At 41.7% G+C, this 171,782-nt stretch carries 129 protein-coding genes, 1 tRNA gene and 7 pseudogenes (1 of these 137 cut by a window edge); 71 read left to right on the top strand and 66 right to left on the bottom strand.

Annotated elements, in window-relative coordinates:
- The 6 genes from menH to metG form a co-directional block, all read right to left on the bottom strand.
- Nucleotides 1–65, bottom strand: partial view of a 2-succinyl-6-hydroxy-2,4-cyclohexadiene-1-carboxylate synthase gene (gene menH / locus H6G97_RS00505; protein ID WP_190938798.1) — the 5' end (the start) only. It extends 754 nt beyond the left edge of the window; 65 of the gene's 819 nt are visible here — the first part of the coding sequence; its start codon is at nucleotides 63–65; the stop codon falls past the left edge of the window.
- A gap of 27 nt (nucleotides 66–92) precedes the next feature.
- Nucleotides 93–263: an AarF/UbiB family protein gene (locus tag H6G97_RS55820; RefSeq protein WP_422394150.1), complete on the bottom strand. Its 171-nt coding sequence runs from the start codon at nucleotides 261–263 to the stop codon at nucleotides 93–95.
- A gap of 33 nt (nucleotides 264–296) precedes the next feature.
- Complete coding sequence (locus H6G97_RS00510; protein ID WP_190938799.1) at nucleotides 297–698, bottom strand: metal-sensing transcriptional repressor; 402 nt, start codon at nucleotides 696–698, stop codon at nucleotides 297–299.
- 108 nt (nucleotides 699–806) lie between these two features.
- Nucleotides 807–2,015 (bottom strand): LPS export ABC transporter periplasmic protein LptC, encoded by a 1,209-nt coding sequence (gene lptC, locus H6G97_RS00515; protein WP_190938800.1) that lies wholly within the window; start codon nucleotides 2,013–2,015, stop codon nucleotides 807–809.
- Complete coding sequence (locus tag H6G97_RS00520; RefSeq protein WP_094348455.1) at nucleotides 2,015–2,644, bottom strand: LabA-like NYN domain-containing protein; 630 nt, start codon at nucleotides 2,642–2,644, stop codon at nucleotides 2,015–2,017. Before H6G97_RS00520 ends, lptC begins: the two co-directional genes overlap by 1 nt.
- A gap of 165 nt (nucleotides 2,645–2,809) precedes the next feature.
- Nucleotides 2,810–4,414 carry a methionine--tRNA ligase gene (gene metG, locus H6G97_RS00525; RefSeq protein ID WP_190938801.1) on the bottom strand — a complete coding sequence of 535 codons (1,605 nt, stop codon included), beginning with the start codon at nucleotides 4,412–4,414 and terminating at the stop codon, nucleotides 2,810–2,812.
- Between the two features lie 377 nt (nucleotides 4,415–4,791).
- Here metG and H6G97_RS00530 point away from each other — a divergent pair, with 377 nt between their 5' ends.
- The 10 genes from H6G97_RS00530 (at nucleotide 4,792) to fabD (ending at nucleotide 13,959) form a co-directional block, all read left to right on the top strand.
- The gene (locus tag H6G97_RS00530) at nucleotides 4,792–5,517 is read left to right on the top strand and encodes a lysophospholipid acyltransferase family protein (protein ID WP_190938802.1); all 726 of its coding nucleotides are present in this window, start codon (nucleotides 4,792–4,794) and stop codon (nucleotides 5,515–5,517) included.
- A 189-nt stretch (nucleotides 5,518–5,706) separates the two neighbouring features.
- Nucleotides 5,707–6,525, top strand: coding sequence for an alpha/beta fold hydrolase (locus H6G97_RS00535; protein ID WP_190938803.1), 819 nt, complete (start codon nucleotides 5,707–5,709; stop codon nucleotides 6,523–6,525).
- 152 nt (nucleotides 6,526–6,677) lie between these two features.
- Nucleotides 6,678–6,914: a hypothetical protein gene (locus tag H6G97_RS00540; protein WP_190938804.1), complete on the top strand. Its 237-nt coding sequence runs from the start codon at nucleotides 6,678–6,680 to the stop codon at nucleotides 6,912–6,914.
- A complete protein-coding gene (locus tag H6G97_RS00545; RefSeq protein WP_190938805.1) occupies nucleotides 6,911–7,258 on the top strand; it encodes a type II toxin-antitoxin system PemK/MazF family toxin in 348 nt (115 codons plus the stop codon). Before H6G97_RS00540 ends, H6G97_RS00545 begins: the two co-directional genes overlap by 4 nt.
- 153 nt (nucleotides 7,259–7,411) lie before the next feature.
- Complete coding sequence (locus tag H6G97_RS00550; RefSeq protein ID WP_190938806.1) at nucleotides 7,412–8,578, top strand: EcsC family protein; 1,167 nt, start codon at nucleotides 7,412–7,414, stop codon at nucleotides 8,576–8,578.
- 483 nt (nucleotides 8,579–9,061) lie between these two features.
- On the top strand, nucleotides 9,062–10,543 hold the full coding sequence (locus H6G97_RS00555; protein WP_190938807.1) for a leucyl aminopeptidase: 1,482 nt from the start codon (nucleotides 9,062–9,064) through the stop codon (nucleotides 10,541–10,543).
- Entirely contained in the window at nucleotides 10,519–10,704 is a 186-nt protein-coding gene (locus tag H6G97_RS00560; protein WP_190938808.1) for a hypothetical protein, read from the top strand. Before H6G97_RS00555 ends, H6G97_RS00560 begins: the two co-directional genes overlap by 25 nt.
- A gap of 56 nt (nucleotides 10,705–10,760) precedes the next feature.
- A complete protein-coding gene (gene plsX / locus H6G97_RS00565; protein WP_190938809.1) occupies nucleotides 10,761–11,783 on the top strand; it encodes a phosphate acyltransferase PlsX in 1,023 nt (340 codons plus the stop codon).
- Nucleotides 11,784–11,950: 167 nt separating this feature from the next.
- Nucleotides 11,951–12,943 (top strand): beta-ketoacyl-ACP synthase 3, encoded by a 993-nt coding sequence (locus H6G97_RS00570; protein WP_190938810.1) that lies wholly within the window; start codon nucleotides 11,951–11,953, stop codon nucleotides 12,941–12,943.
- 128 nt (nucleotides 12,944–13,071) lie between these two features.
- Nucleotides 13,072–13,959, top strand: coding sequence for an ACP S-malonyltransferase (gene fabD, locus H6G97_RS00575; RefSeq protein ID WP_190938811.1), 888 nt, complete (start codon nucleotides 13,072–13,074; stop codon nucleotides 13,957–13,959).
- 169 nt (nucleotides 13,960–14,128) lie between these two features.
- Here fabD and H6G97_RS00580 read toward each other — a convergent pair whose 3' ends face one another.
- Both H6G97_RS00580 and H6G97_RS00585 read right to left on the bottom strand, forming a co-directional pair.
- Nucleotides 14,129–16,309, bottom strand: a complete 2,181-nt coding sequence (locus H6G97_RS00580; RefSeq protein WP_190938812.1) for an ATP-binding protein — start codon at nucleotides 16,307–16,309, stop codon at nucleotides 14,129–14,131.
- A 178-nt stretch (nucleotides 16,310–16,487) separates the two neighbouring features.
- A complete protein-coding gene (locus H6G97_RS00585; RefSeq protein ID WP_190938813.1) occupies nucleotides 16,488–20,819 on the bottom strand; it encodes a protein kinase domain-containing protein in 4,332 nt (1,443 codons plus the stop codon).
- Between the two features lie 134 nt (nucleotides 20,820–20,953).
- On the opposite strand from H6G97_RS00585, the gene H6G97_RS00590 reads away from it, so the two are divergent.
- From H6G97_RS00590 to H6G97_RS00605, 4 genes are all read left to right on the top strand, one after another.
- Nucleotides 20,954–21,592: a 1-acylglycerol-3-phosphate O-acyltransferase gene (locus H6G97_RS00590; protein ID WP_190938814.1), complete on the top strand. Its 639-nt coding sequence runs from the start codon at nucleotides 20,954–20,956 to the stop codon at nucleotides 21,590–21,592.
- A 158-nt stretch (nucleotides 21,593–21,750) separates the two neighbouring features.
- Nucleotides 21,751–22,788, top strand: a complete 1,038-nt coding sequence (locus H6G97_RS00595) for an AI-2E family transporter (RefSeq protein ID WP_190938815.1) — start codon at nucleotides 21,751–21,753, stop codon at nucleotides 22,786–22,788.
- A 78-nt stretch (nucleotides 22,789–22,866) separates the two neighbouring features.
- Nucleotides 22,867–23,163, top strand: coding sequence for a DUF2288 domain-containing protein (locus H6G97_RS00600; protein WP_190938906.1), 297 nt, complete (start codon nucleotides 22,867–22,869; stop codon nucleotides 23,161–23,163).
- A 172-nt stretch (nucleotides 23,164–23,335) separates the two neighbouring features.
- Nucleotides 23,336–25,771: an endonuclease MutS2 gene (locus H6G97_RS00605; protein WP_190938816.1), complete on the top strand. Its 2,436-nt coding sequence runs from the start codon at nucleotides 23,336–23,338 to the stop codon at nucleotides 25,769–25,771.
- Nucleotides 25,772–26,217: 446 nt separating this feature from the next.
- Here H6G97_RS00605 and H6G97_RS55825 read toward each other — a convergent pair whose 3' ends face one another.
- Nucleotides 26,218–26,409 carry a transposase gene (locus tag H6G97_RS55825; RefSeq protein WP_190938907.1) on the bottom strand — a complete coding sequence of 64 codons (192 nt, stop codon included), beginning with the start codon at nucleotides 26,407–26,409 and terminating at the stop codon, nucleotides 26,218–26,220.
- Between the two features lie 983 nt (nucleotides 26,410–27,392).
- On the opposite strand from H6G97_RS55825, the gene H6G97_RS00615 reads away from it, so the two are divergent.
- From H6G97_RS00615 to H6G97_RS00630, 4 genes are all read left to right on the top strand, one after another.
- The gene (locus H6G97_RS00615; RefSeq protein ID WP_190938817.1) at nucleotides 27,393–29,594 is read left to right on the top strand and encodes a PQQ-dependent sugar dehydrogenase; all 2,202 of its coding nucleotides are present in this window, start codon (nucleotides 27,393–27,395) and stop codon (nucleotides 29,592–29,594) included.
- Between the two features lie 578 nt (nucleotides 29,595–30,172).
- The gene (locus tag H6G97_RS00620) at nucleotides 30,173–30,778 is read left to right on the top strand and encodes a DUF3038 domain-containing protein (protein ID WP_190938818.1); all 606 of its coding nucleotides are present in this window, start codon (nucleotides 30,173–30,175) and stop codon (nucleotides 30,776–30,778) included.
- Nucleotides 30,779–31,022: 244 nt separating this feature from the next.
- Entirely contained in the window at nucleotides 31,023–32,669 is a 1,647-nt protein-coding gene (locus H6G97_RS00625; RefSeq protein ID WP_190938819.1) for a DUF4335 domain-containing protein, read from the top strand.
- 276 nt (nucleotides 32,670–32,945) lie between these two features.
- Nucleotides 32,946–33,230 carry a YiaA/YiaB family inner membrane protein gene (locus H6G97_RS00630; protein ID WP_190938820.1) on the top strand — a complete coding sequence of 95 codons (285 nt, stop codon included), beginning with the start codon at nucleotides 32,946–32,948 and terminating at the stop codon, nucleotides 33,228–33,230.
- A gap of 136 nt (nucleotides 33,231–33,366) precedes the next feature.
- Here H6G97_RS00630 and H6G97_RS00635 read toward each other — a convergent pair whose 3' ends face one another.
- The 4 genes from H6G97_RS00635 to H6G97_RS00650 form a co-directional block, all read right to left on the bottom strand.
- Nucleotides 33,367–33,828 (bottom strand): ferredoxin, encoded by a 462-nt coding sequence (locus H6G97_RS00635; protein WP_190938821.1) that lies wholly within the window; start codon nucleotides 33,826–33,828, stop codon nucleotides 33,367–33,369.
- Nucleotides 33,828–34,214 carry a DUF1257 domain-containing protein gene (locus H6G97_RS00640; protein ID WP_012406942.1) on the bottom strand — a complete coding sequence of 129 codons (387 nt, stop codon included), beginning with the start codon at nucleotides 34,212–34,214 and terminating at the stop codon, nucleotides 33,828–33,830. The genes H6G97_RS00635 and H6G97_RS00640 overlap by 1 nt, the downstream gene beginning before the upstream one ends.
- 39 nt (nucleotides 34,215–34,253) lie before the next feature.
- Nucleotides 34,254–34,463 carry a DUF2997 domain-containing protein gene (locus H6G97_RS00645; protein WP_190938822.1) on the bottom strand — a complete coding sequence of 70 codons (210 nt, stop codon included), beginning with the start codon at nucleotides 34,461–34,463 and terminating at the stop codon, nucleotides 34,254–34,256.
- Nucleotides 34,464–34,952: 489 nt separating this feature from the next.
- Nucleotides 34,953–35,420 carry a hypothetical protein gene (locus H6G97_RS00650; protein ID WP_190938823.1) on the bottom strand — a complete coding sequence of 156 codons (468 nt, stop codon included), beginning with the start codon at nucleotides 35,418–35,420 and terminating at the stop codon, nucleotides 34,953–34,955.
- Nucleotides 35,421–36,166: 746 nt separating this feature from the next.
- Between H6G97_RS00650 and H6G97_RS00655 the strand changes: the two genes are divergently transcribed.
- On the top strand, nucleotides 36,167–36,856 hold the full coding sequence (locus H6G97_RS00655) for an SAM-dependent methyltransferase (RefSeq protein WP_190938824.1): 690 nt from the start codon (nucleotides 36,167–36,169) through the stop codon (nucleotides 36,854–36,856).
- A gap of 260 nt (nucleotides 36,857–37,116) precedes the next feature.
- On the opposite strand, the gene ilvB is transcribed toward H6G97_RS00655, so the two are convergent.
- From ilvB to H6G97_RS00670, 3 genes are all read right to left on the bottom strand, one after another.
- Nucleotides 37,117–39,030 (bottom strand): biosynthetic-type acetolactate synthase large subunit, encoded by a 1,914-nt coding sequence (gene ilvB, locus H6G97_RS00660; RefSeq protein WP_190938825.1) that lies wholly within the window; start codon nucleotides 39,028–39,030, stop codon nucleotides 37,117–37,119.
- 133 nt (nucleotides 39,031–39,163) lie between these two features.
- On the bottom strand, nucleotides 39,164–40,426 hold the full coding sequence (locus tag H6G97_RS00665; protein WP_190938826.1) for an MFS transporter: 1,263 nt from the start codon (nucleotides 40,424–40,426) through the stop codon (nucleotides 39,164–39,166).
- A gap of 156 nt (nucleotides 40,427–40,582) precedes the next feature.
- Nucleotides 40,583–41,152, bottom strand: coding sequence for a hypothetical protein (locus H6G97_RS00670; RefSeq protein ID WP_190938827.1), 570 nt, complete (start codon nucleotides 41,150–41,152; stop codon nucleotides 40,583–40,585).
- A 943-nt stretch (nucleotides 41,153–42,095) separates the two neighbouring features.
- Here H6G97_RS00670 and H6G97_RS00675 point away from each other — a divergent pair.
- Nucleotides 42,096–42,314 (top strand): hypothetical protein, encoded by a 219-nt coding sequence (locus H6G97_RS00675; RefSeq protein ID WP_190938828.1) that lies wholly within the window; start codon nucleotides 42,096–42,098, stop codon nucleotides 42,312–42,314.
- 244 nt (nucleotides 42,315–42,558) lie between these two features.
- On the top strand, nucleotides 42,559–43,674 hold the full coding sequence (locus H6G97_RS00680; protein WP_190938829.1) for a ferrochelatase: 1,116 nt from the start codon (nucleotides 42,559–42,561) through the stop codon (nucleotides 43,672–43,674).
- A 430-nt stretch (nucleotides 43,675–44,104) separates the two neighbouring features.
- On the opposite strand, the gene H6G97_RS00685 is transcribed toward H6G97_RS00680, so the two are convergent.
- Entirely contained in the window at nucleotides 44,105–44,650 is a 546-nt protein-coding gene (locus tag H6G97_RS00685) for an NADPH-dependent FMN reductase (protein WP_190938830.1), read from the bottom strand.
- A gap of 583 nt (nucleotides 44,651–45,233) precedes the next feature.
- Here H6G97_RS00685 and ftsH point away from each other — a divergent pair.
- Both ftsH and H6G97_RS00695 read left to right on the top strand, forming a co-directional pair.
- On the top strand, nucleotides 45,234–47,144 hold the full coding sequence (gene ftsH, locus H6G97_RS00690) for an ATP-dependent zinc metalloprotease FtsH (RefSeq protein ID WP_190938831.1): 1,911 nt from the start codon (nucleotides 45,234–45,236) through the stop codon (nucleotides 47,142–47,144).
- Nucleotides 47,145–47,360: 216 nt separating this feature from the next.
- Nucleotides 47,361–48,275 carry a DUF928 domain-containing protein gene (locus H6G97_RS00695; RefSeq protein WP_242054759.1) on the top strand — a complete coding sequence of 305 codons (915 nt, stop codon included), beginning with the start codon at nucleotides 47,361–47,363 and terminating at the stop codon, nucleotides 48,273–48,275.
- Nucleotides 48,276–48,670: 395 nt separating this feature from the next.
- Here the strand turns inward: H6G97_RS00695 and H6G97_RS00700 are convergent, their stop codons facing one another.
- A complete protein-coding gene (locus tag H6G97_RS00700; protein ID WP_190938833.1) occupies nucleotides 48,671–48,826 on the bottom strand; it encodes a hypothetical protein in 156 nt (51 codons plus the stop codon).
- Nucleotides 48,827–49,172: 346 nt separating this feature from the next.
- Here H6G97_RS00700 and H6G97_RS00705 point away from each other — a divergent pair, with 346 nt between their 5' ends.
- The 4 genes from H6G97_RS00705 (at nucleotide 49,173) to topA (ending at nucleotide 54,611) form a co-directional block, all read left to right on the top strand.
- Nucleotides 49,173–51,398, top strand: coding sequence for a CHAT domain-containing protein (locus tag H6G97_RS00705; protein ID WP_190938834.1), 2,226 nt, complete (start codon nucleotides 49,173–49,175; stop codon nucleotides 51,396–51,398).
- A gap of 50 nt (nucleotides 51,399–51,448) precedes the next feature.
- Nucleotides 51,449–52,000 carry a hypothetical protein gene (locus H6G97_RS00710; protein ID WP_190938910.1) on the top strand — a complete coding sequence of 184 codons (552 nt, stop codon included), beginning with the start codon at nucleotides 51,449–51,451 and terminating at the stop codon, nucleotides 51,998–52,000.
- Entirely contained in the window at nucleotides 52,001–52,303 is a 303-nt protein-coding gene (locus H6G97_RS00715; protein WP_190938835.1) for a hypothetical protein, read from the top strand.
- 142 nt (nucleotides 52,304–52,445) lie between these two features.
- Nucleotides 52,446–54,611, top strand: coding sequence for a type I DNA topoisomerase (gene topA, locus H6G97_RS00720; protein ID WP_190938836.1), 2,166 nt, complete (start codon nucleotides 52,446–52,448; stop codon nucleotides 54,609–54,611).
- A 181-nt stretch (nucleotides 54,612–54,792) separates the two neighbouring features.
- Here topA and H6G97_RS00725 read toward each other — a convergent pair.
- The 3 genes and pseudogenes from H6G97_RS00725 to H6G97_RS00735 form a co-directional block, all read right to left on the bottom strand.
- A pseudogene (locus tag H6G97_RS00725) lies at nucleotides 54,793–55,751 on the bottom strand (IS4 family transposase).
- 175 nt (nucleotides 55,752–55,926) lie between these two features.
- The gene (wecB, locus tag H6G97_RS00730) at nucleotides 55,927–57,039 is read right to left on the bottom strand and encodes a non-hydrolyzing UDP-N-acetylglucosamine 2-epimerase (RefSeq protein ID WP_190938837.1); all 1,113 of its coding nucleotides are present in this window, start codon (nucleotides 57,037–57,039) and stop codon (nucleotides 55,927–55,929) included.
- Nucleotides 57,040–57,303: 264 nt separating this feature from the next.
- Nucleotides 57,304–57,675, bottom strand: coding sequence for a hypothetical protein (locus H6G97_RS00735; protein WP_190938838.1), 372 nt, complete (start codon nucleotides 57,673–57,675; stop codon nucleotides 57,304–57,306).
- Between the two features lie 733 nt (nucleotides 57,676–58,408).
- Here H6G97_RS00735 and H6G97_RS00740 point away from each other — a divergent pair.
- From H6G97_RS00740 to H6G97_RS00750, 3 genes are all read left to right on the top strand, one after another.
- Nucleotides 58,409–59,686: a type IV pilus twitching motility protein PilT gene (locus H6G97_RS00740; protein WP_190938839.1), complete on the top strand. Its 1,278-nt coding sequence runs from the start codon at nucleotides 58,409–58,411 to the stop codon at nucleotides 59,684–59,686.
- 175 nt (nucleotides 59,687–59,861) lie between these two features.
- Nucleotides 59,862–60,632: a circadian clock KaiB family protein gene (locus tag H6G97_RS00745; RefSeq protein WP_190938840.1), complete on the top strand. Its 771-nt coding sequence runs from the start codon at nucleotides 59,862–59,864 to the stop codon at nucleotides 60,630–60,632.
- A 204-nt stretch (nucleotides 60,633–60,836) separates the two neighbouring features.
- On the top strand, nucleotides 60,837–60,995 hold the full coding sequence (locus H6G97_RS00750) for a hypothetical protein (RefSeq protein ID WP_190938841.1): 159 nt from the start codon (nucleotides 60,837–60,839) through the stop codon (nucleotides 60,993–60,995).
- 546 nt (nucleotides 60,996–61,541) lie between these two features.
- On the opposite strand, the gene H6G97_RS00755 is transcribed toward H6G97_RS00750, so the two are convergent.
- The 6 genes from H6G97_RS00755 to H6G97_RS00780 form a co-directional block, all read right to left on the bottom strand.
- Nucleotides 61,542–65,837 (bottom strand): non-ribosomal peptide synthetase, encoded by a 4,296-nt coding sequence (locus H6G97_RS00755; protein ID WP_190938842.1) that lies wholly within the window; start codon nucleotides 65,835–65,837, stop codon nucleotides 61,542–61,544.
- Nucleotides 65,834–69,115 carry a non-ribosomal peptide synthetase gene (locus H6G97_RS00760; protein WP_190938843.1) on the bottom strand — a complete coding sequence of 1,094 codons (3,282 nt, stop codon included), beginning with the start codon at nucleotides 69,113–69,115 and terminating at the stop codon, nucleotides 65,834–65,836. The genes H6G97_RS00755 and H6G97_RS00760 overlap by 4 nt, the downstream gene beginning before the upstream one ends.
- Before the next feature lie 60 nt (nucleotides 69,116–69,175).
- Nucleotides 69,176–70,327, bottom strand: coding sequence for an acyltransferase family protein (locus H6G97_RS00765; protein WP_190938844.1), 1,152 nt, complete (start codon nucleotides 70,325–70,327; stop codon nucleotides 69,176–69,178).
- 168 nt (nucleotides 70,328–70,495) lie between these two features.
- Nucleotides 70,496–71,260 (bottom strand): TIGR04325 family methyltransferase, encoded by a 765-nt coding sequence (locus tag H6G97_RS00770; RefSeq protein ID WP_190938845.1) that lies wholly within the window; start codon nucleotides 71,258–71,260, stop codon nucleotides 70,496–70,498.
- 171 nt (nucleotides 71,261–71,431) lie between these two features.
- Nucleotides 71,432–76,369: a type I polyketide synthase gene (locus H6G97_RS00775; protein ID WP_190938846.1), complete on the bottom strand. Its 4,938-nt coding sequence runs from the start codon at nucleotides 76,367–76,369 to the stop codon at nucleotides 71,432–71,434.
- A gap of 3 nt (nucleotides 76,370–76,372) precedes the next feature.
- Nucleotides 76,373–78,400 carry a non-ribosomal peptide synthetase gene (locus tag H6G97_RS00780; RefSeq protein WP_190938847.1) on the bottom strand — a complete coding sequence of 676 codons (2,028 nt, stop codon included), beginning with the start codon at nucleotides 78,398–78,400 and terminating at the stop codon, nucleotides 76,373–76,375.
- A gap of 982 nt (nucleotides 78,401–79,382) precedes the next feature.
- Here H6G97_RS00780 and H6G97_RS00785 point away from each other — a divergent pair.
- The 4 genes from H6G97_RS00785 (at nucleotide 79,383) to H6G97_RS00800 (ending at nucleotide 94,321) form a co-directional block, all read left to right on the top strand.
- Nucleotides 79,383–80,165, top strand: coding sequence for a COP23 domain-containing protein (locus tag H6G97_RS00785; protein ID WP_190938848.1), 783 nt, complete (start codon nucleotides 79,383–79,385; stop codon nucleotides 80,163–80,165).
- A gap of 542 nt (nucleotides 80,166–80,707) precedes the next feature.
- Nucleotides 80,708–84,625: an SdiA-regulated domain-containing protein gene (locus tag H6G97_RS00790; RefSeq protein WP_190938849.1), complete on the top strand. Its 3,918-nt coding sequence runs from the start codon at nucleotides 80,708–80,710 to the stop codon at nucleotides 84,623–84,625.
- 283 nt (nucleotides 84,626–84,908) lie between these two features.
- Entirely contained in the window at nucleotides 84,909–90,332 is a 5,424-nt protein-coding gene (locus tag H6G97_RS00795) for a phytase (RefSeq protein WP_190938850.1), read from the top strand.
- Between the two features lie 881 nt (nucleotides 90,333–91,213).
- Nucleotides 91,214–94,321: an esterase-like activity of phytase family protein gene (locus tag H6G97_RS00800; RefSeq protein WP_338421552.1), complete on the top strand. Its 3,108-nt coding sequence runs from the start codon at nucleotides 91,214–91,216 to the stop codon at nucleotides 94,319–94,321.
- A gap of 219 nt (nucleotides 94,322–94,540) precedes the next feature.
- Here the strand turns inward: H6G97_RS00800 and psb34 (H6G97_RS00805) are convergent, their stop codons facing one another.
- The gene (psb34, locus tag H6G97_RS00805; RefSeq protein WP_190938852.1) at nucleotides 94,541–94,711 is read right to left on the bottom strand and encodes a photosystem II assembly protein Psb34; all 171 of its coding nucleotides are present in this window, start codon (nucleotides 94,709–94,711) and stop codon (nucleotides 94,541–94,543) included.
- A gap of 228 nt (nucleotides 94,712–94,939) precedes the next feature.
- Nucleotides 94,940–95,110, bottom strand: a complete 171-nt coding sequence (gene psb34, locus H6G97_RS00810; RefSeq protein ID WP_190938853.1) for a photosystem II assembly protein Psb34 — start codon at nucleotides 95,108–95,110, stop codon at nucleotides 94,940–94,942.
- A gap of 69 nt (nucleotides 95,111–95,179) precedes the next feature.
- On the opposite strand from psb34 (H6G97_RS00810), the gene H6G97_RS54640 reads away from it, so the two are divergent.
- Nucleotides 95,180–95,314 carry a hypothetical protein gene (locus tag H6G97_RS54640; protein ID WP_277883235.1) on the top strand — a complete coding sequence of 45 codons (135 nt, stop codon included), beginning with the start codon at nucleotides 95,180–95,182 and terminating at the stop codon, nucleotides 95,312–95,314.
- A gap of 234 nt (nucleotides 95,315–95,548) precedes the next feature.
- On the opposite strand, the pseudogene H6G97_RS00815 reads toward H6G97_RS54640, so the two are convergent.
- The 12 genes and pseudogenes from H6G97_RS00815 to H6G97_RS00865 form a co-directional block, all read right to left on the bottom strand.
- Nucleotides 95,549–95,791: pseudogene (locus H6G97_RS00815) on the bottom strand (Uma2 family endonuclease); the annotation flags it as partial.
- A 39-nt stretch (nucleotides 95,792–95,830) separates the two neighbouring features.
- On the bottom strand, nucleotides 95,831–96,331 hold the full coding sequence (locus tag H6G97_RS00820) for a GNAT family N-acetyltransferase (RefSeq protein WP_190938854.1): 501 nt from the start codon (nucleotides 96,329–96,331) through the stop codon (nucleotides 95,831–95,833).
- Between the two features lie 119 nt (nucleotides 96,332–96,450).
- A complete protein-coding gene (locus H6G97_RS00825) occupies nucleotides 96,451–97,824 on the bottom strand; it encodes an alkaline phosphatase PhoX (RefSeq protein ID WP_190938855.1) in 1,374 nt (457 codons plus the stop codon).
- Nucleotides 97,825–98,299: 475 nt separating this feature from the next.
- Nucleotides 98,300–99,934: a mucoidy inhibitor MuiA family protein gene (locus H6G97_RS00830; protein WP_190938856.1), complete on the bottom strand. Its 1,635-nt coding sequence runs from the start codon at nucleotides 99,932–99,934 to the stop codon at nucleotides 98,300–98,302.
- A gap of 88 nt (nucleotides 99,935–100,022) precedes the next feature.
- Nucleotides 100,023–100,970: a LysR family transcriptional regulator gene (locus tag H6G97_RS00835; protein ID WP_190938857.1), complete on the bottom strand. Its 948-nt coding sequence runs from the start codon at nucleotides 100,968–100,970 to the stop codon at nucleotides 100,023–100,025.
- Between the two features lie 251 nt (nucleotides 100,971–101,221).
- Nucleotides 101,222–102,010 (bottom strand): beta-carboxysome assembly protein CcmO, encoded by a 789-nt coding sequence (locus H6G97_RS00840; RefSeq protein WP_190938858.1) that lies wholly within the window; start codon nucleotides 102,008–102,010, stop codon nucleotides 101,222–101,224.
- A 57-nt stretch (nucleotides 102,011–102,067) separates the two neighbouring features.
- Nucleotides 102,068–102,835, bottom strand: a complete 768-nt coding sequence (locus H6G97_RS00845) for a beta-carboxysome scaffolding protein CcmN (RefSeq protein WP_190938859.1) — start codon at nucleotides 102,833–102,835, stop codon at nucleotides 102,068–102,070.
- Between the two features lie 99 nt (nucleotides 102,836–102,934).
- Complete coding sequence (locus H6G97_RS52110; RefSeq protein ID WP_242054770.1) at nucleotides 102,935–103,192, bottom strand: RuBisCO small subunit-like domain-containing protein; 258 nt, start codon at nucleotides 103,190–103,192, stop codon at nucleotides 102,935–102,937.
- A gap of 93 nt (nucleotides 103,193–103,285) precedes the next feature.
- Nucleotides 103,286–104,938, bottom strand: a pseudogene (locus H6G97_RS00850) (ribulose bisphosphate carboxylase small subunit); the annotation flags it as partial.
- 111 nt (nucleotides 104,939–105,049) lie between these two features.
- Nucleotides 105,050–105,352, bottom strand: a complete 303-nt coding sequence (locus H6G97_RS00855; protein ID WP_094327600.1) for a beta-carboxysome shell vertex protein CcmL — start codon at nucleotides 105,350–105,352, stop codon at nucleotides 105,050–105,052.
- A gap of 6 nt (nucleotides 105,353–105,358) precedes the next feature.
- Nucleotides 105,359–105,703, bottom strand: coding sequence for a carbon dioxide-concentrating mechanism protein CcmK (locus tag H6G97_RS00860; RefSeq protein WP_039748664.1), 345 nt, complete (start codon nucleotides 105,701–105,703; stop codon nucleotides 105,359–105,361).
- A 92-nt stretch (nucleotides 105,704–105,795) separates the two neighbouring features.
- Nucleotides 105,796–106,104: a carbon dioxide-concentrating mechanism protein CcmK gene (locus H6G97_RS00865; RefSeq protein WP_012410633.1), complete on the bottom strand. Its 309-nt coding sequence runs from the start codon at nucleotides 106,102–106,104 to the stop codon at nucleotides 105,796–105,798.
- Between the two features lie 661 nt (nucleotides 106,105–106,765).
- On the opposite strand from H6G97_RS00865, the gene H6G97_RS00870 reads away from it, so the two are divergent.
- From H6G97_RS00870 to H6G97_RS52120, 5 genes are all read left to right on the top strand, one after another.
- A complete protein-coding gene (locus H6G97_RS00870) occupies nucleotides 106,766–108,622 on the top strand; it encodes an NAD(P)H-quinone oxidoreductase subunit F (protein ID WP_190938861.1) in 1,857 nt (618 codons plus the stop codon).
- Between the two features lie 128 nt (nucleotides 108,623–108,750).
- On the top strand, nucleotides 108,751–110,256 hold the full coding sequence (locus tag H6G97_RS00875; protein WP_190938862.1) for an NADH-quinone oxidoreductase subunit M: 1,506 nt from the start codon (nucleotides 108,751–108,753) through the stop codon (nucleotides 110,254–110,256).
- Between the two features lie 184 nt (nucleotides 110,257–110,440).
- Nucleotides 110,441–111,571, top strand: coding sequence for a CO2 hydration protein (locus H6G97_RS00880; RefSeq protein ID WP_190938863.1), 1,131 nt, complete (start codon nucleotides 110,441–110,443; stop codon nucleotides 111,569–111,571).
- A 25-nt stretch (nucleotides 111,572–111,596) separates the two neighbouring features.
- Nucleotides 111,597–112,094, top strand: a complete 498-nt coding sequence (locus tag H6G97_RS52115) for an oxygenase MpaB family protein (protein WP_242054760.1) — start codon at nucleotides 111,597–111,599, stop codon at nucleotides 112,092–112,094.
- A 111-nt stretch (nucleotides 112,095–112,205) separates the two neighbouring features.
- Nucleotides 112,206–112,451 carry a hypothetical protein gene (locus tag H6G97_RS52120; protein ID WP_242054761.1) on the top strand — a complete coding sequence of 82 codons (246 nt, stop codon included), beginning with the start codon at nucleotides 112,206–112,208 and terminating at the stop codon, nucleotides 112,449–112,451.
- On the opposite strand, the pseudogene H6G97_RS00890 reads toward H6G97_RS52120, so the two are convergent.
- The 4 genes and pseudogenes from H6G97_RS00890 to petH form a co-directional block, all read right to left on the bottom strand.
- Nucleotides 112,448–113,005, bottom strand: a pseudogene (locus tag H6G97_RS00890) (Uma2 family endonuclease); the annotation flags it as partial. The gene H6G97_RS52120 and the pseudogene H6G97_RS00890 overlap by 4 nt on opposite strands.
- Nucleotides 112,942–113,253 (bottom strand): hypothetical protein, encoded by a 312-nt coding sequence (locus tag H6G97_RS00895; protein ID WP_242054762.1) that lies wholly within the window; start codon nucleotides 113,251–113,253, stop codon nucleotides 112,942–112,944. The pseudogene H6G97_RS00890 and the gene H6G97_RS00895, both read right to left, overlap by 64 nt.
- A gap of 449 nt (nucleotides 113,254–113,702) precedes the next feature.
- Complete coding sequence (locus tag H6G97_RS00900; RefSeq protein ID WP_190938864.1) at nucleotides 113,703–114,989, bottom strand: homoserine dehydrogenase; 1,287 nt, start codon at nucleotides 114,987–114,989, stop codon at nucleotides 113,703–113,705.
- A gap of 207 nt (nucleotides 114,990–115,196) precedes the next feature.
- Nucleotides 115,197–116,510: a ferredoxin--NADP reductase gene (gene petH / locus H6G97_RS00905; RefSeq protein WP_190938865.1), complete on the bottom strand. Its 1,314-nt coding sequence runs from the start codon at nucleotides 116,508–116,510 to the stop codon at nucleotides 115,197–115,199.
- Nucleotides 116,511–117,718: 1,208 nt separating this feature from the next.
- On the opposite strand from petH, the gene H6G97_RS00910 reads away from it, so the two are divergent.
- From H6G97_RS00910 to H6G97_RS00920, 3 genes are all read left to right on the top strand, one after another.
- A complete protein-coding gene (locus tag H6G97_RS00910) occupies nucleotides 117,719–118,723 on the top strand; it encodes a phosphoribulokinase (RefSeq protein ID WP_190938866.1) in 1,005 nt (334 codons plus the stop codon).
- A gap of 425 nt (nucleotides 118,724–119,148) precedes the next feature.
- On the top strand, nucleotides 119,149–120,423 hold the full coding sequence (metK, locus tag H6G97_RS00915) for a methionine adenosyltransferase (protein ID WP_190938908.1): 1,275 nt from the start codon (nucleotides 119,149–119,151) through the stop codon (nucleotides 120,421–120,423).
- A gap of 379 nt (nucleotides 120,424–120,802) precedes the next feature.
- On the top strand, nucleotides 120,803–121,669 hold the full coding sequence (locus H6G97_RS00920) for a sulfite exporter TauE/SafE family protein (RefSeq protein WP_190938867.1): 867 nt from the start codon (nucleotides 120,803–120,805) through the stop codon (nucleotides 121,667–121,669).
- A gap of 248 nt (nucleotides 121,670–121,917) precedes the next feature.
- Here the strand turns inward: H6G97_RS00920 and H6G97_RS00925 are convergent, their stop codons facing one another.
- Nucleotides 121,918–122,373 carry a pentapeptide repeat-containing protein gene (locus H6G97_RS00925; RefSeq protein ID WP_190938868.1) on the bottom strand — a complete coding sequence of 152 codons (456 nt, stop codon included), beginning with the start codon at nucleotides 122,371–122,373 and terminating at the stop codon, nucleotides 121,918–121,920.
- Between the two features lie 274 nt (nucleotides 122,374–122,647).
- Entirely contained in the window at nucleotides 122,648–123,511 is an 864-nt protein-coding gene (locus H6G97_RS00930; protein WP_190938869.1) for an alpha/beta fold hydrolase, read from the bottom strand.
- 208 nt (nucleotides 123,512–123,719) lie between these two features.
- Between H6G97_RS00930 and H6G97_RS00935 the strand changes: the two genes are divergently transcribed.
- The 16 genes from H6G97_RS00935 (at nucleotide 123,720) to H6G97_RS00990 (ending at nucleotide 135,997) form a co-directional block, all read left to right on the top strand.
- Nucleotides 123,720–124,538, top strand: coding sequence for a DUF1206 domain-containing protein (locus H6G97_RS00935; RefSeq protein WP_190938870.1), 819 nt, complete (start codon nucleotides 123,720–123,722; stop codon nucleotides 124,536–124,538).
- 32 nt (nucleotides 124,539–124,570) lie between these two features.
- On the top strand, nucleotides 124,571–125,716 hold the full coding sequence (locus H6G97_RS00940) for a glycoside hydrolase family 10-like protein (RefSeq protein ID WP_190938871.1): 1,146 nt from the start codon (nucleotides 124,571–124,573) through the stop codon (nucleotides 125,714–125,716).
- A gap of 12 nt (nucleotides 125,717–125,728) precedes the next feature.
- Entirely contained in the window at nucleotides 125,729–126,160 is a 432-nt protein-coding gene (locus H6G97_RS00945; RefSeq protein ID WP_190938872.1) for a DUF2358 domain-containing protein, read from the top strand.
- Complete coding sequence (locus H6G97_RS00950; protein ID WP_242054763.1) at nucleotides 126,157–126,411, top strand: transposase; 255 nt, start codon at nucleotides 126,157–126,159, stop codon at nucleotides 126,409–126,411. Before H6G97_RS00945 ends, H6G97_RS00950 begins: the two co-directional genes overlap by 4 nt.
- A 374-nt stretch (nucleotides 126,412–126,785) precedes the next feature.
- The gene (locus H6G97_RS00955) at nucleotides 126,786–127,166 is read left to right on the top strand and encodes a hypothetical protein (RefSeq protein WP_190938873.1); all 381 of its coding nucleotides are present in this window, start codon (nucleotides 126,786–126,788) and stop codon (nucleotides 127,164–127,166) included.
- Between the two features lie 7 nt (nucleotides 127,167–127,173).
- Nucleotides 127,174–127,296, top strand: coding sequence for a hypothetical protein (locus H6G97_RS54645; protein WP_277883236.1), 123 nt, complete (start codon nucleotides 127,174–127,176; stop codon nucleotides 127,294–127,296).
- Between the two features lie 326 nt (nucleotides 127,297–127,622).
- Entirely contained in the window at nucleotides 127,623–128,294 is a 672-nt protein-coding gene (locus tag H6G97_RS00960) for a hypothetical protein (protein ID WP_190938874.1), read from the top strand.
- A gap of 35 nt (nucleotides 128,295–128,329) precedes the next feature.
- A complete protein-coding gene (locus H6G97_RS52125; protein ID WP_242054764.1) occupies nucleotides 128,330–129,241 on the top strand; it encodes a helix-turn-helix domain-containing protein in 912 nt (303 codons plus the stop codon).
- Nucleotides 129,242–129,285: 44 nt separating this feature from the next.
- Nucleotides 129,286–129,684: a Mu transposase C-terminal domain-containing protein gene (locus tag H6G97_RS55275; protein ID WP_338421545.1), complete on the top strand. Its 399-nt coding sequence runs from the start codon at nucleotides 129,286–129,288 to the stop codon at nucleotides 129,682–129,684.
- A gap of 20 nt (nucleotides 129,685–129,704) precedes the next feature.
- Nucleotides 129,705–130,067 carry a hypothetical protein gene (locus H6G97_RS52135; RefSeq protein WP_242054765.1) on the top strand — a complete coding sequence of 121 codons (363 nt, stop codon included), beginning with the start codon at nucleotides 129,705–129,707 and terminating at the stop codon, nucleotides 130,065–130,067.
- A gap of 9 nt (nucleotides 130,068–130,076) precedes the next feature.
- Nucleotides 130,077–130,916, top strand: a complete 840-nt coding sequence (locus H6G97_RS00970; protein WP_190938875.1) for a TniB family NTP-binding protein — start codon at nucleotides 130,077–130,079, stop codon at nucleotides 130,914–130,916.
- Nucleotide 130,917: 1 nt separating this feature from the next.
- Nucleotides 130,918–131,205, top strand: coding sequence for a hypothetical protein (locus H6G97_RS55280; protein WP_338421546.1), 288 nt, complete (start codon nucleotides 130,918–130,920; stop codon nucleotides 131,203–131,205).
- A complete protein-coding gene (locus tag H6G97_RS55285; protein WP_338421547.1) occupies nucleotides 131,202–131,435 on the top strand; it encodes a hypothetical protein in 234 nt (77 codons plus the stop codon). The genes H6G97_RS55280 and H6G97_RS55285 overlap by 4 nt, the downstream gene beginning before the upstream one ends.
- A 239-nt stretch (nucleotides 131,436–131,674) precedes the next feature.
- Nucleotides 131,675–135,193 carry a helicase-related protein gene (locus tag H6G97_RS00980; protein WP_190938876.1) on the top strand — a complete coding sequence of 1,173 codons (3,519 nt, stop codon included), beginning with the start codon at nucleotides 131,675–131,677 and terminating at the stop codon, nucleotides 135,191–135,193.
- 139 nt (nucleotides 135,194–135,332) lie between these two features.
- Nucleotides 135,333–135,611: a hypothetical protein gene (locus H6G97_RS00985; protein ID WP_190938877.1), complete on the top strand. Its 279-nt coding sequence runs from the start codon at nucleotides 135,333–135,335 to the stop codon at nucleotides 135,609–135,611.
- Nucleotides 135,611–135,997, top strand: a complete 387-nt coding sequence (locus tag H6G97_RS00990) for a PIN domain-containing protein (protein WP_190938878.1) — start codon at nucleotides 135,611–135,613, stop codon at nucleotides 135,995–135,997. The genes H6G97_RS00985 and H6G97_RS00990 overlap by 1 nt, the downstream gene beginning before the upstream one ends.
- A 210-nt stretch (nucleotides 135,998–136,207) precedes the next feature.
- Here H6G97_RS00990 and H6G97_RS00995 read toward each other — a convergent pair whose 3' ends face one another.
- Nucleotides 136,208–136,555, bottom strand: coding sequence for a helix-turn-helix domain-containing protein (locus tag H6G97_RS00995; protein WP_190938879.1), 348 nt, complete (start codon nucleotides 136,553–136,555; stop codon nucleotides 136,208–136,210).
- A 253-nt stretch (nucleotides 136,556–136,808) separates the two neighbouring features.
- Here H6G97_RS00995 and H6G97_RS51175 point away from each other — a divergent pair, with 253 nt between their 5' ends.
- Both H6G97_RS51175 and H6G97_RS01005 read left to right on the top strand, forming a co-directional pair.
- Entirely contained in the window at nucleotides 136,809–137,477 is a 669-nt protein-coding gene (locus tag H6G97_RS51175; protein ID WP_199349193.1) for a DUF1156 domain-containing protein, read from the top strand.
- Between the two features lie 34 nt (nucleotides 137,478–137,511).
- Nucleotides 137,512–140,742, top strand: coding sequence for an ATP-binding protein (locus H6G97_RS01005; protein ID WP_338421548.1), 3,231 nt, complete (start codon nucleotides 137,512–137,514; stop codon nucleotides 140,740–140,742).
- A gap of 264 nt (nucleotides 140,743–141,006) precedes the next feature.
- Here the strand turns inward: H6G97_RS01005 and H6G97_RS01010 are convergent, their stop codons facing one another.
- The gene (locus tag H6G97_RS01010; protein ID WP_152590043.1) at nucleotides 141,007–141,264 is read right to left on the bottom strand and encodes a hypothetical protein; all 258 of its coding nucleotides are present in this window, start codon (nucleotides 141,262–141,264) and stop codon (nucleotides 141,007–141,009) included.
- Between the two features lie 196 nt (nucleotides 141,265–141,460).
- On the opposite strand from H6G97_RS01010, the gene H6G97_RS01015 reads away from it, so the two are divergent.
- Nucleotides 141,461–141,766 (top strand): hypothetical protein, encoded by a 306-nt coding sequence (locus H6G97_RS01015; RefSeq protein WP_190938880.1) that lies wholly within the window; start codon nucleotides 141,461–141,463, stop codon nucleotides 141,764–141,766.
- A gap of 126 nt (nucleotides 141,767–141,892) precedes the next feature.
- On the opposite strand, the gene H6G97_RS01020 is transcribed toward H6G97_RS01015, so the two are convergent.
- Nucleotides 141,893–142,159: a helix-turn-helix domain-containing protein gene (locus tag H6G97_RS01020; RefSeq protein ID WP_190938881.1), complete on the bottom strand. Its 267-nt coding sequence runs from the start codon at nucleotides 142,157–142,159 to the stop codon at nucleotides 141,893–141,895.
- 121 nt (nucleotides 142,160–142,280) lie between these two features.
- On the opposite strand from H6G97_RS01020, the gene H6G97_RS01025 reads away from it, so the two are divergent.
- The 4 genes from H6G97_RS01025 (at nucleotide 142,281) to H6G97_RS55835 (ending at nucleotide 145,780) form a co-directional block, all read left to right on the top strand.
- Nucleotides 142,281–142,640 carry a hypothetical protein gene (locus H6G97_RS01025; RefSeq protein ID WP_190938882.1) on the top strand — a complete coding sequence of 120 codons (360 nt, stop codon included), beginning with the start codon at nucleotides 142,281–142,283 and terminating at the stop codon, nucleotides 142,638–142,640.
- A 77-nt stretch (nucleotides 142,641–142,717) separates the two neighbouring features.
- Nucleotides 142,718–144,403: a type V CRISPR-associated protein Cas12k gene (gene cas12k, locus H6G97_RS01030; RefSeq protein ID WP_277883237.1), complete on the top strand. Its 1,686-nt coding sequence runs from the start codon at nucleotides 142,718–142,720 to the stop codon at nucleotides 144,401–144,403.
- A 458-nt stretch (nucleotides 144,404–144,861) separates the two neighbouring features.
- The gene (locus H6G97_RS55830) at nucleotides 144,862–144,984 is read left to right on the top strand and encodes a hypothetical protein (protein WP_422394146.1); all 123 of its coding nucleotides are present in this window, start codon (nucleotides 144,862–144,864) and stop codon (nucleotides 144,982–144,984) included.
- 592 nt (nucleotides 144,985–145,576) lie between these two features.
- Nucleotides 145,577–145,780 (top strand): hypothetical protein, encoded by a 204-nt coding sequence (locus H6G97_RS55835; protein WP_422394147.1) that lies wholly within the window; start codon nucleotides 145,577–145,579, stop codon nucleotides 145,778–145,780.
- A gap of 464 nt (nucleotides 145,781–146,244) precedes the next feature.
- On the opposite strand, the gene H6G97_RS01035 is transcribed toward H6G97_RS55835, so the two are convergent.
- The 3 genes from H6G97_RS01035 to H6G97_RS01045 form a co-directional block, all read right to left on the bottom strand.
- A tRNA-Met gene (locus H6G97_RS01035) sits at nucleotides 146,245–146,318 on the bottom strand.
- A gap of 167 nt (nucleotides 146,319–146,485) precedes the next feature.
- On the bottom strand, nucleotides 146,486–148,777 hold the full coding sequence (locus H6G97_RS01040; protein ID WP_190938884.1) for a peptidoglycan DD-metalloendopeptidase family protein: 2,292 nt from the start codon (nucleotides 148,775–148,777) through the stop codon (nucleotides 146,486–146,488).
- A 787-nt stretch (nucleotides 148,778–149,564) separates the two neighbouring features.
- The gene (locus H6G97_RS01045) at nucleotides 149,565–150,026 is read right to left on the bottom strand and encodes a tRNA (cytidine(34)-2'-O)-methyltransferase (RefSeq protein WP_190938885.1); all 462 of its coding nucleotides are present in this window, start codon (nucleotides 150,024–150,026) and stop codon (nucleotides 149,565–149,567) included.
- A 210-nt stretch (nucleotides 150,027–150,236) separates the two neighbouring features.
- Here H6G97_RS01045 and H6G97_RS01050 point away from each other — a divergent pair, with 210 nt between their 5' ends.
- On the top strand, nucleotides 150,237–150,380 hold the full coding sequence (locus H6G97_RS01050; protein ID WP_190938886.1) for a hypothetical protein: 144 nt from the start codon (nucleotides 150,237–150,239) through the stop codon (nucleotides 150,378–150,380).
- Here H6G97_RS01050 and gshA read toward each other — a convergent pair.
- The 6 genes and pseudogenes from gshA to H6G97_RS55840 all read right to left on the bottom strand — a co-directional run.
- Nucleotides 150,377–151,516 (bottom strand): glutamate--cysteine ligase, encoded by a 1,140-nt coding sequence (gene gshA, locus H6G97_RS01055; protein ID WP_190938887.1) that lies wholly within the window; start codon nucleotides 151,514–151,516, stop codon nucleotides 150,377–150,379. The two genes, H6G97_RS01050 and gshA, sit on opposite strands and share 4 nt — an antisense overlap.
- Nucleotides 151,517–151,802: 286 nt before the next feature.
- Nucleotides 151,803–153,650 (bottom strand): phospholipase D-like domain-containing protein, encoded by a 1,848-nt coding sequence (locus H6G97_RS01060; RefSeq protein WP_199349205.1) that lies wholly within the window; start codon nucleotides 153,648–153,650, stop codon nucleotides 151,803–151,805.
- On the bottom strand, nucleotides 153,613–153,963 hold the full coding sequence (locus tag H6G97_RS55290) for an AAA domain-containing protein (protein WP_338421550.1): 351 nt from the start codon (nucleotides 153,961–153,963) through the stop codon (nucleotides 153,613–153,615). Before H6G97_RS55290 ends, H6G97_RS01060 begins: the two co-directional genes overlap by 38 nt.
- The gene (locus tag H6G97_RS55295; protein ID WP_338421551.1) at nucleotides 153,960–156,683 is read right to left on the bottom strand and encodes a DEAD/DEAH box helicase; all 2,724 of its coding nucleotides are present in this window, start codon (nucleotides 156,681–156,683) and stop codon (nucleotides 153,960–153,962) included. Before H6G97_RS55295 ends, H6G97_RS55290 begins: the two co-directional genes overlap by 4 nt.
- Nucleotides 156,684–156,917: 234 nt before the next feature.
- Nucleotides 156,918–157,436 (bottom strand): Uma2 family endonuclease, encoded by a 519-nt coding sequence (locus tag H6G97_RS01070; RefSeq protein ID WP_242054766.1) that lies wholly within the window; start codon nucleotides 157,434–157,436, stop codon nucleotides 156,918–156,920.
- A gap of 185 nt (nucleotides 157,437–157,621) precedes the next feature.
- Nucleotides 157,622–157,826: pseudogene (locus H6G97_RS55840) on the bottom strand (hypothetical protein); the annotation flags it as partial.
- Between the two features lie 29 nt (nucleotides 157,827–157,855).
- On the opposite strand from H6G97_RS55840, the gene H6G97_RS01075 reads away from it, so the two are divergent.
- Entirely contained in the window at nucleotides 157,856–159,412 is a 1,557-nt protein-coding gene (locus H6G97_RS01075; protein ID WP_190938888.1) for a cation:proton antiporter domain-containing protein, read from the top strand.
- A gap of 30 nt (nucleotides 159,413–159,442) precedes the next feature.
- Nucleotides 159,443–159,745: a hypothetical protein gene (locus H6G97_RS01080; RefSeq protein ID WP_190938889.1), complete on the top strand. Its 303-nt coding sequence runs from the start codon at nucleotides 159,443–159,445 to the stop codon at nucleotides 159,743–159,745.
- A gap of 208 nt (nucleotides 159,746–159,953) precedes the next feature.
- On the opposite strand, the gene H6G97_RS01085 is transcribed toward H6G97_RS01080, so the two are convergent.
- The 3 genes from H6G97_RS01085 to H6G97_RS01095 all read right to left on the bottom strand — a co-directional run bounded on the left by H6G97_RS01085 (nucleotide 159,954) and on the right by H6G97_RS01095 (nucleotide 162,275).
- Nucleotides 159,954–160,517 (bottom strand): DUF3124 domain-containing protein, encoded by a 564-nt coding sequence (locus H6G97_RS01085; RefSeq protein ID WP_190938890.1) that lies wholly within the window; start codon nucleotides 160,515–160,517, stop codon nucleotides 159,954–159,956.
- A gap of 73 nt (nucleotides 160,518–160,590) precedes the next feature.
- The gene (locus H6G97_RS01090; protein ID WP_190938891.1) at nucleotides 160,591–161,268 is read right to left on the bottom strand and encodes a potassium channel family protein; all 678 of its coding nucleotides are present in this window, start codon (nucleotides 161,266–161,268) and stop codon (nucleotides 160,591–160,593) included.
- A 128-nt stretch (nucleotides 161,269–161,396) separates the two neighbouring features.
- Nucleotides 161,397–162,275 carry a bile acid:sodium symporter family protein gene (locus H6G97_RS01095; protein ID WP_190938892.1) on the bottom strand — a complete coding sequence of 293 codons (879 nt, stop codon included), beginning with the start codon at nucleotides 162,273–162,275 and terminating at the stop codon, nucleotides 161,397–161,399.
- A gap of 393 nt (nucleotides 162,276–162,668) precedes the next feature.
- Here H6G97_RS01095 and H6G97_RS01100 point away from each other — a divergent pair, with 393 nt between their 5' ends.
- On the top strand, nucleotides 162,669–163,433 hold the full coding sequence (locus H6G97_RS01100) for a cupredoxin domain-containing protein (RefSeq protein WP_190938893.1): 765 nt from the start codon (nucleotides 162,669–162,671) through the stop codon (nucleotides 163,431–163,433).
- Nucleotides 163,434–163,588: 155 nt separating this feature from the next.
- Here H6G97_RS01100 and H6G97_RS01105 read toward each other — a convergent pair whose 3' ends face one another.
- The 3 genes from H6G97_RS01105 to H6G97_RS01115 all read right to left on the bottom strand — a co-directional run bounded on the left by H6G97_RS01105 (nucleotide 163,589) and on the right by H6G97_RS01115 (nucleotide 170,039).
- A complete protein-coding gene (locus tag H6G97_RS01105) occupies nucleotides 163,589–163,777 on the bottom strand; it encodes a hypothetical protein (protein WP_190938911.1) in 189 nt (62 codons plus the stop codon).
- A 704-nt stretch (nucleotides 163,778–164,481) separates the two neighbouring features.
- Nucleotides 164,482–168,957, bottom strand: coding sequence for a translation initiation factor IF-2 N-terminal domain-containing protein (locus H6G97_RS01110; protein ID WP_190938894.1), 4,476 nt, complete (start codon nucleotides 168,955–168,957; stop codon nucleotides 164,482–164,484).
- Nucleotides 168,958–169,121: 164 nt separating this feature from the next.
- On the bottom strand, nucleotides 169,122–170,039 hold the full coding sequence (locus tag H6G97_RS01115) for a histone deacetylase family protein (protein ID WP_190938895.1): 918 nt from the start codon (nucleotides 170,037–170,039) through the stop codon (nucleotides 169,122–169,124).
- A 102-nt stretch (nucleotides 170,040–170,141) separates the two neighbouring features.
- Here H6G97_RS01115 and H6G97_RS01120 point away from each other — a divergent pair.
- Nucleotides 170,142–171,164, top strand: a pseudogene (locus H6G97_RS01120) (mechanosensitive ion channel family protein).
- Nucleotides 171,165–171,317: 153 nt separating this feature from the next.
- On the opposite strand, the pseudogene H6G97_RS01125 reads toward H6G97_RS01120, so the two are convergent.
- Nucleotides 171,318–171,782: pseudogene (locus tag H6G97_RS01125) on the bottom strand (IS630 family transposase); the annotation flags it as partial.

Genomic DNA, 171,782 nt, shown 5'->3' on the forward strand with positions numbered 1-171,782 from the left:
AGAATTAGTGGCTTATCTAAAGTGCCGATTAAAGAATAATGAAATTGATAATTTTTTAGTATCATGATTCTGGCAAAAACTATCTTTTTTGCCTAGCATATTATCTTATAGAATAAGCTCCTTTCTAGTTCCCTTTTTCTAGGAGGGAATAAAGAAAAGTCTATTAAAATAAGTTTGTTACCACTTCGCAACCTGATGTTACCGTAGTGAAGATCATGATGCACTATTGAATTTTGATGTATCGCCGTTAGTGCATCATGAATTTAGCGAATGCACTCTACATTATTTTTTAAATATTAAGGTAAAAATCGATCTAAAGCAGCTTTTAACTGTTTAAGTTCAACGTCAATATTACCTTCTTGTGCGGCTCTACCAATACACTCAGTTAAATGTTCATCCAAAACAATTCGTGCTACCCGATCCAATGCGCCCCGAACTGCGGCAATTTGCAGTAAAACATCAGGACAAGGAGTACTTTGCTGCACCATTGTCTTGATACCACGAACATGTCCTTCTATACGCGATAATCGATTGACAATTCGCCGTAAAGACTCTTCGCTATGGATGTGAGGATGAGGCAACTCTCCAGTTCCATAAGTATGATCTGTATGCTCGTGGTCTGTATCGTAATAGCGAGAATGTTCTGCTTGCTGAGATGTTGGCAAGGATTCCTTACCTAATCGGTTTGATCCGTTCATGGGTTATCAAAGGACTTGTAATACTAAGATCGTAGCCTAGTAGTCGACCAAAATTTACCCTCTTTTCCCTCACCCCCTAATCTCTACTCCCCACTGCCTCTAATTTCACTACCGCCGATCGGCTCTTTCTTGGGGAATAATCTCTGTCACTACCCTACCGCTAGAACTGCCGCCTTTGACAACAATATTTTCTGTTTGCAGATTACCAACGGCTGTTTCACCCGCAAAATTTAACGGTGGGTCAATTTGTCGATAAGTCACATTTCCTTGAGCTTCAACTAACTTCTTGTCTAAATACCAAGTTAATGTATTGGATCTCAAAGACTGGCGACGCTGGCCAACGGCGTTGACGTTACCTTTTAAATAAACGGTTTTTTGTGGTATTTTCATTTCACCTTGATTAGCTGTCACTGTGATATTTTCGGCACGTTGAAACATTCGCGTAGGCGAGTTTGTGGTAACAGTTTCTGCGTTCATGTTCCAGATCATAGAGTTACTAGCTATTTGCAGTGGTGGATCTAGTAATTCTAGTTGGGCATTTTTCTGGACAGTGGCAATTTTTGTTTTTAAGTTGACTTCGGCAGAATTTCCTTTGCCGCGATCGCTAATTTTATTATCTTTGTAACGGTCAATTTCTATGGGGCGATTGCCAATCAGTTTTTCTTCTTTAATATTCCAGATTAAATGCTCAGTTCTCACTTGCATCTGGGGATCACTGGAATTTGCTACTACCCCACCAGAAAATTCCATGCGCTGTTCGCGGGTTTTAACTCGCGCTTCCTGTGCCACTGCTTGTAGTTGTTTATGAGTACCATTAATCTGGTTGCGAACAATCAACAAATCTTCTTTGGGTCGCCATTCTAATTCATTACCTTGCAACACAATCCCATTACTAGGATCTGTGGCAAATATCTTACCTTTAAGAAACAACTGCTTCCCATCTTGTTCAATATCTGCTACATCTGCCTTGATTTGGTAAACTACTTTGCCATCTTGGTATAGTTCACCATAAGGACTTTCAGCCTGACCAATCTGTTTTTCTTTGGTATATTTAGCTGTTTTAGCCCTGACTTTCCAAATCGGTCTTCCCACTTCATCTGCTTGTTCTAGAGTGACATCAAAGAAAGTCAAATTGCTATCTGAATTAGATGAAGTCTCAGTATTTTGTTGAGAAGCTGGGGGAGATTTGCCCCCACAAGCGACTAAACCAAATATCAATAAAAAAGTCAAAGGTAAAACAAGAAAGGAGGGAGCGGAGGAGAAATTTTGAATTTTTCTCTTTCCCCATCTCCCTCTTTTATGAAATTGATGCGCCATTATTCTTGGATTTCTAGGTGTCCATCACTAGTTCTGGGATCTTCCAAAAAACCGATCCCAGATAAAGGGCGGTATGGATAGCTTTGGCGAGGGGTTTTTTGAATATCCTCTTTGATGGCTTCTAAATCAATGTAGCGATCGCTTACATTAATTAAGCTGTCACTAGTCATTGAACGCAAGCTCACTACTTCTACCCGCACGCCGCGATAGCTGACTGAATTTACCGCATAAGCCAAATCCCCATCACCGCTGACTAAAACTGCGGTATCATAAGAATCTACTAACGCCATCATGTCTACTGCTATTTCTACATCCAGGTTAGCTTTTTTAGAACCATCTGGTAGCTGGACTAAATCTTTAGCAATGACTCGATAGCCATTGCGACGCATCCACAGCAAAAACCCCTGTTGTTTCTCGTTTGTTCTGTCTACACCAGTGTAGAAAAAAGACCGCAGTAGTCTAGAACCTCCAGTCAATCGACACAATAGCTTCGTGTAATCGATTTCAATCCCTAGTTGCAGTGCAGCGTAAAATAGATTTGAGCCATCAATAAATATGGCGACCCGACCCCGATTCTCCAAAACTTGTTCTGGTGTAAAGATCGAATCGTTTTCCAAATTATTCAACATCATTGTGATACCTCAATTTTTATCCCTGTTATTTTTGATACAAATACCAACTTTTAGATGCTAGTCACAGCGGCTTATGATAATGTTCCGCGGCTAATTTAAATTGAGCCACGATAAATTTTTTGAGAAAATAAGAAATTGAACAAAATCAGAGTTTGATAAGGATTAATCGTTTTTCGGGGGTTCTATTCGCTTAAAAATCGGTTGGGGTGTACCCAGCTGTTGTTTGCTCGATAGTATCCCCCATTTTGCATGGGTGGCAAAAGGAGCAGTAAGTGAACTTTGTATTTGATCGTTAAAGTTTATTCCAAAGCCCAACTGCTGATAAATATCGCTGCTGATGTTCGGAATAATTGGGGATAGCAAATAAGCTGCCAGTCTCACTGATTCTAGAACTGCGTAGAGAACCTTTTCCACCGACTCCTGCTGTCCTTGTTTATATAATGACCAAGGAGCTTGTTCATCAATAAACTTATTACTGGCTTGCGCCAGCGAAAATATGGCTACGCAGGCTTGACTGAAAGCTAACTCTTGGTATGCTTGTTTTACCTGTTCCCCTAGACGTGAACCAATTGCTTTCAAAGGATTTTCGTCAGGAATCCCTTCATTACCGATTGATGGGACATTATTCTCAGTGCAGTACTTTTTCACCATGCTCAAGGTGCGATTGAGCAAATTACCTAAATCATTTGCCAAATCTGCATTCAGAACATTAATGAACCTTACTTCATTAAAATCTCCATCCTTGCCAAATTCGATTTCCTTAAGGAAGTAATAACGAACGGCATCACTACCATAGCGCTGAACTAACGCTATAGGATCAAGGGTGTTACCCAGACTTTTGCCCATCTTCTGACCATCTTTGGTCAAAAAGCCATGCCCAAATACTCGCTCTGGCAAGGGTAAGCCAGCCGACAAAAGCATTGCCGGCCAATAAACTGCATGGAAGCGCAGAATATCCTTACCAATTAGGTGCAAGTTAATCGGCCACCATGTTTTTAAAGCATTCGCTAAAGTTGGTTCTGCATCTGGTTCTAGTAATGCTGTGACATAACCTAGCAGCGCATCAAACCAGACATAAAGGGTGTGCTTGGGATCAACTGGTACAGGAAAACCCCAATCTAGATTTACCCGCGAAATGGAAAAGTCTTGTAGCCCTTGATTGACAAAGCTGAGGACTTCATTACGCCGACTTTCTGGTTGAATAAAATCTGGCTTAAATTGATAAAATTCTGTCAGCTTAGTTTGATATTTGGATAAACGGAAAAAATAATTTTGCTCGTCTCGCCACTCCACTTCTTTGTTAGTATGAATCGGGCAACGGTGTCCTTCTAGCAGATCCCGTTCTTCTTTGAATTCTTCGCAGGATACGCAGTACCAGCCTTTTTGTTGTCCCTGGTAGATGTCACCAGATTCCCAGACTCGCTCAAAGAACTCTTTAACGATCGCTTCATGACGAGGTGCAGTAGTCCGACTAAAGCGATCGTATTGAATGTCTAATAACTGCCATAAATTTACAAAGCTAGGAACAATTTCATCGCAAAACTCTTGCGGTGCTTTGCCTAAACTTTCTGCCGATCGCTGAATTTTTTGCCCGTGTTCATCTGTACCTGTAATTAGTAATACTCGATGCCCTAGCAGTCTTTGAAATCGTGCGACAACATCTGCTGCTATCGTTGTATAAGCACTGCCTATATGGGGGACATCGTTTACATAATATAAGGGTGTTGTTAGCGCAAATGTCAATTCTTTTTTATTCACTAGATTCATGCAAAATAAAAATTAACTTATTAAAACGTTTTACATTTAGTTTTTTTCAGCAAAACCAGGTAATTATACAATATTATTACCATTTTTTCCAAGAACACCTTAATGTTAGCAAATTTATTAGGTCAAAAATTGTTTTGTAATAGGCATCAATTCAACTCATTTTTACCTAAAAGATGGAAATTAACTAATCATAATTTTTTTGAATAGTTTCTATTAGATATATTGTGATCAAGAATACATAACTGAGAAAGTAGAAAATCTAGCTGCTTTTGTGGATGAGATATTTCTATCTTAAGACGGTCATGGCAATAGTAAAGAAATGTAAAAATTAAATTATGATCAACTGCCATATTTATCGGAAAATATATTGATTAGGTATGAGTCGAAATAGCCCCCTAGAGATTTCTTGCGCTTTGGTGGCGGCACTCTCAACGCAAATGTTTCGCTATTACGAGGATCGCATTCCCCAGAATGCCAGCGTGTTGGTAGTCAGCAATCACCGCAGCTTTATGGATGCACTGATTTTAATGACGGCGTTATCGAGTCCGATTCGCTTCGCTTGCCATCACTACATGGGACAAGTGCCAATAATGCGGGAGATTGTCACTGGACAATTGGGGTGTTTTCCCTTGGAAGAGGCTCAAAACCGCCAGCAAAGCTTTTTTTCGCAGTCGCAGACGCTATTGCAGTCTAAGCAGATGGTAGGAGTATTTCCAGAAGGGACTGAACCAATGGTGAAATTTACTCAGCCAAATTATCTGGGTGAGTTTCAGCGAGGATTTGCCCATTTGGCATTACGAGCGAATGTACAGGATTTAGCTATTTTACCGATCGCGATCGCCTCCTTAGAAGAGGTCAACACTTCCGGCTTCCCCTTAAAGCTTTTGAGTGTATTTGACCCTTCAGAACCCTTATTTAACCAAGGTGGTTGGCATCCTTTAGTAATTTATCGTCGGGTTGCGGTGTTAATCGGTCGTCCTTATTGGATTACGCCCCAACATCATAAAAAATATCATGGCAAACAAGCCAGAACTGTTGTGGCTGAACTGACAGAACACTGTCATGGTGAAATTAGCAATTTACTGCGTCAAGGTTGCTATTAAAAGCATTCGATTTTGGACTTCGGCTCCACTCAGTCGAACAATTTTGGATTGTCTCAACGGCTTTCAGTAGCTTGTTCCAAGACCTTTTTTGTTTTTGCTCAAAACTACCGAAGCTCATAACAGCAACAATCAGCAATCCAAAAGTTTTATACCATTGACTAATGACCAATGACCAATGACCAATGACCAATGATTATCCAAGAAGTTGAGCTAAATCCTTGTTTCCTGACTCCTGAACGAGTACAGCCAGAGTATCCCCTGTTGGTATATTTGCCAGGAATGGATGGAACTGGTCAACTATTGCGATCGCAAACCGTAGGATTAGAAACTGGCTTTGATGTGCGCTCTTTGGCGCTTCCCCGGAAAGGCCTTAACACTTGGGATGCCCTAACTAAGAGTGTATTGGACTTGATCGATGCCGAATTAGAAAAAAGCTCTCAGAGACCAGTTTACTTGTGTGGTGAGTCCTTTGGTGGTTGCTTGGCAATGAAAGTCGCAATCCAAGCACCCCATTTATTTAAGCGAATTATCTTAATTAACCCAGCTTCGGCCTTTCAGCTTCGCCCTTGGTTAAGTTGGGCATCCCAGCTAACTTACCTAGTGCCAACAGGATTGTATGATATTGGCGCACTAGGCTTGTTGCCATTTTTAGCATCTTTGTCACGCATTTCTCGGAGCGATCGCCTCGATCTGCTAAAAACGATGCGTTCTGTCCCAGCAGAAACCGTTCTTTGGCGGTTGTCTTTACTGCGAGAGTTTGATATAGATGAGGAAAAGTTAAGGCGTTTAACTCAACCAGTTTTGTTGATTGCTGGTGGTAGCGATCGCCTTTTACCTTCTGTAACTGAAGTGAAGCGGATAGGCAACATCTTACCAAATAAGAAAATAGTGGTGTTGCCCCATTGTGGACACGCTTGCTTGCTAGAACAAGATACTAATCTCTACGAAATTCTTAAGGCTAACGACTTTTTAGAAAGTAAAGCTGATATAGGTAGAGTTAAAAAGTAAAAAGTATGCTACACATAAATTCAGGCAGATGATAACCTTTATTTTTCCTTATTTGTTGAGAAAATAGGGTAAAGGACTTCTAATATCTCGTCACCTTCAAATAATATTTGTGTCCTGAAAAAGCTTAACTACACATTTTTGGAGACTACGAAATGGTTGCTCTCAAAGAGTTACTCAGCCTAGAATTAGACAAATTGAATGAAGAACAACTCAAACAGGTTAGTGATTTTATTGCCTTCCTCAAATTCCGCAGCAGGAATATTAACTGGCAAATAGATAAAAATCAAGTAGCTGATCTTTACAGTGAATTTGCTCAGGAAGATCATCAACTAGCTGAAGCAGGATTAGAAGAATATGCAGAAATTCTTACACAAGAAGATTTTAAATGAAGGTTAAACGAGGTGAAGTATGGCTAGCCAATTTAGACCCCACCAAGGGTTCTGAGCAAGGAGGCACAAGATCAGTTATTATTTTTCAAGATGATATCGTTGCTGAATTCTCCACCACTATCATCACTATTCCTCTAACAACAAATTTACGTCGTGCATCTTTGCCAACCTGTTTATTAATTCAAAATGCTGAAGGTGGATTAGAACGAGATTCAGTTGCCCTTTGCCACCAATTGCGGGTAATTGATAAAACAAGATTACAAATAAAAGTAGGCGTTCTGACTCCAGAAATCCTCACTACTCTAAAAGACAAAGTGTTGTTGACATTAGGTTATCAGTTGTAAGATCAGAACCTCTGTCATCCATCGTATGTCTATAGTTAAGGACTATTCTAATTTCTAATTGGTCTAACGAATTGTACTTATCGAGAGATGTCAAAGCCGCTCAAACTTCGCTACAACTTTAAATAGAGAGGCTTTACAGGATGGTTTCAAGCAATGGCAGACAAACCCAAAGAAACAGAGGTGAATAAATTAGTTAATTCATCCAGAGAAACTTCAGAAGTAGGAATTCAGACTCAATCATCGGTAGAAAATGAACCTTCTATATTCGAGTCTTTTATTAAAACTGTTGCTCATACTGGTCAAGCAGTTTTAGACACAGCAGTAGGAGTGGGAGAAACGACAGCTAAAGAAACACACAAGTTGATTGAGCAAACAACTCAAAGCAGCGGTCAGGTTGTGAATCGCCTCAGCGAAAATTGGCTGATTAGAAAACTATCTGGAGTGTTAAATCTAAATTGGCTAATTAATGATACTAACCTTGTTGATTTGGAAAAAGCAGAAGCGGCGGTAAACAAGCTTAAGCAACAGTATCCAAATGAATCACCCAGCCAGATTGCTCACAGAATTATGGTGGAAAAAGCAACTCAAGCAGGGACGGTGGGACTAGCTACTAGTATTTTGCCAGGTATAGCAGTTGCATTGTTGGCAATTGATTTAACAGCGACAACAAAATTGCAGTCAGAAATGCTTTATCAAATTGCATCTGTCTACGGGCTAGATTTAAAAGATCCTGCCCGTAAAGGTGAAATTTTGGCAATTTTTGGGCTGGCTTTGGGTGGAGGGCGTTTGTTGAAAGCTGCCGGATTAGGCTTGTTGCGAAATGTGCCTTTAGCGGGTGCGGTAATTGGAGCTAGTTCAAATGCAACGATGATTTATTCATTGGGGTATGCTGCTTGTCGATTTTATGAAACCAAGCTGGATGAATCAACTTCTCTAGCATCCCCGCAGACATTGGCAACATTAAAAGCCGAAAGTGAAAAGTATCTAGAAAGTGCGATCGCTCAAGAAGCCGTCATGGATCAAATCTTAGTTCACATGATTTTGGCTAGCCATCCAGATAAGACTTTGGAAGAAATTTTGCCAGAATTACAAGCTGTAAAACTCAGTCCGACCTCGTTGGATGCCATTGCCCAAAATATCAAATCGCCTAAGTCTTTAGATATACTGCTCAATCAGCTAAATCGTGATTTTGCTGTACCCTTGCTCGTTCAGTGTAAAAAAATTGCCCAGCTTGACAATAAGACTACACCACTTGAGCAAGAAATAATAGCAGCGATCGCCAACAAATTTAATATTGACGCAAATAAAATTGGGAGATAGGGCATGGGGCATGGGACAGGAAGTAAAACAGTAAAGTTAATAGTCGTTAACGGATTTCTGAAGTGGATTGACGAGTATTAAAAACTCGTTAACGGAGTTCCGAGGTGGATTGACGAGTATTAAAAACTCGTTAACGGAGTTCCGAGGTGGATTGACGAGTATCAAAGACTCGTTAACGGAGTTCTGAGGTGGATTGACGAGTATCAAAGACTCGTTAACGGAGTTCTGAGGTGGATTAACGAGTATCAAAGACTCGTTAACGGAGTTCTGAGGTGGATTGACGAGTATCAAAGACTCGTTAACGGAGTTCCGAGGTGGATTAATGAGTATCAAAGACTCGTTAATGAGCGCTATTAATACCAATTGGCTAAATTATAGCTACTGATTCCTGCTTCCCTATACCCAATGCCCACTCCCCTCACCATGAAACAATAATTTTGAGCAATACTGGTACAAGAAGGAATATTTACACAAAATCTCAAAATGAAAATTCAACCGAGTGATAAGCCTTTGCTAGAGTGGGCAGGCGATAGTTTGGCAATTGGATTATTTGAAGATGCAGTAGAGTTAACCGGAGAACTGGCAACTTTAGATCAAAAGTTTTCTGGGATCTTAAAAGAACTGATTGCCGAAGAAGAATTTAAAGGTAAAGCCAATAGCACTATTTTTACCCGTGTGAATGCTGGTAGCCCAGTGCGGAAATTGATTTTGGTAGGTTTAGGAAAACCAGAAGCACTAAAACCAGATACTTTGCGCCGCGCTGCTGCTGCTGTAGCTAGGGTAGGAAAAAAGCAAAAAAGCAAAATTCTGGGTTTTAGTTTTCCATTATGGAACAACGATCCAGCAGCCAGTGCCCAAGCGATCGCAGAAGGTGTTGAATTAGCACTTTACCAAGATATTCGCTTTAAATCAGAACCCGAAGATAAAGGTTCACAAATAGAAACCGTAGATTTACTAGGATTTGGCGGACAAGAAGCAGCCATCACCCGCGCCAATCAAATTGTGTCAGGCGTAAATTTGGCACGACAATTAGTAGCAGCGCCAGCTAATGCAGTAACACCAATTACTTTGGCGGAAACTGCTCAAGCGATCGCAAACGAACACGGTTTACAAATAGAAATTCTAGAACGGGAAGAGTGTGAAAAGTTAGGTATGGGTGCATTTTTAGGAGTAGCCCAAGCTTCCGATTTGCCGCCTAAATTCATTCACCTGACTTACAAACCAGAAGGTACACCCAAAAAGAAACTGGCAATTATTGGCAAAGGTTTAACCTTCGACTCCGGCGGACTCAACATTAAAGGTGCTGGTAGCGGCATCGAAACCATGAAAATTGACATGGGTGGTGCAGCAGCCACCTTGGGCGCAGCAAAAGCAATTGCTCAACTCAAGCCAGATTCAGAAGTTCACTTTATCTCGGCAGTGACTGAGAATATGATTAGCGGTCATGCAATGCGCCCAGGAGACATTCTCACAGCATCAAATGGCAAAACAATCGAAGTGAACAATACCGACGCTGAAGGACGTTTGACCTTAGCAGATGCCTTGGTGTATACCGACAAATTGGAATTAGATGCGATCGTTGATTTAGCCACTCTGACTGGTGCCAACGTCATTGCCTTGGGTGAAGATATTGCTGGTTTATACACTCCCGATGATGCTGTAGCTTCCCAGATCGAAAAAGCTGCGGAAACTTCAGGAGAAAAGATTTGGCGGATGCCAATGGAAGAAAAATATTTTGAAGGGCTAAAGTCTGGTATAGCGGACATGAAAAATACAGGCCCGCGCCCAGGCGGTGCAATTACCGCTGCCCTTTTCCTCAAACAATTTGTCAAAGAAACCCCTTGGGCGCACATAGATATTGCTGGCCCAGTGTGGACAGATAAAGAAAATGGCTACAACGGCGCAGGGGCAACGGGTTACGGCGTTCGGACGCTAGTTAATTGGGTAGAAGGGAGTGGGGAGTAGGAAGTAGGGGAGCAGGGGGAGCAGGGGAAGCAGGGGGAGCAGGGGAAGCAGGGGAGGCGGGCTATTGCTCCATGCCCGATGCCCAAATTCGTGCTATCTTGAGCTTGCCAGCAAAAATTGTTGCAATAGTAACAGAAGAAATTTGGCGGTCAGAAAGTTAAGCTTTTTCGGCAAAGCCATCTGGTAAAATTTGTAAGGTTTCTAGAAGCTGTGAGCAATGGGATCGACTCGCGTACGGATCGCAATTGACGCAATGGGAGGGGATCACGCACCTGGTGAAATCGTTGCTGGCGCATTGCGAGCAAGAGAAGAATTGGGTGTAGATGTATTGTTGGTTGGTGATCCTCAACAAATAGAAGCTGCCTTGCCATCAAAAACAAGTTTAGGGCAGGTGGAGATCGTGACTGCTGAGGAAGCGATCGCTATGGATGAGGAGCCTTTAAATGCAGTTAGACGCAAACGTAAGGCTTCTATCAATGTGGCGATGGATTTAGTCAAGCAGCAAAAGGCAGATGCCGTATTTTCTGCGGGTCACTCTGGGGCAGCGATGGCATCAGCTTTGCTCCGCTTAGGACGATTGCCAGGAATTGATCGCCCAGCCATCGGCACAGTTTTTCCGACAATTATTGCTGGTAAGCCAGTGCTGGTACTTGATGTTGGCGCAAATGTAGATTGCCGTCCCAAGTTTTTAGAGCAGTTTGGCGTTATGGGGTCAGCTTACAGTCAGTATGTCTTGGGTACAACTGAACCGAAGGTGGGTTTGCTGAATATCGGTGAAGAAGACTCTAAAGGCAATGATGCAGCCGTCCGCGCCCACCAACTGCTACGCGAAAATTCCCAAATTAACTTTATTGGCAATGCTGAAGGGCGTGATGTGCTTTCCGGTCGCTTTGATGTGATTGTCTGTGACGGCTTTGTAGGCAATGTATTATTAAAATTTGCCGAAGCAGTCGGAGAAGTGATTCTGCAAATTCTGCGGGAAGAATTGCCCCAAGGATTGCACGGTCAAATCGGTTCAGCACTCTTAAAACCAAACCTGAAGCGGATTAAGCAGCGAATGGATCACGCAGAACATGGTGGTGCATTGCTGTTAGGCGTGGCAGGAGTTTGTTTTATCGGTCACGGTAGCTCCCAAGCTCCTTCAATTTTTAATGCAATTCGCATGGCAAAAGAAGCTGTTGACAACCAGGTGATACAACGAATTCAGTCCCAATATATCCTAGAGCGCGAGAGCGGTTAGTCATTGGTCATTAGTCATGGGTCATTTGTAAAGGACAACTGACAAAAGACCCTGCGGGTTCGCCAGTTGCTCATGGGGGAAACCCCCATCGCTTTTAGCGTCTCCCCTTGGGAGAAGACCGCACTGGCTCACAAAGGACAAAAAGCTGATAGCTTGGGAGATTAGGAGTGCAAAACTTAGGCGTAGCAATTACCGGAAGCGGCTCGGCAGTACCAGCAACTTCCTTACATAACCAGACATTGAGTGAACTAGTTGAAACATCAGATGAGTGGATCGCTACAAGAACAGGAATTCGTCAACGGCGATTAGCTCTGCCATCTGAGTCTTTGAGTGTACTCGCTACTGCCGCCAGCAGTCAGGCGATCGCAGCTTCGGGAATTAAACCAGAAGACCTAGACTTGATTCTGCTAGCGACTTCCACCCCTGATGATTTGTTTGGTAGTGCTTGTCAAGTACAGGCTCAATTAGGAGCCACAAACGCAGTAGCTTTTGACTTGACAGCAGCCTGCTCTGGCTTTGTGTTTGGTCTAGTTACAGCAGCCCAATATATTAGAACCGGTGTCTATAAAAACGTGCTATTGATCGGAGCAGATATCCTGTCTCGCTGGGTAGATTGGGAAGATCGGCGTACTTGTGTATTGTTTGGTGATGGTGCAGGGGCTGTAGTATTGCAAGCTGACAAAAGCGATCGCTTATTAGGATTTGCCCTTAAAAGTGATGGTACTCAAAACCATTACCTCAACCTTGCTTATGCAGGCGCTTCCCAAGAACTGCTCCCTAATGTAAATATTACAAAAGGCACTTACCGACCGATTACGATGAACGGCAAAGAAGTCTACCGCTTTGCTGTCCAAAAAGTGCCAGAAATCATTGATAAAGCCTTGTTTCAAGCTAATCTCACCGTTGAGCAAATAGATTGGCTGATATTGCATCAAGCCAATCAACGAATTATCGATGCCGTTGCCCAACGCTTAAATATCCCAGAACATAAAGTTATAAGTAATCTCGCCCAGTACGGCAATACCTCAGCTGCTTCCATCCCATTAGCCTTAGATGAAGCAGTACGTCAAGGGAAAATTAAACCTAACGACATAGTTGCTACATCCGGCTTTGGTGCCGGTCTTACCTGGGGTGCGGCAATTTTTCAATGGGGAAGATAATATATTGTCCTACCCTGCAAGAAGCCGCTGACGCGTCTATGTCATTAGTCGTTTGTCCTTTGTTAATGACAAATGACCAATGACAAATGACCAATGACAAATGACCAATGACCACTGACTCTTGACAAATGACAAAAACTGCATGGGTGTTTCCCGGACAAGGTTCTCAAGCGCTGGGAATGGGAATGGATTTATTAGATATACCATCGGCTAAAGACAAATTTGCCCAGGCTGAGGAAATTTTAGGCTGGTCTGTAATAGAAATCTGTCAAAAAGAAGAAGAAAAACTATCACAGACGCTATACACTCAACCAATTCTTTATGTGGTAGAAAGCATTCTTGCTGATCTTCTCCGAGAAGATGGACACCAGCCAGATTTAGTTGCTGGCCACAGTTTGGGAGAATATTCTGCCCTTTATGTAGCGGGTGTCTTTGAGTGGTCGGCTGGTTTATATCTAGTAAAGCGTCGTGCAGAACTCATGGATAGTGCCGTCGGTGGGATGATGGCGGCTTTGATGAACTTTGACAGCGAACAGTTGGAAACAGTCATCGCCCAAACGCCTGATGTAGTGCTAGCAAATGACAATAGTCCGGCTCAGGTGGTAATTTCAGGCACGACTGAGGCTGTACAAGCGGTGATGACTCAAGTTAAAGCAAAGCGTGCGATTCCCCTAAAAGTTTCTGGAGCATTTCACTCACATTTAATAGCACCAGCAGCTGCGGAATTTCAAGATATTTTAGAATCTGTAGAATTTCAGCCAGCTACTGTGCCAGTTTTGTCTAATGTAGAACCAATTGCGTCTATTGATGCCGAGATTTTAAAGCAGCGCCTAAATAAACAAATGACTGGTTCTGTAAGATGGCGAGAAATTTGTCTGCAATTACCAGCCAACGGGATTGAACGAGTAATGGAAATTGGCCCTGGTAAAGTGCTAACTGGATTGATTAAACGTAGTAGCCCTGACTTAATATTAAAAAATATCCAGAGTGCTGCTGATTTAGGCACTTCAAAATAAAGGACTTCCAGTTAAAAAAACATTCCATGCCTGCGGGACGCTCCGCGTTCGCGTAAGCGTCCCGCAGTGTACGTAGTGGCGCACATCTGTGCGCAACTACAAATTGTCTGTACTCAACGCAATTGCAAACTGCCATATCTCCGATTGATGTTGTAATTGTAAATTCTCATCAAGCTATGAAGTTAGCTTCTATCGGTAAGGTTATGACAAATTCTGTGCCCTTTCCTAATGTGGAATTACAATCAAGTTTACCTTGATGCAGTTCAGTCACAATTTGATAGCTGATAGATAAACCCAATCCAGATCCTTTACCCACATCTTTAGTCGTGAAAAAGGGGTCAAATAGCCTTGTTAGAGTTGTCTCTGGAACTCCAAGACCGTTATCTGCGATGGAAATCATGATTTGTTTTTCAGATAGCAAGCGAGTATGAATCCAAATTGTGTTGGGGTGTGAAGCAATTTCTGTAGGCGTGCGCTGCTGATTTGCATCTTCTAACGCATCAATCGCATTAGACAAAATATTCATAAATACCTGATTGAGTTCGCCGGGATAGCAGATCATCGGAGGCAATTTATCATAGCTTTTTATCACTTCTATTGCTGGACGCTGCGGTTGAGCTTTCAAACGATGTTGCAAAATTAATAACGCACTATCAATGCCCTGATGAATATCAACCGCCTTAAATTCAGCTTCATCTAAACGTGAGAAATTGCGAAGTGATAACACAATTTCACGAATGCGATTGGTGCCAATTTCCATCGAAGACAGCATTTTGGGCAGATCATCTTGAATAAATTCTAGATCCAATTCTTTAGCCTCAGCTTGAATTTCAGCGACTGGATTGGGATAGTGATACTGATAAAGCTGAATAAATTCCAATAAATCTTGAGCATAATTTTGTACATAGGTGAGGTTGCCGTAAATGAAGCTGACAGGATTATTGATCTCATGTGCCACGCCTGCCACCAGCTGCCCCAAGGCTGACATTTTTTCACTCTGGATCATCTGGGCTTGAGTACGGCGTAGTTCTTCAAGTGTCTTTTGTAATGTTGTTGTCCGCTCCTCAACCCTTAGCTCTAACGCATTATTTACCTGTTCAAGTTCGATGAAAGAAGTCTTTAACTGACTTGCCATACTGTTGAAAGAACTAGCAAGTCCTCCCAGTTCATCCTGTCGCGTAGTATCGAGATCGATCGCAAAATCACCGTTAGCAATTTGGTTACTAGCGGCGGTTAATTTCTGGAGGGGTTTAGCGATTTGTTGTTGCAACACCGACAAGAGCAACAACACTTCAACCAGCAACGCTACTGCACCAGACATTAAGATAAATTGAGCCGTATCCCATGCTGCCCCCGATAGCAGTGATTTGGGATAGACTGTGACAAAATACCAGTCTGGCCCTTGTAAGCGAGCCACTGCTAGGTATTCACGGTCTTGACTATTTTCAAGGACGTGGGTTTTGGGTTTAGCGTTTGTCACTAGCTGAAAAATGCGGTTGAGGTGGGGATCGTTAATTACATCGATTTTGAGTTGACCCTGAGCTTGCTGAATTTCCGCAGTCCGGTGGGGGTGGGCAATTAAACGACCGTCTGAGCGAAAAATTAGATTGTAGGTGCCCGGTAATTGATCCTGGATCGTATGCTCCATCAGTTGGGTTAAGGCCACATCATGTCCTACAATGCCCAGGAAGCGATCGCCCTCATAAATCGGTACAACTGCCGAAACCATCCAGACCTTAACACTTGGATCAAGATAAACACCTGTCCATTTCGGCGTTCGAGACGGGTTATGTTGAGGAGCGGCAATATAGAAATATTCCTCTTTTGGATGATAGAGATCGGGCGGTGTCTCCAACGCGAATGCCAACCCTTTCCAGTAGCAAACCGATACATTTTCTGGTGTAACAAAATAGGTATCGACAAACCGATTAGACCAAGCAGACCCGTAGGCACTAATTAGTGTGTTAGCCCTGAACAGGCGTTGCTGTAGTTCTTCAGTGGTTTGCACATTTCGACCAATGAATAATCCCGCATATCGAGTCGAATCAAAGTCTTTGGTCGGTCGATTTTGAGGAAAATTGCGTCGGGTACCATCGTTCCAGGAAAAATACTGCCGCTCAAATTCAGCCTGGAAGTCAATATTAGTGGGTTGTTTGAATTCCAGCAAAAGCCGATCGCGCACCAAAGCGAGGTTATCCTGTGCAAGTTTAAAGATACTACTTTCTTGCTCTCCCCGTGCGCTGATGTACTTTTCTAGCTGTGTTTGGGTCTGGGTTTCCAAACGAGACATAACATGGATATAGCTCACCCCAGCAGACACGAGTACCACCGCCATTACTCGCAGTGCCATATTAATTAATGTTTTGTGGGTAAGTGAGGAGGGGCGATTCTTAATGAAACGGACACATCTAAAAGGCCACTGTTTCTGAAGAGTTTGTCTAAATTGGGTAAGCATGGACTAGCAGAGATAAATATTTGGGCTGAAGATTTCCAGAAAACTCATGTGAATATGCAGATGGATGTATATCCTATATCGGTAAGTGAATCACAAATTCAGTACCTTCGCCTGGTCTAGAATCTACCTCGATCGCTCCTCCATGTTTTTCTGTAACAATTTGATGAGCGATCGCTAACCCGAATCCCGTCCCTTTTCCCACAACTTTTGTAGTAAATAAGTGATCAAAAATCTTTTGTTTCACTTCTTCATTCATCCCATTGCCATTATCAGCAATAGCAATTTTTACGCATCCATTTACCCAGGAGGTTTTAATTGTAATTTGGTTACGATTTTTCTTAATTTCCTGAAAAGTTCGCCCAGTATTTGATTCTTCCAAAGCATCAATAGCATTAGCTAGAATATTCATAAATACCTGGTTTAATTGTCCAGGAAGACATTGAATTTTGGGCAGATTAGCATAATCAGTGGTCACTTCAATTGCTGGACGTTGTTCGTTTTCTTTGAGGCGATGTTTGAGAATTAAAATCGTGCTTTCGATACCTTCATGGATATTAAACGGCACTTTGTAATCTTTATCAGCACGGGAAAAAGTTCTTAAACTAGTGCTGATATTTTTGAGGCGATCGCAAGCTATCACCATTGAATCAAGAATTTTAGGTAAGTCTTCTAAGGTATAATCTAAATCAATTTCTTCGGCATGTTCTTTGATTTGATCATCGGCATTGAAAGAACTTGCTTGATATAGTTTTAAGTGTTCAATAATATCAGCAATGGTGGGTTTAGCTTGTTGGAGACTCGCAGTAATAAAGCCCAAAGGGTTATTCATTTCATGGGCTACTCCAGCAACTAAATTACCCAGTGCTGACATTTTCTCACTCTGAACAATTTGTAATTGTGCTTGTTGTAAATCTGCTAAGGCTGTTCCGAGCGCTTGAGATTTTTCTATTACTCCTTCTTCAGCTTGTTTGCGATCGCTAATATTAATAGTTGTCCCAACTATGCGATAAACTTTGCCCATCTCATCTTTTAATGGACTGAGTGTCGTTAACCACCAAATTTTCTGGTGATTAAATGTTAGACATTCTTCATAGGTGACGGGTATTCCCTTTTGACAACAATCCAGATATTTTTGCTCGACTGCTGCACCTTCATTAGAACCGATGACTTCTTGCGGAGTTTTACCTAGCATTTGGGAAGCAGGTATACCAACCGCTAATTCGCACGATTTACTCCATCCTGTATACTCAAACCTACCACTATCCCGGATATCAGTTACAAATATTAGACAGCCAACACCTTCGTAAATACTACTTAAGAACTTTCCGCGCTCCTGAAGATGATTATATAATTGGGCATTTTCCAAAAAAATTGCAGCTTGAGTGCAGAGGAAATTTATAATAGAAAGGCGATCGCTAGTAAATACCCCTTGCGTCAGGCGATTTTCTAGATAAAGAATCCCCACCAAACGCCCTTGATTAATAATAGGTGTGCATAATACACTCTGGGGTTGTGTTCGGTGCATATATTCCCCAATTAACCCAATAATATTTGTTGTGCAATTGTCTATAACAACTGTTTGCTTGGTATTTTTGACGTAATTGATAATATTTACGGGAATATCTTGACAATTGTCTAGTGATTGTGGTTCAAGAATAGTTTGAATACCAATCTGGGAATTTGAGGTAATTGCCCTAACTTGCCAAGTATCTTCTTGAGGAAGAATTAGTGCAGCTTTTTTCGCGCCAGAGTTTTCCTGGATAATGCGGGTGAGGCTGGCAACAAGTTGATCTAATTCTAGGGAACTGGAGATAGTTTGAGCCGCTTTGAGGACAGAGGTAAAATCTAGTGCATCAGAAATACTGGTGCTGCCAGCGCTAGAAGTGCGAGTGGAAGAGGAAGTCCCATGAAAAGCAATAGTTTCTGAAGGGTTGAGGTTGATTCGTTGCTGTTGCAGGATGGGTTGGAGTAGTTGGGGATAGCGTTTTTCTAGGTCTTCTATTTTAGCTTTTGCGCCCCAACGAGCGTAGCAGTAATATGCTTCTTGCATATATGCTTGGGCGACTTTTTCTTTATCCCAGGCGAGGTAAAATTTGGCTGCTAATTCGTTGCTAAGTGCTTCTTCTTGGATGTAGCCGTTAGCTTTGGCGAGAGAGATGGCGCGATCGTAATGTTCCATCGCTTTGAGCTTGTCTCCCATTACCCGCGCTGTTTCTGCCTCAACTAAGTCATACTTGTGCTGAAAATTAACAGGAGCATAGCTAGCCCAATAGTGCATGAGTTTTTGGTTGCTAGCTACCTGATTTAACCAAGATTCTTGCTGATCTTGTTGGCGATCGCAGCTAGAATACTTTGCAAGTAAGCACAAAGAGTAGTAAAAGTTATGTGCCACAACTAACAGTAGACCAAAGGCTCCATCCATATACTCGGTGGCTTTTTCTGCATTGCTTGCAGCCTGTTCATACTGGTCAAAGGTATAAAGGATAGCTGTTTTGGCAAGATAGATGGCAAATAGTGACTGATGATTGTGGGTGTTGTGAAGATGCGGCAACATTTCTGTCTCATCAAAATCAACCCCAGTCAGGTAATATTGGTGAGAGGAGCGACCGAGTAAGTTTAAGGTGATTTGTCTCCAAACCTGGGCATAATCAACACAATGTTTTTGTTTGAGTTTTAAAAGTAGATTAATATATTTGGTTTGCCTTTCTTCAACAGCATCTAGAGTTTCTCCCATTAAAAATAAATGCGTACATTCAGCCATCATTGAATAGCTAGCGTGTTCAATATCTCCAACTTCTAGCCCACACTGGATACTTTCTCGTAAAGCTGTGAGTGTATTTCGACCATGCTCCTTGTAAGCACAGATAAAAACACCAAAAATCATATAAATTTTTGAACTGATTTCTTTACTTTGGTATTCTTCTAGTAGCTTTAAAGCTATTTGACTTGAGTAATAAGCGGTATCGACATCTCCAATTACAGCACAAAGAAATACACCATAACTTCCATAGGCAAAAGCAGCCAAAGATGAATGTCCCTGTTCAAGACAAACATTTCCTGATAATTCTGGAGGCGATGGTTGTTGACCAATAATTCTTTCTAATTCCGGGATGACTTCAATAATTACTTGTCCATTTTCACCTACAGCTTCTAATATTTTGCTTTTCCATTGCTGGATTTGGTTATCACTTTCTGTTAATAGTTGCTCCATGAAATCCCGAAATGCTTGTACCAATGCACTTAAGGGAATATTCCGTTGAAATTGGTCAAATTTACCTTTGATAAAATAACCGCGTTGTCTAACAATTGGTTTATGAACTTCATTAATTACAACGGTTTTACCAATACCGGAAAAACCAGCTACCAGCATCATTTCTGTTGCACCAAGGCTAACTCTTTCAAATGCTTGGAGTAGGGTTTCTACTTCTGTTTCCCGTCCATAGAGTTTATCAGGAATAATGAAGCGATCGCACACATCTAGTTGTGCAATTGAGAAACTCTTCATTTCACCAGTTTCTTGGAGTTGAGATAAACAATTTTCTAAATCAAATTTCAGTCCCAATGCACTTTGATAGCGGTCTTCAGCGTTTTTCGCCATCAATTTCATCACGATGTCGCAGAGAACTTGAGGAATAGGAAAAGAAACCTCACCCGCCTTTGGCATCCTCTCCTTGGTAAGCAGAGGCTTAGGGTGAGTTTTATTTATATTTGGTGGAAGTTTTGCTAAATGACAATGTACCAACTCCATCGGATCGTTTGATTGAAAGGGTAATTCTCCCGTCAATAACTCGTAAAAAGTTACACCTAATGAATACAAGTCAGTCCGGTAGTCAATCCCTCGGTTCATTCTTCCTGTTTGTTCAGGAGAAATATAACTAAGTGTCCCTTCTAACACATTGGGATTCATTAGTGTTTGAGTTTCCCGTGGTAGTAAGGATGCAATACTAAAGTCAATTAATTTAACTTGTTTGGTCTCGGGATTAATTAGAATATTGGCGGGTTTAATATCTTTATGAATAATGCGATCGCGGTATAGTATATCTAAGGCGTTGCACAGTGCGATCGCTATCTGTAAAAACTCCGTAATATTTCGGCGGTTTTCCCCTGTTCCCCATTCTTTCAAAGAAATTCCCCCAAAGTCTTCCATCACCAACGCATAGCCATTTTGATAAGGTTCCAGGCTATAAGTTTGGATGATTAGAGGTGAGTTAAGATTTTTGGCAATGGTGTATTGATTGCGAAACTGCACCAGTTCGCTAAAACTAGGATAAGGATTTTTAAGCAGTTTAATCACTACTCTTAATGAATCACTCTCTCGATACCCTCGAGAAACCAGCGTTCTGGAACCATTGTAAAGTTCTTCACTGATTAGATATCCGGGAATACTGACTGTAGTGATATTCATACTGCTAAATCCTAATATTTTATGGATTTAGTATTCCCAGATGGGTGAAGCAATTCATCTCCACAGCTTTTTGGCGTTTGCTCTGGGACTTGCGATCGCGTATGCTAAATTCAGTCTGATTTGAATTATCTTTTGTGGACAAAAACCGCGAACCGTTTATCAGTCTGGCACTTTACCACGCCTTTAAATGGTCGGTCGTCAGCCCCATGCTTCACACTTACTTTCGGGGCCAGATTTATGGTACGGAGAATGTCCCCCAATCAGGGCCGTTATTGGTAGTGAGTAATCACGCTAGTTACTTTGACCCGCCAATTGTCTCCAACTGTGTACGTCGTCCAGTGGCGTACATGGCTAAGGAAGAGTTATTTAAAATCCCAGTTCTGGCGCAAGCGATTAAACTGTATGGCGCTTACCCAGTGAGCCGGGGAAATGCCGATCGTAATGCCATCCGTTCCGCCCTAGAATATCTCAATAACGGTTGGGCCGTCGGTGTTTTCTTGCAAGGTACTCGCACCCCAGATGGTCGAATTACAGACCCCAAGAGAGGCGCACTGCTGCTAGCGACGAAAGCAAAAGCCCCAATATTACCCGTGAGTGTCTGGGGTACTGAGGAGATTTTACAAAAAGGCTCGTCCCTACCTCGCGCAGTTCCCATCACTGTGAGAATTGGTAACTTGCTCGATGTTCCCAGTTCCAGTAATAAAGAAGAATTGGAGGCGTTGACACAAAAGTGTGCCACGGTAATTAACGAGATGCATGATTTAGGACGATAAGCTATACAAGCAAGAGATATATGCTTTAGGGAGGTAGCGATCGCGCCTTAGCCTCTGTATTCTTAAGGTCAATGCGCTCTAGCAATAAAGTCTAACTTTGTGCTTAAATGCAACTGCTAGGCAAATTTACCATAAGTTTCTCTCTAACCAACATATATATGAGCGGCTTTGAAGCCAAGAATTTTTGGGATCGATTAAATAATCTGGCGTTAGTCCGCTTTTTGCTTTTGGTTGCTTCCGGCTGGGCAATTGTACAGCTTTTAGCTTACTTTGAAGCGGTCATTGTTATTTTCACATTTGCGGCAATTTTGGCTTTTTTACTCAGTTATCCTGTACAATGGCTGCGGCGTTTTTTGCCCCACGGTGTAGCTGTTGTTGTCGTTTTCTTGTTCAGCATTGTGATTATTGGCAGTCTGATAATTACTGTAGGCTTAACGGTTTTATCTCAAGGACAACAATTAATTGACAGTATAACTGGTTTTGTAAATTCTTTAATACCTTTATTGGAGCGACTAGAAAGGCTTTTGCAAAGTCGTAATTTGCAGATAAATTTAAGTTTCCTTCAAGAACAATTACGAAACCAAGCCGTATCTAGCCTTGTTACTAGCTTGGCTATTTTACAAGGATTTATGACGAACTTTCTTACATTTATATTAATTGCAGTTGTGGCTTTTTTTATGCTACTGGATGGAGACAAGCTGTGGAACTTTACCATAAAAATAGTACCAAAACATCGCCGTGATAGATTTACTAAGATAATCAGACGATCCTTTCTCGGATTTTTTAGAGGTCAGTTGTTATTAAGTGCATTTCTTACAAGTACGACTTTTTTAGTTTTTTTAATATTAAAAGTACCTTTTGCTTTGATATTGTCAGTGATAGTCGGAATTCTTGATATCATTCCTGGCATAGGAGCAACATTAGGAGTAAGCACAGTTAGTTTAGTTGTCTTGTCTCAAGGTGTTTGGTTATCATTGAAAGTCTTAATAGCTTGTATTGTCCTCCAGCAGATACAAGACAACTTGATTGCGCCACGAATTATGCAAGATGCGCTAAATCTTAACCCTGTAGTAGTATTCTTTGCTTTGCTAGTAGGCGCTAAAGTATCAGGATTATTAGGTATTTTTATATCTATTCCTATAGCGGGAGTAATTGTGTCTTTATTTGAAATTGATGAAATGAAATCAGAAGTTTAGTAATTGGTCATTTGTCAGGAAGTACCTTTTAGTTAATAATGTGAAAATAGCCATCTATAAAATAAACATTGGGGAATGATGTCGGATTTAAGAGCGGAATTAACGGAAATTTTGGATGAGGCAGAGTGGGAGTGGCTAATTCCTCATGTACAACGAGATGCAGTAATTTTGGTGGCACTTGAACTAAATTTGGTAGATGTTGGAGTAGCGATCGCCAGTGATAACATCCCATCAGTAGAACAATGGATTGATCAACAATTGATTGCCAAACCCACAATAGTACAGGTAGGAGAATGGAATGGCGATCGCACTAAACGATTTAACACTCTCATCGTTCAGCCTTACGTTGTGGCACAAGAAATAGTTGCTGCTTAATCAGTTTTTGTGACAACAAAAATATTTATGTAGTATAAAATATATCAATGTATAAGAAGGTAGAGGGGGAATATACCTCTCGACTATTGATTAAAGGAAAATTTTCTCCTTTAAGATTTCTCCATCTAGGAGCTAGAATTGTTACGATAATTTCAGATTAGATGTTGAAACCTTGATCCAATCTGAGACCTTAGAATTATTAGAATGGCATCGCCTCTGCCAGCACCTTGCCACCTTTGCGGCAACTAAGCTGGGGGCGACAGCTGCGCGTCATCTGAAAATACCCGATTCTCAGATCCAAAGCGAACAGTTGTTAGAGCAAACCAAAGAAGTCTACCAGCTGGAAACTCGCCTAACCACGGGACTTTCATTTGAGGGAATTCAAGATATTGGCGATTCCTTAGAACGGGCAGAACGTAGTGGAGTTTTGGCAGGGGATGAACTGTTAGCGATCGCTACCACCCTCGCTGGTGCCAGAAATTTGCGCCGTGTAATTGACAATCAGGAAGATTTGCCCATATTGACTGATTTGGTTGCCGATTTGCGGACTTATCCAGAACTAGAGCAAGAAATTCACCGCTGTATTGATGAACGGGCCCAGGTAACTGACCGCGCGAGTCAAAAACTGGGAGAAATTCGCACAGATTTGCGGCGAGTACGCAGCCAAATTACTCAAAAGCTGCAAAATATCTTACAGGCAAAATCTGGCGCAGTTCAAGAACAGCTAATTACACAACGGGGCGATCGCTTTGTCATCCCCGTAAAAGCACCCCAAAAAGATGCCATCCCTGGTATTGTTCACGATACCTCTACTAGCGGTGCCACCCTTTACGTGGAACCGAATTCAGTAGTACCCTTGGGCAACCAACTGCGGCAGATAATTAGAAGAGAGCAAGCGGAAGAAGAAGCGGTTCGCCGTGCTTTGACTGAACTTGTAGCCGCAGTCAAACCAGATTTAGAGAGATTATTAGCGATCGCCACCACTTTGGATCTGGCAACCGCTAGATCGCGATATAGCTACTGGCTAGGAGCGAATCCTCCGCGATTTATTCAGCGTGAAGATAATGAAATCATTACCTTGCGGAATTTGCGACATCCACTGTTAGTGTGGCAGCAACAGCACGAACAAGGGCAACCAGTAGTTCCTGTAGATCTGCTGATCAACCCGTTAATCCGGATAGTGACAATTACCGGGCCAAACACTGGCGGTAAAACTGTAACCCTAAAAACCTTGGGGTTAGCAGCATTGATGGCCAAAGTGGGTTTATTTGTCCCCGCCCGTGAACCAGTAGAAATACCTTGGTTTGATCAGGTGTTGGCAGATATTGGCGATGAACAATCTTTACAGCAAAGTTTATCTACATTCTCTGGGCACATCCGCCGAATTAGTCGGATTTTAGAAGCATTAGGGAATCGGGAATCGGGAACCGGAAATCGGGAAGAAGAGAATCTAGAAATCTCCACTCTCCCTACTCCCAAATCACTTGTTTTACTCGATGAAGTCGGCGCAGGAACCGATCCAGTTGAAGGTAGCGCCTTAGCGATCGCCTTGTTGCAATATCTAGCCAACCATTCCCAGCTAACGATCGCCACCACTCACTTCGGGGAACTAAAAGCCCTGAAATACGAAGATGAGCGCTTTGAAAATGCCTCTGTTGAATTTGACGAAAGTACTCTCTCGCCTACTTACCGTTTGTTGTGGGGCATCCCCGGACGTTCTAACGCCTTAACTATTGCCCTCCGCTTAGGATTGAACCCAGAAGTGGTACAACAGGCAAAAACCCAGGTGGGAGAAGCCACAGATGAAGTTAACCAAGTAATTGCTGGCTTAGAAGCCCAACGCCGTCGTCAAGAAACCAAAGCTGCCGAAGCCCAAAGTTTGTTGCAGCAAGCGGAACGTTTATACAAACAAGTATCCGCAAAAGCTGCAAGTTTGGAGGAGAGGGAAAGCAGTTTGCGGGCTTCACAGGAGATAGCAGTCAAAGAAGCGATCGCTCAAGCAAAAGGCGAAATTGCTCAAGTGATTCGCCGCTTACAAAAAGGTACGCCCACAGCCCAAGAGGCCCAGCAAGCAACCAATGCTTTAAATCAAATCGGCCAGCAATATCAGCCAGCAACGCCAGCAAAACCAAAACCTGGGTTCATGCCCAAAGTAGGCGATCGCGTCCGCATTCCAAAATTAGGACAGATCGCAGATGTAATCACCGCCCCCGATGAAGATGGCGAGTTAAGCGTTCGGTTTGGGCTAATGAAGATGAACGTGAAGTTGCAAGATGTAGAATCTCTAGATGGTCAAAAAGCCGAACCAGTCGTCAAACCCAAGCCAGCCCCAGCAGCAGTAACGCCACCACCGCAAAATGTCCCAGAAATTCGGACTTCCCAAAACACCATCGATTTGCGCGGTAAACGGGTGGCAGATGCTGAATACATTTTAGATAAAGCCATCTCGGAAGCTACAGGCCCAGTCTGGATTATTCACGGGTACGGCACTGGTAAGCTGCGACAAGGAGTTCACGCCTTTTTGCAACACCATCCCAGAGTTAAGCACTACGAACCAGCAGAACAAGCAGACGGCGGTACCGGTGTCACCATTGCTTATATCAATTGATCGCTTCTCATCCTGACAGTAAAAATCAAGTTATTAACTGTAGATTCAATCACTGATACCATTTCCAAAAATCTTTGTAATCAATAAATCGGCTATAGGGGCGTACAGATGTACGCCCTTAACTATATATCTGTATCATGCATTTTGTGAGATGGTATGCAATACTTTTCGGATAAACCCAATAACCTCTCTTTTGGTCTGAGAAAAGGTTAAAGGGGAAAGGGGGAAAGGTAAATTCAAACCCTTTCCCTTTCCCCAAAACCCAAAAAGTATTGAGATGGTATGACCATTAATTGCGCTAGTAGCGATCGCTTGCGTTCCTCTTCAGTTTGAACCCACATACCGCCTTATCCCAAGGGAAGACTCTACGCAAACAGACGTAAAAGAGGGTTAGTAACCTCCTCTTAAAAAAGAGGGTTTGGAGGTATTTTAAAAATACTAAAACGTTAAACGAACCGTATTGCATAGTCTTCAATGACTTCACGAGCTAGTAGTTTGCATTCTAGCTCTTTAGCTTTTTCATAAAGCAACGCTTCTAACCGTATCCCAACATTGTCAATTAATACCTTTTTTCTTCTTGTAGGGATCGATATAAAATCATAATTAATGAGTGTTATAAATGTGTTTTTTGTCTGTATTTATCTAGATTTTTTAAAGATTTTGTAAATTATTGATCCAAAGCTTGTATATACAAACTAGGTTCTACTATATTATATTTGTCACCCAACAGGTTCAAACAATGTTAGTTTTATAAGCCCAGTTGAAAGGTAGAGTCAATAAGCATAACGTATTAGCTTAAGTTATTCTAACAGCTTTATTGATCCGCAAGAAATCTTGAAGATAATTGATGGATAATAAAGATGTTGGTAAGAACCATATACAGAAACTTTGTACAGTTTTAGCAAAATATCTTTAGTTTGCAGGCAAGCTAAAGTGTATAGCAATTGAGGTATCAGCCGATATAGCCTGGTTTGCAATTAAACGTTTATATAATAATTACAAAGCCAAAAAGCGCCCGGTGCTACAAGGGGAAAAACCCCGCCAACTCACTGGGTCTGCTATTCACGCTTTAAGAAACGTCGACATTCTGTTGACTACAAGGTTTCTGGATATAAGCTTTCTGACAACAAGAAATACATAAAATTTACTGATAGTTTCAAATCTGCAAGATTTAAGTTTGTAGGTACTTGTAACCTCAGCTTTTATCCTATTAAACAAGTCAAGCGTGTGAGAGTTTTTAAAAACGCAGATATATACTATTGTAAATTTTGCATTGATATTGAACACAAGCAAGAATATCAACACAATGATAATCAGATCGGCATTAATGCTGATTGAGAGTTTTCTTATACCAATTGTGAAGTAAATACAATTGGTAATTTTAGACTTTTGTGGAAGACAGAGAAATCTTGAAAGCGCAAACAACACAAAACCTCGAGCTTTAAAAGACATTCATATAACTGCTGCAAAGCTGTTAATCAATTAGTTAAAAAGCGCCTCAAGCCAAATATTGTGTTCGTTTCTAACTAGTGAAGTATCACTAGGAAAAATCATTGTAGATATTTAGTCAACCTCAATCGACTACTCACGTATCAACTACGATTACAACAGAAAGGTATATATGACTTACGACAACATTAAACCCAAAATACTAGTACTAGCAATCGTTCAAGCAATTACTTTTCAACCAAATAACGTTCCTGTACCATCTGGATATATTAAAGACATTGGTCAAGCCTACAATGATACTCGGGGCTTTGGTTGGGTGCGTGAAGATAGCTTAGGTAATACTATACCCACTCCCCTTGATATCCAACTTAATACCCGCGATCGCAACCAAAGTGGCATTGAACAACGACTAAATAGGTTGATTCATCTGCAATACCCTGCTAATAATTCGGGAACAGCAGTGAAGATACCTGCCGCTTGGGAATATAAGTTGTCTAATGGTTCATACAATGTGAATGTTAGCGTCGGTGATCCTATTAATACTCTAAATAGTAAGCACCAGATCAATATAGAAGGTAGGGCTGCTATTTCCGGCTTTGTACCAACGGCAACTAAAAAGTTTACCGCAGTTACTCGAATTGTTAATGTTACCGACGGCAAGCTCACAATTGATGCTAAAGGCGGTACTAATACCAAGCTCAACTATATTGCGATCGCACCAGGCAACCTTCCCTCTGTCAGAACGAGCAATCCTACTGATGGTCAAACAAATGTGCCGCCAGATATGTCGATTACAGTAGATGTAAATCTCCCCAACAGTGGGATTGCGGTTAATACTCTTTCAGCCTCAACCATCAAGCTGATCGATAGCAGCACTAACACCCAAGTCAATGCCAATTACAACACTTCGGGAGGCGGAGATGTGATTGTAGTGGCTTCAATAAATCATCTCAAAAGTAATACCAAGTATCTGTTACAAATAACCGACGGGGTTAAAGATAGCAATGGTGTTGCATTCTTACCCTATAACATCAGTTTCACAACAGGTACTAAACCCCCTCCTCTAAACAATATTAGTTTTGAGCGAATCTCACTACCGAATGTACCTACCAAACCCTACACCACAGTATTGATTGGGCCTGACAATAAACTCTATGCTGCTACCTTACTAGGTGAGATTTTGCGCTTCCCAATCAATGCTAATGGCACCTTGGGTACGCCACAAACGATTTCCTCATTGCAGACTGCAAATGGTGGCAACCGAACTATCATTGGTATGCACTTTGATCCCTCATCAACAAATGCTAGTAACTTAATTCTATGGGTAACAAACAACCACTACTGGAATGGAACTGGTAATGCGCCAGAGTGGAGCGGTAAGATTACCCGATTAAGCGGTTCCAACCTAGAGAAAGTACAAGACTATGTAGTTGGTTTACCACGATCAAGTCGGGATCATCTAACCAACAGCATTGAGTTTAAGCCTAATGAGCCAAATGTGCTGTATGTGTTGCAGGGTAGTAATAGTAGTACTGGCGCGCCAAACAGCGCTTGGAATAATCGTTCTGAGAAGTTGTTAACTGCTGCTGTATTACGAGTTGATCTATCCAAGATCACCTCACTTCCTTTAAGCGTTAAGACGGAAGATGGAGGTACTTATAACCCCTTCAACCAAGGCGCACCTGTAACTATCTTTGCCAGTGGTGTACGCAATGCCTATGATCTGCTTTGGCACACCAATGGTCAATTGTATGTACCAACGAATGGTTCAGCAGCTGGTGGCAATACGCCAAATACACCTATTCCACTACCTCATGCTTGCCAAAACCGTATCGATAAAGCTACTAATGGGGTTTATACTAGTCCATCTGTACCTTTCCTTAGCAGTATAGGCGTACAGCGAGACTTTCTGTTTCGCGTTGTTAAAAATGGTTATTATGGTCATCCCAATCCTAAGCGTTGTGAGTGGGTGTTGAATGGAGGGAATCCTACAGCTGGTACAGACCCAGATCAGGTCAATGAATATCCTATTGGTACTCTACCTGACCGGAATTGGAAGGGTATTGCCTTCGATTTTGGAGAGCATTTTTCACCAAATGGGATCATTGAGTACCGTAGTAATGTTTTAGGTGGTCAACTGCAAGGCAAACTGCTGGTAACACGCTACAGTGCTGGTAAAGACATTATTGTGCTAACACCAGGTGGTGCAAAATTGGATATTGTAAATTTCCAAACAGGTATTACTGGCTTCACCGGTTTTGATACAAGTCCATTAGATTTGGTTGAGAATCCTACAAATGGATATATCTACGTGGCGCAACTTAGTCAAGAGACTGGCATGGGCAAAATTACACTTCTGCGTCCACTGAATTAATATCAGTCTACAATCCAACTGACGATTGTCCTTAACCCAAGCGTATTCAGCTATAGCCTCTCGTATGCAATACACAGTAGGGGCGCACAGTTAACTGTGCGCTCCTACAAATAATTTGTATTTCTCATAATTTAACATCACTATTTATTTATTAAGTACCCATTAGTATCAAGAAGCGTCTTTAACAAACAGGCAAAAAAATGTATAGTAATTATATATACAGATAAATTAAGTAATGAATATCAAGAAATTTCAAAATTTAAAGTCGTAAATAAATTAGGAGGTATTCTAAATAACTACTTGGTGATAATTAGCGATTAGCATTCTTAACATTTTTTATTTATACTCTTGTACGGAGCTAGCAGCAAATGTCGCGTAAACATTAACTAAAATTGATAATTTTCTACTTTGTCCAAATTAAATTTTCATCTAGAGTAGGACAAAGATACCTACTGTTTACCTCATAGAAAAAAGCTATCTGAAGCCTCTGGCTCATAGCTATGGGAAACCAAGCTTGATTATTAAGAGTCTGGTTTCAAAATGGGTAACAGCAACATCCCCTATCAGCTTGATCACCTATGCTAAAAGTTATGCACTCGGCCGCCAACTCAGCCACTCCGAATTCCCAGTGGGAGGATTTAATCAAGCTTCCAGCCCCAAACACAGTTCAATGGGACAATATCAAAACCCAATTAGATTTGGTGCTGTTGGCGTTAGAAACCTTAACTGGGATTGGTTCAGAGGCTATGCTTTCGGCGGCAACTGATCTGAATTTAGAGTCAAGAGTGCCAGATCGCGTAGCTTTATGGCGACTGCGCCAATCAAATCCCCTACGCAAAGGTCAAGGAGGGCGAAAAAAGCTAGATGTCGAAGAAGCGCGATCGCTTGTTTTGATCATCTGCTACCTAGCCAAACAGCACCAGGAATTGATTCGCCGCGCTGTCGGTCTGTTGGAACAAATGGCAGAAAATAACCGGGAACCTCACCAGGCTGCTTTACTTGGAGATTATATTGATGCTTTTTGCAACACTTACCAAGAGCGGATGGAAGAGGACGAAAAAATCTCAACAGATTTACTAACCAGCCTGGCCCTAAAACTGCTTGTAGATTTACTTTTTTACAGCGCTCCTGGTGGGCATCGCCGTCTCTGGCTAGCACTTATAGACCGTTCGACAAAATTTTAAATTTTAGATTTGAAATTTCTCAGCCAAAATTTGCTCATGAAAGTTTGCTAGATAAGGATTCCCTTTTGATGGTCGTTAGCTCTTGAGCGATGCACTATCAGCACTGCTTCCTTGCACACCAGTTTGCATAACGGAAGCAACCTGACAAAGTTCTAGGTGGAGAATCCGGTATTTCAACTTTTCTTTGCAAGCAACGGCTCAATTTTTTGCAAAATCCCAAATAGTCTTCTTCGCAGTTCCTGTCATGCCTCTATCAAATTCTGTTATTCGTTGCTACACACCACCGACTTGCACGCTAGAAGTATTCGCGCAAAGCTCACCTCTATCGCGTTGGATGGGGAAAACTGTTCTCAAACATCTGAGCTTTGAGCTACGTTTTGATGATCCCCGACTACCAGAAGAACATAGAGTTCCAATTCGGGGCGATCGCGAGCAACTCGAAGCTTTATGTGATGCTGTCACAAGCTACGTACAGCAATTTCTCCAACAGTCTCCAGAAAGCTTTTGGGTTAGTTTTTCCCCTACCCAGCAGTCAAGCACAGCACTGGATGACCTGGAATTAAAATCCTCAACAAAAACATTAAATGCCTTTAGTAATCAAATCCCAGGGGCAAATATCCGTTTAGAACCAAGCAGCTATTTAACTCATAACTTAGTTCTCGGTTCTCTCGCCAACCACTCATCTGGCCCCGTAATTCAACTCAGTCTGCTGCAACTATTCGATTTGGCAAGTGCTTTAGATGAATACTCGACTGATGTCATGGCACTCCCAACTCTCAACAACACGAGTTCGACTCTGAGGTTCCCGGCTTGGGCACCTATTGCCGCAGTATTAGTATTAGGTATAGGTTTTTTACCAGTTACTTGGCAATATGCTAACAACATTAGGGAAAAGCAACAGCAGACAGCCAAAACGTCAGATTCAGCAGCAGTAAAAACCGCTTTAGAACCTTCAGCCCCACTAAATTTTCCTACGCCTGAACCTGGACTCACAACTTCATTAGATAATGTGCTAGGTTCCACCCCTCCGCTTGTCACATCTACTTTACCCCAAGCACCTTTAACAGTCCCTAGTTCGAGTTTCTCTACACCGTCACCTCTATTGCCAAATAATGTACTGACAATACCTCAAGGGACTACTGCAACTCTTCCTAGCAATCGAGCGATGCCTCCGGCGAGCTTCTCCGCAAACGCTAACGCACCATCCAGCAAAATCCCAGGCCAGGAAGTTGCCATAGTCCCAAATCTGGGACAGAACCTTACAGGGTCAACTCCCCAAGCTGGTACTCTCCCTCAGCTGCGGAATTTGCCACCCAGACTATCTTCTAACACAAACAGCTTGCCAACTAATATCTCACCAGTTGTCCCGCCATCTCTTGACACCATACCCTATAATAATCGTGTCAATAGTCCCACCCAACCATCCTCACTTACTTCACAACAGCTAGACGAAAGAATTAATTCCTTACAGCAAGCTTCTCCTGGAGGGAAACCTGCTTCACAACTTCCCTCCTCTAGAACTGCCGAGAATAATCCCTTTATCGATCAATTAGGGGACGCACGCAAAACCCCGACATCTAGAGAAGTGGCTACTGGCACTGGCACATTATTTGATACACCTCAAGTCGCAGAAGCTAGAGAATACTTAAGAAAGCGTTGGCAACCACCCAGTGGACTAGGGCAAACATTAGAGTATAGTTTGATAGTCAGTGTTGACGGCACAGTTGAACGAATTTTTCCCCTTAATAAAGCAGCAAGAGAATTCGTTGATAACGCTGGGATGCCTGAAGTTGGAAAACCTTTTGTATCCGCCAATACACGGGGACAAAATCTTAGAATTCGAGTTGTTCTTAGTCCTGATGGCAAGGTACAGACTTTTCCAGATGAATAAGTAAACGAATCCTGTTGATGCCACTTGTAAAACTGGTACAAATCTTGTGCCAGTTTCTACTTACTCTAATTGTTTTTTAGCTTGCCTTTTGGAGTCCAGTTACCAAACTGGTCTTACTATTAATACCAGTAAAGTTACCAATTAATACAATTACTGTTAACACCAATTCTCCAAAATTAAACTATAGATACAAGTCTGGAAACCCAGATTAAATCTTATGCCTCTTAATTTAAAATTACGAATTGGTATTAATAACTCATATCAAAGGTAAGAAATATGCAAACAATTGGTACTCAAAAAGACAGTTCAGCTTGGGTAATTCAAACTTGGGCAGCTTTTGTAATTTCTATTTCTATGACTAGCTTCGGCATTGTAAACTTACCTGTAAATGGTTGGGTGAAAGGCTTTATAAGTATGGGTATGGCTTTTTCTGTTGGCTCAACTTTTACTTTGGCGAAAACTACTAGAGACTTGCATGAAACTAGAAGATTAACCGCTAGGTTAGACGAGGCGAAAGTAGAAAAATTGCTTTCACAACATGATCCTCTAAATTTCAAATAAAGGGAGCTATACCAATTTTTAACAATACTACCTTTTGCGATTTGATGTGATCTAGACATCAGAAATTAACTATATGACTAAAAACAAAAGGACTGGTATATCCAGTCCTTTACTATATTGATTTAACGTTTTTATCTTAATAACGGGATTTTTTAGTTTTTAACTTTTGCTTTTTACGCCGACGTTCGCTAGCAACAACTGCCTGTTCTACAGGATAACCCACTAAAGGAATTACCTGATATTTGCGCTCGTCTTCTAATTTTCTCAGTTCAGTGTAATCAACCCAGTGAATACAATCAACCGGACAAGTATCAATTGCTTCTTGGATAATTTCCTCAGCATCTCCATCTTGCCGCACCACGCGCGATCGCCCGTAATCTGGTTCAATATAAAAGGTGTTACGCGCAACATGGGCGCAATGTTTGCAGCCAATACAGGTGATTTCGTCAACATAAACACCATTTTGGCGCAGCAAACCACCCAATTCCGGTTCCAAACCAGAACGTTCTGGGGCATCCCGTAAAAAACCCCCTAATTCTGGTTCTAAACCGGAACGGTTATCTTCTTGTTCTTCCGGCGACGGCAGAAAATCAGCCATTACGCACTCCAGCGCTGTACTACCAGGCGAATTGAACCATCTTCATTTTTTTGTTGTTCAGAAACTTGAAAGCCAACACGAGCGGTTTCTTTCACAACTGTTTGATAAGCGTAGCGCTGTGTTACCTGGCGCAAAAATCCATCTACAGACAAATCTTGCTGCCAATATTGCAAGTCAGCTACCAATTCATATTCCTTGCCATTCCATCTAAAGCCGATGTCATAGCCATTTTCCTGCTCAATACTAACTTCTGCAGGATGGGTTTGACCGCGATAGCCACGAACCTCGCGTGGGCCTGGTTTCCAGTCTACGCCCAATTCAGTCAAAGCATCTTTCAAAGAATCAAGGTTACGGATTTGAGTCTTAATTTGGCTAAAGTGTGACATGGTGGTTGTGAATTAATAACACTAAACTACTGTGAAAACTTACCAATCGCTGTAAGTGGTGTGTGTATTCGCCACATTAGATTGCTGCACCTGAGCGGCGAAATATTCTGAGGTTGGCTCATGATTAAGTACTTGCCCCAGCTGTGCCTCTATTGCTGCTGTAACTTCAGCGCAAGAATTACCCACAATGCCAGTGACTTTCTCTTGTACCCGACCGTCTGGATAAATTATGAACTCTAATGTCTCCATTCTTTTGGCCAACCAGGATAAGTACGCTTAAATTGTACTGCCTTAGCAGAAGGCTACAAATATAGCCCTAGGAACATTTTTAGATACAAACTCGCCATTTGTTAACTAATGTTCCATCTTCCAACATATATATATCAGAATCTTTACGAAACTTATTAGTATTATAAGCACACACATCAGTATTTAGTTAGTTTCTCTTAAGCTCATTGATTAGTCAAGGTAACTACTGGAGCTAGCTAAATAAGCTGCAAAAGTCCTAAAAATAAGCATTAGAGGTAGTATAGCCAGCAAGACAATTCACAAAAATATAAAATTTATTGAAAAACTTTATTATCATGCTATTTAGCTTATTATCTTCCACGTAGGTTGGATGGGGCGTAGCATATCCTCTAATAGCACTACCTGCTCTATCTCTATTTGAGTACGTGGTGGCAAGCAAGTAACCTCTTCGTCACAACTAATTCGTTAACTGAAAACACTCCTTTGGATTTATGAATTTATAGAAGGAGCTAGTTGCCAAAGCCTCGAATACTCCTTAATAACTTGCCGAGCCTGAGGAGAATTAAATATTGTAGCTGTTTGGACAGCAATCTTTGCTGCATCTCGGCGAAATTGAAACTCACCTTCTTGACTGTGATATTTATTTACTAAATATGCCATTTCTTTAGTGATATAGTGCTTGTTAATTAAATGAAAATTACAACCCAATAACATTATTAAAATGGCAAGGTTAGCTGCTATCTCTTTCTCTATATCTTCAAAACTCGTTAAAACTTGATATGAATAAATAGTCGCGTGGGATACGTTACATAATGCTTCCCAAAGAATTTTTAATTCTTTGAGTTCTGGTGTAACAATTTTCTTCAAAATTGCATTTGAAAAATAAATTGTTTCTCCAGCTATCCACTTCGATATGAGATTATCATTTTTTCGTAGAGAAGCGAACTTCGCAATCATTAAAGCTTCGTAGACTGATCGTAGTAATGCTAAACCTGAACCATGTAAACCATCTAAAGTCAGTATTAAGCTTGATTAAAGAGAAATTTAATTTTTAAGCACTGCCGAAAATATTGGTTTTTCTACATCACCATGCTGCGTAAGGTGACGGTGTTCAAGCAAACCGAAAAATAATTCAACATATTCATGTTGTGTATCAATACAGTTTTTGATAACTGATATGCGTTTAGAAAACTTTTCTTGAGCAAGAGTTCGGTTGCGTTAACGTTCCTTTTCTAATTCATCGAATCGCATATTTCAACGAGAAGTTACATCACTTCTTATTAAAACACCTTGTCACACTTTGGTGCATTCGTTTGTAGGTTGGGGTGAAATACTAAAAAAATATATCAGTAAACCATAGACCTTTGAAAACAACGTAATAGCAGGGGTTTCAGCTATCGAAAATCAGCATTGTTCACTATTGAGAATAGGGCGATATCTACGATGGGCTACGCCTACGCTTTAAAATAGGTAAATGTTTAAAGGTAAAAATGTTTTAAAGGTTGTAAAATAACTTACGGTTTTATAGTGCGTAAAACATTTTGAATTTGCTATAGGGTTCATATTTGATTTTTGAAAAAGCTCAGTAGAAGTAGGAAGCCTTCTTTCCCCTTGCTTATTCCCTGTCTACGCAAATCAGTTCAGAAATCAAAGCGGATTCCTATATTATCCTACTTAATTAGTTTATTTACGAGGGAAATTCGATGGCAATGGTTCTAGATAAAGTCGTTCCTTTTGGAAGGTCAATGGATGAATATATAAAAATATTCAATTTAACAAACGCAGATTTGAACAAAAGCATCACTGGCATTGGAGACGGGCCAGCAAGCTTTAATGCAGAAATGACACGTCAGGGTAAAAGTGTAGTTTCTGTTGATCCACTGTACCAATTCTCCAGTGATGAAATATTGCAAAGATTTAATGAAGTAGTAGATGATATTATTAATCAAGTCAAGGCTACATCAAATGATTGGGTATGGAGCTATCATAAATCTCCAGATGATTTGCGACACAATCGAGTAAAAGTTATTCGAGAATTTATATCTGATTATGAAACTGGCAAAAAAAGCAACAGATACACAATCGGTGAATTGCCCAAATTGGCATTTAATAATCAAAAATTTGACATAGCGCTTTGTTCACATTTACTGTTTTTGTATTCAGACCATCTCGATTACGATTTTCACCTAGATTCTGTAGGTGAGATGTTGCGTATTGCTAAAGAAGTCCGAATATTCCCCCTGATAACTTTAATGTGGAAACACTCACAACACTTAGATGAAATTGTCAAATATTACGCTTTAAAAGGTTACAAGATAGATATTGAAAAGGTTGAATACGAACTACAGCCTGGTGGAAATAAAATGTTGAAGATAACTAGAAATTTTATATAATTCGTATTCATAGAGAATTGGTATAACCATTACGGTGGAATCTCATAACCATCCGCTTTATAGATTATGAAGGACTATTGGATTTCTCCAGTCAAAATGATTTAGTGAATTACTTAGGAAATATCTCTTTAGCTCAACCCAATCAAGAAGATTAAGCTATCTCTACGCAAGAGGAAAGGGAGCAGAAGTAGGGGAATTTTTGTATCTTTCTCCCCTTCTCTTTGCTCCCCTACCTCTCTAGTCTGAATTATCAAAAAGCGTTACAGCTTCGTCCCACACTCAGCACAGAAGTTGTGGGTAGGAGCATTTTTGGCATTGCAATGACTACAATACACTGGCTCGGCTGCTGCTTTTGGCGGTTGCTTCTGCAAACCGACCATTTGAGCGTTGCTCTTACCAGGGGCTACCATTGGATAGCAGTTTTCGTCTCTGGTGACGTGGACATTGACAATCACCGGGCCTTTGTGTGCTAGCATTTCGGCGATCGCATCTTTTAATTGACTGCGATCGCTAATTACCATACCCTTAATGCCATAGGCTTTTGCCAATAACTCTACGTCTGGCATCCCTACTTCCATGTTTGAGCATGAGTAACGCTCACCATAGAAGGCTTGCTGCCACTGGCGCACCATCCCTTGCCAGCCGTTATTGATGATTATTGTCTTGACATTTATCCCATACTGTGCAAGCGTACCAAGTTCTTGCAAACACATTTGGAAACTGGCATCACCGCTAATACAGATGACTTCTTCATCAGGAAATGCCACTTTCGCGCCCATTGCAGCAGGTAAGCCAAAACCCATCGTTCCCAAACCAGCGCTAGAAATCCAGCGCCTTGGGCCATTCTTGAGGAATTGTGCTGCCCACATTTGATGTTGTCCGACATCTGTAGTGTAGTAAGCCTGGGGTGCTTGGCGGCTGACTTCTACAATCACTTCTTGGGGTGAAATGCTGTCGGGATGCTGCGGCACTATTAGAGGATACTCATCGCGCCAACGGTTAACTAAATTTAACCACTCTTGGTTTTGATTAGGTGTAGCCTTAACGCCTGTTTCTTTGCAGCGACGCAACAAATCTACCAAGACGTTCCGCACATCGCCGACGATGGGCACTTCAGGAATGCGGTTTTTGCCGACTTCTGCGGGATCGATGTCGATGTGAATTACTTTGGCGCGGGAGGCGAATTCGTCTAACTTGCCTGTCACGCGATCGTCAAATCTAGCGCCAACGCAAATCAGCAAGTCACAATCACTAACGGCGAAGTTAGCGTAAGCTGTGCCGTGCATCCCCAACATTCCCAAAGCTAGGGGATGATGTTCGTCAAATGCACCGATCCCCATTAAGGTTGTAGTGACAGGGATATTAAATAATTCAGCTAGTTCTTTGATTTCTTCATGGGCACTAGCTGCGATCGCACCACCACCGACATACAGTAGCGGACGGCGGCTTTCAGTAATCAACTGGATGGCAGCATTAATTTGCCGGGGATTTCCCTTCACCGTGGGACGATAACCGCGTAACTTCACTGAACCTGGTTTTACAGGCACATAGTCAAATTCTTCTAAAGCTACATCTTTGGGGACATCAATCAAAACTGGCCCCGGACGCCCACTGCTAGCGATGTGGAAGGCTTCGGCAACAATTCGCGCCATATCTTTCGGGTCACGCACTACATAAGAGTGCTTGACGATTGGGAGTGTAATCCCGTAAATATCGGTTTCCTGAAACGCATCTGTACCAATCGATGGCCGTGCTACCTGTCCCGTGACTACAATCATCGGGATTGAATCCATGTAGGCGGTGGCGATGCCTGTCACCAAGTTAGTTGCTCCTGGACCAGAAGTGCCAAAGCATACTCCTACTTTGCCAGTTGCACGGGCGTAACCATCTGCGGCGTGGGCTGCGCCTTGTTCGTGTCTCACGAGAATGTGCTTCATAGCACCAGTTGCTTCCACCTTATACAGGTCGTCGTAAATTGGTAAAATTGCCCCACCAGGATAACCAAAGATATAATCAACGCCGTGGCGATGAAGGCTGTCAAGCAGAGCAAAACCGCCAGATGCACGTTTGGGTACGACTGGGGGGCTAGAAGTACGAGACTGTTTGTGATTCTCGGTTTGTGGGAGACTAATTGGGGAGAGCGATTCTCCTGCGGAGACAGTTCGTGAACGCACGGTCAAACCTCAGACTATAAGCTAAAGTTAATGCTGGATTCTGTATTTAAGATTTCATTTTAATTGAAAACTTCAATCAAAATCTTATTAATTCTTATATTAAATATAAATCTAGGCTATTAGCCTACATTAATTAAATTACGTCTTGCAAGACATTGCGAGTATTTTTCCAAGCCCAAATACCAACAACTACGACAACAATACTCATTGCTACCAGCACAGTTCGCAAGCCAAGAGCATCAGTTAATGGCCCAGTAATGGCTAGAGGTAAGGCCAGAGCGAGGTTGACGGCATGATTTTGAAAGCCAAACACTTTACCGTGCATGGTAGACGGTGTTTGCTGTTGAATTAAAGTTTGCATGGGTACGCCAATTAGGGAAGCACCTATACCCAAAACTGCACAGAGTCCTAGTGCCAGTAATAAGTTGTGCGTAAAAGTAAACACCCCTAAAACTAATGCGATCATCAAAAATCCAATTAAAGGTAAAGGCTTGTGATGCAATTTATCACCCCAGTGACCTAAAATCGCTGCGCCAAATACCATACCTACGCCTGCTGCTGCCAAGAAAAAGCCAAACTGTTTTTCTTTTAAGCCAAACTCCTCGGCTAATTGAATTGTTAGCACCGTTAAGGCTGCAAACACACAATATAAGGTTGTCAGTTGCAGCATGGCATTCAATATCAAACGGTTTTTCTTAAGATAGCGCACACTCGCGGTGAATTCGGCCCAAGGATGATTTGATGTCCTATCTTCCCCTTGAGGGTTGTGTTCTTTAAATTTAATTGGCTGCATGATCCCAGCAGATAATATGTATAATCCACCAACTACAACCTCTTGGCCGTATTCTGCTCCTATCAAGTCTTTTGCCAAACTCAAAATCGGCTCTCCTATAGCAAAGCCAACAATTAAAGCTGCCATCATCGTGCTGCTAAACAGCGCATTGGCTGCTAACAAATTCTCTCGCTTCACCAACAAGGGAATGGCTGCTTGTTCAGCTGGTGCAAAAAACTGCGTCACTGAAGAAATAGCAAAAGTCAAGATTAACAGAATTAGGAACTCCTTTGGTAAAAAGGGAAGGCAGAGGGTTAACAGCCCACGCACGATATCTGAGCCAACCATAATCAGCTTTTTTGGCAAGCGGTCAACAAAAATACCACCGGCAGAGCCAAACAAAATTGCTGGTATTGTAAACGACAGCATCAAGGTTGAGTACATTGAGTTTTGTGCCAACCCAGGAAGCGGTGAGTAGTTTTCCAGCAGAGCAATCATTAAAACGAAGAAGACTTTATCTGCTAACTGGGACACTAATTGCCCAATCCACAGGAGCATAAAACCACGGTTTTTTAGCAGTGCGCTAAACCCGTTATTAACAGCAGCCGGTTCAGTTGGAAACATTTAGATACTTTGGGTAGATGGGGATAGGGGATAGGGTATAGGGCATAGGGTATAGGGTATAGGGATAGTTTTTCTTCACTGTCGCCTGTCACCTGAAACCTGTTCCCTTCATGACTCCTCACTCCTAACTCCTGTTTACTTACTCCATTGTCCGGATTAATTTGCTTCATAGCGCTTTAACAGCATAAGCAAAAAATCAGTTGCTGTCAGACGACCTTTGGGTGGAATAATTTCAATGGATGAATCTACCCAGAAGCCTTGTACAATTTGGGGCGATCGCCAGATGAACAAATGATCGACAGCTGGTTCTGCATAGAAGTTATTTTGCCCACAACCTAGCAAACAAGAACTCCAATGGGTGAAATAATCATGACTCATCCGATGAATAGGGAAATTACCCTGTAGTGGTACTCCCCATCCATCTATAGCAATAAACGCTCTGACACGACCACCCAAAAGTTGCCACAAATGCGCCGCTCCTATTGCCCCAACTACGCCAGCACTAAAGCTAATGAATATAATTGGTGATTCTAGAGAGTTGATTAGGCGATCGCGCAAAAACTGCAAAATCTGCAAAGCTGATAAACTCGAAAAATCCTTACCCGGAAAAACCAGTATATTAACTTTATTTTCAGGAATTGAGCCATTATAAATATCTAACCATCCCGATATAAAGGATTGGGTCAAGGCTAGATCGTGCATTCCAGGGCAAATAATGATCTTCATCTATCTATGGGTAGCAACTTTCAAAATTATTAATAACCTAAACCTACTACAAGGATCTATTCGCTGTTCACTTTTAGCTTAGGGACTTCCAGTTAAAAAAACATCCTATTATAGGAGTGCAAGTCCTTACGCCCCTACAAATTTACAAATAATTTGGGATGAGTCATTTTTTCCAAGTCCCTTAGTTCAGCAATTTGAAGCTTGTGCTTTGCCTCGGGCTGATTAGAAGCAGACTGACCAAGCAAAACCGTAAAAGGCAAATAAAGAGGACTAAAATGTGACAGTAGATGAAGGGAAGATTATAAATAACTTATAGTTATAAATAAAACTTAATTAATCGTAAAATCAGATAATTTAGTCTAAAAATATTCAAATGAAGGGATGATGCCTTGTGTCATTCCTTAGTGCGAATCGCTAATTTCAATTTTAGAGTTTGAATTTGCTTCAGGAACTGCACCTATCGCAATTGAGAGAACATTAGTTAAGTCTGCCACTAGTTTTGTAACTCTCTGCAAGCAATGTTTAAGTTGTTTTGCATATAATATATTTGGAAAGTCTTAGTTAAAAAAATGTTGGAATAAATCATACAAGACTGGATCTCAAATTTACAATTAATATATGTAACAATTACTAGTAAAGTTAAGAAATAAAGCCCATAAAGAAATAAGTAGGCGTAAATATTTGCAGTTGGGATAAGACAGAAGACAGGAGCCAGGAGGCAAGAACAAAGAGAGTTATCGCTTAATTTATCTTTATTAGCTAGCTTTATTTAGCTTTATTGTGCCGTAACTAATTTTTAAAGACTGGCAAGTGCTTTTTTTAGCTTATCTCTTTGTATTAGCAATTAGACTGCTAGGCTGTGTTTTCTAACTACTCTTTTAGCCTGGTAACTTTTTAGTTAATCCTAAATTTCCCTTCAAAAGAGACAGCCTAGGGATTTCCAGTGAAGAAACGCGAACGTATGGCCGCACAGATATTTATTGATGTCAACTTAAGCTCGTCCCGTAGGGAAGGAGTATGCAGACTCGCTCTAAGCATTCGCGTAGTCTCTCTAAGAGTTGCTATGCCGAAGGCGTTGCCTCTCGTAGAGAAGGCTTTACGCTGCGCTACCCGCTTTTTAGTGACGCTCGTAGACTTGCTACCACTGCGCTATCAAAATTAATTCTGTTGGTGGTAGCGAGGCGTTTAGCCCTAATTTCTTGGGAAGCTCCAGACTTTAGACAGATTAATAAGAATGTTTTTATCTATACACTAACAATCAAAGTATGTCTTTTGATGTATTATTTTGATTTCCACACCTTTCCTATCCCCCTAGATGGGATAATGAATTACTAGTATGGGAAAATGTGCAAACTATTCCCTAACTCCAAATCTCTCTGCACTCTGGTTATATCGAGGAACTCATTGTGGTTGCCACGCCGGAAAAAGTACAACATAGTCACGAGCATCTATCAGGTAAAGACCGTGTAGCCGTATTGCTCATGGGCTACGGCGAAGTCGAAAGCTACGAAGATTTCGCCAACTATAACGAACAGGCTTTAAATCTACTGACAGCAAAATTCGCTCCGGTGCCAACCTGGATTTATCCCCCCCTGGCAAAGCTTTTGGCGCTATTTGACCGCCACGAGTGGGGACACACACACCATGATTTTATCTCCCCACACAATGCCATCTTTGAACAGCAGCGTGCTGGCATTGAAAAGCAATTACAAGAAAAATGGGGTGATAAGGTTCAAGTTTTCAAAGCTTTTAACTTCTGCGCCCCTTTTCTACCTAATCAAGTCCTAGCAGAAGTCAAAAACCAAGGCTTCGAGAAGCTACTAATCTACCCACTGCTGGTTGTTGATTCTATTTTTACCAGTGGTATTGCGATCGAGCAAGTTAACAATGCTCTCGTTGAATTGGCTGATGGTGAAGAACACTGGGTTAAAGCACAGCGCTACATTCCTTCTTTCTTCAACGAACCAGCTTACATCGATTTGATGGCTCATCTGGTTGAGGAGAAAATTGCTGAGTTAGGCGCAGCTTATCTACCTTCTCAAATCGGTATTGTGCTAATGAACCACGGCTGTCCTCATAAAGCTAAAGGCTTTACTTCTGGAATTGCCGAAAGTGAAGCAATGTACGATTTAGTTCGGGATAAGTTGATTAACCGCTATCCGTTAATCTCAGTGGGTTGGCTTAATCATGATACGCCCCTAATTGATTGGACACAGCCAAATGCAGAGCAAGCGGCAAATAACCTGATTCAACTGGGTGCAAAAGTGGTAATTTTTATGCCAATTGGCTTTGCCACAGAAAACCACGAAACTTTATTGGATGTACACCATATCATCCATGCTTTAGAGAAACAGCATCCTGGTACGAACTACGTGCAAATGGCTTGCGTCAACGATCATCCAGAATTTTTGGCAATGGTAGCCCAATGGGCTGATGCTCATATTGCAGAGTTGTTGTCAGAGCAAGCTTTGGCAGTTAATCCCCAACTCGCTGGAGATCATCACCACCACCATCATCATTAACGTGCATCGTTGAGAAAGGCACACGGATAATTAAGTTTAGTTTTATAGGGTGGGCAAAATTTTGCTCACCCTACATAGTTTGACTATTCATCAGCAAGAAGTTACAAGCATTGTCTTTAGCTCAGGTGCGATTCGTTCAGTCAAAACCCGATTTTCAGGGAAAAGACTGCCTTTAGTAGAGTAACCCTATAGGGTAGAGTTCGCACTTTAATCCTCTACTACAGCACCTCCGGCAGCTATGAGGTACATCATTAAAACTGAAAAGTATGCTAATAGAGGGGCAAGGAAAAAACTGTACTGCATAATAGCGGGAAGCGCTGTAATGGCATAGTATGTCAAGCTCGTTTTGAGGGTTTGTAGTAAGCACTTTAGTGATTAGAAAATTAAAATAAGGACTAAAGTCCTTACTATGAACTTGCCCACCTTAGAACTAATTTACACCCCGTAGCTTGCGAGTGTTATCAACTAAACTCTGAGCAAATTGGTCAAATCTTTGGGAGAGTTTCTCATCTAGCAGCTTGCCTTCAGGACTGAACGCACCCCAAGCTTGTCCGATCGCAATTTGTTCTGGAATCACCCAACCATGCACCCAACGCACAATTAGCCGTAGGTCGTTTAGGGCATTACTGTTAGGCTGGCCACCTAAGACGCTAATCAATCCTGTTACCTTATCAGACAGTTGCTCAAAGCTCATCAAATCTAGAGCATTTTTTAGGACACCACTAACGCTACCATGATACTCAGGTGTAGCTAAAATTAATCCATCAGCCTGACTAACTGTATTCTGTAACCGCTGAACATCTGGGTACTCTGGGTACTCTTTTGCACCAGTGCAAAACGGTAGCTGCAACTGCCGTAAATCAAGAATTTCTACCTCTGCACCGAGGGCTTCTACCCTTTGCACTGCTAACTCTAAAGCAAGCTGGGTATAAGAATTTGCTCTTAAACTACCACCAATACCAATAATTCTCACCATAATTAACCTACAAACTATTAACTAGCTACTATCATCAGATTTCTTGAAAAACGGAATCGTTATGACTATGTTTATATTAGCGATTTGTGTCAGAGTGTGTCAAATTAATATCTATTGGGGACTCGGAACTGGGGAATAAAGTTCTTAACTCTGGCTATCTCTTACGAATGCTTAGTCTTAAGTATTACGCCGTAAGTTTCCTAGTGATTCGGAGTACCAAATTCGTGGTGGGATATTAAGGCGGGTGATGAGGATTGGATAAGGATAGTTCAGCATCTGCATAAATTTAGATACAGGACTTTGCAACTAAATGAGGTATAGAACCAAGGATTCACAAATCAAATTATTCTTCCTTCTGCCTCCTGCCTCAAAATCAGTGACTTTGTACCTTATGTAAAAGAAAACTGCTGTAATGACCCAGGTTGCTTAACTTCATGGAATAGCCGGAATAAATTTGGGAATGATTTTGTGTGGAAGTTAGACTAGATAAGAAAAGTGTAATTTCCAGTTATTACAATTTTTGATAGAAGAATAGGCATAAAACCGTAGCTCAACTTGTGCCAGCAGACAAAGGGTAATTATTATGACAAATTTGGGAAAAAAACCATTGATAAAAAGGCAGTCCTCAAAACGTGGTGCTTGGGTTGGTGCGTTGGCAAAGCCCGTCGTAGGCATCGCTGCTAGTTTGATTATGTTGCCAGGAATTTTCGCCAGTACTCCTGTCATGGCACAAAAAGCAGAAACCACCTCTCTAAATTACGGCGACTTGATCAAGAAAGCGAAGGCAGGAGAAATCCAAAAAGTAGAGCTTGACGAAACCGAACAGCTAGCAAGGGTTTATCTTAAGGGGCAAAAAGATGATACACCACCGCAACAGGTGAGACTTTTAGCCCAAAACACAGAGTTAATTAACATTCTTAAAGAAAAGAATGTTGATTTTGGTGAGGTTTCCTCTGCTAATAGTCGAGCGGCTGTTGGACTGTTGATCAATCTCATGTGGATTTTGCCACTGGTGGCTTTAATGCTATTGTTCCTCCGGCGCTCTACTAATGCTTCTAGCCAAGCGATGAATTTTGGCAAATCTAAAGCTCGCTTCCAAATGGAGGCAAAAACTGGAGTGAAATTTGAAGATGTCGCCGGGGTTGAAGAAGCTAAAGAAGACCTCGAAGAAGTTGTTACTTTCCTGAAACAGCCAGAAAGATTTACGGCTGTAGGCGCACGGATTCCCAAAGGAGTGCTGTTAATTGGCCCTCCTGGTACTGGTAAAACTTTACTAGCAAAAGCGATCGCAGGTGAAGCAGGTGTACCATTCTTCAGTATTTCCGGTTCCGAATTCGTGGAAATGTTCGTCGGTGTGGGTGCATCTCGCGTGCGTGACCTCTTCAAAAAAGCCAAAGAGAATGCCCCTTGCCTAATATTTATCGATGAAATTGACGCAGTAGGTAGACAACGGGGCGCTGGTATCGGTGGCGGTAACGACGAGCGCGAACAAACCCTCAACCAACTACTCACCGAAATGGATGGTTTTGAAGGTAACACAGGCATCATTATTATTGCTGCCACTAACCGCCCAGATGTTTTAGATGCAGCCTTGCTCAGACCAGGACGCTTTGACAGACAAGTGATGGTGGATGCACCGGATCTTAAAGGACGACTAGAAATTTTGAAAGTCCACGCTCGGAATAAGAAAATTGATCCTAGCGTATCATTAGAGGCGATCGCTCGCCGCACTCCTGGTTTTACTGGCGCAGACTTAGCCAACTTACTCAACGAAGCCGCCATTCTCACTGCAAGAAGGCGCAAAGAAGCTGTCACCATTTTAGAAATTGATGCTGCTGTAGATCGAGTTGTTGCGGGTATGGAAGGTACTGCCTTAGTAGACAGCAAGAGCAAGCGCTTGATTGCCTATCATGAAGTTGGACATGCTTTAGTGGGCACATTGCTCAAAGAGCATGACCCTGTGCAGAAAGTTACATTAATTCCACGGGGACAAGCACTAGGATTAACTTGGTTTACTCCCAACGAAGAACAGGGGTTAATTTCCCGTTCCCAACTCAAAGCTAGGATTACAGCTACTTTGGGTGGTCGCGCCGCCGAGGAAATCGTTTTTGGTAAGCCAGAAGTGACCACAGGTGCAAGCAATGATTTGCAACAGGTGACAGGGATGGCACGGCAGATGGTGACACGCTTCGGAATGTCAGAATTAGGTCCATTGTCTTTGGAAAATCAGAGTGCAGAGGTATTTTTAGGACGCGACTGGATGAATAAATCAGACTATTCTGAGGAAATTGCCGCCAAAATTGATTCACAAGTGCGTGAAATTGTTAGCAATTCTTACATCAAGGCAAAAGAACTGTTGCAAGAAAACCGCGTAGTTTTAGAACGTTTAGTAGATTTGTTAGTAGAACAAGAAACAATTGAAGGTGATTCATTCCGCAACATTGTTGCTGATAATGTTCAGGTAGGCGGTGAACAATTGGCTGTACTTCATTAGAGAATAGGCAAAAGTCAATAGTCTATCAACTTTAAATTAAAAACCCAAAGGATCAGATTCCCGACTTATTAAAAAAGTCGGGAATCTTTTTGAAAAAAATCAGAAGGCTACCTCAGCCTTTCCAGAAAGTAGCACAGATAAAGTCTTGCCACTGCAAAGCTTGCGCTATTGTATTATATATACCCAAGCAATGTACTACAAGTGGATATGGACATTATGAAACATAGATTTTGGGCAAGCTATCTGCTTGCGGCTTTAGCATTTCTCCCCTTCGAGCCTGTAAGCACTACTCAGGTTTTGGCAACAGAGCCAGTTAATCAACTAACACAAGCTAAACCTGCTTACACCCAATATATGCTACTTGGATATAATGAAACCCAACGGAGAAACTATAGAAAAGCTTTAGGATACTTTCAGCAAGCAGAGCGGCTACGTCCTGGAGATAGATACGCTACTTCTGCAATTAGAAATGTTACAAGTTACATCCAACGCGGTAGAAATCGTATTGCCTTTGTCCCAGGTAGACCTGGTAGGGTAAGGTCAGCAGGAACACGGGGAAGTTGCTTTCAAACTGGACAATATCTCATTCCCCTGACACCAACAGATAAAGAAGCTCAACGAACCACAGCAGAGCGTCCCACATTTTTTTTCTACGTTCCTCAAACCTCGACAATAGTGCAGGCACTAGAATTTGTTTTGCGGGATGATGATAGTATTGACCCATTGTATAAGGGGACTTTCAAACCTGTTGGGCAGAATGGTATTGTTAGTGTAGATGTACCTGCCGATCAGCCATCTCTGCAAATTGGTAAAGAGTATAAATGGACTTTTTCGATGATTTGTGATCCGAATAACCGCGATAAAGACTCGTATGTAGAAGGTACAATAGTGCGATCGCAAGATGAAAACCTATCTCTTCAGCTAAATCAACCAAACACAGACTTAGATCGGGCAATTTTATTTGCCACAGCCGGATTTTGGGAAGATTCTCTCAGAACTTTAGCTAATTTACGCCGCCAGCGTCCTAATGATCCTGAAGTTCAGAAGTATTGGGAAGATTTGTTGGATTCGGTAGAGATTAAAGAAGTTGTAAACAAGCCTTTATTGCCCTGTTGTACTGTTCAAAAATAAATTAACAATTACTTAAAAACCCAGTTTTCATAGAGAAGCCGGGTTTTTACCCTTCATAGGACTTAAGCAAAACTACACGCTGTAGGGCGAATACCCTGTGGGCAGCCTCTCCGCGTCTACATGAATTGCGTCTACCTAACTTAAAGGTAGAAAAACTTTCGCCAAAGTATACTAATCGCTTTCTGTTTTCCTTTATCTCCGTAGGCTAGTAGCATTAACATCCCTCTTTTGTCACTCTGGGAAAATAAAAATTGAGGCTAAATGATGAAACCTAGATTTAGTGGGAAGATTAGCGATCGCAAGCTAATAGAAACCTTCAAACAAAGCTCTACAGTTAAAATCCTATCTGGGCAAGGGTTACAAATTATTCTCTGCCGAAAGTGACAAAAGAGGGATTATCTGGAGGGCAGAGGCAACGCATTGCGATCGCAAACGATCTCCATAAGAATCTCTTGGCGTAGACAGTATAAATTTTCGCTAATTACTGCTATAAGCCAACCTGGTAGAGAAATAGGAAGTGCGATCGCCTTAGAAGAAAAATTAGTGATCATGCTACACCAACTCAATAGTTGAGTTCGTTAACTTGCATGACACGCCCTAGATTCTAAATTAATGTCTTAGCTTATTAAAGAACCAAGCTAGATCGCCTTATTGACATTCAAAAATATACATCTTTCTCTGCAAACAGGCTAGCATGGGTTGTAAAAGCCGTGATATCACGCAAATTATCCTAGAAAAAGGTTTGTATTCTGAACGTAATGTATGGAGAGATTAGGGCTAATCTAAGTATGCATATACAACCCGAAAAACACTGGTTAAATTGGGGGATAAGCAGTCTAAAAATTAAGTATCCAGGAATTTGAACCTATCTCGGCTCAATTCCAGTTAAGTGTAAAATTGAATATTTTACACTTAGCCTCTTACTACTACTTAGTCTCTATATTTGGTCAAATTATTCAAACTCAAAGTATGTTATCAAAAGCTAAAGAAATAGGGCGACGAGCAATTCAGTCTGCTTTAAAAGTTCCAGAACAGTTGTTTGACCAAGCTGATCAGCAAGCTCAAGAAGGTGAATACCAAGCTGCAATTGATTCACTGGATCAGGCTCTTGCTCTAAGACCCAGAGATTCCAAGTTTTGGTATCATAAAGGGAACATACTAGCTTACAATCTTAAAAAATCGCTACAAGCTCTCGAAGCTTTTGATAATGCACTGAAGTTTATTACTGACGACAACAATTTTCCTACACAAACTAAGAAAAACAATTTCCGCAAACAAGTTTTGAATGGTAGCGGCAATGTTCTAAAGGATTTAACTAGGTATAATTATGCCATTGATGCTTATCAAGAAGCGCTAAAGATAGACCCCAGCTATTGGCAAGCTCGTAAGCAGTGGGGATCGGTAATATTTAGTTGGTTTCATGAATACTCGACGGCTTTGGCAAAACTTGATGAAGGGTTGCTGCTATCTCAAGCTCAACTAAATCATTCATATCCAGAAGTACGTAATTATCATCAACAAGGTTGTGGGCAACTCCATCGCTCTAAAGGAAAAATTCACTACAAACATGGATTGCGGCAGTCAGATCCCTTCCCGTATTGGAAGAAAGCTGAGAAAAGCTATCAAGAAGCTGTACGCTTTTTAAATCCTCAGACAAAAGAATATTTGAAGGTCATTGAGGATCTAATTCAAGTCTTTTTAGCTTTGGGCAAAATTCAGGAAGCAGAACATTTGCAGAGAGTAGGCTTAGATTTGTTAAACCGTTTGTTAGTTCAGGCTAAAAGCTTTCGACAAAAAAGAATACTAGCTCTTGAGTTTACAGGCTTCAATCAGTTAACGGTAGATATCTTGGTGAGGAATGGGAAAATTTTAAACGCTTGGCAAACAGCAGAAGAAGGAAAAAATATTTGTTTGAAGTGGCTGTTATGGGAGCAAGATTTGTTAGTTCCTACGTATGAACAAACTCAGCAGTTGCTCGATACTTCAACAGCAGCAATTTATTGGCATCTCAGTCCCGCTGCGTTGACCACTTTTGTTTTGAAACCCAATACCCCAGTTCCTATCCTGATTAATCCAAGCCCATCTAGCAACCACAGCAAAATTCCAGAATCTCTGAAACGCTTACTGGAATTTGAAAAGTGGGTCAGCGACTGGGATCAAGTATATTCAAACTACCGAGATAAGGGTAAAGAGGAGACTAGAGATCAGCAGAACAATCCTTGGCGAATCACTATGGACACTATTTTGGAGGAACTCAAACGCATTCTGGATATTCCTGCAATTGAAGCTCAACTCACTGGTGTCAACGATCTGATTTTAATTCCTCACCGGGATTTACACCGTTTTCCCCTCCATGCTCTGTTTAATGAGCGTTTTACTATTGCCTATCTACCTAGTGTTCAAGTTGGACTGAATATGCAAAATCAAGATCCGATGGAGGGATGGCATACAAAACCTTTATTAAATGTAGACGATCCTGCAATTGACGGTATTGATCCAATGCCCTATGCTCAACTGGAATCCGCAATAGTTCGGCAACTGTTTGCCAACTCCACTGCTATTATTGGAGACCAAGCTACCAAAGCTAATGTTATTGAGAAGTTAGATAACAATTATCATGTATTTCATTTCACTGGACACGGAGAATACAATAGCGATCAGCCGGAAAACTCTCGACTTGGCTTGGCAAATGACGATTATCTGAGTGCAAAGGAAATTAGCCAGTTCAATCTTGAGTCCTGTGATTTAGTGACAATTGCTGCTTGTGAAACCGCTTTGACCGGAAACCAAACTATCACCACTGAATATGTCGGGCTGGTTAGTGCTTTCCTGCGGGCTAAAGTTACTAACGTCCTTAGCTCCTTATGGACAGTTGAAGAAACTTCCAGTGCTTGGATTATGATTCGGTTTTATCAATTTCTTCAAGAAGGTATGCCTCCAGCAAGGGCACTGAATCAAGCACAACAATGGCTCCGCACGGTTACGAATGCTGACCTAGCAACTTGGCTCTGTACTCTTAGCGCTATAGAAGACCTAGATCCATTAATTAAACAGGAGTTAGAACAGCAAACTTATAGTATTCGAGAAGAATATAGTACAATTGAACTATTAAATTCTCCATAGACTAATCCCTATTACTGGGCAGCTTTTACCCTCACTGGAAGAGGTTTTGTATGAATCCCTTGGAAGCTAGAACACTTGAGGCTTTTCTGAGAGCTGTTTCTCAGATGGAAAAACCGCTGTCGCAGGATTTACACCAGGAAATTCTTAGAGTAGGCCGTGCTTTAGAAAATCATGAGCTTGAAGTTATAAAAGAGATACCAAGCTTAGTGAAACGGGATGTTGTTCTCAATGAGCAATATCAATCTGCCTACAACAACTTACTAAAGCAGTACCAAGCTCAGGAACGAACAAAGAGTTTAGCAATTGCAGTAAATGGGTCAGCATCGCTTGATCTTGAAAGTCAGATTGCTCAGATTTTGAACGCAGATGATATCCCTGGAGCAGCAAAGAGGTTCATATCTCGCTTGGATTATCGCCTAGCAGATAGTTCTAAGCAAGCTGACTTTTGGAAACGGGGCGATCGCGTTATGGCATTAGCAAGCGGAGGTGCGTTTCTGGGAGTTTTATTAGCTCAAATTCCTGGTGCTATCATTGGTGGACTGCTTGCCGCTATCTATGCATGGTTTACCGACCCACAGACTAGATCGGATAGGAATGGTTAGATGACTCAGAAGTATCTATATGCAGCTTGGTTTATTCTTACTATTCTTGCTGCACTGGTGATTTGGTTTATACGTGGTCGTCGAACCTCTAAGTGGGAACTTAAATTGGATGAAGTATTTAACTTAGCACTTGCTGTTTTCGGAGGAATTTCTGGTGGCTATTTAATATTTCAAACATGGTCACATTACGATGTACTTCAGAAACTTGTCAGTAATGAAGGTTTAGTTGCAATGACGCTCGGTGGAGTAGCTTCCATTTGGTTTTGTATGCGTACAATTGGTGAATTAGCTGGAAAACCTTGACTTATTTTTTGGTTGAGCTAGACAGTTAAGCAATTTCCAAAGCTTTTTGATAGAGTATTCTAAAAAATCTATATCACGACAATAGGCGATCGCGCTAATTGCAATTGCCAGTTTATTGCTCAAAATCTAGAACGCAGTTGCTATGATCAAACGCCTGCTTGTAGTAGAATCTCCGGGAAAAGTCAAAAAACTCAGTCAAATTCTGGGTTCGGATTGGAAAGTTCTAGCCAGTTGTGGCCATATCCGAGAACTCAGCAATGAAGGAGACGATTCCTTGGGCTTCGTTATGGATGGCAGTAATGTTCGCTGCAATTACGTTCCGCGTGACCAACGAGCGAAAGAAACAATTCAGAAGCTCAAGTCTGCGGTGAGGCAGGTTGATGAAGTTGTCTTAGCAACTGACCCAGACCGGGAAGGCGAAACAATCGCTTGGCATCTCAAAGAAACGCTGGGTTTAAAGGAACCGAAACGAGTAATTTATACAGAGATTACAGCATCGGCGGTGCAGAGTGCGATCGCTAATCCTAGAAAGCTAGACCAAAACTTAATCGGTGCTGGGTTGTGCCGAGATTGCCTAGATAAGTTGGTGGGTTACAAAGGTAGCCCTTTAGTTTGGGCATTAAATAACGGTGCTAAGAGTGTTGGTAGAGTCCAAAGCGCGACGTTGCACCTGATTTGTCAGCGAGAAAACGAAATTCTGGCATTCATCCCCCAAGATTATTGGAGTGTCTGGGTAGATTATGCTGAAGGATTCCGGGCTTTTTACAAAGGGACGGTCGATTCTGCAAAAGATGCAGCAGAACAAGAAACTGAAACTCACGATGATGCAAAGGTAGGTAATACTACAGAAACACCAGAGTCTAAACGTGTTCTTTCCGAAGCAGAGGCAACACGTTTAGTTGAAGAAGCACAGCGACATCCTCATAAGGTGATTCATTTTGAAGGAAAAATCGTTAACCGCCAGCCACCGCCACCATTTACAACTTCCAGCCTTCAGCAAGCAGCCGGTTCAAAGCTGAGATTTGCTCCCGATAAAACTATGATTGTGGCTCAAAAGCTTTATGAGGCAGGGCTGATTACATATATGCGAACAGACTCAGTAATGCTGAGTCCAGAATTTTGTGCCAGCGCCCGTAAATGGTTGGAGCAAAACGATCCGCAGAATGTACCGCAGCAAGTTGCCAAGCATCGCAGTAGCAAATCGGCTCAAGAAGCACATGAAGCAATTCGTCCAACCGATGTGTTTCGTCCCTCAGTTCAATTGCGTTTAAAACTCCCTGATGATGAGTTTAATCTGTATGTGATGATCTGGAAACGGTCAATTGCTTCTCAGTGTCGTGCTGCTCAATTGCGTAAAACTCTGGTGATTACTCAGTCTGGTTCTCTACTGTGGTCAGCTAGAGGGCAAGTGATTGAATTTTACGGTTATGCCCGGTACTGGAATAATCTCAGCAAGGATAGTGTTTTACCTTCATTACAACAGGGACAAGCATTAAAACTGGGGAATGCTGGACATGAGCAGAAGCAGACGCAGCCACCACCCCGTTATAGTGAACCAAAATTGGTGCAACTGATGGAACGTAAAGGAATTGGTCGCCCAAGTACTTATGCTCCTACTGTTGCTACCTTAAAAAAACGAAATTATGTAGAGTTGAAAAAAGACCATCTGCAACCGACAGCGTTAGGGTTAGAAGTTGATGCGTTTTTGCTCAAAGCACTGCCAGATTTACTAGAGGCGGAATTCACAGCGAAAATGGAAGATGCTCTTGATGCAATTTCCGAAGGAAAAAACTCTTGGCAGCATTATTTAACTAGTTGGAATCAGAATTATTTTGTACCAGCACTTTCCAAAGCTAAAACTGTAGTTGCGAGTTCCTCAACAGGTAAAGCTCATGTGATAACTGAGCGCAAATATGAAACTTCCAAGACTCGATGCCCTGAATGCAAAAATTTTCTCGCCAAAATTCCGACTACTAAGGTTAAAAAGAAATATTTCCTCAAATGCACAAAAGGCTGTGAAAATGTTGTGCTATTTTGGAGCGACTTTAATAAAACTTGGCAGCCACCACAAGCTAAAACAGTCCAAGCTGAAAATCAACAAAAGCCTCCCGTGAAGATGACGGCATATCCCTGCCCTGTATGTAAGAAACCTTTAGAGGAGTACAGTTACATCAAAGAAGGGCAGAGTAAGACTATGTTGCGATGTTCTAACCCACAATCCCGTAAGGAGACCAAACATAAAGATGTGGCTTATTTCAGTACGCCAAAAGGGTGGTGGAGTCCTAAGTTTGGGGCGTTGAATTGTTAGACTACACTGCTGATATTTTTACTCAATACTAATTTGTTGCATCGACCCGCACCTTTGTTGCATCAACCTGCACCTTTGTTGCATCGACCTGCAAAAATTAACTCACCCTACGTTATACCAATTCAAATAATGTTTGCGACACATCAATTATTTGTAAGGGCATAACATCATTGGTGTCAACTTAAGAAGTTAAAGCCCAAATTTGTTGGGTGTAAGCGTCAATCTCACGATGACGCTTACGCCTGGTTTTGACTAATCCAAAGAGCTTTTGATGTTCAACAAGATAGGTGAGAGTATCACTGGCATCACCACGGAGAACAGCTTGGGAAAAATGGTACAAACTGCGGAAAACCATCTCTGTAGAAATTCGGTCTAAAGGTTGGTTGAGAGCGATGGCAACATCAAGACACAATTGATTGAGAACAGCGTAGAAAATCCAAGTAGCAAAAATTTGAATTTGCACACCATTGCAATCACCCACCCAGATATAAGCCAGACCTAAAAGCCGTTTAGTCAGCAAAAATGCATCTTCAACTCGCCACCATCGGCGATATAATTCACAGACAAGATGAGCAGATAATATTTGTGGATCAATGACATTAGTAAGATAGTAATACCAAGTTGAACCCCATAATACAGAAACCAAGCGTACCTGATGCATACAAGGATTAGAGCGATATTCTCCCATAGCAATAATTTCATCACGATACAATTGGGTAGAGTTCAGACAACGGACGACCTTGTAAGCAGTTTTTTCTCGTAATCTGGTGATAAAAAACTTATCAGATTCGGTGAATGCATCAAACCAGGGAAATTTGAAAAATCCCAAATCAAAAATCAGTAATCCACCAGTTGCTAAGCGCTCCAGTAATTGATCGCACCAAGTCTTATCATTCACCTTGCTGTTTGTTGTATACCAGGTTGTGACTGGTCGATGGCTAAAAGCTTCTACCACCATCATGATTTTGCCAGCCAGCGTTTTTTCTTGTCTTCGGTTTTATGCAACTTTAGAGGTTTAAAGTTGCTCGGCGATAGTAATGAAAATATTTCTTGCTCTATTTGTTCAATTGGTGGCACTGGTACATGCTTTTGCTGCCGCAGATCGGGGTTTCCTGTTCGCGCTGGTCGTTTTCTATTCATGATGTATCACTAAGAACATCAATTCTTATGTTCTTAGATTACATCTTATGCTTCCTTTTTGCTTAAGTTGACACCAATGGGCAAAGACAAGCCCCTACACCTTGCGATGTAATGTTTTACTGCATCTGAGTGGGAACCGCTATAGTAAGGACTAAAGTCCTTACTAGGAACTTGCTTAACCATCCATATAATTTTTTACAATCTCTAAAATGCGCTCTGATGCATGACCATCCCCAAAAGGATTAATTGCATTTGCCATTATTTCATAAGCACTTTGATCACTGAGTAATTCAGCAGCATTTGTAAAAATGTTCTCGCTCGTAGTACCGACAAGTTTGGCTGTACCGGCTGCAACAGCTTCTGGTCTTTCGGTGGTATCTCTCAAAACCAGTACTGGTTTTCCCAAGCTGGGGGCTTCTTCTTGCAAACCACCAGAGTCAGTGAGCAAAAGATGCGATCGCCCAATTGCTCCCACCAATTCCCCATAATCTAGAGGATCTGTCAAGAAAATTCGGGGATGATTCCCTAAAAGTTCCTGCAACGGTACTCGCACTGTGGGATTGCGGTGCAATGGTAAAAGCATTGCTGTATCAGGAAACTTATCTAAAATTTGTAAAAAGCCTTGAGCGATCGCTAAGAGAGGTTCTCCCCAATTCTCCCGGCGATGAACTGTTGCTAGCAAAACACGATATGAATCCCAGTCTAAGCCTGGTACATTGCAAACTGCTTGGGTTGCAGCTACATTTAACAATGCATCAATTACCGTGTTACCCGTCATGTGAATTTCACCCAAAACACCAGAACGATGCAAATTTTCCACAGCCCAAGGAGTCGGCGCAAAGTGCAACTGCGTAATTTGAGAAATCAACCGCCGATTAGCTTCTTCTGGATAAGGATTGAATATATCATCAGTTCTTAATCCTGCTTCTACATGACCAACAGGGATTTTTTGATAAAAAGCTGCCAAAGCTGCGGCAAAAGCTGTAGTAGTATCTCCCTGCACGATTACTAAATCTGGCTTTTCCACCTTAAATAAAGCTTCTAAACCTTGTAAACTACGGCAGGTAATATCATTTAAAGATTGCTGAACCTGCATAATTTCCAAGTTATAATCTGACTTGATATTAAACAGTTGCATAACCTGCTCAACCATTTCTCGATGCTGTCCAGTTAAAATTACTTGCAATTTAAAAGCTGAAGACTTCTGAAAAACCTGAATTACTGGAGCTAGTTTAATCGCTTCCGGGCGAGTACCTAAGATAATACAAACGCGTTTTTGATTAGTCATCTGTCATCTCTCATTTGCCAATGGTTATAGTCAATGGTCTATGGCCAATAGTCAATAGTTGGCAGTCAATCATCACACAAACCATAAATATAAATCGATAAATCACACAAAATATAAAAAACCCGGCTTAACCGGGCAAATATAATGTTTATCGAATTTAACTGTAATAACTACATCTTGATCTCACAAGTTTAAATTATAAAAGCATGAAAAAACCCGGCTTAACCGGGCAGACGCACTGTTTGTCGAATTTACTTGTAACGATTATTTTATCTCACAAGTTAAAGGGCAAGCAGCGTAAACAGTAGTCTGCATTTTGTCTGCCTCTCCATGCAGCCAGCTTAACCATTTAACTTCACTAGGATGAACTCCTTTGATAGTTAGCACACCCGCAGCCAATACAACTGCCATGACATTAAACATTACTAAGCCGCCTGCTACAAGCAAAACTGCACTAACAGGCATCACAGATTGCAAGATAATCGACAACAAACATCCGACCGTAGCCATCAAGACAACTAGTGGAAAACCTACAACCAACAAACATACTGCTAATGTAAAAGTCCATATTAAAAAGCTTTTAATCATCAACAAGGAGTAGGTCTTTCCTAGATTAGAGCTTTGAGCAGAAACCATGACTTTTCCTCCCAAAAATACACAACAAATTTTAATTTCAGACTAATCTCGCTTTTTACGAGTTAACTGATTTCGTTTCTCAGTGAAATTCAGTATATAAAAACTAATTAGGAAAATGAGCATTTGTTTACTAAAGTTTACAGTTAATCTTTTGTAATTATGGATATAAAGTCAAGTTTGTATCTATTAGAAAAGCTTGTTTATTACATCTACCTTCAGGCACATAACCTAAAACTCATAACCCTTTAACCTTGATCCCCAGGACATTGCTCCTATTCAACTTAACATTTCTTATAAAAAAGAGTAGCGGCTCTCATAATTTATGGATGGGCTGAATAAATGAACTGCTAGTATTTGTACTGTTAATTGCTGGCAATTCGTCTGTATGTCTGAGATAAATTTCTCATCTAAGCCCTGAGAATATTCATACTCATATTTAAAGCAACAATAATTACCTAAAAATTCATGTATATTTACTGAGGCATCCTGAGCTATTGAGTGTGTTAAACCAGTCTAGATAAGTTAAATAATTTCTCTAAATCTTCTGAATTATGGAATTTTAGAAAAAAAAGATACCAAATGAGGCGCATGAAATGAAGTGACCCTGGTTATAGAGTTTCAATCGCCTCCCATCACTGCTACGGCTTGCAGGTAAGCATTCTCCAAAAGTTATCGAAACAAGCAACTTGACTTCTCGTTAATTCAACTTTTTAACTGCCAAATGTGAAGATATATGACAGAATCACAGTCCCCATTAAATTCTAACCCTGCTGCTGGACGTAACCTGCCACCAATGCCGCCGCCACCACCGCCAACCTTTAGTACACAGCGGCAGATGACGCAAACATTAGATATGTCAATGGATAGAAGCAGCAACCCGCCCGTTGCAGGTCATCGTCCTGTTAGTCCACCGCCAATACCTAGTTCAGCTCTCCCTAAAAACAGTAGTGCAGGGCCCACTTTAGAGAAGTTAATCAGAGAAGCTTATGATCAGGGATATTCTGACTTGCACTTGGGTGTAGGTGAAGTACCCCGTTTCCGCACTCGAGGAGAAATTCAATCATGGGATTATCCAGAAACAGATAAAGAAGCTTTTATGGGTTGGTTGCGGGAGGTGATGAGTGAGGGAGAAATTCAGCGCTTTGAAGAACATTTAGAATTTGACGGAGCAACTCAATATGACTTTGCTCGCGTGCGGATTAATATTTTTGGCACTCTTAGAGGGCCTGCGATGGTGTTGCGGTTGATTCCTCTGAAAATCTTAACTATGGAACAGTTGAGATTACCCCCAGTTTTTCGGGATATTTGCCATCATCACAAAGGCTTAATTTTGGTGACAGGGCCCACTGGTTCTGGTAAGTCCACCACAATGGCGGCGATGGTTGACTACATCAATAAGGAGATGGCCAAGCATATCATCACTATTGAAGACCCGATAGAATTTATCCATCAAAGTCGCAAGTCTTTAGTCAAACAACGGGAAGTGGGAATGCATACTCGGAAATTTGACAACGCTTTGAAAGCAGCTTTGCGGGAAGATCCAGATTTGATTCTGGTGGGAGAAATGCGGGATAAAGAAACAGTTAACACCGCCCTAAAAGCCGCTCAGACTGGTCACTTAGTGATGGGAACCCTGCACACCAATAGCGCTGTTAAAACCATTGAGCGGATTCTCAATCTCTACTCTGGTGATGAACAGGATGCAATGCGGGTGGCAATCTCTGAGTCTTTGGTGGCAGTAATTGCCCAAGGTTTGTGCCGTACAACTGACGGAAAGCGGGCTGCTTTCCATGATGTGCTGATCAATACTGAGGCGATTAAAGAATGGATCAAAGATGGTAAATATGATGAAATTGGCGAGTTGATGAAACAAGCTGGTTTTGACGGCATGGTTACGATGAATCAGTCGTTGCTCAATCTCTATCAAGACGGTCGTATTACTGAAGAAACTGCTTTAGAAATGTCGCCAACTCCTAACGAAATGGCACAGTTTCTCCGAGGTCGAGTTTAAGATTGGGCATTGGGCATGGGGAATTGGGCATTGGGCATTGGTTATTAATTATTCTCCCCTGCTTCCCCTGCCCTCTCATCTCCCCAATCCCAAATATCTTTGTCATCCTAGTTGCGGTTATAGCTAAGGTAAAAGGTAAAAGAGAGAATGTTTTACTTTTAGCTTCCTAGCCTCTGTGAATAACTTGACGACAAATAAACTATCTACACCCCAGTTGTTTAAAGGCATTGCCCTATTTACACCTGGAGGAGATTTAATTTACTGCATCGACCCTAGTAAACAAGGTCGATGGCATTTGCATTTGTGCTCGGCTTTGCAAGAAATATTAGATTTACCAGAGCCACCGCACTTTTTAGTGCCTTGTTATACTGCAACTATTGACAACTGGTTAGATCCGCGTACTCAACAAGTGAGAACTTTTGCTGAAGCTTATCCGGCTGTAATTAGACATCAAGCTTTGCTTAATACGATTTTTGGCACAAGGGAGTTAGTATGGCAAGCAGCTCCCTGGCAGGAGGGGTTGTGCGATCGCATGGTGTTAACAACTTATCGTTCGTCATTTGGGCAGCTTTGGGAGGATCACGATTTAATCGTCCGTCTAGACCTTTCTGAACCTGTGCCAAAATACCACCAGCCAGTAATAGAACAAAAAAAGGAAGCGATCGCACAAGGCTATGTTCTGCGATTATTTGTTGCCGGACATAGCAGTACTACTGAACGCATTCTACAAAATTTACACGAATTGTTGGAGCGATCGCTCGGACATCCTTATACTCTGAAAGTAATTGATGTTTTAAGTCATCCAGAACAAGCAGAACTCAATCAGGTTTCTGCAACTCCTACCCTTGTCAAGGTTTGGCCTCACCCGATTCGGCGAATCGTTGGAGAGTTAGATCATGTAGAAAAGATTTTACAGATGTTAGCTGCTAAGGAAAATTTTAAGTAATCAGACTAGTTTTGTTGCCAAATGCGCGAATGGGTAGGTGTTGGTGAAGAGATAACTACAAAAAAGACTAGATTGCGATATATGCAAGGATGTCATAACAATCAAAAGATGAGAAAACTCTTATCTCATCTTTTGTTAGATATTATCATGCTAATTTATTATGCAAAGAGTATTGCCTATTCATACTTTCTTGTTGCAGTAAAAATGAATAATATCTGTGGTTTTGTCATCTTAACATCTAGCTTAACTGTTGTTACAACCTGTATTAATACACCAACTTTTGCTCTAGAAAATCAGCAGCAAACTCCTTTAGCAGACATATCACAACTAACATCTTTTTCTCAACTCTCAGATGTCCAATAACGATAGTATTTTTATAGGGACTATCCGCACTACTTTTAAATTTTAATTCATAAAATAGTTTAAGAGACTTCTTGCAAAAGTCACAATGAATATTTTACCGCCGAGGAAAAGCAATAACTAAAGTGCTGGCTAAAAACTTACCCATTTGTTTAATGAGCTACTAGTAGTTCGCTTTCGTGACTTGGCGGGGTAATTAGATCATTCGGATATGATTTAGTCACTGGCTCACAAGGTGTTGATGTCTACAAATTTCAGCATAAGCCTTGTGAGCTTTCTTACAATAGCCCCTACTTTTCAAACATCCTCTTAATCCCAAGGCTGTTTCTTTGCATAAGAGCAAGAAGTTTCTCAATCTCATAAGAGAGAAATGTTTGAACAGTTGTGATAGAAGTATGACCATTCCGGCGGAGTATGTTGAGATAATTTCTCTTACCTCAATACTTGCAATTTTACCCATTTTAGGGAATGAAATAACCCTGCCCCCAGGCGGGGTAGGGTGTTAGAAACTTTTGCAAGACATCTATTTTTTTATAAGTTTAGAAAAATTCAGATTTCTGCAATAATTTGATCTATGCAAGCCTTCATTTTTTCGGACACAGATCGTACATGGGGTTCTTTAAAAATGGAATTATGAATTCCAGAAATATCATAGATATCCACTCCCCCTAATGCCAATTTACCCCAACCCATTTTGGAATCAGCCTCCCGTTGTCCAACCACAAGACCATCTTCTGTTCGGAATACGGTTACTTGACCTGAGTAAACTTGTAAAACATATTTTCTTAGCGCTTGTCTGGTAGCCTCTTCCACCATGAATTTCCGATTGGAGTAAGGTAAAGGGCGTGCAAAAGTCAGGTGAAAGTAAAAGACCAACCGCCAGAGTATCTCTTTGATCTGATACTTAACCCGCTCTGTATTTCCTTGTACCTGTTTAATAACATAGTTAGATGCAATTGCTAAAAGACTCTTCCAATGGTAAAGTTTTGGTTTTTGCAATGGCACAGATTCGATATTCCTTAAACCGTAGGTATCAAACAAAACCAACAAATCTACTTTCTTACCTTGCTTGACCAATTGCCGAGCCATCTCGTAAGCAATTATACCCCCAGAGGAGTAGCCGCCGATCAAATAAGGCTCATGGGGCTGAATAGTTTGGATTTGTTGAATGTAGTGCGCTGCCATGTTTTCAATCCGGGTATATGGAAGTTGTTTTCCATCTAACCCTTGTGGTTGCAATCCGTAAAATGGTTGATCTGATCCTAAATGCAATGCCAATTCACGGAAACGTATAACTTCTCCACCCAAACCATGTACACAGAAAAAAGGAGGTCTAGAACCGTTGGCTTGAATAGCTACCAAAGATGACCAATAAATTGATGTTTCAGACTTGGCATCAGCTGTTGGCATTACTGCAATCCCTGGTTTTGAGCATCTTTCTCGCTCAACAATGTAAGCTAATTGCTCAATAGTTGGGGCTTGCAAGAGGATAGATAGAGCTAGATTTTTGCCTACTATATTTTCAATTTGAGAAAACAGACGTACTGCCAGCAGTGAGTGTCCACCTAAATCAAAAAAGTTGTCTGTTATTCCAATCGGATGAACTCCTAGAACGTTTTCCCAGATTTCTGTTAATTGAAGTTGTAATGGATTTTCTGCTCTAACAAATGTTTTTTCTATTTTAGAATTACTTGGATTAAGGGCAGGTAAGGCTTTGCGATCAACTTGACCATTAGCGTTCAATGGCAGAGAATCCACTATCACAAAGGCAGAAGGTAACAAATACTCAGGCAGCTTTGGTTGGAGAAAACTAAGCAGTTGCTCACTCCCAAAAGTCTCCCCTTGTTTGGGGACAAGATAAGCAACTAAACATTTATCCCCTGGAACATCCTCTTTGGCAATCACCACAGTTTTTTGCACACCTGGATATTGACCCAAAATTGTTTCAATTTCAGCCAACTTAATACGAAAGCCGCGAATTTTAGCCTGATTATCTAGACGGCCCAAAAACTCAATATTGCCGTCACTCAAGTAGCGCCCTAAGTCGCCACTTTTGTAAAGGTATGACCCAGATTCGCTGCTAAAGGGATTGGGGATAAATTTTTCAGATGTTAAGTCTGGGCGGTTAAAGTAACCTTGAGCAACACCGATACCACTGATGTAGATTTCACCAGGAATGCCAATTGGTACTGGTTGCGATCGCTGATCGAGAATATAGATTTTTGTATTGGCGATCGCTCTTCCTATAGGAATTTCTGACCGAGTGTTACTGGCTTCAGTGGCAGTTTCTGGATCGTAAACTGTGGCAGTTAAAGTTGTTTCTAGCGATCCATAAGCGTTCAGCCAGCGTACTTGCTTGCCAAATTTTTCTACCCAAGTTAAATAAGCATTGCGTGAGACTTTTTCACCACCAACCATAACTAAGCGCAAGCTAACTGGCAAGGTTTGTGGATACACAGATAGCTCGTTAACTAACTTATACCAAAAAGAAGTGGGTAGATTAACAATGGTAATCTGTTGTTGAGCAATGAATGGGAAAAAATGTGCCGTCGAGTTTTGTAACTTTTGAGACTGGAGAATTGCGGTAGCACCAGCAATCCAACAGGGAAACAGTGACTCAATGAAAGTGTCGCAACTGATACTAAATATTAGTAGTAAGCGATCGCTCTGAGTCAACTCCCAAGTATCACTGATTGCTAGACTGTGAGTGACGAGATTGCGGTGGGTAATGGCTATACCGTTAGGTTTTCCATTGGAGCCGGACACATACATCACACAGGCGAGAGTCTGCTCTGTAGTGTAACAGCCTAGATTTTCAGTTGTATGTAGAGCGACCACTTCCCAATCACTATCCAAACAGATAACTTGTGTCTGATGCTGAGAAAGTTTCTCAATCAATGAGCTTTGGGTTAACACTAAAGATATTTGGGAATCTTCTAAAATGAAAGCCAAATTATCTTGCCCAGATGTCGGCGCTAGGGATACGTAAGTTCCCCCTGCTTTCATAATACTCAACAGCCCCACAATCATCTCTAGGGAAGGCTCTAAGTTAAGACCGACGAGTACCCCCGATTTTACCCCTAAAGTTTGCAAATGGCGGGCTAGTTGATTTGCACGCTGGTTGAGTTCCTGATAAGTTAGTTGCTGATTTTCAAAAGTTAGTGCAATATTATTTGGAGTTCGTTTAGCTTGAGCCTCAAACCATTGATGGATACAAGCATTTTGGGGATAATCAGCCTGTTTGCCATGCCAATCAACCAACACTTGATGTTGTTCACCTGCTGTCAACAGGGGTAATTCAGATATTGGCTGATCGGGATTAGCCACAATACCTTCGAGTAAGGTTTTGAAGTGCCCTAACATCCGCTCTATGGTACTGGCATCAAACATTTCAGCATTGTAATCAAATACCATGCCCAAACCATTATCTTGTTCCCGCAAGACTAATGTCAGATCGTATTTGGTCTTGCCATGATAAATGTAGCCAAATAGAGAAGTGATAGTCAGATCGGGTAATTGCACAGATGCCATACCGCGACCATTCGACCAAGGAGGATTAAGGGAGAATTTTACCTGAAATAAAGACGAACTATTGCGACTCTGTTGTTCTGGTTTAAGTTCTTCAATTAGCCTTTCAAAAGGTAGGTCTTGATAGGTATAAGCTTCTAAGCAATCCTTACGAACTCGGTCTAGAAATTGTCGGAAAGTTGGGTTTCCAGCTAAGTTACTTCGCAATACCAGGGTATTAGAAAAAAATCCAATCAGCCCTTCGGTCTCTACTTGTCCCCGTCCGGCACTGGCAAAGCTAATGAGTAGGTCTTCTTGTCCAGAATAACGATAGAGTAATAGGTTAAATACTGTCAGTAGAGTCATGAACAGGGTGACACCCCATTTTTGACTCAGGTCTGTCAGGGCATGGTTCAGCGTCTTTGGTAGTAGCAAGGCGGCGCGATCGCCTCGATAGGTTTGCACACCTTGAGGACGGGGATGATCGTAAGGTAAGTCAATGATCGGTAAATTGCCTTCTAGCTTTTGTTTCCAGTAGTTTACCTGTGACTCTAAAACTTCTCCTTGGAGCCATTGATATTGCCAATTGGTAAAATCGGCATACTGCACTGGTAAGGGAGTTAAAGGAGAAGTCTTTCCCGCCGACAATGCTTTATAGATGTTAGTGAAGTCTTGATAGAATAAATCCGAAGAAGCTCCATCACAAACTATGCAATGCATATTCCAGATCAGCAGATGTTCGCGATCGCTCAACCACAGCAGCAGCAAGCGCAAAATCGGGCCATTTGCTAGATCAAAGGGTTGATGAGCTTCTTTAGTTGCCAGTAAGTGAGCTTCTGCTTCCCGTTGTTCATCTGGTACTTGCCGCAAGTCAATTATTGGCAATGTCAAGGAAACATCGGTAGAGATAACTTGAGTGGGCTTGCCATTCACGGCTGGAAAAGTTGTCCGCAGAACTTCATGGCGGCGGACGACTTCTTTCAAACTTTCCTCTAAGACAGCAACATTGAGATTCCCCGTAAAACGCACCACAACTGGCATATTATTTGAGGAACTATCAGGTTCAAACTGATGAAGAAACCATATCCGTTGCTGACCAAAGGAAAGCGGCAAGTTGCCATTCCGTTCACAAGGGACAATTGGAGGAATCTGTGAATTGGCGGCTGTGGTAATTAGCCGGAGAAAGTTAATGATTTCGGCTTTTTGAGTTTTTAGCTCGGTCAGCAATTCCGGTGTAAGACTATCTTTTGTAGCTCGGTAGCGTAAGCGTTCGCCTTCTAACCAAAGTTTGACATCGCGCTGACGTAGCTCAGATAGTAGTTCATCTAATGTTTTCATAGCTCACCTTCCTCATAATCACCAGCTGTCTCACTGTCAGCAGTCTGAACACCTTGGGTTGCCCAAAGCAGAGTTTCAACTCGTTCAGCCAAATCGGCTACCGTTGGTAATTCAAATAAATTGGACATCAGGATTTCCACTTCCAAAGCTTGGCGCAGTCGAGAAACCACTTGAATTCCTAGTAGAGAATATCCACCCAGCTCAAAAAAGTTGTCGTAAATCCCAACTTTCTTGACATTTAAAACCTGTATCCAGATATCTGCAATCTGCTGTTCAATGGGAGTGCGAGGTGCTACATAATTTGCTTCCAATTCTGGACGGAAAGAATCAGGTTTTGGCAGTGCCCGCCGATCAACTTTGCCGTTAGCATTTAGTGGTAAGGCTTCCAGTGCCATAAAAATCTTTGGCACCATATATTCAGGAAGCTGCTGTTTCAAGAATCGCCGTAATTCCGAAATAATTTGCGGGCTATCTTGAGCAGTTTCTGCTACAAAATAACCAACTAGTAATTTATCACCAGGAGTATCTTCTCGAACAATTACTACCGCTTCTTTTATTGCCGGATATTGCAAAAGTGCGATTTCAACTTCACCCAATTCTATGCGGAAACCGCTTACTTTTACCTGGTGGTCAATACGACCGAGATATTCAATCTCTCCATCTGGTAAATAGCGCCCCAAATCTCCAGTTTTATATAAACGTGATTGGGGATTTTGGCCAAAGGGATTGGCAATAAATCTTTCAGCAGTCAGATCGGGGCGATTGAAATATTCTCGTGCTAGACCATCACCACCAATATGTAATTCACCCGTGATTCCAATCGGAACTGGTTGTGAATGGGAGTCTAAGATATAAACTTCGGTATTAGCAATGGGGCGACCAATAGGAATAGAAGCCCCTGGCTTTAACGGTGCTGTGATGTCATAGCAGCAAGCAAAAGTTGTACTTTCTGTTGGCCCATAACCATTAATCAGTTTACAGTTTTCTACCGTGCTGATAAATTTTTGGACGTGGGGAACCGATAAAACATCGCCACCCGCTAACAGTTGACGTAAGGGTTTTAAAGCATCAATTTTTTCATCGACTATCAGATGGAATAAACCTGCCGTTAGCCACAGGGTTGTCACCTGATGCTGTTGAATAATTTGCCCTAATTCGTCTAAAGATGGGGTATGGGGAGGGAATATTACTAGTTTTGCACCGTTAAGCAAACAACCCCAAATTTCAAAGCTTGAAGCGTCGAAGGAAATGGGACTAATTTGCAAAAATACTTCTTTGGCGGTGAGGCTTACATAGTTAGTGTCTTTGACTAATCTAACTACACCTTGATGGATTACACTAACACCCTTGGGCTGACCTGTAGAACCAGATGTGTACATTACATAAGCTAGGTTGTCAGCTTTGACATTAGCAATTGAATTCTCTGGTGTTTTGTGGTTGATGGTATCCCAGTCAGTATCTAGACAAATTATGCTTGCTGTGTGATTTGGGAGCTTGTCAATTAGCTGTTTTTGGGTCAATAATAACTTGATCTGGGTATCTGAAAGCATGAAAGCCAAGCGTTCTTGCGGATAACCCGGATCTAACGGTACGTAAGCTCCACCTGCTTTCAGAATCCCTAAAAGACCTACCACCATTTCTAAGGAGCGTTCCACGCAGATCCCCACAAGAACATCTGCACCAACTCCTAGTGTTTGCAGGTATTGCGCTAATTGATTCGCGCGAATATTTAACTCTCGATAAGTAAGTTGCTGTTCTTGAAATACCAACGCTACTGCATCGGGGGTACGCTCAACCTGCTCCTCAAATAATTGATAAATAGATTTATCTTGAGGATAATTTGTTTGAGTCTGGTTCCATGTTGTTAATAACTGTTGCTCAACTGCTGGTAAAATAGGCAATTTAGCAATCGTTTGATTTGGGTTAGTAACTATACCCAATAACAATGTTTCAAACTCTGCCATCCGGTTGCGAATAGTGTCAGCATCAAATAAATTAGTGTTGTACTGACATTCCAGGGTCATTTGACCACGTAATTCCGTAGCATTGATGAACAGTTCAAAGTTCTCGAATGCGCGGGGGTTAGAGAAAAATTCTACCTCCAGCCCGGTGAAGGGGAGTTTATCACTGTCTAAACCCTGATCGATATTAAATGTAATGGGAACTAAGGGAATGCGGCTAGAATCCCGTGGCAAAACTAATTTTTTGACCAGACTACCAAAGGTAAATTGTTGATGGTCATAAGCATCTAAGACAGCCGATCGCCGCGATCGCAAGTAGTCGCTGAAGGATTTTTCGCCATCAACCTGGCTACGCAATGGTAGTAAATTTACACAATGACCTACGAGATTATATTGCCCCAAAGCAGCTTGCCCGGCGGCTGGAATCCCTACAACCAAATCGTTTTGTCCTGTCAGACGGTGCAGCCAGACCTCGAACCCTGCGAGGATAGTGGTCATAAAGCTACAACCGAGTTTTGTCCCTAGTTGTTTGAGGCTGGCAACTAATTCCGGATTTAAATGCCAATCTTCGCGGGCGGCGTTAAAGGTTCTAAGTGGTGGACGAGGGCGATCGCTAGGGAAATCCAGCACAGGTACAGTTTCAGCGAATTGTTGCAACCAGTATTGTTCTGTAGCGATCGCTTCTGAACTATCCGCCTCTTCTTCCTGCAAAGTCGCATATTCACTTAAGTAGTCTGGTTCTTCTAATTCAGGAACAATACCTTGTACCAAGCCAGAATAGAGTTTATCCAAATCTGGCATTAGTACTGCCCAAGACCAACCATCACAAATAATATGATGGGCTGTCAAAATCGCTAGATGCTCCTGCGACTGCAATTTGATGATTTTTGCTCGGAATAGAGGGCCATGTTCCAAATCAAAAGGTTGCTCTACCTCTTGTCGTAAGATACTAGCTAATTTTTCTTGTTTATCCTGTACTTCTAGATTAGAAAGATCAATAATAGGGATTTCAATTTGTCGAGAAGCAACAATGCAGAGTGTATTGCCATTTGTGCTAAAAGTTGTCCGTAGTGCTTCATGACGTTGTACTAACTTTTCCAGCGCAGATTGGAAAACTTTGACATCAAGTTCGCCTTTTAGTCGCAGAGATTGGGATTCGTTATAAGCACAATTGGCAGCATCCCCCATTTGCACAGAAGCCCAAATTTCTTTTTGTGATTCTGTGGCAGGAGCGGTTAGAAGTAATTCTCCATCTGCAAATGGATCAAAATCAACCGCAGTTAAACTGGATTGGTAATCTACAGGTGATAAGCTCATAAAACTCTATTATTTTCTTAATTTATTCAATGTGGTTAAATTTCAATCTATCTTGGCAAACTACTGGCGCTCAATACATTCTTTACGCAAGATTGTAGACTTTAAATAATTACGCGCAGGAACTTCTACAAATCTATATGTCAATGATGCAGCGAATAATACCATCATAAGAAATACTACTAAAGATGTCAATGCTTCGTATTCTGTGAATCCTTTACCAAAAGCATTGTGAAAGGCATAAATCCAGAACAACTTTAACAATTCTTGAATAAACCAATGAACCATATAAATTGAGTAAGATATAGTACCCAGATATAGCATTAGTCGGGAATTCAAAAACTTTGATATCGCACCATTATGGTTGACAGATATAGCTAAAATCAGTATAGAAAAAGCTGGTAAAATTAGCCAATCATGAAGGCTACGCCAATGATGCCAGTAGTAATGCATAATCAGAATTATCCAAATTATGGCTATAATTGCCAGGAAATTAAGATTGAAATACTTTCTATAATTACCTCTACGATAGACTTTATAAGTGATAATACCAAGTATGCACTCTAGTCCGCATCTAGCTATCGAAGGTATTCCAATGATACTATCTAAATTGCCACGGGTAAAAGTGATTAGTAGTAATATGCTGAAGAGAGTAAAACTATAAATTATCAAATCATTTTTTTCGCTACTCCTTAATAAAACAAATAATAATAATGGAAATATACAGTAAATAACAAACTCTACACTAATTGACCAAGCAGGTTCATTCCAATAGGTATTACACCAAAATAAAGGTGGACAATTCAAATCGAATGCTTGTAGAAGAGAAATGTTTGCAAAAAGAGCAGTTAAATTAAATTTACCAGTGAAAGCAGAATGATTTGGTAAAAAAAGTTTGACAAATTCTAATCCAATAAATAGAGATAAAATAAATATATGTAAAGGATAAATTCTGGCAAAACGCGAAAACAAATACGAGCGGTAGTTATCTAAGCTTACTTTTAAGTAAAAATCTTCTGCATAGACGTGGGTCATGATAAAACCACTTAGAATAAAGAAAAAGTCAACCCATAAATATCCATTTTTAAAGAAATCACTATAGTTTGATAAAGTTGAACCTGTTTTAGGTAAAGCGTAATATGAAAAATGGAGTATAACAACAATTAAAGCTGCTATACCGCGCATAGAAGTAAGAGATTTAATGTGTTTATACATTGATTATTTTAGGATTCAATAATGAGTGAAACACAAGTATCTTATTTGCTTCATAGATATCTATTGCTTTGTTAATTGTATTTTGGTCATATCAAAATGACCAAAACACAAGAGCCAGTCTTTAATTGTGCAGCAATTTCAACCTAAGAATTAGAACATAGTTTCTAACTAATCCCTAAGTCGTAGATAAAAACCGTAATACTTACGTACAAAATTCTCAGGATGAAACGGAATGTAGCAAGTACGATCCCATGTCCAACTATCGATTAATTCATAGCCAAGTAAGGACAAAGATGCTATAAATTCAGAGCGATTCTGAATTTTATACGGGCAAAAAGCATAGCCAATATTTTGTAATGTGATAAACGTTTCCCCATCATAAAATGGTACTCGGTTAATCAAAATGTGACGTGGTTTTTTCTTCAACTGTCCCAATATTTCAGACAGTGATGGTTCTATATATTGTAGAGTACCGCAAGTGAGTAATATTTCTGCACCTTCAGCATCGGCAAATTGCACCGTAAAAGACAAACCTGGGTTATCGGCTTTTCTTGCCAATTCTTCTCCAGCTTTAATCACCTCTGGTATGTCACACACTATCCACCGAAGATCATTGGGATATTGCAGAAACTTTTTGTAAGTATAGTAAGCATGTCCTACATTACCGCCGATATCGAAAATAGTTGAACTATTAGTGAATGCAGATGCAAGCCATACAAGAACCGGATAGTCCTGGGAGTTGAACTGATCTGGCTCCCAAGCAGTAGTTAGCTTTGCTACTGAACGGTGGTTATGAATTTCAGGTTGGTTGTAACCAGCTTTAGCACCTTTAGGGGTTGCTTGCAACGCCTCTGCAAATGTATTATAAATACCCCGACACGCAGTAATATTTTGGTTAAATAACCAATGATATTGGTAATAATCCGATATCATTGGGATTTTTGTCACAATTTTTCTAAAACTTTGCTTTAGCTGTTTTACGCCCTGTTGCTTTAGTTGTGTGAAATTATTTTTACCGAAGGAAGCTATCAAAGCCATATCAAAACCTTAATGTTGGAAGATTGCTTGCTACTTTAGTAAGGAAAATTGCTGTTTCAAAATAGATCAGGAAACACTTGCAACTTGTAAATATTTCCCAGGACGCTCGGTATCGGGAATATACCAGGCGGGGTTCCCTTGGGGATCGCGTCCTAATTTGGCATCAGGTTGCGGAGGACGATTGCGTAGGCTGTTATTGGTAATTTCACGATTTGTTACTTCTATAGATGGTGCAGACAAGAAGCCAGCAGACTGCATTTCGGCAATAGTCTCCTTAAAAACTGCCATTACGAAAGCCAAATCAGCTTCGGAATGAGCTGTGGTTAAGAAGCAAGGACGGTGATCCCAAATATGTACTCCCCGATCGCGTAGCAAGTAAAATAGTAAATCTCCGTAGGCGAACTCTGGTGCAGATTTCACCATGAACAGGGAGCCGAAATTATAAGCTGTGAAGGGTGCTTGAACTTGCTGAAAATAACCCATGAGTTCCGCTACAAACTTATCGGTTCTTGCATTAAGATTTTGCTGCAAGCTAGGGCCACTCTTCTGCAAATGCTGAAGTACTGCTTTCGCCGCTGCTAGTGCTAGAGGATGGCGGACAAAGGTACCGGCAAAATAAGTCACCCCTACCTCTGGAACGGAGTCATCGCCAAACTGCCAAAATCCACCATCCAAAGCATCCATATATTGCGATTTGCCAGCAATGACTCCAATTGGTAGTCCACCGCCCACAATCTTGCCGTAGGTTGCGATGTCCGCCTTTATACCGAAGTGTGCTTGAGCGCCACCTGGGTGAATTCTGAATCCGGTAACGATTTCATCAAAAATTAGGGCGATACCAGCTTCTTTCGTAAAATCACGCAATTGCTGAAGGAATTCCTTGGGCTGGTATTCAGGGCGACGGCTTTGCACAGATTCCACCATCACTGCTGCTAATTCATCAGCCCGGCTTCTGAGGATTTCTAAAGACTCAGGTGAATCGTAGTCCACCACCAAAATGTTCTCTACCATTTCGGGTGGGATACCAGGAGCAGCAGGAATTGACCGAAGTTTTTTTGTACCCCGAACAATTACTTCATCCAAAATCCCGTGATAAGCTCCAGAAAAGATGGCGATTAAGTTACGCCCTGTGATGGTGCGTGCCATCCGCATCGCTCCCAAAACCGCTTCTGAACCTGTGTTACAAAAGGCTGCTCGGTCAAAGTTAGTCAACTCACACATCAGCTTCGCCACTTCTCCAACTAAGGGAGTTTGCGGCCCAATTTCCATACCGAGTTTGAGTTGTGCTTCAATTGCTTCGGTAATGAAAGGTGGCGACCAACCAAACAAATTCAAGCCAAAGCCATTGCTTAAATCGACATATTCATTCTCATCAACATCCCAAAGTTTAGAACCTGAGGAACGAGAGACGACGATGGGGTAAACCATCTCTTTCATCGTCGGGTTAAACCCAGAAACAGTTCTTGGGTCTGCTAAGTAAGGGCGATGAGATTGAGTAAATTCTTTAGATTTTTGAGTCCGTTTTGTATATCTTTGGATAATTTTGTCTAAATGAGCGCGTTGTTGCGTTGTTAGAGTCTTAGTCTGGGTCTTTTCAATTCGAGCAGCCGCACCAAATGCTTTTTTCGCACCATTTGACTCGGTATCAACCGATGCTTGTGATTCTTTGCTGGTTTGGGTTGGGGGGATAGATACAGCGTTTTGTGGTTTGACACCATTATTTTGAGATGTCGCGGCAGGTACAACTGGGACTGTTAAAGATTGGCTGTTATTACCCAATAGCGCCAATTGTTGGCTCATGATTTGTAGCTGCTGATTAATCACACTTTCTAGGACGCTATTAGATGCAACAGGTTGCAGGGAAATCTGAGGTGTAGATCCATTTGATCCATTTCTATGAACTTCATGCACTACCAAAGTGGGTGATGTGGTTGCAGGTGAAGGTTCTGGCAATGGTGCTTCTGGAATGGGGTCTGCAACGGTTTCTGTTAATCCTAGTGCAGATAAAGCTTCGGGAGACAAGGCTTGATTGATCAAGTCAGCCAACGTTATTAAGTTTGGGCAAATTTCTAGTAACTGCCTAAGTGTTACCTTAACTTTAAATTTTTTCTTCAAAGCTAACCCGACCTGCGTTAGAGATAAGGAATCTAATCCCATCTCTAAAAATGTTGTCGAGTCATCAACACTAGCGATTTCCAATCCTGATGTTTCTTCGATAATTTCTTTGAGCAGGGGAATAAGCTTTTGCTGAGGGGATGTTGTCATAGTTTGGATTTTTTCTAATAACTGAGGATTTGCAAGTTTGGGAGTTGCTGCACGATTGGGATGAGGTGGAGGATCAATCCAGAAGCGTTGGCGTTCAAAGGGATAGGTAGGCAGAGGAATTCGTTGTCGCATTTCCCTTTGATAGAAGTCGCTCCAGTCAATAGATACTCCTGCTAGCCACAGTTGTCCTACTGCCTTGAGTAATGCCGTCCATTCGGCTTCGTTCTCGGCGTTATCACCCAGAGAAGGAATCGCTATCTGTTGTTTAATATCTTTTGCTTGTTGGCGGGCTAAGGTTGTAGTTGTGATTCGCGGCCCGACTTCTAACAGTAGGCGTTCTGGCTGCTGCCAGATGGTTTGTATCCCCTCCGCAAATCGCACAGTCTGACGTAGATGTGTAGCCCAATACATCGGATCAGTTGCTTGCTGGGCTGTAATCCAGTCGGCGGTAACTGTGGAAACAAAGGGAATTTGAGGAGGTGATAATTTAACCTTTTCAACTACCTTAGCGAAGGGAGCGATAATGCTATCCATCATGGGAGAGTGGAAAGCGTGGGAAGTGTGTAAATGGCGACAGACAACTTCTTCACTTTCTAATTGTTTTTGCAGAGCCGCGATCGCTTCTGTGGGGCCAGAAACTACACACAGGGAAGGGCCATTAATTGCGGCGATCGCAAGTTCTGTATTCAGTCGCGGCTCTACCTCTTTGGCTGGTAGGCGCACTGAGAGCATAGCCCCTGGTGGTAATTCCCACATGAAGCGACCGCGAGTTGCAACCAACATCAGCACATCTTCTAAGGAAAATACACCCGCTATACAGGCGGCGACAAATTCACCAATACTGTGACCAATCATTGCTTGGGGTTTGACTCCCCAACTCTGCCAAAGTTTCGCTAAAGCGTATTCAATGACGAATAATGCTGGTTGGGTAAAGCAGGTTTGCCGCAGGGAGATAGCCGCAGTTTCGCAATCGCTCGGTGCGGGATACATGATTTCTCGCAAGTCCTTACCCAACCAAGGTTTAAGGATTTCCGCACATTCATCTACTACCTCCTGAAATACAGGTTCGCGGTTGTAGAGATTCAGTCCCATGTTCACATATTGCGACCCTTGTCCGGGGAACATGAAGACAACGGCTGGATTGCGGATTTCTGTATGACGGGTATTTACTTGATTTGGATCTAAAGATTGGAGGGCTGCGATCGCATCTGTGATATCGTGACAAACTATACTGCGCCGGTAGTTGAAGGCTTTGCGCCCTCGCTGTAGAGTATAAGCTACATCAGCTAAATTAATTTCGCCATTATACTGCAAATGCTGCTGCAAATTTGCGGTTGCAGCCTCTAAAGCTGTACTAGTTTTGGCCGAGAGCAACAATAGCTGCTGTGGGCGCGAAGATCCTGAACCTTGGATTTGTGGCGCTTCTTCTAGCACAATATGAGCATTAGTTCCGCCGACACCAAAGGAACTCACGCCGGCTCGTCGCGGAGTTTCACCCTCTGTCCATTCAGCTAGTTTGGTATTTACATAAAAGGGGCTGTTGGCAAAGTCAATCTTGGGATTGGGAGCCTCAAAATTTAAACTAGGGGGAATCTTTTTATAATACAGGGCGAGAGCGGTTTTAATTAACCCTGCTACTCCAGCCGCCGCAACTAAATGTCCGACATTGCTTTTAAGAGAGCCGATGGCGCAGAATTGTTTAGCATCTGTATGTACACGAAATGCTTGGGTCAGCGCTTCAATTTCAATCGGGTCGCCCAAAGGTGTTGCTGTACCGTGAGCTTCAATATAAGAGATGCTTTCTGGGTGGAAGTTAGCATCAGCTTGCGCCATTGCAATGGCCTCTGCTTGTCCATCGACACTAGGAGCCGTAAAGCTTACCTTATCAGCACCGTCATTATTAATACCAGATCCTCTAATTACAGCATAGATGCGATCGCCATCATTGAGTGCATCTTCTAAACGCTTGAGGACAACCACTCCTGCGCCATTGTTGAACATTGTGCCCTGAGCGTTGGCATCAAAGGGACGACAATGCCCATCCCCAGAGAGCATACTGCCTTCTTGAGCCATATAACCGCTATTTTGAGGTGTAGTCATAGATACACCACCGGATAAAGCCAAATCGCACTGATAGCTGGTTAAAGCTTGGCAAGCTTGAATAACTGCTACCAAAGAAGTGGAACAGGCTGTATTGACACTAACGGCTGGGCCTTTGAGGTTGAGTTTGTAAGCGGCACGAGTTGTCAAAAAGTCTTTTTCATTAGCTAACATCGTTTGGAATTCACCGATGCGATCGACAATTTCCATACGACCAGAAATGTGGTTAGCAAAATAAGTATTTTGACCACAACCAGCGTATAAACCAATCAAACCCTCAAAAGACTCTGATTCATAACCAGCATTTTCTAGGGCTTCATAAACCAACTCTAGAAAAACTCTTGCCTGTGGGTCCATAACTACAGCTTCCAGCGGATTAACACCAAAGAAGGCAGCATCAAAGGTTTCTCCCCCAGAAATAATTCCTCTAGCTTTTACGTAGCTAGGATCTTTGCAAAGGTTCGGATCAATACTAGGGTCTAGTTCCTCATCTTGAAAGAAAGTTGTTGATTCTGATCCCTCACACAGATTGCGCCAAAACTCATCAACATTTCCAGCGCCAGGAAATCTTCCTACCATGCCAATAATGGCAACACCATCAATAGGATCTTGGTTATCGGATGCTTGGATATTTACCATTGTTTAAACACCTTGTTGATGATTACGGCGACGTGTCCTAGCTGCTTGTTGGCGTTGGGCGCGATTTTGCAGTTTGTCAGAAGACGGTTGGCTATTCTGGTTTGAATCCAAATACTTTGTTAAAGAACCAATCGTTGAATATTGAAATAGCTTCACAGCAGATAGCTCAATATTAAGTTTCTGTTGTACTCGCACAGCAACTTGCAGAATTGAGATTGAAGTTGCTCCCAAATCAAAGAAATTATCATCAATTCCAACGCGATCAATTTTGAGCAAATCGGATAAAATACCTGCAAGCAGACGCTCTAAATCGGTTTGGGGAGAAATATACGCTTGTTCCAGTTGCGGACGTTCTCTACTTGGTGCTGGTAATTTATGTCTATCTACTTTGCCATTTGCAGTCAAAGGCAGTGATTCTAACATCACAAATGCCGATGGCATCATGTAATCAGGTAGTCGCTGTTGTAAGAAACTCCGTAATTTGCTGTGCGTATATCCACTGTTATACTGAGGAACAATATAAGCTGTCAAATGTTTTTCATGTGTTTCATCCTGACGAGCTAAAACGACAATTTCCCGAACGTCAGGATGTTGTGCAATTTCTCGCTCAATTTCCCCTAGTTCAATTCGAAAACCACGGATTTTTACCTGATTGTCAATACGACCTAAGAACTCGATATTGCCATCTGAAAGATAACGAGCCAAATCTCCAGTTTTGTAAAGACGCGTTGCTAAATTACTATCAAAAGAGTGAAAAATAAATTTCTTAGCAGTCAAATCAGGACGGTTCAAATAGCCTCTAGCTAATCCATCACCACTAATGTACAATTCGCCAGCTTCTCCAATTGATACTGGTTGGAGGTTGTTATCTAATATATAAACTTGAGTATTAGCAATTGGACGACCGATAGGAATAGATACACCTAGTTGCAGTGGTGCTGTTATAGGATGGCAACAGGTAAAAGTTGTATTTTCAGTTGGCCCATAACCATTAATTAGCTGACAGTTCTCTATTGTTTGGAGAAACTTCTGCACATGGGGAACAGATAAGACATCGCCACCTGCTAAAAGTTGACGAAGTGATTTTAAAGCATCAAGTTTTTCATCCACTATGAGGTGGAATAATCCTGCTGTCAGCCAAAGAGTAGTAACTTGGTATTGCTGAATAATTTGCCCTAATTCTTCTAAAGATGGTGTATGAGAAGGGTAGATTATAAGCCGCCCACCGTTAAGCAAGCAACCCCAAATTTCAAAAGTTGAAGCATCGAAAGAAATAGGAGCAAGTTGCAGAATTACTTCTTCAGGTGTGAGGTAGACATAATTAGTTTCTTTGACTAACCTCACTACACCACGATGGATAACGCTAACACCTTTGGGTGTACCTGTAGAACCTGAAGTATACATGACATAAGCCAAGTTATCAGCAGTGATACTAGTGGTTAGGTTGTCTTTTTTATTTTCGGCAATCTCATGCCAATCTGCATCTAGGCAAATTACAAATGCTGTGTGAATAGGTAATTTGGCAACTAGTTCTTTTTGAGTTAATAGTATTGATACTTGAGTATCTGATAGCATGAATGCTAAACGTTCTTGTGGATACCCTGGATCTAGTGGTACATAAGCTCCACCTGCTTTAAGAATAGCTAAAAGTGCTACAACCATTTCTAAGGAACGCTCTATGCAGATTCCTACAAGAGTTTCTGCGCCTATCCCTAGTGATTGCAGATGTTGTGCTAGTTGATTAGCACGACTATTTAAATCTCTATAGCTGAGATGCTGATTATTAAAGATTAGTGCTATGGCATCAGGTGTTTTCTCTACTTGTGCTTCAAACAACTGATGAATACATGCCTGTTGAGGATAATCAGTTTGAGTACGATTACATTTGTTTAGTAGGTGCTTTTGGGATTCTGTCAAGATAGGTAATGTTAAATAATCTCGTTGTAAGTTATTTTCTGGTAATGAGGCTTGACACTCATCTACTAGCAATTCATTTTTATTTTTAGCCAATGAATTAGTTATTTGTTTCATATTTAATTTTCACAACAAATATATTTTTGTAAAACTTGTGGTTTTCAAGAGTTGCTGCATTTTTAACTCAGCACATTTATGGGTTAAAAATGCATTTAATTTGACTATTAAAATATACAAAATCAGGATGATTACTGGCTGCTAATTATTCAACTTTGTTCTAAAATTTATATGGAACATAATTTTGTATAGTAACGATATAGATTTTTGGATAAATTAATGAATTATGTAAATCGAGTACGGTATTGAGTGAGTAATGAGTAATTTAGTGTATTTAGAATAATGTTGTTCTTTTTCCTACTTGTATGTTTAACTATCAGTGTTTTTACTTAGATATTATAGTTGGATTTTTAACTTTGTGATGATATTAAAAGACTAATTTCACAACAAGTTATGCCGTAATCCTACAATGTTTATATGAAAGGGCACTGACTTTAAGATTTAGTTTTCTTATTCTCGCTTATTTCCTCGAGATCGTAGTAATTTTCAATACATCTTCATTGAAAATTAAAATTTTACAGGTGGTTTTTAATGGGAGTATTAACTGTACGTTTGCTCATCTTGAGAGGACGAGAAGAATTAATGCCCTGAAGAGCAAGCAAAACAGGGATTTTACCAGCTAGTAATGGAACCCCCTTGAGGTAACGTTGGATTCTAGCAAAACGACACTACGGTAAGGATTGTAAAGCTTACTTGACAATAACGAACTATTTGCTACAGTCTACGTAATTCAAAATTGCTGTTTCAACTGGATAGTTATTTTCGCTACGCTGCACTAGGCGAACATAATAAGCGACGACGCTAGTCGAGAAAACGAAGTCGTTGGCAGTCCGGCTAGGTGAGGTAATTTGCATTAAAGAGGCAGGATATAGAAATTATTTATATATAATTTTAAAAAATAGCGTTTTTGATGAATCAAAAACTAGAATTATTCGTCACTTAAACTATCAATTCCCTACCGATTTCTACTGGAGGATGATTTATGTCATCAAAACTGCTACGACTTATATATTTGGGTAGTCTTGGCTTATCTTTGTGTCTGGGCAATTCCGTAGCAATGGCGCAATATGACTCTACTGGCGATGGTGTAGTAGTACCAACAGTACCATCAGGTGGGTCATCAGCACCAGTACCAATAGATACATCCACAGGCGTACCACCTTCGCCCTCTGCTGACGGTACAACTCGGTTTACCTGTCAGACTTACAATGGTCAGTATACTGTGATGTATCAGCCACAAAGTCAACCAGGGCAATACTTTGCTTGGGCTGCGCCTGCGGCTTTGGGCGGTGGTTGGGACGCACAAAGACGTTGTACAGCAATTGCCAGTCGCTTAGAACAGTATCGCCCAGATGGCTTACAAGAACTCCAAACGTCTGTAGAAAATAACGAAAATATTGTCTGCGTCACAACTGAAGCTAATTCAACCTGTAGGATTGTGCTGACAGTCCCGCGTGGTAAAGATCCCTATGTTATCCGCAATAGCATTTTTCAGAACTTGACTACTGCTGACAATGGACAACAAACTATAGCCGTTAACACTTATGGCGATCGCAGTAGTGGAGGCAGTGAATTATATAATTTAGGACGCACACTTCTGGGTAATGGCAATAATCGGGTTAGTTCATCTAGAAGTGGGATTAATCTCAAACCTTTCCTCGATCGCAAAGATGGTGGTACCGCTAGAAATCTTCGCAATGGAGTAGCAATTCGTCGTCAGTCTCAACCTAACTCTGTTCGATTAAGGCCTGGTAATTTCCGATAGGCAAGAGTGGTTTTTAATACAAAATTACTTTCAAATAAAAATATCCAACTACTTATTGTGGGGCGGGCATCTTGTCCGCCTTTTTTAATAGGCAAGCGAGATGCCATAGCAAATATTTCTTGTTTTAACCTTTTGCTAGCGGTTTCTTAATGTTACCGAGATAGTTTGAGGTTGCTGAATACGGATTGATAGTACTAAAATATGTAATTTTTTTACTACATAGTCACTTTTTGGGTGAAGTATGTGGTTATGGGATGCGATCGCCCTACCAATGATCGTGGTTGTGGTGGGCATCGCGATCGCTTTTGGACTGTTACAAAGTGCGGACAACTTTGGATAATTGCTAAGGCGATAAGGCGATCCCACAACTATCTGCTAGTACCTCCACTATTAGGGACTGCTAGGAAGGGCGATCAGCACTTAATATATTCCCGTTTTATTATTTGGTTGATTTTTTCAGACTTTCAAACCAAACCTGCAATACCTCTATCAATGATGTTGTCAGGATAAATAACCGTAAAAACAACTTCTAAGGAGAATTTATGGCGCTTTCAGCCGGAAATATCGCATTTGTAGGTTTTAATGCGGATGGAAATGACAATATCGCTTTTGTGGCGCTCGTTGACATTAACCCTAATGAAGTAATTATTTTTGAGGATAACGAGTGGAATGGCACTGCCTGGGTTGACACAAACGAAGGTGCATTTAGTTGGACAGCCACTTCTTTAGTAACCGCAGGTACAATTGTCCGCATCGACAACATCGGAAGTGGAACGATCGCCGCAAGCACAGGAACCGCCGCAACTGGCGTTACTGGGCGGGGTGGAAACAGGGGTATTGGTACTAATGACGAAACTATTTACGCTTATCAAGGAAGTGCAGCCTCTCCCACTTTTATCACAGCGATCGCTAGTGGTGGGTTCAGTAGTGCAAATGGTCTTTTGACTAGCACAGGACTGACAGCAGGCACTAATGCCATTGACTTCTTAACTGTTGATGATGATGTAGATATTGCTGCATACAATGCTTCTCGCAGTGGACAAGCAGACTTCGCTTCATATCTCCCACTGATTAACAATCCTGCTAACTGGCAGACACAGGACAGTACTGGCGATCAAAGTATTGATGGTACTCCTCCTGATGTACCTTTTAGCTCGACAGAATTTGTGATCGCGGCAGCAACCCTCACAGTGTCGATCGCAGCCCAAGATGCCAACGCATCCGAAGCAGGCAGTGACCCTGGTATCTTCCGGATCTCTCGCACAGGCAGTACCACCAATGCCTTGACGGTAAATTACAATGTTGCAACGGGTGCTGGACAAGCCACAAGCGTAGATTACACCCCAACCCTAACAGGCACAGCAACCATCGCTGCCGGACAATCCTTTGTGGATATTACCATTACACCTGTGGATGATACGGCAATTGAAGGAACTGAAACCGTCACTCTGAATCTCAATAGCAGCGCCGATTATACTCTGGGTACTGCTAGTGCAACAGTGGCGATCGCTGACAACGATACGGTTGCAAGTTCCATCGATCTCTCTACCTACGTCCGCATCGGACGTTACGACCTACCCGAACCGACGCGAACCACTGCACCAACCAACAGCTTGCTAGCTCAAGAAGCCTCGGCAGTGACCTACAATAAGGATACCGACACGCTGTTCGTTGTCGGTGATGGCAGCAAAGCGATCGTGCAAGTATCGAAGACGGGACAATTAATTGACTCAATGACGCTAGCTCTTGGCAGCAGTCCCCAAGGAACGGAATTTTACGATACAGAAGGGCTTACCTATGTTGGTGACGGCAAGTTTGTCTTGATCGAGGAGCGAGACAGACAGGCTAATTTATTTACTTATGCCCCAGGAACCACCCTTACCAGAAGCAACGTACAGACCGTAAAGCTCGGTACGACGGTTGGAAATATTGGGATTGAGGGTATCTCCTATGACCCACAGACTGGTGGCTTCATCGCAGTTAAGGAAGTTACACCCGAAGGAATTTTTCAAACAAACATCGATTTTGCGGCGGGAACTGCAAGCAACGGTTCGGCTACCACAGTCAACTCTACCAACCTTTTCGATCCAGCTTTAGCTGGGCTTGCGGACTTTGCGGATGTTTTCGCATTGTCGAATCTATCGTCCTTGAATGGGCAACCCGACTCAAGCCGCCTGCTGATTTTGAGCCAAGAATCGGGCAAGATCGTCAACATTGATCGCACTGGGAATATCTCTAGCTCATTAACCATCGTCTCCGATGCAGGTAATCCTTTATCCGTTGTGGATCAGGGGAATGAAGGAATCACGGTAGACAAGGATGGATTGATTTATGTCGTTAACGAGGAGGGCGGAGGTGATATCGATCACCCTCAACTTTGGGTCTATGCACCGTCCTCATTTACCTATGCCAATCAAGCCCCTGTAGCCGTCAGCCTTGCGAACACCATCAGCAGCTTGGCAGAAAACACCAGTACTGCAACTCCCTTTAAAGTCGGCAATATAATCGTCAGTGATGACGCTCTGGGAACAAATACCCTCAGCTTGACTGGTGCAGATGCCAACTTTTTTGAGATTACGGGCAATGGTTTATTCCTCAAAGCGGGAACCACCTTAGATTTTGAAACTAAAACTAGTTACAACGTCAGCGTCAATGTAAATGACACCACCGTTGGCAATAACCCAGACACAACTACGGCATTTACCTTATCAGTCACCGATGTAAATGAGAATCCCACCACCAGTAGTATCTTCATCACTGAAGTAGCTCCTTGGAGCAGTGGCAATTCGCCCGTCGCCTCAGACTGGTTTGAGCTTACCAACACTGGTATGAACGCTGTGGATATCACAGGTTGGAAAATTGACGACAACTCGAATAGTTTCGCCGCCTCTGTCGCCTTGAACGGTATCACCAGCATCGGCGCAGGTGAATCGGTAATCTTCATCGAAGGAGCTACCGTCAATACTACTTTCCTATCCAACTGGTTCGGTGTGAACCCACCAGCTAGCTTGAAGATCGGCAATTACTCTGGTTCGGCCATAGGCTTGAGTACGAGTGGTGATGCCGTGAATATCTATAGTGCCACTGGTGCTTTACAAGCTAATGTCGTTTTCGGAGCATCTCCAGCCGTAGCCCCATTTGCCACCTTTGACAATGCCGCCTTGTTAAATAATGCCACGATCGCAACACTAAGCGCTGTGGGAGTCAACGGTGGATTCGTCGCTGTAAATTCAAGCACGGAAATTGGCTCTCCAGGGACTATTGTTTCGTCTCTACCCATGATCGCGCTCATAGCCCAAGATGCCAACGCAGCCGAAGTTGGCAATGACCCTGGTATCTTCCGCATCTCTCGCACAGGCAGTACCACCAATGCCTTGACGGTAAATTACAATGTTGCAACGGGTGCTGGACAAGCCACAAGCGTAGATTACACCCCAACCCTAACAGGCACAGCAACCATTGCTGCCGGACAATCCTTTGTGGATATAACCATTACACCTGTGGATGATACGGCAGTTGAAGGAACTGAAACCGTCACTTTGATTCTAAATAGTAGCGCCAACTATACTCTGGGTACTGCTACTGCTACAGTGGCGATCACTGATAATGAAGCACCTACGCTAGTGCAACCCATTGACGATCAAATTATTTCTACTGACAAACCCTTCTCTTTTAATGTCAGTAACAAATTTGCTGATGTCGATCAAGGCGACACCCTTACCTACAGTGCTACAGGTTTACCCACTGGTTCTAGTATTGTTGCTAATACAGGTGTAATATCCGGCACTATCTCCCAAATTGGCATCTTCGGAGTCACAGTTACCGCCACTGATAGCAGTGGTGCTAATGTTAGCGATACCTTTGACCTGATTGTTGCTAATAACAAGGCGACATCTGGCAACGACATTATCTTTATCGACCAACTTAATGGTTTGAACATAGTCGATGCCTTAGCTGGGAGCGATCGCGTCATCGGTACTAATGCCAATGAAACGATCGATGGTGGTGCAGGCAATGATTACCTTGATGGCAAGGGAGGTACTGATCTCCTCCGTGGCGGTGATGGCAATGACACAATCTTAGGCGGACTTGGCAGTGACACGCTTTCTGGAGGCAAGGACAGTGACCGCCTCATTGGTTGGGAGGGTGGCACAAGCGAAATTGACCTACTCAACGGCGATCAGGGTGAAGATACTTACGTCTTGGGTAATGCCAGTTCAGTTTTCTATACCAGTTCCGGTAACGGTGACTATGCCGATATTGCCAGCTTTAAGAACAAGGACAAAATTGAACTTAATGGAGTTGCTAGCAATTACTCACTAGGATCTGCATCAGCCGTGTCTGGTGACAAATCTGCTGTCGGCATCTTTAGCAATGGAACAGAGTTAATTGCTGTTGTTGAGGATGGGTTAAAGCTAAAGACGAATTTGGCAACCGATACTCGCTTTGTATTTGTTTAACGAAGATTCAAGTAATGTCTAACGACAAGCTACTGCGTGTCTACGCTCCTTGAGGAAACTTGAAGGCGATCGTTTGCCTCACGCAGAGACGCTCATCCCCTATTCCCCAACACTATTCAGTTAAGCCCAAAATTCTTGGTAGAGACGCGAAGTTGTACTGGGCTTCATCCCGTACTAACGCGTTTCTACAGGGCAAAAATCCTTAATCCAACAGTATTGCCCCATTCCGCACTCCCAATTTTCCAAGCAGTCTCATGTTTGAAATCTACCTGAGAATTAAACTATGGTCACTACAAGCACAATTCGCTTTTCCCAGTTCAATGCTTCCCTGAATCGGAACGCTGAAGGTCAGTTAGTAAGTGATTTGTCTAACCCTGACAATGCTCAGGCCAAGGCGGTTGCAGAAATCATCCAACGTAATAACCCGGATGTATTACTAATTAACGAGTTTGACTACTCCCCGGAAGCAATTCAGTTATTTAAGCAAAATTACCTTGCAGTCAGCCAGAATGGTTCAAATCCTGTTGATTACCCTTACTTTTACATTGCTCCTTCCAACACGGGTATCGCCTCTGGGTTTGACTTGAACAACAACGGCGCAGTAGTTACAACCCCAGGCGAACCGGGATATGGGGATGATGCCTTCGGATTCGGTAACTTTCCTGGTCAATTCGGGATGTTAGTGCTGTCTAAATATCCCATTGACACAGCTAATGTCCGCACCTTCCAAAACTTCCTCTGGAAGGATATGCCCAATGCTTTGCTTCCGGATGATCCTACAACACCACAGCCCAATGATTGGTATTCTCAAGATGAACTGGAAGTTTTACGTCTCTCCTCCAAAAGTCATTGGGATGTACCAATCCAGGTAAACGGCGAGACAATTCATGTCCTCGCCAGCCACCCCACACCTCCAACCTTCGATGGACGGGAAGACCGCAACGGTAAGCGCAACCACGATGAAATCCGCTTTTGGGCAGACTATATTACTCCTGGTAAAGGTAATTATATTTACGATGATCAGGGGAAAATTGGCGGTATTGCTGCTGGCTCAAGCTTTGTGATTGCGGGCGATCAAAATGCAGATCCCTTGGATGGTGATAGTTTTGACAACGCTATTCGCCAACTGTTGCAAAATCCTAATATCAATACTAATGTCATTCCTAGCAGTCTGGGTGGGTCTCAACAAGCAGAGTTGCAGGGTGGTGCAAACGCTAGCCAAAAGGGTAATCCTAGCTTTGATACCGCAGACTTTGCTGATACGGCTCCCGGAAACCTGCGGACTGATTACGTGCTACCCTCCGCTGACCTGACAATTGCCAACTCAGCAGTATTCTGGCCACTGAATACTGACCCAACATTCCCCTTGGTAGGTACTTTTCCTTTCCCCAGTTCTGACCATCGCTTAGTATTTACAGATGTGCAAACTGGGCCAAATGAACCAGGTAAAACCATTCCCAGTATAGGATTCCAGGGGCAGTCTACTTTCGTTACTGGCTTTATTCCTGGTGGTGCAGCAGGAACTGTGAATGGAGTACAGACTCCATTGGGTGGACTATCTGGTGTAACTTACGATGCTGTTAACAATCGCTACTACACTATCTCAGACGATCGCTCCCAATTTGGCCCCGCCCGCTTCTATACTTTCACTGCTGATACCGAGGTAACTTTTACCAATGTCACGCCTTTGAAAGATAATAATAACAACTTATTTGAAACATTTAGTATTGACCCAGAAGGCATTGCTTTAACTAACAATGATACTGTTTTCATCTCTTCTGAAGGTGAAGTTAATCTTGGTGCAGGTCGAGTTAGCGATCCCTTTATTAAGGAATTTTCCCTGACAACGGGGCAACAATTGCGTTCTCTACCTGTCCCCAGCAAATTCTTACCAGTAGTTGAAGATACCAACGCCAACGGTATTGTAGATGCAGGTGATACGCAAATATCAGGCGTTTACAATAATCTGGCATTTGAAAGCCTCACCATTACACCAGACCAAAAAACTCTATTCACCGCCACTGAAAACGCCCTATCCCAAGATGGATTAAGAGCTTCGCTCACTAGTGGCAGCCCTTCCCGGATTCTGCAATACAATCTGGTAAGTGGACAGCCAGAAAAAGAATACCTGTATATTACTAATGCAATCGCCGAAGTACCCAACCCTAGCACAGGCTTTGGTGACAATGGTTTAGTGGATTTACTAGCGATCGACAACCGTGGCACTTTGCTAGCCTTGGAACGCTCTTTTTCTGCGGGTGTCGGTAACACCATCAAAATCTACGAAATTTCTTTGCAAGGTGCAACAGACATTAGTTTCTACGATTCTCTGAATAATTTGAGTACTGAGCAATTAGCAGCTATCCAACCCGCGCAAAAACGTCTGCTGTTAAATTTAAATGATCTGGATTTGCCTAACGGTACAGATAACATCGAAGGCATCACCTTTGGTCCCAAATTAGCAGATGGTCGTCAGTCGATTGTGCTGGTAAGTGATAACAACTTCAACCAAAGCCAATTTACCCAAATTCTTACGCTGGATGCAGGCTTAGTTTCAACTGCTGCACCCACAGTAGAAACTCGTCCCGATTTGTTGGATGATGAGACACTGGCAGTTGATCAACGGGCTGATGCTGATGATCCTGCCATTTATGTTAATGCCACAAATTCTGCCGATAGCCTAGTATTGACCTCAGTGAAAAATGGCGGACTGCGGGTTTATGACTTGTCTGGGAATTTGTTAGAAACAGTTAATCCTGGTGGTATTCGCTACAACAACATTGATCTACAATACGGTTTCAAATTAGGCAATCAATCCGTTGATATTGCCGTAGCTAGCGATCGCGGCAATGATAAATTAGCAATCTTCAAAATTAACCCCAACCCTGGCGCTGAGGGCAACTATCTAGAAGACATTACCGACAGCAACCTTGGCACTCTCTTCCAAGCAGCACCTTTTGCAGAACCTTATTCCTCATCTTCTCGGAGTGCTTACGGACTGGCATTGTACCGTAGTCCAATCACCAATGATTATTATGTCTTTGCTAATCGCCGAGAAACTGGAGATGTAGCTCAGTTCAAACTAATTGACAAAGGTAATGGCAAAATTGGCATTGAACGGGTGCGAGAATTTACTGTACCGACAATTGAAGGACGCGATCCGCAAACAGAGGGTATGGTAGTAGACCAGGAAACTGGTTTCCTTTACATCGGCCAGGAAAATATCGGTATCTGGAAGTTCCAAGCAGAACCAAACGGTGGCACAACTGGCAAGCTAATTGATCAAGTCAGAGATTTAGGTGGTAATTATTTCACCGATGACGTAGAAGGACTGACTATTTATTACGGCAAAAATGGCACAGGCTACTTATTAGCATCTAGCCAAGGCGACAACACCTTTGTTGCTTACACTCGTGAAGGTAACAACGAATACGTGGGTAACTTTGCGGTTGGTAACAATGGGGCAATTGACAGCGTACAAGAGTCAGACGGTGCAGATGTAATTAACGTACCACTGGGGCCTAACTTTCCATTTGGTTTATTTGTCACTCAAGATGGCTCCAATGAACCTGCCACAATAGTCAGCGATGAAGGTGAAGAGGAAAATATCAGTTCTAACTTCAAGCTTGTACCTTGGGAAAATATTGCCAATGCCTTCCCCAATTCTCTAACTATTGACACCACTAGTTACGATCCACGCAATCCTGTTGCTCAACCCAAGCTGACTATCTATGAATTTGAAAACTTACCCAAGTTAGGAACAACCTCTGAAAATCAAGATATTTTCTTAGGTGGTTTCTCTGGGTTGTATTTTCAAGGGTTCGCAGCAAATGGGAATCTGAAGTTTGTCACTCACACAGACAGGGGCCCCAATGGAGAACCTGATGGTTTCAACAGACCATTTTTATTGCCAGAATTTCAACCAGAAATAGTCAGCTTTGAACTCAATCGCACTACAGGTGAAATCAGTATTACCAATAGAACTGGATTATTCCGCCAAGATGGGACAACACCATTAACTGGATTGCCTAACCTGCAAGCTGGGGCAAATGGTACCGCCTACACTGATGAAATTGCCGTTGACTTAGATAACAATATTTTAGCTAACGATCCTTTAGGTGCTGACTTAGAAGGAATTGTAATTGCGGAAAATGGTGACTATTGGATGGTAGATGAATACCGTCCGGCAATTTATCACTTTGATGTTAATGGTAAACTGAGCGATCGCTTTATTCCTCAAGGAACTGCCACAGCACCCAACCCAGATCAACCAGCAGGAACTTTTGGTACTGAGGTATTGCCAGCAGTTTATGCCCAACGCCGCAATAACCGGGGATTTGAAGCTGTAGCCTTGGAAGGTGATAAATTATACGCTTTTATTCAAAGTCCAATTGATAATCCAGATGTCGCCAATGATGCGACTTCTAAAGCTTCTCTCAACCTGCGAATTCTAGAGTTTGATATTGTCACCAAGCAAGTAACAGGAGAATATTTATATCTTCTGGAAGGTTTACCGTCAACTGACAAAATTGGCGATGCAGTATCTTTAGGTAACGGCAAATTTGCAGTAGTTGAGCGAGATGACAATGGTACGTCTGCTGGCAATAAACTAATTTATCAAATTGATTTAGCCGGGGCAAGCAACATTAATAACCCTGCTAACTTTACCTTGCTAGCTGATAAAACCATCGAACAACTTACTTCTGCGGAGTTAGCTGCTGCCAATATTAACCCTGTCACCAAGAGTTTAATTGCTAATGCTGCTCAGTTGGGTTACACGGGAGTCGAAAAATTAGAAGGTCTGGCACTGGTAGCACCCAACACCCTAGCTTTGATTAATGACAACGACTTTAATGTTGCAGGCAATACACCTGCTCAGAAACTCGGTATTTTGGAACTACCCAATAACCTAACAGTTGTAGAGCCTAGTTTCCCGAACGGTTTTGGTTCTAGCAACAGCGATACTGTCAATCTTGAGCCTGGACAATTCTTTAATGCAGGTGACGGAGCAGACTTTGTAGAGGGTACTAAAAATAATACAATCTTGGCTGGAAACGGTGATGACATCGTGCTTGCAGGGAGTGACTCTTCAATATCCGGGAATGATGGTGATGATCAGATATTTATTGGTCAAAATGGCCCGGCTCAAAATACCAATGCTGATGGTGGCAATGGTGATGATCTGATTGTCGTGGTGGAAGCTAGTGGTAGTAATAATTTGTTTGGTGGGGCAGGTGATGATACTCTCACAGTAATTGAAGGTTCTCGTCAATCATTATTTGGTGGCTCAGGCAATGATACCCTTAGCAGTGGCAGTAGCAATAACCTTCTTTACGGTGGTTCTGGAGATGACAAATTTTTCTCCAATGTCAATGATTCGCTATTTGGTGGCGATGGTGATGATGTGCTATTTGCTGGTCAACAGGGTAGTAATCGCCTAAGTGGTGGTGCTGGTGCTGACCAGTTCTGGATTGCTAATGGTAGTCTGCCAATTAGTAAAAATATTATTGCTGATTTTACAATCGGGATTGATAAAATCGGGCTGGGTGGTATTGGCGTATCTCAATTTTGTGGGCTAACACTGTTGCAACAAGGTAGTGACACTTTGGTGAAAACAGGAAATACAGAGTTGGTTTCATTGCTAGGAATTACCTCAACTAGCCTAACTGCAAATGACTTTGTTTTCTCTCCTAGCGTCGTGGCTTAGTTTGTTGCCTAGCGTCATCCCAATTCTAAATCATTCCTGAATAACGAGATCCTCGACTTGTTTAAGAAGTCGGGGATCTAAATGTTTTATGTGTTGCGAAGATTTTTTTAAATGATATAGCGGTTTCCATTCAAATGCGATACGACTTTATATTCCAAGGTGTAGGGAATATGCCCTGCCCCTACGGGTGTACTATATTAGCCTTTACAAATATCATGTCCACATAATTAGTTACGATTACCTACAGCCTTCGGGTTTAATAAGTAATCAAGCGGACACGATATAACAGTGAAATCCATGCGATCACTAGCGAATTAAAATTAAAAATAATCAAGTTTTATTTTTTGATAATTATCAAAAAATCATTAGCCAAGCAAAATATAAATATATATGCTTGACTTTTTGACACCAATGGCATTGCCATATTACTACAAATATCTATGGTGAATTATTTTTTATGTAATTAATCCAAGCAGATTGTCATAAATATTATACCAATTTGAAAAAAGAATGCGACAGATGGGTAGGGGCACAACAATGTTGTGCCCTTACAAATAATTGATGTGTCGCAAACATTATTTGAATTGGTATTACTTTTTTATTTGTGTAGATTTTAATCATTTCTTCCGTTTAGCTTATTGTTTTCTTAATCTTCTAATGAAAACATCTTTACTGCTAGCTAAGTTACCTCATAACTACTAGCGTTTGGACGAAATCGGACTTAACGGGCTTTTCTAAACTATATTTTTGTAATTCTGAGATTTTCCCGTAACTCCGCTTTCTAGCGTGAGAACATGATTTATTTTTCCCACAAGTAATGCAATCAGAGAACTTGAATACTTTGTGGTGCAGTTAAATCCAATACCCAAACAACGTTCTAAATTATGGCAATTGAGTTAGTCGGCTTCGCTTCTTTACCTGCTGATACCTTTAGTGATGGGCCAGTTTCTGGTGAGGAAATTTCAGCCAATGGCAGAACGGGGCCTTTCCCAGGACAGCCAATACAAGGCTTCAGTGGTGTACAGTTTGCTAATAATGACTCTTTATACTTTCTGTCAGATAATGGTTACGGCAGCAAAGATAATAGTGAAGATTTTCTGTTACGCATCCATCGTCTAGACCCGAATTTTAAGGGAACAGAAAATGGAGATGGCACTGTTAAAGTTTTAGACTACATTCAACTGTCTGATCCCGATAACAAGATTCCTTTCCAAATAGTTAATGAAGGAAGTTCTGAAAGACTACTGACTGGTGCAGATTTTGATATAGAGTCATTCGTCTTTGATAAAGACGGGACAATCTGGGTTGGAGAGGAGTTTGGCCCCTATCTACTGCATTTTGATGCTACTGGTAAGCTGTTAGAGGCTCCCGTTGCTACACCCGACCAATTCAAAACTCTAGATGGAGGAGCGCCTAAAGTTATTGGTCACAGAGGTGCAAGTGGGGATCTTCCAGAACATACCCTAGAGGCATATAAACAGGCAATTGTAGACGGCGCTGATTTTATTGAGCCAGACTTAGTAGTTACAAAAGATGGAGTATTAATTGCTCGTCATGAGCCTGCTTTGGCAATTTTGAACGCTGATGGCACTCTTAATTTAAGCAATACAACCACAGATGTTTACGATATTACCAAGTATCCACAGTTTGCCGATCGCAAAAAAACAGTCAGCCTCGATGGAACTGAAATCACAGGTTGGTTTGCTGAAGACTTTACTTTAGAAGAAATCAAGACTTTAAGAGCGATACAGCGTGTACCTTTCCGCGACCAATCCTTCAATGGCCAATTTGAAATTCCCACTCTCGCCGAAATCATCGACTTGGTTAAAGAAGTAGAAGCCGAGACGGGTAAAAAGATTGGCATTTATCCCGAAACTAAGCATCCCACCTATTCTGCCGAAGAAGCTACTTATGTAGGCACTACGGACAAAATTAACAGAAACATCAGTGAAATCCTGATCGATACACTCAAGGCCGAGAACTTCACCGATCCAAGTCGGATTTTCATTCAGTCCTTTGAAGTAGGTAATCTCAAGGATCTACACGATCGCATTATGCCTAATGCAGGTGTAGATATTCCCCTGGTTCAACTTCTAGATGCAGCTGGAATTGAGCTAAACGGTGAGATCATAGAGACTCAGCCTTATGATTTTGAAGTCAGTGGCGGCCTTCGGACTTATGGTGATTTACGGACTCCAGAAGGTTTGGCTGAAATCGCTACCTATGCTGATGGCATTGGCCCTTGGAAGCGGTTAATTGTCAGCGTCAAAGGTACAGATACTAATAGCGATGGTTTGGCAGATGATGTCAATGGAGATGGTGCAGTAAATGATGCTGATAAGACAACGTTACCTCCCACGACTTTAATTCAAGATGCTCACAGTGCAGGTCTACAGGTTCATCCCTACACCTTCCGCAATGAAGACCTATATTTAGCCGCAGATTACCAAGGTAATCCAGAACTAGAATACCAGCAGTTCTTTCAATTAGGGGTAGATGCACTCTTCACAGATTTCCCAGATACAGGGGATAAAGTCCGAGATTTCTTGAGTGATCCTCAGAATAACTTAGTGCGATCGCCACAAAACCCCGATGTTCTCTCAGGAGATGCTTTTGCTAACTTGGGTGGTTCCAAAGGTTTTGAAGGCGGAGCAATCAACGCCAGCAAAACCAAACTCTATATGATGCTAGAGGGTACGGTTCAGGGTGATCCGGCTGGTGCTGTGCGGATTAATGAATTTGATATCGCCAGCCGCGAGTACACTGATAATAAACTTTACTACAAGCTGGAAGATCCTGCTTATGCGATCGGCGATCTTGCAGTAATTAATGACAATGAATACTTAGTCATTGAGCGGGATGGTGGTCAAGGTGATTCTGCTCAATTCAAAAAGATTTTCAAAATAGACCTGTCTAAAACAGACTCTAATGGCTACGTAGTCAAAGAAGAAGTTGCAGACTTGTTGAATATTCAAGACCCTAACGACCTCAATGGCGATGGTAAAACCACCTTTGACTTCCCGTTTGTAACAATTGAAAATGTTTTGGTTGTTGACAAAAACACCATTTTGGTAGCTAATGACAACAACTATCCCTTCTCAACAGGTCGTCCTGGAGATGATCCTCAGAATCCAGTTATAGACAACAATGAAATAATTCTCCTAAAACTGGAAAATCCCCTTAACCTTGCTCCTGGTTTAGGTCAACCTCAAGCAGAAGAAATTAATTTTGGCTCTAATAGCAGTGATGATATTACTGTTCAGCCGGATCAAACCTTACTCACAGGTGACGGCGCAGACTTTGTAGAGGGTACTACAGGTAACACAATTGTGACTGGGAATGGTGAAGACACGGTGCTAATCGACAGTGACTCTTCAGTATCCACAGGAGACGGTAACGATCAAGTCTTGATTGGCGCAAATGGACCTGCTAACAATACTAGTGCTGATGGTGGTGCTGGTAATGATGAAATTACCGTAGTCGAAGCCAATGGCAGTAATAATTTGTTTGGGGCAGCAGGTGCTGATACTCTCACAGTAGTCGAAGGTTCGCGTCAATTATCCTTCGGTGGTTCAGGTAATGACACCCTCACCAGCAACGGCAGCAATAACCGTTTCTATGGTGGTTCTGGGGATGACAAACTCTTCTCCAGTATCAATGATTCCCTATCTGGTGGCGATGGTGATGATGTGCTATTTGCCGGTCAACAGGGCGGTAATCGCCTGAGTGGTGGTGCTGGTGCTGACCAATTCTGGATTGCTAACGCCAGTCTACCAACTAGCAAGAACATCGTGACTGATTTTGTGATCGGCACTGATAAAATCGGGCTAGGCGGTATTGGTGTTACTCAGTTTAGTGCCCTGACACTATTGCAACAGGGTAGTGAAACCTTAGTGAAAACCGGAAATACAGAGTTGGCTTCATTAGTGGGAATTACATCAACAAGCCTCACAGCAAATGATTTTGTTTTTGTTGCTAGTGTGGTGTAGCCAAAAGATGATTGCAGCTAAAATTTAACATTCAAAATCAGTTAAGCTGTAGGGATTTTTTTAAAGCGAGGGAGTATCACCACTCCCTCGCTTTTTATAAACATCGCAACATACCACTCGCCATTTGGAACGTGTAAAACACAAAAAACCCCGGCTAAATTAGCCGAGGTAAAGTCGAGAAGTGAGATTGACGATGAGATACAGTCATACCGAAAAATCTTAGCTAACGCTAAAACCAATTAGAACTAAAGTTGTGACGATTAAAGTTGCAAAAAGACTTTGTAAAACGTATTTACGTTGTTCCCAAATTGCGGGGTACTCAGCGTAGTACATCTGAGGTTCTGCTGCGTAGTTGTTGAGAATGCCGTCTTCGTTAATGGTAGTATACATAGTTTTTTTTCTTCTTTGTTTACTTATGTAACTAAATATGACGGTTTTGTTACAATTTGTCAATCTTTGTTGACAAAAAAAGACTGATGGTATTTATCAATCTGGCTTATCAGCATACCGCTGCCGTTTGGGATACATAAAATACAAAAAACCCCGGCGAAACTAACCGAGGTAACAGAGAGAAGTATGAATGACAATGAGATACAGCGATACTGAAATCAAAAAATCTTAGCTAACACTAAAACCAATCAAAACTAAACTGGTGAGAATTAAAGTTGCAAAAATACCCTGTAAAACGTATTTACGTTGTTCCCAAATTGCGGGGTACTCAGCGTAGTACATCTTGGGTTCTGCTGCGTAGTTGTTGAGAATGCCGTCTTCGTTAGTGGTGGTATACATAGTTTTTTTTCTTATTTGTTTACTTATGTAACCAAATATAACTATTTTGTTACAAATTGTCAATACGACTTGACAAAAAATAATGGTGATATTACTGAATCTGGCTTATCAGCGACAGCGATCGCGGATTCTGACGAAGCGGTTCCAGGCAGCGAAAGCCAGATATCTCTAGACTTGTCGCTGCGCGTCTACGCAGTTTTTTAGTTTGATTACCATAAAAAACCCCCATTAAATTGGGGGCATAAATTGTCATTGTCTGAAAAAGTCGAGCAAGACGTTTTTTAGGCTGGTATTAAAATTGCTAACCTTCCTTCGACTGGTTCGTATTCGTCTTCAAGTAGTCTGAGCTTTGCTTCTTTGTAGGTCTTACTAGAAAACGAATGCTAACTGATAATTCTGATTAAGGTCTTTAAAGGCACAAGCAAGACAGTGCGGAGGTTAAATACTATCTGGATCTATATTTAATTCTCGCAGTTTTGCTGCCAAGCGATCGCTGCGTTGTTTCTCTTGTTGTGCAACTTCTTCTGGTGTCGGAACGAGTTCTGCTTTCGGAGTAAAAAAGCGTAAATTCTCTTGATAAACCCCTAAATACAAACCTAGCTGTTGACTCCATAACCAGTCTTGGGGATTGGGTTCCAACGGTTGATATTTACCATCAAGCAAATGAAACCCTATAAATTCTTATAAGTTTAGCGTAGCAGTGAGAAGCATAGAGACTATTTACAAAAACCGTTCAATGATGATCTCGTCTATATAAGTTCCTTTGATCTTGGCTTGTCTTTGTGCCGTTCCAATTATGCGAAAACCATGCCAGAGATAACTAGCTAACGCAGGGGCATTATCGGCGCGAACGTAGGTTAAGATTTTTTCGTATCCTTTGGTGCGAGCGGTTTCAAAGGTAGCCTCAAACAGCCTTTTGCCAATGCCTTGTCGTCGGTACAAAAGATCCACATACGTTCCGATGATTCCCACATGCTCAAAGGCATTTGTAAAGGTCGCAAATGGTTCCATAGTTTGAAACCCTACAACCGTCTGCTTTGGAAAGCGGACAGCAACATGAAACACTCCACGCTGGGGAAAATTCAATATATACTCCCGTTCGGCATCGACTGTAAGCGGTGTATCAAAGACAGTGTATAAACTGGTTTCAATGATAGGGTTCAGAATGCCAATAATCGCCGCAGCATCATTAGGTTGCACTTCTCGAACCAGCAGATCCATTTCTAGTTGTCTCCTCTGTATTCCTAGAATCTCATTCAAAACCTAATAAAAATGGGGCTACTCCAAGAATAAACTGGAGTAGCCCTGTAAGCGATCAAATCACTTAGATATAACTAACCTTATGCTCGGTTTCTCTTCCAAGGCCCCCAAATCGCACAGGTAATTCCAGGGGATTGGAGATTGACAAACATTGTGCGGCCATCAGGTGAGAAGCAGGCTCCTGCATATTCACTGTCATTGATATTGTTTTTTGCAAACTGATACAGCTCGCCGCTTTGATTAACGCCAACAATATAACTGTCTCCGCCTCCATCTTCACAAAGAATCAAATCACCAAAAGGAGCAACTGTAATGTTATCAGGGAAGTCTAGTACGTTTTCTTCAGGAGACTCAACGACTAAAGTCAATGTGCCGTTACTAGGATTGTAAGCAAAAACTTGACCAAAACCAGCGTCACCACCACTAGTACAGGTAAAGTAGATTGCGCCATTGCCATACCAAGCACCTTCACCACGCGCAAAGATTGCAGCACCCATTGCCCGCGCTTGTCCTCGCACTGAAGCAGAACCATTATCGGTATTGGGATCAACGTTGTTAATCGGAACCCAAGTGGTTGCCAACGCTATATTCTTATAGCCGAGGTAGCCTTTGCGCGTATCCGCAGGTGCGCCTACAATTACAAGCGCCTCAAGCACGCCACCGCTTTGCAAGTTACCTTCCTGGTTAGGGCGGAACCTATAGAAACAGCTATCGCCCCTGTCTTCGGTTTGATAGACCCATCCAGTTGCCGGATCAACAGCAACAGCTTCATGGTTAAAACGTCCCATAGCAACCAGAGGCACTGGGTCGGCAACCTGAATTTCGTCCGTGGCTGGTACTTCAAAATTATAGCCATGCCTTTTGGTTGCTCCACCAGATGAGGGAAGCGTTACGTCCTCTTCACAGGTAATCCAGGTACCCCAGGGAGTGGGACCACCCGCACAGTTACGAATTGTGCCGCCCAGAGAAGCAAAATCCTTGATTACCCGACGATTGGGCCCAACTACAATATTTGTCGTGCCGCCACCCAGGCGATCGTATAATTTTGATTGAGTTACACGAACTGGGTTAGAACCCAAAGCACCCACTTCATGATTCCGCACCAGAATTGTGGTGTTCTTAGGGCCCTCGAATGCAGCCATGCCATCATGATTTCCAGGCACAGTACCACCATCACTCATTGCCTGACCTCTTATTGAGATCGCTGTGTAATTAAAGCCAGGAGGAAGCTGCAAAATGGGAGTATTGCCTAAGTTAATACCACTCAGAATGACACCTTGGAGTTCATCTGCATTTTCGGCTAGCTTAGGTGCTAATGGACCGTAACCATCAGTTAATCCTGCAACTTGGCCATTAGCACGTCTTGCATATAAGGCTTCCAAGGGAGAAAGCATTGTAACACCGACAGCACTCGCACCAGCTAATGTAAAGAAGTTACGTCTTGATAATTTCATTAGTATACTGTCAGCAACACTTTAGACCCTAATAGTAAAAGTTGAATTTTAAGAAATAATTAAGAAACCGTTAATGAAAATATTTTAGATATGAAATTACTGTGTTGCTAGCAAGTAGCAATTAATTAGATTGTTAACTTAATTTTTTTAATTACAATAGGTTGAAAAAAATTTAAATACTTAGAGCAATGCAGAAAAAAGAGATATTCAATGAATAAAATCAAATTTTTTTAAAGAACTACAGAGGACACCGAGAGAAGAAATAAATGCTTAACTAAACTGTATTTGATTATTAACTAGCAAGCTACTGTTATCGGAAATAATGTTTAAGTAAAGAATATAGTGATCGGATGAATAAAATACACTGGTAAAACAATGAGGAGTCAGAAGATTATGACTCCTCTGTTCTTAAACCAGAGCCTATTGTATCCAATTAAAAACTGCTATAATTTTCTACTTAACGCTCACCTCGATTTTAAATATCTAATCCAACTACCATTAATTCAGGGGGATGTTCAACATTGAACTGGTAATATATATCTCTTCTTTCCTGTGGTGGAAGAGTTAACTGCCATTCTAAAACCCCCATTTCACCAAGTTGAATTTGTGGGTTGCTACGGCTGAGGCGCACCTTAATTTGCTCATTGCGGCTAACTGGCAATTGTTCAGTTACTTCTAGATTCACTTCTTTATCTATTAAGTTAGTAATCAATAATCGATAACTATAAGTAGTCCGGCGCTGATTGCTAATCAATCTTTTGTCTACCAAACGTTCAACTAAGTCGCGCTCGATTTTCAAACCTTCATCAATGCCTAAGTTAAGTTTGAACTCTTCCCCTGGCGCAATATTTTCTAACTGAGTTGTTCCAATAAAAACATTGTCGCGGAAAATATTCGCTTTGCCTGGCAACAAAGTCGTGCCGTTGGAACTATTTTTTACATTAGCTTGTAGATAAGCAAAACTTACCAAGCGTGGCATTGCCACATAATCGAAGCTACAAGGATAATTATCGTTGAAAATTGTAGTTTTATGAGGTGCGCCATCACTGGGAATGTTACCACCAGTATTCAACTTAAAGGTAACTACGCTGCCTTTTTTGGATACTTCTGCTGTAACGGTTTCTGCTGGGATAAGAATATCCTCAGCAACTTCGTCTTCTTCTTGCCAATCCGTTCTGGCAGCAGAAGCGGGCAGTTCTGGTATGCTAGGCAGTAGTGGTGGCTGGGCAGCAGCTAGTCGAGATCGTCGCACTCTTTGAGGAAATGGCGTATCAATATACCAGGGTTCAAGTTTAGGTGGAAGTGTACCTAATCCCGGTTTAGCGGTAGAAAGGGTGAGATTTGCACCAATCCAATCTTCGCCAGTGCTTTGAGTGATTTCTGCAAGGTAACTCAGATGTACAATATCGCTGGTAGTGCTAAACCGTAAGTCATATAGCGGATTCCAACTAGCGCGATTTACTATGTAGGATACCTCTAATTCAAATTCGCCTTCACCCGCTACTTCAACGGCTACAACTAAACTAAAACTCTCTTTCGGATGGGGTGTTTGGATTATTTGCAATGAGGTGTGGAGGGCTTGCAGTTGTTTGTCTAATTCCTGCTGTTGGGTTTTGCACTCTCCAGATGCGATCGCATACTCACTATACTGGCTTCCAAGAAAGTTTAAGAAATCTAAAGTTTCGCTAAGGCTGAGATTTTTCCGAGACAAGCTTTGTGCAAAGGGTTCTTCTGTTTTTTCACGTAAGCCAGCGATAAAACTAGACTGTAAGGCTAAAGCATCCACTTGGGCTTGCAAGTGGCGTTTTTCTGCTTCTAACTGCTCAATTTGCCTTGTCAAATGCGCGACTCGCTCCGCTACAGGTTCAGTAGTGTAGATACGATCGCTACTAACCCCCAGCAAGCGCACTTCTACTGTACCTTTACCGCTAACCCTGATAGACTCAGTTTCGAGAGTCATTGGTACTGGGGTAATTACTAATTCCTGTTCAATTCCTGTTAAATCAACTACACCCCGCCGTGTAACCAATGCTCTATCAGCATATACGGTAACAGCTACAATCTCGCTTTGTACTGTTTTGCGCCAAGACGGTAGTTCCGGGTTAACCACTGCCAGTTTCCCCCCATTTTTAATGATTCTGTTGGTTAATTGTCAATGTTTCCCGGTCTAACCGTCAACCCCTTGAGGTAATTCGTAATTACGAATTACCCGTGAGTTGGTTCAAGGGTAGTGAAGCAGTATAAGAATTTTGCTCGACAATATTTTTTGCCGCAGCTAGTAGATACTCATAATAGGCACGAGCGACGATAGAAAGCTGCTTGCCAGATGGGTAAACCATGTACCACTGTCGCTGAATTGGGAAGTGTTGTACATCTAAAATGCTAAACTCTGAAGCATCTAATAATAAGGTATGACGCGATAAAACAGAAATTCCTAAACCACCTGCGATCGCTTGTTTAATTGCTTCGTTACTTCCCAATTCTAGCTTGACTTTTACCGCCACCCCTTGTTCTTCAAATAGCTTTTGGACTGCACGACGAGTTCCCGAACCTGGTTCTCGCATAATAAAAGGTTCGTTAGACAGGCGTTGTATAGGAATATTTTTTTCCTTGGATAACGGATGATTATTCGGTGCAAAGACTATCAAAGGGTTTTCTAAAAATGGTTCACAAGTTACATCCATATTGTCTGGAATTTGACTCATAATATACAAGTCATCCAGATTCTGACTCATCCGTTCCAAAATTTGTTCGTGATTTGTGACTTGCAGCGAGATATCAATTCCTGGATAAAGTTCGCAAAAAGGCCCTAACAAACGTGGAACAAAATATTTTGCTGTTGTAATCACTGCCAAGCGTAATTGCCCCTGTTTTAGCCCTTTTAAATCTGCCACCTTCATTTCATACTGGGCTATATTCTCAAAAATCTGCCGACAAGTGGCAAATAATTCGCGTCCGGCTTCTGTTAGATACAACCGCTTTCCCACTTGCTCAAATAATGGCAACCCTACCGTTTTAGTAAGTTGCTTGATCTGCATAGAAACGGTAGGTTGGGTGAGAAACAATTCCTCCGCAGCACGAGTAAAGCTACTGTGCCGTGCCGCCGCCTCGAACACCTTTAATTGGTGCAGCGTCGCTTGGTTCAAGGGTGATTCTCCTATATATAGCGATTAATAGATATAAAACTAGTATTACTGAACACTGCCAAATGATATAGTGACCCTCACAGAAAGTTACGAGTTTTATCATAGATAAAACTCTATTCTTTATATTAATATAAAGGTATTTTATTTATGGATTCAAAAAGCTATTATCAGAACAGCAAAAGCGTAAGATGCCTTCCATCTCCCGATGAATGCTGAATGATGAATGAGGATGTTCCAAAATTCATCTATCATCATTCATCATTCCATAATTCTTCTTGAACTTTTGTCGGTAGCTTGGTTAAGTCTGGTAATCTTAATACCTCGATTTCGGCAACTTGTTCTTTAATATTTACTGGCAAGTTTAACGGTTCGCGTTCTTCTATCCAGCAACTTGCTAATGGCAAGGTTAACTCCATTTCGTCTAACGGTCGAGGAATTACCATTACTGCATTCAATTCCCCAATGCGTTCTGCTTCAAACATCCCCGCTTCCACTGCTACCGCCACATTTGCTACAGAACCACGAATAATTGCTGTACACAAACCCCCACCAATTTTCTCATAAGCTGCTAAATGAACATCAGCAGCTTTGAGCATGGCATCACATGCTCCGACCATCGCGGGAAATCCTCGCGTTTCTACCAAACCAATTGCTTGGTTACTCAGACGGCTGGAATTGCCCTCTTGCATTAATTTAGTGAAACGAGTTGTGATGGGAAGCACTATATCTAGGTTGGGATAAGGTCGGGGAATCACCAAACTAGAAACCAACTGACCAAACTGTTCAGCCGTCTGCACACCTGATTCTACCGCCAGACGCACGTCAGCAATTCCACCCCGGACGATCGCAGTACAATAACCGCCACCAATTTTTTCATACCCAACCAGGTGAACTCCCGCCGATTTCAGCATCATATCTGCTGTCCCAACGATCGCCGGAAAGCTGCGGGTAGAAACTAAACCCAAAGCAGTATCCTGAAAAGTTTCTTGACTACTAGTTCCCTGGATGGTACGAATAGACCGTTGATTGTATGTTTCCATGATGAATTCTCCAAAATACGGAAAAAGCCGACAACTTACAATTAACACTTACTCGGACTAATCGTCATTTGGGTTGCTCAAGGATTGTCTATGAGGAAACAATGTGGTCAACAGTCTGCTTATGCTCCCTTGTCCATAAATTTGAGTCCCAAAACCGTTAGGGGATTCTGCAGGCGGCTGACTGGGGTCTAAGTTATGTTCTGTAGAAGGTTGGGCGGCTTCTTGCAAGGTAGAGTCAGCATCATTGGTAGGTTCCTCCACGGGAGGAGACTTACTTTCGGCAGTGGCGGGAGATTTAAAGTAAGAAATCGACTTGTTTTGTTTGAAATCTACAACAGCCGAAGCTGAGAAGTTAGAGGAAACTGCCTTTTCCTTAACTCCACCTGAGCCATTTTCCTCTTCCTTCGGCGATGAGACACTTGTAGAAGCTGGGTTACTTGTAGATGGTTCCGGTTCCTTTGTTGGGGCAATCTGCCTACTGGTGTCTCCTAAAATTGAAGCAGGTGGTACTACTTGTCCAGGTTCAACCGAATAGTTAAAAACTGTTGTCGCTGAACCAATACAAGCATTTGCTCCAATTTTGCCCTTGCCAACCATCAAAAACCCGGCTCCTAGGTTTGCACCTGCTTCTACCTCTAAGGTGCCTTCATGGACTTGGAGAATTGCTCCCATACCAATACAGACCCCTGGCCCAATGATGATCTTGCTGTTTACAGCCGCTTGAAGGATCACCCCAGGTGCAAGTACCGCGCTTGGATGAATAGTCACCTCACCACTAATGTAAGTATCAAAGTTATTGCTGAGGCGCAGTAGCGGCACAGACATGGAAATTTTAACCTCGGAAGCCGGAGTGGGGGGTGGGGAATGGGAGTGGGGAGTGGTGGATATTACCCTACTCCCTAGACACGATTAATCGCGTCTCTACTATGGGCGTTGAATAATCGTTTCTAATACCCGACGCTTGGCTTTAGGGTCAACACCAATTAAGCGCACATATTCCCCTGGATATTCGCCGAGTTGCTTTTCTACGGCGGCGATCGCTTCTCTTTCTGAGGAGGCTTGAATTTGACCGGTACTAGTCCAGGAACCTGTACGGAAGCGGCGTTGATCTACGTGTTCAATGCTAATTTTTGAGCCACCAGCCAATAATTGCCGGAGTTGACCTACTACTTCTGTACTCAAACGGGTACTGGTAGCTGTTCCCGTACCAGAGGGTGCTGCACTAGTAGCAAATGATTTCTGACTACTACCACCAGAAGAAGCGATTTTACCATTTGGACGTTGGATAATGGTCTCTAATACCCGTCGTTTGGCTTTAGGGTCAATACCAATTAAACGCACATATTCCCCTGGATATTCGCCGAGTTGTCTTTCTATGGCGGCGATCGCTTCTCTTTCTGAGGAGGCTTGAATTTGACCAGTACTAGTCCAGGAACCTGTACGGAAGCGGCGCTCATCTACGTGTTCAAGACTAATTTTCGAGCCACCAGCCAATAAATTTCGGAGTTGGTCTACTACTTCACTACTCAGGCGGGTACTGGTAGCTGTTCCCGTACCAGAGGGTGCTGCACCAGTAGTAAATGATTTCTGGCTACCAAAGGAAGCTACTTGACCATTTGGACGTTGGATAATAGTCTCTAATACCCGCCGTTTGGCTTTGGTATCAATGCCGATTAAACGTACATACTCTCCTGGATGACTTGCGATACATTCTTCCAAGGCGGAGATGACTTGATTTGTAGAGCTTGCTTCAATTGGCTTGCAACTAGTCCAGGAACCAGTACGGAAGCGACGCTCATCGACGTGTTCCATGCCAATTTTGTAACCACCTGCCAACAAGTGGCGGATTTGCTCTAGAGTGTCGCCACTGACTTTGCCACTACTAGAACCGTTACCGTTACCATTACTGCTGCTGTAACCGCCATTGCTATGACTACTAGCCGGAGCTTTAAAGCTGGTAGCTGGTTTTGCATCACCATCTGGACGTTGGATGACGCTTTCTAACACACGCCGTCTATCTTTGTCAATGCCAAACAGTCGGACATACTCGCCGCTATGCTCATTTACACAGCTTTCTAATGCTGCGATCGCTTCACCGATTGATCTCGGTTCAATTGGCTGACAGCTAGTCCAAGAACCTGTGCGGAACCGTCTTTGGTCTACATGTTCCGTACCAATCTTATACCCTTGCTCTAATAGATACCGTAACTGATCTATTGTTTCTGCACCCAAGCTATTGCTCGCCACTTCACTACTCCTTTCCAACTCTAAAACAGTAATACCATTACCTGTATAAGATTTAGCATTCTCATCCCGAATGGGTGCTATACATTTGCTATCCGCAGCACAGAGATAACCAGCTCGTAATGCCTGATTAATCCCAACCACATGATGAGCAAAGTCCTTATCTTGATCTTGCACATCTGGCAAGCGGTCAGCTTGCTGCTGGCTGGTAATTATCGCTCCCGAAGGTACATATTTACCTGCGGGAATCTCTACGTCTTGAATCAAAGCATGCATCATCACAATGCAACCTGCACCCACTCTGGCATTAAACACCGTCGAGCGAAAGCCAATGAAGGAATTATCCCCTACATAAGCTGGCCCGTGAATTAGAGCCATGTGGGTTATGCAAGCGTTTTTACCAATCCATACTGAGTATTTATTTTGGTCATCGCCAATTACTCGGCCTTGCTCCAACCCATGAATCACAACACCATCTTGAATATTGGTGTTTTCACCAAGATAAAAAGGTGTGCCTTCATCCGCTCTAATCGTAGTCCCCGGAGCAACGATTACATTTGCACCTATTCGTACATCCCCAATTAGATTGGAAAACGAATGTACAAAGGCAGTTTCATGGACTTTGGGTTCAGCTAAATTCCTTGACCACGGGGTTGGGGGTGCCGCCGTGCTGCGGACTGCCATCGCGAGACTCCTCCTGTATTGTCATTTGTCAGTTGTCATTTGTCATTGTCCTTTGTCATTTGTCGAGAGCTAATGACTAATGACTAATGACCAATGACTAATGACTTATGACTATCGATATTGATCTTTTTTGCTGTAAATTAGGCGATCTTCAACGTAAATAGTATCTATGATCGCCACCACTGCTGCATCCAATGGACGCTGTTCATTGCCAACAACTTGACGAGCGGCACTACCACGAGTGATGAGTACCCACTCATCTACTCCTGCTCCCACAATATCTGCTGCTACTTCATACTCTGGTAGGATATTGCCGTTTTCATCTACTAATTGTAACAACAGTAGTTTCACACCTCTAAGAGTTGGATCTTTTTGGGTGCTAACTACTGTGCCGCGAACTTTGGCAATTTGCATTACAAATTACGGTCTTCTACCGAAAGGACGAATTGCATTCACATTTTCCCGGAACTGCTCTACATCTTCGGTATAACGAATTGGCAGGACGTATTCCAAGTTTTCGTGAGGACGAGCAATGATATGAGTAGACAGCACTTGTCCGCCGTTAACTCGCTTTACAGATTCAACACCTGCGCCTACAGAAGCTTGCACTTCGGAAACGTCACCCCGGACAATCACTGTCACCCGACCACTACCGATTTTTTCATAACCTACTAAAGTGACGCGAGCAGCTTTCACCATTGCATCAGCAGCTTCCACGACTGCTGGAAAGCCTAGCGTTTCAACCATTCCTACTGCAATTGACATTAGTTTTAATCCCTTTTTTATTGTTTTTAGCCTTGGACAAAAGTGATACTCTCTTCAGGTAAAGAGCTTTAATTACTTTGTTTAAACAGCTTTTAAGTACGGAATTGTTCCACCGCTTCTGTGTAACGTATCGGCAAGACGTATTCCAGGTTTTCGTGAGGACGAGCAATGATGTGAGTGGATAACACTTCACCACCAAAGACTCTTTTCGCCGCTTCAACTCCAGCTGCTACAGAAGCTTGAACTTCCGATACATCTCCCCTAACTATGACGGTGACACGAGCGCTACCAATTTTCTCATAGCCTACTAAAGTGACACGGGCGGCTTTCACCATCGCGTCAGCAGCTTCCACGACTGCTGGAAAGCCTTTCGTTTCAATCATCCCAACTGCAATTGGCATCGCAGAACTCCTACAAAATGAATCTAATCAGTACTGTCTTGAAATTTTTGACGGGGAGGGCTTTATCTTAAGAGTTAAGAAAACACTTCCAAATTAAGCATAGGAAAGCTTGGCGTCCCTGGCAACATAAATTACTATAATAGTTTATGATAAGAAAGTTTTAAAAAACTTAACAAAAAGTTATCTGTCTTTCTGGGCAATTAAAGTTCACTGATTCCTAGAGCGACCACTTATGCTTTATAATTCCTTTATTACATTTACAAAACGACATTCATAACCAAGGCTAATTATATCTGGCGAGGGGGAAGCAGGGGCTGTGTGTTTTACTGTATCTATCTTTCGTCCAGTATTGTTGTGTGTAGTAAAGACTAAGTGAAAATATAGATAATTTTTTCAAATATATCGTATAAAGTACCTTGCTGAAAGTAGAAATAAAAATGTAAAAATGAAAGTGATGTTAAGGCTAGTAAATGCTTTTGCTTATGTAAAGTTATATTTTGCTTATGTTTGATGGAGTAAATTAAGTAAAAATACTTCTTTAAAAAGTTTAGTTTAAAATATAGTAAAAAACATCGAAATTATTGGTAGATTAATTTTATTAAATAAATAATTGTTTTAAGTATTTTTTTAAATCAAAGCTAAGTTGTCAAGGTAAATTTAAATGGATCAATTTTTATTTTCAACAAGTTGGTTTGTGCCTTTTTATAGCTTACTTGGCGCTATTTTGACCTTGCCGTGGGGAATAGGAATAATTCGGCGAACAGGGCCAAGACCTGCGGCATACTTCAACTTGTTGACGACCATTCTGGCTTTTATTCATAGTCTGTTTGTATTTAAAAATATCTGGGATACAGATCCACAAAACTTACTAGTTTCCTGGTTCAAAGCTGCTGATCTAGATTTATCTTTGAGTTTGGAACTATCGCCAGTCAGTATTGGGGCAACAGTTTTAATTACTGGATTAAGCCTACTGGCACAAATTTACGCTCTGGGTTACATGGAAAAGGACTGGTCATTGGCCCGTTTCTTCTCGCTGCTGGGATTTTTTGAGGCAGCGCTGAGTGGTCTAGCGATCAGTGATTCTTTGTTTCTTAGCTATGCCCTTTTGGAAGTCTTGACACTTTCAACGTACTTGTTAGTGGGGTTCTGGTATGCTCAACCTTTAGTAGTGACAGCAGCGCGGGATGCATTTTGGACTAAACGGGTGGGGGACTTGTTGCTACTCATGGCTGTAGTGACACTTTCCACCCTAGCTGGGAGTTTGAACTTTTCAGATTTATATGAATGGGCGCAAACAGCTAATTTAAATCCTATGACATCAACATTGCTGGGGTTGGCATTAATTGCTGGCCCTGCTGGTAAATGTGCCCAATTTCCACTGCACCTGTGGTTAGATGAGGCAATGGAAGGGCCCAACCCCGCTTCGGTGATGCGGAACTCGCTGGTAGTGGCTGGTGGTGCTTATTTGCTGTATAAATTTCAACCATTGTTAGCACTGTCGCCAGTAGCCTTAAGTGCTTTGGTAATTATGGGTACGGTGACGGCAATTGGAGCAACATTGGTATCTATAGCTCAAATTGACATTAAGCGATCGCTATCTCATTCCACCAGTGCATACATGGGATTAGTGTTTTTAGCAGTGGGATTACAGCAAGGGGGTGTAGCCTTGATGTTGCTGTTAGCGCATGCGATCGCTAAAGCATTATTATTCATGAGTTCCGGTTCAGTTATCTTGACTACCCAAAGCCAAGACTTAACAGAAATGGGTGGTTTGTGGTCACGGATGCCAGCCACCACCACTGCCTTTGTAGTCGGTTCAGCCGGGATGGTAACACTGCTACCCTTGGGAAGTTTCTGGGCGATGTTAGCATGGGCTGATGGTTTCGTAAATATTAGCCCTTGGGTAATTGGGGTTTTAGTATTAGTCAATGGCTTGACAGCATTAAATTTGACCAGAGTATTTAGATTAGTCTTCTGGGGTAAACCGCAACAAAAGACCCGTCGCACGCCAGAAGTAGGTTGGCAGATGGCCTTACCAATGGTGTTTTTAACAGTACTGACTCTGCTTTTACCTCTGATGCTCCAGCAATGGTACTTATTGCCCGATTGGGAAAGTATTAATTGGTATGTGGTGTTAGCCTTGTTTGGGTCTACCGTAGTGGGAGTAGTTGTAGGCTGTACAGTTCATCTACACAAAGCTTGGTCAAGATCCAGAATCTTGGCGTGGAGATTTCTGCAAGACTTGTTAGGTTATGATTTTTATATTGACCGAGTTTATCGTGTCACCGTTGTAAGTGCAGTAGCACTGCTATCTAAGGTTTCTGCGTGGAGCGATCGCTACTTAGTTGACGGTTTAGTAAACTTGGTTGGGTTTGCGACAATTTTCGGCGGACAAACTTTAAAATACACCATTTCTGGGCAATCCCAAGGCTATATGTTGACCATCCTAGCAGTTGTCAGCGTCCTGGGTTTTTTCATCAGCTGGTCATTGGGTTTACTGGATAAATTACCTTTTTAACTGACTTAGGAGTTAGGGATTAAAAGTCAGGAGTTAGGAGTTAAAAGTTATTTATTATTCTTCCCCTGCTTCCCCTGCCTCCCCTGCCTCCCCTGCTCCCCCTGCCTCCCCTTACTTAAATTCTGTCTATGCTTAGTGTTTTGATTCTAGTGCCGTTAATCGGCGCAGCTTTAATTGGTTTCTCCCCCTCTGGCATCAGTGGGAAATTCTCCCGTGGGGTGGCTTTGGTCTTTGCCATTATCGCTTTCTTGTGGACAATTGTACTAGTAATTCAGTTCCATCCAGGGGAAATTACTCAACAATTTGCCGAGTCTCTCCCTTGGGTAGATGTTTTAGGCTTGAATTATAACCTTGGAATAGATGGTTTATCTTTGCCGTTGCTGGTTTTAAGTGGATTGTTAACTTGCATTGCCATTTATAGCAGCGATGAATCGCTACAGCGTCCTAAATTTTATTACTCTTTGATACTATTATTAAGTGCTGGGGTAACTGGAGCCTTTCTAGCACAGGATTTACTGCTATTTTTCCTATTTTACGAATTGGAACTGATTCCGCTGTATTTGTTGATAGCCATTTGGGGTGGCGCAAAGCGGGGTTATGCTGCGACAAAATTTCTCATTTATACAGCCGTTTCGGGAATCTTGATTTTAGCTAGTTTCCTCGGCATGGTTTGGCTGAGTGGTTCTTCTAGCTTTGCACTAGCAACCTTGAACACGACAACTTTACCTCTAGCAACACAGCTTTTATTGCTAGCGGGAATTTTGATAGGTTTTGGGATTAAAATTCCTTTAGTTCCCTTCCATACTTGGTTGCCAGATGCTCACGTTGAAGCATCCACACCGATTTCAGTGTTGTTGGCTGGGGTGCTGTTGAAATTGGGAACTTACGGTTTACTGCGATTTGGCATGAACTTGTTACCAGAAGCGTGGAGTTATCTGGCTCCTTGGTTGGCGACTTGGGCAGTGGTAAGTGTGCTGTACGGTTCATCCTGCGCGATCGCTCAAACCGATATGAAAAAAATGGTTGCATACAGTTCCATTGGACACATGGGTTACGTGCTTTTAGCGGCGGCGGCGGCCACACCTTTAAGTGTGTTGGGTGCTGTGATGCAAATGGTTAGCCACGGCTTGATTTCGGCAATGCTGTTTTTGCTGGTAGGGGTTGTATATAAAAAAGCTGGAAGCCGCGATTTAGAAGTCATCCAAGGATTGCTGAATCCAGAACGGGGTATGCCAGTAATTGGTAGCTTGATGATTGTCGGAGTCATGGCCAGCGCTGGTATACCGGGAATGCTAGGGTTTATTTCCGAATTCATAGTTTATCGGGGAAGTTTTCCTGTTTTCCCAGTGCAAACCTTGCTATGCATGCTTGGTACTGGTTTAACAGCTGTTTACTTCTTAATTCTCGTTAACCGCGCTTTTTTTGGTCGCTTGTCTGCACAAGTTATCAACTTACCGCGTGTGTATTGGAGCGATCGCATCCCAGCTGCAATTTTAGCTGTGCTAATTGTGATTTTTGGCATTCAACCTGGTTGGTTAGTTCGCTGGACTGAACCAACAGTTACAGCAATGGTGAATACCCAAAATGTAGTAGCAACAGTGTCTTTTGATAAAGCAATGGGGACTAAGGACTAGGGATTAGGGACTGGTGACTAGGGACTGGGGAAGAGTTTTCCCAATACCCCATGCCCAATGCCCAATGCCCAATGATGCCAGTTGCTTCTCCTGTCGGAGACGCTACGCGAACAAGTCGGGCATTGCCCGCCCAACACACTGGCTCCCCAATACCCCAATCCCTATACTTTTTGGAGAGATGGCAATGGTAACTATTAAAAAGAAAGCTACTCACAATCCTTTAGCTGAGTATATTGAACGTTTGCAAAAAGGAGATGCATTACTCCCCGATAATCCAGAAAATGTGCTGGAAGTTGTTGGTATTCTTAAAAGTTATGGCCTAGTTTTAGATGCCTATTCAACAAATCTTAACTATATTGCCGAGCATCAGTTTTTAATATTTTTCCCATTTTTTAAATACTTTAATGGAGAGGTTTCTTTTCAGAAATTACTTCGTCATTGGTGGCATAACCGAATTAATTTTGAATATGCCGAATATTGCATGAAAGCCATGATGTGGCACGGTGGCGGCGGACTAGATACCTATTTAGATACAGAAGAATTTCAAGAAAGAGCGCAAGCCGTTATCGCTGCAAAATTTAAAAATAATCCCTTAATTGCCGCTATTAACCAACTGTTTCCAGATTTTTTAACAGAAAACTTGCGTGTATCTGCTTACTACACTGGTTTAGGTCAATTCTGGCGAGTAATGGCTGATATGTTCCTCAACTTATCAGACCGCTACGACCGAGGCGAAATTACATCGATTCCCCAAGTTGTAGAACATATTAAAGCAGGGTTAGTGGCAAATGCATCAAACCCAATTACCTACGCCGTCAAAATTCGAGGTGAGGTTTATGAAATCATTCCCAAAAGCGTTGGTTTGACCTTCTTAGCAGATACAGCAATACCTTATGTAGAAGCAGTATTCTTCCGAGGAACTCCTTTCCACGGTACAGTTTCATACAACGCCCAAGGATATCAAATTCCCCCAGATCAAACCCGATTTCAATATGGCGCATTGTATGCAGATCCTTTGCCTATCGGCGGCGCAGGTATTCCTCCCACCTTGTTGATGCAGGATATGCGTCATTATCTTCCAGAGTATTTGCATGAAATTTATCGTCGCGGTCTTCGGGGTGAAGATGATTTGCGAGTACAAATTTGCATGAGTTTCCAAAAATCGATGTTTTGTGTGACAACAGCAACCATTTTGGGACTGATGCCTTATCCTTTGGATACTAAAGATCCAAATGAGGAAAAAGGTAATCGAGTTTATTTAGAGAAGTGGATGAGTCGGTTAGAAACTTCGCGGTTGCTGGATGTCAATAAATAGCTGAATTTATACAGAGAAATTTCAGATGCTTTTCAATCGCTATAAAAATTTTCACTTAATTCAGCAACTTGATCCAGTGCAAGATCATTGCCGGATTTATAACTTAATGAATGGCTATGAATTTCCTTGGGATATGACGCGATCGCTCGAAGTCGCTTTGATGCGAACTTATTGCGTTCCTAGTATCTCTAAATTGCTGAATCAGACAGGAGAATTTACCCATTGTCCGCAAAAACGTTACGATGATACGGCAATAATTGTTGGAGAGATGATTAAGTGGGGTTATGATAGCGATCGCGGCAAACAAGCCCTGCAACGCATGAATGCACTCCACGGACGCTTCAAGATTGACAACAGTGATTTCCTGTATGTACTTTCAACTTTCATTTTCGAGCCTATCCGTTGGAATGCACGGTTTGGTTGGCGGCTGATGTGCGAACAAGAAAAATTAGCGTCTTTTTACTTCTGGCGAGAAGTAGGTAAGCAAATGCAGATTCAGAATATCCCTGAAACCTACGAATAATTCGAGCGCTATAACCTTGACTACGAACGCCAAAAATTTTGCTATTCAGATACAAATTGTCGAGTTGGGGAAGCTACACGCGATTTATTTTTGAGTTGGTTTCCTTCGTGGATGCATTCTTCTATCAAACCAGGTATCTACGCTTTACTGGATGACACAATGCTCGATGCCTTTGGTTTTCCCTATCCTTCGCCATTGCTGCGATCGGCTATGGTAAGTCTGCTAAAAATTCGAGCTAAATTAATCCGGTTATTCCCACCTCGGAATCAGCCTAATTTTTATATTGACTCTCCTATCCCCAGCTATCCCACTGGCTATGAAATTGCTAATGTGGGGCCACTTCATCCAAAAATCTAGGCTTCTGGTTCGATACCTAAAGAGCGCAATTGGGCAGTTAAGCGCTCGGCTCTTTCTTCACCAGTCAATAACAAATTACCTTGCAAATCCCGCCAGCGTAGCCAAGGTAATTCCATATTGTAATATTGTCCCTGCCAAATTCCTAACTCAACTCCTAAAGGATGTATGGCATAATGTCCACGTTCATTTGCTGTTAATAACTGATATTGTCCACCAATTAATTCATAAACTTCTACGCTAGCTTTATTCACTTCATAAATGCCGTAGAAGGGAGGACGAATCACCTGCTCATAAATCCAAAATTTTCCCTTCCAAGGAGTTTTGTCTCGCTCCTCACTACCATCACCAGAGACAAAATCCAATGCAATCAATGGGGCAATAAACTCTCGCCATAATACATAAGACCTGCGCGTTTGACCATCCAGAGTAGGTGGTACATTCCCTACATAAAACCAGTCTAGTGCTTCTGCGCCTTTTTCTGGAGGGTCAGTTATCCGCCAATAGATACCGCTATCTTGACCAATACAGTATTGCCCATCAGGATGACGTTTTTTCTAATTAGAATAGATTCAATTAATTTACCTTTTGCTTCTAGAGTCCATATATTTGCTTGTCGTTGAAATTCAGGTGCTAAATCAAGGGCATCTTCGTTAATTCTTCTGAGTAATTGCTCAATAGTTGGCTCCCTTGTAACAATATTGATTTTCTCAGGGTCATACTGAAATGTAACTTTTTCTTCTTGTTCTTCATCATTGTCTTCTTCATCAGCTAATTCTGGGTTGTTGTTACTCAAATCTGTCACAGCGCTTATTCCTTAGTATTAACACTTGTTTGTTAACTTAGTTATTAGTAATGCTTGGTGTTACTACATCAGCAAATGGGACTTTTTAACTAGCGTATTTCAATCCTACTATTTTCCCAAATATATAGAGACGCGAAATTTCGCGCCTTTACGTACCTAGTCTATTAATTGTTTACGTTCCCCAGGAAAATCCAAAATTGGCGCGATCGCCTCTGATAACATCAGAGCAATTGCACCCTTAAACCAAATACTTAAACTTCTGGTTCAACACCAAGCGATCGCAATTGAGCAGTTAAGCGATCGGCTCTTTCTCTTTCCTGCTTAGTTTAGCTTGCGTAGTTAACCAAGTTTTACTCGCAGCTTGGCCTGTATAAGATGGAGATTATAATCCTTCGGAGTAATTAGAAATTGGAGCAAAGCAAGTTGAAAAGCTTCACTCCCGACTAATCTTAAAGTACACGCAGTAAGCTGGGAATGCTTTCGATCGCTGATAAATCCCGAATTTCTGCCAAAGCTTGCCTAAAATTACCTTCTAGCACATCATGGGTAACAACTACAATCTCTGCGAGTTCCCCTTGAAAGCCAGTTTGGACAATTGACTCTAAGCTAACGCCATAATTACCAAAGCAAGTTCCCAATTTACCGATAACTCCAGGTTGGTCATTGGTGAGGAAACGCGCGTAAAACCGAGTTATCAATTCTGCCATCGGCGCAATTTGGCAATATTCCTGATGTCGACAAGTTAATAAGGGATTTGCAACTGCTGTATTGGTTTTCAGGACAGCAACTAGATTTAAAATATCTGATGTCACAGCACTGGCGGTTGCACCAGCACCAGCACCGGGGCCGAAAAACATTACTTGCCCAATGGGTTCTCCTTCCACAAGAATGGCATTGTAAACGCCATTGATGCTAGCCAAAGGGTGGGCTTGAGGCACTAATGTAGGATGAACTCTGACGGAAAGAGGAGATGAGGGAGTATCACGTTTAGCGATCGCTAACAATTTAATCACAAATCCCAATTTCTCGGCATAGGCAATATCTGTTTTGCTGACTTGCCGAATGCCCTCAGTATAAACATCTTGTAAGTTGATACGTCCACCAAAGCCTAATGATGCGAGAATGGCAATTTTATCTGCTGCGTCTAAACCATCGACATCGGCTGTAGGGTCAGCTTCAGCATAACCCAAGCGCTGGGCATCAGCTAAGACATCATTGAAGTTGCTGCCTTCTGTTTGCATCCGTGTCAAGATGTAGTTAGTTGTACCGTTAACGATGCCAGTTACAGTGTGAATACGGTTAACACTTAAAGACTGCTTTAGGGGTTGAATCACCGGAATACCACCACCCACAGCAGCTTCTAGCATGACGTATACGCCAGCTTGATTAGCAGCTGTAAAAATTTCCGCTCCAAAGCGAGCGATCGCGGCTTTATTGGCGGTGACTACGTGCTTACCATTACTTAAAGCTTTGAGGATGAGCGATCGCGCCGGTTCCAGTCCGCCCATCACCTCGACAACTATATCTACCGCCGGATCGTTGACAATGGATTCTAAATCTGTCGTTAAGACTTCCGTAGACAATTCTACTGCACGAGGTTTATCTAGCGATCGCACTCCCACCCGATAGATTTCTATCTCTTGCAACAATGGGTGACGCCCAGTGCTATCTTGCAACAACTGCACTGTTCCCGTTCCCACGGTGCCTAATCCCAGTATTCCTAGTTTCACACCCATTTTGCACCCAATTTCACCAATAACAATTGTAGGTAGAGCATTTGCTCTACCTACTGATTATCCTGCTTCCTTTGTCATTTGTCCTTCGTCCTTTGTCTAAAACTAATACTTCGACTCCTTTCGACTTACTTCGACTACGCTCAGTACAAGTCGCTCAGTACAAGCCGCTCAGTACAAGTGACTAATGACCAATGACTAATGACTAATTTAGTATGTTTCTACGTGCCAGCGATGAGCTTTCTTGAGTTGCTTCTGGTAATCACTCCAGGTTACGCCTTCCTTGGCAGCAGCAGCAGTTAAGGCTGCATCAATACCTTCTTCCATACCGCGCAAACCGCAGATATAGGTGTGGGTTTTTTCATTTTTAATCAATTGCCACAATTCATCAGCGTGTTCAGCTACGCGGTCTTGAATATACATTCTACCGCCTTGGGGATTTTTCTGTTCGCGGCTGATAGCAGCAGTGAGGCGGAAGTTATCAGGATATTTTTGTTGAATTTCTTCCAGTTCTTCCTTATATAAGAGGTTTGGAGTTGTTGGTACGCCAAATATTAGCCAAGAGAATCCTTTAAATTGGTATTCTGGGTTAGCTGCTCTTTCCGCATCTTTAAACTGACGCCACAGATAAGCCCGCATCGGCGCAATACCTGTTCCGGTTGCCATCATGATGACATTAGCTTCGGGATCTTCGGGTAACAACATTTCCTTACCCACAGGCCCGGTAATTTTTACCTCTTCCCCTGGCTTGAGGAAACACAGGTGCGTAGAGCAAACACCGTAGACTGTTTCGCTAGTTTCTGGGTGCTTGTACTCCAACTGACGGACGCACAGTGATACTGTCTTATCATCTACATCATCGCCATGACGAGTTGAGGCAATGGAATATAGTCTGAGTTTTTCTGGCTTGCCGTTCTTGTCTAATCCTGGCGGAATAATCCCAATACTTTGACCTTCTATATACTTCAAATCCCCGCCAGATAAGTCAAATTTCAGGTGTTGAACAATACCAATACCACCTTCTTTAACTAGCGGTTCATTAGATATTACCTTGCCAATAAATGGAGCATTGGGACGGTAAGTGTTAACAGGAACGTCACCGTGGTCTTTTTTGGCTTTCGCTTGAGTCATGGTGTTGCCTTTCTTGTCCTTGTTCTGTTCTTCAGCACTATGAGCATTTACAGGTGTGGCTTTACCATTCCCTTCACTGTTAGCAGTTTCCCCAGATGTAGCTAACTCGCTGACTTCGCTTGTAGCATTCCCAAATGAGGCTTTACCATTAACTGGCTGTAGCGCAGTTGTGGGCTGGATGCTAACAATTGTGCCGCCTAGACGAGTGATACGTCGCATTTCTTGATTCATGCGGTTGTAAGGCACTCTGATGAACACACTGCCACTTTTCCGAATTGGGTAGTTAGTTTGATCAGTTTCTTCGCTCTGACGCAAACCCACCACTTCATAAAGGAAGATGCGGCTACCTAATTCTGTATTGGCAGCACCCTCAACAGCACCTTGATTGTACATTCGTTCTACCACTCCGATAATTTACTTAACCGTTTTTCAAAAAAAACTATTCCCATCCCATGCCAGCTTTAGTTTACCGGATTTTCGTTTCACAAAACTGGCTCTCTGAGAAAAAGGCATCATTAAATTAATGCCTTGCTAAGTACACTCACCAAAGACATGCAGGCATAGCAAAAAACACACCTGTTCACCTTCTAAGGTAAAGGATAAGTCTTTTGGAGAATGTTAATAATGAGTCAATTTAATCTTTTTTTCGTTAATTACTACCACCCTACTAAGGAGATAGCTTTTTACCTTACTATCCAATGAGCAACTCATAATAGCAAGTATTGTCGGAGGAATGCTTTGATTGGTGGAAGCTACCGCTCAGTTTATCTCCAAAATTTGCTGTTAGGCTTGCTTGCTCTAAAGGTTAAAACCGGAGAATGGTAATCCCGGAAGGTTTTCTTCCGATTGGTTTTACTTCTCCAAATTTACTACCATATCAGAATGTTGTTAGCTATATTCATAACCTATCGATGGATAATTACATGGATAGAACAACTGTCACTACAAGGACAACGACAGAAGCAGAATTGATTTAAGCAACTGTAATTAGTTTCACTTGACGTGAAAAATATGTCAACCCTTATCAGTATTTTGCCATAGCGTCAACGCTTCTATATGAGCATATTTATCAATTTACAGCCAATAATTTGACTAATGCAAGTTATTAGCTCATTCGTTGGATAGATTTTTGCTTTGAATATATTAAGTATTGTCGAGCAGGAATTACAATTTAGGAACATTAGAAAATTCACAACGATAATAAATTATACCTTATAGTCTTGATTCTATAAAGTCACAAGTAGCATCCTGATAAAGGTGCAAGGCTGATGGGCGGGGCTGATCCCCATTTTTAAATTAATAACTAAATCAACAAAAATAATGATTGATGAACCACGCTAATTCTTCTTGACAGCAATATTGTATGGGATACACCCTTCTGTTAAAATCAAATATACCACTAGGATTAAATACTTACCGGCACCAACATTCAGGCTAGTCCGACGAGTAGCAACTTAATTACTTTGTTGCCTACCCGCTTGGTGTCTTATAGATGTGCTAGGTAGCAAGAACGCAGGATAAACCAAAGGGGTAAACTCCTGGCTTCAAAATCTGCTGTGTGAAAAATTATTGACACAACTTTAGTATTTTAGAGGAGATTTATGACAAGTAAGCCGGAACGCGTGGTATTGATTGGAGTAGCCGGAGACTCTGGGTGCGGTAAATCTACGTTTTTGCGTCGTTTGATAGATTTGTTTGGTGAAGATTTAATGACAGTCATCTGCTTGGATGATTATCACTCCTTGGATCGCAAACAGCGTAAAGAAACTGGGATAACAGCACTAGACCCCAGAGCAAACAATTTTGACCTGATGTATGAGCAAATTAAAACGCTCAAAAGTGGTCAAGCGATTGATAAGCCGATTTACAACCACGAAACCGGCTTGATTGATCCGCCAGAGCGGGTGGAGCCGAATCATATTATAGTTGTTGAAGGGCTGCATCCTTTATATGATGAACGGGTGCGATCGCTAATTGACTTTAGTGTTTATTTTGACATTAGCGATGAGGTCAAAATTGCCTGGAAAATCCAGCGAGATATGGCTGAACGCGGTCATCGCTACGAAGATGTGTTAGCGCAAATTAATTCCCGTAAACCTGACTTTGACAAGTTTATCGAACCACAAAGAGAATTTGCTGATGTGGTTCTCCAAGTATTACCCACGAACTTGATCAAAAACGACACCGAGCGTAGAGTCTTACGGGTACGGATGCTCCAGCGGGAAGGTAAAGAAGGTTTTGATCCTACCTACCTATTTGATGAAGGGTCAACAATTAATTGGACTCCCTGTGGACGCAAGCTGACCTGTTCCTATCCTGGTATGCAACTGTACTACGGTTCAGATGTTTATTACGGTCGCTATGTCTCAGTACTAGAGGTGGATGGTCAATTTGACAACTTGGAAGAAGTAATTTATATCGAAACCCATCTCAGCAATACATCCACGAAATATCAAGGTGAATTGACTCACTTGTTACTCCAGCACCGTGAGTATCCAGGTTCCAATAATGGTACTGGTTTCTTCCAAGTGCTTACAGGCTTGAAAATGCGTGCTGCTTATGAGCGCTTAACAGCTACGGAAGCAAAGTTAGCGGTTCAGGTTTAAAAACAGCAGTGTTTGTGTCAAAGTTTATGGGGGCGCTTCTGGGTGTCCCCCTTTTTTTGTGTTATTAAATACATTCTACTCAAAAAATAATTAGCATAAATTTATCTTCTTTATAGATACTTACCTTATAGCTAGCGCTTTTTATCAATATGAAAAAGATACTAACTACTGAAGTATAAATATTGTTATGATTTCATAAATTAACGTAAGTTCAACGGCTTGGTGGTGTTTGCCTAACAAGGTGAATCAAAGACCTCTAAGAGGTTTTACTACGCAAAACCGTCGCTCTTCGATGTCCTAGAGGGACAGACTTGAACTTTAGTTCAAGTCAGCGAGAGGTTCGTCAAACTCACGTTAAATTTAGGTAGTTGAACTAAATGCTCACATTTAGTCAACGAAAAAACTCAAGTCAGGAGGAATTTCCTTTGTCTCGTCGATATTTATTTACCTCCGAGTCAGTCACCGAAGGTCATCCAGATAAAATCTGCGATCAGATTTCTGATACCATTCTGGATGCCCTACTGACACAAGACCCCAGCAGCCGTGTCGCCGCTGAAGTAGTAGTTAATACTGGTTTGGTGCTAATCACTGGTGAAATAACCACCAAAGCCAATGTAAATTTCGTCAATCTCGCGCGCAAAAAAATTACCGAAATTGGCTATACCAATGCCGATAATGGCTTTTCTGCTAACAGCACCAGCGTTCTGCTGGCTTTAGACGAACAATCACCCGATATTGCTCAAGGCGTTAACACCGCCCAAGAAACCCGTGAGCAAGATAGTGATGAACAATTCGACAAAATTGGTGCGGGCGATCAAGGTATAATGTTCGGTTTTGCCAGCAACGAAACACCAGAACTGATGCCTTTACCTATCAGCCTGGCCCATCGCATTGCTCGCCGATTGGCAGCAGTTCGCAAAACAGGTGAATTGTCATACCTGCGTCCTGACGGCAAAACCCAAGTAACTGTGGTCTATGAAGATGGACGCCCAGTAGGTATTGATACTATTCTAATTTCCACCCAGCATACAGCCAGCATTGGGGAAATCACGGATGAGGCGGCTGTCCAAGCCAAAATTAAACAAGACCTCTGGTCAGCAGTGGTCGAACCTGTTTTTGGCGACATTGAAGTTAAACCTAATCAGGAAACACGTTTTTTAGTCAACCCTACTGGCAAATTTGTTGTTGGTGGCCCTCAGGGAGATTCTGGTCTGACAGGACGGAAAATAATCGTTGATACCTACGGTGGCTATTCACGTCATGGTGGCGGCGCTTTTTCCGGCAAAGACCCCACAAAGGTAGACCGTTCTGCTGCTTATGCGGCTCGCTATGTGGCGAAAAATATTGTCGCTGCTGGGTTAGCAGAAAAAGTTGAAATCCAGCTATCTTATGCTATTGGCGTAGCACGACCAACAAGCATTCTGGTGGATACCTTTGGCACTGGCAAAGTGGATGAAGAAACCTTACTGGAATTAATCAACCAGCATTTTGAACTGCGTCCAGCAGGGATTATCCATACCTTTAACTTACGTAACTTACCAAGTGAACGAGGCGGACGTTTTTATCAGGACGTCGCGGCTTACGGTCATTTTGGGCGGCCTGATTTAGACTTGCCTTGGGAACAGACCGATAAAGCTGAATTGTTGAAGCAAGCAGCAAACGAGTCACTTTCGGCAGCAGTTGCTCAGGCACTAACTTAACCTTATACGCTACTGCAAGAACTTAGTTTATTTAGCTGAGGGTATTGGCAACTTGAAAAGTTACCTATGCCCTCATTTTTGCTAGCCACCGGAATATCGAAAAGTAAAACTATCAATACGCGAGGATGATGTGTCACTTAGGTCAATACATTTGAATCTTATAGTTCAATACGGTTCAGTTAAGCATTTTTTTCTTCTCTCTGTTCCCTCTGTGCCTCTGCGGTTCGTTAAAAAATTTGACTTTGATAAAGAGTTTTAGCCTTAACTGAACCGTATTGTCTTATAGTTGAGCCAAAATTCAGACCAAAAAGTGCGATAGAACCCAAAAGTTTTGGTATATATAGCTTTAACGAAGAAAACACCGAAGTATAAATTATTGATGAAAAACAATAATTCATCTGCGTTGGAGCCTACCAATAGAAGCTTACAAGTACGTCGTTTCAGATTATCCTTTCTCTACGCCGTGCCAATTGGGGTGTTAGGGGGATTGATTGGCTTAGGGGGTGCAGAGTTTCGACTGCCAGTCCTTGCTGGCACATTGGGCTATTCAGTGCGACAGGCTGTACCTTTTAACCTGGGTGTCAGCTTGATTACGATTGCTGCTTCCTTGGTAATCCGGGGCAGTACACTTTCTTTAGCCCAAGTGATTCTATTACTTCCTGTGATCTTCTCGTTGATTGCTGGGGCAGTTATCACTGCTTTTTTCGGGGCGGCGATCGCAGGAAAGTTATCAAACGAACAGCTTGAGCGAATCATCTTAGTCCTATTAGTAGTGATTGGCATTGCCCTAATAGTCGAGGGTTTTCTACCTCAACAAATACCAGCCCTTTTACCGCCTGCTTTAAGTTGGCGTATTCCAGCAGGTATTTTATTTGGTCTCGCTATTGGACTGGTAAGCAGTTTACTTGGGGTTGCAGGGGGTGAAGTGATCATCCCAACACTTGTTTTCGCTTTTGGTGCAGATATTAAAACAGCAGGTACAGCCAGTCTTCTAGTTAGCTTACCAACTGTACTAGTGGGAGTTATCAGATATGCTAGTCGAGGAGCATTTGCAGATCGTACAGCCTTGGGTAATACCATAGCGCCTATGGGAATTGGCTCGGTGATTGGAGCCATCATCGGAGGAATGCTTGTCGGTATTGTTCCAGCAGCGCTACTGAAAGTTACGCTAGGGGTAATCTTGAATATCTCCGCGTTTCGGGTTTTTCACAAAGTCAATTCCTCTAATAAAAAAACTGAAAGCTAGTTCGAGCAAAGCTTTTCAGACTATATTGTATTTTTTTAGGTGGATATCCGCTTAATCCAAAACCTTAATAAGAAACCCCCTCAGCCTTCATCATAGTAATGTAATTACAAGGCAGAGGGGTTTCATTAATCTTAATATTTTTATAGAGGCAGATTTTGAGGATAATGCTGGCAAACAATCAGTTTTTTTGATTTAAAATCCACCAAAACCTATGTTGTGTTGATTTTAACCTGCCAACTTAGTTCAGCCTAGTCCCAATCGGGAATTTGCGCATCTTCTCCACCAATCCCGATTCCAGTGTTAAAGATTTCGGCATCAGTGAGATTCAGATCATTCATTGATGCTTTATACACATTAGAATCGTGAATTGTAGCGCGAGTAAAATTTACCCCGTTGAGATTGGTTTGCTTCAAATTCACGTTGGTTACATAAGCTGATGTTAGATTAGCACCTGCCAAATTTGCACCAGTTAAGTCAGCACCTTCGAGGTTAGCACCGACAAGGTTGGCTCCTTGGAGCTTCGAGCCTCTCAAGTCAGCACCAATTAAATGAGCGCCACTGAGGTTAGCTCCCGATAGATTACAGTTAACACATTCCCCAGTTGAAAGCAGCTTTTGTAAATCCTGCGAATTCTCGGCTCTAACCGAGTTCATCAAAAATAGGGGAGTTACTAAGGTTATAGCCGCTAATAGCTGGAGTTTCATAATTTTCCCCCTTAAATAATCAAATTGCATCCGTTCTATCCCTCACAATTCTATTATCTCATTAAACTTCATAAGGTCAATCTATCTCTTGACAAGTTAGTTGTGATATGGAACAAGGATAATGGTAATCTCACAAATGCCGTTAATTCTGATTTTTGGCGATTTTTACTTGACAATCCCTAAAAAACTGCCAATGTTAAATCACTGTTAAATCTTTTTAAAAGCTTGCACTACCCGCCATAATTTGGCTATTTTGATAAGTATTTATACTTCTCTAACTTTTCAAAAATTCTCGCATATACTGATTAACTAATTCAGGCTGTTCTTGCTGCACCCAATGACCACAATTAGGAATGTACTTGATTTGAAAGTCTCTGACGTATGCTGCGGTGTCGTAGGTTAGTTCCTTGCCGAGTGCAGTGTCATTTTCCCCCCAAATCATCAGTGTTGGCACTTCTAGAACGCCCCAATTTGGATTTAGCATTCTCTGCTGAAAAATATTGCGGTAATAGTTCAACATTGCTGTGAGGGCACCACGTTTTGCAGCCGCATTTTTATAAGCGTCAATATCCGCTTGGGTGAAAGCACTCTTGTTAACTGCTGTACCTTTAAAAGCTGTTTCAATTGCTTGGTAGTCTGAAGATTGTAAAAGTAATTCTGGTATCCACGGTAGTTGAAAAAGGAATATATAGTTGCTACGTAGCAACTGTTGGGGAGTGCGTAACCCTTGGGCAAATTTGGCAGGATGAGGCAGGTTAAGAATAATTAATTGTTCTAACATTTCGGGGTGAGTGTATGCAAAATTCCAAGCGATCGCACCACCCCAATCATGTCCAACTAATACACATTTTTGGTATCCTAATCCCTTAATTACTCCCTCAACATCTTTAATAAACTCATCCATTACATAAGCTGATTGCTCATTTGGTTTATCACTATCGTTGTAGCCACGCAAGTCAAGGGCGACAACTTTAAAATTTTGGGCAAATTCTGGTATTTGATGCCGCCAAGAGTACCAAAACTCAGGAAATCCGTGCAACATCAACATTAAAGGGCCTTCACCTTGGGTAACGTAGTGTAGTTTTACCCCATTCGTAGTTATATATTCGTGTTTCCAAGAAGTTTCTATTAGAGACATAATTAATCTAAATTCATCATTAAAAAACACTAAATAGTAATACTCTACTTAATCAGTGTAATATCATGTTGAGTAGCCTCACATCTATTAAAAGGCAGTATTACGATAGTGATTTTTTGCAAAAACATTAGACAATTTGCCTTGGGATAGATGTGAATCGTGGGTAAATTTTGGTAAAAGGTAAATATAATAATTTTCCCCAACTACCATGACACAACAGTTGACAAACCATGCTTCATTGTGGGTTGAGCGACTGGGACGATTTGGCTATGTTTCCAAGGGAGTAGTTTACGGTATAGTTGGGCTACTGGCAGCACAGGCGGCTTTTGGCAACGGTGGTAAAACAACTGATACCCAAGGCGCTCTCCGAACAATCGTTAACCAGCCATTTGGTAAATTTTTGCTGTCTTTAGTTGCAATTGGCTTCATTGGATACGTAATCTGGCGTTTTGTACAAGCAATTAAAGACCCAGAAAATAAAGGTAATGATGCCAAAGGTTTGGCAATACGACTTGGTTACGCAGTTAATGGCTTGATTTATGCAAGTTTAGCCTTAAGTGCTGTGAAAATCGTGATGGGTACAGGCGGGGGTAAAAATAGTAGTGATTCTACTGAAGATTCGACAGCACGTTTGCTTTCTCAACCCTTTGGTCAATGGTTAGTTGGAACTGCGGGGGCATTTGTAATTGCTCTAGGTTTCTATCAGTTTTATCAAGCTTTTAGTGGAAAATTTCGTAAAGAACTCAATTTAACTGAGTTAAGCAACAAAGAAGCCCAATGGGTAATGAGGATTGCCAGATTTGGTTTAGCGGCACGGGGTATAGTATTTTGTATTACCGGCTGGTTTTTAATCGAAGCTGCTAGGCAATCGAACGCCGCTACCGCAGTAGGTTTGGATGAAGTATTACAGACGCTAGCGCAACAGCCTTATGGAGCATGGCTTTTGGGTATTGTGGCGTTAGGTTTGGTTGCTTATGCCATCTACACAATAATACAGGCGCGGTATCGTCGGCTAGTCAATTTTTAGATGGTGCGTGCCGAGAATTTCAATTTCTAGAAATGGCAATAATAGAAACCCGTGGTATATGGCTGACGACTACTGATAGTAAAGTTCTCAGGTCAAAGCAACGCATTGCTGAGGCGATGGATTTGCTTGCCGAAACGGGATTTAATGTGGTGTTTCCCGTTGTTTGGAACAAGGCAGTAACTTTATATCCCAGTCAAACTATGCAGCAGACATTTGGGGCCGAAATTGACCATCTGTCTGTAGGCCGTGATCCTTTAGAAGAGGTGGTAGTTGAGGCGCGGCGAGTTGGGTTGAAAGTCATTCCTTGGTTTGAATACGGTTTTGCCAGTTCCTACAATTTGAATGGTGGTGTACTTTTACAGAAAAAACCGGAATGGACTGCGCGTGATTGTAACGGCAATTTACTGAAGAAAAACGGCTTTGAGTGGTTGAATGCACTCGACTCACAGGTGCAGGAATTCTTCTTGAACTTGGTGCTGGAAGTTGTAAAGAATTATGATGTGGATGGGGTGCAAGGAGACGATCGCTTCCCTGCGTTACCCTGTGAAGGTGGCTATGATGAGGTAACTGTCAGCCGCTATCGCCAGGAATTTGATCGCAATCCGCCACAGAACCCCAAGGATAGGCAATGGTTGCAGTGGCGTGCAGATATTCTCACTGACTTTTTGGCGCGTCTCTACCGGGAGGTAAAAGCGGTGAATCCTAATTTATTAGTAGCGATCGCACCTAATATCCATGATTGGGCATTCCAGGAATATCTGCAAGACTCCCCTGCATGGCTAAAGCGGGGAATCGTTGATATGATTCAGCCGCAGATTTATCGCCGTGACTTTAGGAGTTATTGTGCGATCGCTGATAAACTAGTAAATCAGCAGTTTACAGATGCAACGTTGCCGAAGTTAGCACCGGGAATACTGATGAAGCTTGGCAGTTATTGTATTAGTCCAGAATATTTGGTGCAGGCAATCGAATACAATCGTCAACTTGGCATTCAAGGAGAGGTATTCTTTTTTTACGAAGGTTTGCGCGAAAATAACAATACCCTAGCTAAAGTTTTGCGAAATGGCCCTTATGCTAAGTCTGCATCATTTCCTACTCTGTCAGATTTGAGTGCGGGTAGCGTGATTAACAAGAGGACATCTTCTATTTGGCAAAGGTTGTTAAAAAAGATTTTTTAAGGAAAAATGCTCGTGGAATCTCAATTATCGGTGGAACGGGTAATTAAAACTTTAAAAGAGGATTTACCAACACTTTTTGAAAAAGATATTTCATATCACATTTATACAGACGATATCTACTTTAAAGACCCAGTAAATACATTCAAATACAAATTTAACTATCGGATTATATTTTGGACATTGCGATTTCACGCTCGGCTATTTTTTACCCAAATTTACTTTGATGTGCATGAGGTTTATCACTCAGCCGAAGACACAATTTTAGCAAAGTGGACGGTGCGGGGAGTGTTGCGCGTTCCTTGGAAAGCAGGTTTGCTTTTTAATGGCTATTCAACGTATAAACTCAACCAAAATAACTTGATATACGAACATATCGACACATGGGATCGTAAACCTGGGGAGATTTTACGGCAGTTTTGGCAAAAAGGAGGAGAGAGCACATGAAAGTCGTCAATGAACTTGGTCAACTCTTAAATGTAACTATTACTCTTGGTAACATTGATGACCGTGAACCAGTACCAAATTTACTGCGTGAGCTTTTTGGCAAAATATTTGGCGTTAGCGTTCGCGCAGCGTCTCGTAGAGAAGCTTACCGAAGACATCGTAGCTATGTTTCTGAAAAACTTGCTTCTGAGCTGTTGGAAGAGTTCGGAATTCAATTTTTTGCTAAACCCCGTTGTACATTCACAAATTAGATGTCGGACTTTAACAAATTAATGTCGTTAATTTTATCCTGCAAAAACCTTGTATAGCAAGGGTTTTATTAATTTATATGATTATTCAAAAGTGACTAGAGATTTTCAATTTTTTCACAAATTGAGGTCGCAAAACCAAAAGTTTCACATTTTAATGGTCGTTTATTTTTTTCTCTGAAAAAGTCTGCTATCAAAGGACTTCACAAATTAGATGTCGCATTCTTGATAGCGGCAATGTGTTTATTTATGCAAGGGGTAAAACCTGAGTAATAGTGGTACAGACTGCATCAGTGTTAGAAAATTAACTGCGTCAGTCTATTTCAGTGTATAACTAAAAAAATTAGCTATTAATCTTACATAATGAGGTTTTAGTTGTGACGTTTGAACCTGACGACATTCTGGAGGGTGGCCGTTCGATTCGTCCTTTTCTTCCAGAACTTTTAGGAAATGATGCGGTTCAAGTAGACAAACAATTGGCTGAACTTTTAGCACAAGCTAAAGCTGGACAGGAAGTCGATAAGCAGATTTTAGAAATCTTGAAAAGTCAGCCAGACACTCGCAATTGGATAGCGGAGTTTCTTAGTGAGAAGCAGGTATCAAAGGGTTTTGAGCCACTTCCAGGTAAAGGTCAAGCAATATCTGCTCAAAAATATATATGTCCTCAAGGAGACTACGTTTGGTATCGCCGCATTGTCGGAGCGACAATACCAATCTGTCCTACTCATGGTGTCGTGCTAATACCTGCTGCTCAGTAATAAATATATGCCAACCAAATTTTTAGAAAGTCTGGGTGGAAAACTTGCAGAAAACTGGGCTGCAAACATACTGACACCAGCTTTTGTCTTTTGGATGGGGGGACTTAATCTTTGTCTGTTTTTTGGCTGACAGAAGCATCTGATAGCCATTTTCATTTGAATGAGGTACACGGGTAGGGGTACATATCTGTGCGCCCTTACTATGTTCATCTGTGGTTAATTATTTCTTTCTATACCTTGCCTATGCGGAAACCGCTATAAGTCAGTCTCGATAATTTAATTTACACACAATAAGTTTTATTTTACACACTATATGTTAATTTAAAAATATTCGTGCAATGCAGTTAGTAATCAAACTTCACTCAATACCTCTGGCTACAATCTCCAATTTCAGATGGTAGTTAATACCTTGCTTAATTAAGCAAAACTTGGAAAATCAATTTTTAATAAAAAACTATGGTTTCTCAACTTCATAAACAAAATGATTCTTCGTTTGCAGACTTTTATAGCAACTCTTGCTGGTTTGTTGACTTTGCTTTATTGGATATAAATATTGCTGATCTAACTGGTTCAGTTATTGGAAAACCCTATTTAACTACAGTTATAGATATTTATTCTCAATGCTATATGGGCTTTTGTTTGAGTTTCAAATCACCAAATAATAAGGTAGTAACTCAAGCCTTACGTCATGCAATTTTACCTAAACGTTACAATTCAGAATATAACTTAAGTCAAGAGTGGAGAACTTACGGCATTCCAGTAGGTTTATGTATCGATATTAGTAATTTTACAAATTCTTATTCTTTACAAGAAAAAATATCTCAGTTAGGGATTATGCTACATAGTCACCAAACTATATCCAGATTTAAATCTAATTCTTCTACTGAAAAGCTATGCCTTACTATAAATAAATACTTAAGTTCCAATTTGCAAGCAAGTGGAGGTCTTAGTGGCAAGGATAATTTTCTAACTTTAGAACTTATTGAAAAAATATTAGTACGTTACATTGTTGATAATTTTAATCAGCAACGTAGTATTTACTTATCAGTGGCAACGCGGCAACAGATGTGGGAAGCAGGCTTAATCTCCCCACCTCAAATTATTCAAGAATATGAGCTAGATATCTAACTTAAATTTTTTATTCTTATATTGTTCAATTAAGAATGTATCAGAAATTAGAGAATTCTTGTCTTTCAAGCGAAAATGATGCTGTTGAATTACAACAGCATCAAAATTCTACAAAACCTCATAAACTGCCGTCAGAAGAGTTAATCACAGAGCAGGTAAAGCTGAGGATGGAGGTAATTCAAAGCCTCACAGAGCCATGCGATCGCAAAACCTACAGCACTAAAAAGATAGAAGCTGCCCAAAAATTGGGTGTATCAATTCGCCAAGTAGAACGCTTAGTTCAAAAATGGCGAGAACAAGGGTTAGTGGGACTGACTACAACACGCTCAGATAAGGGGAAGTATCGCCTTGAGCAGGAGTGGATAGATTTCATCATTAATACTTATAAAGAGGGTAATAAAGGTAGCAAGCGGATGACCCGGAATCAGGTGTTTCTGAAGGTCAAAGGTAGAGCTAAAGAACTTAGCCTTAACAAAAGTGAACGCCCTAGCCACCAATCGGTTTATCGAATTCTTGACGAACATATTGAGCAGAAAGAGAGAAAGGAAAAAGCAAGAAGCCCTGGCTATTTAGGAGAGCGATTGACGCACATGACCCGCGATGGGCGAGAGTTGGAAGTGGAGGGTAGCAATGATGTTTGGCAATGCGATCATACTCGTTTAGATGTAAGGCTTGTGGATGAGTATGGAGTGTTAGACCGTCCTTGGCTGACAATTGTTATCGACTCCTACTCCCGTTGCCTAGTGGGGTTTTATGTAGGATTTGATCACCCTAGCTCCCAAATAGATACCCTAGCTCTACGTCATGCGATTTTGCCCAAGTCTTACGGTTCCGAGTACCAACTACGCCATGAATGGCAAGCTTACGGAAAGCCTAATTACTTCTATACCGATGGCGGAAAAGATTTTACTTCCATCCACACTACAGACAAGTTGCAGTACAAATAGGCTTTAATTGTGCTTTGAGAAGACGACCATCTGATGGCGGAATTGTGGAGCGTTTTTTTAAAACACTTAATTTGCAAGTGCTAAATACCCTGCCTGGATATACGGGTTCAAACGTGCAGGAAAGACCAGAAAATGTGGATAAAGATGCTTGCTTAACTCTTAAGGATTTAGAGCTATTGTTAGTACGCTTCATCGTTAATGAGTATAACCCGCACACAGATGCCAGGATGAAAGGCCAGTCTCGAATTGGGCGATGGGAGGCTGGATTAATGGCAGACCCATATCTTTATGATCAATTGGACTTGGCAATTTGTTTAATGAAGCAAGAACGGCGTAAAGTCCAAAAATATGGCTGTATTCAATTTGAAAACTTGACCTATCGGGCGGAGCATTTGAGAGGGCGAGACGGAGAAACTGTGGCATTTCAGATCCGGCTGATATAACTACACTTCTTGTATACAAGATGAATGCAGACGGAACAGAAGAATTTATGGATTACGCTCATGCTCAAGCTTTAGAGACTGAACGCTTGTCTTTACGCGAACTAAAGGCAATTAATAAGCGGCTAAAAGAAGCAAGCCAAGAAATCAATAATGACTCAATTTTAGAGGCAATGATAGACCGTCAAGCTTTTGTGGAGGAAACGGTAAAACGAAACCGCAAACAGCGCCGACAAGCAGCAAATGAGCAAGTAAACCCTGTAGAGCAAGTGGCTAAGAAATTTGCTACCCCGGAACAAAAAGAAGTCGAACCTGAAAACGAAGCAGATACAGAGTTACCCAAATATGAAGTTCGCTATATGGATGAATTCTTTGAGGAATGTTAGGTATAAAAAATGACTAGTGCAATGTCACTTGCCAAGCAATTTGGTGTGATTCAGGAACTTACGCCAGAAATCCAAGCTGAAATTGAACGTTTAAGCCGTCAACCTTACTTAGAACTCGACCAAGTAAAACGTTGTCACGCTTGGATGTATGAGTTAGTAATCTCTAGAATGACTGGTTTATTGCTAGGAGAATCACGCTGCGGAAAAACGGTCACTTGCAAAGCTTTTGCAAATCTTTATAACAAATTACGGCTGACTAAGGGTCAGCGCATGAAGCCTGTAGTTTATATTCAAATTCCCAAAAATTGTGGCTCCAGAGATTTTTTTATTAAAATCCTCAAAGCTTTAAATAAACCCTCCAATGGAACTATTTCTGACCTGCGAGAACGAACACTGGATAGCCTCGTAATACATCAGGTTGAGATGCTTATTATTGATGAGGCTAATCACCTTAAGTTCGAGACGTTCTCAGATGTACGGCATATTTATGATGATGATGAGTTAAAGATTTCAGTTCTTCTTGTTGGTACTACAAGTCGCCTTTTAGCAATAGTTAAGCGCGATGAACAAGTTGTTAATCGTTTTCTAGAACAGTTTGAGTTAGACAGATTAGAAGATACTCAATTTAAGCAAATGATTCAAATATGGGAACGAGATGTTCTCAGATTGCCAGAAGAATCGAAATTGGCAAGTGGAGATAACCTCAAAATTTTAAAGCAGGCAACCAAGAAATTAATTGGTAGGTTGGATATGATTCTTCGTAAAGTTGCTATTCGCTCATTACTGAGAGGACAGAAAAAAGTCGATAAAGATGTTTTAAGAGAAGTAATTGCAGCATCGAAATTGTGATATGGAAGAAAATATAGATGAAAAAAGACAAATTTGGTTAACCAGAGTCAAGCCTTTTGATGGAGAAAGTATCAGCCATTTTTTAGGTAGATTTCGAGGAGAAAAAGGAAATAAGTTTTCTGCCCCTAGTGGATTAGGTGATGTTGCAGGGCTTGGGGTCGTTTTAGCACGTTGGGAAAAATTTTACTTCAATCCCTTCCCAACTCATCAGGAGTTAGACGCGCTAGCAACTGTGGTTGAGCTTGATGCTGAAAGACTAAGATGTTGCCTCCAGAAGGTGTGGGAATGAAGCATAGCCCAATTCGCTTGTGTGGAGCCTGCTATGCTCAGTCAGTTTGCCATAAAATAGAGTGGCAATTTAAAAAGACGGTGGGGTGCGATCGCCATCAGTTACGCTTGTTATCAAAATGCCCTGTCTGTGAAAAACCCTTTCCAATTCCGGCTTTATGGATGGACGGGCAATGCCAGCGATGTTTTACATCTTTTGCAGAAATGGCAGAATATCAAAAGCCTTACTAAGTAAGAGAACTTGTCTTAACACTTTGACAATACAGTACCTCAAAAATAGTTATCAGATTGCGATCGCTTAAAATCAGCTTTTCAATTAAGCAACATCAAGCTACCACAGCCAAAAACAGTAAATATACTAGCTACTAACCAGCCTAGTGTCTCTTATGGTCATAAGAAGCAATGTCCGACCAAAAAACATTAGTGTCTACATTGCTACTGACATCTGCCAAAAGGGAAAACACCGCAATATGGTTAGACTTGAGGATCTGACAAAAGGCACGCAAGTACAAGGTATTCTGCCAAACAGTATTGTCGCCATCGTTGATGCTCAGTGGCATGGCTCTGATGTTGTGGAATTAACATACAAAGATGCTAGCGGCACGCTAGGGAATGAGTTAGTCTTTCGAGACAGAGAACCTACCCTAGAAATAATCACCTCTGGTGGTGCTTGGAGTTTTACTGCTGATGGAGCTAATTTTCGTCTGGCATCAGAAGCGCACTGCATCCGTCTAGCTTATCTTTTCGACCCCTTGCTAGCCGTTCATACCTCTCTAGTCGAACCTTTACCACACCAAATAACTGCCGTTTACGGAGAAATGTTAACTCGTCAACCTCTGCGTTTTCTCTTGGCAGATGATCCAGGTGCAGGTAAAACTATTATGGCGGGGTTGCTGATGCGGGAATTGCTCATCCGAGGTGATTTGCATCGTTGCCTTGTGATCTGTCCCGGCAGTTTAGCCCCACAATGGCAAGATGAATTGTCGCAAAAGTTTCATTTACGGTTTGAAATTCTCACCAACGATCGCATTGAATCAGCAGTAACTGGAAATGCTTTTGCTGAAATGCCATTGGTGATTGTGCGACTGGACAAACTCAGCCGCAATCAAGATTTACAAGCAAAACTGGCGCAGACAGACTGGGATTTAGTTGTTTGCGATGAAGCTCATAAAATGTCAGCTTCATTTTTTGGTGGTGAAATTAAAGAGACGAAACGCTACAAACTTGGGAAGTTACTCTCAACTTTAACTAGGCATTTTTTATTAATGTCAGCAACACCACATAACGGCAAAGAGGAAGACTTCCAGTTGTTTATGGCGTTATTGGATGGAGACAGATTTGAAGGACGCTTCCGCGATGGTGTTCACGTAGCAGATACTTCCGACTTGATGCGGCGATTGGTTAAAGAAGATTTGCTGAAGTTTGATGGAAAACCGCTATTTCCAGAACGCCAAGCTAGCACTATAGAATATGAACTATCGGATTTAGAAGCGGTACTGTATAAGCGAGTTACTGAGTATGTCCGCGAGGAATTTAATCGTGCCGATGCTTTAGAAAATGAAGGGCGCAAAGGTAATGTTGGCTTTGCTTTGACTATTTTGCAACGTCGGCTTGCTTCTTCCCCAGAAGCTATATATCAATCGCTGCTACGCCGTCGGGAAAGGTTGCAAAAACGGCTGAGGCAAGAAGAAGTTTTCAGGCAGGGAAGTAATGCAACCATCATTGAATTTAAGGAGGTTGTGGATCTGGAAGACTTAGAAGATGATTTAGAGGATATTCCTGGTGAAGAACGAGAAGCAACAGAACAGGAAGTAGTTGACCTAGCTACAGCATCACGGACGATCGCAGAATTACAAACAGAAATTAAGCTTTTAGAAGAATTAGAGCAACTGGCACTGCGGGTGCGACGTAGTGGTAAAGATAAAAAATGGGAAGAACTCTCGAATCTGTTGCAAAATGATGCCGAAATGTTCAACGCCCAAGGACATCGGCGCAAACTCCTGATTTTTACCGAGTATCGGGACACATTAAATTATTTGACAGATCGGATTCGGACGCTAATTGGACGTAATGAAGCTGTGGTAAATATACATGGCGCAATGGGACGCGAAGAACGCCGCAAAATGCAGGAGGCGTTTACCCAAGATATCGAAGTACAAGTCTTAATAGCTACGGATGCTGCGGGTGAAGGGATTAACTTGCAAAGGGCGCACCTTATGGTTAATTACGATTTACCTTGGAATCCTAACCGCCTAGAACAGCGTTTTGGGCGAATTCACCGGATTGGGCAGACGGAGGTATGTCACTTATGGAATTTAGTTGCAAAAGGCACTCGTGAAGGCGATGTCTATTTGGCATTATTGAAAAAGATAGAGGCAGAGCAGAAGGCATTGGGAGGTCAAGTATTTGATGTATTGGGGAAAGCGATCGCAGGGACGGAATTACGAGAGTTATTGATTGAAGCAATTCGCTATGGCGATCAACCAGAGGTGCGAGACAGACTCAACCAAGTCGTACATGATAAACTCGACCAACAGCGACTACGCGAACTTTTAGAAGAAAGGGCTTTGGCACGGGATTCGATGGATATCGCCAAAGTGCAGCAAATTCGGGAAGAAATGGAAAGGGCAGAAGCGCGACGGTTGCAACCTCATTTTATTGCTTCTTTCTTCCTAGAAGCATTTACCCTATTAGGTGGAACATTGCGTCAACGTGAACCCCAGCGTTACGAAATCAGTCATGTTCCGGCAGTTATTCGCAATCGAGGGCGGCAAATTGGTGTAGGTGAACCGTTGCTGCTACGCTACGAACGTGTCTGCTTTGAAAAAGATTTGATCAGCATTTCTGGTAAACCCTTAGCTGCTTTCATCTGTTCTGGACATTCTCTACTGGATGCCACAATTGATCTGACTTTGGAACGACACCGGGATTTGTTGAAACAAGGGACTATCTTAATCGATGAAAATGATTCCAGCGAAGGAACCCGCGCCTTAGTTTATCTAGAACATTCCATACAAGACGCGCGGACAAATTTAAATGGCTCTAGGCGTTTAGTATCGCGGCGGATGCAATATGTAGAAATCAATCCAGAAGGCAATACCCACAATGCAGGTTACGCACCTTACCTCAATTACCGTCCGCTAACAGACGAGGAAAAAAGTGTTGTGGAAAAAGTTTTAGAAGAATCTTGGTTGCGAGAAGATTTAGAAGCAAAAGCCAAGAGTTATGCGATCGCTCACCTTGTTCCTCAACATCTTCAAGAACTCAAGCAGCGTAAAGAGGAACTAATTGCTAAGACGATGACAGCAGTAAAAGATAGATTAACTAAGGAGATTAATTACTGGGATCATCGGGCAGAAGAACTGAAAATGCAAGAGGAAGCTGGCAAGCCTAATGCCAAAATTAACTCAGGTAAGGCACGTCAGCGAGCTGATGATTTGCAAGCACGGTTAATGCAACGCTTGGAGGAATTAGAGCAAGAACGTAGATTATCGCCATTACCGCCTGTGGTGGTTGGGGGCGCGTTGGTGGTTTCAGTAGGCTTGCTGCAACGAATGCAAGGCAAACAACAGGCAACAACGGTGATGTTTGCCAGGGAGACGGAACGGGTAGAAAAGGCAGCAATGACGGCTGTGATGGAAGTAGAACGCAATTTAGGGTACGAACCAACTGATGTGAGTACCCAGAAGTGCGCCTATGATATTGAGTCACGCATTCCAGAAACGGGACAGTTGCGATTTATTGAGGTGAAAGGGCGAATTACAGGCGCTAAAACTGTGACAGTGACGAAGAATGAAATTATTACCGCTCTAAACAAGCCTGATAATTTCATTTTGGCATTGGTGCAAGTGCCTTTAGCAGAAGATATGGAAGGTAATTGTTCTATTCACTACTTACGCCGTCCGTTCCATAAAGAACCAGATTTTGCTGTGACGAGTGTTAATTATGATTGGCTGGAGTTGTGGCAACAGGGAACTGAGCCATTTTAAAATAATTATTTACCGCATTACCGATTACATTCTTCATATTTTTTAATCATTATTCATACTCCAATACTATTCAATTTCATCTTTAATAAGGGTAGATTTTATTGGTTATAATGCTGGTAATCAGGAGAGCATAAGCCAAATGTCACCAAAAACTTTTGATATTGCTGACTTATCTGAGAATTTAGCTGATTTATTGTCAGATATCCAAAATCATGTTGAAGTTACGCTAACTCATCAGGGTGTCCCTTTGGCAAAAGTTTTGCCCTTGACTCAACCTGAGCCTACGGTTACTAAAGCTGATTTAAATAATGTCTTAAAGCCAAGAGTTGCGGGTTTTTGGCAGGGAAAAGTTAAGATTGCTGATGATTTTGATGAGACTCCAGAAGAAGTAATTGCAGCATTTTATGGGGATGAGTAGTGAGTTTTTTGTTAGATACTCATATTTTATTGTGGTTTTTAGAAAATGATTCTAAATTGTCAGATCGGGTACGAGAAGTAATTACTAATCCTGAAAATTTAATTTTCGTCAGTGCAATTAGTGCTTGGGAGATTTCAATTAAACAGTCTTTAGGAAAGTTAATTGCTCCTGGTAATTTAGAGGAGGCTTTGCGCTTCAGTCGGTTTGAGATTTTATCTATGACATTGGCACATGGAATAAAGGTTGCTGATTTGCCTCTACACCATAAAGATCCTTTTGATAGGATGTTAATTGCTCAAGCTTTGGTAGAAGGTTTAACAATAATTACAGTAGACCAAAAGTTTAAATTTTATGATGTGCCATTATTCTCTGATGATTTCGGGTAGCTCAAACATGCCAAAATTTCAGAACTCTAGCTTTCTCTAGAATAACTGCTACAGGTTTACTTCATTTGCTGATTGTTTTTTGGTGCCGCAGCTACGCCCGTCGTAGACATCGCAATTTTGTCAGAGTATTCGCTCTTAAGTCTGCCTCCTTTATTGGATAGCTAGTTATCCAAGTAAAAAAGGATGCTTTTGGTGAGAGCAATCACAGGACTAAACTAACTCTTTTGCAGAAATCCTCAGAGGCTCGACTTTGTGCGATCGCTTTCCTTTGGGTGCTACAAAGCGAATCTCGACATCGTAACCTGCACTCCTAGCAAGTTTTGCTAGGGTTTCAATTTTAGGAACCTGTTTGCCACATTCAATCCGAGCTAGCTGTGGCTGTTTAATGCCAACCAACTTAGCAAAATCCCGTTGATTTAAGCCGCTAGCCTTCCTTAAAGCAATAACTTGTTTTGCACACTGAAATTCAGATTCCAAGGCATCGTATTCAGCCTTTACCTCTGGATCTGCTAAAACCTCATCACGGATAGAATCCCAAGAAATTGTGTTAGAAGTCATCGTTTTTTAAACTACAGGCTTTGAGCTAAAGATAATGCGCGCTCCGAATTATCACTGAGCCATCCAGCAAGTATCGTGATTATAATTGCCGGACGAAGCTCTGTAACTAAGTTAGGCGAGCAGCAATCAACAAAGACTAATTAGCCTACCAATGCTTGATGTAAATATTCCGTAAGTCCACTCACTCGGAATATTTAGTGCTGCTTCTTGCTCAGACATTTACTCGCTTCCATCATATCAGTCTGGCAAAATAATGACCTACCGCAAGAAGCTAATCGAAGTTGCGTTACCACTGGAAGCAATTAACAAAGAATCTGCTAGAGAAAAATCAATTAGGCATGGACACCCTTCGACGCTACATTTATGGTGGGCGCGGCGGCCGCTAGCAACTTGTCGGGCAGTTTTGTTTTCGTCTTTGGTAGATGATCCCTCAAGTCATCCTGATAAATTTCCCACAAAAGAGGCGCAGGATACAGAGAGGAAACGCCTGTTTGAAATTATTGAGCAATTAGTGAAGTGGGAAAATATCAATAATCAGGAAGTTTTAGACGCAGCTAAAGCAGAAATTCTCAACTCAACAAATAACAATCCACCACCTATTTTAGACCCCTTTTCTGGTGGAGGTTCCATACCCCTAGAAGCTCAAAGATTGGGGTTGGAAGCTTACGGTAGTGACCTCAATCCAGTTGCTGTTTTGATTACCAAAGCTTTAATTGAAATTCCACCAAAGTTTGCAAATCAACCTCCCGTTAACCCTGATTCTCGCACAAATTCTCTAACTACTAAAAAATGGTTTGGGGCGCAGGGATTGGCTGAAGATGTGCGCTATTACGGTCAATGGATGCGGGACGAGGCTTTTAAGCGAATTGGGCATTTTTACCCAAAGGTAAATTTATCGCAGGAATTAATTTGGCGGCGGTGAGGCTACAGTTATTGCTTGGTTGTGGGCAAGAACAGTGAAATGTCCTAACCCTGCTTGTGGTGCAAAAATGCCGTTGGTGCGATCGTTTGCACTTTCGATGAAGAAAGGAAAAGAAGCTTCGGTAAAATCAATTATTAATAGCGGACAGCAACAGCCTGTTGTGAGTTTTCAGGTAAATATCGGCCAAGGTAAGCCACCAGAGGGAACAGTTAGCCGCAAGGGAGCCATTTGTATTTGTTGTAATACGCCTGTAACTTTAGAATACATTCGTAATGAAGGGAAAGCCGGACAGATAGGTGCTCAATTGATGGCTATTGTGGCAGAAGGTGAGCGTGGGCGTGTGTATTTGTCGCCTACTCAAGAACATGAGGAAATTGCTGCAACGGCTCAACCTAAATGGAAACCTGACACAGATTTGCCAGAACAAGCGCTTGGATTTCGCATACAAAATTACGGAATTACTAAACACGCAGATTTATTTACATTGCGTCAGCTTTTAGCCTTAAGCATTTTAAGCGATTTGGTAAAGGAAGCAAGAGAAAAGGTACTTATCGACGCTATCAGTGCTGACATACCAGACGATGATTCACCACTTTGTGACAATGGGCTAAAGCAACTGCTCACAAATGCCTTACTACGTCTTTCTAGCAATAAAGGCGACCCCGTTATCGAACTGCAAACCAACTTTGGTGGCGGCAAAACCCACGCGATGCTGGCACTATACCACCTGTTTATGGGAGTTCCCGCATCCAAGTTACCCGGATTGGAACCAGTGCTGGAAGCGGCAAATGTTTTACCTCCGCCAAAAGTTAACACAGCAGTGCTGGTAGGAAATAAAATTTCTCCCGGTCAGCCTCAACCTAAAAAAGATGGCACATTTGTCCGAACACTCTGGGGCGAATTAGCTTGGCAACTGGGCGGTAGGGAAGCCTACGAAATGATTCGAGAAGCAGATGAAACTTCAACTAACCCTGGCGATACCCTCCGGCTGCTGTTTAACCGCTATGCACCCTGCCTAATTTTAATTGATGAATGGGTGGCTTATGCCCGACAGCTTCACGAAATAAACGACCTTCCGGGGGGCAGCTTTGATACTCACTTTACTTTTGCCCAGACTTTGAGTGAGTCGGCAAAAAACGCTAACCAAACTCTTTTGGTCGTGAGTATTCCTGCATCTGATAATGAGATTGGAGGCGATCGCGGTAAAGCAGCCTTAAGTAGACTCAAAAATGCTATTGGCAGAGTCGAATCTCCTTGGCGACCAGCAACTGCCGATGAAAGCTTTGAAATTGTGCGGCGACGACTGTTTCAACCCATCACCGAAGAAAGTGGCTTTATTGCCCGTGATGCCATCATCCGTGCCTTTGCAGAAATGTACCAAAACCAATCTCAGGAGTTTCCTAGTGAGTGCCGAGAAGGTAGTTACAAACGACGGCTAGAAAATGCCTATCCTATCCATCCAGAACTGTTTGACCGACTTTATAATGACTGGTCAACTCTCGACAAATTCCAACGCACGCGGGGTGTGCTGCGACTGATGGCAAAGGTGATTCATTCACTTTGGGAAGGACAGGACAAGAGTTTGTTAATCATGCCTGCCAGCGTGCCAATGGATGACGGACAGGTACAAACAGAATTGACTCGTTACCTGGAAGATAACTGGGTGCCAGTGATTGAAAAAGATGTAGATGGATATAATTCTCTACTATTAGCGTGCGATCGCCAAAACCCGAACTTAGGACGTTACTCTGCCTGTCGCCGCGTTGCCCGGACAATTTACCTTGGTTCTGCTCCTACTCTAAGAGCAGCCAATCGCGGTGTAGAAGATCATCGGATCAAGTTAGGGTGTGTTCAACCAGGGGAAAGTGCAGCAACTTTTGGTGATGCTTTGCGCCGACTTACCGACCAGTCCACACATCTTTATGTCGATAGCACTCGTTACTGGTTCTCAACTCAGCCTAGCGTCACCAGACTTGCCCAAGACAGAGCCGAGCAAATCCAACAGGATCAGGATAAAGTTTGGGATGAAATTATTCTCCGATTAAAGGCTGATAAACAGCGCGGTGAATTTGCTGGAGTACATATTGCACCCGACTCCTCGGCAGATGTTCCTGATGAAATGGCCGTAAGGCTGGTTGTCATGGGGCCACAACATCCCCATAAAAATAAGGAAAGCGAAACTCAAGCCCGCACCAGAGCCGAAGAAATACTAAACCAAAAGGGAGCCAGTCCTCGGTACTGCAAGAATATGTTGCTGTTCCTAGCACCAGACAAGGCAAAACTGGAGCTATTAGAACAATCTGTTTGCCAATACCTCGCCTGGAATTCGATTATTCGGGATAAAGAAGCCTTAAACTTAGATGTTTTTCAAAGTAATCAGGCGACGACTAAACAACAGCAAACCGACAAAGATGTAAAAAGTTTAATTCAGGAGGCTTACATCTGGCTGTTAGTACCGATGCAACCCGACCCCCAAGGAGAGATTGAATGGCAAGAAATTCGATTGCAAAAGCAAGACTCTCCTATTGTGCAAGCAAGCCGCAAAGCAGTTCATGAAGAACATTTGATTGCCAACTATGCCGCCAGCCGCCTGCGCTTGGAAGCTCTCGATCCATATCTCTGGCGCGATGTAAACCACCTCGATCTTAAGAAGTTATGGGAGTACTTAGCGTACTACCTTTACCTGCCACGCATCAAAAATCAACAAGTGCTATTACAAGCGATCGCAGAAGGAGTTGCAGCGTTACTGTGGAATGAAAACTTTGCTTATGCCACTGGCTGGGATGAATCCAAAGGACGTTATCTTGGTTTGAAAGCAGCTGAACACATTACCGTAACCCTTAGCAGTCAAAATCTGATAGTTAAGCCAGAAGTAGCGCAACGCCAAATTGAGGCAGATGCTGCTGCTAAAGTAACTCCACCAGTAACTCCACCAGGATTTAAAGAAAAAACAGGAAGCTATAAGATTGAAAAAGAAAAAACTATTGACATTGTAATAACAGATAATGCTTCCTCTGTTGTCATAGTTCCACCAAAACGTTTCTATGGTTCAGTCAAATTGGACGCATTGCGGCTAAGACGTGACATAGGACAGATAGCAGACGAGGTTATTCAACACCTCAGTAGTTTAGTAGATGCTGAAGTAGAAATTACCTTAGAACTTCAGGTCACTGTCCCTGAAGGAGTTCCAGAGAACGTGATTCGCACAGTCAGCGAGAATTGTCGGGTTCTCAAATTTAGTAATCAGGGATTTGAACAAGAATAAAGTTGAGGTAGATAGTAATGAGGTAAAGCATTAAGTTACACCCAACAAAGTAAGGGAAAGTCTTGTGAGTTAAAGCATTTGATTGCGATCGCAGTCTTAATCGCAGTTACTACTTATTTATTACCAGTAGTAACTGCATATCTTCCCATAGTTAATCTCCTTAACAAAACTAAACCCGTCAGGCGTCTGACGGGTTTTTTGGGTTCTTAGGGGCAGAACTGATAATTTGATCTATCCATAGCCTGAGAGAATCGTTCTCTTCTCTCAGGCTGCTAATTTTCCCAAGTATTCATTTTGGAGTGCAGCAACTTGTTGTTTTAGATTCTCCAAGTCTGCTTGCATTTTGGCTAAGTCTGGAGTTTTTTGAAGTTCTTCAGTCATGTAGGAACGAATCCATCCCATGATCAATTCTGAGGCTGTCTTGCCCTCAGCATTAGCTTTATTCATAAAAGCTTCCTTAGTCTCATCGTCCATTCTAACAATGATCTGATTGCTCAATTTTGTTGTCTGCCGCTTTGCCATACTACTTTCTGCTGAAAACTTTCAATCTGTAATAACTCTATTTACCCTAATTGTGGCGAATTTTGAAAATTTTGTAGTAACGCTATTGTTTTAGTAATAACAATTAATTACAATATAGTAACAAGACAAAGGCGATCGCCCTCCGGGAAGAGACTGCGATCGCCTTTTGTAAAACCCCATCAATGAGGTTACTTAAATGATTACACAAGAAGAGTTTGACAACAAAGCCTCTGTAGAATCTGAGTTTGAGGAATACGTTGACGAATTAGCTGACGCAGTAGCGCCAGAAATTGAAATTGACTCAGTGCCAGATGATTTGGGAGAACTGTATCGAGTTTGGAATGGTTCCCATCTGCTTGGAACTTTTTATCAGAATCTTGAGGGGAAATGGGTGACACAACCCTGTAATAGCGATAAAAGACATTGTTGTGACACCTCTGCTTCAGCACAACTTTTGATCATTGCTGTCAACGGGTTACTGGTCGCGGATGTAGCCGCTTAATGGTTTTTCTCCTATGATCTGGAGACGTGACTAACCTCACGTCTCTTTCTTAATTTTTGGTGTCTTTGTATTTTTTGTAGTACTGGACGGACAAATTTATGTCCGTGTGTACTAAAACACTATAAACTAACACTCAGTATCTTTTTCTGATTTATGCTCTGCCTCAATACCGTAGTTGATAAAAAGAGCAGAAATGGAGATGTTCATTGCTTTTGCAAGCTTTTCAATATTTTTAAGAGAAGGATTACGGGTTCCCGTCTCAATACTTGAGATGTAATTACGGTGAAGTCCAGCTTTTTCAGCCAGTTCTTCTTGAGAGTAATCTAGCTCTCGCCTTCTTCGTCTTATCGCCTTTCCAAAACGATATTCAATGTTGATGTTATTTTCCCTCACAGCCTAATAGTGAGGTACTATCAATCATAAATCTACACACAATGAATGTAATATTGCACACTATAAATGTTATTTTGAAAATACTGGTGTATTTTATAAAGTTTAGAGAACAGAAACTGCTATGAGCCTGATCACTATTCAATGTCGATTAGTAGCCAGCGAAGATACCCGCCGCCATCTGTGGCAATTGATGGCGGAGAAGAATACACCTTTGATTAATGAACTACTTGAACAGGTAAGAATACATCCTGATATGGAGGAGTGGTTGAAGAAGGGCAAATTACCAAATGGAGTAATTAAACCACTGTGTGACTCACTCAGTACTCAAGAACGCTTTGTTAACCAACCCAAGCGTTTTTACAAATCAGCTATTGAAGTAGTCGAGTATATCTACAAGTCTTCAGGGCGGCCGCATCATGTCAATAAGACTAGTCTATTCTCAATAGACTCAAAAATAATCTCATTAACCTCTACTTATTGATAAAGATTTTAGCGATCGCTTTGAGCCTTGGAAAATAAATCAAGCCAGAAATACTGATTTTTCGTTGGGTCTTAATCTTGGTCAGGATCAAGAGTACTTTAGATGCGTTTGCCCTGTACAAGTCTTGGTTGGCATTACAGAAAGAACGACAACAAAAAATCGATAAAAAAGAGCATTGGCTCAATATGCTTAAAAGTGATGTAGAACTGGAGCAAGAAAGTAACTTTAGTTTAAAGATTATTCGCGCTAAAGCTATTAAAATTTTGCCGCACTATATTGCTAAGGTTGAAGAAATTCATAAGCAAAATATTACAAATGGGAATGTAAATAAGCATAAAAAAAGCAAAAACAATAATTACATACTGTTTGACATTTTATTTAAGGCTTACGATCAAGCAAAGAATCCTCTTAATCGGTGTGCTATCGCTTACTTATTGAAAAATAATTGTCAGGTTAGCGAAGAAGAGGAAGACCCTAATCGATATGCTCTACGCCGTAGTAAGAAAGTCCGAGAAATTGAACGTCTTAAAGAACAACTGCAATCGAGGATACCCAGTGGTCGTGATTTGACAGGAGAAGATTGGCTACAAAGTCTTTTAGTAGCAACCAACAATGTTCCTGAAACCGAAAATCAAGTTAAAATTTGGCAGAAGCATCTCTTACAAAATCCTAGTTCGATACCATTTCCAGTTCAATTCACAAGCAACGAAGACCTTATTTGGTCAAGAAATGAAAAAGGTCGTATTTGTGTTAGCTTCTCAGGTAAAGAGTTCAATAATCATATCTTTGAAATTTACTGCGATAATAAACAAATTTATTGGTTTCAAAGATTTTTAGAAGATCAGAGCATTAAGCGCAACAAAGACCAGCATTCATCTTCTCTCTTTACTTTGCGTTCAGGACGTTTAGCATGGCAAGACAATAAAGGTAATGACCTTCCCTGGAAAATTCATCGTTTAACTCTTTATTGCAGCGTTGATACTCGCTTGTGGACGATTGAAGGGACTCAGGAGTTTAGGCAAGAAAAAGTAGACGAAATTACTCAAAAACTGGCCAACATGGAAAAAAAAGAAAACTTAAATCAACATCAGCAAATTTATATTAAACGCCTTAACTCAACACTCACTAGAATCAACACCGCCTACCCACGTCCTAATCAAAACTTGTATCAGGGTAAAACATCAATTCTCATTGGTGTGAGTTTGGGTCTAGAAAAGCCTGCAACAATAGCTATTGTTGACTGCTCCACAAATAAAGTTCTTGCGTATCGCAGTGTTAAACAGCTACTTGGTGATAATTACAAGTTACTGAACCGCCAGCGACAGCAGCAGCAACGTAATTCTCATGAACGCCACAAAGCTCAAAAAAGCAACACACAAATTAAGTTGTCAGAATTGGAGTTAGGAAAGCACATTGATAACTTACTAGCACAAGCAATTATCACGTTAGCCAAAAATTACCAAGCTGGCAGCATTGTTCTACCCACAATGAAAAATGTACGCGAGAGCATCCAAAGTGAAATAGAAGCTAGGGCAGTGAAAAAATGTCCTAATTACAAAGAAGGTCAGCAACAGTATGCTAAACAGTACCGCCAGAGCATTCATCGTTGGAGCTACAACAGATTGATCGAGTGTATTCAAAGCCAAGCAGCTAAGGCAAACATTTCTAGAGAACAAGGCCCACAACCTATTCGAGATAGTCCTCAAGAAAAAGCGCGAGATTTAGTGATCGCTGCTTACCATTTTCGTCAAAATAAATCTTAATCTTCAGATTGAGCAAATATACTGAACCTTGACAATAAAATAAGTAATAGCGCCGCAGTTCATGTTCTTTGTAACCGCTGAACTGTGAAAAATATGGGGTAGTTTGACTATTGGAAGATAGTCTTGCTTTCTGACCCTAGTAGCTGCTCACCCTGATGCTGCTGTCTCCAGACAGGAATAAGGTGCGCTCCCAGCAATAAGGGCGCGGATATACTGCTGTAGTGGCTACTAAATCACCTCCGACCAAGGGGGAACCCATACCAATCCTTGTTTTCAGGCATTAGAAGAGATTAAAAATTTTCAGTCGATTCGCGCTTGCTTGCGGTGAAAGGGTTTTAGCGTTTAATGGCACACAAATTGCCCATTCAAACGGTAGTTGAAGAAGGGTGGAATATAGATCCGCGCTATCAACTCTGGAATCCTTCACAAAACAAGGATTCTATACAGGAAGGGGTACAATGACCCTTCCCGTGTTGAGCGGGTTGAAAGTATTGATGATGCCTGCGGTGTGCGTAGCGATCGCCCGGTACAATGACCCTTCCCGTGTTGAGCGGGTTGAAAGTTTATTATTTTTAGAGTGACGCTTGATTCACGACTGGTACAATGACCCTTCCCGTGTTGAGCGGGTTGAAAGGAACTAAAGCAACTCGACTTTAAAACCCATCTCTGGTACAATGACCCTTCCCGTGTTGAGCGGGTTGAAAGGTTGATACATCATGTCGGGAATTGAGAAGCGGAAATGGTACAATGACCCTTCCCGTGTTGAGCGGGTTGAAAGAAACCTGGGGTGAGTTGCTGCGTCGTCATTGGAACGGTACTATGACCCTTCCCGTGTTGAGCGGGTTGAAAGTGCATTAATATCCCCATCGGGTAGTTTGAGGCTGGGTACAATGACCCTTCCCGTGTTGAGCGGGTTGAAAGCAAAAACTCTTTGTGTTTTTTATGAACAAAGTAGGTACAATGACCTTTCCCGTGTTGAGCGGGTTGAAAGTTAACAAGTAAGCTTTTCCGTTCAGAGGCTTGAAGGGTACAATGACCCTTCCCGTGTTGAGCGGGTTGAAAGGCAGTTGTAGGCACTTGCTTGCTTACTGGCAAGGTACAATGACCCTTCCCGTGTTGAGCGGGTTGAAAGAAAGTAAACAGGGAGAAAGCTAAGGAGACAATTTGGGTACAATGACCCTTCCCGTGTTGAGCGGGTTGAAAGAGACAAGTGTGAGGCTTTGCGATCGCTACCTCAAAGGTACAATGATCCTTCCCGTATTGAGCGGGTTAAAAGCATTAATGGGCATGGGAGTGAGGTCGCCAATTACAATGACCCTTCCCGTGTCAAGCGGGTTGAAAGAAAATTTTCTATATCGACCCCAAGGGCGATGGTAAGTTACAATTCCTTCCGGCAAAAATGGATTGAAGATGTAATACCTAGCGATGAGCAAGAAAGGACAAGTTATATAAATTTTTCCAGTGCAGGGCTGGTGAAAATATAAAGATTACGAGATATGGGTATGGGTTGAAAGGGTTCAACTCCAACCTGCTTAACTATAAAGAACAAAAGTTCTCTGTTTAAGTAAGGTAGAGTAAAACTTTTTAAAGCTTAAGTTAAACTAAAGCTTATGGTCTTCTAGTTGGCAAATCTGATGTTGACCTGTCACCGCACAAAGTCGATAAGTCACTAATATTGCGACATTAATTTGTGAACAGTTGTCTCAAATGAGCTACGACACAAATTAGTGAAAGAGCGACATTAATGTGTGAAAAACGACATTAATTTGTGAACGGCGACATCTAATTTGTGAATGTACATAACTAGAAGCTGAAACCCTTATGTAGTCTTACTTTTAAAATGGCTCAGGTCGGAGTTGAACCAACGACCCCAGGCTTATGAGTCCCGTGCTCTAACCAACTGAGCTACTGAGCCATATATTATTCAAATCATTAACTAGTATAGCATACAAATTTGCTCAAGCCTAGCCCCTTTTGCAATTTTCTTACAGCTTTCATCCCTGTTAAGGTCATAAAAGGTAAAAGAGGAAGGTAAACTCCCTCTTTTAACAAGGTAATAACTTAGTTACAGACAGCCAAGATTTACACGCGTTCCGGTAAGAGAGCTATTGGGTTAACAGCACTCTTACCTGATGGATGGATTTCAAAGTGGGTGTGTGGCCCAGTACTGTGACCAGTGCTACCCATTAAAGCAATCGTTTCTCCTTGATTCACCTGCTGACCAGGTTGCACCAGAATCTTGCTGTTATGAGCATAGCGAGTCGTGCTGCCATCAGGATGGCGGATTTCAACGAGGTTGCCGTAGCCACCGTTGTTCCAGCCAGCTTTTTCGATCGTACCCTCAGCTGAAGCAACAATTGGTGTGCCAGTGGAGTTAGCAATATCAATTCCTTTGTGCGGTCTTCCCCAACGCATACCAAAACCAGAGGTGAGAGTGCCCTTTGCTGGCCAGGTGTAAGTTAATGTTGAAGTAGATGGAGGAGGCGTTAGTTCGTCAATGGGTCTGGGCAGATATTGATCAACTGCTGCCAAAGGTGGTATTACCTGTGGAGAAACTGTCCTTCCCCGCATCATTCCTAATGAGTCAGAAGCATTTACTCTTCCAGAAGGCGTTGCAACTTTTACCTTTGTGGCAGATGGGGTGGCAGAGGGAGTCCACTGACTAGCAGACCCTAAATTAGGCAAGAACTCTGGGTTTACTGGCTCGGTAGGGCGTACAGCAGTACGAAATTGGGTCTTAATTGGTTGAGCAGTATAATTAGACTGAATCGGTGTAGGAACTGGAATTTGGATCGCTACACTATTCGGTCGAGCCGCAGAGTTAGGTGCAGTGAAATTATTGGGAGTAGAAATAGGAGTGAGCATCGCAGCATTATTTGTTTCGGCAGCTGCTGCTGACACAACTAAGTTCCCAGACTGTTGAGCGCGATATTTTTGTTGTAATCTCTGGATTTCCGCTTGTAAGCCCCGCAAACGGTCATTATTGTTATTGTTTCCCCTTGCTACCCTATTTGCTGGTGTTTTAGGCTGTTGCATTTCGGCAAAAGCTTGTGGCACTGCAATGTCACCACCGACGCCAGAAGAACTAGCTGTAGGGGGGGCTGTTTCTAAGTCGGTCGCACTATTTGCCTGAATCTGAACAGTTACCGGTGTAGGGACGGTAATATTACTGTTGTCGGCAATAGTTGGTGATGGTGAAGTAGGTAGATATGAGTTAGCACTACCAATATTCACAGGGGAGGTGGCTACTTTTGGAGTTTTGCTAGATTCTACAAAAGTGGGAGTCGCTACAGTTGCCTCAACTTGAACAGCAGGAATAACTAGTTTTTGGCTAATCCGCAGTTCATTTGGATTATTGAGGTTATTTGCCCTAACTAGTTCTGCTACTGAAGTGTTGTGTTTGCTGGCGATCGCTGCTAGTGTATCTCCAGGCTTAACTTCATAAGCTGTTAGACTTGAGGACGCAATAACTGTTGGTGTAGCGGGTACAAATGCACTTGTCTGTGTTTTCTGTTTTAACCGCGATATCAGGTTTGCTTTGCTTGTATCGCCAGAAGTGTCAGATTGGGCTAATACAGTATTCTCAACTACAGTTGTTGGCTGTGCCAATTCTATATCAGCTTGTGATAAATTTTTGGTTTCCCCAGAACGCAACTGTGCCAGACTGTTTCTTAAACGGTTCGATTTTTCTTGTAAGCGATTTAGTGCGAACTCTTGTTGCGCCTTAAGCTGTGCATTTATTTCACTGTTTGCTACCCCAGATGTTGCCACTGTTTGGGGCTGGGCAATTAGTGATGCATTTGTACTACCAGCACTGTCAGCACTATAGTCAGACAGATTATTGACTGTTGGGAAACTAGTTTCGGCTAAGGTATTGTTCAATCCCTGTGCCAGTTGGGGCTTCAGGTAGGTGGAATTTTTATAAACCGCTGTTGCTTGAGAAAAAGTGTTTGATGGGGGAACTTGCAAAGACATTCCATTGGCAGCGACTTGCCATTTAGCTTCAAGCCCAGGCACTTGTGAGACTGCCGTTGGTTCCACGATCACAGGATTTTCCGGCACGCTCGCTGATGAGACTGCTTGGGACTCCAGCTTTGTGGAGGCAAATTTCACCTCAGTGTCAGGAACAGCAGGAATCGCTGAGGTTGCCTTTTGGCTGCCTACTGGCACTGCTGCTTGGGCTTGATCGCTTTGTCGAGTCACCAAAAGGCTGGTTGCTCCCATAGAGATTGCCAAGCCAATCATGGCGGCTTTTGTCCGCACCCGGCGGTTAACCTTTGGATTCATCACATTTAGCAGTTCTACCGGGGCATCATCGCTGCTGGGGTTATTGTTCAACACAGCTTTCACTCTCTTTTTCAATGCTCGTTTCAAAGACGACCTCCTATGATCACTAGCGCTTAACTGATCTCGATTCTTCAGTTGGATACTAGTCAATGATTTAGATCACAACGAACGATAAATCAAGATCACATTCACCAGAGATGCTTACGCAAGATTAACCTGCTTCTCTGATTTAGACAAGTTCACACCTGTTAGCAAAACTTAAAATTTGCTGTGTTTACTTGTCCGAACCACTCCTAACACCACTTAGGACGTTTTGCTCTTTCCCATTGTCCGCGCTTGTCTTGCGTCAATCGCGGGGACTGGACAAACTACTTGCCAAGTCCATAGTCGCTGCTGAGAATTAACTGCGACTTCTGGAAAATTCATGCTCCCTGCTGTAGATATCTTCAAGATATTTCTACCCAATCAGTCTTCTCAACACGAGACTTTACGTTGATTATTCCCTAAAAAACAACCGTATTAACTATCGACTACTTTTAGGCTGGTTTTTGGCGTTCATCTGGCAAGAATAGCTCAAATGTAAGATGTGACTGGATTTTAGCGTGTTTGTTCCCTCACTTAGGATGTTTCAAATTCATCAAAATCTATCATTCAAATTTGACAATATCCGAAGTTTTATATACAAATTTCTTATAATAACCTTCCTGAACTTGTAAGTATCTTCCACTACATTTTGCAGATAATATCAATTTCTAGTATATTATTTTACATACTTTTGCTGTCACGAAAAAAATTTTCCTGCCAAAAATAAATCGTCAAATAGGTTTGTGAACTTATCCTAAGTAAATATACTCATGAGAATGAAGGTAAACAACTATTGTAAATAGCCTAACTGACGACGAGCTTCAAATAAGCCGATTGCCACACTCACTGACAGATTCAGACTGCGAACCCCTGGTTGGCTCATAGGAATATACAAAGTCGCATCGCAATCTGACAAAATTGCTGGTGGTAAGCCCGTGGTTTCACTACCAAACAGCAGCCAATCATCAGGTTGAAACGGATAGCTTACATAATTAAAATTTCCAGCAACTGTATAACCCAACCATCTGCCTCCACGCTCATGATGTACGATTTTAAAGGCTTCCAGCGATTCGTGATAGTGTAGCTTGACATAAGGCCAGTAATCTAAGCCGGCTCTTTTGAGGTAGCGATCGCTAATTTCAAACCCCAAAGGCCCCACCAAATGCAACTCTGTACCCGTAGCTGCACAAGTACGGGCAATATTACCTGTATTAGGAGGGATTTGTGGGTTAACTAAAACTACCTGAGGCATTGTCCGTATAATTTACGTATTGTATAAAACAATTTGTTGTCAATGTTAAATCTACCAAAAGGCAGAGGCTATTCATAGGTTTTGTTAATAATAATCAAGCATGCTCTATCGATTAGATTTTTAAAACGAAGTACAAACCCTCCCAGAGCAATGCCTGAAAGGATATTTGGCTAAAACCATAAAATATTAAGTTTTATGTAGAGAACCTAGGTGTTTGTGTCTTTTAAGGCTGGTGTTTCCCAGAAAATCTATCATTTGTGTGAAGACGGGAGTCGGGATGAGGGAGCAGAAGGAGCAGGGGAAGCAGGGGGAGAAAGAAAACTAATGCCCAATGCCCAATGCCCCTTGAGTTAAGCCATTAAGAACGAACACAATTTGTCTTCGAGTTCTATTTCGCGTTCTTGGGTGGCGACAATAGCCTGGGTGATGACGCGGTGGTTGTCAAAACCGACTGCGTGTAATTGCAACCACTGTTGAGCTTCATTGCCTTCGCGGAGGATTTTTTGCAAAGGGGAAAGGAAACAACCAAAGCCTCGTTGTTTAGCTATCGCCCAAACATCATGGTACATTTCAGAAATCCAATCTCTGGCTAAGATACTTCTGCCATTTTGCCAATGCTTCAACTGAGCATCGAGACTACCAGTAGCAGCGGCAGCTTCGTTCTCAGCAGTCAGGGTAACGAGTTCTTGGGGAGAGAAGGTACTTTGAGTTAACGGATCGATGCTGGGATTTTCGATTATTTGCAACAAACGCGCTTCTAATAAGGCAGTAATGGCTAGCAAGGCAATAGGATCTGTGACTAAATCGCAAATTCGCAATTCTAGACGATTTAGATCGTAAGGACGGCGATCGCCATTTGGTCGCACTGATGCCCACAAATGCCGCACGTTTTGCATGGTTCCGGCAAGGAGTTGATCTTCCACCCACTGGATATGATCGGCGTGGCTGGCAAATAACGGTACATGGCTAGGCGTTTGCGGAAATACGCCCCAACGGGTGGAGTGATAGCCAGTAGCTTTGCCATCCAGGAAGGGAGATGAGGCACTGAGGGCGAGAAATAGAGGTGCTTCCATACGGATGACTCGACAGGCCCGTATTAATACTTCTGGATCGCTGATGCCGATATTGATGTGTACGCTGGCGGTGACTACTTTTGTGCCGTAGGTGTTTTCAATGTAGTCATGATAGGGGTTTGCTGGATCGGAACGGAGAAAGCGATCGCTCCCACCCAAAGATAAAGTACTCCCCGGTATCAAGGTGTAATTGCCTAAACGATTGAGGTAGCTTCGCAACTCCCGCCGGGGACGCAGCAAAGCACACAATAAATTTTCGTAATTAGGGGATGGTTGAGTTATATATTCCACGTTGCGGCTATCTGGCTCCCGCATAAATCCATCCAAATCCGCAACAATTTTGTCGGAGAGACCGACGATTTCACCTTGAGGCGTGCCAGTGTAAATCTCAATCTCAAAGCCTTTTAATAAAACCACCTTGTTCTCCTCGGCTCTCTCTGCCTATAAATTGTATCGAACAAGACGAATCTCCGGATCTATCTTTAAGTCAATCAAAGGTTAAGAATCATTTTGTTGATAATTCATACCAAATCAGGACGACGGCTTTATTGGCTGTCTTTTAGAGAATTATTACTACTGAAGTAGGAAAAATATACTAGTTGAATTTACGCACTGTATAATTCGGCATGATGTATATTCAAAAGTTTGGTTATTTCAAACAGTTAATTTAAACCTAATATTTACGTATTATGTTTGTTTTATTTTAGGTATATTGCGAAATAAACTTATCAGGTGAATGACTCTTTTGGGCAATATTGAGACGTAGAAACTGCGCCCAGACTTCATCACTAAGTAAGTTGAAAGCAGTTTTCGGATTGTTAATTGCGATCGCGCCTATAACTTTACGCCAGCACTGTTGCAATTCCTCAATAAAAGCTTCTTCCATAGAAACTTGACTCAGCAACAAAAGTGCAGTTTTAAAACTTTCTGATTCACTTGAAAAGTTTTTCGATTTTAATCCCTGTAGTGCTAAATTTAACCATACAGGCAGAAGTTCCAACCAATTATTTTTCTCTATCTCTTTGAGTGCAATACCTTCCATACCTAGCGCACCCCATGTGCATAAAGACTCTACAGCCACTTGAGAATCGTGCTTCTCTAGAGCATTTGTCCATAATTTTTGAGCTTGATTTTGGAAGCGATTAGCGAGAAATTCATAAGCTTCCTGAACTTGAAGTGGAATTGTAACTTTATAAATTGACTCACCTCGTGGTAGGTAATCGCCGCGATAGGATAACCAGTTATGAGATCCGCAAAGATGGATTTGTTTATCAACTATTACTTCTTTAACATGGGAATCTCCCAACCAAAAAAGCTGTACAGATGGTAAACCATCAGGTGTTTTTATCGCTCGAAGTTTTTTCTCTACTTCTGGTGGAATTGGTTTGTCTTCATCTTCTTGTCGCCGCGCAATTCCATATCCAATTAAAATCCGAACTCCGCGATTAGCTAATTTCTGTAATAAAGTTATAAATTTTTCATTGACAACTGCCTGATTCACCCAAGGAGAATAGATTAAAATCTGACTTTTAGCCGAATTTAAAACTTCTGAAAAAGCTAGGCTAATTTGTCCATCGCGTAACTGTACGGCTTCACCTAACGCTTTATAGTTATCTCCCTCACCAGTAGCTTTTGTGGCAGCTTCTAACGCCTTTTGGCGAATCTTTTCGAGCCTAGCTTCTATTTCAGTATTTTTTTGCTTGAGAATGGCTTCACGTTTAAAATTGATGGTTTCGGTTGACAATTTACATAATGCTTGTAAAGATATTTTACCTCCAGTATGTAGCATTTCTAACCAATTTGATGCTGACTCTAAAATTTGCTTTCCATTTCTTACTTGAATACTCAATTTATCTTCAAGGGCATCAAAGATAACGAAAAGCGATATTTTTCTCCAGATTTTTTGAGTCGAAGCTAGTACCTTATAGGAAGTTACGATTTTTCCCTCTTCTGGTACATGAAGGGCTAAACCTGAAGCTTGAATACTTTTTTGGATTTCTTCAAGCGGTAAGGAAGAGATATCAGCAATTGTAAGATCAGTAGCGATAAAGTCTGCCAAGTCAGGTAAATTTATCGTTGTCTCATTTAAAGATTCAGATTGAAAGGTTATCTTATCGCTTAAAAGATCTGTAATAGCATAAATTTGTATAGGATATGGCGGTTGTGGTACAGACCCTTTTTCATAAAATGAGCGACCTTCAGGAGTAACTGTTAGTGGCGATGTTGGTGATAGAGTTTGTAAGGAACGAAGAGTAGTAGTAGTAGTTTTAATAAATACAGAATCAAGCCCAAGTACAGAGGCTAATTCATCCTCTGTTGGCGGAGGTTGAAATTCAATAGCGGCGCGGATAATAAATTCTTCAAGTATGTTAAACTGGCGGGGTTCCTTGATATTTACTTCTACCTGAGTTTGACGCAAAGTATAACGGAATTCACGCGCTGCTAAAACTGATAAACTAGGACTTTGCGCTTCTATTTCGTCTACCAGTTTCTTGAGATTTTCATCAATCGGTTTAGCAGAAGAGGCGAGAAAGATCAACGAAACCTCCATGAATACTGACAAGATTTGAAACTTCAGAATACATACTTCCGGCTTGTCTACGCTGCTGAGTAAATAGCGAATGACAACCCACAATTACTAATAGTTCTTGAGCGCGGGAAAATGCAACGTTAACTCGTTCTGGTTTCTTGGCAAATCCCACATCTCCTTTACTATTATTGCGAACCATACTCACAATTACAACAGCTCGTTCCATACCTTGAAATCGGTCTACTGTACCAGTGGTGATTTGCAACGATGGGAAATGTTTAGATTGCAGGCGTTCATCAATTTTTCTGAGTTGAGCGCCATAAAAAGTAATCACGGCGATTTCTTTTTTGGTTCACCATTAGCAACTCTAGAAGCCCAAGTACTCTCAAATTGCTTACATAGACATTCAATTGCATTAATTTCTGGAATATTAAAAAATGAAGTTCCTGTCGTTTCTTCTTGAAAATTATTACCCCCAGGCGTTTTTATCCAAATAAGATGGTGAGATTCTTTGATGATTTCGCCTGCTAAATTATGTGCACGTTTTGTATCCGGCTCCAAAATACCACATTCTAGTTTACCATCATAAAACTGATTGATTGCTCCCATAATTATGGGGTGCATTCGATATTGAATATTTAACATTTGTTTGATGCTATCATTAGCACTTTCAAACTGAATTTTAAAGAGTGATTCTTGCAATAGTTGTAATTCTGTATTTGTGGAGCCAATCTCTTGAGAAACTTCCTCTAAAGTCTTTGTATCAAGCATGGGTGGTAATTGTCGATGGTCGCCAACCATGATCAACTTTTTACCTTTTAAGGCAGGGATTAATAACTCTGGAAGAGTACATTTACTAACTTCATCAATAATGACAACATCAAAGTATGTAAATTCTTGGGAAAATTCGTAATTTGCGGCTTGAACGCAAGTGATACCAACGACATTGGCATTATCTAGATAAATCCGCCTTAAATTTGTGCGATCGCTTTCCGTTGGCTGTCTTAGTTTTCCTATCCAATCTTGAACAAAATGCTGATATCGATTAAGATAAAATTCTTCAGTTTGGAGTTGCTGTTGCCAATATTCAAACTTTGCCTCGATAGTGCGTAAAAAGTCCAAATTAAACAAGTCTGTCGAATCAACTTCAGGCTTGAATTTACCAGGAATTGCTTCCCAAATTGACTGCCACCAAGTTCGCTCAGTTGATATGTATTCTAATTGCTGCCGTAAATGCTCAACAATTGTCTGTATTTGACTTTGAGTTTCTATAAATTGGTTTTTGTAGGTTTCCGTTGTTTCTTGCAAGCTAGTAATGCGAACTATGAGCAGGTCTTTGCTAGTGGAAAGTGTAGCAAGAGGATCGATTAAGGAAATTAAAGTATCAAGTTGCTTGGTACGATTTTCCCAGTCCCGTATTTTTGCTTTAAATTGTGGTATTTCAGTCAGAATATTTGAAAGATTGTCGAGGTATTCTTGCACTAAAAGTCTTAATTGTTTGGGTAAGTATGGAAAGGATAAAAGTTCTTGTAAGAGTGCGATCGCTCTTTGAAATTTGAAGTCAGCTTCACTGCGATAATTTTCTAGCTCCTCTTGATTAGCAGATATTTTTTGCTGCTCATTAGCCGCCAATCTCATCTGTTCATTTAATTCAACCTCAAGCTGGCTTTGCTCTATTTCTGTTTCAGCCTGTAGTTGCTTCAGCCATGTACACGCACTCCTAACCATGCCATTGGCTACCTCTACTGTAATTCTGGAGATAGCTGATTCACTCTCAACAGGTTGAACTCTTTGACATATAATCTGGGCTTGTCTCCTAATAGCCTCAAGAGTTACCGCCGCACCATAACGGCGGCTATACGGATGTAATTTTTGAGCTATGGAATCCAAACTTTTCTGCTTGACAGCAATCGCAAGTATCCATTCGATAATCCCACCCCAGACCCCTAGTGGTTTCTCAATCTCATCGATGCTATTTTGTGCTAGTTGCTTCAACTTTATGAGGGATTCCACAGGATCTAGCGCTTTACTAACGCTCACCTGGGAAATAGCAGCTTCATCGATTGAGCGATTACCTAATATATTTCGTCCCCGCACGAGTAAATCTTTTATCTCACTAACCCGACTGCGTACTCTATCCCTTTCATGGTATTTCTGAATTAACTCATTAACTTTTACCTGACACTGCTCAAGACTTTGTTGCCAGGGTAGATATTGAGCTTCCATCGTCATGCTTCGTAATACCGAAGGTAATGAGATTAAGTCAACTGTAAAGTCTTGACGATTTTGTAAGCACTGTGTCAATACATTGGCAATATTTAAATTAGCTGTAGACAGCCATACATCAAGGTCATTTATTGTTAAATTGGCCTCAGATTCACGGTTATGTAAATTCCTAATTCTTTGGTGCAAACTTTGCTGGTTTGTAAGCAATTGTTGGTGATTTGACTTTAGGCCAGCAATAGATTGTGAATTTTGTGTGTAAGTTTGTGCAGCTAACTCCGCTTCGGTCATTGCTATAGCTATATCACTGGCGTAGGCTAATGCTGTGCGAACTTCAGCAATCCAAGAAGTTACAGTGTTTTGCAACCAACCAGCTAAACCAAATAAGCCGTGATTTGGTTTAACCATACCAAGTTCAGAAGCCAAATTAATTGCCAACCGAAGATTTGCAGCAAAGTTTCGCAAGGAAGCGTCTGTAGATGTGTATTTATTCAGACCAGCCCACAAATTAAGAAGTGCTGGATCTTGCCAATCTACTGAAGGTGCTTGATTCAGCAATTCCTCTAAAGTAGTTTTCAGAGATTCAACCTCGCCTAGTTGAGATGCGGCTTGATTGTATTCATTTTTTTGGGTCGTACAAGCTGACTCTAAATTAGTTTTACGTGTCTGTAATAAATCCTGCTCTCTCTTAAATACCTCTTCTACTTTCAGGTATGCTGTGAATCGTTGTGATGATGCCAGCAATTGACGTAAAAATTTTACATTATCGAGGCGTTGAGCAAGATTTTTTTCGCAGTCTGTAGCAGTATTTTCTAACCATGTGCCAATCACTCGATTTTCTAAAAATGGCTGTCCTTGTTCTCCAACTCTTTCGGCGTTTCCCTTTACAAATAAAATAGAATTACTATCTAGTCTCTATTGTCAATACTACACACTCATTCCAAGCCGGAATTTTACGAGGCAAAATGTCAGCTTTAGTGATAGCTAATTTGTCCAGTATATTGCCTCAATTTTATATACCAAATTCTTGAGATTATTATTAATAGGTTTAGCTGAAATCGCCAGCTATTTCTGAAGTGCCTGCTGAAAAGTCTTGATAGCATCAACATGATTCACCATATTAATGCAGCGCAACAATAAATCCAGATCGATACCTTTAACCTCCTCACTACTGGAAACCCTTTCATAGTGAAGTGCGTTGCCTTCTTTTTGCAAGTGATAAACTTCTAACACTCCATCTTCCCAGAACCACACTTCTGGAATCAACAGCCGTTTGTATGCCTCCAGTTTGTTGATACCGCCACTGGTAAAGACCACCTCGATCGCCAAATCAGGACGCACTCGACCAGGAGCAAGTTTATAAGATTCACCCGCCTCTCGCTTTACAGCACCCGATTCACTTTCTAAGGTCATTGACCCTGTTGGAGTAAAGTCAAACCCTGCCATGAGCAGGTAAAGTTCTAACAATGCAGCAATTCTCTTCTTAACGGTTTCGTGTGGTTCTCCAGGCATTCTTCGGATCTCCAAAACACCATCCAGGAAAGACAGGCGATATCCTGGACGGTCTAATAAATAACTGCTCAATTGCTTTGAATTCTCTCCAACTCAGTCCTTCAAACAAAAGGGGTGATTCTTTTGTGGGTGTAGCGATCGCTGCTGAGGTCATAAAAGTCTTCAGTCTGTTTCTAAATAAGAAATAATCAGTTTTGGAGGGCAGTTTGTTAATTGTAACTTCTTTCTAAAAGCTTAAAAATTACTTTTTCTCAGCCTTTATCAATAATAACGACATCAAAGGATTTGAATTCTTCCGAAAAACTTCTATTTGCAGCTTGAACACAGGTGATACCGATGACGTTGGCATTATCTAAATATATGCGCCTTAAATCGTTGCGTAGGCGTAGCCCCCCGCAGGCATCGCCTTCAGTTGGCTTTCTTAATTTTCTTTCCTATCCAATCTTGAACAAAATACTGATAAAGTCAAAATAACTTTTCAGAAGCTAATAGTGGATGTAACTCAATTAGTCAAAGTTTCAATTATTCTCTTGCTGCTTGCTACAGGTGTAGCTCTGCTGTCACGAAGATTGCGAATCCCCTATGTTACAGGTTTAGTATTAGCAGGTTTGCCCATCACTGAGCTATTGTCTCGTCCGATTGGTTTAAATCCAACCCTTGTTTTGAATCTTTTCCTGCCAATTCTCATCTTTGAAGCTGGTATTAATACAGATGTCAGTCGCCTACGCAGTACCTTTAAACCAATTGCCCTATTAGCTGGGCCAGGGGCTGTGCTTTCTGGCGCTATTATTGCCGTCCTATTGAAATTTGGGCTGGGACTGAGTTGGATACCTGCCTTATTTGTCGGAGTAATTCTGGCAAACACTGATACTGTTTCCATGATTGCCGTCTTTAAGGATATACCAGTACCATCGCGGCTTTCCACCATCGTTGAAGGAGAAACTCTATTCAACGATGCGGCTGCCCTAGTTTCCTTCAACCTAATTTTGCAAGTATATTCAACAGGCTCAATCACATTTATAGAGGGAATCCAACAACTGCTATTTATCTCTGTAGGAGGCTGCCTGGTGGGGTTAGTCTTGGGCTACTTGAGTATACCTGTATTCGCCCGTTTAGATGATGCTCTTAGCAGTCTTTTATTGACAGTCGCAGTTGCATTAGGAACTTTTCAGGTTGGGCAATTTCTCGGTGTATCAGGTGCGGTGGCTGTAGTCGTCGCCGGATTAATTTTCGGGAATTTAGGGCTTTCTCGGAATACTTCTGCTTCTAGCCGGATTACCTTGTTAAGTTTCTGGGAATATGCCAGCTTTACTGTCAATACCTTTATTTTTCTGCTAATTGGTGTAGAAATAGACCTGATAACGCTCTGGAGAACTTTACCTGCAATTCTATTTGCAGTTTTGGCTTATCAAGTCGGACGAATTCTTACGGTCTATCCATTGCTAGCAGGAATTCGCTGGATTGACCGCCCAATTCCATTGCGCTGGCAACATTTACTCTTTTTAGGCAACATCAAAGGTTCACTTTCGATGGCTCTGGCGTTGAGCTTACCCAGCATACTGCCAGGGCGAGAGGTACTGATAGCTATAGTCTTCGGTAGTGTGCTGGTGTCGTTAGTGGGGCAGGGTTTAAGTTTGCCTTGGGTGGTAAAACGCTTAAAATTATCTAAATTTTCAGAAGTTCAACAACAGGTTGAAGAATTACAAGCTCAGCTGATGACGGGTAAAGCAGCACAAGATGAATTAGATAGTCTGTTGAAATCGGGGGTGTTACCAAAAGCCGTTTATGAAGAGATGCGTTCAGCTTATCAGGTGCGAATTGCTGGTGCAGAAAAGACACTGCGGGAACTTTATAATCGTCGCCCCGATGAGGTGGAAGGTGGAAGTGGCAACAAGAGCAGTAAGCTTGAAGCCATTCGCCGGCGTTTACTCCTAGCAGAAAAAGGAGCGCTCAATGAGGCAATGCGGAAGCGAATTCTCTCGGAAGAAATTGTGCGCAGACGGATACAAAATCTTGATGAACAATTGTTGAAGCTTGAAGATGATTAAGGATTGGGAACTGGGGAGAGTCTGAGCTTCATGAGTGAACCTTTGAACTTCGTGAGTGAACCTCTGAGCTTCGTGAGTGAACCTCTGAACTTCGTGAGTGAACCTCTGAGCTTCGTGAGTGAACCTCTGAGCTTTGTCGATGAACCTCTGAGCTTCATAAGTGAACCTTTGAGCTTTGTCGATGAACCTCTGAGCTTCATGAGTGAACCTTTGAGCTTTGTCGATGAACTTCTGAGCTTTGTCGATGGACTTCTGAGCTTTGTCGATGAACCTCTGAGCTTCGTGAGTGAACCTTTGAGCTTTGACTGGTTAGAATTTGCTGCCTCTAGTTAAATATTGAGTCTCTGACTCAATGAATGCATTCCTATACGGAGCATGGGAACGAAGAAATTTAATGATTGCATTCCTATACGGAGCATGGGAACTAGGAAACCAGGAAAAACTTAATTACTAATTACGAATTACGTTAGCGTAGCGGTAGCGAGTCAGACGCTCCTACGTCGCTAACGCTACGCTATCGAGCGTCATTACGAATTACGAATTATTTTAAAAGCGATCGCTTATCGTTATTTTGATTTTTAATCACCCTACCAGGACTGATAAAAGAAATTCCTTGTTGAAAATCAGTACCAATCATGATTGCTTCCACTATCGGTTCGGATATTTCTGTTTGGGCTACCCACTCGACAATAAAGTTTGCGCCTAAACCTCCAGTGGTGTCATTTCTATTTATAAAAAAATCTGTAGAAGCTAAGGCATCGAGTTGAATAGGGCGCTCCAAATATTCTTTCACTAGTTTCCCTTCTGAGTTATAGTAGCGCACAGAAGTAATAACGATCGGATTGGTCAAATCTGTATTCCGAACACTTAGCGTAACTGCTAACTCGAAAATCTCCTGCCGATTGTGATGATAGATATGAGAGTAGACAGGAACATAAACAGTTTGACCGCTTGCTATTTTAAAATTCTTATCCAGTGTCACTATTTTTTGGGATGGGGTTGCTGGAATGGCATCGGGTTGTGACTTTGGTGGAATTTTGGATGATTGACAAGATGCAAGAAAAATAACAGCGATCGCTAAATAAATATATCGATACAGCTTCATCAAAACTATTTACACCAATTTTTTATATATGTAGCTAACCCCACCTAATAATGAGTTTAGCTAGGAACTACGCTCAACATTTTTGTTCAATAAAATCAATGACTTGATGTAAACATCTTGGTTTAGTCACAATCAGCACAGTTGAATGAGGTTGCAGTATTGTACTACCGTTAGGAATCATCAAATCTTCGTGGGGATGGGGTTGATAGCCAATAATTAGCGAACCACTAGGAAATTGGGAATCCTGAGCAATTTCGGCAACGCTACGACCAGCAACATAGCAATTATTGGGGATGGAAAGTTTCAAAACCTCAATCTGTCCCTGCTCAAAATGCATCATTGATTCCACTTGCGGATACTCAATGGCATTCACCATTGTTGAAACTGATAGTTCAACAGTACTGATAATATGGTTAGCTCCAGCTATCCGCAACGGTTCAGCAAAATCGGGGTGGCGCATCCGACTCAAAATATGGGTGACACCGTAGTGTTTTGCAAGAGTTACCATTGCCAAGTTTAAGGCATCACTTCTCAGAACAGCTGCCAAAGAATCGGCTTTGCGAATCCCCGCTTCTAACAATACTTCTGTACTTACAGCACTGCCTTCAAAAGCCATTGCTCCTACTTGTTCACGGGCATAGCGGCAAGCAATAGGGTCAATGTCAATTACGGCAACAGTATGTCCCAGTTCTACCAGTTTTTGCGCCAAACTTAAGCCCACTAAGCCTGCACCACCAATTAGTACGTACATGTATATTCTTGATGCTCTCTTCGACTTCCTATTCCACTTTACAACCTAGCAAAGGAATGAAAGTGTAGCTTGTACGGAGATACTTTCAACCACTGGACAACCAGACTTAGCAATAAGGCAAACTATTTTTATGCTTTCAACAAGCTTTGGCGACGACTAGCCCACCAAGAAAATCCAGCGCCGGTTACAAACATTAGCAGACTATAAATTGCCCCAGGAATGGCCATTGTAGGACTATTCAGCAGCGTAGGCGTAGAAGCAATCGCGATCGCCAGAGTCCCATTTTGAATTCCTACTTCTATGGTAATTGCCGTAACGCTTTTTTCTCCTAATCTGGTTAAGGTTGCGATCGCAAAACCTAAAGCCATTGTTACCACATTCAAAACCAGAGTAGCCCAGCCCACATCTATTACATAAGAAATAAAATTATTCCGTTCTCGCAACAGCACTCCAGTAATTACCACCGCCAGGAAAAATAAAGATAGCCACTTCACAGGTTTATCTGCCTTGTCTGCTAATCCAGGTGCATACTGCTTGGCTATCATCCCAATTGCTACAGGTAGAAGTGTAATCACCGCAATCTGCAAAACAGTACTTAAAAAAGGTAACTGTAGCGTTGTTCCTTCCCCTAAAAATCTCTGCATTGAAAAATTTACTACCAGAGGAATCGTAAAAACTGTAATGAGACTACTAATAGCTGTTAGCGTTACAGAAAGAGCAACATCACCTCCAGCCAAAAACGTAATCATATTAGAAGTAGGGCCACCGGGGCAGGCTGCTAAAATCATCACACCTACCGCTAATTGTGGATCAAGGGGAAACACCGATGCAATGCCAAAGCCCACAATCGGCAACACGATTAACTGTGCCACCAAGCCAATCAGCACTGCTTTGGGATAGGTTACAACTCGCTTAAAGTCTTCTAGGGTCAAGGTTAACCCCATGCCTAACATGATAATAAATAGAGCTAGGGGCAGAAAAACAGCCGTTAGAAAATTTGCTTCCATGCTTAATTTGTGTTGGTAACAATAAAAGTGCCTCTGGATTGTACCGTGTTTGCCAAGCAATAAAAATGGTTCTGAGAGTCAATGTGTCGCAGCTATTTCAATAGACTCATACGTATAGTGAAATGGGCTTAATTCAACCGTATTGGTATTGGAATATTTTGCGTAGAGTTTTCGTTATTAAGAAGTAGAGATGTTGAGCGATGAATGATTTAACGATAGTGATAAATTGTTTGCCACTAGTTACCTAAGCTCCATCCAATAAGGGGGATTAAGTAAAAGAAAATTTAACATTTCTGCTGACACTTTGAGAAATAAAGCAAAATAGTAATAGGTAATACAGCGATATTTCTAAACTTATGATTATTAGCGAGTTTCCGCAAAGGAGTCCCCCACATGAACAAGCTCAAGCGTTCGCAAACAGTCATCTTATTAATGATCGCAATTGTGCTGTTTTTGATGATGCCTTGCTTGGGCGATCCACAGCTAGGATTTCCCTGGATTAGCAGTCTAGCTTTGGCATCTGAACTTACACCACATCTCACTCAAAAGTCAGCAGACGCGGAACATCTGACACAAACCAACTTTGTTAGCCCTACGAGTGCTTACACAACTTCATCCCTTGAGACTCAGAAAAGTCCAGCTTCGTACCGACCAGATGTCACATTTAAGCTAGAAACAAGCATTGGGGAAGGAAAATTTATCTTCTCTGGTGTTGGTAACAAAATTAACGGTATAGCTAACCCCGATTTAAAGGTAAAAATTGGTGAGATAGTACAGTTAATTCTGGTGAATGGAGAGGGTGGGGAACATGATATTGCTTTGCCCGATTTCAATACAAACTCGGATACGGTAGTCGCTAAAGGAGCTAGTTCTGTGATTGTTTTTCGGGCTGATAAACAGGGAGTATTTCCCTATTTCTGCACAATTCCCGGTCATCGTCAAGCAGGAATGGAAGGTCGTTTGATTGTGATGGGTAAGGATGAAACTCAAACAGCAACTTCGTTGATAACAAGCATCGTCCGCAATCCAACAGACTTACCCAAACCTATTAGCGATCGCTCTCCCAAATTGGTGCAGGTAAACTTTGAAGTAGTGGAGTTACAAGGACAACCGCATCCAGAAATATTCCATCAGGATGCAGCAAATAAATTGGAATGAACAGATCCATAAAATTAAATTGAAGACATAGAAAACACGGCTCACTGGTTTGTCACAATCCAGTATTTGAATGTGCTGGCAGTAGCCTGATCCTGTACCCTGTACTTGGATCTGCTCCTTTTGCTCGTTAGCTATGGGTGTAGAATCTTGGTGGTTTAGGGGATTGACGGCTGTTGTAAATTAAGCTCTTGGAATGGTTCAGAAGACTCTTCCAATTTCAAGCTACCAGCAGATTTACCGTTGATTTGTAGAGTGTATTTACCCTGTGGCAAGCCTTCTAAATCATAGGGTAACAGCCAATTTGCAAAATCAATTGCTTGAGAACCATCTTCTTGATCACGCACTAAAACGCTAGGATTGACATTGCGGTTGCCTACATTAGACGGACACAGTTAGGGGCGCACAGATAGCTGTCCGCTCCTAACCGTTTACCTCATTCAAATGAGAATCGCTATGTTGAAACTTTAGATAATCGCAATATTGGAGTCAAAATCAATCAGTGGGAGATTAAGAGCCACCACTAATTGTTAGCGCTTGCCTTTATATCTGTCTCTTCCAAGGATAGTGATGATTCCGAAGAACTAGAGTTAATTTCTGGTGTTGAAAGCTCATCACTTACAACTCCATCCCATGAATAGTTACAGATCTTAGTGCGAAGCAATGTACCGAATGTGAGGTTAATTGCTAGAGAAAAGGAATCGATAAAAATTAGATTTACAAAACGATCAATCATTAGACCCCCTTGAGCCAAATTGAGCATCAAGTGATATTTGCTTTTTTACTACACACGCCACAATCTCTTTTCCAGAAATGTATGGCATCTAATATATTTCTCGGCTCAAGGGAGAATAGGATTGCGGGTAAGGGTAACAGAAAAGAATTCAATTCTTTATCGTTTTAATCCAGTAGTTTAGCGGCGCTATGCGAACCTACAACCCATGTACCTCATTCAAATCAAAATCGTTACAATGTCTACCGATATCGGCTAATTTTCTAAGCGATCGCCTCAAGTTTATCTACAAAATTATTGAGATTATTGTCAATAGGTTTAGCTCAAGAGGCGAGAAACATCAACGAAACCTCCATGAATATTTACAATATTTGACACTTCGGAATACATACTTCCGACTTTACCTGCTTGATGGGTAAACAAATTATGGCAACCCACAATTATTAATAGTTCTTGAGCGCGAGAAAATGCAACATTTACCCGTTCTGGCTTCTTAGCAAAACCTACATCTCCTTTGCTATTGTTGCGAACCATGCTTACAATTACAACAGGTCGTTCCATACCTTGAAATCTGTCTACGGTACCAGTACGAATTTCTAGCGAAGGAAAAAGTTCAGATTGCAGACGTTCATCAATTTTTCTTAATTGAGCGCCATAAAATGTAATTACGGCAATTTCTTTTTTCGGTTCACCATTAGCAACTTTAGAAGTCCAAGTAGTCTCGAACTGCTGACACAGATGTTCAATCGCATCAATTTCTTGAGTATTAAAGTAAGAAGTTCCGTTTCTTTGCTCTAAAAACTGATTCTCTATAGGCGTTTTTACCCAAATAAGATGCTGAGATTCTTGGATTATTTCGCCTGCTAGATGATGTGCGCGTTTTGTATCCGGCTCCAAAATACCAGATTCTAGCTTACCATCATAAAACTGATTGATTGCTCCCATAATAAATGGGTGCATTCGATATTGTGTAGTTAGCATTTGTTTAATGCTTTCATCAGCAGATTCGAACTGACTTTTAAACAGTGATTCTTCTAAGAACTGTAGTTCGTCTCGTGAATTACCCATTGTTTGAGCAACTTCTTCTATAGTGCTAGTATCAAGCATGGGTGGTAATTGCCGATGATCACCTACCATTACTAACTTTTTGCCTTTCAAAGCTGGGATTAGTAACTCTGGTGGAGTACACTTACTAACTTCATCAATAATAACAACATCAAAAGATTTGAATTCTTCCGAAAAACCTCTATTTGCAGCTTGAACACAGGTGATACCGACGACGTTGGCGTTATCTAAATATATGCGCCTTAAATCGTCGTGATCGCGTTCATTTGGCTGTCTTAATTTTTCTATCCAATCTTGTACAAAATTCTGATATTTATTGAGATAAGCTTCATCTTTTTGTAGTTGCTGTTGCCAAGATTGAAAGCTAATATCTATGCTACGTAGTAACTCTATATTAAACAAGTCATTAGCAAATTTTTCTGGTTTAAATTTATCCGGTATTCTATGCCATTCTGTTAACCACCAGTTTCTTTCTTCTATTAAATTTTTTGATGGCTGTGGTTGTAATTTTTGTTCTAATTCGCGTAGGCTAATTTGTAGTTTTTGAAGCTGCTGTAGGGAAGTTTCAGTTTCTTGCTGTACCTTTGATAAATGCTCATATAGAGAAGTTTTAATCATCTCCAACACAGCAAAGGGTTCTAATAATGAAATTAAGATTTCAAGTTGACTAATGGAAGTTTCCCAAGAATGAATTTGATTTGAAAATTCTTGCGGCTGCTCCCAAATATTTGATTTTGTTGCAAGATATTGTTCAGTTAGAATGCGTAATTGAGCAGGAATATTTTGTTGATTAAGTTCTTGCAAGATGTTAATAACTCGTCTAAGTTGCAAATTAGCGTCTTGCTGTGCTTTTTCGGCTTCAGCTTGAGTGATGGATATTTGCTGTTGGCTTTCATTTTTTTGAAGTTCATTTAATTGGCGTTGCAGATGCTGAAGCTGTTGATCGGTTTCTGTTTTTACTTTTAAAACGCATTGACGTGCATTTGCAAGGATTGTATCTAGCAATTCTTGTGTAATCTGGGTGAGAGTAGAGTCGATGTTATTCCATTCCCATGATTTGCCATAAGTCCGTTGCATTCTAACTAAAAAAACCTGGGTATTTTCAACTAGTAATTTTCGCTGTTTGGGGTTGAGTAGCTGATAATTGTTAAACTGTTGATAGGTTTCTTGCCATTGGGTGCGATCGCTCTTTGATAACACCATTGGAATCTGACTAAAATTTTGTTGTAAAAAATAGCTAAAGTTATGCTGTTTTCCCCGTCTGTCAGTAAAACCTCCGTCTATCTCATAAGCGATCGCCTTTGTCAATAATTCCCATTCTGGTAGGTTAATTTTGTAAACTTTTGGTACTATTGGTAATTTTAATGTATTAGCAAACATCAACAAACCTAGCGGTAAGTCCACTAAATTTTCTGTTAGTGGTAAACCTGATTGCTGACAATCTTTTAAAGTTTGATAGAGAAGAGTAGGTGCTGTAGATTTCCATTCCTTAACTGCTGAGATAATATAATCTATTTCGCGTTTGCGGTTTTCCCATATCTGGATTGTTTGCTGTATGTTTTGCAGTTTGGCAAGATATTTCTGATAATCTGGTTGTAGCTGATTTAATGAGGCGAAATTTTGTTGGACAATCTGTACTGATGCTGCAACTTCTGATATAGCTTTACTTGCATTTTGAGCAGAAGTCAAAGCAGTTTTAAATCCATAAATTTCTGTTGCTACAGTTTCACGCAACCAAACCGCTAAACCAAAAGCACCAAGCGCCGGACGTACAAAGCCAAGCTCATTAGTATATTTGATGGTTTGACGAACATTTGCTAAAAATTCTTCTACTAAACTGTTATTTTCTGTGTATGGCTTAAGAAGCGGCAAAAAATCTGCAACTTCTGGAGCTTCCCAGTTAATATTTGGTGCAGTATTTAGTATGTTTTCCAGTCCTGCAATTAGGGATTTAACGTCATTCTGCCTTTTTACGATTTCGTTGTAAGATTTTTCTTGATTTTTAAAGTCGCTCTCTACCTTTAACTTATTTTTATTGAATTTAGTTTGTTGCTGATTGAATTCTTCCTCTGCTTGGAAGTAGGCTGTAAATCTTTGTGATGATGCGAGTAATTGACTGAAAGTTTGGATATTTTCGAGCCGTTGAGTCAGATTGTTTTCGCAGTCATAAGCTGTATTTTCTAGCCATCTGCCAATCACTTGGTCTTCTAAAAATGGCTGTCCTTCTTCACCAACTTTCTCGGCTCTGCCTTTTCGTACAGCGCGAATCACGGGGTTGTGAACTAATCGACTCAGGGCGTTATCTACTGCTAAATTAGCTTGAGATGCGATTAATGTACGTCCACCACGAAGGGCAATTTGATAGCAAATCTCCGCAATTACGGTAGTTTTACCAGTTCCTGGTGGCCCTTGGATGAGAACAAGATCCTTAGCGGCAAGTACCTTTTCGACTGCTGCTTTCTGTCCAGGATTTGCAGAAGATAATAACAAATCTTGTGGTTGAAGTTCAACAGTTGTTTTGATTTGTCTAGCTTGAGAAGCATCGAATAAAAAGTTACCCAAATATGGATTTTGGGTGTAACCATTATTTAAATCATCTAAAGCTTTTTTCTTACGCTGAATCTGCTGAATATCACCAACTGCCTCAAAACACAAAAATCCGGTATCTGGCAACTTATAACGCTCTGTTGCCATGAATTCAGCTAAGTCGCGTTCTAGTCTGAGGCTGATAATACAACGGTTGGGGTCAACTTCTTCAACAGTCCCTAATTGACGACCGCTAATCCAATTTTTGCCAACGGGAGCAGTTTCAAAAAGCTTCAAATCTTCATTTTTTGTGCGCCTTGCTCGTTCCCAAAAGTTTTCCACATCGAGAGAATTTTGATAAAACCCGTCAAGGGTGGCTGAAGCTACATTAATTTCAAAACTGATTCGTCTTTTGAAGTTATAGTTATGACTTACATAACGCACGCAAAATTGGCGTGCTTTCGCAATTTTTTCCTCAATTTGCAAAAATGCTTTCCAAGCTTTAAGCTGCTCTTCTGTAGGCGCATTTTCGCCACAAACTGGCGCGGCTGCGATGCGTTTTAATGTTGCGGGTGGAATGTCGAGATGATGCTGATGATTAGGCAAAAGACGCAAGCGACAAGGTATAGCATAGCTGTCGGCGTGTCCCCGTGAGGGTTGTAACAACTGAGCCGACAGTATTTTTAAACCGTCGCGTCCATCTTTTTGTACAGCAGCTCTGAATCCTAATGTTTTTCTCAGCTTCTCAAGTCTTGCAGGTAATGGAAAATCATCGGAGTCTGTTGCTATTGTCAAATCCCAGATTTCTTCTCTTGCTTCTTTCCCCGCGCCTTTGCGACGCACATAAAATAGAGAAGGCTTTTGACCAACACATTCCAACATTAACTTATTGGCGCGATCGCGCCGATCCCTAAATTCGGGATATGATTTAAGAGCGCTTTCACCTTCAAGATGGCGGATAAAACTATCAATTGCTGAAGCTATAAACATATAGCCCCAATCTTCAGAGTTTGTTTTAGTTTTTGACGATTTTGCTGTTAGTTTACTTACTGCTAGACGAATACGTTCTGCATCGGATTCTGAGATTGTACTGGTATGGCTTTTGACTACAATTTTGAGCTTTTCGCAAATTAATAATAGCTTTTTGCTATCGAAAGTTAATTCTTTTGCTAGTTCGTATATTCTGAGTTTGCCGTTGTTCATCCAGTACTGCCTTTGCACACAAGGTTTTTATATTTTAGAATTCAATACGATTCAGTTAAGGCTAGTGCTGTTTGTCAAAGTCATTTTTTTAATTAACCGCAGAGACGCAGAGGACACAGAGAGAGAAGAAATAGAAGGAAAAATTGCTTAACTAAGCGGCTACATCAAAGTTTATATTGATGGTAAACTTCGCTAGCGGCCCGATGCAATAGGGAGTGTCGCCAAACTAAAGATTTCATATCATCAGCATAACCGCCACCAATGACGCAAGCGACAGGATAACCACTACTCATACAGGTACTCAAAACCTGCATTTCTCGGCGGAAAATGCCAGCATCAGTAAGGGCTAATTTGCCCAAGCGATCGCCTATATGAGGGTCAACACCTGCATCATAAAATACTAAATCTGGCTTGACTTTAGATAATAAATCTGCTAAGTAATTCGCCAAGGTTTGTAAATAAGCATCATCCTCCATTCCCACTGGCAAAGGGACATCCAAATCGCTGTTTTGTTTAGTACCGGGAAAATTGACTTCGCAGTGCATGGAGAAAGTAAAAACGCTGTCGTCATCTTGGAATATAAAAGCGGTACCGTCTCCTTGATGGACATCCAAATCTACAATTAAGATTTTTTGGACGAGTCCAATTTTTTGTAAAACGCGACAGGCGATCGCTAAATCGTTGAAAATACAAAAACCAGACCCATAACTAGGAAAAGCATGATGAGTTCCACCAGCAGTATTACAAGCTAAACCTTGATTTAGTGCTAGTTTTGCAGTCAGTATTGTACCACCTACCGCTACACAGGTACGATTCGCTAATGCGGGACTCCAAGGCAAACCAATACGACGCTGTGCTTTGGGATCTAGGGTTCCTTCACAGTAAGCTTTAACGTAGTTTGGGGTATGGACTAACTCTATCAATTCTAAAGGCGGACGTTCGGGAGTGTGAAATTGTTCTTGATTGGCTACACCATCAGCTAACAGCAATTCGTAGAGTTGTCGGAACTTAGACATCGGGAAGCGATGTCCTTCAGGTAAAGGAGCAATGTAATCTGGGTGGTAAACAATTGGCAAGTCCATAATCCAGAAAATCTCAAGCAGCTAATCCGACAACTAACAAGGTAAAATTTAGCCATAATCACAGCAAAAATGCTGCTATCCTAAATCAAATTTAAAATTGATATGATTGAATGGATTACACCTATTGGATTTATTCTAGCTGGCTTACTAGCTGGAATAATTGGTGAAAAAGTTATCTTCAAAAAACTGGAAAGATTCGTTAATAATAAATGAATTGCCGGGGGTAATATTATATTCCATTCCCTGCACCGGATGACATTTATTTGGTTTGTCATTGCCGGTTTTTTTTGGGCAATTCTAAGTTCTCCTCTCAAGCCAGATATTGCGATCGTACTACAAAAAATTCTGACGATCGCATTGCTGTATTCGGTAACGATAGTCCTAGCAAGATTGGCTGCTGGGTTTGTTAATTTATTTATTAGCAGAACAGAAGGTGTTCCCACATCACTAATTTCTAACCTTGCTAAGATTACTGTTTTAGTTTTGGGAACATTAATCATCTTGCAAACGCTGGGTGTTCAAATTACGCCAATAGTCACGACTTTAGGTATTGGTGGACTAGCAGTTGGTTTGGCACTTCAAGACACACTTGCAAATTTATTTTCTGGCTTTTACTTAGTTATTTCTAAACAAGTTAGAACCGGAGATTATGTAAAATTAGACGCTGGGCAAGAAGGATATGTTATAGATATTTCTTGGCGAAATACGACAATTAAAGAAATTTCAAATAATGTAGTCATTGTTCCCAATTCTAAATTGTCTTCTGCAATTTTCACAAACTATCATTTACCCGCAAAGGAAATTACTTTAACAATGGATGTGGGTGTAAGTTATGATAGCGACTTAGAACAAGTTGAAAAAGTGACTGTAGAAGTAGCCAAAGAAGTCATGCAAGAAATTGCACCGGAATTAAAAGAAATCGAACCATATATTAGATTTCATACTTTTAATGATTTTAGTATAGATTTTACGCTTTATATGCGCGTAAATGAATACTTTGATCAGCGTATTGGTAAACATCTATTTGTCAAAAAATTACATAAACGCTATCAGCAAGCAGGAATTCAAATTCCTTTTCCGATTAGAGAAGTGTATAATATGCAAGATAATTCGGCTATAGAATAAGTAAGTCGGCGGGAAAATTTATAAGTATGTAACGAAAACTTAATCAGAGTAGTTAGAGTTAAATTTAATACGTTGTGTCCTATAATTTCCTCTTTCTCCTCTAGCTTGAACACCATCAATTACTGCGTAAGCAAGAGCCAACTCGTCATCAAACATTCGTCCTGCTAGTTCATCCTTTTTGAGGTGCTGCCACTCCAATTCAATTGGATTCATTTCGGAGCAATATTTGGGCAGAAAGAAGATGTATAAACCCATGTGTTCCCACTTTGACCACATCTGTTGGACTTCTTGGCATCGATGTATTGGGCCATTGTCTTGCACAATTACCCTTATGCGTCCTAGTTCAGCGGCTTCGCCGGCTTCTTGCTCCATCATCTGGATATAAGATTTGCGATTAACCCCCCCAATCACCAAACCGTAAACAAAACTGATTAGAGGTTGAAAAAAACCAATAATGCTTAATCTTCGACCCCTACGCTTCGTCTGTTCTAAGCGTTTTTGCTCGCCTCGTTGGTAATAGCTGTAACTTGGCTCACTCCATGCACAAAACCCTGATTCATCCAAATACTTGAGGTCTATTTCTCCGGTAGCAGCAAATAATTCCAACATATCTAAGTC

Source organism: Nostoc flagelliforme FACHB-838, from assembly GCF_014698065.1.
Taxonomy (GTDB): domain Bacteria; phylum Cyanobacteriota; class Cyanobacteriia; order Cyanobacteriales; family Nostocaceae; genus Nostoc; species Nostoc flagelliforme_B.

Coding starts and splice junctions, on each gene's coding strand:
- H6G97_RS01110 (WP_190938894.1), bottom strand. CDS start 168,957: ATGAACAACGGCAAACTCAGAATATACGAACTAGCAAAAGAATTAACT.
- H6G97_RS00880 (WP_190938863.1), top strand. CDS start 110,441: ATGGTAACTATTAAAAAGAAAGCTACTCACAATCCTTTAGCTGAGTAT.
- H6G97_RS54645 (WP_277883236.1), top strand. CDS start 127,174: ATGCCAACCAAATTTTTAGAAAGTCTGGGTGGAAAACTTGCAGAAAAC.
- H6G97_RS00790 (WP_190938849.1), top strand. CDS start 80,708: ATGGCGCTTTCAGCCGGAAATATCGCATTTGTAGGTTTTAATGCGGAT.
- H6G97_RS00860 (WP_039748664.1), bottom strand. CDS start 105,703: ATGTCAATTGCAGTAGGAATGGTTGAAACGCTAGGCTTTCCAGCAGTC.
- H6G97_RS00580 (WP_190938812.1), bottom strand. CDS start 16,309: ATGGCACTGCGAGTAATGGCGGTGGTACTCGTGTCTGCTGGGGTGAGC.
- H6G97_RS00685 (WP_190938830.1), bottom strand. CDS start 44,650: ATGGTGAGAATTATTGGTATTGGTGGTAGTTTAAGAGCAAATTCTTAT.
- H6G97_RS00845 (WP_190938859.1), bottom strand. CDS start 102,835: ATGTCTGTGCCGCTACTGCGCCTCAGCAATAACTTTGATACTTACATT.
- ftsH (WP_190938831.1), top strand. CDS start 45,234: ATGACAAATTTGGGAAAAAAACCATTGATAAAAAGGCAGTCCTCAAAA.
- H6G97_RS01045 (WP_190938885.1), bottom strand. CDS start 150,026: ATGCCTCAGGTAGTTTTAGTTAACCCACAAATCCCTCCTAATACAGGT.
- H6G97_RS00510 (WP_190938799.1), bottom strand. CDS start 698: ATGAACGGATCAAACCGATTAGGTAAGGAATCCTTGCCAACATCTCAG.
- H6G97_RS00650 (WP_190938823.1), bottom strand. CDS start 35,420: ATGATTGCGAAGTTCGCTTCTCTACGAAAAAATGATAATCTCATATCG.
- H6G97_RS52115 (WP_242054760.1), top strand. CDS start 111,597: ATGCTTTTCAATCGCTATAAAAATTTTCACTTAATTCAGCAACTTGAT.
- H6G97_RS00925 (WP_190938868.1), bottom strand. CDS start 122,373: ATGAAACTCCAGCTATTAGCGGCTATAACCTTAGTAACTCCCCTATTT.
- H6G97_RS00550 (WP_190938806.1), top strand. CDS start 7,412: ATGGCAGACAAACCCAAAGAAACAGAGGTGAATAAATTAGTTAATTCA.
- H6G97_RS01080 (WP_190938889.1), top strand. CDS start 159,443: ATGAGTGAACCTTTGAACTTCGTGAGTGAACCTCTGAGCTTCGTGAGT.
- H6G97_RS00760 (WP_190938843.1), bottom strand. CDS start 69,115: ATGAGCTTATCACCTGTAGATTACCAATCCAGTTTAACTGCGGTTGAT.
- H6G97_RS01100 (WP_190938893.1), top strand. CDS start 162,669: ATGAACAAGCTCAAGCGTTCGCAAACAGTCATCTTATTAATGATCGCA.
- H6G97_RS52135 (WP_242054765.1), top strand. CDS start 129,705: ATGAATGCAGACGGAACAGAAGAATTTATGGATTACGCTCATGCTCAA.
- psb34 (WP_190938853.1), bottom strand. CDS start 95,110: ATGTATACCACCACTAACGAAGACGGCATTCTCAACAACTACGCAGCA.
- H6G97_RS00715 (WP_190938835.1), top strand. CDS start 52,001: ATGACTCAGAAGTATCTATATGCAGCTTGGTTTATTCTTACTATTCTT.
- plsX (WP_190938809.1), top strand. CDS start 10,761: ATGGGATCGACTCGCGTACGGATCGCAATTGACGCAATGGGAGGGGAT.
- H6G97_RS00710 (WP_190938910.1), top strand. CDS start 51,449: ATGAATCCCTTGGAAGCTAGAACACTTGAGGCTTTTCTGAGAGCTGTT.
- H6G97_RS52120 (WP_242054761.1), top strand. CDS start 112,206: ATGCATTCTTCTATCAAACCAGGTATCTACGCTTTACTGGATGACACA.
- petH (WP_190938865.1), bottom strand. CDS start 116,510: ATGTACAATCAAGGTGCTGTTGAGGGTGCTGCCAATACAGAATTAGGT.
- H6G97_RS00775 (WP_190938846.1), bottom strand. CDS start 76,369: ATGGTAAATATCCAAGCATCCGATAACCAAGATCCTATTGATGGTGTT.
- H6G97_RS00765 (WP_190938844.1), bottom strand. CDS start 70,327: ATGTATAAACACATTAAATCTCTTACTTCTATGCGCGGTATAGCAGCT.
- H6G97_RS00985 (WP_190938877.1), top strand. CDS start 135,333: ATGTCACCAAAAACTTTTGATATTGCTGACTTATCTGAGAATTTAGCT.
- H6G97_RS00645 (WP_190938822.1), bottom strand. CDS start 34,463: ATGGAGACATTAGAGTTCATAATTTATCCAGACGGTCGGGTACAAGAG.
- H6G97_RS00795 (WP_190938850.1), top strand. CDS start 84,909: ATGGTCACTACAAGCACAATTCGCTTTTCCCAGTTCAATGCTTCCCTG.
- H6G97_RS00595 (WP_190938815.1), top strand. CDS start 21,751: ATGAGCGGCTTTGAAGCCAAGAATTTTTGGGATCGATTAAATAATCTG.
- H6G97_RS00780 (WP_190938847.1), bottom strand. CDS start 78,400: ATGAAACAAATAACTAATTCATTGGCTAAAAATAAAAATGAATTGCTA.
- H6G97_RS00995 (WP_190938879.1), bottom strand. CDS start 136,555: ATGACTTCTAACACAATTTCTTGGGATTCTATCCGTGATGAGGTTTTA.
- H6G97_RS01085 (WP_190938890.1), bottom strand. CDS start 160,517: ATGAAGCTGTATCGATATATTTATTTAGCGATCGCTGTTATTTTTCTT.
- H6G97_RS01115 (WP_190938895.1), bottom strand. CDS start 170,039: ATGGACTTGCCAATTGTTTACCACCCAGATTACATTGCTCCTTTACCT.
- H6G97_RS00910 (WP_190938866.1), top strand. CDS start 117,719: ATGACAAGTAAGCCGGAACGCGTGGTATTGATTGGAGTAGCCGGAGAC.
- H6G97_RS55285 (WP_338421547.1), top strand. CDS start 131,202: ATGAAGCATAGCCCAATTCGCTTGTGTGGAGCCTGCTATGCTCAGTCA.
- H6G97_RS52125 (WP_242054764.1), top strand. CDS start 128,330: ATGTATCAGAAATTAGAGAATTCTTGTCTTTCAAGCGAAAATGATGCT.
- H6G97_RS00960 (WP_190938874.1), top strand. CDS start 127,623: ATGGTTTCTCAACTTCATAAACAAAATGATTCTTCGTTTGCAGACTTT.
- H6G97_RS00855 (WP_094327600.1), bottom strand. CDS start 105,352: ATGCAAATTGCCAAAGTTCGCGGCACAGTAGTTAGCACCCAAAAAGAT.
- H6G97_RS00770 (WP_190938845.1), bottom strand. CDS start 71,260: ATGATATCGGATTATTACCAATATCATTGGTTATTTAACCAAAATATT.
- H6G97_RS00865 (WP_012410633.1), bottom strand. CDS start 106,104: ATGCCAATTGCAGTTGGGATGATTGAAACGAAAGGCTTTCCAGCAGTC.
- H6G97_RS00670 (WP_190938827.1), bottom strand. CDS start 41,152: ATGAAGATCATTATTTGCCCTGGAATGCACGATCTAGCCTTGACCCAA.
- H6G97_RS00950 (WP_242054763.1), top strand. CDS start 126,157: ATGAAAGTCGTCAATGAACTTGGTCAACTCTTAAATGTAACTATTACT.
- H6G97_RS00940 (WP_190938871.1), top strand. CDS start 124,571: ATGGCAATAATAGAAACCCGTGGTATATGGCTGACGACTACTGATAGT.
- H6G97_RS00625 (WP_190938819.1), top strand. CDS start 31,023: ATGCCTCTATCAAATTCTGTTATTCGTTGCTACACACCACCGACTTGC.
- H6G97_RS00540 (WP_190938804.1), top strand. CDS start 6,678: ATGGTTGCTCTCAAAGAGTTACTCAGCCTAGAATTAGACAAATTGAAT.
- H6G97_RS55830 (WP_422394146.1), top strand. CDS start 144,862: ATGACCCTTCCCGTGTTGAGCGGGTTGAAAGTATTGATGATGCCTGCG.
- H6G97_RS00555 (WP_190938807.1), top strand. CDS start 9,062: ATGAAAATTCAACCGAGTGATAAGCCTTTGCTAGAGTGGGCAGGCGAT.
- H6G97_RS00920 (WP_190938867.1), top strand. CDS start 120,803: ATGAAAAACAATAATTCATCTGCGTTGGAGCCTACCAATAGAAGCTTA.
- fabD (WP_190938811.1), top strand. CDS start 13,072: ATGACAAAAACTGCATGGGTGTTTCCCGGACAAGGTTCTCAAGCGCTG.
- H6G97_RS00825 (WP_190938855.1), bottom strand. CDS start 97,824: ATGAAATTATCAAGACGTAACTTCTTTACATTAGCTGGTGCGAGTGCT.
- H6G97_RS00750 (WP_190938841.1), top strand. CDS start 60,837: ATGAATAATATCTGTGGTTTTGTCATCTTAACATCTAGCTTAACTGTT.
- H6G97_RS00545 (WP_190938805.1), top strand. CDS start 6,911: ATGAAGGTTAAACGAGGTGAAGTATGGCTAGCCAATTTAGACCCCACC.
- H6G97_RS00630 (WP_190938820.1), top strand. CDS start 32,946: ATGCAAACAATTGGTACTCAAAAAGACAGTTCAGCTTGGGTAATTCAA.
- H6G97_RS00840 (WP_190938858.1), bottom strand. CDS start 102,010: ATGGAAACATACAATCAACGGTCTATTCGTACCATCCAGGGAACTAGT.
- H6G97_RS00615 (WP_190938817.1), top strand. CDS start 27,393: ATGACTTACGACAACATTAAACCCAAAATACTAGTACTAGCAATCGTT.
- H6G97_RS00585 (WP_190938813.1), bottom strand. CDS start 20,819: ATGAATATCACTACAGTCAGTATTCCCGGATATCTAATCAGTGAAGAA.
- H6G97_RS55280 (WP_338421546.1), top strand. CDS start 130,918: ATGGAAGAAAATATAGATGAAAAAAGACAAATTTGGTTAACCAGAGTC.
- H6G97_RS00970 (WP_190938875.1), top strand. CDS start 130,077: ATGACTAGTGCAATGTCACTTGCCAAGCAATTTGGTGTGATTCAGGAA.
- H6G97_RS00700 (WP_190938833.1), bottom strand. CDS start 48,826: ATGATCACTAATTTTTCTTCTAAGGCGATCGCACTTCCTATTTCTCTA.
- H6G97_RS00695 (WP_242054759.1), top strand. CDS start 47,361: ATGAAACATAGATTTTGGGCAAGCTATCTGCTTGCGGCTTTAGCATTT.
- wecB (WP_190938837.1), bottom strand. CDS start 57,039: ATGACTAATCAAAAACGCGTTTGTATTATCTTAGGTACTCGCCCGGAA.
- H6G97_RS00665 (WP_190938826.1), bottom strand. CDS start 40,426: ATGTTTCCAACTGAACCGGCTGCTGTTAATAACGGGTTTAGCGCACTG.
- H6G97_RS00620 (WP_190938818.1), top strand. CDS start 30,173: ATGCTAAAAGTTATGCACTCGGCCGCCAACTCAGCCACTCCGAATTCC.
- H6G97_RS00870 (WP_190938861.1), top strand. CDS start 106,766: ATGGATCAATTTTTATTTTCAACAAGTTGGTTTGTGCCTTTTTATAGC.
- H6G97_RS01025 (WP_190938882.1), top strand. CDS start 142,281: ATGAGCCTGATCACTATTCAATGTCGATTAGTAGCCAGCGAAGATACC.
- H6G97_RS01060 (WP_199349205.1), bottom strand. CDS start 153,650: ATGGAGGTTTCGTTGATCTTTCTCGCCTCTTCTGCTAAACCGATTGAT.
- metG (WP_190938801.1), bottom strand. CDS start 4,414: ATGAATCTAGTGAATAAAAAAGAATTGACATTTGCGCTAACAACACCC.
- H6G97_RS00935 (WP_190938870.1), top strand. CDS start 123,720: ATGACACAACAGTTGACAAACCATGCTTCATTGTGGGTTGAGCGACTG.
- H6G97_RS00600 (WP_190938906.1), top strand. CDS start 22,867: ATGTCGGATTTAAGAGCGGAATTAACGGAAATTTTGGATGAGGCAGAG.
- H6G97_RS00875 (WP_190938862.1), top strand. CDS start 108,751: ATGCTTAGTGTTTTGATTCTAGTGCCGTTAATCGGCGCAGCTTTAATT.
- H6G97_RS00820 (WP_190938854.1), bottom strand. CDS start 96,331: ATGGATCTGCTGGTTCGAGAAGTGCAACCTAATGATGCTGCGGCGATT.
- H6G97_RS01010 (WP_152590043.1), bottom strand. CDS start 141,264: ATGGCAAAGCGGCAGACAACAAAATTGAGCAATCAGATCATTGTTAGA.
- H6G97_RS51175 (WP_199349193.1), top strand. CDS start 136,809: ATGACCTACCGCAAGAAGCTAATCGAAGTTGCGTTACCACTGGAAGCA.
- H6G97_RS00530 (WP_190938802.1), top strand. CDS start 4,792: ATGAGTCGAAATAGCCCCCTAGAGATTTCTTGCGCTTTGGTGGCGGCA.
- H6G97_RS00930 (WP_190938869.1), bottom strand. CDS start 123,511: ATGTCTCTAATAGAAACTTCTTGGAAACACGAATATATAACTACGAAT.
- H6G97_RS00635 (WP_190938821.1), bottom strand. CDS start 33,828: ATGGCTGATTTTCTGCCGTCGCCGGAAGAACAAGAAGATAACCGTTCC.
- H6G97_RS01090 (WP_190938891.1), bottom strand. CDS start 161,268: ATGTACGTACTAATTGGTGGTGCAGGCTTAGTGGGCTTAAGTTTGGCG.
- H6G97_RS00785 (WP_190938848.1), top strand. CDS start 79,383: ATGTCATCAAAACTGCTACGACTTATATATTTGGGTAGTCTTGGCTTA.
- H6G97_RS00980 (WP_190938876.1), top strand. CDS start 131,675: ATGGTTAGACTTGAGGATCTGACAAAAGGCACGCAAGTACAAGGTATT.
- topA (WP_190938836.1), top strand. CDS start 52,446: ATGATCAAACGCCTGCTTGTAGTAGAATCTCCGGGAAAAGTCAAAAAA.
- H6G97_RS00535 (WP_190938803.1), top strand. CDS start 5,707: ATGATTATCCAAGAAGTTGAGCTAAATCCTTGTTTCCTGACTCCTGAA.
- H6G97_RS01095 (WP_190938892.1), bottom strand. CDS start 162,275: ATGGAAGCAAATTTTCTAACGGCTGTTTTTCTGCCCCTAGCTCTATTT.
- lptC (WP_190938800.1), bottom strand. CDS start 2,015: ATGGCGCATCAATTTCATAAAAGAGGGAGATGGGGAAAGAGAAAAATT.
- H6G97_RS00520 (WP_094348455.1), bottom strand. CDS start 2,644: ATGTTGAATAATTTGGAAAACGATTCGATCTTTACACCAGAACAAGTT.
- H6G97_RS01015 (WP_190938880.1), top strand. CDS start 141,461: ATGATTACACAAGAAGAGTTTGACAACAAAGCCTCTGTAGAATCTGAG.
- H6G97_RS00900 (WP_190938864.1), bottom strand. CDS start 114,989: ATGGGTGTGAAACTAGGAATACTGGGATTAGGCACCGTGGGAACGGGA.
- H6G97_RS00655 (WP_190938824.1), top strand. CDS start 36,167: ATGGCAATGGTTCTAGATAAAGTCGTTCCTTTTGGAAGGTCAATGGAT.
- H6G97_RS00735 (WP_190938838.1), bottom strand. CDS start 57,675: ATGGTTTCTGCTCAAAGCTCTAATCTAGGAAAGACCTACTCCTTGTTG.
- H6G97_RS00755 (WP_190938842.1), bottom strand. CDS start 65,837: ATGAAAACATTAGATGAACTACTATCTGAGCTACGTCAGCGCGATGTC.
- psb34 (WP_190938852.1), bottom strand. CDS start 94,711: ATGTATACTACCATTAACGAAGACGGCATTCTCAACAACTACGCAGCA.
- H6G97_RS00740 (WP_190938839.1), top strand. CDS start 58,409: ATGACAGAATCACAGTCCCCATTAAATTCTAACCCTGCTGCTGGACGT.
- H6G97_RS00640 (WP_012406942.1), bottom strand. CDS start 34,214: ATGTCACACTTTAGCCAAATTAAGACTCAAATCCGTAACCTTGATTCT.
- H6G97_RS55835 (WP_422394147.1), top strand. CDS start 145,577: ATGACCCTTCCCGTGTTGAGCGGGTTGAAAGAGACAAGTGTGAGGCTT.